This is a genomic window from Salinilacihabitans rarus (assembly GCF_024296665.1).
Lineage (GTDB): Archaea > Halobacteriota > Halobacteria > Halobacteriales > Natrialbaceae > Salinilacihabitans > Salinilacihabitans rarus.
Map to the genome: position 1 here is coordinate 1,216,615 of NZ_CP100762.1, position 223,186 is coordinate 1,439,800.

A 223,186-nucleotide genomic window follows, 5' to 3' on the forward strand; every position below is an offset into this window, starting at 1 on the left:
ACGGGCCGGTAACACAACACCACCGAGTGCGTCGGCGCGACCGCCGCGGCGGGGGCTACTGCCCCGTCGAGGGCTCCCGCTCGCCGCCCGGGTTCGCCCGCACCCGACTTCGGTAACAGGACGTCGCCAGCCGCCACACCCGCTCCCGGAACAGCAGTGGGAGGGCGGTTCCGACCAGGAGCGCGATGCCGATCCATGCCTGTCGCGAGACGCCGTCGATCCCTTCGTCGAAAACCCGGTTGACGAACGTGGAGATGCCGCCGGTCATCACCGCGTCGAACACGAGTACGGCGGTCAGTCCCGCGACGAGCAGGGCAAGGCGCGTCACGGTGGTCCGCACCTCGTCGGTGGCGTCCACGTGTTCCCGCAGGGCCGCCCGCAGGTCGTCGGTCGCGTCCGCGTGCGCCTGAACCTCCTCCCGCAGGCCGTCGATAGCCGCGTTCTGGGCGCGGAGCCGCTCTTGCAAGCGAACCGTCTCCTCGGCGGCGCGGATCGAAAGCCGGTCGCGCAGGTGCTTCGAGAGCGACTCGATCGTTCGGTCGATCCGCTCCAGTTCGAACTGGACCCGCTCCACTTCCGTCTGCAGGCTCGCGACGTACGACTCCACGATTCCGTCCTCGCTGCCCCCGGGGAGCGCCGCGTCCTCGAACGGCGCGTCCCACTCCCGAAGCCGTCGCGCTACCCGGGAGCGTTCGTGGGCGACCTCGTGGTACAGCGGCGTCCACCGGTCGCGGACGGCGTGAACCGCGGCGTCCAGTTCCGGATACTCCGCCGCGCCTTCCGCGTCCGAGACCGACGGGAGGGCGTCGCGGGCCTTCTCCACCCGTTCTTCGGCCGCGTCGAGGTCCCGTTCCCTGACGGTACACCAGTAGTGGACCGCGTACAGCGTCGAGAGTCGCGGGAAGGCGCCGGCGAGGGCGCGTCCGATTCCGGGGTAGTCGTCCATGGCCTCCCCCGCGTCGACGGCGACCAGGTCGCCGAACGGCTGCTGTGAGTTGCCCATGAAGAGGACCGTCCCGTCGCCCCACTCGACGACTCCCCGCGCCGGAGTCGTGTCGAAACTCTGCAAGAACTCGGCGGGCGCGCCGTCGAAGAACACCTGTTTGATGCGTTCGACGTTCGGCGTCGACCCCGCGAGTTCGTGCGGGAGGGCGTCGGGCTTTACCCACACGAGCGTCGTTTCGGGCCCCGCCGGGTCGCCCGGGACTCGCTCCCGAACCGTCGCCATGTCCGTCTTCCACTCCCGGTAGTGTGGCGAGCGGTCCTCGGGGGCACATCGGTGGACCACCCGGGAGAGCGCGTCGTCGCTCACGAGCGCGACGGAGACGACCTCGGTGACCGCGTCGGCCGACTCGACGAGGCGGACGGCGTAGAGGTCGAAATCCGAGAAACCGAGAGTCTCCGGATCGTTCGACTGGAACGTCCGGTCCGTCCGCTCGTCGCCGTCGACGCCGACCGCCCCGACCCTCGCGTTGGGACCGGCGCCGAACCAGTCGGTCAGGTTCGCCACCAATCGGTCGGTCTCCTCCCGCAACACGTAATCGAACCGGAGGAGAACGATTTTCTCTGGCTCCATGTTGTATTTCCTCTCCGTATTGCTTGATATCGAATTCACAAAAATCTACATACAAAATTCCCGTATTTTTACTTCAAGGACCGTCGTTTTGAGGGGGCGGCCGGTCCCGTCGTTCGCGACGGGACGAGAGTCGAATCCGCGTGCGCGCCCGCGTCCTCACCGGCCGTCGAGATCGCCGGCGTTCTCGTCGTCGTCCTCGCCACCAGCGTCTGGGCGACCCTCGCACGCGACGCCGTGGCGGCGTTCGGCCCGTCCGTCGCTTCGCCGGTCGTCGTCCTCTCCTAGCCGGCGTTCACCGCGTACGTCCCCGGCGTCGGCCTCGCGTCCGTCGCGTACCTGCGCCTCCCCGTCGCCCTCTCGCGCCCCGTGCCCTCCCCGGCGGCGCTCGTCGCCGTCGTCGCCCCCGCCGTCTTCGTCGCCGCGGGACGCGCCCTGCTGGTCTGTGGCGTGATCCACGAGACGGTCCGCCACCGCGTGGCCGGCGGCGCCCGCGCGCTGGCGCTCACGACGGTCCTCGCTGCCGTCGTCCAGTTCTCCCCGCTCGGAGTCGACGCGGTCGGCCGCGTCTCGGGGGGTGCCGTACTCGTGAACCTGAGCCGGTATTCCTAGATTTCCCGGTCACTCAGACCGGGGTCAGTTATAAAGGAGGTGCCGGAGAGCATCCCGATCAGGACGATCTCCGCGCCTGTGGCCATGGCTCGGATGCGAATATGAACACGAGCGCGAGTCGGTCGTGTTCATACTCGCGAAATCGGTCTTCGTAACGTGCGACCCCGAGCAGAAAGTCACTTCTTCAGGGCTTGATCTAAATTGACCACTTACTCACAAGATCGCCAGCTAATATTTCTGTTCTTCTTTCAATCTCCTCAACTGACCAACCATCATATTCTGATACTTCTTCGGCGATTTTTATATCTGAGTTTCGGTAGACATTACGCTTGCTGGTGAATGATGATTCGTCAAGTCGCCCATGATCCTCGGGAGAAAGTAATGTTAGATTCCCGAGCCTATCTTTTGCATCTTCAAATTCATCTCGGTTGAGCCTTCGTTTCCAGTTTGAATACGAATTTCTACGTCCGGAACCAAATGTATTTCTTGGAGCGATATGTTCTATATGTAGATTATCAATCTCAACCATAAGTGGTCCCCGGCGTTCTTCTTCAATTGACACCAAGGTCAATAAGGTTCTAAATCTCCATTGGCCCCGAAGCGGCATAGAATTAGCTTTCTGGTGCTCTATTATCTCGGCGTCTTCTGGACCGTAATTATGTATGTGCTGTATGAGGGTTTCCTTAATGTCTTCACCTTTATTTATGGTAACTGCAGCATTGTGAATCGCCTTCTTTCGGTCAGAAGAACGATAGTCTGCCAACATCATTCTCATAGAGAGAATAGCGGCAAGGCGAAGGTACTCTTTTTTCCGCCTGTCATCCTCCATATTTCCCAAAATAGCCATAGTCAAAACCTCAGCATGGCTTGATGACGCGTTAAAATACTGTAAATACCTACGTTCTTCTTGGGACCACCCTCTTGGATTGACATTATATGATCCGCTTGAGATTTCTAAATAATCCTTAGATTTTTTTATGGAACCTATCCACGAATTTCAGTGGCTTTTTTGCGTCTTGTAAAGCGCCATCAAAAGTTCTATACAATGCAGATTTGTCTACTTCCCGTGGTGTGGGTGTGTCTGAATTAATCAATAACTGTGTGAGAGGGCGACGGACCCGATATTCTTCAGGAAATCTTGGTCGTTCTAGATTATCATTGAGGGTTTTATACATCTGTTTCCACTTTCCTTTCATTTCCCGTGTCCTTTGGAGATCATCCATTCGTTCGGCTTCGCCAAATACTCGTGCTTTAATTAGTACTTCAGGGCTGACTTCAACCCCTCTTTCGTTTTGAGATTGAAAAATCATGTAGGCTAGGCTAGTATCTTGTGAGGTAGTTTCAACAACCCTCAGATCATTTGTCAATTTTCTTAATAATTTATTAAGCTCCTCCTCTTCAAAATCATTAACTTTCTGCCGATAGAATTGATATGCGGTTTCTATATTGCCTCCGATCTCATCAATATTCCCTTCCCACAGATTCTCATAGTATCTATCAGCCTCCTCGTCGTATAGATTCAGCTTCCTTTCCGGATTATTTGATGGATATGATGTTAACACATCATCAATCAGTTGATGGTTAGATTTATCCATGTTGTGAGAATCCCGAATAGCCATCGTTAGTATGCTAATTGTAACCATCCGTTGCTGTCCATCAACTATTTCTAACTCTTCGTCCGATTCTTCACCAAGCAAAATGATATTTCCAATATAATGTTTGTTGACTCTATCCCCAATCCTTTGAAGATCCCCCCACAGATCTTCAAAGTTCTTTTTATTCCATTCGTAACCACGCTGGTATTCTGGAACAACGAACTTAGCAGCCCGCCTTCCAGCGAATAAGTTCCGTACGGACTTGAATTTCGCTTCCATGAGAAAGTCATATTAATTGATTGTTTAAATATCTTCCTCGTGTCCATCAATATATTTTTTCATATATTTATAACAATATTATAAATATTATTTATCTAAATAGCATCCCATATCAGGAAAACAACTCTAGTAGTGTTCGGCAAATTATTAATATAATCCAAATTAGTATTATAATTATTATGTTAAAGTATAAATATAAAATCAGGAGACTAAGACAGATTTGATTGGAAGTACATCGAGATCGGCGTCGTTCTCCGCCAGCCACCGCTGGAGCGGTTTTCGAGTCCACTTGTTCGACTCCCGTCGGACGTCACGAAGTTGCGGCTCACGGGTTTGTCCGCCGCGAAATCAGTGGGACCACGATCACAGCAAAGTGCGCTATTCCCAGTTTCGCGTCGCGAAAAGTGGGAACGTCCCTATCCCCGGCCTGAATCAGTCGGGGTCTCGTGTCTTTGCCCACCTAGTCTGGTGTGGTCCACTGATTCCTCACGAGAGAAACGCTTCCATCTCTTCAACTCGCTGTTGGAACTGCGCGCGCTTCTCGTCGATCTCCGCGTCACTGTAGTGGTCCAGCATCCGCTCGTGTTCGTACTCGAGGCGAATCGTGATGTAACACGTATCACCTTCGTCGTCAATCCACTCGGGGAGATGGACCGGATGGAGGTGAATCTGAGCCATCAGATCGCCGGTATCGGGGTCCGAGAGTTTAACTTCCGCCGGTCCGTCCTTCCCGAAGCCGAAGATCCGTCCTGCAAATTGCTGGGTCGAAACGGTTGGCCCAACGGATGCCGAAACGGATCGCTGTTCGTCAGATACCGTTACGTGGACAGCGTATGGTGCTGGCAGGTAGCGCCCGTTCTCCGGGAGAAGCCGGGGTGGGTAGTATATGTGTTCGCTTGTCCGCTTGCCATCCGCAGGGATGAGCCACATCACGCCCACGACAGTATCATTATGGAATATCTCTAACTCCTCGTAGTTCGTCTCGAACGCCGTCGTCTCAGTCACGAATCAATTCACACCGAGCCTCTTCAAAAATATTCCCCAAAGCCACTCCAAACACCGAAGACGGCACTATGAGGGGATGAGATGCCCGTAGATGAACGAGTAGTAAATTACGAGTGGGACCGCCGAGAGTCGAACAGGTGCAAGACGTTCCGACTCGCTCCCTTCGGTCGCTCGTGGGCTGCGACTTGCATGTTCGATCTCGGCTCGATCCATAATCCTGCCGCTCACGGAGTTGTTCGCGGCAGAATATGGGACCGCCGAGAGTCGAACTCGGGTCCTACGCACCCCATGCGCAGAGGATACCACTACCCCACGGTCCCGCATCTCGGACGACGGGCGTCCATCGTTTAAGCGTGTCGTTTCACGACCGGGGGACGACGAGGCCGTCGTCGTCGCGCACCGCGAGGCTCGCGACCGGGTCGTTCTCGTAGGTCGTCGGCGACGGCCACCCGAGTACGTAGCCGTCGGCGGGCGCCGCGACCGTCTCGCGGGCCTCGCCGTGGGGGGAGACGACGTCCGCGAGCGGGTCGCCCTCGGCGAACGCCGCGCCGGGTTCCAGCCGCGGCCGGCAAAAGCCCGCCGCCGAGGCGTTCGGTCCCCGGAATCGTCGCACCGGGAACGCGACGGGCGACTCCAGGGTCGGCGCCGCGGCCTCGATTCCCTCGGGGACGGCGTCGAGCATCCCGAGGTGGACCATCGCCCGGTAGGCGGCCGCGACGCCCGCCGCGCGGTGGGGCTCCGCGATCGTCTCGTGGCCGCCGAGTTCGACGGTGAGCGACGGGACGCCCGCCTCGTTGAGGACGGCCCCCGCGGTCGAGCGGTGGAGGTTCCGATCGGCGTACTCCTCGGCGGGGTACTCGGTGACGACCGGAATCCCGGTCGCGTCGGCCAGCGCCGCGAGGCGCTCGGCGAGGGCCTCGGCGTCGCCCTCCTCGCGGCGCTCGCCGTGGAGGACGCGGTCGCGGATGACGAACGGCACCGACCCGACCTGCGCGGTGTGGACGTCCAGCAGCGCGTCGGCCGAGTCGACGACCGCCTCATAGAGCCGTTCGTCGATCAGTTCCTGGACCCGGCGACGGGTCGCGTCCCCCTCCGCCGGCGGGAAGTGCCGGTTCGGATCGTCGTCGTGGTAGTAGGAGGTGCGCTCGACCCGGCGGATCCCCGCGGGGTTGCACATGGGGACGCAGACGACGGTCCCCCGCAGGCCCTCGGGGACGCCGTCGGCCTCGTCCGGCGAGCCTCCGCTCGCGGAGACGCCCCCTCGCAGGACGTCCTGGACCGCCGCGACGCCCGTCACCTCGTTGCCGTGGATTCCGCCGGTGAGCCACAGCGTCGGCCCCTCGCGCTCGCCGCGGGCGAGGATCACCGGCAGCCGTTCGGCGCCGCCGGTCGGGAGGTCGGTCACTTCGAGGGTGCCCGTCGCCCGCTCGCCCGGTGCCGCGCTCGCCGTTCCGACGTTCATACGCCCCCTCGCGGGGGACGCGTCGAAAACCTCACGGTCGCCGCGGCGGGGCGCTCACCCGCGCCACGTCAGGACCGTCGCCGCCCACGTGTACCCCGTCCCGGCCGCCAGAAAGCAGACCACGTCGCCGGGGTCGAGCAGGCCGCGCCGGCGACCCGCTTCGAGCGCGAGGATCTGGTCGACGCTCTGGACGTGGCCGTACTCGTCGAGGTAGTGGCCGTCCGTCTCCGGGTCGAGCCCGAGTTCCGCGAAGAGTCGCTCGTGGAACGACCGCTTCATGTGGGTGACACAGGCGTAGTCCAGATCCGACCGCTCGAACCCGGAGCGGGCGAGCGCCGCGTCGGCCACCGCCAGATAGTTCGACAGCGAGACCGGCGCCAGCCGCTCTTTCATCCCCTCGGGGTCGGGGACGTCCAGCGCGTGCCGGCCCTCGGCGACCGTCTCCTCGCTCGGCGGTTCGCGCGACCCCCCGGCCGGCACGATCACGTCCCGGGCGAACGAGCCGTCGGTGACCGCCGCGCTCCCGCCGACGAGCGCCCGCGCGCGCTCGCCGGGGTCGGACTCCAGGACCATCGCGCACGCCCCGGAGCCGAAGTTGAACGTGAACGACGCGCGCTCGTTGCCGTAGTCGACCAGGTCCTCCTCGCGGCTCGCGGCGACGAGCAGGGCCGCGTCGACGTCCCCGGTCCGGAGTTGCGCGCTCGTCTCGCGGATCGCCACCGGCGCGCCCGCACAGAGGGCGTAGCTCTCGGTCGCGTACGCGTTCGCGGCGCCGACGCGCTCGCAGACGTCCGCCGCGGCCGACCAGACGACGTGATCCTTGTACTCGCTGCCGTGGTACCGCACGAGGTCGAGGGCCGCGGGGTCGAGGGCCGCGTCGGCCAGCGCCGCCTCGGCGGCCGCGACGCACATATCGGTGACGTGGTCCTCGTCGGGCGGGCAGACGTGCTTTTGCCGGAGCCCCATCTTCTCGACGACTACGTCCTCGGGGACGCCACTCGCCGCCGCGACGTCCGCGCCGGTCAGCACCTCGTCGGGGAGGTACCGGCCGTAGCCGGTGAGGCCGACCGTCGTCACGCGCGACCACCTCGCGCGTGCGGGGCCGGCCGCGGTCGGGAGTCGCTCATGGGCTCAGTCGCCACCCCCGCGGAGGTAACGGCGCGCGCGGTCGGGGAGGCGCTCGGCGACGGGGCCGCCGAGACGCTCCCGGAGCGTCCCGAGGATGCCGTGGGGGACGTAGAGGACGAACAGGATGAAGACGACCCCGAGGTAGAGTTCGGCGCGGCCGTCGATCAGGACGTTGACGATCCGGACGACGGTGACGTCGCCGTAGCCGGCCCCGAGGACCGTGTTCGGCAGCGTCTCCCGCAGGTACCGCGCGAGGCCGTGTTCCTCCGTCGAGAGGACCCCCTCGACGAACTCGTGGAAGATGTGGCCGTACAGCGGGCCGGCGAGGGTCCCGAGGCCGCCGATGATCGACGCGAGCAGGGCGTCGGCGGTCACGAACAGGTCGAAGGAGTTGCCGGGGTGGACAGACCGGCGGTAGGCCGCAAACAGCGCGCCGGCGACCGCGGCGAAGAAGGCACTGACGGCGAACGCGCCCATCTTGTACCGGAAGGTGTCGTAGCCGACGGCGCGGGCGCGCTCCTCGTTCTCGCGGACGGCGACCATCACCCGGCCGAACGGCGAGTGGACGATCCGCTGCATCGCGAAATACGACAGCAGGACGACGACGCCGACGGCGTAGTAGGAGACGTCCGCCGTCGAGAGGTCGATCCCGAGTCCGAGGAGGCTCTCGTAGCTGTCGCCGACGAGTTGGCCGACGTCCAGCGTCGCGACGCCGGGAATTCCGATCGAGAGCGCCTCGGAGCCGCCGATCGACGCGCCGTCCCGAGGGTTCGAACTGACGTACCCCCAGTTGCGGACGAACACGTGTGCCACCTCCGCGAAGCCGAGGGTGATCATCGCGAAGTAGACGCCCGTGAGCCGGAAGGAGACGGCGCCGACGAGCAAGGCGACGACCACGGCCAGCGCCGCCCCGGCGAGCAGGAGGACCACGAACGGCGTCCCCGCTCCCAAAAGCGGCACCTTGTCGGTCGCCGCGAGGACGACGAAGTAGGCGCCGATGCCGTAGAACATGGCGTGGCCGAACGAGAGGTAGCCGGTGTAGCCGCTGACGAAGTCGAAGCTCATCGCGAACAGCCCGACGTACAGCACCGCCACCATCGTCCGCGTCTCCGGCAGGACGACGTCGAGTTCCGCCCCGACCGGCGTCCCCATCAACGCGTCGTAAATCAGCGGATAGACCGCGAACGCGGCGATCACGACGAGGTGGACCCGGTGGTACTCGAAGTGACGACGGAGCGTCGACGCCGTCCCGCTTCCCAGTTCGGTCCCGGCGTCGTCCCCGAAGGTGGTCTCCGCGGGCTCGTTCGTGCCGGCGGACCCGGTCGCCCCGGAGCCGTCGGTGCTCGCCGGCGCGTCGGACGGGGCGGGGCTAATGGCCGCCCACCTCCGCGACGCCGAACAGCCCCTGCGGGCGCACGATCAGCACGAGCACGAGCACGAGGAACATCACCATCTCCGGCAGGCCGGGGAAGGGGACGTGCGTCTGGAACAGCCACGTCATGGTCGCGTCGGTGAGGCCGACGATCCCGGCCGCGACGACGGTACCCCGGAAGCTCCCGAGGCCACCGATGATGACCACGACGAACGCGATCAGCAGCGTCTCCACGCCGAGGGGGACGCTCGCGCCGAACCGCGGGTCCCACATCAGCAGGACGCCCGCGAGCGCGGCCAGTCCGGCCCCGACGCCGAAGACGACGGTGAACGACCGGTGGACGTCGATGCCGAGCGCCTGTGCCATCTCGGCGTCCTCGCTGCCCGCGCGGATGTGGAGGCCGTACCGGGTTTCGGTGAGGAACCACCACGTCCCGGCCACCACGGCGAGACCCACCAGCGCCTCGAACATGTAGATCCCTCGCGTCGAGACGCCGAAGACGTCGTAGAAGCCGCCGAGCACCGCCGGGCGGGTCCCCCACGGGGCCTCCCAGACCGTGCTCGGCTGGATCCCCCGGAACTCGAGGACGATCCGCGCCAGTTCGTCGACCACCAGCACGACGCCGAAGGTGAGCAGGATCTGGAACAGCGGCGGCCGGTCGTAGATCGGACGGATCAGGCTCACCTCGATGGCGGCGCCGACGGCCGTCACGGCCGCGAACGCGAGCGCCATCGCGAGGAAGAACAGCAGGAGGCGGCCGATCCCTCCGGTCTCGGCGGTGACCGTCGCGACCATGAACGCGCCGCCGAGGTAGGCGCCGACCATCGTCAGCGAGCCGTGGGCGAAGTTGAGCACGCCCATCAGCCCGAAGATCAGCGACAGCCCCGCCGCGACGGTGACGTAGAGGCCGAACTTCGAGAGCGCGTCGAGGCCGATCCGCAGCAACGTCCCCGGCCGCAGGAGGTCCCAGAGGACTTCGACGGCCGACGCGAGCGCCGGGGCCGGGTCGAGGGCGAACGCGGCCGCCTCGATCCCGGGGCCCGAGGCGAGGGCGACGGCTCCCGTCATGCGGTGAGGTACCTCCGGATGCGCTCGTCGTCGGCGGAGACGTCGGCCGTCTCGCCCGACTCGACGACCCGGCCGTGGTCGAGCAGGTAGAACCGGTCGGCGAGGTCCATCGCCATCGGGAAGTTCTGCTCGACCAGCACCAGCGTCGCCCCCTCGGCGGCCGCCGCGAGCGCGTCCGCCACCTCCTCGACGATCAGCGGGGCCAGCCCCTCGCTGGGTTCGTCGACGAGCAGGACGTCGTTGTCGCCGACGAGCGCGCGGGCGATCGCCAGCATCTGCTGCTGGCCGCCGCTCAGGTCGCCGGCGTCGTGCTCGCGCAGCCGTTCGAGGTCGGGGAAGCGGTCGAACGTCCGCCAGAGGGCGTCCTCGACGTTCGCGTCGGGCGGGGTCGCCGCCCGGACGTTCTCCTCGACGGAGAGGTGGGCGAACATCCGGCGCGCCTCGGGCACCCAGCCGACGCCCCAGCGGGCGACCTCGTGGGTCGCCAGCCCGGTGACGTCCTCGCCGAACAGCCGCACCGTCCCCTCGCGGGGCGGCGTGAGTTGCAGGATCGACCGCAGCGTCGTCGTCTTGCCGACGCCGTTGCGCCCGATGATCGCCACGCTCTCGCCGCGCTCCACCGACAGCGAGACCCCCTGGAGGACGTGGCTCTCGCCGTAGTAGGTGTGGACGTCCGCGAGTTCGAGGGCGGCGGCGTCGGCGTCGTCGGCCGCGGCGCTCGCCGTGCCCGTCACGCGGCGGACACCCCCGGATCACCGTCGTTCGGCCGCGACCCGTCGGCGTCGTCGCCCCCGTCGCCGTCGCCCCCGTCGCCCTCGCCCTCGACGGTCGCGGCCGACTCCCCGTCCTCGCCGTAGCCGCCGAGGTACGCCCGCTGGACCTCGGGGTCGTTCCGGACGGCCTCGGGGTCGCCGTCGGCGATGAGGCTCCCCCGGTGGAGGACGGCGACCCGGTCGCTGACGCCCATCACCACGTCCATGTTGTGTTCGACGAGCAGGACCGCGTGGTCGGCGGCGACGTCCTCGATCAGCGAGACGATGGTGTCGACGCCGTCCCGGGAGACCCCCGCCGTCGGTTCGTCCAGCAGGAGCACGTCGGGGTCGCCCGCGAGCGCGATGGCCACCTCGAGGTGGCGTTTGCGCCCGTGGCTCAGGTTCGCCGCGGGTTCGTCGGCGTGGTCGGCGAGGCCGACCCGGTCGAGGATCGCCCGCGCCTCCGCGGCGTACTCCTCGAACGCGCCGACGTTGCGCCAGAGCCGCCACGAGTCGGCGCCGCCGTGGGCCTGGGCCGCGATCCGGACGTTCTCCAGGACCGTCGAGGCGGGGAAGACGTTCGTGATCTGGTACGAGCGGTGGACGCCCAAAATCGCGGTCTCGTGGGGGGCCGCGTCGGTGACGTCGCGCCAGTCGTCGTCGCCCGCGTCGGCGTCGTCGACCGGCGGCCGGTACTCGATCCGCCCCGCCGTCGGCGCCAGCGTCCCCGTGAGCAGGTCGAAGAACGTCGTCTTCCCCGCGCCGTTCGGGCCGATCAGCGAGCAACACTCGTCGCGTTCGAGGGCGAAGTCGACGTCGTCGACGGCGACGATCCCGCCGAAGCGCTTCGTGAGCCCGCGCGTCCGGAGCAGGGTCGACGTCTCAGAGGTCACAGTTCATCTCCGGGTCGTCGGCCGGGATCGTCGTCTCGTCCATCCCGATCGTCGCGAGCGGTTCGCTCGGCATGACCGCCGAATCCCAGTCGTCGGCCCACTCGTCGTCGGTCGGCACCGGGTTCGCGATCGTCATCGCCGAGCGGGCCTGGTTGTTGTACTCCTGGTACTCGTAGCCGCCCTCGCCTTTCGGCGTGTCCGTCACGGTCATCCCGCGCATCGTCGCCGCGATCTCGGCGCCGTCTGTCGACCCGCTCTCGCGGACCGCCTGCACGATCGAGGAGGCCGCGACGAACGTCCCGGAGGTAAAGAGGTCGGGGACGACGCCGTAGACGTCCGTGTAGTTCTCGACGAACCAGTCGTTGATCGCGTTGTCGTACTGGTTCCAGTGGTACCGGGTCGTGAACGGCCCGAGTTGGGCCTCCTCCAGCGCCTCGGCGGTCAGGGGCTCGCCGAGGACGTTCCCCGCGACCTCGCCGATGGCGGCGTTGGTGATCTGGGTGGCGAAGCCGCCGAACATCCGGAGGCCGTAGCCGCCGGCCAGCCCGGTCGAGAGGAACTGCGGGAGCGTCGCTACGGTGAAACCGCCGATGACGGCGTCGGCGCCGGCGTCGACCGCGTTCTCGAAGTGGCCCTCGAACTCCGAGTACTCCTGTGGGACGAAGTCCGTGCCGACCACGTCGACGCCCTCCTCTTCGAGGACGCGCTCGTAGTTGTCCGCGACGGCGTAGCCGAAGGTGTAGTCGGCGGCCATGATGTAGACCGCCTCGACGTCGGTCTCCTGGGCGACGTACCGGCCCCCGCTGCGCGCGTCCATCGCCGTGTTCTCGCTCGCGCGGAAGACGAGTTCGTTGCAGGTCTCGCCGTCGGACGTCAGGTTCGCCCCGGCCGCCGGGCCGATCACCATCGGCACCCCCGCGGGTTCGACGACGTTCCGGACGACCTGCTCGGCCGCCCCCGACGAACTCGTCCCGAACAGGAGGTCGACGTCCCGGTCCTGGACGAGCTGGGTCGCGAGCGACTGGGCCTGATCGCCGCTGAACTGCGTGTCCTCGACGTACAGTTCGTAGGTGACGTTCTCGCCCTCGATCGTCTCCTGACCCGCCGTCTCGACGGCCGCCGGCGCCGCGTCGTACTTGTAAGCGAGCCCCGAGAGGAACCCCCAGAGCGACTGCGTGCCGTAGTACTCGAGGTCGCCGGTCATCGGCTGCAAGACGCCGATCCGGACGGTCCCCTCCGGTTCGTCCGAGGGGTCGTCGCTGCCGGCTCCACCGTCGGTGCCGTCACTCCCGTCGCTCCCGTCGTCGCCGTCGTCGCCGTCGTCGCCGTCGCTCCCGTCGTCCTGTTCCTCCTGCCCGAGACAGCCGGCGATCGACAGCCCGATGGCGCCCGTGATCCCCGTCCGCCGGAGCACGCCGCGGCGCGTGGTGCGCGGTGACATACTACAAGAAAACGGCCCGACCCGCAAAACGGGGGAGGTTGATATACGAACCTCGGCCGGCGCCGCTTACGCCTCGTCGTCCTCCCGGTCGCCGTCGCCCGCCTCGTCGCTTTCGGCCCCGTCGCCCGCCTCGTCGCTTTCGGCCCCGTCGCCCTCCGTCTCGCTTTCGGCCCCGTCGCCCTCCGTCTCGCTTTCGGTCCCGTCGCCCTCCACCTCGTCGACGAGGTCGTCGGCGAGGTCCTCGTCGATCGTCATCTCGCCCGGTTCGGCGGGGTCGGCCTGAACGGCGTCGCTCGCGCGCTCGGCGATCTCCTCGGACGACACCTCCGCCTCCCGGATCCGGTCTGACGCCCCCTCGACGACGTCCTCGACGGCGTCGGTGCCCTCCGCCCCGTCCGTCGACTCCGCCGACGGCTCGCCGATCGGGATCTCGCGACCGTCGATCGGGACGGCTTCCTCGGCCCGCTCGCGGACCCCCTCGGGGACGAGGTCGTCGGCCGTCTCGCGGACCGCCTCGACCGGCGGGGCCGGCGCCCGCCGCAGGCGCCGCCTCGCGAGGTACGCCGCCGCCGCGACGGCACCCGCGAGCACCAGCGAGCGAACGAGCCGGGAACGGGACGACCCCTCGTTCCCGGTCGTGGCGCCGCCGTCCGTCTCCACGGTACCGCTCCCGACGAAGGCTGACAGGTGAGTCACGGGTGTCGTACGCCGCGCGGACGGAAGTTCGTTGGGGGTGGCCGGCTCAGGAGAACAGCGGCGCCGGCTCGTCGCGGTCGTCGACCGCGCCCGCGAGTTCGACCGCGTCGCCGATCCCGGCGTCGCCGTCGAGGCGCGCCAGCACGCGTGCCTCGCCGAGGTCGATCACGGCGACCCGGTACGGCCCCTCGAACCCCTCCGGGGCGACGGCGATCGTCGTCGCGGTGTGGACGACCCCCTCGGTCGGCAGCGAGACGGTCTCGACCTCGCGCGAACCGCAGCGGGCGCAGGCGGCCTTCGGCGCGGCCGTCTCGTGGCCGCAGTCCGGACAGCGCTGGCCGAGCAGGTCGCCGTCCTCGATGGCGGCGGTCCACTCCGCGTGAGTGAGGCGGTCGTCGCTCACGCGACCACCTCCGGAACGGGTTCCGGCGTAGTCGCGTTCGCGGCGCTCACGCGACCACCTCCAGAACGGAGACGACCGTCGTCGCGGCGTCGCCACCCAGGTTGTGCGCGAGGGCGTACTCGGCGTCTGCAACCTGCCGGTCGCCGGCCTCGCCGCGCAGTTGCTCGGTCAACTCGACCAGTTGGGCGACGCCGGTCGCGCCGATGGGGTGGCCCTTCGCCTTCAGCCCGCCGCTGGGGTTGACCGGAATCTCGCCGCCGAGCGCGGTCGTCCCCGCCGCGGCGGCCGGGCCGCCCGCGCCGTCCTCGACGAACCCCAGCGCCTCGATGGCGAGCACCTCGGCGCCGGTGAAGCAGTCGTGGACCTCCGCGACGTCGACATGATCCGGCGCAATGTCGGCCTCCTCGTAGGCCTGCGCCGCGGCCTCGCGGGCCGACCGCGTCGCCGTGAGGTCGGCCTTGTCCGCCAGCGGGACGACGTCGGTCGCGTGGCCGACGCCCGCGACGCCCACCGGGTCGCCGGACAGCGACGCGGCGGCCTCCTCGCTCGCGACGATGGCCGCGGCGGCGCCGTCGGAGAACGGACAGCAGTCCATGAGGTGAAACGGCGAGGCGACGAGGGGACTGTCGAGGACCTCCTCGACGGTCGTCTCCTTGCCGAACTGCGCGCGCGAGTTCAGCGTGCCGTGGCGGTGGTTCTTGACCGCGACCGCCGCGAGGTCCTCCTCGGTCGTCCCGTGTTCGTGCATGTGCCGGGTCGTCAGCAGGCCGAAGACGCCGGGGAACGACAGCCCCGTCGGCTGCTCGTACTGGCGGTGGGCCGCGCTGGCGAACACCGCCGTCATCTCGGGCGTTCCCAGTCCCGTCGCGGGCGTGCAGCGCTCGACGCCGCCGACGAGGACGACGTCGTGCCGGCCCGACTCGACCGCGCGGACGGCGTGTTTGAACGCGTTCGAGGAGGTCGCGCAGGCGTCCTCGTAGCGCTGACAGGGGATCCCCGCGAGGCCGACGTGGCTCGCGAGCGTCGGCGCGAGGTGGGTGTCCCGTTCGGTCTGGCCGCCCATCGCGTTCCCGAGGTAGAACGCGTCGATCTCCCCGCCTTCGACGCCCGCGTCGTCGAACGCCGCGAACGCCGCGTCCGCGAACAGTTCGACGAGGGGTCGTTCGTGGACGCCGAAGTCGGTCATCCCGACCCCGACGATCCGTGGACTCGTCATGATCGACCCGAAGCGGTCGGTGGTGAAAAACGATGTGAAACTGCCGGGAACGGAACCCGGGAGGGCGAGAGATCAGTCGAACGGCTCCCGTCGCCCGTCTTCGAGGCGGTCGAGCGCGCTGACGACCCGCCGCAACACCTTGCGCTCGGCCCGGCGGACGTTCTTCGAGACGGCGGTGTCCGAGACGTCGAACTCGTTTGCGAGCATCTGCAGCGTCGCGCCGCGGGGCTGGTCGAAGTAGCCCTTCCGGGCGGCGACTGCGAGCGTCCGGCGCTCGACCTCCGAGAGGGTGCGACAGCCTTCGAGCAACTCGGTCGCGGCCTCGGCGTTCTCGAGGAGGTCGTACAGTTCGTCGAGTTCGAGGGTCCGCCGGGACTCGACGGTGAACTCGTTGTCCCGTTCGAGTTCCGCCAGCGCGTCGCCGGCGGCCCGGTCGTCGTCGAAGCCGACCTCCCAGCGCTCGCTCCCGTCGGCGATGTGGAACGGCCCGGTGATGTAGCCGTCGTTGGCGCGGATCGCCCGCATCGCCTCCGTCTCGTCGATCACCGTCCGGATGAGCGCCGTCCCCTCGTGTTTCTTGAACAGTTCGCACTCGCGCATGTTCCGGTGCTCGCGGAGCGTCGACAGCCCCGACTCCAGCGTCCGACGGTCCTCGCCGTCGACCATCATCCGCGTCTCGAGTTCCCGTCGCTCGGCGTCGAACCCCCACTGGACCGCGGTGAACGAGACGTCGTGGTCGTCCGTGGTGTCGATGAACGGACAGTCGTACTGCTCCATGTCCATGCTAAGATCAATCATGGTAGATCATTCCAAACAAGGTGTCATAACGTTGGCCGTAATTTTCGCCGCGTCCAGCCGTACAATCGAGGATTTGAAGTCACGGGTCTCCCCCGAACCGCTCCTCGACCGCCGCCCGATCGATCTTCGACGGGCCGCTCGTCGGCATCTCGTCGACGAACGCGAGGTGTTTCGGGATCTTGAACCGGGCGATGCGGTCGTCGAGGAACGCCTCGAGTTCCCCGAGGGTGAGAGGGCGGTCGGCGCCGCCGTCATCGCCGCCCTCCCCGGCGGCGTCGGCGGGTTCGATCACCGCCTTCCCGACCGTCCCCCACCGTTCGTCCGGGACGCCGACGACGATCACCTCCCCGACGGCGGGGTGGTCGGCGATGGCGTCCTCGACCTCCGGCGGGTAGACGTTCTCGCCGCCGCTGACGAACATGTTCTTCTTGCGCCCCTCGACGTGGTAGAAGCCGTCGTCGTCGACCCGGGCGAGGTCGCCGGTCGAGACCCACCCGCCGCCGAAGGCGTCCGCGGTCGCCTCCGGGTTCCGCCAGTAGCCGGGGGCGGCGTGGGGTCCCGCCAGTTCGAGTTCGCCGATCTCGCCGGGCGGGAGGGGGTCGCCGTCGTCGTCGACGACGCGGGCGTCGGCGTGCAACACCGGCTTCCCGACGCTCGCGACCTTCCCGGGGCCGAACGCGTCGGGCATCGCGAAGTTGTTCGGCCCGCACTCGGTGAGGCCGTACCCCTGGGAGATCTCGACGCCGCGCTCGCGCCACGCGCGCACGGTGGCCTCCCGGCAGGGGCCGCCCCCGCTCTTGACGAACCGGAGCGTCGAGAGGTCCGTCCCCGCCCACTCCTCGTGGGTCGTCATCGACCGCAGGACCGCCGGCACCGCGACGAGCACCGTCGCCTCGTGGGCCTCGACCTGCGCGAGCACCCGGCCGGGGTCGACCTCGCGGTCGATGACGAGCGTCCCGCCGACGTGGAAGATGGGTATCGAGAGGACGTTCCAGCCGCCGGTGTGGAACGTCGGGAACACCATCGGCGTCACGTCGTCCGGGCGCAGCCCCCACGCGGTGATCGTGTTGAACGAGTTCCAGTAGATCGAGCCGTGGGTGATCGTCGTCTCCTTCGGCGTCCCGGTCGACCCGCCCGTGTGCAACAGCAGGTGCGGGTCCTCGAGCGAGCGCCGCCGCGTCTCGACCGGCGCGTCGTCGGCGGGGAGGGCGTCGCCGTACGTCTCCCAGCCCCCCGCGGGTTCGTCGCTCTCGAGTTCGAGCACCGGCGGTTCGACGTCGGCGCGAGCGATCGCGTGCTCGACGCGCTCGACGTGGGGCGACTCGATGACCAGCAGTCGCGGCTCGACGAGGTCGAGCAGCTCGGCCAGTTCCGGCGGCGCGAGGCGGTACGACAGCGGCGCGAGGACGCTCCCGGTCTTGCCGGCCGCGGCGAACAGGTCGAACGGCTCGATCCGGTTGCGCGAGACGAGCGCCACGCGCTCGCCGTCCGCGACGCCGAACCGATCGAGCAGCCGCGCCGTCCGGTTGGCCCGCCGTTCGAGGTCGCCGTAGGTGTAGCCCTCGCCGGCCGCCTCGTCGACGACGGCCGTCCGGTCGGGCGAGAGCGAGGCCCGTCGAGCGGTCCAGTCGCCGACCCACTCGTAAGCCGTCTCACCCCAGTTCATCGGCGCTCACCCCCCGTCATCGTCCCCCGGCGGGAATCGGGTTCGCGGCCAGAAAGTCCCGGAGCCGATCCGTCACCCACGACGCCTCCTCGAGGAAGAACAGGTGGTGGCCGCCCTCGCGCAGTTCGAGACGCGCGTCCGGCAGCGCCGCCGCGAGCAGGTCGGCGTTCTCGACGGGGACGACGCGGTCCGCGGTCCCGTGGAGCACCAGCGCCGGCGCCTCGACGGCCGCGAGTTCGTCGGCCGCGTCGAACGCCTCCACCGCGGCGGCCTGGGCCGCCCGCGCCGCCTCGCTCGCGTCGGTCTCGAGGCGGCGGTCGACGATCCACTCGACCAGATCCGGGCGCTCCGCGTAGAACGAGTCGGAGACGGCCGGCGCCATCCGGTGGCGGATCGTCTCGCGCTCGTCCGCGCCCGGGGGCACGTCGAACATGCGCTCCCGGGTCTCCTCGGGGACGGGAACCGCCTCGTCCCCGCCGGGAGTCGTACACAGAAGCGAGAGCGTCGCCGCCCGGTCGTACTCGACGGCGTACCGCTTGGCGATCATCCCGCCCATGCTCGCGCCGACGAGGTGGGCGCGGTCGACGCCCGCGTCCGCGAGGACGGCCTCGAGGTCGGCCGCCAGTTCGGGGATCGAGTACGGGCCCGGGGGCGCGTCGGAGTCGCCGGTGCCGCGGTTGTCCGGGAGGATCGTCCGGTACTCCCGCGACAGGGCCTCCCGCTGGCGGCGCCACATCCACCGGCCGTACCCCAGTCCTTCGAGGAAGACGACTGGCTCGGCGTCGACGGGGCCGTCGACCTCGTAGGCGAGGGAGACGCCGTCGTTGGTCGCCGTGTGCATAGGTACCGAATGTACCCTCCACACGAAGTACCCCCCCGTTCGACTATCAACCCTCGGGCAGGGGGGCCTCGTCGGCCCCGACTCAGACGAGCACTCGCTCTAACTCCACGACCGTCCCCGACTCGGCGTCGGGGTCGCCGACCAGCCGACCCAGACAGACCGCCGCGCCGGTCGGCGCGTAACAGGCGACCAGCGCGTCGCGGTCGACGTCGGGCGCTTCGAGGACGCCCGGGGCGTACACCGGCGCGCCCTCGGCGACCTCGCGGGCGGCGCTCTCTGCGATCGTCACCGCGGGCAGTCCGTCGAGGATCCGTTCGGCGGGGTCGACGACCTCGTACAGGGGCCCGGGGTCGTCGTCCTCGACCCAGAACGCGAGCGCGTCGAGCAGGTCGTGGGCGTCACACAGCGTCGCGTCGTCGAACGGGTCCGTCGCCGTCCGTCGCAGGTGGCCCATGTGCGCGCCCGTCCCCAGCGCGAGTCCGAGGTCGTGACAGAGCTTCCGGACGTAGGTGCCGCTCTCACAGCGGATTCGCAGCAGCGCTCGACGGTCCTCGACTTCGAGCACGTCGAGGTCGTACATCTCGCGGGTCCGGAGTCGCCGGGAGACGGCGCTCTTGCGCGGCGGCTTCTGGTAGATCGGTCCCTCGAACTCCGCGACGACCGCTTCGACGTCGGCGGGCACCGGCGCGTGACACTCGAGGACGGCGACGTACTCCTTCGCGCCCTCGAGGAACACCTGCGCGAGTCGCGTCGCGTCCCCGAGCATGATCGGGAGACAGCCGGTCACCTTCGGGTCGAGCGTCCCGGCGTGGGCCGCCCGTTCGATCGGTTCGTCGCCCGACGCCGCGAGCGCCTCGGCGACGGCGTCGCGGATCCAGCCGCTGACCTGGTGGGAGGAGGGGCCGGGGGGCTTGTCGAGGTTGACGACGCCGAACGAGAGCAGTTCGGCGGGCGATCGCTCCTCGGGGGGGCCGCGCAGGCTCATCAGAACTCGTAGCGGACGTCGGTGACGGGCGTCTTCCCCTCGTCGCCGTCGGCGTCGTACTCCTCGACGGCGGTGACGAGCATGTCCAGCACCGCGTCGGGTTCCCAGCGGGCGGTGTTGATCGAGAGGTCGTAGATCGTCAGGTCGCGGATGTCGATGTCGTAGTACTCCGCGTACCGCTGGGCCTCGCTGGCCTCGCGCGCCCGCGTCTCCTCGGTCGCTCGCGCGGGATCTTTCCCCTCGCGCTCGGCGATGCGCTCGCCGCGGACCGACGCCGGCGCGTCGAGCCAGAAGCGAAAGTCGGCGTGCTCGCCCGCGAGCCACCCCGCGAGTCGCGACTCGAGTACGAGGTCGTCGCGCTCGACCGCGACCTCGCGCAGGCGCCGGTCGAGGTCGCGGTCGATCTGGTCGTTCTCCTCGGCGAGTTTGTTGAACTCGAGTGCCGTGTACCCCCGCTCGTCGGCCAGTTCGCGGAAGATGTCGCCCCCGCTTACGTGTTCCAGATCGAAGGCGTCGGCGAGCAGTTCCGCGGTCGTGCTCTTCCCGCTGCCCGGCGGGCCGGAAACCGTCAGTAACATATCCGAACTGCGACGGGCCGAGTAAAATGGGTTTTGAATCGCCGGGGCCGACGAGGGCGTCCGGAGCGCTCAGGTCGTCGACGGGCTCATGTCGATGTTCAGCGACTTGCGCAGCAGTTGGGTAAAGCCCATCGAGCACAGGAAGTACCAGACGATCCACGCGCGCAGCGGGCCGAACACGTCGGCGCTCCAGTCGGTGGTGCCGATAAGCGGCATCACGACGGTCTCCTCGACGGTCTGGGGCCCGGTGCTGTGGATCTTCCAGTACATCCAGAGGAACAGCGGGATCGTAAAGAGCATGATCCAGACCATCGGCCGGAACTGCTCTTTGAACATCCCGAGGTTCTCGGCCATCGCCTCCATCTGCTCCTCCTGGACGCGATCCATCTCGTTTTCGAGGCGTTCGATCTCCGCGTCGCTGGCGCCACGCTCCTCGGCCGCCTTCTTTCGCTCCTCGACGTCCTTGCGTTTCTCCTGCATCGCCTGCATCCGCTCCTGGTACTTGGCGATGCGCTCGGTGTTCATCAGGTTCGCCTGCAGCAGCGTCGAGTACAGGCCGGTCAGCATCGCGACCGCGAGGATCACGGCGTAAAACGGCAACACCGCGTCCAGCGGTCCGAGCGCGACGTCGATCACCGCGCCGACGGTGTCCCGGACCGAGTTGAACCAGTAGCCGACCATGAACAACAGCGCGGTCACGCCGGCGACCTTGTCCCACTGGGACCACTTCGAGGCCTCCTCGTCGATGTCGACGTCGGGGATCGCGGTCTCGCCGTCGCCGTCGAGCGCCTCGTCGAAGGCCTCGCGGTCGGCGATCTCGAACCCCTCGTCGCCGTCGACCAGCACGCCCTTCTCGATCAGCCGACCCCACTGGCCGCTCGTGAGGTCGCCGCGGACGTCCGCCCACTCGACCTCACCCCCGTTGGCGTCGGCCTCCTCGCGGACGGTCTCGAGGGCGTCGGCCATCGAGGCGTCCTCGCTGACGAGGGCGTCGATCTTCTCCGCTGTGCGCGTCATCTGGTTTGCCTAGGTCACCTCCGGTATACAAGTGTTTATCTTCGCGCGGGCGAGTGCCGGCGAGCGGCCGGTCGGACCGCGGCCGCCCGCGGGGGCGTCGCGGCGACCCGCGACCCGCGACCTCGCGGGCCGCCAGACCGCCGCCCGGCCCGACGAGGCCGAAAACGGCGGTCCCAAGATCCGACTGACGGGTCGGGGGACGCCGGATAGGACCGCTATACGGCACGGCTACCCGACCTCACCGAGGCGGCCGAGAATACACGATCCTATAGATTAATATAATAGCGTTATTGACTTTCGCAAGAAATGAAACGTGTGGGTGAATCGCGGTCTCGATCCGGTGGGTCGGATCGGGGTGCTTCGCCGCAGGTGGGTATCGTCTTGCTGTTCGGAATGGTGTTCGTCGGCGCGATGGTGGTCATGGTCGCGGGAATGACGATGATCGACGACCTCCAGGGGTACGCCACGGACGAACGGAACGAACAGAACTTCAGGATGGTCGATAAGACGCTCTCGACGGAGACGGCCGCGGGAGACGGGAAGACCAGCTTCGACATCGAAACGGGCGACGACGGTGAGTACGAGGTCGCCGACCGGGGACAGTTGTCGATAAACGTCACGAACCGGCTCGGCGAGTCGTGTCAGGTCAGCGACTTACCGCTCGGCACGCTGGAGCACGAAACCGATCGGGGCGAGCGGATGGCCTATCAGGCCGGCGGCATCTGGCGCACGTCCGGCAACACGACGGTGGTCGTCTCGGACCCCGACATCCGGTACTACACCGACACGCACGACGGGATCGAGACCCAGCGGCTGGAAGTCTCGGTGACGAACCTCCGCGGGAACGTGAGTCGCGGCGAGCACACCGCGACCACCACGTTGCACAAACCCAAAGGTGCCGGCTGCATCGAGGAGGTCCGCTTCCCGTCGAGCGTCACGATAACCGTCGAGGACACGCCCTACCACGACGGCTGGGAGCGGTTCCTGCGCGAGGAGTTCGACGCCGACGACGACCAGATTTCGCACGATCCGGACGCCCGACGGGTCGAGGTCAACGCCCCGCTCGGACACACGCGGCCGTTCGCCGACTACGTCGACCTCGAACCGACGATCTACGGCGGGTTGTACGTGACGGGGCCGGAAAACAGCGACAAGAGCCAAATCAACGGGGACCTGACCGTCGACAGTTACGATAGCCGGGAAGATACGTACGCGAATACCGAGAACACGAGCGGTGACCTGTTCGTCGCGGACACCGACGAGTTGCACCTGGTCTCGCAAGCGACTATCTCGGGATATCCAGTCATCAATGGGGACCTAAACGCCACGCCCAACTCGGAAGTGTCGCCGTTCGCGTACCGGTACGGTGAGGACGTAAGTCCGGAACCCGATCAGGCCGACGCGCTGTCGACCGAGCTATCGGAGCCGTTCGACTCGATCGACGACGTGGACGACGAAATCGACGCCGCACAGGAGTTCCTCGAGAGCCAGCCGGGTCTCCCCGGCGGCACGGTCGAAGACGGCGAGTACCACGTCGACGGCGATCTGGATCGGTCGAACCTCGAGTTCGACGTCAGTGACGGCGACGCCCACGTCGCGGTTGGTGACAGCGACGATCCGGGAGACCTCGCTCTCGACGACGTCGACGTGACCGGCGGCGGGCAGGTGCACATCTACGTCACCGGCGACGAGATCGAACTCGAGGACGTCGAGGTGCCCGACGATCGCGCGGACGCGATCTGGATCTACGGCGGAAGCGATACGGACGTGACGATCAACGGTGACTTCCAGGGCGTCGTCTACGCGCCCGGAGACGGGAACCTCAAGATCAAAGACGACACCGAGATTCACGGCGCTATCGTCGGCGGCACGCTCGGCCCCGGCGACGGGGGTGGAGCCGGTAACGGAGCCGGTAACGGCGGTGGAGCCGGAGACACGTACATCGGCGACGACGTCGAGATCCACTTCGACGTCTCGCTCCGGTCCGACGTCCCCATTCCGGAGGGCGACCTCACGGTCGACCAGGAGGTGCGACTGCCGATCGACGCCACGTTCGTCCTCGACCGGTCGGGGTCGATGGGACCGCATTGCACTCAATACGGCCCATTTGGCGGGTGCTGGAACCAGCACCCCGGAAACGACCCGGACGAACGCCGCCTCGACGCGACCCGGGATTTCATCGGCGTGCTCAACGAATCGCAAGGCGACAAGGTCGGCGTGTACGAGTTCAACAATTACGGACACGAGATCCACCATCTGAGCAACGACTTCGACTCGGTCAACGCGTCCCTCGACACCGAGGCCGACGGCGGAACGAACATGGCGGCCGGGATGGACATCGCACTCGACGCCTACGACGAGGACGGCGACGACAGAGAGCGGGTCATGGTACTGTTGAGCGACGGCGAGAACAATAACGAATATCTCGACCAACAGACGAGACAGCGGGCGGAGGACGCGGCGGAAGACGGCGTCACCGTCTACACGGTCGGCCTCGGGAGCGACATCAACGACGACCTGCTCGAGGAGGTCGCCAATACCACCGGCGGCAAGTACTTCCACGTCGACGACGCCGACGACCTCGCGGAGATCTTCGAGGAGGAGATCGCCACCGACGTGATCGAGGCGGCCGAGGTGGAGTTCGAGACGGTCACCTACAGCGTGACGAGTTCCCCGGACGAGTACGTGATCAAAGTCGACGAGTCGGAGGTCGAAATCGAGGACTGAGGTCAGGTTGGAGTAGCACCGACTCGAACGCCGGCACCGGGATACGCCGGCCGGCAGGGTTCCGTACCGACGTTTCGTTCAGTTTCGCGACGCCTCGTTTCGTTCCCCGTCGGCAGCTAATTACAACCTAACACGCATCTAACACAAGTCGAATACTTTATCGTACTGGTTACTCATGCACACGGATATGAGCGCGTGTCGGGACGATCCGTTGTCACCTCTTTCACAGGTCCGCGGACAGTCCGCGGTGCTCGGCATCGTACTCCTCATCGGCATCGTCGCGATCGGCAGTTTCAGCATCTTCGTCGTCGCGGGCGGGTCGATCGACGAGGCACAGCGAAACGCCGAACAGGAGCGCATCGAACAGGCGTTCGTCGAACTGAGCCAGAACATGGCCACGGCGTCGGTCGACAACGACTCGGTCCGGACGATGGACTTCGAGGCGGGCGAACACGGCGCGGTGACGAAGACCAACGCGGGGAACATCACGCTCGAGTACGGGGGAGAAACGGAGAACGTCAGTCTCGGGGCCGTCGAGTACGAGGGCGACGACGGCAGCATCGTCGCCTACCAGGCCGGTGGCGTCTGGCGCGAACGGGGCAACGAGACGCACATGCTCTCGGCGCCGCAGGTCCACTACGAGGACGAGACGCTTACGCTCCCGATCGCGACCGTCAGCGGCGAGCAGAACCTCGACTCCGGTACGGTTACGATCGCGCACAATAACACGACCTCGCACGAGTCGCTGTCGGTCGAGAACGAGTCGGTGACGATGGTTATCGAGAGTGAATACTACCGGGGCTGGGAGGAGTACGTTAGGACGCAGGCCGGTGACATGGCGGTTCGCGAAGTCGATCACGAGAATAACTCAGTTACCGTGCTACTCGGCTACGACGAGGTCGAGAACGCGTTCTCGTCTGGTGCAATGTACGGGAGCAAGAACGGTCTCGACGACGATAAAGACCATTTCGAAAACGCGACTCGCGCGCCCATGCCGGAACTCGACGACGTAATACACGAGATGGCAGAGGACGCGCGAAACGAGGGTGAAGTCGGGGACGAACCGGTCGATATAAACTTAACTGGGAAAGATCTCTCCAGTGATATTTCCCAACCACTGTCGGACGGAATATACTATATTGACGAATTCGAGAACGGGGACGAACTCAACTTCGATATCAGCGGAGGGAATGCAACGCTGATCGTCGACGGGAATATATCGGTGTCCGATAGTGGCGGGATCAATGTCGTGAACAAGGCGGACGAGAACACGTTAAAGATCTACTCGACTGGCGAAGTGTTCAGGGTAGACGGTGAGGTTTGCGTCGAAGCCTGTGACGACGGCGGTGCGAAACACCTTCAGGTGTACGGAACGTCCGAAATGGGAAGCGATCTCGGCCCGAACAGCGGTGGTGCCTTCGAAGGCGTGATTTATTCGGCGGCCGACGATGATAACGGCTGGTGGGACCACGAAAATGGCAATGGAGCGTGCCAAGACGCTCAGGCAAGGTTCCAAGGAAACAGTTTTGAGTTCAATGGTTCGATCGTTGCGCACTCCATCTGTGCCCAGGACGCTAGCCTGAATATAGATTACGACGAAGGGCTCGAAGATGCCAATATTGACATCTACCCCGAAGAGTACTCGCTTCCCCCGCAGATTCACTACCTCAACATCGCCGAGTACGAGATCGACGTCGAGAACGAGTAAGCCGGATCAGGCCGCGTCTTCGATCGTCTCCTTGACGTCCGCCCAGACCTCGTCGGGCGATTGCTCGCCGTCGATCCGTTCGAGGTCGCCGCGTTCCTCGTAGTGTTCGATCACGGGTTCGGTGTTCTCGCGGTAGACGCGCAGGCGCTCTTTTACGGTCTCTTCGGTGTCGTCGTCGCGCTGGACGAGGCGGTCCTCGACCGCGGGGTCCTCGGGCGGGTTGTACTCCAGGTGGTAGATCTCGCCCGTCTCGGGGTCCATCCGGCGGCCGGTGAGCCGGTGGACGAGTTCGTCCTCGCTCACGTCGAGATAGAGCACGACGTCGAGGTCGGTCATCCCTTCGAGTTCCTCGGCCTGTTCCAGGTTGCGCGGGTAGCCGTCGAGGACGAAGCCGTCGGCCTGCGAGAGCGCCTCGTCGACGATGGCGTTGACGACCGCGTCGGGGACGAGTTCGCCCCGGTCCATGTACTCACGGGGAGTGTCGTACTCCAGATCGAGGTGGGAGATGTCCATCTCCTTGTTCCCACGGAGGGCGTCACCGGTGGTGACGTGGTCGACGTCGAAGCGGTCGGCGATCTTCGCGCTCTGGGTTCCCTTGCCTGCCCCGGGCGCCCCGAGGATCAGAATTCGTGGCTGTACCATACGCTGGCGTTCATCCCCGTCGCATAAAGGCTTAAAGAATGGCGCACGTCCCGCCGACTATGACGCGATTCGACGCGGCGACGCCGGCGGAGCGACGAAAACTGTTCGTCGACGCGATCACGGCCCACCGTCGGCGGGCCAGCCCCTACCTCACGATCGAGGTCGACGAGGCCGACCTCGGGGACGATGCGGGACCGGATCCCGAACTGGGCGTCCCCTGGGTGCAGTTCGCCGACGGCGTCGTCAACCTCGACTGCACGGACGCGGAACTCGAACGCCTGAAGTCGCTGCTCGCCGAGTTCCCGGCGTTCAAGATCGACGAGTTGACCCGCCCCGAGGACGCTGAGGGGACGAACGCGCGCGTGAGCGCGAAGGCGGACCCGAACCGGATCGCGCAGTTTCTCGACGGCGTCCTCCGCCGGGTGTTCGAACTCCCCGAGGACGTCACGGCGTGGGTCGTCGAAATCTGAACGGCGTCACTCGACGGTGAGGCTGCCGTCGCCGGTCCCGTCGTCCGATTCGCCCTCGGTCCACTCGAGTTCGAACTCGACGCTGAGTTCGGCCGGGCCCCCGGAACTCGACGTCTCGCGCTCGGCTTTGACCTCGAAGGTCGGCCGCGACGGCGGGGACATCGTCACCGAGTCGCCGCCGGCCTCGAGGGTGATCGCCTCGCCCGCTTCGAGGTTGTCGGCGACGGCACGGAGGGAAGCGGCGATTTCGGCGGCGTCGGTGCGGCGCTCGAACGCGAAGAGAACTTCTTCCGGCATACCGACGCATTCGGTCGCCGACGTATAGTAGCTGTCGGCGGCGGACCGTCACCGATTTCATTCAATTTATGGCTCTCCGGTAGGTTTTCCTTCGTATGACTCCTCTCACCGCGACCGACGGGAACGACTCGGCCCCGCCGAGAACGAACGGCCCGCCGTACCACCGAACCGGGGTGACGTGATGTCGGGCGACGAGGAACTCGCGAAGGACCTCGGGCCGCTCGCCGCGCTGACCATCGGGGTCGGGACGATGATCGGCGCGGGGATCTTCGTCCTCCCCGGCGAGGCTGTCGCGAGAGCCGGACCGCTCGCGGCCGCCGCGTTCGTTCTCGGGGGCGGGATCGCCATTCTGACGGCGTTTTCCGCGAGCGAACTCGGGACGGCGATGCCCAGATCCGGCGGCGCGTACTTCTACGTCAACCGCGCGCTGGGGCCGCTGTTCGGCTCGATCGCAGGCTGGGGGAACTGGATCGGACTGGCGTTCGCCTCCGCGTTCTACGTCTTCGGCTTCGGCGAGTACATCGTCCGGATGGCGGGACTCTCGTTCGGCCCCATCGACCTCTACGTCGTTTCGCTGTCGGCGGCGCAACTGATCGGGCTCGTGGCCGCGGTCGCGTTCATCGCGGTAAACTACGTCGGCGCGAAGGAGACCGGTCGCCTCCAGAACGCCATCGTCATAACCCTCGTCGGGATTCTCGCGGTCTTCACCGCCTTCGGCGCGTGGAACGCCGACCTCTCGACGCTCCGACCGATCGTCCCGCCGGACAAGGGCATCACGCCGCTGTTACCGGTGACCGCGCTCATCTTCGTCTCGTACCTCGGGTTCGTCCAGATCACCTCCGTCGCCGAGGAGATCAAAGAACCCGGGAAGAACCTCCCGCGTGCGGTGATCGGCAGCGTCGTGCTGGTCACCGCGATCTACGCGCTCGTACTGCTGGCCGTGCTCGCGGCCGTTCCCAACGAGCTCGTGGCCAACAACGACACGGCGGTCGTCGACGTGGCCAGCCGGCTCATCGGCCCGATCGGTGCGGGCGCGCTCCTGGTCGGCGGGCTGCTGGCGACCGCGTCGAGCGCGAACGCCTCCATTCTCGCGTCCTCGCGGATCAACTTCGCGATGGGCCGAGACCGGATCGTCAGCCCGGAACTCAACGCGATCCACCCGCGGTTCGGCACGCCGTACCGGTCGATCGCCGTGACGGGCGCGTTCATCGTCCTCTTCCTGCTGTTCGGCGACATCCAGACGCTCGCGACCGCCGGAAGCGTGTTGCACCTGATCATCTACGGGCTGTTGAACGTCGCGCTGATCGTCATGCGCGAGGCCGACGTCGAGGGCTACGAGCCGTCCTACCGCGTCCCGCTGTATCCGGTCACGCCGATCCTGGGGGCGATTCTCTCGTTCGCGCTCATCGGGTTCATCGAACCGATCGTCATCGTGCTGTCCGTCCTGTTCGTCCTGGGTGCCGCGCTGTGGTACCTCCTGTACGCCCGCGGCAAGACCGAAAAGCAGGGCGTCCTCGGCGAGTACGTCCTTCGTCGCGCCGACGAGATGCCCGAACCCGCGGTGACCGCCGCGACGAGCGTCAAGCCCGACGGCGGCACCTATCGGGTGATGGTGCCGCTCGCGAACCCCGACCACGAGAAGGATCTGATCACGCTCGGCAGCGCCATCGCCAACCGGCGAGACGGGACGGTGATCGCGACCCACATCGTTCAGGTACCCGACCAGACGCCGCTCGAAAAGGGCGCCGAGCACGTCGACCAGTTGAGCGCCGAGTCCGAGCGGTTACTCGAGGACGCCCGCGAGGACGCCGAGACGTTCGACGTCGACGTCGAGACGAAGACGATCCTCTCGCACCGCTCGTTCGAGGAGATCTTCGACGCCGCGCGGACGAACGACGTCGACATCGTCGTGATGGGCTGGGGCCCGGGCACCCACGGACGGGCCGAGAGCCGAGTGGACGAACTGACACAGAACCTCCCGTGCGACGTCCTCGTACTCAAGGACCGCGGATTCGACGCCTCGCGGATTCTCCTCCCGACGGCCGGCGGGCCCGACTCCGAACTCGGGGCCGCCGTCGCGGCGATGCTTCGCGAGGAGTACGACTCCGACGTGTCGGTACTGTACGTCCGCGACGAGGACGAGTCCGCGGACGAGGCGGAGCGGTTCCTCGAGGAGTGGGCCGCGGAGAACGGCCTCGAGGGGGCGACGCTGCTGGTCGAGTCCGGCGATCCGGAGGCCGCGATCGAACGCGCCGCGGCGGATCACACCACGATCATCGTCGGCGCGACCGAGCGGGGCCTGTTGACCCGGCTGTTGCGCGATTCGCTCGTTCTCGACGTCATCGAGGACGTCGACTGCTCGGTGTTGCTCGCCGAGAAAGCCAGACCCCGCTCGCTCCGGGAACGGCTGTTCGGGTGGCGCGAGTAACGCGCCCGCCGGAGCAGGGGACCCGGGTATCGTCCACGGATTTTTGTTTGCCATCTGCCGTGTGCTGTATAACTACCCAGCGATAACGGCCGGGAATGGACCGGACCGACGCGACCGTCGATCGACGCTCGCCACACTCGACGTACGACCGACCGCCGAAGAGGGGATTCGGATGAACGAGCGTCGTGAGGGCCGACTCCGCGACTCGCCGCTCGCGACCGGGACGAACATATGCGGCAGCGGAGTGATACTTCTCCGGGAGGACTCAGTTACGGAACGATAGACAAAAGATGGTCGGGCCAAAGTGGAGGGTGAAGGACCCGGCTCCGGGGTGCCGAGAGCGTCGTTGCTGCTGGTGTGGCGTCGTCGCCGTTCGGTTCGTTCCCAAACAGATAAGTAACCCCGTGAGTCATCGTCCGTCATAAAACCCGCAAAATCGAGGTGAATACAATCTTCGCACCACACCTGCCCCCGATGCAGACCCGCGTCGACGTGTTCGAGGAAATTTTCGTCTTCTTCCTCGGACTCGGCACGCTCGTCGGCATCATCGTCGTGGCGTACACGCTGTACAACGCGTACAAGTACCGTGACGATGGGAGCCGCGAGCCCGACGAGGGGCTGCCCACCCTCGGGGAGTTACCGACAGGCGGAGGTAGCGGCAAGAAACTGTTCGTCTCGTTCGGCCTGAGCGCGATCATCGTCATCTCGCTGGTCGTCTGGACGTACGGGATGTTACTGTACGTCGAGGACGGCCCCGGCGGCGAGCCCGGCGAGGACGCCATCGAAGTCGACGTCGTCGGCCAGACGTACATCTGGAACTTCGAGTACGAGAACGGCGTGAGCACGACCGGCGAACTGGTCGTGCCGGCCGGCGAGACCGTCTGGATCGACGTGACGTCGAACGACGTCTGGCACACGTTCGGCATCTCCGAGTTACGGGTGAAAGCCGACGCCATCCCCGGCGAACACGACCAGACGTGGTTCGTCGCCGAGGAGGAAGGCGAGTACCGGATCGAGTGCTTCGAACTCTGCGGCCCCGGTCACTCGAGCATGGAGAGTACGCTGACGGTGCTCCCCGAGGAGGAGTACGAGGAGTGGATGGCCAATCAGGAAGCCGAACTCGAAGGAGGTGACGAGTGATGAGTGATCTCCCCCCGAAGCGGTCGATCAAGCGCTGGCTGGTCACGACCAACCACAAGGACGTCGGGGTCCTCTACCTGAGCACGGCGCTGTTCTTCCTCGTGTTCGGCGGCGTGCTCGCGTTGCTGTTCCGCGCCCACCTCTGGGAAAGCGGGGGCTCGGGCATTCTCGGCGGCAGCACGTACAACCAGGCCGTCACCACCCACGGGCTGTTGATGGTGTTCTGGTTCCTCTCGCCGTTCGCGGCGGGCTTTGCAAACTACCTCGTCCCGCTACAGATCGGGGCGAAGGACCTCGCGTTCCCCCGGCTGAACGCCCTCTCGTACTGGTTCTACCTGTTCTCGGGCATCCTCGTCGGGATCTCGTTCTTCCAGGGCGGCTCGTTCGCCGGCGGCTGGACGATGTACGCCCCGCTGAACGTCCCGACGTACTCGCCCGCGATGCAGGCGACCACGGGCGGGAACGCGACGATCCTCGCGCTGATCCTCTTTACCCTCTCGATCACGATCGGGACGGTGAACTTCCTGACGACGATCCACCGGTCGCGCGCGGAGGGGCTCGGCCTCTGGAACGTTCCGATGTTCACGTGGTCGTGGCTGCTGACGGTGTGGATGATGCTGTTCGCGTTCGCGGCGCTGCTCGCCGCGCTGTTGCTGCTCGCGACCGACCGGGTGTTCCTGACCCAGTACTTCGCGACCGATCAGGGCTCGGGCCTGTTGTGGGGCCACCTGTTCTGGTTCTTCGGGCACCCGGAGGTGTACATCGTCTTCTTCCCGGCGCTGGGGATCATGTTCGAGACGTTCCAGACGTTCACCGGTCGGCGCCTCGTCGGCCGGAAGTGGGTCATCATCGCGATGGTGCTGGTGGCGGTCCAGTCGTTCCTCGTCTGGATGCACCACATGTTCCTGACGACGATCAACCTGCCCATCAAGACGCTGTTCATGGCGACGACCATCGGCATCTCCCTGCCGTTCGACCTCATGGTCTTCGCCCTGATCTACACGATGGTGAAAGGGCGGATCCGCTTTACCACGCCCTTCCTGTTCAGCCTCGGCGCGCTCGTGCTGTTCATCCTCGGCGGGATCACCGGGGTGTTCCTCGGCGCGGTCGTGCTCGACTACGAGTTCCGGGGCACCTACTGGGTCGTCGCCCACTTCCACTACGTGATGGTCGCGGGCGTCACCGCGATGATCGGCGGCCTCTACTACTGGTGGCCGAAGATCACCGGCAAGATGTACTCCGAGACCCTCGGGAAGGCCAACTTCGCCGTCTACTTCCTCGGGTTCAACCTGCTTTACTTCCCGATGTTCCTCGCCTGGGAGACCCCCCGCCGGGTCTTCCACTACGGCGAGGGCCTCGAACTCTACCACCAGATCGCGACCGTCGGGGCGTTCGTCCTCGGCGCGTCGTTCCTGATCATGTTCTACACGCTGGGCAAGAGCCTCGTCTCCGGCCCCGACGCGCCCGACAACCCGTGGGAGTTCTCCCGCACGGCCGAGTGGGCGATCCCCTCGCCGCCGCCGCTTGACAACTGGTCCGGCCGGCCGAGTTACGCCAGCGGCCGTCTCGAGTTCGTCGACGCCGCGACCGACGGCGGCGCCGTCGCCGCCGGCGAGACCGCCACGGCCGACGTCGAGGACGGCGGCCACGAGGCCCACGCCGACCACGCGAGCATCTGGCCGTTCGGAATCGGGCTTGGCACCTTCGTGTTCTTCCTCGGACTGGGCGGGCTGACCCCGTACATCGGGGAGTTCGCCGAGGCCAACGGCGGCGACATCGGCGCGACCGCCGACCCGAGCGTCGTCTACCCCGTGCTGACCGGGCTCGGCGTGGCCATCCTCGCGTACGTCCTGTTCCAGTTCGGCCGCGAGCAGTTCGAGGCGCCCGAGATGGCGATCGCCGAGCGCTGGCCGTTCGGCGGCGTCGACAACACGAAGTTCGGCGTCTGGGTGTTCCTCGCGTCGGACGTCGTCGTCTTCGGCGCGTTCATCGGCGCGTACGTCTTCATGCGCATCCACGCCGGGTGGTTCGAGTGGTCGACGGTGCCGCCGTCGGCGCTGCCCGGACTGATCAACACCTACGTCCTGCTCACGTCGAGTTTCACGGTCATCCTCGCGCTCGTGATGGCCGAACGCGGGAACAAGAAGGGGCTGCTCGGTGCGCTGGGCGCGACGGTCCTGCTGGGGCTGACGTTCATGGGCATCAAGGCCTGGGAGTGGAGCGGGAAGTTCGCCCACGGCGACTTCTGGTTCAGCGGTCTCGAGTACTCGATCTACTACGTGACAACCGGCCTCCACGGCCTGCACGTCCTGCTCGGGCTGTTCGTCGCCGGCTTCATGATCTACCGCGTGCTGACGGTCGACGCCTACCTCGACGACGAACGGCCGGTCGAGTACTTCGGCCTCTACTGGCACTTCGTCGACATCGTCTGGGTCTTCCTCTTCCCGCTTTTCTACCTGATGTAGCGGCTCTCCGCCGCTGATCGCCGTTTTCGGCTCCGCTTCGTACCGTCCTTTCGTCCAGTCCGTTCACGTCTCGTCCTCGTTTGCCGCCTCGACGCTCCCGAGCGACGAGCGCGGTCACTCCGCGGTCGGTACCGGACCGCGGCCGCCGCGAGGTCGGCGTCGTCGCCGCCGCGGTCGTCGCTGTCAGTCGCGTCGCCCGGAGCGAGCGCCGCCGCCGGCGCGGGCTGGAGGAGACGGAGGAGAAGCGCCAGCGCCGCGAGCGGCGCGGCCGCTCGCCGACGTCGGCGCGGGTGCGAGAACCGAACATCGTACCGCCATCCGGGAAGTCACCGGGCAAAGAAGTTCCGGGCCGGCGACTCAGCCGGACCAGACGAGCGCGTAGACGAACGTGAACACGAAGTAGACGAAGAATACCGAGACGGCGGCCTTGAGGTGGAACGTGAACAGTTCGTACTCCTCGTCGTCGCGCTCGTCCTCGAACGCCTCGCGCTCGGCGTCGGAACACGCCGCGGCGTGTTCGGCCCCGACGTGGAAGGTGGCGTACCGTTCCTCGCGGAAGGGGCGGCCGCAGTAGGGACAGGTCGCCGCCGGCTCCTCGCCGGGGGGGACGTCGTACTCGGCGGCCGGAGCCTCGTCGACGGACATTCGGTACCGGAGGTTGGGGCGGCGTCCACTAGTGTGTACCGGTCCGAGTCCCCGACCGCCGGCCCCGCGCGCTCACGCGGGCACGTAGGGCGGACTCGCCGTCGGCAACGAGACGAGATAGAGGCTCAGCATCGTGAAGAAGACCATGACGGCGACGAACGGGTACTGGCTGCGGATCGCCTGCAGTTTGCCGGGGAACAGCTCGAACGAGACCGCGTGGGCGACCCAGACCGCGAGGACGTGCCCGAGCAGGATGCCCGCGATTTCGACGTAGCCGAACCACGACGTGAGCGCGAGCTGGGTCGGGTTCGGGTCCGGGGCGAGCGGCGCGACGAGCGTGTCGAGCAACTGGGGCCACAGCGCGATGGTGAAGCCGACGTAGTGGGCGAAGTGATAGCCCGCGGCGATCGCCAGCAGCGGCGGGGCGAACCTGACCGCGAGGTACCGCCGGGAGAGGTACGTCTCGGCGCGCTCGCGCGAGCGGCTCGCCGCGAACCAGTAGACCCGCCAGAAGCCGGCGAAGCCGGCGACGAGCAACGCGAGGTAGACCAGTTCCGCAGGCAGGCCGAGGCCGACGAAGAACTCGACCGTCGCCGCGCCGGGGGGCGTGACGACGAAGCCGTTGTACGTCAGTTCCCAGACCAGCGCGAGGACGAACGCGACCGCCGAGCGGTCGGTCACCACGTCGCCGTCGGTCAGGCGCGCGGCCGGGAAGCGGAATTCGAGGCCGTCGTCGGTCCGCTGGATCGGCGCGACCGCGCCGTAGAGGCGGAACCAGACCGACAGCGGGTCCCCCCGGCGGAACCACTCCTCGGGGGAAAAGCTGGCCGCGGCCGCGAGCGTGACCGCCGTGTAGCCGAGGAGTACCGCCACGAGCATCCGCGGCGCGGAACTCAGGGGGGCGACCACCTCGAGCCAGACGAACAGCAACAGACCGCCGACGGCGGGCCACGAGCCCAGCCGTTCGGGGTAGGGCTCGTTCCGGCTGGGGAGGACCGCGGCGATGCGTCGCCACGGGTTGATCGCGCGCCACGGGTTGCCGACGCCGTAGGCGACCATCGTCAGCAGCGCCCGGACGCCGACGAACGTCAGCAGGACGGTCGCGCTGGTGAGCCCGATCCCTTGCGGGCCCGCGACGCCGACCGCCAGCGCGAACAGCAGGCCGACGACCCCGACCGCGCCGAGCAACAGCGACCCGGCCCGGAGGAGCGTCTCGCTCGGGAAGCCGAGCGACCGCCCGTGGTAGTCGTCGAGGACCGTCCGGTCGGTGACGAGCATCGTCAGCACCGCGGCCGCGCCGACGACGCCGCCGCCGGTCGCGAGGTAGAGCCACGTCGGCACCGTGACCTCCCCCGTGTCCGAGAGCCCGACGACGACGTTGCTCGCCGCCGCGACGCCCGCGCCGACCCCGAGCGCCGCCAGCGAGAGCGCGACGGCGATGCCGATCCGACGGCGAAGTGACGACCGCAGCGTCATCGTTCGGGCAGTGGGACTCGCCGTTCATCTAGGTGTCGCTCGACCCGCGCGTCGCGGCGGCCGCGGGTCACCGACCGCGACGTCGCCGGGTCGCCACCCCGGGGTCGACAAGCGACCGCCCGACACCGCAACAATAAGGAAGCTATAAGTGGCAGTCGCCCGGATAGGAAACCGATGTCGAAGGTCCGAACGTACGCGATCATCTACGTCGCGCTGCTGGCGCTCGGGACGGGGAAGTTCATCTTCTTCGAGTTCGACTTTGACTACCAACTGGCGATGGCCGGCACGCTCGCGCTCGCGACGACGAAGTCGCTGCTGATCGCCGGCTACTACCAGCACCTCATCGAGGAGCCACGCTCGATCGCGTACCTGATGGCCAGTGCCGTCTTCGCGGTGTTCCTGCTGACCATCGCCGCGGGCTACTCGATCCAGTAACGTCCCGAACCGACCTCGCGTCCCGCGCCGGCGCCTTCTCCGCTCCGTTTTCCGCTTTTACACGGGCACCCGCTCGCAGTTAGGCCGTCACGAGCACCACGGTCACCGCGATCAACAGGAGCAGCCCCAGCGCGCCCGCGGCGACGGCCGCGGCGGCGGCCGACCCGCCGGTCCGGTTGCGGGCCGCGTAGAAGGTCCCGACGACGGCGTAGCCGAGCAGGATCGCGGCGCCGAGCCCGAGCAACCCCGTCTGGAGCCCGAGGTCGGGACTCTCCAGCAAGAGGACGGCCCCGACGAGGACGGCGATGGCGAGCGCGAGGAAGCCGACCACCCAGGCCGCCGGTTCGGTCGCGAGCCGCGTGACGCGAACCGAGTCGTCGCCGACCTCGTCGGACCAGTCGGCGTACTCCCGCTGGCCGCCCGCGTAGCCGCTCGGATTGGCGCGCTGGCCGGAGCGTGCGACCGCGACCGCGATAGCGACCAGCAACAGCCCCATCAGGACCGTGCTCACGAGATAGACCTCGGACATCCGATCGCACTGAGGTAACCGCTTCGGACGTATATATCCAGGGCAGGATTTCGCCGTTAACCGGCCGAAAGGCGACCCTACCGCTCCTCTCTGCCGGCCGTCCCCGCCGCTCGGGGCTCGCGGGTCGGCCACCAAATCGCGGTCGCGCGTGCTCGTATCTCCCACGCACGCCTCGACGACGGGCGTGCGACTCGGGGGCGGAGTCGGCGCGTACACCCGACGCTCGGCGCTGGGATCGGAGAAAAGAACGAGGCGAGAGCGACCGGCCGTCAGCGACCGAACATCTGGCGCATCATCGGGTGCATCTCCATCAACTGCTCCTCGGCGATCTCCTCGTACAGCTTGTACGTGATCGAGACCGCCAGCAGCAGACCGGTGCCCCCGACGCTACCGATCGTGCCGAGCATGTTGGCCATGACGGCCAGCAGGCCGACGAGCGCGCCGCCGATGACGGTCACCTGCGGGATGTATCGCTCCATGACCTTCTCGACGACGCCGACGTTCTGTCGGAAGCCGGGGATCTGCATCCCGGAGTTCTGGATCTGTTTGGCCGTCGATTCGGGGCCCATGTTGGTGGTCTCGACCCAGAAGATAGCGAACACCGCGCCGCCGACGATCATCACCGTCAGGTCGATGGCGATCCGGACCATCACCATCCACGGCTCCTGGGAGAGACCGGTCCACCACATCCAGTCCTGTGGCGCGTAGATCGGCGCGGTGTAGTAGAAGAACCCGCTGACCGGCTGGCCGGCGTCGTAGACGCCCAGCCACGGCATCTCGTAGCCAAACGGCGCGATGATGCCCTGTTCGCCGGTCTGCGAGGCGAGGATCTGGCCGAGGAACTGCACGTTCGCCTGCACCGCGCGAACGAGGATCATCGGCAGGACGCTCGCGTAGATGAGCTTCACGGGGAAGCGACCACGTGCGCCCTTGACCCGGGCGTGACTCAGCGGGATCTCGACCCGCACCGACTCCGCGTAGACGACGATCGCGAAGATCAGCAGCGTCGTCGCCAGCGGGACGAGCATCCCGGCGTCGACGAACAGCGTGTACAGGCCGCTCCCGGAGACCAGCGAGCCGATCTCCGTCTGCCCGGTGAGGATCAGGTACCAGCTGTAGAAGAACCCGTCGGGGTTCAACGAGAGGAACCCGGCGACGAGACGCTGGCTCACTCCGGCGATGATGAACAGCCCGACGCCGCTCCCGACGCCCCACTTGCTGACGACCTCGTCCATGTAGAGGATGAGGACGCCACCGGCGAAGATCTGGGCGAACAGCAGGGTCTGGACCCCGGTCTGGTCGAGCGTGAACCCGCCGAGGGTCAGCGAGGCCTGTGCCGGAAGGAAGCCGCTGGCGAACACCATCGGGAGCGCCGTCAGCGCCGTCATGATGACGACGAGCAGCTTCTGCAGGCCCTGGTAGAGCACCTGGTCCCGCGGGTCGTCGGTGTCGAGGCCGAGCAGGTTGGCCCCGCCGAGCAACTGCAAGACGATGCTCGCCGTGACGATCGGACCGATACCGACCTGGAGCAGCGAGCCGAACTCGCCGGCCAGCACCGAGCGGAACTGACTGTAGAAGTCACTCCCGCCCGACTGGAGGCCCAGCAGCGAGATGTTCGTCAGGAAGAAGTACAACACGAGGATGCCGGCCGTCCACGCCAGCTTGCGCTTGAAGGGGACGTGCCCCTCGGGGCGACGGACGGCGGGCATCCGCGTCAAGACCGGTTCGGCGGCTTCCTTCCATCCCATGGGTTACTCCTCGTCGGTTTCGTCGGTTTCGTCGGCGTCGTCCTCGGCGCGCTCGGTGAGGACGGCGGCGCCGCCCGCGGCCTCGAGTTTCTCGCGGGCCGCGTCGGTGAACGCGTCCGCGGTGACCTCCAGCGCGTTGCGGACCTGCCCGCTCCCGAGGACCTTCACGGCGTCGGCCTCGTGGCCGTCCTCGACGACGTCGCGGGCGTCGACCGCGTACCCGTCGTCGGTCTCCTCGGCCAGCCCCTCGGCGGCGTAGAGGAGCGCGTCCTCGTCGAGCGTCTTCACGTCGACTTCGAGGACCTCCGCGCGGATGTCCTGGGGCCGCTTGAAGCCGTGTTTCTCCCGCGATTCGTAGTTGTGGAACTCGTGTTTGCTGCGCCCGGCGCGGCCGCGGCCGCCTCGGTGGCCGGCCCCGCGACGGTTCTTGTGTGTCCCACCGCCGTGGGTTCGCGAGCCGCGCTGGCGTCGTTTCTTGCTCGTCATGGTTAGCGCATCGAGATGAGGAGTTCGTTAATCTCCTCCGTTGTATGTTTTCCGAGTTGGCCGCCCTCGACCGTCGGGTGCTTGACGCCGTCGTGGCCGCCCCGCGGGGGGTGCAGCCGCAGCGTCGGCGACAGTCCCTGCTCGCGCAGCGTCGTCTCCTCGTCGAGCAGCGCCGCGGCCAGCCCGGCGAAGCCGTCGTAGTCGGTGTGCTCGGCGATCCACGCCTCGTCCACGTCGGACTGCTTGCCCTCGAGGGGTTCCGCGCGCTTCTCGAGCAGCGTTTCGAGGACGTCCGCGTCGGGTTCACCGTAGGCGACGTAGTCGTTGACCTTGGTGACCATGCCGCGGTAGGCGTCCGTGTCGGGGACGAGCGTGCAGTGGTTCACCTTGTGGACGTTGAGCATCGACAGCGTGTCCTCGACGTCGCCGCGGCGGTCGACCTCGCCGCGAATCTGGACGACCGCCTTCATCGTTCGACCACCTCACGTCCACGGGGCCGGCGCGACTGCGAGGCGTTCTCCAGCGCGTTGAACGTCGCCTTCGCGAGGTTCACCGTGGTCCGGGTGTTGCCGTGGCTCTTCGTCCAGGCGTTCTCGATGCCGGCGAGTTCGAGCACCGCGCGGACCGTGTCGCTGGCCGCGAGGCCCAGCCCCTCGGGGGCCGGGATCAGCTCGACCTCGACCGAGCCCGCCTTCCCTTTCGTGCGCCGGGTCAGCGAGTGGGGCCGGTCCGAGCGGTCCTCCCACGAGCCGGAGCCCCGGGGGACCTTGATCATGTTCAGCTTCGCGATACCGATCGCCTTCTGGATGGCAGCGCCGACCTGGTCCTCGCGGCCCTCGGCGTAGCCGACGAAGCCGTCGCGGTTGCCGACGGCGACGACACAGCGGAACTTCACCCGCCGGCCGGAGTCGGTCATCCGCTGGACCATGTTGATGTCCAGCACCTCGTCGTCCAGCCCCGGCAGGAGCTGGTCGACGATCTCGGGCTCTTTCAGCGGCAGGCCCGAGTTGAGGGCGCCCTCCATCGTGTCGATCTCGCCCTCCTGGACCATCGTGCCGAGTCGCGTAACGGGCTGCCACCCGTCGTCGTAGTCGTTTCCGCTCATTCTAGGATCGCCTCTCGTACCTCGTCGAAGTGTTCCGGTAGTTCCGTGGCGTCGAACTCCGCGTACAGCGGCTCGTCGAGCTGTTCGGCGTACTCGGCGATGTGCTCGCCGCGCGTGCGCGACCAGTCCGCGAGCACGCTGTCGTTGTGCGGAATCTCGAGGCCGGCGTCGATCGCTCCTTCCTGTACCGCGAACACCTTGTTGCCGGGCGTCGCCGCGTTGAGGCCGATGTCGAGGACGGCCTCCTCGACGCCCGCTTCGAGCGCTCGCTGGCCGGCCAGCAGGCCGGTGAGGTAGGCGGCGGGGAGGTTACCCGTGGGGGCCTCCCAGCCGTAGTCGGCGAGGTCGCTCGAGTGTGCGCTCGCGATCGTCTCGTCGCCCTGGGGTCCGGGGACGATCAGCTGCGCCGTAGTGTGCTTGTTGCTCTTTCGAGCGACGAGCCGGGGCTTGCCCGATTTCAGCAGGCGCAACCTCTGGTGGTAGTCCGTCCGGACCTCGCGGCGACGCCGCATCGGTACCTTGTATCGTGGTCCTGTCGCCATTATTGGTCACCGTAGTGGTTGTCGATGTAGTTCAGCAGGTACCGGACGCTGCGGAACTCCCCGCCGCTTGCCTTGCGATAGAGCTCGCGGTACTGCGCGGGCGTCAGTTCGCCCTTGTCGCGGAGTTCGCGCAGTTTCCGGCGCTGCGCGCGGATCTGGTCCTGCCACTGTTCCTTCTCGTTCTGGCGCGCGCCCTTCTTGCCGCGGCGCTTGCCCTGGCCCTTCCGGTGGCCGTAGGAGCGCTTGGCGTTGCGTTCGCGGGCGCGACCGCGGGAGTTACCCGTGGCGTCTTTCGCCCGGATGATGCCGTCGTCGACGAGTTCGCGGATCTCCTCGCGGGTGATCGCCTGGGCGATGTCGCCCTGGGCGTCGGGGTCGAACCAGACGCGGTTCTTGCCGACGTCGAGCACGTCCGCGGCGAGTCGTTTCTGTGCGCTCAGGTCCGTCATTCGTCCACCTCAACTTCGACGTAGGTCGGGTTCAGGACGCGAACGCCCGCGTCCTCGCACTTCTCCTCGATTCGTTCGCGCTTGCGGGCGCCGACGGAGGAGGCGATGCGGACCGCCTGCGTGTCGCCGTCGACGCCTTCGAGGTCGTCGACGTTCTCCACGCGGACCTCCTCGAAGCCGCTGGGGTGTTTGCCCCGGACGGCCTTCGGCGAGCCGTAGCCGGCCTCGACCTTCGGGCCCTTGCCCTTGACGCCGCGGCGCTGCTTCGAGAGCCCGCCGCGGGGTCGACGCCACGACTCCGGCGTCCGCTTTTTCTTGTGGTAGTCCTGGCGGTTGAACTGCGGCTTGCCCTCGCCGTTGCGCTGGGCGAGCAGCCGTTCTTCCTCCTCGGAGAGCTCCGGGGTCTTCTCGGTCAGCCCCCGGGGCTGCAGTTCGGTCTCGACGTCCTCCGCGGCCTCCTCGGCTTCCTCCTCGGCGGCTTCGTCTTCGATCTCCGCCTCGGTCTCCTCGGAGACTTCGAGGTCGCCGACGTCGGCCTTGATTCGGGCGGCGAGCGCGTTGCCGATACCGTCGGCCTCGGAGAGGTCGTCCTGGGAGGCCTCCCTGACGTCCTCGATGGACTCGAAGCCGGCCTCGCGTAACGCCCCGGCCTTGCTCTCGCCGACGCCGCTGATGTCCTCCAGTTCCTGCGGGCCGGACTCCTCGGCGGAGTCGGCCTCGTCGTGTTCGTCGTCAGCCATCTATCAGGCACCTCCTTTCCCGGGCTTGCGGGTGATGTAGACGCCGTCCTGGAAGACGCGGGTGTCCTTGCCTTTCACCTTCGTCAACTGCTCGATGTCGGCGGCGGTCTGGCCCACGTCCTCCTTGTCCGGCCCGGAGAGGGTAATCGTCTCGCCGTCCACGGAGACGTCGGTGTCGCCGTGGACGGGGGTGCGTCGCTCGGCTCGCTCGCCGAGGAAGTTCTCGATGACCACCTCGTCGCCCTCCGCGCGGACCTGCATCGGGAAGTGAGAGTAGAAGACTTCCATCTCGTACTCCCAGCCCTCGGTCACGCCGTGGAAGGCGTTGCGGACGTGGCTCTCGAAGGTGCCGACGGTCGCGTTCGTCTTCGCGTCCTCGGACTCGCTCTCGATTACCACGTGGTCGTCCTCGACCTCGACGGAGACGTCGGGGTACCAGAGCCGGCGCGTGACGCTGCCGTTCGGGCCCTCGATCGTCGCGTCGAGGTGGTCGACCTCGGCGGTTACGTCGTCGGGGATTTCCAGTTCGACTCGCATTGTTAGTAGACGTACGCGATCACCTGGCCCCCGATGCCCTGCTCGCGAGCCTCGTAGTGGCTCATGATGCCGCGGCTCGTCGTGACGACGAGCGCGCCGAAGTCCCGAGCGGGGAGGTATCGCTTCTCCCACTTCTCGAACTCGTCGGCTTTCGCGGCGTAGCGGGGCTTGACGGGGCCACACTCGTTGATCGCTCCCTTCAGTTCGACCTCGAACCGACCGGCCTTGCCGTCGTCGACGAACTCGAAGCCGTCGATGTACCCGCGGTCGTAGAAGACCTCGAGCACCTGGCCGATCTCGTTCGAGGCGGGTCGTACCTCGTGGCTCAGATGTCCCACGCTCTCGGCGTTGTCGATGCCCGACAGCGCGTTGCTGAGTGGATCGTTCCCGGTCATGTTATCGGTACTTCTTGAATCCCATGTCGCGGGCGATCTCGCGGAAGCACTGCCGGCAGAGGTTGATGTCGTACTTGCCGACGAGCCCCTGCTCGCGGCCACAGCGCTGGCAGGATTCCAGCTGCCCGGTGCGCTTTGCCGCGTGTTCGCCCGTCGCGTCGTTTTCGCTTTCACTCATCGTCCGTGACCTCCACGTCGAAGTTCGCCTCGAGGAACGCGACGGCGTCCTCGGGGGTCAGTCGGTGTCGCGACGGGATCGACCGGGTGGCCTTGTCGCGCTTGGAGACGCGGTAGCCCGGACGCACCAGGTTGACGGTGACGTCCAGCCCGTAGATCCCGACGGTCGGGTCGTACTCCTGGCTCGGGAACTCGGTGTGTTCCTCGACCCCGAAGCTGAAGTTCCCCGTCTGGTCGAACTGCTTGCGCGAGACGTCCGCGAGCGGCAGCGCCGTCTCGAGGAACTCGTAGGCGTCGTCGCCGCGGAGGGTGACCTTCGTGCCGATGGGGTCGCCCTGACGGATGCCGAAGTCGGGTTCGGTCGACTTCGCCTGCGTGCGGACGCTCTCCTGGCCGGTGACCTCCTCGATGATGTCCTCGGCGTGGCCGAGGTCCCGGCCGCCCTGACCGACGCCCATGTGGACGACGACCTTCTCGACGCGGGGTTCGCGCATCTCGTGGAAGTCGCCGCCGGACTCGGACTCGGAGCTCATTCGCCCTCACCTCCGTCGGTTTCGACGTCTTCGTCCCCGCCGGTGAACTTCTCGTCGATGACGACGACGTACTCCTCGACGGTCTCGAACTCGCCGTCGTCGTCTTCTCGTTGCGTCTCCGACGCAACGCTGGTTTCGACGGTGACGATGTTCGATCCGCTGCCGTAGGTCACCTCGATGTCGACGAGTTCGCCGATCTTGCCGCCGTGGTTGCCGCGGACGGCGGTGACGAGCGCGCCCTCCTCGTAGGGGAAGTGCGCGACGATCGAGGTGTCCTCGTTGTCGACGACGATCGAGTCGTTGGTGCTGTACTCGGTCTCGTCGTCGACGGTGACGTTCGTCCCGTCGTGCAGCGTCAGCTGCGTGACGCCGCCGGCGACCTGCTGCTTGCCGACGATCTTGCCGAGGCGGCTGTCGGCCGCGTCGGCGTCGATCGGCGTCAGCGCGAGGCGGCCGCCCTCGTCGGGGAAGACGCGATAGTACTCCTCGCGACCCGTAAACGAGATGATGTCGAACATCCCGATGGGCCGTTGCTCGTCGTTGATCGGCTCGCCGTTGACGAGGATGGCGTCCTCGCTGAGCGCGTAGCGCGCTTCCTTCTTCGAGTCCACGTAGCCGAGGACGTCCCGCAGCAGGATGAGCAGCGGAACGCCGTCCTCGCCGTGGGGGCCGGCGCCGGCCTTCACGGTGAAGACGTCGGTCTTGCGCTCGACCGGCCAGGACTTCGGTACCGAGAGTCGTTTCTGGTGGTTGCTCATTCGTTGTCACCTCCTTCGAGGCGCGCCTCGCGGCGGTCGTCCTCGAGGTCGAGGTCCGTGATCCGGACGTTCGAGGGTTCGAGCGGCCGCGCCACCTCCTCGCCGTCGGCCGTCTCGACCGTGACGTCCTCGACGTGGATCACGGCCTCTTTGAGGTCGACCTGCACGACCTCGCCTTCCTCGCCGGCGAAGTCGCCGCGCATGATCTCGACCGTATCGCCCGCGTTGACGCGGGCGCGACGGGTGTCGTACTCCTCGCGGAGGTCGTCGGCGAGGGTGGCGTGCAGCTGCTTCTGTCGCCGGTGCAGCGGGGCACGCTCCGTTCGGTTTCGCTGTTTGCGTGGTTGTCGGCTCATGCTAGACGATCATCGTGGCGGTGCTCGCGATCGCGCCGAAGCGTTCCGCGACTTCGCGCGCGATCGGGCCCTTGATCTCCGTTCCGCGGGGCTCTTCGTTCTCGTCGACGATGACCGCCGCGTTGTCCTCGAACTTCACGCGCGTCCCGTCCGGCCGGCGGATCGGCTTCCGCTGGCGGACGACGACGGCCTCGAGGACCTGGCGGCGCATCTCCGGCGTCCCTTTGGTGACCGAGACGGTCACCTTGTCGCCGAGACCCGCCTTCGGCTGGCGGTTCTTCGTGCCGTGGTAGCCGGAGACGCTGATGACCTTCAGTTCGCGCGCGCCGGTGTTGTCGGCGCAGGTCACGAGCGAGCCCTTCTTCAGGCCCTGCGTGACGTCGGCTTTCATCGCCTCCATCACTGATCACCCGCTTCGGCTTCGGCTTCGGCTTCGGCGCCCTCCGTGACGTCGCCGCTCGACAGCTCCCGCTCGGGTTCGGCCTGGCGGGTGAGTTCGGCGACGTCCTCGGCGGTCGCTTCTTCGGTTACTTCGACGACCACGTGCGATTTCGTCTTCGACAGTGGTCGGCACTCTGCGATCTTGACCGTGTCACCGACCGAGAGCGGCTCGAGCACGCCCGGCACGTGCGCCGGGATGCGCGAGCGACGCTTCATCTGGCGGTCGTACTTCGGGACCGCCACGTCGTACTCTCGCTCGACGACCACGGTCTTGTCCATGTCCGTCGAGACGACCGTCCCTTCGAGGACCTGACCTCGAACGGACAGCTCGCCGTAGAACGGACACTTCTCGTAGTCGTATTCCTCCGGATTCTCTGGTTCCGGAGGGGTGGGTACGTCCAGTCCTATTGCCATGGTGAGTCACCTCTGGTTTCGGTGCGTCGGGCGGGTCGTGAGAGCAGCCGCGATCCATCGACCGTAACGTAGGCCACGCCCTCGCCAGCGCTGTCCGCAGCGGTCGAGGATCGATCCTCGGGAGCCGCCGCGGGTTCAGTGTCGGCCAGTTCGGACGCGGTCCCCGACCCCTTTGCGAGGTCGGCGGCGTCATCTGTGATCGCGAACTCGAACGTCGAGCCCGATTTCGGCACCGTGACGACCCGAGACTCGCAGTCTTCGCGCTGGTCGGCGGTTTCATCGCCGCGCCATCGCTCCGCCTCCGGCGGAGCGCACACCTCGATCGAGAGGGTGTTCGTCGTCTCGACGACGACGCGCCCCTCGATCCCCTCCCGTCCGGGGTCGTCGCTCTCGACGACGCGGACGGGCAGGCCGTTGAGTTCGTGTCGCGGCAGCGTCTCGGGTGTCAGTGCCATCGTGTTACGCCTCGTCTTCGTCGAGGTCGCCTTCCTCGCGCTGGATCGTCTTGACCCGCGCGATCGTACGCTTCAGCTCGCCGATCTCGCCGGGGTTCTCCGGCGCGCCGCCGGCCGCGAGCACGGCCTTCGCGTTGAGCAGCTCGGTCTCGAGCTCCTCGAGTTCGGCCTGTCGCTCGGCGGGGGTCATGTCGCGAATCTCCTCGGTGTGCAGGATCGCCATCAGGCGTCACCCCCCTCGTCGTCCATCTCCTCGAGGAGTTCCTCGGCTTCGGCCTCGACGTCCTCGTCGAGTTCCTCGAGGGCCTCCTCGTCGGCGTCGGCCTCGGCCACTTCGGCCTCCGGCTCTTCAGCCGGCTCCTCGTCGGCCTCGAGTTCCTCCTCGATGACCTCCTCGACGACCTCCTCGTCGACGTCGGTCTCGGCGGGTTCGGCGGCCTCGGCTTCGGCTTCGGCTTCGGCCTCGACTTCGGCCTCCTCGGCCTCGGGCTCGCCTTCGAGGAGTTCCTCGACGCCGCCCTCGCCCTCGTTGTACTCGACGGCTTCGGGGACGACCTCCTCGGGATCCATGTCTTCGTAGATCTGGAAGTCGTCGGGCAGTTCGGCGCCCGGCGGGATGATCTTGACCGTGACGCCGATGGTGCCGAGTTTCATGACGGCGACGCCCTGGCCCTCGTCGACGATCTCCTCGGCGGGTTCGCCGTTGTGCTTGATGTAGCCGCGGTTGAACTTCTCGACGCGCGAGCGCGCGCCGGTGACCTTCCCCGCGAGGACGATCTCGGCGCCCAGCGCGCCGGCGTCCATGATGCGGTCGATCGTCGTGTGACCGGCCTTCCGGAAGTACCAGCCGCGTTCGAGCGCGTTCGCCAGCCGATCCGCGACGATCCGCGCGTTCAGGTCGGGTTCGTCGACCTCCTGCACGTCGATCTGCGGGTCGTCGAGGTCGAACCGGCGCTCGAGTTCGGCCGTGACCTTCCGGATGTTCTCGCCGCCCTTGCCGATGACCATCCCCGGCTTCTCGGCCTTGAGGACGATCTGGGTGCCCATCGGCGTCTTGGCGACCTCCATACCGCCGTAGCCCGCGCGGCCGAGCTCTTCGGCGAAGAACTCGTCGATCTGGGACCGCTGCAGGCCGTTCTCGATGAACTGGTGTTCGTCTGCCATTAGGTATCAGCCTCCTCCTCGTCGACCTCTTCGACGACGATCTCGACGTCGACCTGCGGCGTGTTCCACGACGTCGCCCGTCCCATCGCGCGGGGCTTGCGGCCGACCGACTCGCCGACCTTGTGGGCGGCGCAGTGGACGATCTCCATCGACTCGCCGTCGAACCCCTGGTGGTCGGCGTTGGCCGCGACGTTCTCGAGCAGGTCGAGGAACGCCTCGGAGGCCTTCTCGGGGTAGCGGCCGGCGTCCCAGCCCTCGACGTCCGAGCGGTGGCCGACGCCGCTGTTGTGCGACTTGAACGGCACGGAGCGCTCGCCGGCGATGACCGCTTCGAGGTACTCGCGAGCGTCGCCGACGGTTCGTCCCTTGACCTCGCGGGCGATCTCCTTGCTGTGCTTGTGGCTCATGTGACGCTCCCGGAGCATCGCTTTCGCGGTGGCGTCCGGGTCCGCGTCGACCGAGTAGTTGATTCCCATGCGTGGATCACTTCAGTGGGACGAACTTCGAGGAGCGAGTCGCGCCGATACCCGCCTGTCCGTGCTCGACGGACTTGCGCGTCAGCTGGAACTCGCCCAGGTAGTGGCCGATCATCTCGGGCTCTACCCGGACGCGCTCGAAGCTCTGGCCGGTGTAGACGGCGAACGTCAGGCCGACGAACTCCGGCAGCACCGGCATGTCCCGCAGGTGCGTCCGGATCGGCGAGTTGGCGGTCTCCTGCTCGTCTTTCTCGCGGGCCTCCTCGAGCAGCTTGCGCTTCTCGACGGAGAGGCCGCGTTCGATGCTTCGCCGCTGGCGTGCGGGCAGCAGTTCCGCGACGTCCTCGAGCTCCATTTCCTGTAGCTCGTCGAGCGTGTAGCCGCGGTAGGTGAACTCGTCACCTTCGCGGCCGGTTCTGTACTCCTGGCTCATTTGTTACCACCTCGGCCGGTACGGCGCGAGGAGATGTCGCCCACCTTCCGTCCCGGCGGAGCGTTCCGCGAGACGGACTTGGGGCGACCCGGGTGCTGGCGGCCGCCGCCGCCGAACGGGTGGTCGACGGCGTTCATGGCGACCCCGCGAACGCGCGGCCACTTCGTGCCGCGTGCGCGCATCTTGTGGTGCTTCTTGCCCGCCTTGACGAACGGCTTCTCGGTCCGTCCGCCGCCGGCGACGACCCCGATGGTCGCGCGACACTGCGGGTCGAGGCGCTTGACCTCGCCGCTGGGCAGTTGAACGACCGCGGCGTTGCGGTCGTGGGTGATCAGGTCCGCGTTGACGCCGGAGGCGCGGGCGAACTTGCCGCCGTCGCCCGGCTTGGCCTCGACGTTACAGATCGGCACGCCCTCCGGGATCTCGGCGAGCGGGAGCGTGTTGCCCGGCTCGATCTCCGCGGAGACGCCGACCTGAATCTCGTCGCCGACCGCGACCCCCTCGGGCGCGAGGACGAGTCGCTGCTCGCCGTCCTCGAACTCGACGGCCGCGACCGGCGCCGAGCGGGCGGGGTCGTGCTCGATGTCGACCACGGCGCCGGAGACGACGTCGCCGTCTTCGGCCTTCTTGTGGTCGAGCTGCGCCTTGTAGCGGTGCGACGGCGCCCGGAAGGTGGGCGTGCCGCGACCGCGCCGTTGTCCGAGAATGCGCCGTCCCATCTAGAACACCCCGATTCGCGAGGCGACTTCCTGGGCGTCGTCGTCCTCGGACAGCGTCACTGTCGCTTTCTTCTTGCCTTGCATGGTCACCTGCGTGTTGACCGTGACGACGTCGACTTCGAAGCGCTCCTCGACCTCGTCGCGGATCTCGGGTTTGGTGGCGTCGACGTCGACGACGAACTGGAGCTTGTTCTCGAAGTCCATGTCGTTCATCGCCTTCTCCGTCACGAGCGGGAAGTCGATCACGCTCATTTGCTCTCACCTCCGGTGAGACCGACGAGGTCGTTGCGCGCGGAGCGTGCAACGGAACTCATCGGTCGGCCACCTCCTCGAGTGCGCTCTCGGTCCAGATCGTCAGCCGGCCGGGCTGGGCGCCCGGCGCGAGGTCCTCCGCGCACACCTCGGCGGCGGTCGCGACGTCGGCGCCCGCGAGGTTGCGGGCGGCCTTCGACGGGCCGGTCTCGCTCGAGGTGACGAAGAGGATCGACTTCGGCTGCTTGTACTTGCGCCCGCGGGTCTTGCCGCGGCCCGCGCGGACGCTGCGACCCTCGTCGGCGCGCTCGACGTCCGCGTGGACGCCGACCTCCTCGAGGAACGCGACGACCTCCTTCGTCTTGACGAGGTCCTCGAACTCGTCGCTTACGACCAGCGGCAGGTCGAGGCCGTCGTCGAAGGCGTGGCCGCGCTCGGCCACTAGCTCGGCGTCCGCGGTCGCCGCGACGGCGCTGCGGACGGCCAGCTTCCGTTCTTTCTTGTTGATCGATTCGGTCCAGTCCTTCTCGGCCTTCGGCGGGTGGGCCTTGCGACCCTTGACGGTCTGGGGAACGCGGCGGCCGCGCCCGTTCTGTCGCGGGACGTGGGCCATGCCCCGACCGCTCCCGAACGACTCCGCGGGCGTGCGCATGCCCGCGAACTCGTCGGCGCCGTAGTCCTGTTTCCGGTTGGCCTGGGCGGCGCGAACGGCTCGGGCGATCAGGTCCGGGCGGTACTCCGTGTCGAAGACCGCCGGGAGATCGACCGAGTCCGCCTCGGCGCCGTCCAGGTCTCGTACTGTTGCCTCCATGGATTATCCCTGGTTGGATGCGGTGGAGACGTAGCGCACCTCGGGATCGAGGCGCGGCTGGTCTCCGGGTCGGATCGCCGGGCGGAAGCGCACGAGGCGCTTGTTCGGCCCGGGGAGCGAGCCCTTGATCAGCGCGTACGGCCCGTCGACCTCGCCGTAGTTGACGAAGCCGCCGTCGACCGTCACGTCGTCGCCGTCGCCGAAGTCGACGAGGCGCTTGTTCAGTTCGGTCCGCTGGTGGTAGCCGGTCTGGCCCTGCTGGGGGACCGTCGAGCGGACGCGGCTCGGGTTCCAGGGGCCGAGGTTCCCGATGCGGCGGCGCCATCCCTGCCGGGCGTGCTTGCCCTTGCGCTTCTGGACGCCCCAGCGCTTGACGGGCCCCTGGGTCCCTTTCCCCTTGGTGACGCCGGCGGCGTCGACGTACTCGCCGGCGCGGAAGACGTCGTTCATGACGTGCTCGCCGCCCTCGTCGAGCAGGCCGAGCGCGTACTCGAAGCGGTCCGCGACCGAACCGCCGCCGACGCGCGTCTCCATGACGTCGGGTTTCTTCTTCGGAACCGACGGGACGTCGGCGGGCACCGTGTGGGTGATGACCCGGACGTCCGCGACGCGACCGGCGTCGACGGCCTCCCGAAGGTCGGCTTCGGTGGCCTCGCGGTCGTAATCGTCGCCGGGGAAGTCGAGGACGCGGTCGAGTTCGGGAACGAACTCGTCGGTCCAGACCTCGCCGATCGGTTTCTGTCCGTACGGCGTCTCTTCGTACGCACGCAGGGCGACGGCGCGCATCGGCGGCGTCTCCACGATGGTGACGGGAACGGTCGTCTCCATTCCCTCGGTCGGCGAGTTAGCCGCGTCGTCGACCATCACCACGTGGGTCATACCGGCCTTGTAGCCCGCGAAACCCTGGAGCGTCGGCTGTCCGTCGTCGTCCGGCCACGACGAGAAGCGGGGGACCTCGCTGGTCGCCCGCTTTCGTGGGCCGAACCCGAGTGAGCCTTTGCGTGGTGCGTGTTTTTGTGGCATTCTATCACGCTCTCAGTGAGAGGGGTGCGAGGGTGGCGAACATCGCTTCCTCCGTTCGCACGACCTCGCTCCCCTGGTTCGGAACCGTGTTCAGCCAGAGGTCGAACCCTGGATCGGTGTCTGTGGGCTCGACTCCGCCGCCGTCACCGGTCTCCGCCGACGCGGTGACGTCGGACGCCTCGATTCCGAGGATGTCCGGCAGCCCTCGCTCGGGTGCGCCGAACGCGACGGTCATGCCGTCACGGTCGACGCGCCCGGCCAGCGTCTCCAGCCGCCCGACGGTGAGTTCTGCACCGAATCGGGAGGCTGCGATGCGAACGCCGGCGTCCTCACGGCCGAGCGCCGCCGGAAGGTCCGTCCGCTCGACCGACAGCCCCGGGAGGGGCTCGTCGACGAGTTTCGCCCGGACCGGTCGTCGCGAAGAGATCCTGACGGTCACGCGCTCCCCCTCTCCGGCCGCCATTTTCGGCGGCACGTTGAGGGAGATCGGGTGTTGCAGTCCGCAATTGACCCGAACGCGGTCATCAGGTCCGACCTCGGTCACGATCCCTTGTCTTGACGACCCCGAACCGTCCGATTCGGAGCCGGTCTGTGACGCCGCGCGGAGCGGCGGCAAGACGCCCGCGTACTCCAGTTCGTCCCGCGTGCCCCACACCTCCTTTCGGAGGTACGGCGGCGTCGCGGCGTACCGCAGTACGGTGCTTACGAACCCGCCGTCGAACCGCCCCGTCTCGCCCTCCCGATCGGGGAAGACGACGAGGCGGTCGGCCCGGAAGATCGTCGCCGCGCGGGCGACGTAGCCGAGTTTGCGAGTCGCCTCGCGTTTGTCCTCGGCCTCCCGGGTGAGCGACGACGGCACGAGTACGCTGACGGTCATGCCGTGACGCTTCGGCGCCGCGTCACTAGACTGTAGCGATGTGTTGCGTACAGGGTCTTAAAAGGGTAGCGGTCTCCGTTCTCCGCTGTGAAGGCTTCACAGGGCCCGATTCCTGACGATTCGTGCGATACTCGCCTCCGAGTGAACGAGTCCCACACCGGTCCGTCGCGTCGGGAGAACGGTCGCCCGATTTCGGCCGGGAGGAACGGAGTCGGACGGAAAGCCGCCGACGGCGTGTCGGTCAGTGACGAAGCGGCTCCGATTCGCAACCCTTATACACCTCTCCCGGAGTAGTTGAGAGTGCAGCAGGGCGCTGGTAGTGTAGTGGTATCACGTGACCTTGCCATGGTCACAACCTGGGTTCAAATCCCAGCCAGCGCATTTTCGCTGAACGACGCCGACGAGCGCCGCGTGGCGTGTGCCCGTTTTCCGTGAGCGCGAACTCGGCGGACCGCCGGCCGGTAACCCCGTATTTCCGCACGATTCTGCCCGCCTCCGAGCCGCGCTCACGTCGGTCGAGGCGACTGTCGGCCGGGGACGTAACTCGATCGGCTGCGACGGTTAGTCGGATCGAAATGACACGTTCGTCGACCGATTATGTCGGCGATTAACTTTTGTACCGTCCGGTACTACGGGTCAACCGACGATTGAACATCGCCGTACCGCAATGCAAACGAAACTGAATTCCCCCAACGACCCCCACGAGCCCCAGTACGACCCGGCGAGCGATCGCTACGTCCTCCGGTACGATCACGACGGAAGCGCCACGTTAACGGCGACGATCGTGCACGCGCTCGCGAGCGTCGCCGACGTCGACGTCTCGCAGGGCGAGTTCTCGCTGTACGACAGCGTCGATCCGGACGCCCTGGAGCGCATCTTCGGGTCGAAAACCGACGGCAGTCCGCGCGACGGCGGCCACGTCTGCTTTACCGCCCTCGATCACGAGGTCTACGTCTTCGCCAACGGCGACATCTTCATCTACCCGCCCGCGGAGACGGCCCGTCCGACGACCCACTGACCGCCGGGCGCACGCGCGCCGCGACGCCCGCCGACGCCGGCCCCGCGAACGGGACGGACAGCTATTTTCGCTTCGAGCGACATCCTCCGTACATGACGGTCATCGGATTCCTGAGTACCGCGCCCGTCGTCGAGGGGAGCATGGCCGGGGAGGTCGCGAAGGCGGTCGACGCCCTCGACGCGTTCGACGTCGAGTACGAGACCGGCCCGATGGGGACGACCATCGAGGCCGCGGACGTCGACGAACTGTTCGCGGCCGCGCAGGCGGCCCACGAGGCGATCGACGCCGACCGCGTGAGCACGGTGTTGAAGATCGACGACAAGCGCGCGAGCGACGCCCCGGCGGCCGAGAAGGTCGCGTCGGTCGAGGAACACCTCGGGCGGGAGGCCCGCGGCGGCGACTGACGCCGGGGAGCGATACGTTCAACACGCCGGACCCGGTAGGCCCGGGCATGGAACGGACCACACTTCCCGTAGACGGGATGGCCTGTGACGGCTGCGAGCGAAACGTGACGGAGGCGCTCGAATCGCTCGAAGGCGTCTCGTCGGCGACCGCGGACCACGAGGCGGGCGAGGTGCGCGTCGAGCACGACGAGTCCCTCGTCGACGACGAGACGATCGCGGGCGCGGTCGAGGACGCCGGCTACGAGGTCGCGGCGTAGACGAGCGCGACGGCGACCGACAAACGGTTTTACCGCGGAGGGCGAACCCGGGGGCATGGAAAGTCTCAACCGGATGGCCATCGAGCTGGTCGACGAAGCCCTCGAATACGCCGAGGAACTGAACGTCGGGGGCTACGACCTCGACAACGAGGCGACCGTCCTCGACTTCGGCGTCGAGTTCGACGCCGGCCTCGAGGCGGGGCTGTTGCTCACGGAGATCCAGACCGCCGGGCTGGCGACGCCGAGTCGCCACCTCGCGGAGGTCGCCGGCGCGTCGCTCCCCCACGTCGAACTGACGACCGACCAGCCCGCGCTCGCGCTGCTGTGCTCGCAGAAGGCCGGCTGGGAGCTCGCCACCGAGGACTTCGAGGGGCTTGGCAGCGGGCCGGCCCGCGCGCTCGTCGCCGAGGAAGAGGAGTTCCGCCGGATCGGCTACACGGACGTCTTCGACCTGACTGCGCTCGCGGTCGAGACCGACGAACTCCCGACCGAAGCGGCGGCCGAACAGGTCGCCGACCTCGCGGACGTCGAACCCAGCGGCGTCTTCCTGCTGGCGTTCCCGACGGCGAGCGTCGTCGGCAGCGTCACCAACGCCGCCCGCGCGGCCGAACTCGCGACGTTCCGGCTGGCGGAACTCGGCTACGACCCGCTCGATATCGTCTCGGCGACCGGCCGGGCCCCGGTCGCCCCCGTCGCCGCCGACGAGCGGGCCGCGATCGCCCGGACGAACGACGCGCTGGCCTACGGCGGCCGGGCCCACCTGATCGTCCGCGAGGACGCCGACTACTTCGACGAGGTGCCCTCGACCGCCGCGGCCGAGCACGGCCGGCCGTTCGCCGACATCTTCGAGGAGCGCGACTGGTCGTTCGACGACACCCCCGCCGAACTGTTCGCGCCCGCGTCGGTGACGATCGACGTGCTCGGCGGCCCGACGTACGTCCACGGCGAGACCGACGAGGAACTGCTCGCCGAGTCGTTCGGCCTCTAGCGTGCGGTTCAAACTCGTCCCCGCCGCGCCGCCGGACCTCTCGGTCGTCGAGACCGTCCGGGAGGCGGTGCCGCTGGTCCCCGGCAGCGAGGACGACTGTTGTGCCCGGATCGTCCGGCGGACCCCCGTCGACGCCCGGGACGAGGCGGCGACGTGGCTGACGTTCCTCCGGGCGCTCGACCTCGCTGCCGAGGGCCCGGCGGGCTTTCGCCGGCGGCGTGACGCCGACCCCGCCCCCGGGGACCTCCGGCGGGCGTTCCGCGAACGGGTCTACGGCGCCGAGGCGGTCCTCGAAATCCTCGACGCCGCCGCCGACCCCCTCCCGGCCGACGACGTCTACGAGCGGTTCCGAGGGGAGATCCCCGCCTACGAACGCGAGAAGTACGGCGACCGGCTCGACGAGGTCTGGCGCGAACGCGTCCGCCGGCTGCTCGACTGGGCGGTCCTGCTGGACCTCGCCGAGCGGACGGACGGCGGCTATCGTCGCGGCTGACCGACCGATTTACCTCGCGCTCTCCCCTCCAGTCGACCGATGGGCGACCGAATCGACGCCGTCCTGTTCGACCTCGACGACACCCTCTGTGCCTACCGGCGGCCGCCGGGGGAGGTGCTCTCGGCGGCGTTCTCGCGGGCGGACGTCGACCCGTTCTTCTCGGTCGGCGACTACTACGCCCGGTACGACGACTACCTGGAGGCGAGTTCCGGGATCGACGACCTCCGGCGGCGGTGTTTCGGCGACCTCGCGGTCGAGTCGGGGTACGACCGCGAGGCGGGCCTCGCCGTCGCCGACGCCTACTCGCGCGAGCCCCGTCGAGCGGGACGTCGTCCCGCTCGACGGGGCTCGCCGGGCCCTCGACGCGCTGGCCGTCGAGTATCGCCTCGGACTCGTGACCAACGGCGACCCCCGGATGCAACGCACGAAGCTCTCGGCCGTCGGCCTCGCCGACGCGTTCGAGGCGGTCGTCTTCGCGGGGTTCGACGGTCCGGCCAAGCCCGCGCCCGACCCGTTCGAGCGCGCGCTGGAGGCGCTCGCCGCGACGCCGGAGCGCGCAGTCCACGTGGGGAACTCGCTCGCGACCGACGTCGCCGGCGCGCGGGCGGCCGGGGTCGCCGCGGCGTGGGTTCCCGCCGACCCCGCCGCGCAGTCGCCACCCGATCCCGCCCCGACGTACGTCCTCGACTCGCTCGCGGACCTGACGGAGCCGCCGTGGGCGTGAGCTACGCCTCCGCCCACTCGTAGCCGTCGCCGCTCTCGCGGATCGTCCCCTCGTCGAGCCACCGCTCGCGGACGCGTTCGAGCCCCCGCTCGCCCGCGCCGTGGACGAGGAGTCGCTCGGCGTCGAGCGCCGACCGCGTGGTCCGGTCGGGATTCGGCTCGGCCGTCTCGTCGAACGGCCGGCCGTCGGGCCGGCGGGCGACCCAGACGACGCTCTGGAGGACGACGCGGTCGGCCCCGACCGCGTCCGCCGCGTCGAGCAGGGTCCGCGTCCCCTCGATCCGGACCCGGTCGTTTCGCTCCCGGTCCGCGGCCGAGGGCCTGCGGCCGGTCGGAATCGCCGTCGCGGCGTGGACCACGACGTCGGCCCCCTCGGCGGCCTCCCGCAGGCCGGCGGGTTCGAGGACGTCGCCGTAGCGGGGTCGCCCGCCGCGCTCGCGGACCCGCTCGGCGCCCGCGTCGTCGCGCACGAGGCCGACGACGTCGTGACCGCGGTCGGCGAGTCGGTCGACGAGTCGGCGGCCGAGCACGCCGGTCGAGCCTGCGACGAAGACGATCATACGCGCCCGTACGGGCGCGTTCGTGTAGAAACTCGGCCCGCCGCTTCAACGGCCGTGAGAGCGGTCAGTCCTCGGGGTGGACCTCGGTCACGGTACCGACGCCCTTGCTCCGGCCCTCGCGGAAGACGAACTTCTGGCCCTCCTCGACGAGGTACGGGCGGAACTTGAACCGGACGGTGGTCTTGCCGGTGTCGCCGGGGAGCAGGCGGCCGTCCTCGGGGTAGAACGCCGCCGCTTCGCCGATCGTCTCGAGGTGGACGACGGGTTCGTAGCCGTCGCCGATGCGGGTCGGGTGGTTGAGCACCATCACCTCGGCCTCGAACTCGCGGACGGGGTCGGGGTCGGCGTCGGCCGGCAGGAGCACCATCCCGCGCTCGATGACGCTCTCCTTGACGCCCTTGAGCGCGATGCCGACGATCCGGCCGGCCCGCGCGCGGTCGACGCGGTGGTAGTGCATCTCGATCGAGCGCACCTCGACCTCCCGGAACCGGCCGTCGGGCAGCGGCCCGATCAGGAGTTCGTCGCCGGCTTCCACCTCGCCGGACATGACGGTGCCGGAGGCGACGGCGCCGACGCCGGTCACCGAGTAGCTGCGGTCGACGTACATCCGGAACTCGCCCTCGCCGCTGCCGGTCTTCGGGAGGCGGTCGAACAGTTCGTCGAGGACGTCGAGGCCCTCCATCGTGACGGCGCTGGTCTCGACGATGGGGACGACCGTCTCGCTGATCTCCCTGATCGCGGCGTCGACGCCGTGGCGCTCGATCCGGAGGGGGGACTTGCCGGCCTCCCGGAGGAGGCGCTCGACCTCGCGTTCGACCTCCTCGACGCGCTCGTCGTCGACGACGTCGGTCTTGGTGATCGCGACGATGGTCGGGAGTTCCGTGGCGAGCAGGACGCCGAGGTGCTCGCGGGTGGTCCGGGTGGGGCCGTCGTCGGCCGCGACGACCAGCAGGCCGTAGTCGAGTTTCTGGCCGACCAGCCCCCGGATGGTGGTCCGCAGCCATGGTTCGTGGCCGACGGTGTCGACGAACGAGACGAGGCGGTCGGCCTCCTCGACGACCTTCGCGCGGTCGGCCTTGCGGTCGGGGTTGCGAACCCGGACGGGGCCGTCGTCGTCGAAGCCGTAGACCGCGTAGGAGAGGTCCGCCGAGAGGCCGCGCTCGACCTCGTGGGGCTGGACGTCGAGGAACGCCCGGGTCGCGCCGTCGCCGTCGTCCGCGTTCCCCGTGACGAGCGAGCCGACGAGCGTGCTCTTGCCGTGGTCGACGTGGCCGGCGGTCCCGACGACGACGTGTTCGTCGTCCGTCTCGAGGACGGCGCCCTCGCGGATCGTCGCGAGACCGACGAGGCCGTCCTTGACGCCCCACGTCTGGACCTCGTCGATGTGGGCGCCGGCCTCTTCGGCCAGCAGCGAGAGGACGTCCATCGACTCCGAGAACGCGTCCTGATCGATGCCGGCAAGGCCGCCGTCGTCGGTCACGCCGACGACGTACGTCGCCTCGCCGTCGCCCGAGAGCACCCGGTGGCGAAGCTGCGCGGCGAGACTCTCCCGGCGCCCCCCGTCGAGGTGGACGTCGCGCAGCAATCGTTCCTTGAACTCCACGTTCCCGCCGTCCTGTTCGCCACGTTCCAGGGCCCGCTCCAGAAGGGCCCGGTCACGGCTCATGTGCCCCGTTAGAGGGCCACACGGCAAAAGACTTCCCGTCGGATGCCAACGGTTATCACCCCTCCGATCCCGACGCGACCGGGCCGCGAGGACTCACTCGCGTAGCCGTTCGTACGCCGCGGTCGTCCGCCGGAACGTCGCCCGGTCGCCGCCGCGGTCGGGGTGGACCTCCTTGACCCGCTCGCGGTAGGCTCGCCGGATCTCGTCGCCGTCGGCGTCGGCACCGACGCCGAGTTCGCGGCGGGCGCTGGCCGCCGACGGGCCGTCCGGGTCCGGCTTCGAACGGCCGGTCGAGCCCCCGGTTCGCGCCCCGCCGCGGGTCCGCGGTCCGGCGCCGAAGCCGCCCCCGTCGCGGCGCCGACGTCGACCGGCCTCGCCGCGCGAGACCGCCCGTTCGAGCCGGCCGCTGCCGTGGTAGTACATGACGTAGCTCGTCACCCCGAGCGGCGCGGCCACGGCGAGCGCGACCGGCGACCCGCTGACGACGGCGCCGATCGCCGAGACCGCGGCGAGGCCGGCGAACGTCGCGGCGAGTCCGAGGATCAGCCGGGAACGGGTCACTGCGTGTGGTACGGTATCGAGCGGCCTAAACCCCACGGCCGCGGCTTCCGGCCCCGGATTCAAGCCGGTCGAGCCCGTAGGCCGCGTATGAGCGTCAGCGGCCTCTGTCAGATCTGCGAGTCACGTCAGGCCCAGCACCGGTGTCCCAACTGCGGCACGCTCGCCTGCGAGGTCCACTACGATACCGAACTGGGACTGTGCGCCGACTGCGCGGCGCAGGCACGGCCCGGCGAGTCCGACGACGTGGACGTCCACCGATTCCCATGACCTCGATCCGCGACCTCGCCGCGGAGTCGCTCGGCGTCGGCGAGCGGTTCTGCCTCGCCGTCGAGGAGCGCGACGGCCGCCTGCTCGCCGACCACCCGTACGACGCGAGCCCGCTCGACGTCGTCGTCCTCGAAGGGCTTGACCGGCTGGACGAGTCGCCGCCGACGGGTCCGGTCGAGGTCGAGGTAATCGCCCGGGTCGTCGACGACCGGCTCGTGGGGCGCGTCGTCGACGCCGAGTGTTCCGAGCCGGCGAACCGCGAGCCGACGGCCGGCGCCTGACTCGCCGGCCCGCCACGCCGTCCCACGGGGCCTTTATTGCGCTCGTGCTGGTGGGACGCCCCGTGACTCGAACGCGGACCACACGCAGAGGCCTCCTCGGAGCGGCGGGCGGGCTCCTCGCGGCGGGGACGGCCGGTCGCCTCGCCGTCCGATCGAGGCCGAACGCGGACGGGACGGGCGCGCGCCTGCAGGAGAACGACACCCAAAACGAGAGCGACGACGCCGAGGCGGCGGGCGAGGACCGGTACGCGTCGGTCTACGACGACGCGATCGATTCGGTCGTCCTCGTCAGCGTCGGGCCGACGGAGGGCCGGGGGCCGGGTCGGGGCGCGACGGGATCGGGGTTCGTCTACGACGAGGAGCACGTCCTCACGAACGCCCACGTCGTCGGCGGTGCCGAGGAGGTCTCGGTGCAGTTCGTCGACGAGGAGTGGCGCGCCGGGACCGTCGTCGGGACCGACCCCCACGGCGACCTCGCGGTCGTCCGCGTCGCGGACCTCCCCGACGACGCGACGCCCCTGCCGCTGGTGGAGGGGACGCCCGACGTCGGCGAGGAGGTCGTCGCGCTCGGGAGCCCGCTGGGGCTCGACGCCTCGATCTCGGCGGGGATCGTCAGCGGCCTCGACCGCTCGCTGCCGAGTCCCGCGGGCTTTTCGATTCCGGCGACGATCCAGACCGACGCGCCGGTCAATCCGGGCAACAGCGGCGGCCCGCTCGTGAACCTCGACGGCGAGGTCGTCGGCATCGTCTTCGCCGGCGCGGGACAGAACATCGGCTTTGCCATCCCCGCGGCGCTCGTCCGCCGGGTCGTCCCCGCCCTGATCGAGGACGGCGAGTACGCCCACCCCTACCTCGGCGTGGGCGTCGTCCCGATCACGCCGCCGGTCGCCGAGGCGAACGACCTCGATCGAACCCGGGGCGTCCTCGTCAGCGAGGTCGCGCCGGGGTCGCCGGCCGACGGCACCATCGAACCGGCCGGCGAGGTCGAGGTGGTCGACGGCGAACCCGTCCCCGTCGGCGGCGACGTCATCGTCGACGTCGAGGGCGAGTCGATCCCGAACCAGGACCGGCTGGCGTCGTACCTCGCGCTGGAGACCGCCCCCGGGGAGGCAGTCGAGATCGGCGTCCGACGAGACGGCGAACGCGAGACGCTCGAAGTGACCCTCGGGGAGCGGCCGGACGGCGGCGAACCGCGGTAGCGGGTCAGTCCCGGTACCGGTTCAGTCGCTTCTTGAGCCGCTTTGCGGCCTGTCCCGCGGCCGCGTCGAAGGTCTCGGCGGCGTCCCGCGCCGTGCCGTCGACCCCGGCGAAGATGATCCCGCGCGAGGAGTTGACGAGGCCGACGCCGTCGGCGAGGCCGTACTCGACGGCCGCCTCGGCGTCCCCGCCCTGCGCGCCGACGCCGGGGACGAGGAAGGGGAGGGCGGGCACCTGCTCGCGCAGCGCTTCGAGTTCCTCGGGTTCGGTCGCGCCCACCACGAGCCCCACGTTGTCGTTCTCGTTCCACAGGTCGGCGAGGGCGGCGACCCGCTCGTAGAGACGCTCGCCCGTCTCGAGTTCGAGGTCCTGCAGGTCCGCGCCGCCGGGGTTCGAGGTGCGACAGAGGACGAAGACGCCGGCCTCCTCGTCCGCGAGGAACGGCTGCAGCGAGTCCCGGCCCATGTAGGGGCTGACGGTGATCGCGTCGACCGTATCGAGGACCCGGGCGTACTGGCGGGTCGTGTTCCCGATGTCCGCGCGCTTGGCGTCGAGCAACACCGGCACGCCCTTCCCGTGGGCGTAGGCGACGGTCTCTTCGAGGGCGGTCCAGCCGTCGGGGTCCTCGTAGAAGGCGGCGTTGGGCTTGAAAGCCGCGGCGTGTTCGTGGGTGGCGTCGATGATCCGCCGGTTGAACGCCCAGCGGGGGAGGTCGTGGTCCGCGAGGTGGGCGGGGATGCGGTCCGGGTCCGGATCGAGGCCGACGCTCACGACGCTGTCGACCGTCCGGATGCGGTCGTGCAGTCGGTCGAAGAAGTTCATCGGCGGTTCTGGGACGCGTCGTCGCAAGTAGGTTACGAGTCCCGCTCGCCCGCGCGCGCCCGACGCCCCGCGGAGAGGCGCTCGATCGGGAGGAGTGCGATCAGCGAGACGAACGCGCCGGCGATCACGAGGGGGACCCGGTCGAACGCGAGGCCGAGAATCCCCAGTTGCACGGCGACGAGGGCGATCCGGAGGGCGGTCAGCACGTCCCCCGGCGTCGGTTCGACGTCCATGGTGCTCGATTCGGCCCGCGGAAGGAAACGGTATCGCCGGCCTCGCGTGACAGTAGGATTATCCCGTCCCCCCGAGAACTCACGCCCATGACGCGCCTCGCGCTGATCGCCCACGACGAGAAGAAACCCGACCTGATCGAGTTCGCGCGGAGCCACGAGGAGCAACTGCGCGAGTACGACCTGATCGCGACCGGCACCACCGGCAAGCGCCTGACGGCGGAGACCGACCTGGAGATCGAGCGCAAGCAGTCGGGACCGCTCGGCGGCGACCTGGAGATCGGCGCGGAGGTCGCCCGGGACCGCCTCGACGGCATCGTCTTCCTGCGCGATCCGCTCACGGCCCAGCCCCACGAGCCGGACATCTCGGCGCTGTTGCGGATCTGTGACGTCCACGACACCGCGCTGGCGACGAACCGCGCGTCGGCGGAACTGCTCGTCGAGGGGTTCGCCGACGAGGAGTGAGCGGCGGAGAAACGCTTTGATCCCGGCGCCCCTTCTCGGGGGTATGCCGAAGTACTTCGAGGAGTACGCGGTCGGCGACGTCAGCGAGTTCGGCGAGCGAACCGTCACGCGCGAAGAGATCGTCTCGTTCGCGGAGCGGTACGACCCCCAGCCGTTCCACGTCGACGAGGAGGCGGCCGCGGAGTCGATGTTCGGCGGCCTCGTCGCCAGCGGCTGGCACACCGCGGCGGTCTGCATGCGCATGTTCGTCGAGCACATGGCCGACGAGGCGTGGCTGGGCGCCCGGGGCGTCGACCGACTCCGGTGGATCCAGCCGGTCCGGCCGGGTGACACGCTGTCGGCGACGGCCGAGGTCGTCGACAGGCGCCCCCACGAGGACGACCCGACCGTCGGCCACGTCGACACGAAGCTCACGGCGTACAATCAGGACGGCGAGGCGGTCCTCTCGTGGGTCGGCCTCGGGATTGTCCGGCGTCGGCCCGGGGACGACTGACGGGCGGCCGTCGACGGCCCGCACCCGTCACGCGTTTTTATTAGCCTCCGTTCGCTCGTTACCGTATGGCAATCTACGAGAGCGACCTCCCCGGCGTCGGCAAGAAGTTCGAGGTCGAACTCGACGGCGAGGAGCGACTCATCATCGTCACCCACAACACCGGCAAGCGGGAGGTGTTCCTGAAGCCGGATGCGGACGCCGACGGCGAGAAACTGTTCGAGGTCTCGGATCGGCTCGCGCGGACCATCGGCACCATCCTCGAAGGGGCGTACTTCCAGCCGGTCCAGACCGAGCGCGTCGAGACGATGCTCTCGGACGAGACGTTCATCGAGTGGTACGGCGTCTCCGAGGACGCTGAACTGGCGGGCCGGACGCTCGCCGAGGCGCGGGTCCGCGAGCGCACCGGCGTCTCGATCGTCGCGATTCAGCGCGACGACGAGGTCGTCCCCGCGCCGTCGCCGGACACCGTCATCGAGGCCGGCGACACGCTCGTCGTCGTCGGCGACCGGGAGGACTGCAGGGAGTTCGAGACGCTGCTCGGGACCGTCGACGAGCCGTGACGGGACGGATGCACGCGGTGCCGGTGCCGGGGACGGAGCGGCGGCAGAATCCGGGTCGAGGGGTGACACCCGGTGGCTGAGACCGCGCTGATCGACGTCGGCGTGCTCTTCGCGACCGTCGCGGTCGCGGGCCTCGTCGCGAACCGGCTCGACCAGTCGGTCATTCCGTTCTACATCGTCGCGGGAATCCTCCTGAGCCCGTACGTCCTCGGCTCGCTCGACCTCCCCGCGTTGCTCGGGACGGGAGCCGTCCCCCACGGCGAGGCGCTGGCGCTCTCGGGCGAGTCCGAGTTCGTCCACCTCGGGGCGGAACTCGGGATCGTCTTCCTGCTGTTCTTTCTCGGCCTCGAGTTCAACCTCGACCGCCTGCTCGACGCCCGCGAGCGCATCGGCAAGGCCGGGACCGTCGACCTCGCGATCAACTTCGGGATCGGCCTGCTGCTTGGCTACGCGCTGTTCGGCGCGTTCGTCCCGGCGTTTTTCGTCGCCGGGATCGTCTACATCTCTTCGAGCGCGATCATCACGAAGTCGCTGCTCGACCTCGGCTGGATCGCCAACGACGAGGCCGACCCCATGCTGGGGACGCTCGTCTACGAGGACCTGTTCATCGCCGTCTACCTCGCCGTCGCCGCCGCGCTCGCGGTCGGCGGCGGCGACCTCGGCGCGGCCGCGCGCTCGATCGGCCTCGCGATCGGGTTCATCCTCGCGTTGCTCCTGCTGGTCTCGCTCGGCACCGCGTGGTTCCAGCGCAGCCTCGACACCGATACCAACGAGTTCGTCGTCCTCCGGGCGATCGGGATCACCGTCCTGATCGCCGGCGCGGCGCTCGCGCTGGGGGTCAGCGAGGCCGTCGCCGCCTTCTTCGTCGGGATGGCGTTCTCCTCGACCGACCACGTCCACGACCTCGAACGGCTGCTCGAACCCGTCCGCGACACGTTCGCGGCGATCTTCTTCTTCTGGATCGGCCTCGAAACGGACCCGCGGCTGTTCCTCGGCGTCGCCGGTCTGGTCGCGGTCGCCGCCGCGCTCACGACCCCCTCGAAACTCGTCAGCGGCTACCTCGGCGGCCGGATCTACGGCCTCGACGAGCGCCGGTCGCTCCGGGTCGGCCTCGGGATGACCACCCGCGGCGAGTTCTCGCTGATCATCGCGAGCGTGGCACTCGCCGGCGCCGACGCCGCCCTCGCGGAGGTCGCGGGAACGATCTACGCCTTCGCCGTCGGTTACGTGCTGGTGATGAGCGTGCTGGGGACCTCCCTGATGGGCTACTCCGACCGGATCGAGTCGGTCGTCGTCCCGCGCCTCGAGTCGCCCCGCGGCGGCGCCGCGCCGACGGACGACTGACCGCGGCGCCGAGATGGACACCTTCAAATCGACTCGCGCCCTGTCCGGGCGTATGCCACGGGCGGTCGTCTTCGACCTCGATTACACCCTGGCGGTCCCCGAGCGCGACCGGGCGACGATCCTCGCCGAGGCCGCGGAGGAAGCCGGCGCCCCGCCGCTCTCGCGCGAGGCGTACCTCGACGCCCACCGGCGCAACCTCACCCGCGAGACGCGCGAACCGATCTTCGCCGACCTGCTCGACGGCCGCGACACCGACGCCGACCCCGCCGCGGTGGCCGCCGCCTACCGCGAGACGATCGCCGACTCGCTGGCTCCCCTGCCCGGCGTCGAGGGGATGCTCGACGACCTCCGGTCGGCGTACCGGGTCGGCCTGCTCACCAACGGCCCGGTGCTGGCCCAGCGGGACAAACTCGCCACGCTCGGCTGGGAGCGGGCGTTCGACGCCGTGCTCGTCACCGGCGAACTCGCGGCCGGCAAGCCCGACGAGCGGGCGTTCGCGGCGGTCCTCGACGAACTGTCGGTCGCCTCAGACGAGGCGGTCTACGTCGGCGACGAGGTCGAGGCCGACGTCGCCGGCGCGACGAACGCCGGGATGGACGCCGTGCAGGTGCTGCTGCCTGACGGCCCCGGCCCGGACCCGCGTGCGGTCGCCTACGTCGAACAGGCCGACATCGCGACCGAACTGCCGGGGATCGTCGCCGACCTGAACTGAGCGACGCAGGCGGCGAGCCACGTGGATCATAAATGACCACGTTATTAGTGGGGTTCACGCAAATATTGCGACATGGTCCACGACGCGATGCTCGAGTCCGGCCACGAGCAGGTAACCCACTTCGTCGACGAGGAGACCGGCTTGCGAGCGATCGTCGCGATCCACGACACGACCCTCGGCCCGGCGCTCGGGGGGACGCGCCTGCTGCCGTACGAAACCGAGGCCGACGCGCTCCGGGACGTGATGCGCCTCTCGCGGGCGATGACGTACAAGGCCGCGGCGGCCGACCTCGAACTCGGCGGCGGGAAGGCCGTGATCGTCGACGACCCCGACGAGAAGACCGAGGCGAAGTTCCGCGCCTACGGCCGGATGGTCGACCGCCTCGGCGGCCACTACATCACCTCCGTCGACGTGAACACGGGCGTCGCGGAGATGGACGTCGTCGCCGAGGGGACCGACCACGTCGTCGGAACGAGCGACGGCCTCGGTGACCCCTCGCCGGTCACCGCGCGGGGCATCTTCTCGGGGATCCGCGCCAGCGTCGAGACCGTCTACGGGACCGACGACTTCGACGACCGCACCGTGGTCGTCCAGGGCGTCGGCAAGGTCGGACAGAACCTCGTCGGCCTGCTGCGCGAGGCGGGTGCGACGGTGAAAGTGAGCGACGTCGACGAGGCGGCCGTCGAGTCGGTCGTCGCCGAGTACGGCGTCGAGTCGGTCGCGCCCGAGGACGTCTACGACGAACCCTGCGACGTCTTCGCGCCGTGTGCCGTCGGCGGCGTCATCAACGACGAGACGATCCCGCGACTCGACTGCGACGTCGTCGCCGGCGGCGCGAACAACGTTCTGGCGGAGCGACGCCACGCCGCGGATCTGCACGAGCGCGGCATCCTCTACGCGCCGGACTACGTCATCAACGCCGGCGGCCTGATCACCGTCGCGAAGGAACACGAGGGCGGGACGATGGCCGACGCCATGGCGGAGGCCGAGGCGATCGGCGACCGCCTGCTCGACCTGATCGGACGCGCCGAGGACCACGAGACGACCGTCCTCGACGCCGCCGAACGGTACGCGAGAGAGCGCATCGGCGGCGCCGACGAGGCCCGCGTCGCCTCGCCGCAGTAGCCGACTCTCACTCCGCCGCCCGACTCGCCGCCTGCAGGACGTCCGTCGCCCGTTTGACCGCCGCGCCGCTCTCGACGAACACGAGCGTCTTCGGCGGCCGCGTCGCCTTCGGCCGGGCGCGCAACGCGGCGGCCTCCGCGGCGTCGACGGCCGCCTCGCGCCCGCCCTCGAACTCGAGGTGGACGCGCTCGGGGTGGACGAACGCGCGGGCGAAGCGCTCGCCGTCGCGTTCGAGGTCGTACGCCCGGGCGCCGTCGGCGGTCGGTTCGACGTCCCGGTCGGCGTTCGTCACGGCGAAGCGGGCGAGTTCGCCGTCCTCGCGGCCGTCGACTTCCGAGGCGAGCAGTTCCGCGATGCGCCGGCCGTCGGTGGTCCGATCCTCGACCATGGTCGGGAGTCGGTGACGCGCGGTTAATCCCCTTCGCCTTCGCTTTCGCCTTCGCCCTCGGTCAGCGCCGCGCGCGCGACCGGGACGAGGTCCGAGACGTCGACCCCCTCGCGGCGGGCGTGGACGACCGCCGCGGCCTCGATGGTGATCCCCAGTTCCCGCTGGCGGGCGTTGATCGCGCCGACGGCCTCGTGTTTCTCCGCGCCGTCGGCCACCAGCGCGTCGAGGACGCGCTCGAACGTCGAGCGCTCGCGCAGCAGGTCCTCGTCGGGGACGAACCCGTCGGGGACGGCCGTCTCCGCGGGGTCGAACGTCGCCGCGAGTTCGTCGCCGTCGCGGTCGAGCAGGCCCTGCTCGGTGGCGACGTCGACCAGTCGTTTGGCCTGATCGGGCGAGAACCAGTCGCGGTCGAGCGAGAGCGCGACGACGAACTCGTTCTCCCGGAGCGTCCGGGTTCCGTTCCGTTTGAAGGGCGCGGCGACGGCGACGCGGAGGCTCATCGGCGCGGGACTCTCTCGGGCGGGAGAATAACCGTGGCGGTTCGGTTCAGTCGGAGGCCCGACCGCCGTCGTGGCGGTTCGCCCGCGACGGCGGCGGGAACCGGCCGGCCGTCGACTCCGGCGGTTCCGGGAGGACACAGCGGTCGAGTTCGCGGTTGACGTGTGCGTACCGGTCGGGGGCGTTCGCGAGGGGGTGAGCGGGGTTCTGGTCGCTGTCGATGCGGGCGGCACGGACCTCGTCGAACCCGTTGAGTCGCGCGCGGATGCCCCGCCAGTGGTTGGTGCTCGCCGGCGGCACCGAGAACGGCCGCGGGGGGCGGCCGTCGGGGTGGCTCGCGGCGAGGACCGCCGCGTTGACGTTGCTGGCGAGGTCGTCGTGGTCGACGAGGACGCCGACGCGGGCGTCCGGCGGCGCCCGCGCCGCCAACACGTCGAGGCCGAGGTGGAGCGCCCGGTACTCGGCGACGTTGTTGTCCGGCGGGGCGTCCGTCGTCGCGACGCGGCCGACGCGGGCGCCGTCGCGCGTCTCGATCACCGCGCCGAGACCACCGCCGGACTCCCTGAACGATCCGTCGGTGGCGACGTAGAAGTCACGGTGGTGAGTGCGGGGAGGGTGAGCGATGTGCGGCGTCGGCGACTCGTCGAACAGGTTCCGCAGTGCGGGCCGGCCGTGAGCGGCCATGGTCGGTATTGCTCGGTCACCGACTTAACTGTGTTGTCGACTCGCAACGGGACTCGAAACTTCGGGCGGACCGTCGACCAACCGGCGGGCCGCGATCCGTCCCGCCGCCGGCATCCCGTCCCCGCATCGATCGGTGCGCGAACCGTTTCGGTCGTTTACGCGCTGGTTCGCGCGCGGTCGAGGGCCGCGCCCGTCCGGACCGTCGTGGATGATCGTAGACCAACTATGCCCGACGTTACGCCTTTGTACAGTAATACCTTTCTGCGTTAATCTAATAGTATGTTATCCTTACTATTCATTCCTAACTATCAATACGTATATTGCCGGCCTTGCTCCTTCATGCGACTGGTATGGCGGATGCTACCAAGACATGGGTGACACGCCGATCGCTGCTCCGGTATACCGGGTCGGCGACGGCGATGGCGGGACTCGCGTCGATGGCAGGGGTCACAGGGGCTCGAATGCAGGAACTCGACGAACTCACGATCACGCTGTCGCAGTTTCCGGACACGATCGATCCGCTCGATCACATCACCGGGGACTACTTCGACGTGTACGACCACATCTACGAGCCGCTGTTCGACTTCGAACCGGGGGAGGGCATCTTCCCGCGGGTCGCCGAAGAGTGGGAAGCACAGGGTGACGGGACGACGCTCGTCCAGTTGCGAGACGACGTCGTCTTCCACAACGGCGATTCGCTCACCGCCGAGGACGTCGCGTGGACGATCGATCGGACGGTCGATCCGGACATCGGCGTCCCGAGTCCGATCGGGACGTTCGGGCTCGGCTCGATCACGGGAGCGGAGGCGGTCGACGATACCGTCGTCGAGATCAGCTACAGCGCCGCACCGGGGCTCGCGGAGTTCGAGTACGGCAATTACGCCCGCGCGATAGACAGGGAGTGGGCGATCGAGAACCACAACGCCGAGGAGGACGCGATCTCCGGCGCCAATCCCGAGGACTTCAACGGTACCGGACCGTACGAAGTCGTCAGCTTCACGCCGGGCGAGGAGATCGTCGTCGAGCGGTTCGACGACTACTGGGGCGAGGAGGTGCCGTTCGAACGCGTGACGTTCAACGCCTCGGGGGAGTCGGCCAGTCGGGTGGCGGCCCTCGAGACGGGCGAGGCGGACCTCACCATCAACGTCCTGCCCGAGGACGTCGCCACGGTACAGGAGACGCCGGGCATCGAGATCCGGAACGTGACGAGCTTCCGGAACATCTTCTGCCCGATGAAAAACACCGTCGAGCCCTTCGACAGCCTGGAGTTCCGACAGGCGATGAACTACGCCGTCGACAACGAGGAGATCGTCGACACGATCCTCAGCGGCTTCGGCGAACCGCGAGGACAGCCGGTCGCGCCCGGGATCAACGGCTTCAACCCCGACATCGAGCCGTACGAGCAGGACGTCGGCACGGCCGAGAGCCTCGTCGAGGAGAGCGGCTACGGCGGCGTGGAGATCGAACTCTACGCGCCGTCGGGGCGGTACCTCGCCGACGCCGAGGTCGGGGAGACCGTCGCCGACATGATCGACCAGCTCGACAACGTCAGTTGTCAGGCCAACATCGTCGACTTCGGCGTCGTCTCCGACGCGAACCAGGCGGGCGTCGATCCCGACGAGATCGACATCGCCTTCTACATGATCGGCTGGGGGACCATCACCGGAGACACCGACTACGGCGTCCAGGGCTTCTTTACGATCCCGGACAACCCGGACCGGACGTTCGACGACGAAGAACTCAGCGACGCGATCCTGGAGAGCCAGCAGATCGAAGACCCGGAAGAACGCGAACAGGCACTTCAGGAGGTCAACCGACTCGCCCACGAGAAGGCGCCGTTCGTGTTCCTCCACACCCAGGAGAGCATCTACGGCGTCAGAGAGGAGATCCAGTGGGAGCCCCGTCCGGACGAGACCATCTACATCTGGGACATGGAGGTGTGAGTAATTAGCTCCAGTGTAAGAGATCGACAAGCGAGCGGGAGAGAGCCACTCCCCGCACGACGCGACGGCCCCGTAGACGGCCGCCCGAGCGTACCGACAGCCTGATCGATCGATGTCCCTCGGAAAATTCCTGGCCCGACGAATTCTCCAGGGGGTGTTCGTCCTCTGGGGCGTCGTCACGATTCTGTTCGCGCTCCGGGCGGTCTCACCCGGTGACCCGGCGACGCTGATGCTCGGCGAGGGCGCGAGCCAGGACCTCATCGAGCACGTCCGGCGAGAGGAGGGGCTGAACGAGCCGATGTACGTTCAGTACCTCGAGTACCTGCGGGGGATCGTCGTCGGCGACTTCGGCTACTCCTGGCAGTCGAGGCGGGACGTCGAGGCGATGGTGATAGAGCGCATCCCGGCGACGATCGAACTCGCGGTGGCCGCGACGATCGTCGCGATCGTCATCGCGATCCCGCTCGGCGTCGTCTCGGCGACCCGCCGGAACCAGCCCTCCGACTACGGGGCGACGCTGTTCTCGCTTCTGGGGATCAGCACGCCGAACTTCTGGCTGGGACTGATGTTGATCCTCGTCCTCGGCGTCTGGGCGGGGATCTTCCCGACCGGCCGGCGAGGCGTCGGGTTCGCCGACGCCGTCAGGATGTTCGTCGAGACCGGATCGGCCGCCGAACTGGCCACCTGGGTGAAATACATCACGTTGCCGGCGCTCACGCTCGGGACGTACTTCACGGCGCTTATCACACGGCTCACCAGAAGCGGGATGATCGACGAACTCGGCAAGCCCTACGTCACGGCGACCCAGGCGAAGGGGCTGCCGAACGTCCTCGTCCGGTACAAGCACGTGTTGCGCAACACGATGATCCCGATCATCACCGTCCTGGGACTGCAGATGGGGACGCTCATGGGCGGGGCGGTCATCACCGAGACCGTCTTCAACTGGCCGGGACTCGGCCTCCGTCTCGTCGACGCGCTGCACGCGCGTGACTGGCCGCTCATGCAGGGGATCATCCTCTTCGTCGCCGGCGCGTTCGTGATCATCAACATCGTCGTCGACGCGCTGTACGCCTACCTGAACCCACGGGTGACCGAGGAATGATTTCGGATCGAACCAGATCGAACCTGAAACGCACGTTCACCGAGAGTCTGCTGCCGAAGGTCGGCCTGCTCTTGCTGGTCGCTATCGTCCTGATGGCGATCTTCGCGCCGCTTCTTGCCACCCACGACCCGTCGCGGACGGGCTACTACACCGAGGAGGGGACGGAGTACCCGCCGCTTGGCCACGAGTTATCGACGACCGTCGCCCAGGAAGGCGAGTTCGCCGAGGTGACGGTCGAACCGAGCCGCGAGCACGTCCTCGGGACGAACAACGTCGGTCAGGACGTCTACTCGCGGTTCGTCTACGGCGCTCGCGTCTCGGTCCTCGTCGGACTCCTGGCGACGGCGCTCGCGATGGCCATCGGGGTTCCGGTCGGACTCGTCGCGGGCTACTACGGCGGCCGCGTCGACGACGCGCTGATGCGCGCGGCCGACGTCATGCTGGCGTTCCCCTCGCTCGTGCTCGCGCTGGCGCTGATCGGGGTCTTCGGCACCTCGCCGGTCTACGTCCCCGATCCGATCGTGACGGCCGGCTTCGCCGAGGGGATGCCCGAGCGGATCCCGATACCGGGGTCGGTCACGGTCGTCGGGGCGCTTGTCATCTGGGTCTGGTTCGCCCGCGTCGCCCGCGGGGAGGCACTGGCCCTGCGCAACCAGGAGTACGTCAAAGCCAGCAAGAGCTTCGGCATGCGCGATAGCGCGATCCTGTTCAAACACGTGCTGCCGAACAGCCTCACCCCGATCATCGTGCTGGCGACGATCCAGGTGGCGGTGATCATCCTGCTCGAGGCGTCGCTCGCGTACCTCGGATTCTCCGGGACGACGCTCTCGTGGGGCTACGAGATAGAGCGCGGTCAGGACGTCCTCCGGACCCGCCCGTGGGTCTCGATCGTGCCGGGGATCGGGATCATGCTGACGGTGATCGCCGTCAACCTGCTGGGTGACTGGTTCCGCGACGCGTTCGATCCGAACATCGGGGGAGGTGAGCGCGGTGCCTGACGACGTCCTCCGCGTCGAGGGCCTCTCGACGCGGTATTTCACCGAGGAAGGACGGGTAAACGCCGTCCACGACGTCGACCTGCGACTCGAGCGCGGCGAGGTGTTCGGCATCGTCGGCGAGTCCGGGTCGGGCAAGAGCGTCACCGCCCGATCGGTGATGGACCTGATCGAGTCGCCCGGCCGGATCACCGACGGCGAGATCTGGTACCGGAACGAGGAGTTCGCCGAGGCCGTCGCCGGTCGCCATCCCGACGCCGTCGAGGGAGACGCGGTCGAACTCCGGTCGATCCCGGAAGAGGCCAGACGCTCGCTGCGCGGGAGTTCGTTCAGCATGATCTTCCAGGACCCCGAGAGCAGCTTCAACCCCAGTCTCACCGTCGGCGAACAGCTAGCCGAGGCCGTCGAGGTCCAGCGCCGGGCGAGTGCACGACCCCGTTCGGGGGTCGCCCGGACGCGCGGATCGGAGTACTCGCTGGGATCGTACGTGGTCTCCTGGGGCGTCCCGTCGAAGCGGTACGTGAGCCACGAGAGCCGGGAGCGGGCGGTCGAGTTGCTCGAACTGGTCGGCATCCCCGACCCCGCCGAGCGCGCCGCGGAGTACCCCCACGAGTACTCCGGCGGGATGCTCCAGCGGGCGATGATCGCCCAGGCACTCGCCGGCGAACCCGACGTGCTCATCGCCGACGAACCCACCACCGCGCTGGACGTCACCATCCAGGCCCAGATCCTCGAGTTGCTCGCCGATCTTCAGGCGGAGACGGGGATGACGATCCTGCTGATCACGCACAACCTCGGGGTCATCGCCCGGATGTGCGACCGCGTCGGCGTCATGTACGCCGGCGAAATCGTCGAACGCGGCACCCTCGAAGACGTCTTCGCTCGCTCGACCCACCCGTACACTAGGGGCCTCCTCGGAAGCGTTCCGGACCTCGAAGCGGCCGGCGGTCGACTCCAGCCGATCCCGGGGAACGTCCCGAGTCTCCTCGACCACGAGATGTCCGATCGGTGTTACTTCGCCGACCGCTGTCCGAAGGCGATGGACGACTGCCTCGACCACCCACCGGAGTTCGACGCCGACGGGAGCGCCGACCACGAGGTGCGCTGTGTCCTCGCCGAGGTGGAGTACGACGAGTCCCGGGCGCTCCCCGAGGACTACTTCGAACGGGCGGACGCGAGCGAAACCGGGACGCGTCCCGTCGCCGCCGCGGACGAGGAACCGCACCGGGCCGGCCCGGGGACGGGCCGGGAGGCCGAGACGACGCCGGCCGGCGACGGCTCGCCCGACGGGGGTGACACCCGATGAGCGGCGACGAGCTGCTGGTCCGCGTCGAGGAGCTGAAAAAGTACTTCTGGGAGCAGGACTCGCTGCTCGACCGCCTGCTGGGCGCCGAGCCGACGGCGGTCCGCGCGGTCGACGGGGTGAGTTTCGAGGTCTACTCCGGGGAGACCCTCGGGCTGGTCGGCGAGTCCGGCTGTGGAAAGTCGACGACCGGCGAGACGCTGTTGCGCCTCCTGTCGCCCACCGACGGCCGCGTCGAGTTCCGCGGTCGGGACGTGTACGGCCTCGCGGGCGAGGCGCTGGAGACGTTCCGCCGGGAGGCGGCGATCGTCTTTCAGGACCCGTTCTCCAGTCTCGACCCACGGATGACGATCGGCCAGATCGTCAAACAGCCCCTGGACGTCCACGACGTCGGCACCGAGGCCGACCGACTCGAACGCGTCGAGGAACTGCTCGAACGCGTCGGGCTCTCGGCCGACCAGTTCGACCGCTACCCCCACGAGTTCTCCGGCGGCCAGCGCCAGCGGATCGCGATCGCGCGGGCGCTCGCGCTCGAACCCGAGTTCGTCGTCCTCGACGAACCGACGAGCGCCCTCGACGTCTCCGTGCAGGCCCAGATCCTCAACCTGCTCGCGGACCTCCAAGAGGAGTTCGGCCTCACCTACCTGCTGATCAGCCACGACCTCTCGGTGGTCCGCCACGTCTGTGACCGCGTCGCCGTCATGTACCTCGGCGAACTCGTCGAGGTCGGTCCCGCCGCGGAGTTCTTCGCCGATCCCAAACACCCCTACTCCCGGGCGCTGTTACAGAGCGTCCCGCGGGCGTCGATCGAGGAGCGAGAGCGGGAGGTCGACCCGCTGGCCGGCGACGTGCCGTCGCCGCGGAACCCGCCCTCGGGCTGTCGGTTCCGGACCCGGTGTCCGGTGATCATCCCGCCGGAGGAGATGGCTATCGACCAGCAGGCGTTCCGTCTGGTGACCGACGTCCGCCAGCGGATCGCCGATCGCGAACTCAGCGTCGAGGAGATCTGGGCCGACCTCGGCGTCGACGACCCCGACGGAGACGTCCGCGCCCGGCGCGCGGACGAGTTCGCCGCCGCCACCCGCCAGCGGATCGCCGGCGACGCGCTCCCGCCCGCTCACGAAGCCCGCGTCGAGGACGCCCTGACCGCCCTCGCGACCGGCGACTGGACCCGGGCGGCCGACGACCTCCGCGAGCGCTACGAGAGCGTCTGCGAACGCGACCACCCCGCGCTGGGCGACACCGAACACCCCGTGGCCTGCCACCACTACGACGACCGCGGTCGGGGATCGGTTCCGGACGTCGGCGCGGCCAGCGAGGAAGGGGTCGCGGACTGAGCGGCCCCGGCCGAGTCGAGGGACCCGACTCGCGGGCGATACGCGGCGGCGACCGCGCCGACGAGGGCGAGCGTACGCGCGGACGGTGGACGAGCCCCGCGCTCCATTTCGAAGCGAAACCTATAGGCCGGATCGGCGGGGAGTCCAACCGTGAGCCGGTACCGAAACCTCGCGCTCTTCCTCACGCTCGCCGCCGTCTGGGGGACGGCGTTCGTCGCAATCAGCGCCGGCCTCGCGCACTTCCCGCCCGTGCTGTTCGCGGCGTTGCGCTACGACGTCGCCGGGGTGGTGATGCTGACGTACGCGGCCGCGGTCGTCGACGACCCGCTGCCGCGCGGGCGCGGCCAGTGGCTGCTCGTGCTCGTGGGGGCGACCCTGCTGATCGCCGCCTACCACGCGTTCCTGTTCGTCGGCCAGCAGAACACGACGGCGGCCGCCGCGGCGATCCTCGTGAGCCTCTCGCCGGTGCTCACGACCGGCTACGCGCACGTACTCGTCCCGTCGGACGCGCTCTCGCCGGTCGGCGTCGTCGGCGTCGTCCTCGGCCTGCTCGGCGTCGTCGTCATCGCCCGACCGACGCCGTCGGACCTGCTCGCGACGGACGTCGTCGCGACGCTGCTGGTCTTCCTCGCGGCCGCGTCGTTCGCGCTGGGGAGCGTCCTGACCCGCCGGATCGGCGCGACGATGCCGATCGAGTCGATGGAGGCGTGGTCGATGCTCGGCGGGGCGGCGCTGTTGCACGCGGCGAGCGTCGGCCTCGGCGAACCGATCGACCCCGCCGTCTGGACCCACCCCACGGCGCTCGGCGCGCTCGTGTACCTCGCGCTGGTCTCGAGTGCCCTCGGCTTCCTCATCTACTTCGACCTGCTCGAACGGCTGGGCGCCGTCGAGATCAACATGGTCTCGTACGTCGCGCCGGTGTTCGCCGCGGTCTTCGGCTGGCTCCTGCTCGACGAGGTGATCGACGCGCCGACCGTGCTCGGCTTCGGCCTGATCGTGGCCGGCTTCGTCCTCGTCAAGCGCCGCGCGCTCCGCGACGAGGTCGGCTACCTCCGGCGGGCGTACTCGGAGTCGGGGGACTGACCGGGAGCCGTCGCGCTCGGCGTCGGGAGAACGAAGGGAAAGCGGCGAGGCGAGTGAACCGCCCGGTTAGCGCCGGTGTGAGTGGCCGACGTAGAGCGCGAGGAGGTTCAACGCGAGGAGACCGAGAAACGTCGCCGTCTCGGTCGAGTTCGAGAGGCCGGTAGCGAGCACGGGGACGTGCAGGAACGGCAGGACGATAGCCGTCCAGAAACTCGCCACGCGAATCGGTTTCGCGAGCGAGGGGACGCGTCGCTCGAGCGCGCCCTGATTTGTGTGCTGTTCGTCGGAGCCGACGTCGCGGGCCGACGTCGCGCGCCGGTCGTGGGTTGCGGGGGGACTCGACATTCGGTGCACCTGCGGCGTCACCCACCTACCTCGAACTCGCTCATATATTCCGCCGTGCGTTTCGCGATCTTGAGAACAGTTCACGCGATTAGCCACAGTTAACCGGAGTTCCGATCGACGGCGCGGCGACCGGGGCGGCGTTAGGTACCGGTTTACGGCCGCGAGCGGGCGTCGAGCGTGGCCGACACCGGCGACGCGAACCGGCGAGAAAAACGAGACCGAGCGGGACGGAGCGTTACTGGAAGCCGATCCGGCTGCCGCGACGGCCGGTCGGTTCGGCCGCGTTCGTACCGCCCTTGAACTCCTCTTTGATCTGCTCGTAGTAGTCGAGGATGTCGTCGGTGATCGTCGGGCGGACGTTCTCCATCGCCTTGCGGAAGTGACGCATCTCGACGATGTCCGCGTCGGGGTCCTCGCGCAGCGCCTCGATGGCCGCCTCGCGGGCGATCGATTCGAGGTCGCTACCGACGTAGCCGTCGGTGATCTCGGCGATCTCGCGCAGGCTGACGTCGGCGGCAAGCGGCGTGTTCTCGGTGTGGATCTCGAGGATACGCTCGCGGCCGTCGGTGTCCGGCTCGCCGATCATCACCAGCCGGTCGAACCGCCCCGAGCGCAACAGCGCGGGGTCGATCATGTCCGGCCGGTTGGTCGCGCCGATCACCATCACGTCCTCCATCTCCTCTAGCCCGTCGAGTTCGGTCAGCAGCTGGTTGACGACGCGCTCGGAGACGTTCGAGCCGACGTCGCCGCCGCGGCCGGGCGCCAGCGAGTCGAGTTCGTCGAAGAAGACGACCGTCGGCGAGACCTGCCGCGCCTTGCGGAAGGTCTGGCGGATCGCCTTCTCGGACTCGCCGACCCACTTGCTGAGCAGTTGCGGGCCGCGCACCGAGATGAAGTTGGCGTTGGTCTCGTTGGCGACCGCTTTCGCCATCAGCGTCTTGCCGGTGCCCGGCGGGCCGTACAGCAGGACGCCTGCCGGCGGGTCGATCCCCATCCGCTGGAACTTCTCGGGGTTGGCCAGCGGCCACTCGACGGACTCCTGGACCTGCTGTTTGGCCTCGTTGAGGCCGCCGACGTCGTCCCAGCTCACCTTGGGGAGTTCGACCAGCACCTCCCGCATCGCCGAGGGCTCGACCTCGCTGAGCGCGCCGCGGAAGTCCTCGCGCTTGACGATCATCCGGTCGATGAGACTCGGCGGGATGTCCTCCTCGTCGAGGTCGATCTCCGGCAGGTACCGCCGCAGCGCCTTCATCGCGGCCTCCTTCGTCAGGCTCTCGATGTCGGCGCCGACGAAGCCGTGGGTCTCGTCGGCCAGATGCGAGAGGTCGACGTCGTCCGACAGGGGCATCCCGCGGGTGTGGATCTGGAGGATCTCCTCGCGGCCCGTCTCGTCGGGGACGCCGATCTCGATCTCGCGGTCGAACCGGCCCGGCCGACGGAGGGCGGGGTCGACGCTGTCGACCCGGTTCGTGGCGGCGATGACGATGACCTGTCCCCGCGCTTCCAGCCCGTCCATCATCGTCAGCAGTTGCGCGACGACGCGCCGTTCGACCTCACCCGTGACGTCCTCCCGTTTCGGCGCGATGGAGTCGAGTTCGTCGATGAAGATGATGGAGGGCGACTCCTCGCTGGCGTCCTCGAAGATCTCCCGGAGTTGCTGTTCGGACTCGCCGTAGTACTTCGAGATGATCTCCGGGCCGGCGATGGAGAAGAAACTCGCGGAGGTCTCGTTGGCGACCGCCTTGGCGAGCAGCGTCTTGCCCGTCCCGGGCGGGCCGTGCAGCAGGACGCCCTGTGGCGGCTCGATCCCCAGTTTCTTGAAGATCTGGGGGTGTTTCATCGGCAGTTCGACCATCTCCCGGACGCGCTGGATCTCGCCTTGCAGGCCCCCGATGTCCTCGTAGGTGATGCCGCCGCCGGTCTTCTCGAAGCCCGAGATGGGCTCCTCGCGCAGTTCGACGTCGGTGTCCTCGGTGATGAGGACGACGCCGTCGGGTTCGGTCTCGACGGCGATCAGCGGGATCGCCTGCCCCGGCGAGCGCATGAACGGGTGGTTCGTCGAGGACATGACGGGGACGATGTCCCGGCCGACCACGGGCCGCTTGAGGATCTGGCGTTTGACCATCCCGGCCGCGTCGGAGCCGAACTGGACCGAGGCCTCCTCGGGCGGGGCGAGGGTGAGCTTGTTCGCCTTCGTGGCCTCGGCCTTGCGGATCGTCACCCGCTCGCCGATGCCGACGTCGGCGTTCTGTCGGGTGAAGCCGTCGATGCGGACCGTGTCGGTGTTCCAGTCCTGCCGGTCCGCCCGCCACACCTTCGCGGCGGTGGTGTCGGCCCCTTCGATCTCGATTATGTCGCCCGGACTCAACTTGAGATGCAAGAGAGTGTCCGGGTCGAGACGGGCGATTCCGCGACCCGAATCGTTCGGGTACGCCTTCGCGACCTCCAGTTGGACTTCGTTCATGATTGGGAGAGGGACGGGGTGGTGTTCATTCCGGTTCCGGCTCGGATAGGTTTTGTGTTAGCGAGGGTATGCCCCACCATGCTAGCCGCTGCCATGAGAAAGTCGGTCGGGAGCATACATAGATGTACCGGGAGCGACCGCTTCTTGCGAATTCGACCCGTCGCCGGCGACCCCGACCGCCCCGAGAGGGTGAGTTTTTGGTTCCGCCGACCCCGGTCGTAGGTATGGACACACTCGCGTTCGACGGCCGGGCCGGCGCGAGCGGGGACATGATCCTCGCCGCCCTGCTGGCCGTCGGAGCCGACCCCTCGGTCCTCGACCCCGTCGAGGACGCGCTGGACCTCGAGTACCGGATCGGCCGCACCGAGAAGTGCGGCATCGCCGCGACGGCTGTCGACGTGGTGTTGACGGGGTCGGACGGCGGAGCCGACGGCGAACACGGTCACGGAGACGGGGGCGAGGACGGGCACGACGCACACGCCCACGACCACGACGAGGACGGGCACGACCACCACGAGCACGATCACGTCCCCGCCGAGGGTCACGGCCCCCACCGGAGCTATCCCGAGGTCCGCGAGATCGTTTCGGAGATGTCCCTCCCCGAGTCGGTCGAGCGCGACGCGCTGGCGACCTTCGAGATCCTCGGCGAGGCCGAGGCCGCCGTCCACGGGACCGACCTCGAAGCGACCCACTTCCACGAGGTCGGCGCCGACGACGCCATCGCGGACGTCGTGGGTGCGGCGCTGCTGCTCGACGACCTCGACCCCGACCGCGTCGTGACGACGCCCCTGTCCGCGGGCGGCGGGACCGTCTCCACGAGCCACGGCGAGTACCCCGTTCCGACCCCCGCGGTCGTCGCGGTCGCCGAGCGCGCCGACTGGTCGCTGCGCGGCGGCCCCGTCGAACGCGAGTTGCTCACCCCCACGGGCGCGGCCATCCTCGCCCGCGTCGCCGAGGGCGTCGAGACGCTGCCGGCCGTCGACGTCGAGTCGGCCGGCTACGGCGCCGGCGGCTACGACCTCGACCCCCACCCGAACGTCCTCCGGGCACTCGTCGGCCGGGCGGAAGGCGACCTCGTCCGCGACGAGATCGCGGTCCTCGAGACGAACCTCGACGACGCGACGCCCGAAGTGCTGGGCGGCCTGCAGGAGCGCCTCGCCGACGCCGGCGCGCGGGACGTCTCGATCCTCCCGGCGACGATGAAGAAGTCCCGGCCGGGACACCTCGTGAAAGTGATCTGCAAGCCCGCGGACCGCGAGCGGGTCGCCCGTCGGCTGGCCGAGGAGACCGGCACGCTGGGCGTGCGCGACGCGGGCGCCACCCACCGGTGGATCGCCGAGCGGGCGTTCGAGACGGTCGACCTCGACGTCGACGGCGAGACCTACGCGGTGACGGTGAAGGTCGCGAGCGACGCCGACGGCACAGTGTACGACGTCAGCGCGGAGTACGACGACGCGGCGGCCGTCGCCCGCGAGACCGGGCTGGCGGTCCGCGAGGTGATTCGGCGGGCCGAACGGTCGGTCAAAGCGAGAGGTTCGTTCGAGTGAGGCGACCGGTTCGCGGTTCCGGGGCTACTTCCGACGCGACGTTGTCGATAAAATGAACCGCGAAGAATCGTACCGAGTTACGCTGGATCGTTTTCAACGGGGAGGGTAATTATCCCGCGTTGACCGGTTCCAGGTCCAGACTCACGTCGAACTCGACTTCCTGTTCGTTCCCGGTGTCGGCTTCCTGATCGATGTTAGCGACGTTCACCTGCTCGACGCTCTGTCCCTGGCTCACCGTAGCCGTGGCGCTGGCGCCCGCGGTGGCGCCGTCGCCACTCTTGTGGTGGTCACCGTCACTAACGGCGGTCGCGGTGGCTTCGGCGCTAGCGGTCCCTATCTGGTTGTTGTTGTTCTCCTGGTTCACCTCGGCGATGTTCACCGCGTCACCGCTCGTCTGGTCGCCGAAGTCGATGTCGATGAGGCCGTCATCGACGTTGTTCATCGGACCGTCCTGCGCCGCTGCCGTGCCCGCCAGCCCCACGGCCATGAGACTAGCGATCATCGCTACTGCCAGTGTGATCGTGATTGTGCGCTTCATAGGTTCTTGAGTCCTCTTCAGGCACGCATCACACGCCCGATGTGTGACCGTCGGACGGAGCGACGGATTCGTCGCGGACGGGGCCGACCAACTCTCCGCTGGTGGCGCCGTGACGCGTTGCCCGGTCGTAGCTCATCACTGACCGCCACTTATACCCGGAGAACAGTTTCGAAGGAATAAGCGGATTAGAGGCGCGAAAATCGTCTCTCGGTCGTCGTGGGTGAGTGTCACCGTTCCGTGAGTATCGTTTCGCCGCCGTTACACGAGCGCCGTCCTGTCGCTTCCGAATGGGTAGCCCCGGCCCGTCGCCGCCCTCCGACCGCGGAAATCGGCTCTATCACGTGACCGACGGGCCGCGAAAGTTACCAACGACCGTTTTTCGTGGGCAAAACGACGATGTAATCCGCGCCTCCGACGGCCGGAGTCGTCGTCTGGCGGCCCCGACGCTTCGCTTCTCGGTCACCCGACCGGTGTCGGCGGACCCGACGGAGACGGCAGTTCACGGACGCCGGAGTGACGCGTGAGCCAGCGCCGCCCTCGGCGGTCGCGGCGACCGAATCCGGAGTCTCGCGCCGTCGCGTTCGGGCCGAGCAGGCGGCGCCCGGCGCCGTTCGGAGGCCCTCACGAGCGGTTTCGTTCCCTCTCCGGGGAGAAATACCGACGTTCGACGCCCGAAACGGAGGTCCCGACCGCGGACCGGCGACGAACCCGTCCGCCCGCGACCGGCGGCCGACCGCCCGCTCGCGTCGGCGGATCGCGCCGTCCAATCCGTCGGCGGGCAAGACACTGTTTCTGCGAGCGAACCGGCGGCAGTTCACAGCGGTTCGGTATATTGTCTGTTGAACTGACGTGACGATCGCAGGAGCGAACGACACCCGCGTCGGTACCGCCGGACATGCCCGTCGACACCGCGGTCGTCCTCGCCGCCGGGGAGGGGACCCGCCTCCGGCCGCTCACCCGGAACCGTCCGAAACCGATGCTCCCGGCGGCGACGAAACCGATCCTCGAACACGTCCTCGATCGCCTCGCGAACGTCGGCGTCGGCGAAATCATCGTTGTCGTCGGCTACGGACGCGAACGGGTCCAGTCGTACTTCGGGCCCTCCCACCGGAACGTCCCGCTCACGTACGCCACGCAGGAACACCAACTCGGGACGGGACACGCCCTCCTCGCGGCCGAGTCGGCCGTCGACGGGACGTTCCTCGCGATCAACGGCGACCAGATCGCCGACGCCCGGATCGTCCGGGACGTCGTGGACGCACACGACGGCGCCGCCGCGACGCTCGCGCTGTTGCGACGGCCGAGCGTCGCCGGCTACGGCGGCGTCCTCGTCGACGACGGGCAGGTGACCGGGATCGTCGAGAACCCGTCCGACGACGGGGAGTACCTGCTCAACGCGGGCGTCTACGCGCTCGAACCGTCGGTGTTCGACGCCGTCCGCGAGGCCGAGCCACGCGACGGGGAGCACTCGCTGGTCGACGGGCTGACGCGGCTCGTCGAGGCCGGCGCGGAGGTGCGGGGCGCGGTCTCGGACGGCCTCTGGGTCGACGCCACGTACCCGTGGGACCTGCTCGACGTCTCCGTCGAACTGCTGGACGAGGGCGTGGTCGACGGGAACCCGCGGGAGGCCAGCCGGCAGACGGCGACCGTACACGAGTCCGCCGTGATCCGCGACCCGGTCGTCGTCGACCGCGACTGCGCGATCGGGCCGGGCGCCGTCGTCGGCCCGTACGCGTGTCTCGGCGAGAACGCGACCGTCGGCTCGAACGCCGTCGTCCGGCGGAGCGTCGTCGACGCCGACGCCCACGTCGGGGACAACGCCACGCTGGTCGACTGCGTGACGGGAACCGGCGTCACGGTCGGACCGGGGTCGACGATCCCGGGCGGCCCGGGCGACGTCCGCGTCGGCGACCGCGTCTTCGAGGACGAGGCGCTGGGCGCGCTGCTGGCCGACCGCGTCCGCGACCGCGGCGCCGTCGGCTACGTCCCGGGGGCGATCGTCGGTCCCGACGTCGAACTGGAGACGGGGTCGACCGTCCGCGGGACGATCGAGGAGGGAACGGAGGTGCGGTCCTGATGTGTGGCATCGTGGGCTACGCCGGCGAGCGGACGAACGAGGACGTCGTCGACGTACTGCTAGACGGCCTCTCGCGGCTCGAGTACCGGGGGTACGACTCGGCGGGTCTCGCGGTCGCGAACTCCTCGATCTCGGTGGTCAAACGCCGGGGCGAACTGTCGGCGCTCGAGGAGGCCGTGCCGGCGGACGACCTCGAGGGGTTCGCGGGGATCGGCCACACCCGCTGGAGCACCCACGGGCCGCCGACCGACGCGAACGCCCACCCGCACACCGACTGCGACGGGACGGTCGCCGTCGTCCACAACGGCATCATCGAGAACTACCAACCACTGCGGGACGAACTCGAAGCCGAGGGCCACGAGTTCGACAGCGAGACCGACACCGAGGTCGTCCCTCACCTGATCGAGCGGGCGCTCGACCGGGGCGACGACGTCGAGACGGCGTTCCGGCGAACGATCGATCGACTGGAGGGGAGTTACGCCGTCGCGGCGGTCTGTGCCGACCGGGAGACCGTCTACGCCGCCCGCCAGCAGTCCCCGCTGGTCCTCGGGGTCGGCGACGACGGCTACTTCCTCGCGAGCGACGTCCCGGCCTTCCTCGAATACACCGACGAGGTCGTCTACCTCGAGGACGGCCAGTTCGCCTCGATCCGCTCCTCGGGCGTCGAGATCACCGACGAGAGCGGCGCGATCGTCGACGTGCCCGTCGAGACCGTCGACTGGGACCCCGAGGACGCGGGCAAGAGCGGCTACGACCACTACATGCTCAAGGAGATCCACGAACAGCCCCGCGCGATCCGCAAGTGCCTCCGGGGCCGTCCGCGGGCGCTCGAAGGCACCGTCTCGATCGACGAACTCGACGACGTGCCCCGCCCGGAGCGCGTCCACCTCGTCGCCTGCGGGACCTCCTACCACGCCGCGCTGTACGGGGCGCGGCTGTTCCGCGAGCGCGGGATCCCGGCGACGGCCGCCCTCGCGAGCGAGTACGCCGTCGACGCCTACCCCGTCGACGACGGGACGCTGGTCGTCGGCGTCACCCAGAGCGGCGAGACCGCCGACACGATGCGCGCGCTCCGGGACGCGGGCGGTCGGGGCGCGCGGACGCTCGCGGTCACCAACGTCGTCGGGAGTTCGGCCGCCCGCGAGTGCGATCACGTCCTCTACATCCGCGCCGGCCCGGAGATCAGCGTCGCCGCGACGAAGACGTTCACCTCCCAGCAGGTCGCGCTGGCGATGCTCTCCAGCGCCCTCGCCGACGCCCGCTCCCGGGAGTTCGTCGAGGCGCTGCGGGCGCTGCCCGACCGGCTCCAGTCGGTGCTCGACGACTCCCGCGCCCGCGAGATCGCAGACGAGTACGTCGACGCCGACGCGTACTTCTTCGTCGGCCGCGGCTACGCCGCTCCGGTCGCCCGGGAGGGGGCGCTGAAGATGAAAGAGATCAGCTACCGGTACGCCGAGGGGTTCCCCGCCGGCGAGTTCAAACACGGCCCGCTGGCGCTGATCACCGACCGGACGCCCGTCTTCGCCGTGATAAACCGGGAGGCGAACGCGGAGAAGATGCTCGGGAACGTAAAGGAAGTCGCGTCCCGCGGCGCCCCCGTGATCGCAGTGACGGACGCGCCGGAGGCGGTCGGCCACCACGCGGACCACGTGCTGCGGGTGCCCGACACGCACTGGCGGTTCACCCCGATCCTGGCGAACGTCCAGTTGCAGTTAGTGGCCTACTGGGTCGCGAACCGCCTCGGACGGTCGATCGACAAGCCGCGGAATCTGGCGAAGAGCGTCACCGTCGAGTAACGCGGTACTGCGCCGCCGCGGCCCGGTGCCTCGTCGAGCGGGAGCGGCGACGGGATCGTGCCCGCGCGATACGGCCGGAATAACGATGAAACCGTGAGATTAGGTCGAGGGAAGCCGACGGGCGGCGCACACCGCAGTCCGCCCGGCGCGGCTAGGAGCACGTTTCCCGACTCGAACGGACGACGCGGTTTTATGCCGGGCGCTGATACCGGTCGAAAAACCGCCGTCGTCGGTTCACTACGTCTACAATGCCCGAAACCGATACGTCCGACTCCGGCCCGACGTGGCGCGACAAAGGACGCGCACTGTACCGCGTCGCGACGTTCCAGCCGAAGTTCGCCCTCGCGGTGATCGCCTTGAGCGTCGTCGCCGCGCTGCTCGAGGGGGTCGGGTTGAGCTTCATCATGCCGATCGTCGAGGTCGCACAGACCGACTCGCCGGCCGAGAGCGCAGACGGCCTGCTCGAGGCGTTTCTGACGATCTACGAACGACTGGGGGTCCCGTTCACGCTCGGGTATCTGGTCGCGGGGGTGACGGGAGTGATGGCGGTGCGGTTCACTTCGTCGTTTCTGGTCGGGTGGGTGCGGGCGGCGATCGAGACGAAATACGTCAGACACCTGCAAGAGGAGGCGTTCGACCGGGCGCTGGACGCGAAAGTGGCGTACTTCGACCGGGAGGGGTCCGACGAAATCCTGAACGTGATCGTAACCCAGGCGGGGTACGCGGGAAGCGTTATCACCTACGTGTTGCGCTCGATCGAACAGGGGTTGCTCGCCGTGATGTACCTCGCTATCGCACTCTACCTGGCGCCGCTGTTGACGGTACTCGCGGCGGTGTTCCTTGGCGGTGTGACGCTTCTGTTCAAGCACGTACTCGGTACGGGCTACTCGATCGGAGAGGAAGTCGCCGACGCGAAAGAGGGCATCCAATCCCGGGCTCAGGCCGGAACCCAGGGCGTCCGGGAGATCAAGCTCTTCGGGATGATCGACGAACTTCGGGACGGTTTCAGCGAGTCGGCGGAGAAGTTCGAACGGAACTCCATCAGGGTCGAACGGAACGACTCGGCGATCACGAATTACTATCAGCTCGTGACCGCCGTGTCCGTCTTCGGCCTGATCTACCTCGCGCTGGCGTTCTCCCCGTTGAGCCTCGCTGAACTCGGCGTGTTCCTGTTCGCGATGTTCAAGCTCGGCCCCAAGATCAGCAACCTGAACAGGCACCTGTACCGCGTCGACAGCCAACTTCCACACCTCGTGCGAACGCAGGCGTTCATCGACGAGATCGAACGGAACCGCGAACCGACCGCCGCGTCGAGGGCGGTCCCGGCTCCCGTCGACCGGATCGAGGTCGACGACGTCCGGTTCAGCTACGACTCGAACGACGAAACGGTGCTCCGTGGCGTCTCGTTCGAACTCGAACGGGACGAGTTCGTCGCGTTCGTCGGCCCGTCCGGAGCGGGAAAGTCGACCGTCGCGTCGTTGCTCGCCAGGATGTACGAACCCGACGGCGGCGAGATCCGGGCCGACGGCGTCCCGGTCGACGAGTGTGACGTACAGGAGTGGCGCTCTCGGGTAACCGTCGTCAGACAGGATCCGTATATATTCAACGAGACCCTCCGGCGGAACGTGACCGTCGGGAAGCGAGACGCTACGCGCGCGGAGGTCGAACGGGTGTGCGAGGTCGCGCAGGTGACCGAGTTCCTTCCCGACTTGCCGAACGGATACGAGACCGTACTCGGCGATCAGGGGGTGAAACTCTCCGGCGGCCAGCGACAGCGGGTCGCGATCGCGCGGGCGCTGTTGAAAGACGCCGACCTGTTGATCCTCGACGAAGCGACGAGCGATCTGGATACGGCACTCGAACGGCGCGTTCACCGGGGAATCGAATCGATGGACCGGGACTACGCGATGCTGGTGATCGCACACCGCCTCTCGACGGTGACGAACGCCGATCGGATCTACACGATGGAGGACGGTGAAATCGTCGAGGTCGGGCCCCACGAGGAGTTGCTGTCGAACTCGAGTACGTACTCGTCGCTGTACTCGTTGCAGTCCCAGTAACCTAGGGACCCGACGCCGACGAGTTCGACAGGATCCGTTCGAGCACGGCCGGCCGCTCTACGTACCAGTCCACCGTCTCCTCGATTCCCGCCGAAAACGGATACCGCGGATCGTAGTCGAGGACTCGTCTCGCCCGTCCGATGTCCGCGACGTACCTGCTCACCTCACCCGTTCTGGTCGACTCCACGACGATCTCCGACTCGTTCGACGTCAGGTCGGCTACCCTCCGTGCCAGTTCGATCAGCGACGTTCCCTGCCCGGAGGCGATGTTCAACGTCGTGTCCGCGACTTTGTGATGCCGTTCGATACAGCCGTAGAGCCCATCGACACAGTCGTCGATGTACGTGAAGTCGAGTACCTTGTTCGCGCCGTAGACGATCAGATCGAGGTCTTCGTGACACCGGGCGACGAACAGGGGGACGACCCGGTCCGCAGCATCGTATCGCCCGTACACGTTCGAGAGTCGCACGATGGTCGTCGTCAGGTCGTAACACTGACCGTACGCCGTAACCATGGATTCGCCGCCGATCTTGCTCGCCGTGTACGGGCTCTCGCTGGTGTCGGCGTAGGTCGCCGACTCGTCGTAGACGACCCGATCGGTGTTCCCGTACACTTCCCTCGAACTGGCGAAGACGAACTTCGAGATCCCGTTCTCTCGGGCGAACTCGAGCAGGTTGAACGTCATCGTCACGTTCTCCATCGCGAGTTCCGGCCGCTCGACGAGTCGGTGAACCCGTGCGTGCGCTCCGAGGTGGATTATCGCGTCGAACTCCGACGACAGGTCGTCGAGGCCGCCCCTCTCGCGGAGGTCGACGAGTTCGGTCACCGCGTCGACCTCGTCCGACCAGCGGTTGGGGGTAACGTCGACGCCGGTCACGTCGTAGCCTTCGGCGTGTAACCGTTCGACGAGCGCCGTTCCTATCATTCCGCTACTTCCGGTGACGAGGATGGATTCGGGAGTCATGATTCGGTCTCGGGTATCGGTTTCGTTCGCCGGAACCGTCCGCTTGCCCCGTTCTCGAGCGTCTCATCCGTCGGCGTACGGGGCCGCCAACCGTTCGCCGACCGGTCCGTCGAACCGATCGAGGAGCAACTCGTCGAGGTACCCCCGCAACCGCCATCGGGAGGCGCTGTCGTCGTCGAGGACGACCCGTCCGAGTTGCCGCCACACGGGCGTCCCGTACTCCACGTCGACCAGCAAGCGAAACAGCGAACGAGGGTACGTTTCCGGGAAATTCTTCCGCCGAAATCGCAGGCTGTTGCGCCCGTACCAGTACGATACGCGCTCGCTCTCCGCCTGCGACGCGTTTATGTGGTACACGAGTGCCCTGGGGTGATAGACGAGCGTCTCGTCGCGTTTCCACAGTTTCGCCATCACGTCCAGTTCCTCGAACTGTGGATGGCCTTCGTAGTCCGGGTCGAACCCGCCGAGGTCCTCGATCGCGTCGACGCTGAACGACATGTTCGCTCCGACGAGGAAGTCAGTTCTGACGGGTGCCGACGGGATCCACTTGTAGGTACGTTGCGTGTGTTCGCCGTACTGGTTGATGAAGTTCTGATTCGTCGGCGAGGTCTCGACGTCGTACTGGAACGCGAGGTCTTCGTCCGTGACCGGAGCGGGCCCGCCCACGGCGACCGCGGAGTCGTCCCACTCGTATCCGCGTTCGATCCCTTCCAGCCACGTCTCCCTGGGAACGACGTCGTCGTCCAGAAAACAGATGACGTCCCCGTTCGACAACTCGATCGCGTCGTTTCGCCCTCGCTGTAGGCTGGTGTCCTCTCCCCTCGCGTGGTGACGGAGATCGATCGACCGTCGGCCAAAGCGCGACGCGTGCGATTCGACGACGCGTCGCGTCTCCTCGTTGGCGCCGTTGTTGACGACGATGACCTCGTCGGGGCGGGACCGCTGCGAGACCAGACGTCCCAGCAACCGATCGACGTGTTCGGGCCGATCGTACGTTACCACGGCGACTGTCGTCGTCAGCGACATCACGCAGTGACACCTCCTGACAGGTTCTACCGTCCTCGACGAGACGTATAACCATTATTCACGACACGAGATAATTACATTATTCGTGTGCAAATGTCATAAAATATCGTGACGTAAGCTCTCGAATTCCGCGCGCGAAGATCGACTCCCGGGGCTCGGCAGGGCCACGATCACGAGCGGGGGTTCGGCCGCTTCCCGTCGGTGGGGCCCGTTCGTCCGGTCCGGTCGACGATCGCCCGTAAACGTCGGGTCGTTTCATCGACGGTCCGCCGCCACTCGTACCCGCGGGCTCGGATCGCCGACCGCGGGGACCGCTCGATCGGCGCCGTCAACTCGCGTTCGAGCGCGGTCGCGAACCGCTCCGGGCGGCCGACCGGGACGGTCCGTCCACACCCCTCGACGAGCGACACGAGCTGGTCGAGATCGCTCGTGACGACGGGCGTGTCGGTCGCCATCGCCTCGAGGACGGTCCGCGGAACGCCCTCGGAACGGCTCGGGAGTACCAGCACGTCGGCGCTCCGGTAGATGCCCGGCATTTCGTCGTACGAGCGCTGCCCGTGGAACGCCACGCGGTCGTCGATCGCGAGGTCTCGAGCGAGCGATTCGAGGCGACCCCGAAGCGGGCCGTCGCCACAGACGTGAAGTTCGACGTCCGGAACCGCGTCCTCGACCCGGGCGACCGCACGTATCGCGTCCTGTGGCCGTTTGCCGTCGACCAACCGTCCGACGAACAACGCCACCGGGCCGTCGTGGTCGATCAACTCGCTCTCGGGGCCGTCGGGCGCGAACCGGTCCGCGTCGATCCCGTTCGGAACGACGTCGACCCGACTCGAGACGCCGACCTCCCGCAGGCGACGTTTCTCGGGCTCCGTGTAACAAAACACCACGTCGGCCCGGTCGAACGTCCACCGGCCGAGCGACTGCAGGTAGAGGTCGAACGCCCACTCGGGTGCGTTCTGCGAGTACAGCCCGTGGTTCGTGATCGCCAGCGGAGGGTCCCCGAGCGCGCGCCTCGCCGCGGCCAGGTTCGTCGAGAAGTACAGGTGCGAGTGAGCGTGAACGACGTCGAACCCCTCTGTGGCCGCCAGGTACCGTGCCACGCCGGGGCTGACGTCGTTTCCGAGCGGCGCGAGGGCCGGATCGAACCGCACCACCGCGTACCCGTCGCGCTCCTCGATCCGGGGGCGGTCGGGGGCGTGCCGGACGGTGAGGACGGTCACGTCGTGGCCCATCGCCGCCTGATCGCGGCTCATCGCGTGGACGTGGTACGGACCGCCGCCGCTTACGTCCGGGTAGACCTTCTGGGCGACACGCAGGATCCGCATCGGCGTGTTACCTCCTCGAAGTCCCATACGATTCGTCCCGATTCACCCTCGCAAGACGCGGTACACGTCCTCCAGCACCAGCCACAGTTGCCGGATCACGATCTGGAGGTCGAACCACAGCGACTGTCGCCGGATGTACTCGAGGTCGTAGCGAAGTTTCGCATCCGGGTCGGTGCTCTTCGCGTCGTTGATCTGCGCCAGACCGGTCAGGCCGGGCTTGACGAACCACCGCTTGCGCCACGTGGGGGCGTCGCACTCGAGCAACTGCTCTTCGTCCACCCACGCGGCTCGCGGCCCGACGACGCTCATCCGACCCGCGAGGATCGACCACAACTGCGGAATCTCGTCGAGGTGCGTCCGCCGCAGCGTGTGGCCGACCCGGGTGATGCGGTCGTTCTCCTCGTCGTCGGTCGGGACCGCGGACTCGTCTTCGGGGACCATCGTCCGGAACTTGTACACGCGGAAGGTGCCCCCGAACCCCGCCGTCCGCTCCTGCCCGTACAGCACCGGTCCCGGGCTGTCGAGTTTGATCGCGACCGCGATAGCCAGCACCAGCGGCGCGAGCGCCACCAGACCGACCGCGGCGAACGTCACGTCGAAGACGCGCTTGAACAGGTGATCGATCGGGTCCCACGGTTCGAGGTCCACGTCCACCAGTTCGCCGACGTCGTCCGCCGAAACCAACACGTTGTCGGCGTACTCCCGGTGTACTTTCGCGTCCACGCCGTGCTCGTGACACGCCTCCAGCGCGCCGAAGAACTCCGCGCGGTCGGCACGCCGGAAGGCCAACACGACGGTGTCGACGTCGTACTTCACGAGGACGTCCCTGAGCCGCGATAACCCTCCGAGACGGTGCAGGACGCCCTCGTCGCGCGTCGCGGCCGTCTCGCCGACGTCGTCGCCGGCGGTCGTCCCGCCGTCCGCGGCGGGTTCGACCGGTCCGCGGTCGACGTCGGCGATCGACGGACAGAGGTAGCCGAGAAGCGGCGTCCCGACCTCCGGCGCGATCCGTTCGATCTGTTCGCGGTCGTCGCCGACGACCAGCGTTCTCCCGGGGTCGCCGGTCGGTCGGCGAATCCACACGAACCACGCGGGAATCGTGATCGCCAGTAGCCCGACGGCCATCACGAGCGTCGCTCGCGGCAGGCGGTAAGACCACTCGAAGTAACCCAGCGTCGCGAGCGCGAGTCCGCCGATGAGCACGCGTTTTTGCGCGAGAAATACGGTGTCGAGGATGCGTCGCGGGTGGGGCTTGTAGAGCGGAACGAGACTTCCCGCGACCGCGAGCACGCTCAGCGCGAGCGCCCAGTACAGCGATTCGCCGCTCAACACCGTCACGTCGAGGCGGTTGAACAGCGGCACGTACGTCGTAAACAGCGACTGGGAGAGGCGGTGGTTCGCGACCGTAACCGCTCCGACGGTCAGTACGACGACTCCGAGGACGCTCACCGCGCGGTACCGCCAACCCGTGACCATTCATCACGTACGGCACCGGCGAATAGTATAATGCATTTGATGATTCCTCGTGACGGTTTACGAATGTAAACTGAATTGTGTCGTTCGAGCCACAATCACTCCGTAGAGCGTGTGTTCTCGCCGACGAATCGGTAGCCGCCGGCCGACGACCGCCCGGAACGGGGTCAGTCCAGTCGTACTTCCGACCCGTCTTCGACCGCCGCCGTCGAGACGCGGACCTCCCGGTCCCCGACGGAGTAGTTGCCGGGGTACGGCACCGTCACTTCCAGCCGGCCGTCGTCTCCGACGGTCACGTCCCGTTCGTACGCGATCGTCTCTCCCGAGACCGTCACCTCGGTCTCGACCGGCACCGTCTCTCCCGGTTCGCCCGGCGCGGTGATCGTCGCTCCCGGCACGACGGCGAAGGCCGTCACCTCCTCGTCCACGTACACCGCCCGGTAGTGTTCGAGCGCCTCGCCGCCGTCCCCGCCAGCGCCGAGGTCGTCGTGGAGTCGCGCCTGGGTGCTGTCGGCCGGGTACTCGGCCTCCACCTCGGTCAGGACGACGTACCCCACGTCGCTGCGGTCGAACTCCTCGTACCAGCCGTCCGGGTCGTCGCCGGTCCGGAACGCGTCGAAATTGTCGAAGGCGTACTCGTAGTCGTCCGCTTCTCCGCTGACGAAGTAGTTGTACATCCGGTTGTGTCCCCACACGCTCAACACGAAGTTCTCCGGGTACTCGCGGTCGACGGCGTCGGCGTCTTCGTCGATGGCCGTCGCGGCGCCGAACTCGGCGTCCCCGTGTGCCGTCTGACCGACCAGAGACGGCGCGTAGATCAGGCTCACCCCGCAGACCAGCAGCGCGATCCAGACCAGCGCGAAGAGCGTGCGACGGTCCCGCGGAACGACGATGCTCGGTTCGGGTTCGCCGCCGTTGGCCGCGACGGCCCGAGTCGTCGCGCTCCGTCCGGCCCCTCCGTCGCCCGCCGACCTGAACGGCGCGGGCTTCCGGGCGAGACCCGCCCACGCCAGCAGGTAGACGAACCCGAATCCGCCGAGCACCGAGAGCGGGATCGTTAGCTGGCCCGCGAACCGGCCCTGGATCGCCGCGAGCGCGAGCCAGAAGACGACGTACACGGAGAGCAACAGCCACGCGGGCTCGTAGCGGCGGTACGTCGCCCAGCACGCCCACCCGAGGACCAGCAGCGCCACGTAGAAGCTGAGACCGATCTGCGACACGGGGCCGAACACCACCGCGTCGTCCAGACCGAACAACGACGCCGTCTCCGTGATGTCCTCCCTTGCGACCAGATCGACGGCTCGGTCGGAGAGCCTCGCCCACTCGGCCGGGGCGAGACCCCGGAACGCGACGAGGCCGCCCGCGACCAGAATCGGTTCGAGTCCGACGAGGGCGGCCGCGGGCCACTCCCGACGACGCCACAGTTCCCCGAGTCCGACGACGGCCACCGCTCCGAGCGCGACGAGCAGCGAGACGCGGGGGACGAACGCGCCGTGCCAGCCCCAGCGAACGTGCAAGAACGCGGTGAGCGCCGCGCTCAGGCCCAGCCCGACCAAGATCGGCGCGTTCGCCGGTGCGGGCGGGAGGTCCGCGCGAACGTCGAGGGCGACCTTCGTTCCGACGTACGCCGCCGCGGGGACGAGCATCAGTATCGACCCGCCCCAGGCGAGGACCGAGAACGCGAGGGCGACCCCCAGTACGACGGTCGCGACCCGCGTCCACGGGCGTCGGAGGTGCTCGCGGATCGCCCGCCGCGTTGCGGAACGGGCGATCCGCCGTCGCCGCAGGTCGACGGCCAACCAGGCGAGCGTCGTCAGCGTGACCCCGAGCCAGAAGTACTGGTGTAACCGGTGTTCGAGGAAGCCGATGCCGGAGTACACGGCGTGAACCGGCGCGAGTGCGAGGAGGACGACCGACGCCACCCCGACTCGTACGTCGTCCGCGACGACGACGGCGAGCCAGTAGACGACGATCCCCAGCGCGACCGCCCCGACGACGGGCAGCCACGCGGCGATCGTCTCCGCCGCCCACTGGTCGCCGCCCAGCAACTCCGCGAGGAACCAGTTCGAAGCGTGGGTTAGCGGCCGCCTGCTCGCCGCTCCCTCCGGCATCCGCGCGACGACCGCGACGTCGGTGATCCCGTCGGACTCCGCGAGCAGCGCCTCCAGCCAGTAGCGGTAGTGGTACGGATCGTTTCCCGGCGAGACGACGCGGCCGTCGCGGAACACCGACCGGTAGTTCAGGATCCGCATCCCGAACAGGAAGACGAGCGCGCCGGCGAGGGCCGCGGCGGCGCGGGGGTCGAACGCGACCGGGAACGAGAGGTCGACTCCCGAACTCGCGGCGTCTTCGACGGCGATCGGTTCGTCGGCGAGGCCGGCCCGAACCCCCTCTCTACTGGCGATACGGTACTCGCCGTCGACCTTCGCGACGATTCCGCGAGAGACGAGTTCGCCGAAGGTTCCCGAGTCGAGCGACAGGTCGTCGAACGTCCAGGTGTCGTGCTCGGCGTCGACTTCGAGCACGGTTTCGATCACCCGCTCCCCGTCGGGATACTCTTCACAGAAGGACGTCACCGCGTCGGCGACCGAAGGCGGGTCCCGGTCGTCGCCCATCAGTCGCCCCCCGTCCGTGACCGGTCTCGATGCGGACTCCACCGCGTTCGACCCGCGGACGGACCGCGACGCGGACGGCTACCCGCGACGACCGGTCCGCGATCGACGCGACGGCGAACGGTCGGATCCCGTGATCGATTTCGAGCCCTCATGAGACATCTTTCGGGGGCCGTTCCCGACGCGAGGGTATTGTTTGACCCCACCTACAGCCGTGGCTCCCGATTTCAGAACGACGTTACTCACGGGAGCGACGGACCCTGCGACCCGGAGGCGGCGACGGGGCGCGAAACGCGAGAGTTCACGGATCGAATCGTCGGGTCGCTCGCGATCTGACGTACGACGGAACGTAGCTCAGTTGTAGTTTCCCCTTTTCGAACAGGAACTGGAAGACCGATCGCGCCCGTCGGGGATCCGCCATCACCGCTTTGTGAAACGCCTTGGCTGCGTTCGATAACTCGCGGCGCCGCACGTAGGACTTGCCCAGAACGTACCGATACTGGGCGCGATACGAGGACGGTAACTCGTCACGGAACTCCGCGAGGAACGCGGTCAGTCCGGCGATCTTTTCGGCATCGTTTCCGGTGAGTTGTCCGTCGTGTCTGTGGTATCGGTACAGCGGGTCGTCGATTCCGACCAGACGGTACCCCCGGAGGAGTCGTATCCAGAGTGCGACGTCGTCCATGTACCCGATCCGTTCGTCGAACGATCCCACGTCGGCGAGTGCAGACGCCCGTACCGTCAGCCCGCCCGTTCTCGCCTCGGTCTCGACCGACGGTCCGAGGTCGGCGGGCGAGGTCATCGCGGCGGCCGCGCCGTGTACGTCGACCGCTTTACCGTCCCGGCAGACTTCGAGAGCGACGAAGGTGCCCGCACACCGTCCGGATTCCGATCGGAGCGTTTCTATCGACCGCTCCAGAAACGTCGGTTTCAACTCGTCGTCGGAATCGAGAAACGAGACGAACTCCCCTTCGGCGGCGTCTATCCCGCTATTTCGCGCGGCCGAGGGGCCTCGATTGGTCTCGTGCGAGAGGAGCGTGACCCTGTCGTCCGCGTAGTCGTCGACGACTGCATCGGTTTCGTCGGTCGATCCGTCGTCCACGACGACGAGTTCGAAGTCCCGAAACGTTTGCTCGAGCACGCTGTCGATCGCCCGGGGGAGGACCGCGGCCCGGTTGTACGTGGGAACGACGACGCTCGCGGTCGTCATGCGGACCGTAGGCGCAACAGGTGCAAAAACACCGGGGGACGGATACCGGGTGGGCTACCCATGCGAGCCCTCACGCTGACCGTTCGGCACGGACGAAGTGCCCGCCGTCCCAGTCCCACAGCCGTTCGGTTTCGAACCCGCGGTCGTCGAGCCAGTCGTAGAGTTCGGTCGCGGGCGCGCTGGCCTCGTAGTAACTGTCCGACGTGATCACGTCGAGGTACACGAGTCGACACCCCGCGATCGATCGCTCCAGTCCCTTCAGCACCTCGAACTCCGCGCCCTCGACGTCGACCTTGAGCACGTCGGGTGCGGGGACGTCCCCGTCGACGAGCGCGTCGCCCGTCGTCGTTTCGACCCGGATTCCGTCCGACGCCCGATCGGAGAGGTATCCGAACTCGCCCGCACCCGCGTCTTCGGTTATCTTGAGCGTCCGTTCGCCGCTTTCGCGTTCTGCCAGCAACGCACGCTGGTACACGTCGGCCGAGAGACCGTTGAGCGCGAGGTTCTCCTCGATTCGCGCGACGTTGTTCGGGTTCGGCTCGACGCCGACGACGTATCCGGACTGCAGTTTGGCCGCCGCGAAGCAGGTGTAGATGCCGATATTGGCGCCGACGTCCCAGAAGACATCGTCCGGTTTCAGGTGATCCAAGATGTCGCCGAGGACCGGGAACGACGCGTCCGTCTCCGGATACCGCTGGAACAGCAGGTACTCGTCGACGTTCGCTATCTTGAATCGGAGCGTCAGTCCGTGGCTCGTGATCCGCTCTTCGGCGGGAACGAACGGCGAGAGGACCGCTCGATAGGCCTCCGACGCCTTCGTTCCGAGTTCGTACTGCCGTAACGGATCCTTGACCGGTTCCGGGACGTATCGAACCCCCTCCCTGACCGCGGATCCCACCCCGACGAGCAACTTCGCGAACTCCATACCCACTGCTGGCCGCGGACCTACTTATTTAAACCCGGCATATCGCCTCGATCGCGAGGTCGACGTCCATCGGTGCGCGGTAAATGGTTCATACAAAGTCGAGAAGCGGGCTCATCGGGCTGTTACGAGCCGAACTCGGACGCGATACGTCACAGACGAACGCGGAGGCGGGCGACTCCGACGGTGTCCAGCGCGCTGTGCAGCGGATGCGGCGCGATGTAATACTGAAGTAACAGGGCGGCGTCGGTTGAAATCGATCGCGAAGAGATGTTCCTAAACGTCCGGTTCGGACGACGCTCGCTCGAAGCGCCGTCGCGTTCGATATCGGCTGTACCCGTGCGAGCGACGCCGAGGTCCGAAGTCGGTCGCGTCGCTACTACACCTCCTCATGATTCCGAAACAGCGTCTCCTCCGGGGCCTTAACGCCCGTACGAACTTCGTTCATCTGTTCGCGGACTGTCACCCGGTCGTCCTCCAGTACCACTCCGTGAACGGAACCGGGTGGGACGACGTTCCAGCCGACTGGTTCCGGGCGCACCTCGACTGGCTACACGCGCGGTACGACGTCGTCGACCTCCCCGACGTGATCTCCCCGACGACGGGTAAAGGGGTCGCGCTCACGTTCGACGACGGACTGCGGAGTTTCCACCACACGGTCTTGCCGATCCTCCGGGAGTACGACGCGCCGGCGACGGTCTATCTCATCGGCGAGGCAGTTCTCGACCCGAAAGGCGAGTACATGCCGGTCGAGTCGGATTACATGACTCGGGATCAGTTGACCGAGATCGTCGACGACCCGCTGGTCACCGTCGGAAACCACACTCGGAGCCATCCGAAGCTCTCCGAACTCGATCGAGACGCGATCGAGTCCGAAATCACCGAGGGAAAGGAGATCATCGAGGAAGAACTCGGCGTCGACGTCGATCGGTTCTGCTACCCGTTCAACGACTACGATGCGACCGCCGTCGACGTGGCCCGCAGACACCACGCGACGGCGGTCACAAGCGGCGGCGAGCAGCGACTCATCACGTCCGAGACCGATCCGCACAGGATTCCGCGAACGAGAGGCGAAAAACCACCGACAGAAGTGCGATGGCTCGTCCCCGACCTGCCGACGCGACTCGTGGGGGGCTACCGGCGACTCTTCGGGTGAGATACGGTGCTATCGTCGAAGTCGAGATGGTGTCGGCGTTGAACGGTGCGTTCTCTCGATTGGTTGGCTGACTTCGGTATCCGTTCTCGGAACTGTTTGACGCCGGATCACGTGCGGCCGTATCGGACGCCGCACCAGGACGACGGTATCATCCGACGCGCCAAACGGCAGGACAGCCGCCAGGAGATCGCCGATGCAGAAACCGGGTCCGTACCGAACCGGACACCGGAATCGTATCTCTCATCCGGACGTCCAAGCCCTCGTTACCGGAACGGAAACTCGGCGAGATACCGGCGGGAGTTACCGTTCGCGGTCGTCGGAAACGAGAACGACGCCCTTCGTACGACCGACGAGCGGCGTTTCGTCGACCGGATGACGATTACGATGCTGTAGCCGCCGGGTAATATTGTAGACCGGGCGGCAAGGGTCGGTATGAACGTCGTGGATATTATCACCAATTCGGCCCCCGGGATCAAGCGAGGTGTTCGATACGTCCCGGAGCCGGTCAAGTCCCCGCTTCGTCAACTCGGCGTCAAATCGATCCTCTCGGACGCCTATCGGCGGCTCCTCGACCCGTTTTTCCCGACCGAACAGCGAATCACCGCCCACGGGCTCACGGTGCGGTTCAAAATCGAGGACCCGGAGGAGTATTTCGTCTTTCAGAAGTACCCCGAGACGGACGCGTCGTTTCCGGTCCTCGGCGACATCTTGACTCGTCTAGAGCCGGACGACGTCTTCTGGGACGTCGGCGCCAATATCGGCATCTACACCTGCTTCGCGGCGGCCAAACTGCAGTCCGGCGGCGTCATCAGTATCGAACCCAACCCGAACAACGTCGCGCGAATCGAGGAGAACCTCGCGCTCAACGGCCTCTCGGCGGAGGTTCACGAGCGCGCCCTGATGGCCGAACGCGACGAGGGCGTGCTACGGATCTACGAGGACGCGGACGCCGGCGCGTTCGGATTCCTCTCCGAGGACGGATCCCCCGTCCGGAGCGAGTCGCTCACGATCGACCCGACGGAGAGCGTTCGCGTCGAAACGACGACGGGCGACGCGCTCGTCGACGGGGGCGTCCCCACGCCGGACGTCCTCAAAATCGACGTCGAAGGCGCCGAACTCGACGTCCTGCGAGGGCTGGAACGAACGATCACGCGGGAAGGAGTTCGGGTGATCTACGTCGACGTGATCACGTCGGACGAGTTTTACGACCGACCCATCGCCCCGGACGAAGTGTACGAGTGGTTCGACGACCGCGGGTTCGAAACCGAACGGCTGTGGGACTGGGACGGCGGGCACTTCGTCCGCTGCGAGCGGCCCTAGCCGGTGGACGTGTCGTTCCGTCGCGCGAAGCTACGCGAACCGTCCGACTGCCGACCGGCCGCGCGGCCGGCGACCGGTCGCCCAAGGATCGTTTGTTTCACAGTAGCGTACATATAACAATGCGAGTCCCATTCGACGTCCACCGGTGAATGGCCCGCGTCAGCGTTATTACTCCCACATATAACGACGGCCAGTTTATCCCCCGAGCGATACACAGCGTCCTCGGGCAGACGTACGACGACGTCGAACACGTCGTCGTCGACGACGCGTCGACCGACGAGACGTCCCGCGTACTCGATCTCTACCACGATCCGCGGATCAAGACGGTGACGCGGGACACGAACGGGGGGCTCGCAGCGGCGCGAAACGACGGGCTCAGGGCGGCGGAGGGCGAGTACGTCGTCTTCCTCGACGCGGACGACGAACTGCTCCCACACGCGATCGAGACACTTCTGGAACTCGTCGAAGCCGGCGAGTGGATCGCGGTGTGTCCCTCCCAGCTGTGGATCTGGCGGGACGGAACGACGGAAGTCGATCCCGCGCCGCCGCGACCGATAACGAGCGAGGACATGCGAACCGACGGGATGCACGTCGTGGGCGGCGTCGGCGGGATGATGGTCGAGGCGGAGACGCTCGAGGACGTCGGCTCGTTCGACGAGGAGCTCCGGTACCTCGAAGATTACGACGTCTGTCTTCGACTCGCCGAAGCGCACGCGCTCCGCGGAACCGACGAAATACTGTACCTCTACCACCGAGGCTACGAGGGGCAGTTGACGACGCACAAGGACGAGTATCTGAGCGAACGACGGCTGTTTCTGAAGAAGAACCGGGATCGGCTCTCGAACCGACACCGGTCGAAGCACTACTACCGACTGGCTCACGCACACGCCGAGACCGGCCGGATGGACGAAGCGCTGTGGAACCTCCTCGACGCGATCGCCGCGTACCCGTACAGGATCCCGTACTACTACTACTTCCTCTCGATCGTCCTGGGTGAGCGGGCGTACGGTGTGGCCTCGAAAGCCCACGAAGCGATCAAGCGGCGGGTCGTCTCGGTGCTCCCTCGGAACCGACCCGGGCCACGACGAAACAGATGAGCACCGTCAGCGTCGTCACCCCGACGTACAACCACGCGGACCTCCTCCCCCGGGCGATAGAGAGCGTCTCCGAGCAAACGTACGACGACGTCGAACACGTCGTCGTCGACGACGCGTCGACCGACGGTACGAGGGGACTGATGGCCGACCACGACGATCGGGTCCGGTACATCAGAAAGGCGGAAAACGACGGGCTCAGCGAGACGCGCAACGTCGGCATCCGGAACGCGAGCGGCGACCGTATCCTCTTTCTAGACGCGGACGACGAACTCAGAGCGGATGCGATAGAGAGCCTGATCGAGCATCTCGACCGGGGGGAGTTCGTCGGCGTGATCCCCTCGAAAGAGAAAGTAGAGACGGACGGGAGCGTCAGGTTCGAGATCCTGGAGCGGGGCGTCGTAACCGCCGACGATCTGCGCGAGGCGAACGTGCTCGGCGGCATCGGGGGCGGCCTGTTCGAACGGGCCGCGCTCGAAGCGGTCGGCTGCTTCGATGCGGAACTCAGACACAGCGAGGATTACGATCTGTACCTCCGTCTCGCCGAGCGGTACTCGCTGTACGCCGTCGACCAGCCCCTGTACGTCCACTACACGGGGTTCGAAGACCAGCTGACGTCCGAACGGGGACACTACGAACACAGGGATAGCATCAGACGGTTCCTGCGGAAGCACGAAGGTCGGCTGTCGTCGTACCGACTCGCCGAGCGCCACTACAATCTGGCCCACGTCTGCGCTCGACAGAACGACCCGGGAGAGGCGGTCGGGGAGTTGAAACGCGCGATCGCGGCCTTTCCGTACCGACCGCCGTACTACTACTACCTCGTCGCGACGAAAGCCGGGTCGAGACAGTACGACGCGGCGCGAACGGTACACGAGACGGTCCGGGAGTGGCTCTCGAGGGTCACGTGACGCTGCGGTACTCCCGGAGGAGGCGGTCGAGAACTCGTTCGGGTTCGAACCGTTCGAGTCGCGCCTCGCACCGCTCTCGGAGCGTCGACAGCGACCCGGGGTCGTCGTAGACCGACGCCAGTTTCGCGCGCAAGTCGTCCGGGTTCCCCGGTTCGAACGTCAGACCCGCGTCCCCGACGACCCACGGGGGACCGCCGACGTCGGAGACGATGGCCGGCGTACCGTACTGCATCGATTCGAGGACGGCGCGGCCGAACGGCTCCGGCCAGGTCGCCGGGTGGACGAAGACGTCGGCCTCGTCGTAGTACCGCGGGAGGTTCGAGTGGGCGATCCAGCCGTGGAAGGTGACCCGGTCTGTCGCTCCGGTCGACTCCGCGTACGTTTCGAGCGCCTCCCTGTCGGGCCCGTCACCGACGACGTGTACGCGAATCGGACGTTCGAGGCGCGCGGTCGCAGCGAGGAGCGTCCGGAACCCCTTGTACTCCTCCAGACGGGCGACGGCGAGGACGTCGAACGCCGTCTCGTCGAACCGATCGGTCCCCGACGGGGGAGCGTCGGCCGCGACGAACCCGGGCTCGTAAAAATTCGGAACGACCGTGATCTCGACGTCGAATCCGACCGTCGCGTACACGTCTTTTACCGCCGGACTCTGCGCGAACAACTTGTCCACGCGGTCGACCAGTCGCGGAACGACGTTCGTTCGACCGACGTACACCGGCGATTTCAGCAGCTTTCGTACCATTCCGGTGTCGTCGTGGACGAACTTGCGGTAACTGGAACAGTGCTCGTAACAATCTGGCGTCATCTCCCCCTGGTTCGTACAGAACAGGGCGTACGAGTTGAGCCTCCCCACGACCGGCGTCTCGCCGTCTCTTCGGTACAGCCCGGCTGCGGGGAGCAAGATCGGCGCGAACACGTGAAAGACGTCACACTCGTCGTGGCGATCCATGAGTCGTGCGACCTCGCGAATCCACCGCACGGCGTGTGCCGATCGATCGATCGAACGCTCGACGACGGAGTACGGTCGCTCCGTCGGCAACTCGTTTCGTTCCCGGTCGATCGTCAGCAGCGTCACCGTGTGACCGCGCTCCGAGAGCGCTCGGGCCAGGGCGTCGAGGCTGACGTTCGATCCGCCGCCGCTGACGGAGAGCTTCTCACACAGGATCGTGACGTGCACGGTCGATCACCGTTCGGTAGCTTGGGGGGTCGGATCGGTGCGTCTCACGACGGGTCCGTGACACACGGGCTACAGTTCCACACTGATCTCCGACCCGCGTCCCCGATCGGAGACGGCTCCGTAAATTTCTAGGAGACCCCCGAGGACGCGTTCCCTGTCGTACTCCCTCGCCTTCCGTTTTCCGCCCCGTGAGAGGGCTCGAAGGCGATCACCGCGAACGAGTCGGAGGATCGCCTCGCGGAAGCCCCCGACGGAGCCGTCGGTAGTCACCCCGCCCTCTCCGATGATCTCCGCCACGGCTCCGTACTCGCTGCTCACGATCGGCGTCCCCGTCGCCAGCGCCTCCAGATATACGCGAGCCAGCGGCTCCTCCCAGATGCCGGGGTAGACGAAACAGTCGTGCTCGGCGTACACGGGCGGCAGTTCGGCGTTCGGGACGAACCCCGCGAACTCCACGAGGTGGTCGACGCCTCGCTCGGCCGCCTGCTCCCGGAGCGTCGATTCCAGTCCGCCGGTTCCGACGACCGTGAGTTCGAAGTCGAACGCGCCGTCGGTCGCGGCCTCCAGGATCGGGATCAGCTTCTTGACTCCCTTGCGCTCTATGAGTGAGCCGACGTACAAGAGCCCGTACGGCTCCGCGAAGTCGCTTCGGTGATCGATGGAGAACTCCTCGTCGACGGGATGCGGAACGACGTGGATGCGGTCGCGGTCGTACCCGAACCGGACGTAGTTCTCTCGAACGTGGTCGGAAGGGGCGCGGAACGCGTCGACGTGCGCGAGGCGTCGTTCGGCCGACCGGACCAATCGAAGGGAAAAGAGCTGGCTCGCCGTCCGGTAACAGTATCCGTACTCCTCGTTTTCGAATCCCGTGCGGGCGATGCAGTTCAGACACTTCGGGATCGACTTGCGCTCGCACTGTCGCTCGTTCAAGTAGAGCAAATCGTTCTTCGGGCAGACGCCCTGGTACGCGTTCAGCGTGACGACGGTCCCCGCATCCGTCTCCTTCCCAACCGCCGCGATCGCGGGAATCAGCGACATCAGGTAGCTGTGGACGACGTCGTACTCGCCGAACTCGTCGAGTCTGGCGGTGACCTCCTCGTTCAACCGCGTGTCCGTGTGCGGGTGACGGCTGTTCCCGGTGAGATATCGGTACTCGACCCCGGGCGTTTCGAGGTCGTCCGACGGCGTTTCGGCGCAGTACACGCACACGTCGTGGTCCGTCTCCGCGAGTCCGTTCACGACCTGCGTCGCCGTGTGAGTCGCGCCGGTCCCCTCCGCCGTCGGAAAGTGGGGATGGATAAAGGCGATCCGCATCGCCGACGGGTACCACGCGGGTTTCTATAATAGGCCGTCACGACGTCCGTGACAGTGTTCGGATCCGATGCGTGCCGGCGGGAGCGTTCCTCGACGGCTCGGACTCACGGGGAACCGCGGCGAACGGCACGTTCGAACGCCTCGACGAGTATCTCCTGCGTGTAGCCGTTTTCGACGATCGCCCGCCCTCGCTCGCCGAACCGCCGTCGTTTCGTCGGATCGGCCGCCAGTTCCCGAATCGACCGGCAAAACCCCTCGACGTCGTCCGGGTCGTGGAGGTATCCGCACTCGCCCTCGGCTACGGTGTGTTCGATCCCGCCGACCGAACTGCCGACGACCGGAAGCCCCACGGCCATCGCTTCGACGACGGTGATGCACAGGCCCTCGAACCGCGACGGCTGGACGTAGACGTCGATCGAGTTCAGGAACCGCGGCAGGTCACGAACCGCACCGAGCAACTCGACGTTTTCGAGCCCCGAGGACTCGATCCGGGACTCCAGCGCCGGTCGCTCGGGGCCGTCGCCGGCGATCCGGAAGACGACCCCGCTCCCGGCGAGTTCCTCCGCGACGGCGAGGAGCGTCCGGTAGTTCTTTTGCTCGGACAGCACCCCGACGCTTCCGACGACCACCGGGTCGGCGTGGCCGTGTTCCCGCCGTTCGAACTCGCTCAGCGGGACGCCGGCGATCGGAACGGTTCGGACGAACTCGTCGGGCAACTCGAACCGCTCGCGGAGCATCTCCGCGACCGGCTCCGAGTCGGCCAGCACCACGTCGCTCAGCCGACACGTGGCGCCGAACAGCCGCTTCCTGAGGGCCGATTTGAACCGTTCGTTGTGTTGCCACGTGGCGACGACCGCGTCGCGGTTGAAGATTCCGGCGAGTCGGACGAGGAGGACCGAGTGAAAGAGCGAGCCGACGATGACGTCCGCGCCGGCCACCGCCGAAACGAGCCTCGAAACGTCCCGAACGCTCCCGATCCTCGTACAGTCGAGGATCGTCCGATCGGCGGGGAGCCGTCGGTCGACGAACGTCTCCTCGTAGCCGGCGACGGTCACGACGGTGACGTCGTATCGATCGTCGTCCAGTCCGTCGAGCAACCGGCACATTCCGACTTCGGCCCCGCCCGTGTCGAGGGCGTTGATCACGTAGACCAGGTTGCACTCGTCCGGTTCGCCGTCCGTCCCGGAAGCGCCTTCCCCCGAGCCCCGCGGAATCGTGCCCGGCGTGTGGCTGAACGCGTCCATGTCGACTACGCGATGGGACTCGTCCGCGACTCCATCACCAGCGGTTCGTACCAGTCGCGGTTGGCTCGGTACCAGTCGACGAACCGGGCGACGCCCTCGCGGATGCCCGTCGTCGGTTCGTAGTCGAGCAGGTCGCGGGCTTTCGAGACGTCGGCGTGGGTGTGCCGGGCGTCGGCCTGGCGGGCGTCCTCGTAGACGGGGGTGACGTCCGCGCCGGTCTCGGCGACGACGTGGTCGGCGAGTTCTTCGATCGTGATCGTGCCGGTGGAGCCGACGTTCACCACCTCGCCGTCGGCGGCGGCGGTTTCGAGCAACGCGAGGTTCGCCTCGACGACGTCGTCGACGTAGGTGAAGTCCCGGGTCTGCCGGCCGTCGCCGTAGATCACCGGCGGCTTCCCGTCGAGACACCGCGAGGTGAAGTTCGTGATCGCCATGTTCGGGCGCATCCGCGGCCCGTACACCGTGAAATACCGCAGGCTCACCGTCGGCACGTCGTAGATCGTCTCCCACACCCGACAGTAGTGCTCCGCCGCCAGTTTCGTCACGCCGTACGGACTCTGCGGAGTGGTCGGGTGCTCCTCGTCGTACGGCAGATACTCGACCTCGCCGTAGACCGACGAGGACGAGGCGTTGACGAACCGGCGGACGCCGTACTCCTCGGCCGCGAGCAGGAGCGTCACCAGTCCCGTCGTGTTGATCTCGTGTGGTTTCATCGGGTTCTCGACGCTCGTCCTGACGCCCGCCTGCGCGGCCTGGTGGAAGACAAAGTCGACGTCACGGGTCGAGAACAGGTCGGCGACGAGGTCCGCGTCGGTGATCGACCCCTCGACGAACTCGAAGCGGTCGCCGCCGACCTCGCGACACCGCTCGAGGTTGCGCTCCTTGATCCGGAGGTCGTAGTACGGGTCCATCGCGTCGAGGACGACGACCTCGTGTCCGCGTTCGAGCAGTCCGCGGGCGACGTGCGAACCGACGAACCCCGCGCCGCCGGTGACGAGAGCGCGCGCCATCGACGATCAGTCCGTTCCGGCTTCCGACGCCCGTTCGGCCGCCGCCGGTCCGACGACGGGTTCGGCGTCGCCCCGCAGCAGTTCCTCCGCTCTGTCGCGGTCGTCGGGGTAGCCGACGTCGATGCGCCAGCCGTCCATCCGGATGGCGTCGATCGTCCGGCCCGACTGGATCAGGAGGTCGATCGCGTCCGGCAGTTCGTACTCGCCCCGATCGGAGGGCTGGACGAGGTGACAGGCGTGGAAGATGGCGGGCGTGAACGTGTAGAAACCGGTCATCACGAGATTCGACGGTGGCTCGTCGGGTTTCTCCATCACCTCGACGATCTCGCCGTACTCGTTCGTATCCAGCACCCCGTACCGCGAGGCTTCCTCGTAGGGGACTTCCTCGACGAGGAACGCGGCGTCGGCGCGCTCCTCGCGCTGGCGGTTGATCACGTCGCCGAGGTTCGCCCGGAAGACGTTGTCCCCGAGCATCAACACGAACTCGTCGTCGACGTGGGGTTCGGCCTGGAGGATGGCGTGGGCGAGGCCCAACTGCTCGCGCTGGTGGGCGTACGTGATCGGCACCCCCTCGTACGCGTCGCCGTAGCGCTCGATGATCTGCTCTTTCATGTAGCCGACGACGACGATCAGTTCGTCGGCGCCGATCTCGACGAGGTTGTCGAAGACGTCCTCGACGATGGGCTGGCCGTCGACTTCGACGAGCGCTTTCGGCTTGTCTTCCGTCAACGGCCGGAGGCGGGTACCCCTGCCGGCGGCGAGAACGACGGCTTGCATACGCTACCACCATTCCGAATTCGGGCAAGTAGGTGAGCCCTGTAACTGCCGGGTGCTGGAGAGCGGGTCGCGGTACGGCGGAGCCACGTTGAAAGCGTTAACTGTCGAGACGGAGTACGGAAACGCGTCGCGGCGCCGAGACGGCGCCGTCTCGCAATGAACCGAAACGCAGGCGTCACCGAACTGATCCGGGCCGCCCTCCCCGAGTGGTCCGTGCCGGTCTTCGAGTTCGCGGCGTTGCTCGGCGACGCGTTCGTTGCGGCCGGCGTGTTGCTCGCGTTCGTCGGCGCCGACGCGTACCGCTGCGCCCGGCGCGGGTCGGGCCGTCCCGTCTCCGACAGGGCCGCGTTCGTGCTGGCGGTCGTGCTCGGCGGCCTCGCGCTCACGCTCGTGTTGAAGGCGGCGTTCGGCTTCTCGCGTCCGCCCTCGTCGCTGCAGGCCGTCCCGCGCGAGGGGGAGGGGTTCCCGAGCGGCCACACGATGGCGGCGACGGTCCTCTGGACCGCGCTCGCGCTCTGGGGCGGGCGCACGGCGACCCGGCGAGGGGTCGCGGTCGCGGCGGTCGCCGTCGGCGTCGTCGGCCTCTCGCGGCTCGCGCTCGGCGTTCACTACCTCGTCGACGTGCTGGCGTCGGTCGGGTTTGGTCTCGCCTACCTGTTTCTCGCGGCGACGCTGACGGGCCGCGAACCGGCGCGGGCGTTCGCCGGCGCGGCGCTGCTCGGGGCGCTGGCGCTGGCGGCGACGGACGGGAGCGCCGACGGATGGCTGGCGTTCGTCGGCTGCGTCGGGGGTGCCGCGGGCTGGTGGGTCCTCGTCCGCTCGCGGGTGCGGCGCCTGTGGGTCTCGGCGGTGCGGTGACCCACGTCGCGCCGTAAACGGGCGTCTATCGCCGAGTAGCCGCGTCGTTCTCGACGGCAATTTACTGATAACAAAGACCGTCTTCGGGTTATGACGGTTTGCGTCGCACAGACCTAGCAACAAAAGACCCTCACGGGACACGTCAAACGAATTACGACAATCAGGATGTCAGCACGATCACGGTTCACGTCAGTTCTCCTCGCGGCGATGCTGGTGCTGTCGACGGTGGCGATCGCCACCCCGGCGGCCGTCGCACAGGAGCAAGACGGAACACAGGCCGTACAGACGCTCGCTGACGGCGAGGAGCTCTACCTCGTCTTCGGCGCGAACCTCGAGGACATGACACTCGAGGAGTACATCGAAACGCACGCGTTAGGCGAGGTCGACCAGGAGACGTCCGCCGACGTCATCCAGTACCAGGACGTCGACCAGGTGAACATCAACCAGCAGGGCAACGCCACCTCGATCTCGATCGACAACGGGACGGCAACGGCCGTCCAGGAGGCGAACCAGCGGAACTCGAACTCCCAGGTCGGCGAGGCCACCGCCGAGAACCGGGCCGGTGACGTCTCGAACACCCTGTTCGAGGACGTCGGCACGGTCTACGTCGTCGTCGGCGACAGCGGCCAGCAGTTCGAGGGCTGGGGAATCGCCGACAAGAAAGGCGACAAGGCCGAGACGGTCACGCAGGAGGCCCAGGCGACGATCACGCAGTACCAGGAAGTCGAGCAGGCGAACGTCAACCAGCAGAACACGGCGTTCGCGATCGCCGAGAACGAGAGCGAAGCGACCGCCATCCAGCAGTCCTACCAGTACAACGAGAACCTGCAGGAAGGCGCCGCGAACGCGACGAACGTCTACCAGACCGACGGCGACGGCGATGGCGACGGTGCCAAGTACAAGAAAGCGCCCGACCACTACCAGATGACCTACGACTGGCACGCGGGCGAGCCCGCCAGCGCGGTCCAGTTGGCCGACGCCACAGTCGAGCAGGCCCAGGAGGTCGATCAGGCCAACGTGAACGAACAGACGGCCGCGGTCGCCATCGCCGTCGGCGAGAACGCGACCGCGACCGCCGTCCAGTTCACCGAACAGAGCAACCTCAACGCGCAACTCGGCACCGCCGAGGCCATCAACGTGCTCGAGGCCACCTCCGGGATGAACGTCGCGACCGCCGGCGCCGCCGCCGACGAGATCGTCAGTCAGGAGACCGAGACGGTCGGCAGCCACGACAAGAAGAAAAAGTCCGACGGCGACGGCGACGGCGGCGCCGCCCAGCAGAGCAACGCCGAGGTGACCCAGTACCAGAGCGCCGAACAGCTCAACGTCAACATGCAGAGTTCGGCGATCGCCATCGCGACCAACGGCAGCGAGGCGACCGCCGTCCAGCTGGCCTACCAGCAGAACTACAACGCGCAGGTCGGGTACGCCGACGCGGTCACCGTCGGCGGATCGAGCCACGGCGGCGTCGTCTACACCGAGGAGACGAGCGTGACCCTCGCCGGCGAGAGCAGCAGCGACTCGCTTGTCACGTTCGACTTCGCGGGCGAGAACTACCAGACCAACGACGTCGACCAGCAGGCAAACGCCCAGATCGAGCAGGCCCAGTTCGTCGCCCAGGAGAACTTCAACGAACAGCAGGGTGCCGTCGCCGTCGCGGACGGCGAGGGAGAGACCGCCAGCGCGGTCCAGTTGAGCATGCAGGAGAACGAGAATCTGCAGTACGCCGCCGTCGGCGCCGTGACCGTGCCGGCTACCCCGTAACGCTCGCGAGACGACGACGCCGAACCCGCGGCTTTTTTTGGCGCGACTCGCCGGGTAGCGGCGGCGTCGGTCGTCGCGTCGACTGCCAGTCAGCCCCGGTCGGCGTCGACGTCCCCGCGGTGCTCGTCGAGCGCCTCGTCGATCGTCAACTCGCCCGCGGCGACCCGGCGGGCGAGCAGTTCGTCGATCGCCCGGTTGGTCTCGCTGCGCTCGCGCGAGCGGTCCTTGATCGTCTGCAACTCCCCCTCCGTGGGTTCGATCTCGCGCTCCTCGAGGACCTCGCCTTCGAGGCGGGCGATGTTGACCGCCGCGAGCACGTCGCCCATCCCGCGGGCGCCGGTGCCGAGGTAGGGCGTGGTCCCGGTCTCGTCGACGAGTTCGACGCGGACGTCCTCGATGTCGTTGACCAGTTTGGCGCTCTCGAGGCGGGAGCCGTCGCCGACGCGGACGACGGGCGCGGTCGCCTCGGCGGCCTCGCGCTGGACGACCTCGACCGCGTCCGCCAGCGGCACCTGAAAGGCCGCGACCACCACGTCCCCCGAGAGAACCGCGATGCCGGGGTTCCTGCCGGGGTCGACGCCGATCACCGTCCGCCCGCCGCCGCCGCGCAGAGCCGCGAGCGCGCCGTCGACGGCCCGGCGGGGGTCGTCGGGATCGGCGACGATCGTCCGCTGCTCGAACGCGTCGGCGTGGGCGGCGTCCGTGACGACGACGGCGGTCGAGTCGGGGAGGTCGTCGTCGGGTTCGACCGTGGTGAACGTCGCCCCGCGGTCGCGGAGTTCGTTCACGACGCCGTGGTACACTTCGAAGTCTGACGTGGCGACGACGATCACGCGCGCCCATTCGCGGCCGCCCCGAATAAACTGCACTCTCCGGCCGCCGGTCTTCGCGGGCCGCCGATCGCACGATCCGGCCGGTTCCGGGGCCTTTTTGCCGCCGAGTGACCAACGAGAACCGTGAACGGGGAGCCGATCCCGACCGGCTGTGGCCCGGTCGACGAGTTGCTCGGCGGGGGGTTCGAACGCGGCGCCGTGACCCAGCTGTACGGCCCGCCCGCGGCCGGCAAGACCAACCTCGCGCTCTCGGCCGCCGTGGAGGCGGCCGCCGACGGCGGCACCGCCGTCTACATCGACACCGAGGGCGTCTCGGTCGACCGCTTCGAGCAACTGCTCTCGGCGCGGGCCGACGACGTCGAGGCGGTCGCCTCCCGGGTCGTCATCGAGGACGCCCTCGACTTCGCCGAGCAGGCCGAGGCCGTCCGCGACGCCGAGGAGTTCGCCGAGCGCGCCGACCTGATCGTCCTCGACAGCGCCACCGGCTTCTACCGACTGGAGCGCGTCGGCGAGACCCACGACGGCGACGCCCTCCGGCGGGTGACGGGTCAGGTGACCCACCTGCTCTCGCTCGCGCGCAAACACGACATCGCGGTCGTCGTCACAAACCAGGTGTTCGCCGACCCCGACTCCGACCGGACCCGGCCGCTCGGCGGGAACACCCTGGAACACTGGACGGGCGTGGTCGTCCGCCTCGACCGGTTCCGCGGGGGCAACCGGCGGGCGACCCTCGAGAAGCACCGCTCGAAGCCGGCCGGCGACTCGGTCACCTTCCGGATCACCGGCTCCGGACTGGACGGGACCGACGAGACGGCCCGACTCTGATCCGGACACACGTTCGCCGCCGCCCGAACGGTTAACAGCCCTGCGGTCCCCCGTGGTGGCATGGACGACCCCGACGAATCGACCGACGGCACCGACCGCGTCGCGGCGCTACTCGAGGCCCTGACCCGGGCGGAGAAACTCCGACTCGTCCGCGGGCGCGACGATCCGGCGGGGACCGCGACGGGCTACCTGCCGGGCGTCGAGCGACTCGACGTCCCGGCGTACCGGCTGGTCGACGGCCCGCTCGGCGTGCGCGCGGAGGGCGAGCGCGCGACGGCGTTCCCGGCGTCGATCGCGGTCGCGGCGACGTTCGATCCCGACCTCGCCCGGGCGAAAGGGGCCGCGATGGCCCGCGAAGCGAGGGCGCTCGGACAGGACTGTCTGCTCGCGCCCGGGACGAACCTGATCCGCGTGCCCCACTGCGGGCGGAACTTCGAGTACTACGCCGAGGAGCCGACGCTGGCCTCGCGGACGGTCGCCGCCGCGGTCGCGGGGATCCAGTCCGCGGACGTCGTCGCGACGGTCAAACACTACGTCGCGAACAATCAGGAGGCCGACCGCGTGCGCGTCAGCGCCGAGGTCGACGAGCGGACGCTGCGCGAACTCTACCTGCGGCCGTTCCGGGCGGCCGTCGACGCCGGCGTCGGCTCCGTGATGACGGCGTACAACCGCGTCAACGGGACGTACATGAGCGACCACGAGCGCCTCGTCGGCGAGGTGCTGAAAGGCGAGTGGGGGTTCGACGGCTACGTCGTCTCCGACTGGTACGGCACCGAGAGCGCGGTCGGCGCGGCGACCGCGGGGCTGGACCTCGAGATGCCCGGGGTCTCGCCCGAGGGGGTGGACGAGGACGACGCGTGGGACCCCGGCGACCTCGACGGCGAGGCCGCAGACGTCTTCGCGGGCCTCCCGGACGCGACGAAGGCGGGGCTCTTCGGCGACCCCCTCCGCGAGGCGATCGAAACGGGAGCGGTGCCGCCGGAACGGCTCGACGACATGGTCCGGCGGGTGCTGGGACAGATGGGACGGATCGGGCTCCTCGACGGCGAGGGCGACGGCCGCGACCGGCGCGACGAAGGTGCCCTCGACGCGCCCGAACACCGCGACCTCGCCGAACGGATCGCCGCGCGCGGGACCGTCCTGCTCGAGAACGACGGCGTCCTCCCGCTTTCGGCCGACGCCGACGTCGCGGTGATCGGCCCGAACGTCGACGAGGCGAAACTCGGCGGCGGGGGCTCCTCGGAGACGACGCCGTTCCAGTCGACGAGCCCCGCCGCGGGCGTGACGGCGCGGGCCGACGGCGAGGTGACCGTCGCGCGAGGCGTCCCCCGAGTTCCGGAGCTCTCGCTGTTCGACGTGCTGCCGTTCGTCGGGGACGACGAGGGCGACGAGGACGGAGGGGACGACGGCGACCGGGGCGACGAGTCCGGGCCCGAACCGAGCCTCGACGGGGCCGCCGCGGCGGCCCGCGAGGCCGACGTCGCGGTCGTCTTCGTCCGCGACCGGACCACCGAGGCGAAAGACCGCGACGACCTGCGGCTGCCCGGCGAACAGGACGCGCTGGTCGAGGCGGTCGCGGCCGCGAACGACCGGACGGTAGTCGTCGTCTACTCGGGCGGGCCCGTCGAACTGCCGTGGCGCGAGGACGTCGCGGCGATCCTCGAAGCGTGGTACCCGGGGCAGGCCGACGGCGACGCCGTCGCGTCCGTGCTCTACGGCGACCGCGATCCGTCGGGGCGGCTGCCGGTCACGTTCGCACCCGAGGACCGGTACCCGACGGCCGACGAGCGCCGCTACCCCGGCGTCGACGGGCGGGCGCGCTACGCGGAGGGGCTCTTCGTCGGCTACCGCCACTTCGACGCGGCCGGCGTCGCGCCGACGTACCCCTTCGGCCACGGGCTCTCCTACGCCGCGTTCGCCTACCGCGACGCCGAGGTCGTCGACGGGCGAACCGTCCGCGCGACCGTCGAGAACGTCTCGGAACGGGCCGGCCGCGAGGTCGTGCAGGCGTACGTCCGCCCGCCGGAGTCGCCGGCCGTCGAACGCCCGCCCCGCGAACTGGCCGGCTTCGCGACGGTCGACCTCGACGCGGGCGAGCGCCGGACGGTCGACGTCGACCTCGACGAGCGGGCGCTCGGGCGGTACGACCCGGACGAGGGGTGGACGGTCGACCCCGGGACGTACGCCGTCGAACTCGGGCGCTCGTCGCGGGACCAGCGACTGGCGGTCGAGGTCGACGTCGGCGACTGAGGGAGTTCGGACGCGCCGCTCGCTCCTCGCGGTCGCCGTCGAGCAGGAACCGGCGGGCCACCCGGGGCTCGCCCGGACGACCGACGTCGCCGTCTACGGTTCCGAGCAGGTCGCGGACCGCAGCAGCGACTCGCCGTCTATCAGTTGGTGGCCCACGGGAGCCACCGAGAGATAGCCCGTGCGGGTCAGGTTCCGGACCGGTCGCGGCCGGAGCGCGGGTCGACGTCGGAACGAACGGACGAACCGTTCAGAGTTCGTTCAGCTTCCGCAGGAGCTGGCCGCGGTACTCCTCGTCGCTCTGGACGCCCTTCAGTTCGAGGACGTTGCGTTCGAGTTTGTCGAGGGCGACCCGGAAGGCGTTCTCGGCGCCGTAGCCCTCGCCGGTGCCGGCGACCTGACCCTTGCTGGTGCGCAGACGGATCTGGCAGGCGATCAGGGGGGTGCCGCGGAGTTTCTCCTTGTGCTCGTGGAAGCGGACGTGGGCGTGCATCACCTGCATCTCCCCGTACTTGTCGGAGACGTCCTCGATGCTCTGGACGATCGACTCGCGGGTGACGGTGTCGAGAAGCGAGACGTTCGTGATCTGGACGTCCATGTGCTCCTCCTCGGTGAACGTCAGCGCCCGCAGGACGTCGGTCTTGGTGACGACGCCCTGGACGACGCGGTCGTCGTCGTCGGGCGTGACGACCAGCCCCGCGTAGTCGTGGTCGAGCATCTGCTCGACGGCCTCCCGGGCCGTGGCGTCGAGGGCCGTCGTCTCGACGGGGCTGTTCATGATGTCGTAGACGGGAACGTCGAGCAGTCGCTGGGAGTCGCCGACGCGGTCGCCGGTCGTCGTCTTGTGGTTCTCCCGGATGACGAAGTCCGCGATGTCGTGGGTGGTGACCACGCCGGTGAGGTAGCCGTTCTCGTTGAGCACCGGCAGCCGCGAGACGCCGTGCTCGCGCAGGAGGTTGATCGCCTTGCCGATCCCGTCGTCCTCGTCGAGCGTGATGGGATCGGCGGTGTAGATGTCCCCGACGGTGATCGCGTCGAGGTTCTGGAGGACCGCCCTGAGGATGGCGTCCTCGGTGATGACGCCCCACAGTTCGTCGTTCTCGAAGACCGGGGCGACCTTGGTGTTGCCCTCGACGAGCATCCGCGCCACCTCGCGGACGTCCTCGCGCCGGTCGACCTTCGGCGTCGGGTCGTTCCGGCTGGGTTTGATCAGCGCCGCCACCTTCGCGTCGTCCTCGACGTGAGACTGGAGCACCTCCCGCTCGCTGATGACGCCGGCGTACTCGCCGTCGTCGGTGACGATTATCCCCTTGGGGTTGCCGTTCTCGAAGGTCGAACGGACCTTCCCCATGCGCGTTCCGACGTCGACTTCGATGTACTCCGTGGTGGCGATATCGGCGATATCCATCGTTCTGCGGCCACGTACTCGCGCGACGGTATTTAACGTACCGCCATGTACTTCCGGGCGGGCAACGGGCCGCCGTTTATGAACGTCGGCCGCGAACGTCTCGCATGGCAACCGGTACCGACGTCTCGTTCGATCGGGCCGCCGTCCCCGACATTTCGGTCCTCGGACGCTACACGTACCTCGCCACCGAACTGTTCTGGGGAACGATCGCCTTCCTCGGCCTCCGGCGCGCGGGCGCGCTCCGGCGGGCCGCCGCAACGATCCTCGCGCTGTACCCGATCGCGTACGTCTGGGATCGGTACACGCTCGCCGTCGGCGTCTTCGACATCAACCTCCGGACGGGAATCGACGTCGCCGGGATCCCGATCGAAGAACACCTCTTCATGGCCGTCGTGCCGGGACTCGTCCTCGCGGTCCACGAGACGCTCTTCGGCGACGGGCCGGGCGATTCTCAGGACCGGTGAGCGATCACGGCCGTCTTAGTTCCCGACCGGTAATCGAGGGATAGATGGTGCGATCCTCGCGCTCCGACGACTCCGACGGCCCTCGCGATCCCTCCCCGTCCCGTGACGGCGACGACCGGGCGGGAATAGCCGGCGTCCTCCGCGGTCTCGTCTGGCTCGCGTTCGTCGCCGCGGTGGCGGTCGGGACGGTGCTGTACGGGCCCGCGCTGGCCGACCTCGTCGCGGACGATTCCGTCCCGGCGCCCAGTCCCGACCCGCCCGAGACCGGCGACCGGAACCCGGACGCGACCCACCCCGGCGACCCCGGAGAGACGGCCTACCGGACCGACGTCGAGACGATCTCCTCGTCGTCGGTCGAGGACTTCGTTCACGCCGAGGTGAACGAGCGCCGCGCCGAGCACGGTCTCGACCCGATCGAGTGGGACGGCACGGTCGCCTCCGTCTCGCGGGCCCACAGCGCCGACATGCACGAGCGGGGCTACTTCGCGCACGTGAACCCCGACGGCGAGGGGCCGTACGATCGCTTCACCGAGGTCGGCGACTACTGTGGCGTCTACGGCGAGAACATCGCGAAGACGTGGGTCGACGCCTCCGTCCAGCAGCCGGGTGCAAACGGAACCGTCGAGTACCTGACCGCCGAGGGGGTGGCAGAGGGGGTCGTCGACCAGTGGATGAACTCGACGTCCCACCGCGCGGCGATCCTCGAGGCGGACGTCGACGGCTGGGACCGCGGCGGCGTCGGCGTCTACGTCGCCGAGGACGGCACGGTGTACGCCACGCACAACTTCTGCAGGGAGTGGTAGGCGAGGGGACTCGCACACTCTTGGTCGGGGACGACATATCGACGCGCATGAACGGCGACGCCGCCGACGACACCGCCGGGAGCGACGATGGCGACGGCAGCGACGGGGACGCCCTCCGCGAGACGCTCGCGGCGATCTACCGGACGGCCGGCGACCGGGAACTGAGCTTCCTCGCCGCCGGGGTCGCCTACTACGCGTTCGTCTCGCTCGTCCCGCTCGTGTTGCTCGCGCTCGTCGTCGGATCGCTCGTCGGCGGCGAGGCCCTCGCTCGCCGGCTGATCGCGGTCGCGGGGGACTTCCTCCCGGCCGCCGGCGAGGAACTCGTGATCGCCGCGCTGACGACCGAGGCCAGCCGCGTCGAGGCGTCGGTCGTCGCCCTCGTCGTGGCCGCGTGGGGCGGGCTGAAGGTGGTCCGCGGGCTGAGCAAGGCCTTCGGCGAGGTGTACGACGAGGTGGGGGAGACCTCGCTGCTCGGGGAGGTCCGCGACGGCCTCGTCGTGATCGTCGCCGTCGCCGGTGCGCTCGGGCTGATGCTCGTCGTCGGGGCGGTCCTCGGCCTCTTCGGCGGCGAGGTCCCATTCGCCGGCCTCCTCGGCTGGCTCGTCCTGCTCGTCGGGCTGTTCCTCGCGTTCCTGCCGATCTACTACGTCCTGCCGCCGACGCGGGTCACCCTCGCCGAGGTCCTCCCGGGCGCGGTCGTCGCGACCGTCGGCTGGGCCGCCCTCCAGGCCGGCTTTCAGGTCTACGCCGCCAGCGCGGCCCGCTACGAGGCCTACGGCGCCGTCGGCGTCGTCCTCCTGTTCGTCACCTGGCTCTACTTCGCCGGGATGGTGCTCTTACTCGGCGCCGTCGTCAACGTCGTCCGCTCGCGGCCGGCCACCGCCGCGTGACCGCGACGGAGAAGAGTTTTCACGCCGCGGCCGACACACGGTACCGATGAGCGACGGGCAACCGGACGGATCGACGGGCGGCGACGACGACGAGTCCGACGCCCCCGGCGGCGGACCGCGCCGCGTGGTCTCCGAGCGGAGCGTCGACGACATCCTCGCGTCGCTGGACGACGTACAGGGCGATCCGGAGTCGCCGGCCGGAGCGAGCGACGAGGGCGGACCGGACAGGAGCGACGACGCGGCGAGCGAGTCGGGCGTCTCTGACGCCGAAGATGACGAGAGCGACGGCGACGACGCGAGCGACGAGGAGAACGCGGACGAGTCGACGAACGAACCCGACGACCCGACGACCGCCGAGGTCGCGGCCGGGGGCGAGGACCCCCCCGTCGACTCCGACCTCGCGGCGCGCGTCGAGGCCGGCGCGGTGACCGGCGCGGATGTCCGCGCGGCCGAGGCCGGCGAGGGCCGGGCGGCGACGCCCGAGGTCGGCGAGATCGACCTCACGCTCGACGACCTCGACGGGGCGTCGAGCGGCCCGGACGGCGCGGCCGACGACTCGCCGGGGCTGTTCGACCGCCTCAAGGGGCTGTTCTCGCGCTGACGGGCCGCCGCGTCGGGCGCGAACGGCACCCGGACGGGGTCAGCCCTCGTACTCGAAGACGCGGGCCATCCCCGACTCCAGGTGGTAGACGTTGTGGCAGTGAAACAGCCAGTCGCCGGGGTTGTCGGCGACGAAGTCGAACTCGACGCGGCCCATGTGCGGCGGGACGAGGACGGTGTCCTTGACGGCGTCCCCGACCCGGAAGAAGTGGCCGTGCAGGTGCATCGGGTGGATCATCGGGCTGCGGTTGCCCATCCGCACGCGGACGTGCTCGCCCTCCGAGATCGTCAGCCGGTCGGCGTCCGGATACGCCTGCCCCCCGATCGTCCACGCCCCCTGACTCGGGTCCCACGCGAGCGCGAAGTCGAACGTCCGGTCCGGCTCCCCGTCGAGGCCGTCGAGCGGCGACACCGCAACGAGGTCGCCGTACTCCAGCACCCGCTCGGGCTGGTCCGGTTCCGTCGGGGACTCTCCATCGGCCCCCTCGTAGCGGAGGATCCCCCGCGCCGGCCGCTCGTCGCCGTCGACGGGAACGGCGACGACCGCCCACGCGCCCGGCGCGTCCGCGTCGAGGACGGCGTCGTACCGCTCGCCCATACTGACGTCGAACGCGTCGACCTCGACCGGTTCCACGGGACGACCGTCGGCGTGCGTGATCCGCAGCGGGTGGCCGCCGACCGCGACACGGTACGTCGTCGCGCTGCTCGGGTTGACGAACCGGAGTCGGACGCGCTCGCCCTCCTCGACGGCGAACTCGGGCGGATCGTCCGGGAGCCGGCCGTTGATGAGGAGCCCCTCGTACGGCGGCCGCTGGCCCCCCATCTGCCCGCCCATCTGCCCGCCCGGACCGGTACCACCGGGTCCTCCATCGCCGGGACCGGAGCCTCCGCCGCCGGGTCCGGGGCCACCACCATTTCCGCCGGGTCCGGGGCCGTCGCCACCATTTCCGCCGGGTCCGGAGCCTCCGCCGCCGGGACCCTGCCCACCTCCACCACCGCCGCCGGGGCCGCCGCCACCATTTCCGTCGGGTCCGGGGCCACCACCGCCACCTGGACCCGGACCGCCGCCCCCTTCTTCGAGTCGCGGCTCGTCGGGGAGATAGTCGTCCACGAGCAGCGTGTACTCGCGGTCGTAGTCGACGTGTGGCGAGTCCTCCTCGACGATCAGCGGCCCGTAGAGCCCGCGGTCGAGTTGCAGGCCGACGTGGCTGTGGTAGACGTAGGTTCCCGGCGGCGTCGCGTCGAACTCGTAGCTGAACGAGCCGTCCGGTTCGATCGGCTCCTGGGTCACCCCCGGCACGCCGTCCATCGGGTTCGGGACCGGCACCCCGTGCCAGTGGACCGTCGTCCCCTCCGGAAGCCGGTTCTCGACGTCGATACGGAGGGTCTCTCCCTCGGCCGCCCGAATCTCCGGCCCCGGGAACCGATCGCCGTAGAGCCACGTCCGGTACGTCTCGTCCGGCGGGACCGACGCCGACCCCGTCCCGGCGGTCAGGGTCCGCGTCCCGTCCTGCAGAATCGAATCGAGCGAGTCGCCGTTCGGGAGGGCCGTCCCGTCGGACCCCGAGCGGAGGCGGCCCGCCAGTCCGACCGAGAGACCGCCCGCCAGCGCCCGTAACGCCCGTCGTCGCGACGTCCTGCGTGTCGATGTGGTCCACTCTCTCACGCCGCGGGCTTCGACGCGCGCGGCCATCAAGGCGGAGGGGAACGGGCCGAATTCGCGACAGTCGTCCGGTCCGATGGTTCTGCCAGTCCCATCGGGAGCGACGGACACACCGCTGGGGAACTCGTCTACGTGGGTTGGGCAGGCCCCAATCGAGCCACTAGCTATCACCTCCGTTCTCGACGAAATAGAGGGTGTCGATGTGCTTTCGTCGGCGTTCGCTCAGTTCTCGACGGCCGGTCGGGTTCGGCGGGGCAGCGTGCAAGGTACGGACGCTGTATTCAGCACCGTCGCAACAAACTTAGAGACAGTCGGCGTCCAGTTGCGGACGACCACCGGTATCGATGGTGACGACGAGTTGTAGAAACTGCTCGCAGGAGTCGCGACTCCACTCGTAGGTGAGGCTCTGTGACCGATCGACGTCGATGCGAATCGAGTATTGCTGACGGCGATACGTCTCGCCTTCGAACTGGAACGAAGAGCCCGCCGGAACAGAGACCATATCAAGCTGGTCGACCGGCTCCTCGGCGTCCGTCCTGATGTGTACCCAGACGGTGTGTGTCTCGGTGTCGGTGTTCTCCACGGAAAGCGCCAGAGAACCGCGGTCTTGCCCGCGCGGCGACTGACAGCCTGCCATCGAAAGACCCCCGCTACTCGCCAGCAGTTGGAGGGCGTGACGGCGCGAGACGGTCATCGACAGGAACACTTGCTGAAACAGAAATAAATCTCGGGGATGCCGCCAGTTCGAAGTTCGTCCCCCGTCGATACTGGTATGTACCGGAGACGCGCGAGCCGACGGGTTCCACCGCCGGGGCCACGTGCAGGACCGTCAGTTTAGATCTGCCGGGCCCTTCGAGAGGAGTAACTCGTCTAAATACGGTGGTCGAAAGCTCGGACAAAGTCGGGCTGATCTCCGTGATGTTGGCACGAATCGCGCCCACGCGCACCTCCTCGCGGTATCGCTGTTCGACCTCGGCCCGCCGGTCGTCGATCTCGTCGCGATCGACGGCGACGGCCGGCTCCGTGAACTGGGCGAGAAGACGGCACGAGGTGCCCCAGCGAGACCGGGCGGCCCCGCACCGCTCGTGGGTGTCACTCGTCGCGGGCCGGACACGGCTGGCCCTCATCGCAGATGTAGCACCAGCAGTGGTCGCAAACCGGGGGGTCCAGCGCGACGGTCCGGCTCACACCGACCACCCCCGCTGGAACCGACACGTCGCGGGTGACTCAGCGTGGCCTATCCGATCGAAAACCGTAATAAGTGGATGGGTTGGGGCAGATTTGAACTGCCGGCCTCCTCCATGTCAAGGAGGTGTCATAACCAGACTAGACCACCAACCCGTCTGGCTTTCCTCCCGTGGCGTCGCGCCACGTGATCTGCACTCGTTCGTTGCCCCGCCCCGTAATTGAAGGTTTCGAATCGGGCGCCGTACGCGACTCGTCATCACGGCCGGGGGCGTCGATACGCTTAAGTGAGTGTACTCATTTGAGCATTACAAGACAGAACCGTACACTGGTGTCCACTATGCAGGATTACGTCGAACGCGTCACGGACGGACGGGACCTCACGCAGGCGGAGGCCCGGGCGGCCTCGGAGGCGGTCTTCGAGGACGCGACGGAGGCACAGATCGGCGCGCTGCTGGCGGCGCTTCGAGCGAAAGGCGAGACCGAAGCCGAGATCGCGGGCTTCGCCGAGGGGATGCGCGCGGCCGCGCGGACGATCGATCCCGACCGGCCGACGCTGGTCGACACCTGCGGGACCGGCGGCGACGACTACGACACGATCAACGTCTCGACGACGAGCGCGGTGGTCGTCGCCGGCGCGGGCGTCCCGGTCGCGAAACACGGCAACTACTCCGTCTCCTCCTCGTCGGGGAGCGCGGACGTCCTCGCGGAACTCGGCGTCGAGGTCGACGCCGACCCGCCGGCCGTCGAGGCGGCCATCGAGGCCGACGGCATCGGCTTCATGCTCGCGCCCGTCTTCCACCCGGCGATGAAGGCCGTCATCGGCCCGCGCAAGGAACTCGGGATGCGGACGGTGTTCAACGTCCTCGGGCCGCTGACGAACCCCGCCGACGCCGACGCGCAGGTCGTCGGCGTCTACGACCCCGACCTCGTCCCCGTCCTCGCCCGCGCGCTCGCGCGGATGGACGTCCAGCGGGCGCTGGTCGTCCACGGGTCGGGGACCGACGAGATCGCCGTCCACGGCGAGACGACCGTCGCCGAGGTGACCGGCGAGTCCGTCGAGCGCTACGCGATCGACCCGGCCGACCTCGGCCTCGAACGCCGCGGGATCGGCGAGATCGCCGGCGGGGCGCCCGCGGAGAACGCGGCCGACCTGCGGGGAATCGTCGCCGGCGAGGTCGACGGCGCCAAGCGGGACGTGATCCTCGCGAACGCGGGGGCCGCCATCTACGCCGCCGACGAGGCGGACTCGCTCGCGGAGGGCGTCGAGGTCGCCCGCGAGGCGATCGACTCCGGGGCCGCGCTGGCGACCCTCCGACGGCTGCGGGGCGTCGCGACGGAGGCCCGATGACGCGCGTGAAGGTCTGCGGGCTCACCCGGGAGACCGACCTCGACGCGGCCGTCGACGCCGGCGCGGACGCCGTCGGCGTCGTCTGCGACGTGCCGGTCGACACCCCCCGGGAGGTCCACCCGGCGCGCGCGGCGGACCTGCTCGCGGCCGTCCCCCCGTTCGTCACGGGCGTCCTCGTGACGATGCCGTCGGGCCCCGAGCGCGCGATCGAACTGGTCGAGCGCGTCGGCCCCGACGCGGTCCAGATCCACGGCGGGCTGGAACCGGTCGACCTCTCGTACCTGCGCGCGTCCGTCGACGCGACGGTGCTGTCCGCCGTCGACGCCGGCGACGTCGACGCGGCCGCGGCCTACGACGGCGTCGTCGACGCGCTGGTCGTCGACTCGGTCGACGAGGACGGCGGCGGCGGCACCGGCGAGACCCACGACTGGGAGCGCACGGCGGCGGCGACGGCCGACCTCGCCTCGCCGGTGGTCCTCGCGGGCGGCCTCGACCCCGGCAACGTCGCCGACGCCGTCCGGACCGTCCGGCCGTTCGCCGTCGACGTCGCCAGCGGCGTCGAGGCCCGCGGCGGCGTGAAGGACCGCGAGGCCGTCGAGGCGTTCGTCGACCGCGCGAAGGGGGCCCGCCCCGCGGAACGCCGGGTACAGCGATGACGCCCGAACTCGATCTCGACCGCGAGGCGTTCGTCGACCTCGCCGGGTCGAACGACGAGCGACCGGTCGTCGTCCGCGCGACGGCGACGCTCGACGTCGACACGACGCCGCTGTCGGCCTACGCCGCGCTGACCGGTCGCGCCGACGCCGCGACGGGGCACTCGCCGTACGCCTTCCTGCTCGAGAGCGCCGAGAAGACCGCGTCGACCGACCCCGACGGCGCCTTCCGCCCGAGTTCCGCAGACGCCGACCGCCACGCGCGGTTCTCCTACGTCGGCTACGACCCCGAGGCCGTCGTCACGGTGGGGCCGGAGGGGACGACGATCGAACCCCTCTCGGCCGACGCGCCGGTCGACTCGATGGCGGCCGACGAGGACGGCGACGTCGTCGACGCGCTGCGGGCGGCGCTGCCGGACGCTCGCCTCGCGAACGTCCCCGACCGCGAGCGCCAGCACCTGGAGGGGGGGCTCGTCGGCTTTCTCGCCTACGACGCCGTCTACGACCTCTGGCTCGAGGAGGTCGGCCTCGAACGGCCCGACTCGCGGTTCCCGGACGCGCAGTTCGTCCTGACGACGAAGACGGTCACCTTCGACGACCGCGAGGGGACCGTCTCGCTCGCGTTCACGCCGCTGCTGGAGGCCGGCGACGACGCCGGCGCGGTCTACGACGACCTCGAAGCCGAGGCCGCGCGGGTCCGGGAGGCCCTCGCCGCCGACGCCGCGTTCGAGGCGGGCGGGTTCGTCCGCGGCGAGGAGACCGCCGGCTCCCGCGAGGACTACGAGGAGAGCGTCCGCCGGGCGAAGGCGCACGTCCTCGACGGCGACATCTACCAAGGCGTGATTTCGCGCACGCGCGAGATCACCGGCGAGGTCGACCCGCTCGCGTTCTACGAGTCGCTACGGGCGGTCAACCCCTCGCCGTACATGTACCTGCTCGAGCACGACGACCTGACCGTCGTCGGCGCGAGCCCCGAGACGCTCGTCTCGGTGCGCGGGCGCGAGGTGATGTCGAACCCGATCGCGGGCACCTGCGACCGCGGGTTGAGTCCGGTCGAGGATCGCCGGCTGGCGGGCGAGATGCTCGCCGACGGGAAGGAGCGCGCCGAGCACACGATGCTGGTCGACCTCGCGCGAAACGACGTCCGCCGGGTCGCCGAACCGGGGTCGGTGCGCGTCGAGGAGTTCATGAACGTCCTCAAGTACAGCCACGTCCAGCACATCGAGTCGACGGTGACCGGTCGGCTGGCCGAGGACGCGGACGCCTTCGACGCCACCCGGGCCGCGTTCCCCGCGGGCACCCTCTCGGGGGCGCCGAAGGTCCGCGCGATGGAGATCATCGACGACCTCGAAGCCGAACCCCGCGGGCTGTACGGCGGGGGCGTCGGCTACTACTCGTGGACCGGCGACGCCGATTTCGCGATCGTGATCCGGACGGCGACGGTCGAAGGCGGCGCGGCGCACGCCGCGGACGAGCGAGCGGGGGACCCGCGGGCCGAGGGCGAACTGGACCGGATCACCGTCCGCGCGGGCGCCGGCCTCGTCGCCGACAGCGACCCGGCCGCGGAGTACGAGGAGACCGAGAAGAAGATGGGCGGCGTGCTGGCGGCGCTCGAACGGATCGAGGAGGCGCCGGCGGCCGACGCGCCGGAGGTGAGTCGGTGACGGCCCGACGCGGCGCGCCCCGTGACGGCGAGTCACGTCGTCCGCGCGTGTTGTTCGTCGACAACTTCGACTCGTTTACCTACAACCTCGTCGAGTACGTGGGCGAGGCCGCCGAGACCGAGGTACTCAAGAACACGGCCTCGCTCGCCGACGTCCGCGAGGTCGACCCGGACGCCATCGTGGTCAGCCCGGGGCCCGGCCACCCGAAGAACGACCGCGACGTGGGCGTGACGACGGCCGTCCTCCGCGAGGTCAGCCCGGCGGTGCCGACGCTCGGGGTCTGTCTCGGCCTCGAAGCGGCCGTCTACGCCTACGGCGGGGCGGTGGGCCGCGCGCCGGCGCCGGTCCACGGCAAGGCGTCGGCGGTCGACCACGACGGCGAGGGCGTCTTCGCCGGCCTCGAACCGGGCTTTCGCGCCGGCCGGTACCACTCGCTGGTCGCGACGGAGGTGCCGGACTGCTTCGAGGTGACGGCGACCGCCGACCACGCGGGCGAGACGCTCGTGATGGGGATCAGACACCGCGAGCACCCGATCGAGTGCGTACAGTTTCACCCGGAGAGCGTGCTGACGGCCGCGGGCCACGACCTGATCGAGAACTTCCTCGCGAGCGTCTGAGGGCGCGAAAACGAGCGGCCGGCGTCAGGGACTGACGATGCCGGCGGCGTAGAGGGCGGCGAGGACGACGGCGGCGACGAGTCCGAGCCGAACCGCGAGTTTGACCGCGACCTTGATCGCCGTGACGACGACGGCGAACGCGGCGAGAGCGACGAGCACGAGGAGGATCGTCGAACCGGAAGTGAGTGGGTCGACCATACCAGTAAGCGGGCGCCCCGACGACGTAATCTTTCCGGGTAACGTGAAAGAAAAGCTGCGGTGAACGTCCGCCGGATCGACCGCGCCGGTCCCGGCTACAACGTTAACCGCCTCGGGGACGTAGTTCGGAGCAGTGACCGACCGCACCGGGGTGGAGTCGGAAGCGCCCGCCGGCGGCGAGCGGCCGCCGGGTCAGCGTGCGTGTGTGATCAGCGCTCATCACTTTCAGATCGCTCTGAAAATCATTAATAGCATCGCCATCGTAGCCGTTTACGGACGCGAACGCGGCCGTTTCGGCCGACGTCCCGAGAGGCCGATACGTTGAGCGTGAGAGACGTCTATACAAGTGAGATTGTACTAGGACAACCAAACCAGTTGCTTTATGGGGGATGCACGATTACCGAACCTTCGCCACGAATGATGCGAGCCAGCACCCGGACCCACGACAGAATCGCCGGCCGGCGCCGTGCCGCGCCTGAGGTGATCCGCGCATGAGCGGCTCAGACCTCTCCGCGGACGAGATCACGCTGCCGATCAAGCGCACCGAGGGGGAGACGCTCGAAGAGCGCATGACGGCCAACGCCTACCACAACATCCTGCCCGCCCGGTACCTGCGCAGGGGCGCCGACGGGAACCTCGTCGAGACCCAGGAGGAACTCTTCGAGCGCGTCGGCAAGAACATCGCCCTCGCGGAAGTCGTCTACGAGGCCGACAACCGCGACGTCGAGGTCACCGTCACGCCGGATCAGTTGAAGCCGAACCACCCGCGACGGGACGAACTCGCCGCGGAGGTCTTCGGCGAGGGGACGACCGTCGACGACGACGTCGAGGTCGAACTGACGGAGCGAAACGTCAACAAGTTCGCCTACGACACCGTCGTTCCCGACCTCCCCGACGAGATCCGCGAGCACGTCGAGGACGTCGCCGAGACGTTCATCGAGGGGATGGAGACGCTCTCTTTCATGCCGAACTCGCCGACGCTGATGAACGCGGGCGACGAACTCCAGCAGCTCTCGGCGTGTTTCGTCATGTCTCCGGACGACGACCTCTCCGACATCCACGAGACGGCCAAGGAGGCCGCCGAGGTCTTCCAGTCCGGCGGCGGCGTCGGCTACGGCTTCTGGCAACTGCGCCCGTACGGCGACGCGGTCGGCTCGACCGGCGGCATCGCCTCCGGGCCGATCACCTTCATGCGGACCTACGATCAGCTCTGCGAGACCATCGCCCAGGGCGGCACCCGGCGGGGCGCCCAGATGGGCATCATGCGCGTCTCACACCCCGACGTCATCGAGTTCATCCACGCGAAGAACAAGGACGTCTCGCTGGCCCACTGTCTCCGACTGAACGACCCCGACGACTACACCTACACCACGTTCGCCGAGGCCCTCGAGGAGGCTCGCGACCTGATCGACGAGGACGGCCGCGTTCCGAAGCACCTCCGCAACGCCGTCGAGGGCCACCTCTCTAACTTCAACATCTCGGTCGGCGTCACCGACGCGTTCATGGAGGCGCTGGGCAACGACGAGGAGTACACGTTCACCAACCCGCGTACGGGCGAACCGCACGTCGCCACCGAGGAGACAAAGGAGATGTACGAGCGCTACGGCCTCGGCGAGTACGTCGAGGTCGGCGAGGAACTCTCCGTGCCCGCCGAGGTCGTCTGGGAGCGCATCGTCGAGGGCGCCCACGAGAACGGCGAACCCGGCGTGATCTACCTCGAACGGGTGAACAAGGAACACTCCTTCGACGTCGAGAAACACCCCGATCACCGGATCAAGGCGACGAACCCCTGCGTCACCGGTGACACGCTCATCAGTACGGAACACGGGTTGATTCCTGCCGAGGAACTGTACGAGCAGGGCGTCGTAACTGACGTCGTCGTCGATGGTCGGCTTAGCGAAGACACCGTCAAAGAAGCGAGTAGCGTCTTCAAGACCGGTGAGAAGGACGTCTACAAACTCACGACCGAGGAAGGATACGAACTCCGGCTCACCGCCGACCACCGCGTCATGACCAACGACGGATGGGTCGAAGCTAGCGAACTTGAGACCGGTGACACGGTCCACGTCCAGAACCGGAAAGGATCGTTCGGCCGGCACGGCACTGCCGAGGAAGGACGTGTACTCGGTTGGCTCGTCGGAGACGGTCACTTCAAGCACGGTGAAGAACGCGCAGTGTTGAACTTCTACGATGAGGACTGCGAACTCTCCGAGCGCTTCGCCGAGGACGTCAACGACGCCGTTCGCGACCCGATCGGAAACGCGAACTACGACGTCGGCGTCTGTCAGATACAGCGTCCCGAAGAATACCGGGGTGTCGACGCTCGAGAGGAGCGTGTCCGATCTATTCGCCTCTACGAACTCGCCGAGGAAGCCGGGCTCGTCGAGGATAAACACCAGGTTCCCGACGCCGTCTTCCGCGGCAGCGAGGAGATGGCCCGTGGGTTCCTACAGGCGCTGTTCACAGCCGACGGCGGAGTCCAGGGAACCGTCGAAAAGGGTGTCTCGGTTCGACTCTCGAGTTCGGATCGCGATCTGTTGGTCGACGTCCAACAACTCCTGCTCAACTTTGGTATTGCGAGCAAGATTTATGACGAGCGACGCGAGGAGGGGACGAAGGCACTTCCAGACGGAAATGGCGGCACGAAAGAGTACAACATCCGTGCCCAACACGACCTCGTCATCGCGAAGGACAACCTCGTCCGATTCCGGGAGGTAATCGGATTCCTTCTCGAGTCGAAGAACGAGGCCCTCGACGAGCGACTCGACGCGTACGACCGCGGTCCATACGGTGAGCGGTTCGAAGCGACCGTCGAGTCCGTCGAGTACGACGGCCATGAAGCGGTGTACGACCTGACCGAACCGGACACCCACTCGTTCCTCGCCAACGGTCTCGTCGTCCACAACTGCGGTGAGCAGCCCCTCGAGGAGTACGAGGCCTGCAACCTCGGGCACATCAACCTCTCGACGCTCGCGGACTTCGACGCACCGGACTGGCGCGTCTGGTCCGAGGAGCACGCCGACGAGTACGACTCGCGGGAAGAAGCCGTCGAGGCGTTCCTCGAGGAGGCCATCGACTGGGCGGAGTTCGACGAGCGCATCGAGTACGGCACCCGCTTCCTCGAGAACGTCGTCACGATGTCGGACTTCCCGGTCGAGGAGATCGAGGCGACCGTCCGCCGGATGCGCAAGATCGGGCTCGGCGTCATGGGGCTGGCCCAGCTGTACATCCAGCTCGGCATCGAGTACGGCAGCGAGGAGGGCAACGAGGTCGCCCGCCAGCTGATGACCCACATCAACCACGGGTCGAAGTGGACGAGCCACGAACTCGCGAAAGAGCGCGGCTCGTTCGACGACTGGGACGAGTCGAAGTACGCCGACCCGACCGAGTACCGCGAGTGGTTCGAGCGCCAGACCGGCCTCGACGCCGACGAGTGGGCCGAGGGCTTCCCCGTCCGCAACCACAACACGACGACCATCGCGCCCACGGGCACCACGTCGATGGTCGGCAACACCACCGGCGGCTGTGAGCCCATCTACAACGTCGCCTACTACAAGAACGTCACCGACGACGTCCAGGGCGAGGAGATGCTCGTCGAGTTCGACGACTACTTCCTGCGCACGCTGGAGGCAAACGGTATCGACGTCGAGGCCGCGAAACGCGAGGCCCAGGAACAGATGGCCAGCAACGAGTTCGACGGCGTCGAGGGCCTGGAGACGGTACCGGACGCCATCGGCGAACTGTTCGTCATCACCTCGGACCTCTCGGCGAAAGAACACGCGGCCGTCCAGTGTGCCTGTCAGGTGGGCGTCGACTCCGCCATCTCGAAGACGGTCAACGCGCCCAACGACTCCACGCTCGAGGACGCCAAGGAGGTCTTCGAGTGGGTCTACGAGCACGGCGGGAAGGGCGTCACCTACTACCGCGACGGCACCCGCTCGAAGCAGGTGCTGACCACGCGCGCGGACAACGCCGAGTTCGCCGACGAGGACGAGGCCGCCGCGGCCATCGTCGAGCAGATCACCGAGGTGTTCGGCAGCGTGGAGACGTTCCTCGAAAACGAGGACGTCCGGGCCGCCGCCGGCGGCGACCTCGGGTCGCTGTTCGACGGCGTCGAGCCGGCCGACTACGCGGAGAAGCGCCCGCGGCCGGACACCCTCCACGGCGTGAGCCAGCGCATCGACACCGGCTACGGCAAGGTCTACATCACGATCAACGAGGACCCCGAGACGGGCGAGCCGTTCGAGCTGTTCGCGAACACGGGCAACAGCGGCGGCTTCACCGGCTCGTTCACCGAGGCGCTCGCGAAGACAATCTCCGTCGCGCTGCGCTCGGGCGTCGACCCCTACGAGATCGTCGACAAACTCGAGGGGATCCGCTCGCCGAAGGTGGCCTGGGACAAAGGCGAGCAGATCCAGTCGATCCCGGACGCGTTCGGGACGGCGCTCCGGCGCTACCTCGACGACGAGATCGACAAGCCCTACCCGCGCCAGCAGACCCTCGAGGAGTCCGCCGACGCCGAGGAGGCCGTCGGACACGAGGGTCACGAGACCGACGGCGGCGCGGCGACCGAGTCCGCCGGCGCCCGCGACGCGACCCAGGACCTCATCGACGCCGGCGAGTCGCCGGAGTGTCCCTCCTGTGGCTCGCTGTCGCTGTACTACTCCGAGGGCTGCAAGACCTGCGAGTCCTGTGGCTGGTCGGAGTGTTGAGCCGCTGAGCCGCTGAACTGACCGCGGTTCGAACGTTCCGGTCCGCCCGTCGAGTTTTCCGCCGACCCGAACGCTTAGCAAGCGCCGTCGCAAACGTCGAGTGATGAGCGACGACGGCGGGGCGGACGACGGCCCCGAGGGAACCGGCGCGACCGGCGGGACCGCCGTCGGCGGGGCGCCGACCTGCCCGTTCTGCGAGGCCCCGCTGTACGAGCGTCACTGCAAGTACGTCTGCCCGCAACACGGCGTCGTCGTCGACTGCAGCGACCCGTTCCGCTGACGGATCAGCCGGACTCCGAGAGGCGGGTGCGGGCGACGCGGTAGGCGGGACCGGCGAGCAACAGGGCGGCGGCGAACGCACACGCCGCGGCCAGCGAGGTCCCGAGGTCGCCGACGCCGTCGGTCGCGATCGTCGACGCGGAGGCGCCGACGGCGACGGCGGCGACCGTCCACGGTAGTTCGCCAACCGCGGTCCCGACGAGGAACTGCCCGATAGAGACGTCGCTGGCGGCCGCCGCGACCGTCGCGACGTCCGAGGGGATCGGCGCCAGCCGCGAGGCCGTCACGCCCCGGATCGGCCCCGCGGCGTCGTAGTACCGGCGGGCGACGTCGCCGGCGGCTTCGAGGCGGCCCGCGACCGGTCCGGACGGGAGGTCGCGACTCGCCGCGTCCGGCGCGACCGGATCGGCGGCCAGTCGTCCGGCGACGACGAAGACCGGCGTGACGGTCGCGAGCACGCCCGCGAGCGCCACCGGGACGCCGAGGATCGCGCCGTAGCCGAAGCCGACGACGGCCGCCAGCGGCGTCGTCGGCCACGCGAACAGCGGCCGGAGGAGGTAGAGGGCGGCGACGAGGAGGCCGAACCGCAGCGGGTCGTCGGCCAGCGACTCGACCGTCGCGAACGTCGCCGCCGGCGAGGCGACGAGGTTCGCCGCGAGGACGACGCCCACGAGGGCCGCCGCGACGAACCGCCGGGAGGGAAGCGACGGCGCCATCGGGTCGGCTTCGAAGCCGGGGACTGAAATCTTTGTGACTCGCCGGCGCCCGGACCTGAGCGGGGTCACAACGCTTATCAGCGTCGGCGGGACAGGACGAACCGATGGCCGAGGACGACCGCGTCGAGCGCGGGCTGGCGCTGCTCGCCCGCCTCGAACACGAGTCGTTGTCGCTCGCCGAAGTCGTCGACCGGATCGAGACGGTGACGACCGACCCGACGGTGACGCGGACGATCCTCGATCGGGCCGAACTCCGGGGCATCATCGAACGCGAGGACGGGATCGTCCGCCCGAAGAGCCGCCAGTACGTCCGGTTCGGGCGAGACGTGATCACGAAGGAAGGCGAGTTCTCCTGTCGGCGCTGCGGGTCGAGCCTCTCGACGGGCTACTTCATTCGGGTGGACGCCGGCGAGATCGGGCCGTTCGGCTCCTCGTGTATCAGGAAAGTGACCGGCAGGGAGTAGTTCAGCGACCCCGCCGAAGCTCCTCGATGAGCCGTTCGATCGTCTCCTGCTGGCGTTCGAGCAGTTCCGTCTGGCGGTCGATCGTCGCCTCGAGGTCCTCGATGCGCGCGAGCAGTTCGGGGTCGGTTCCGCCGGCGTCGGACTCGAAGCCGCCCGTCTCGAACTCGTCGCGGGGCTCCTCGGCCTCCACGTGTCGCACCGCGTCGGCCGCGTCCTCGAGCACCGCGCCGCCGGAGTCCTCGTGGTCGGCCTCGAACTCCGCGGACCCGTCGTCGATCCCCGCCGCCGAGAGCGGGTCCTCGACGTCGGCCTCGTCCGGGTCGGACGCGGTCGCGGCCGCGGCTTCGGCCTCGACGTCACCCTCGTAGTCGTCGGGGGCGGGCGGGTCCGCGTCGAGCGGGTCGACGCCGTCGCCGAAGGCGGTGGCGGGGTCCGCGCGCGTCGGCGCCCCGTCGCCGGTACCGACGTGCTCGTTGAGTTCCTCGAGCGAGCCCACGTCGTGGTAGTCGAACAGCGCCCGCTTGAGGCGCTCGGAGACGTCGTCGGCGCGGTCGTTGGGCGCCTTGATCCGCTGGGGGCGGCCGTCGACCTCGAGGACGATCTGGGTGGCGACGCTACCGTCCTCGAACGAGAGGCCGGTGACGTCCTCGAAGTGGTACTGCTCGAAGTCCCCGTCCCAGACGGCGCCGCCGATGTGCTTGACCAGGCGGTCGCTCGTGACGATCAGCGTGAGTTCGCTGAAGCGGTAGGTCTTGACGACCGTCTCGCCGGGGTCGGTGATGTCGTTGCCGTTCAACACGCCGGCGAGGACGGGGTGGAGGACGTCGTCGCTCCGGCCCGAGGGGACGGTGAACTCGCGTTCGCCGTCGAGGGAGTACTCGAGCGTAAACCGGGTCTTGCGCCGTCCCTCCGAGAGGATGAGGCGGTCGGCGTCGTGTGAAAACTCGTCGACTGATTCGTCGCTGAGCAGCCCTTCCGCGCGGTAGACGATCGAACGCGAGGGGGTGACGAAGAGTTCGTCGTCGCCGCCGAGGGTGACACGCGCCGCGATCTCTTCGCCGTCGAGAGTAGACTGTACGATACCGGGAACGGTCATGTCCACGAGTTCGTAAGGCCCTGTGATAAATCCGTGGGTACTCGTTGCACGCCGACCCGGAATGGGAAGCTTAAAGAAAGCCACCGCGTAACGGGAAAACGAGCCCGGGTGGCTTAGCTGGACATAGCGCCGCACTCATAGGGTTCGGAGATTCGGTGCGGTTTCGCCTTGGAAGCCTCCCTGTCCCCACGAGGACCGCCGAGCCTCGGACCTGGGACATGCGGAGATCGAGGGTTCGGAGCCCTCCCCGGGCACTTTTCCATTTCGTCACGAGTCGAAGACGAGTGACAACATCGGAAAAGTGCTCACGGTGAACGCGACGAACCCGGAGGTCTTGCGCGAGCGGAGCGCGCAAGGCAGGAAGCAGCGTTGCTGCGACCGTGGTTCGGAGCCCTCCCCGGGCACTACTCAAATTCTTTATATGCCCGCGTGAAAACACCCCCCATCGAGCGATGGCAGTCGCTCGCGCGAACGGCGGCCTCGTCCGGGTTCGCGGCGCGGAGGGCCGGGTGCGGCTGGAGATCGACGACCGGTGGAGACTGCGCGAGAAGATCGATAGCTACCGCAGAACCGTCGACAGCCCCCGACGGGACCTGATCGGGCTGGCGAACCGGCGCGTCCAGCAACTGCGCGAGCGTGAGCTTTCATTGAGTGAAAACTCCACACGAAGCGAAGGGGGTGAGGCCGATGGCTAAGTATTCTATCCCGGACGGCCACTGGGACGAGGACGATTAGGACGATAGCACCGAAGACGGCGAGCCGGAGATCGCCGACGATACGCCAGCGACGTGGCTCGTCTACCTCGTCCTCGAGGACACGGTCCTGAACCAGACGATGCTCGCCGAGCGAACCGGACTCTCGAAACGCCGTGCTCGCGAGGCGGCGAACGATCTCTTCGGCCGGGGGATACTCATTTTCCACCGCGATCCGACGGACCAGCGCCGCCGCGTCTATTATCGGCCGGACTGTTTCGATGGTGTCGTAGGCGCACACCGATCGTATACCGCTATTCGACAGGGTTATTTCGTTAGTTGAAACTATACAGTAAAGATAGAGCGATCTCTAAGGGTGAGTTGACGGATTTTGTACTCGAGAACACCAGCGACAAGAGATGCAGCTAGTATAAGAAACCAAAACCAGAGCACGAAATCGAACCACGTCGGGGTGATACCTGCACCGGACGACTGCGCAGATTTAACCATCGACGACCACGAGACGGCAAGAGCACCTGCGTATATTCCCGCTGTGATGGTAATGGGCGAGATGATTCGATAGCGCGCCGAAACGAAAGCCGAAATGCCACCGATGAGGATCATTCCGCCGAAAATCCATACCTGCGCACTGGTAGTTGGTGCAAGGCCATCTCCGTACTGAAATCCTGCAAGAAAGCGGTCAATGAGGAAGGTGCTAATAAGGAAGAGGAGGCCAATTCCAATCGTAAATCGAACTGGAGTATACCATCGACGGAACTCGGTCATGTTCGATGGGACAACACTTTCGGGGATAACTGTTTCCCACACAGTCGTCCCGTGACGGGAGCCGGACTGGCGGGCGCCATTTTACCACCCAATTTTAGGAAAGACATAAAGAAATTAACGCTCACAAATGTTAAATGGTGTAGAGTAGACTTGCTGGTCGCCAGCCATGGCAAGAACCAACGACGATATCGATGTTAAAGTCGATGAGATTCATCAGAAGCGGACGAGTTCGATGTCTCGGCGGCGGCTGATGCAGGCACTCACCGGGTTAGGAATGACGGTCGGATCTGCTGTCTACATCACTCCAGAAGATGTGAAGGGAGCGAGTGCAGATCAGGTTCCTATAGTGAAAGGCCATACGTTTGCGGAGCCGGGTGATCCGACGACCGAGCGTGTGACAGTAAAAGAGAACGTTCCTGCTGACTGGTACAACAATCTGAAAAGGGCCGAGCGGGTTCAGGAGGCATTAAAGCTAGAAGAAATAGACGAAGTCTCTCTCGTAGAAACGCGCCCACCGGAACCTGGTGGAGAAAACGCGTACATCTACGTCGAAGTAGCTGAGAAGTTGGCAACCGAATCCAAGAAAAATGCCGGCGATATTGTTGGCGGCATTCCCGAACGATCAAACGGAATCGAGATCGAGGCGGTTGTCAACGAACGTGTGGGGTACGAATCTGAAGACGATCAAGAGTCTTCCGGAAGTAAAAACGAAATCGACGTAGAGTCGCACAGTGCCACTGTCAATCCCGGGCAAGCGATTTACACCGGGAATGGCACGAGCGGAACGGCGGGTGGACGAGTATATTACGATAGTCACGACTACCCACGGTTTATCACCTGTCACCATCTGTGGCACGGAGAAGAACCGGACAGAAATAACGTCGACGTATACGATAGTTCTAATGTTGACTTAGGTTATGCAATTAATGGGGATTGCAAATCGGATTATCTTGTTTTTGCTCCGGAGTCTGATGTTTCGGTTAGCAATCGAGTTAGCGGAGGGATCATTGCAGACATTACTGGAGAATACTCGCAAGATTATGTCAATATACTTGCGGGGGAAGGCGAGTCTGTCGAGAAGCAAGGGAAGACCACTGGTTACACTACCGGGGAATTACATACCGCAAATGGCTACGTCGCTTTTGTGGGATTTGAGGGATGTGATGATCGTTCGGATCAGGTGAGATGGGGAGATGGTTCTGATTTTGATGACGGGGACAGTGGATCCGTTGCCTGGTACCAGTGGGGCGATGATTACGATGAGAATTGGGCAGTTTCCTTGAACGCCGGAACCTATTGGGATTCTTCACTCTCATTGACCGTTTTCGGTTCTGGGACTTGGCACTTCCCGAACTATAGCTGGGGATAGTATCGTCCCTCGATATGTCTCTCCGCCCTCACGGGTTTATCTGGCTGCACAGCAGTCCCCTTCGTCGGGACGATCGGATTCAGACTGCGTAATTACACGGAAGAATCCTACGACGCACGTATCAAAATTCGATTGTACGGCCAGACAGCGTTCGAACAGACCTATCAATTGCCAATCGCAAGTGGGGACGACCCGTACGTGCTGGTAGAGGCTGCTGCCGTCTCGAACGTCCCTGCTGGCGTAACCTATACCGTCTCCCTGTTCCTCGATGGAGAGACGGTGCAAACTATCGATGCGACGATGGATTGCACCGACCGAGACGAAGACGAGATGGACGAGGAACTCGATATCGCTATCGGGTTTGGATCCGATCCTGATAGCGTAACCATAGCTGATACACAGTGTTAGGCTCGTATATTTTGTGATTAGTGGGTTTGATGTGTGCAGGCGAATATACATGATTATTTACTAACAGGGACCGTCGTTCCGGGTGCCGCGACGCCAGTGTCTCTCGCGGCGAAGGTCACTCTCGACCGACCCTCCGAAAACCCTCGAATTCGGCCGCTCGGGACCCTCTCGTGGCCCGACGCGTTACGACGATGTTACGCCGGATACGGGACGAGTAGCTAACCCGGGTGCGGCCGAGGAATGCGTTCATGCGCTGGGAACGGGTCGCGGTCGCGGTCGCGGTCGCCGTCGGCCTCGTCGGCGGCGTCGGTGCCGTCGGCCTCGGCGGGTTCGCCCGGTCGTTCGTGGGAACGCTCGACGCGGGCGCGGTCGGCTTCTTCCTGACGGCGACGGCCGTGGTCTGGATGACGCGCGTGGCACGCCGTCTGCGACCGGGCGCGACGCGCCGCTGACGCGTTAGTGCGGGTTCGGCGGCCGGTCGGCGAAGACGCCGTCGACGCCGGTGAGCGCGAGCGCGAGCGACTCGACCCGCGAGTCGGCGGTCCAGGCGTTCACCGCGAGGCCGCGGCGGTGGGCCCGCGGGACGACCGCCGTCCGGAAACAGAGCTCCCCCCGGGGGTGGATCGCGGCGCAGTCGAGGGCGTCGGCGGCCGCCAGCGCCTCGCCGACGCCCGACCGGCAGACGACCGCGAGCGGGACGGTCGGATCGCGCTCGCGGACCGCGGCGAGCGCGTCGGGGTCGAACGAGGAGACCAGCGCCGGCCCGTCGCGGTCGGCGAGGGCGTCGAGGACGTCCGCCGCGAGGCCGCGCTCCTTGAGTTCGACGTTCAGGACGACGTCGTCGGGCGTCGCCGCGACGACCGCGTCGAGGCGGGCGACCGTCGCGTCGGTGTCCGCGACGGCGAGGTCGCGAAGGATCTCCCAGTCGACCTCGTCGACGCGGTCGGGGCGGCCGGCGAGGCGGTCGAGGCGCTCGTCGTGGACGCAGACGAGTTCGCCCGATCCGCACCGGCGGACGTCCACTTCGATCCCGTCGGCGCGCGGGGCGGCGTACGCGACGGCCTCGACGGTGTTCTCGGGGGCGACGCTCGCGAAGCCGCGGTGGGCGAACAGCAGGGCGGCCCGCTCGCGCGCCCAGGCCAGCGCGAGGAACGCGACGGCGGCGAGCGCGACCGCCGCGCCCACGGCGACCCGTCGAAATCGGCCCGCGTCGCCGTCGGTCCCGCGGCCGAAGTCGTGCGATGTCGTCACGGCCGACCCGTCCACGGCCCGACCGATAGGTCGTCCGGTCGTCCGCCGACCGCGGCGGCGATGACAACCACTTTCCCCTCCCCCGCCTATGGGTCGACCATGCAGACTGTCACTCGCGATCGGGTGCCGACGCTCACCGCCATCCTGAGTCTCGTCTCACTGGCGCTGGTCTTCGGCGCGGCCGGCGGGGCGATCCCGGCCGACTGGCTGCCGCGGGCGCCGGACGCGGTCATCGAGGCGATCCCCCACGTCAACGCGGCGATCAGCCTCGCCGCCATCGGCACCATCCTCGCGGGCTGGCGGGCGATCCGTCGCGGGAACGTCGCCCGCCACCGCCGGCTGATGGTCGCGACGGTCGTGCTCTTCGGGACGTTCCTCGTCCTCTACCTCTACCGGCTGACGATGCTCGGCGGCCCGTCGACGTTCCCCGGCCCCGACGCCGTCCGGCTTTACTTCTACCTGCCGCTGCTGGCGGTACACGTCCTGCTCGCGATCGTCTGTATCCCGCTCGTCTACTACGCGCTGTTGCTGGCGTGGACCCACTCGGTTCCGGACCTCCGCCGGACCGCTCACGCCCGCATCGGCCGCGTCGCGGCGTCGCTGTGGCTCGTCTCGTTCTCGCTCGGCGTCGTCGTCTACGTCCTGTTACACCTCGTCTACTAGTCGTCGGCGCCGACGGGCGCCCCGCCGATCTCGGGGCGGTCGACCTCGCGGTCGGTCGCCTCGTCCTCGATGTCGTAGGGGTACTCGCCGGTGACACAGCCCAGACAGAGGTCGGCGCGGCTCTCCCCGAGGGCCTCCGCGACCGCCTCGTGTGAGAGGTACGCGAGGCTGTCGGCGCCGATGGCCTCGCGGATCTCCGCGACGCTCCGGTCGGCGGCGATCAGTTCCTCGCGGGTGGCCATGTCGATGCCCATGTAGCAGGGCGCGACGATCGGCGGCGCGCCGATGCGGACGTGGACCTCCGCGGCGCCGCAGTCCTTGAGCAGGTTCACGAGTTGGGTGGAGGTGGTGCCACGGACGATCGAGTCGTCGATGACGGTGACGGTCTTTCCCTCGATCGTGGACTTGATCGGGTTGAGCTTCAGCCGCACCGCGCGCTCGCGTTCGTCCTGTGTCGGCATGATGAACGTGCGGCCGACGTAGCGGTTCTTCATCAGCCCCTCGGCGAACTCGACGCCGGGGTCGTCCTCCTCGCGGGGGTCGCCGTCGGCGGTGGTCTCGGCGGCGCCGTCGGCGTACCCCGAGGCGAACGCCCGCCCCGAGTCGGGGACGGGCATGACGACGTCGGTCTCGACGCCGCTCTCCTCCCAGAGCCGGCGGCCGAGTTCGCGTCGTGCCTCGTAGACGAGCGTGCCGTCGATCCGCGAGTCCGGGCGGGCGAAGTAGACGTGTTCGAAGAAGCAGTGGGCCGTGCGCTCTTCCTCGACGAGCTGGTAGGAGTCGAAGCCGGAGCCGTCCTCGCGGAGGACGACGAGTTCGCCGGGGCGGACGTCCCGGACGCGGTCGCCGTCGAGGGTGTCGATCGCTGCCGACTCCGAGGCCAGCACGTAGCCGTCCTCGAGTTCCCCGATGCACAGCGGGCGGTTGCCCAGCGGGTCGCGTACGCCCATGATCGTGTCGTCGTGGCTGATCGTCAGCGCGTACGAGCCGTGGATCCGGCCCATCGTCCGCTTGACGGCGCGGACGAGGTCCTCTTCGAGGAGGTTGCGCGCGAGGTCGTGGGCGATCACCTCGGTGTCGCCGTCGCTGGTGAACGCGTGGCCGAGGCCGGCGAGTTCGTCGCGGATCTCGTCGGCGTTGACGAGGTTCCCGTTGTGTGCGAGCCCGAGCGACCCCGACTTGAACGAGACCGAGAAGGGCTGGGCACACGAGGAGTCGACGCTGCCGGCGGTCGGGTAGCGGACGTGGCCGACGCCGGCCGAGCCGGCGAGCGAGTCGATGTCGTCCTCGTCGAAGACGTCGCCGACGAGGCCCATCTCGACGTGGCTGTGCTGCTGGAAGCCGTCGTGGGTGACGATCCCCGCCGACTCCTGGCCGCGGTGCTGGAGCGCGTACAGCGCGTAGTACAGCGGCCGCGCCGCCGACCGCGCCTCCAGCGAGACGCCCACGACGCCGCACTTCTCGGTCATCCCGGTTCGCGGCCCGGTAGCGGTCCGACCCGCGTCGACTCGGCGGGTCCCGCCACGCCCATCGGTCATGTGCACTCGTAGAGGAGCCGAAGGGTAAAAACCTCCTTGTTCGTGTCGTTCGTCGACCCCGGGCGAGTCGAAAGTATTCACGAACGTGTATCGTCGGGCGGTCCGGCGGGTCGGCTCAGAGCCCCAGCGCGGTCGTCACCGGAATCCCGGCGGCGACCGCGCCGAGTACGTACCCCGCGAGCACGCTCGCGTTCAGCGGCGGCAGGCCCGCGTGGACCCCCTCGAAGCGTTCGAGGATGTAGGTCAACGCGGCGAGGCCGACGACGCCGCCCGCGACGGCCCCCAGCGCCGGGAGGTTCGCGCCGAGCGCCGGGACGACGACCGGCGCGTCGAGGAAGTGGGCCGCGCTGACCGCGAGCATCCCGGGGATCAGCGCGTCGCCGAGGCCGAGTATCGTCGCCGGGAACCCGTCTCCGCCGGCGTCGCCCCCGTCGCCCCCGTCTTCGTCGTCGACGCCGAGGCCGCCGAGGTCGGTCTCGCGGTAGGAGAAGTCACGCGATTCGGGGACGACGAACACCAGCGGGGCCTTCATCGACCCGGCGCCGGCCGCGACCTCCTTCATGTGCCCGGAGCCGTACACGGCGTAGGCGTCGTAGGCCGCCCAGACGACGAGGAGGACGACGATGGGGAGCGGCCCGAAGCTGAGGCCGAGCATGGCCACGCCCGCGGCGCCGCCGACGACCGCGGCGACGTTCAGCACGTACCACTCGGGGTGGCGCCACAGGGCCGCGGCGGTGAGGACGGCGACGGCGACCGGCAGGGGACTCGCGGGCAGGCCCACGAGCGCGGGGTCGTCGGTCACGAGGCGGCCGAGACCGGTGCCCAGTACGACCGCGTCGGCGACGAGGATGCCGAACGAGCCGACGAGCAACAGCCGAACGAGGTCCAGTCCCCTGTCGTAGCGGACGGCGGCGACGAGGACGACCGTGAACCCGAGGACCATCGCGGCGAAGACGCCGACGTTGCCGACCTGTCCGGGGTCGTCGAACAGCACCAGCCCCAGCGCGGCCGCCTCGTCGGCCAGCGCGAGGCCCCCGAGGACGGTGGCGAAGTAACACGCCGCGACCCCGAGTCGCGGCACGGAGGCCCCGAGGCCGGGGCCGGCGCTCCCGGCGTCCGGCGCGACCGTCGCGTCCCCGCGTGCGGCCTCGTCGGTCACGGCGACTCACCCGTCGGCCCGCGAACTTCGTTCATCACACGCATCTGTGAAGAGAACGCGGTAAATCCGTTTCCATTCGGCCGGACCGGCGCGGCCGCTCTCCGGCGGGGACGAGAGAAGACGAGGCTCAGTTGTCGCCGGCCTTCGACTGCCAGGCGTAGTCGCGGCGCTTTGCCGACTTGCCGAAGCCACAGGAGGCACACTCGCCTTTCTTCACGTGGTAGGACTTGTTCCCGCAGCGTCGACACTTGACGTGCGTCGTCTTGTTCTTCTTCCCTTGGCTCGGGGTTCCTGCGCCAGTCATGGAGTGATCGAGACGACGTTGTCGCCGCGTATAATGGTTGTGTCTTCGGCCGACGCCTCCTCTCCCATTCCGTCCTCGAGGGGTACCGTCACGTCTTCGAGGACGAGGTTCATGTGCTGGTCGTACCCCGTCAGGTCGCCGACGTACTCCTCGCCGCTCTTGAGGCGCACCGAGACCCGTTCGCCGAGGGACGCCTCGAGGACGTCCAGCGGTCGTCCGCTCATACGTGAGAGGGCAAGTGATGCGCACTTAATCGTACCGGTCGCCGCCACGGAACGAGACGACGGCACCGCCCCGCCGCGCCGCTCAGACGTCCACGGCGAACGGTTCGTGCTCGTCGGCGACGGCCGCGAACGCGGCCAGCAACTCCGCGGTCGCCTCGAGGTCGCCGACGTCGATCACCTCGACGGGGGTGTGCATGTACCGGGTGGGGACGCTGATCACCTGCGAGGGGATCGCCCCCGCGGCGGTGAAGAAGGCGTCCGCGTCGGTCCCCGTCCCGGTCCCGAGCGCCTCGACCTGCACCTCGATCCCCGCGTCGGCCGCCGCCTCGCGGACGGCCCGGCAGACGACGGGGTGGTTGGTGCTACCCCGGCCGACGGCGGGGCCGGCGCCGAGTTCGACGTCGCTCGCCTTCCCGCGCGGCGCCGTCGGGTAGTCGAGCGCGTGGCCGACGTCGACCGCGACGACGGCGTCGGGGTCGAGGTCGAAGCCGACCATCTTCGCGCCCTGCCGGCCGACCTCCTCCTGGACGGTGCTGACGGCGTAGACGGTCGCGCTCGCGTCGCGCTCGGCGGCCCGGCGCAGTCCCTCGGCGGCCGCCCAGGTGCCGACGCGGTTGTCGAGGCCGCGGCCCGCCAGCCGCGTCTCCGTGAGCCACGAGACGCCCCCGGAGAACGTGATCGGGTCGCCGACAGCGACGCGCTCGCGGGCGTCCTCGCCGTCGGCCGCGCCGACGTCGATCCAGAGGTCGGCCACCTCGGGGGCGTCGTCGTCGCCCTCCCGCAGGTGGATCGCCGTCCGGCCGACCACGCCCTCGACCGGCCCGTCGTCGGCGTGGATCGTCACGCGCTGGCCGCGGGCGACCGTCGGGTCGATCCCGCCGATCCCGCCCGGCCGGACGAAGCCGTCGTCGTCGATCGAGCGGACGATGAGGCCGATCTCGTCGGCGTGGCCGGCGAGGGCGACCGCCGGCGCGTCGGGGTCCCCCTCGCGGACCGCCACGGCGTTTCCGTAGGCGTCGGTCCGGACCTCGTCGGCGAACGCGGCGACGTACTCCGTCCAGCGTCGCTGGCCGGCGGCCTCGAACCCCGCCGGCGAGGGCGTCTCGAGCAGGTCGGTCAGGAACGCGCGCGTCGAATCGTCCATGTCAGGAGGTGGCGGGGCAGAACGCTTGAACCTGCTGGCGGGGCGCGTGGTTCCGACCGGCACAACGGCTAAGTGGTCAGCCGTGGAGGTCTATCGTATGGGCGACAAGAAGTTCACCTTCATCGAGTTGCATCTGGACGGCGACACCCAGTTCGGCCCGAAGACGATCAGCGACGCGCTGCCGGTCGGCGACGAGGCGGCGGCCACGGAGGCCGAGGCGGACGGGGACGAGGAGGCGGCCGCGGCCGCCGACGAGGACGAGGAGGGCGGCCGGGGCGCCGTCGGCGCCGTCGTCGGCCTGCTCGCGCTCGTCGGCCTCGCGCTCGCGCTCCGGAAACTCCGCGGCGGCGACGAGGACGAGGAACTGAGCGAGGAGTACGAGGAGCCGGACGTCGTCGTCAGCTGAGACGAATCGGCCGAACCCTTTTGCGTTTCCTTCGCGTACCGACGGTCGTGAATCTCTACCGTAGCGTCCGGGCCGTCGCCGGGGCCTCCGGCGAGAGCGCCGTCGACTGGCGCGCCGCCGCCGAGGCCGCCAAGGCCGCGACGGACCCCGGCTCACTCGATTTAGCGCCCGGCGAGCGCGCGGCCTACGCCCGCGACGTCCGGGACGCCCGCCGCGAGGTGCGGTCGGTCGCCGGCGTCGCCTTCGACGTCCCGGAGGTCGTCGAGATCCAGAACCGCCACCACTGGATGGACGCCAACGTCGAGACCTTCGAGCGCGTGATGGCCCCCATCGAGGCCCACACCGGCGCCTTCCCCGGCGTCGCCCGGACGATCAACACCGGGACGATGACCGTTCTCCTCTCGTTTCTCGGCCGGAACGTCCTCGGCCAGTACGACCCCCTGTTGCTCGCGGAGGCGCCCGACGACGACCACGCCCTCTACTTCGTCCGCCCGAACATCCTCCGGGCCGCCGAGATGCTCGACGTCGACCCCGACCGCTTCCGGCGCTGGATCGCCTTCCACGAGGTGACCCACGCCGCCGAGTTCGGCGCGGCCCCGTGGCTCTCGGACCACCTCGAAGCGCGCATGGAGTCGGGCATCGACGCCCTCGCGGAGGGGAGCTTCGACCGGGACGCCTTCCGCGACCTCGACGCGGCGATGACCGTCGTCGAGGGGTACGCAGAACTCCTGATGGACCACGCCTTCGACGACGAGTACGAGGACCTCCGCCGGAAACTCGACGCCCGCCGGAAGGGGCGAAACCCCCTCCAGCGGCTGCTGCGGCGGCTGCTCGGCCTCGGGCTCAAACAGCGCCAGTACGAGCGCGGCAAGGCGTTCTTCGAGGGCGTCGCCGAGGCCCGCGGCCTCGAAGCCGCCGCCGCGGTCTGGGAGCGTCCGGAGAACCTGCCGAGCCACGAGGAACTCGACGCGCCCGGGGCGTGGCTCCGGCGCGTCGACCCCTGATCGGCCGTCAGTCGAGCGACCCGACGAACGGTTCGAGGGCGTCGACGTTCTCCGCGGGTGTGACCTCGTGGCTCTGTGGATCGTAGTCGACGATGCCGTGGTCGTCAAGCCGCGGCAGGTGGTGGTGCACCAGCGCGACGGCGACCCGTTCGAGCGCGGCGTCGTCGACCGCGTCCGGCGCCACCTCCCGTTCCCGCGCGGCGACCCGCCGGGCGAGTGCCGTCGCGCTCGCGGTCGCTCTCTCGCTCTCGCTCTCGGCGTCCAGCAGCGCGGCGAGCAGGCGCTCGCGCCGGGCGTCCGAGAGCAACTCGTGGACCGTCTCCCGCCCGAGGGACTCTCCGTCCAGTTTTGCCATGGTAGCGTCGCCGGCCGCGACGGAAACAAGGGTTGATCCTAACCAGTATGGGATTCCGTTTACCCGTCGTGACGGTCACGGCGGCCGACAGCTACCCCACGATCCGCAGCAGGTACCACAGGAGGGCGCCGCCGACGACCAGTCCGCCGAGGGTCGACGCGCCGACCACCGCGGGCGAGGCCCCGCCCTGTAGCGCCATCAGCCCGCCGGAGAACCCCACCAGCAGCACGAACCCCGCCGCGAGCCGTCGTCGGTCGCCGGCGGACGGCCCTCTCGTGCGGCTCATATGTTCCGCGGCGCGCTGACGTGCATCGACGCGAACGACCACCCCTCCTCGTCGGGGTCGCGAAGCAGCGTCCCGCTCCAGCGGGTGTCGAACCGCCACCGCTGGCCGGTCTCGCGGTCGGTCCACGCGAGTGCGACCTCGTCGGCGAACCAGGCGCAGTCGCCGCGCCGGCCGACGGTCAGGCGGTCGCTCTCGACCGACCACTCCTCGGTCGTGCGGTCCTGTTCGCGCAGTCCCGCCGCGACGTCGTCGCCGCCGAACAGCGACTCGCTCACGCCGACCTTCACGGTGGCCTCGTCGTCGCGGAAGAACGGTGCCAGGGGCTCGCCCCGGCGCAGGGCGTCGTAGTAGGCTCGAACGGCCTCCTCGGCGTCCTCGACGTCCGTGTCCATGTGCGCGTCGTCTCCCGCCGACGGTAAAGTCCCTCCGGGCGCACGAGCAGGCGCTCACATGAACCCGCGGTCGACCTCGTCGGTCTCGACGAGGTCGTCGAGTTCGGCGTCCAGCAACTCCTCGGCCTCCTCGAACCGGTCGGCCAGTTCGTCGAGTTCGTCCGGGCGGTCGTAGCCGTCGTACTCCATCGGGCCGAACGCCGGGCTCTCGAGGGCGTCCATCACGTCCTCGAAGAAGTCCTGGGGCCGCGTCGGGGCGTCGGCGTGGGTCTCGACGACCGTCTGCAGGCGCTTCGCGACCGTCTCGGCGTGCTCGTCGTCCTCGGGGGGCGACTGGACGGCAAAGCGCCCGCCGGCGTCCTCCTCCGGCAGGAACGAGCCGATCTCGTCGTCGAGTTTGCGGGCCACGCGGGTGCCCACGCCGCGGACCTCGTAGGGGTTTTTCGCATAGGTCTTCAGGACGTAGACGCCGCCCCGCGGGTGGGCGAGGTAGAGGTCCTCGCCGAGGCCGCCGGCCCGGTCGCCCGCGACGGCGCGCCAGTCCTCGGGGTCGACGTCCCGTCCGACGACGTCCTCGAGTACGTCCTGCCACTCGCGAATCCGCATGGGCGAAGGTTTCGGCGCGGGGAGAAAATACGTATCGGTCCCGACGACCCTCTCGCTGGTCGACTCGCGGCCCGCGAACCGGAAAGCCTACGATGCGGCGGCCGCGACCGTCGGTAAACGTTCCGTTACACCATGACCGTCCCTCGCCTCGACGCCCTCCGCGACGCGTTTCTGGCCGCCCCGGTCGAGAGTTCGCTGGTCGCGCTCGCCCCCCTCGCCCTCGCGGCCTGTCAGCTCGCGAATAGCTACGTCAACGGCCTCCCGGCGCTGCCCGCGGTCGGCTTCGCCGTCGCGATGGTCGCGTTCGCCGCCGTCGCGATGGGCCTCCGCGAGGCCGAGACCCGGCGCCGGCGCCTCGAACGCGACCTCCGCCGCGTCTAGCGTACCCGGGCGCCCTCGCCCGCGACGGTGCGGGCCTCCCGCGACTCGTAGGCGTTGTAGCCGGCCAGCCCGGCGATCAGCAGGCCGGAGACGACGGTACTCCAGAAGAGGCCGCCGAGCATTCCGAGGAGGGCCGCGGACGCGATCAGCCAGAGACCCAGTACGGTGACGAGCGAGCCGACCCCGGTACTCGGCGGGACGTCGTTCGACACCCGGTAGACGTTGTAGCCGGCCGCGAGGAAGACGACCGCGCCGACGACGACGTTGTTCCACAGCGACGCCGCCCCGGTCTCGAAGAAGAACGCCGAAGCGACGACCCACGCGCCGACCGCGGCCACGATTGCGCTGCCGAACGGCGTGCTGCGCCGGCGCTCCTCGGCGGCGATCTGCGTGGGCTCGTCCCGGGGGTCACGCTCCGGGTCGACCGCCACCGCGTCGGTGCCGCCGGTCCCCGCGCGGGCGCCGACCTCGTCGCGCCGGACGGCGTCGCGCTCGTCGCCCTCGTCGCGCCGGCCCGAGTCGCTCATGCCGGTCGACGGTTCCCCGTCGGCGCCCTAAAGCGGGGCCGACCGTTCCGCCGTTCTGTCGTCGACTACCCGGGTAATACGCTTTTACGCGGACGGGCGCGGCCGAGGTCGTGGACCGACAGCGTTTTTCGCCCGCCGGTCGATGATCGAATTCGTGAACGTACGCGGAACGGTCGCGGGCGAGGTGGCGGTCCGGACCGTCGAGACGAGTTACGGCGAGAGCGACCTCGCCGAGGTGCCGTGTCGCCTCGAATCGGTCGGCGACGACGCGGACGGCCCGACCGCCGAGGACCCCGAGGTCGCCACCGTGACGCTGTGGGGCAAGTGGACCGAGTCGGCCGACCTGCTCGAACCGGGGATGGAACTGCTCGTCACCGACGCCGAGGAGCGGGAGTTCCGCGGCGAGACCCAGTACTCGACGACCGGCGACTCCTACGTCGTCGTCGAGCCGTCGTTTCTGGTGAACGTCACCGCGATCCGAAACTGGGTCGAGTGTCCCCGGCTCTACTACCTCAACAAGCTCTCGGGAGTGCCGCTGAACTACCCCGTCGTCAAGGGGACGCTCGTCCACGAGGTGTTCGGGGACCTCCTGCGGGGTCGGGACCTCGAAGAGGCCATCGAGGACCGCGTCGACGGGCGCGGCCTCGAACTGGGCCTGCTCGGGGAGTCCCCCGAGGCGGTCCGCGAGGACGTCCGGCAGAACGCGGCGGCCATCGAGGGCTGGCTCGAACAGGGTCGGCTGACCGAGGAGGACGACTGGCGCTCGGAGCAGTTGCTCATCAGCGAGACGTTCGGCATCCGCGGGCGGGCCGACGCCATCCGGCGGGGCGCGCCGGTCGAACTCAAGACGGGCAAGAACCTCCGCAAGGAGCCCCGGTTCAAGGACAAGGTGCAGGCGGCCTGCTACGCGCTGTTGCTGGAGGAGAACGGCGACGAGGTCGACACCGGGACGTTGCTGTACACGAAGAACTCGGCGCTCGACCGCAACGAGGAGACGGGCGATCTCACCCCCGCGAAGGACTTCTCGATGGGCGCGGGCCTGCTGAAGTACGTCGTCCGCCTGCGCAACGAGATCGCCGCGATGGAGTACGACGACGGCGTCCCCACGGGTCACGAGGGCGACGCCAAGTGCGAGTACTGCTTCGAGCGGGACGCCTGCATGGTCGTCTCCGGCCGCCTCGACCAGGAGTCGAAGGCCGGGCGGATCGGGGAGCCGCTGCCCGAGGCGGAACGCGACCACTTCGAGCGGTTCTACCGCGCGATCGAGGAGGAGCGTCGCGCGGTCCACCGCGAGTACGCGAAGCTCTGGGAGCAGACGGCCGCGGAACGCGCCGACGACGACCGCGCGCTGGTCGACCTCGAGTTCCTCGGGAAGCGCCCGCTCGACGGCGGCCGCTGGGAACTGCGCGCGCGCCAGCGCGACGCGGCGACCTCGAAGCTCCGCGAGGGCGACCTCGTGCTCGCGAGCGACGGCCACCCGGTCCGCGGCGAGGCGGAACTCGCGCGGATCGAGCGCCTCGGCGACGAAATCGTCCTGACCGCGGACGAACCGGTCGAGGTCGCCCGCCTCGACGTCTACCCCTCCGAACTCACCACCGACCGCCTGCTCGTCGCGCTCCACGACGCCCTGCTGAAAGGCGACGAGCGCCGCAAGGACGTCCTGTTCGGGCGCACCGAACCGCAGTTCGAGGACCCCGGCGAGACCTTTATCGACAACAACGACGCGCAGGACGAGGCCGTGCGCAAGGCCGTCGGCGCCGAGGACTGCGCGCTGATCCACGGCCCGCCGGGCACCGGGAAGACGTACACCATCGCCCGGGCCGTCCGCGCGATGGTCGACCGCGGCGAGCGCGTCCTGCTGTCGGCGTTTACCAATCGCGCGGTCGACAACGCGCTCGAAGCGCTGCTGGAGGCGGGGATCGACCCCGACGATATCGTTCGCGTCGGCAGCGAGAGCGGCGTCCGCGAGGACATGGAGTCGCTGCGACTCGAACGGTCGGGCGACCCCGGCGAGCGCGTCGCCGAACTCCGGGAGGCCAGCGTGGTCGCGGCGACGACCGCGGCCTGTGGCTCGCGGGTGATGAAAGAACAGACCTTCGACGCGGCGCTGGTCGACGAGGCGGCCCAGTTGACCGAACCCGGCACCTACGCGGCGATCGAACTGGCCGACCGGTTCGTCCTCGTCGGCGACCACCAGCAACTCCCGCCCGTGGTGCGCGCCGAGAACGACCTCTCCGAGTCGCTGTTCGAGCGCCTCGTCGACCGCTACCCGGAGGCGGGGGTCATGCTCGACCGCCAGTACCGGATGAACCAGCGCATTCAGGCGTTCGCCTCCCGGGAGTTCTACGACGGCGCCCTCCGGCCCGCGACGCCCGCGGTGGCGAGTCGCACGCTGGAGGACCTCGACGGCGTCTCGCGGGACGCCCTCCCGCCGGAGCTACGCGACCCCGTCTCGTTCCTCGCGGTCGAGGGCGACGGCGACCGCTACACCGACGACGCGGAGGCCGGGCGGATCGCCGACCTGATAGCGACGTACGAGGCGGCGGGGCTCGACCGCTCGGCGATCGGCGTCGTCGCCCCCTTCCGCGCGCAGGTGTCGACGATCTCCGAGCGCGTGCCCGACGACGTGACCGTCGACACCGTCGACCGCTTCCAGGGGTCGAGTCAGGAGGTGATCGTCGTCTCGTTTACGGCCACGGGGACGCTCGAAGGCCCGATCTTCGAGGACTACCGGCGGATCAACGTCGCGCTCACCCGGCCGAAGCGGGCGCTCGTGCTCGTCGGCGACCCGCGGGCGCTTGAGTCGGATCCGGTCTACGCCCGGATGCTCGAGTGGGCGCGGGCTAGTCGGTGACCGCCGGGAAGAACTCGCCGTGGAAGCCGAACGGAAGGTGGTGGGGCAGCGGCGCCCGCGCCCGCTCGGCGAACGTCTCGCCGTCGAGGACGAGCAGGAACGAGCGCTCGGCGTCGACGTCGAGGACCGTCGCGAGGACGACGCCGCGGTCCTCGCGCTCGCCCTCGGCGTCCGGCGCCGGCACGAACACCGGTTCCTCGGCGTAGTACCCCTCCTCGAACCACTCCTCGGCCTCGCCGGTCCCGAGGTCGACCTTCACGAGGCCGTTGCCGCCCGCGCGGCCGGTTAGCTGGCCGTAGGCGTACCGCGCGGGTCGGCCCCACGCCGTCGGCGCGACGCGGGGGAGTTCCATCCCGCGGTAGAGCCGCCGGCGGCGGACGCTGTCGCCGTCGAGGGGGAGGTGGACGCGCGTGAGTTCGCCGTCGGCCGTCTGGAGTCCGCCGGGGCCGTCGAGCGACGACAGGAACAGGTTCTCGACGATCGTCGCGTCGTCGTAGGCCACGAGGTCGACGACGACGTCGCCGTCGGTCTCGAAGGCGTCGACGACGTGGAAGAAGAAGAGCGCGGTCGTCCGCCGCCGCGTCACGACGTCGCCCGACTCGCGGTCGACGACGAGCCAGCGGGTGCCCCGCTTGGGCCGCCACCGGTAGCGGTCGACGAAGCCGGCCCCGCCGGGCAGGAGGAACCGCAGCGGGTTCACGACGAACGGCGGTTCGACGAGGACGACGTACCGCCGGGTGAGCCCGAAGCTGTGGAGGTAGGCGGGTCTGTCGACCGCGATGGAGGCGATCTCGATCCGCTCGGGGCGGTCGTCGGGGACGCGGTAGATGCGGTACCGGCTGGGGCGGCCGAACTCGGTCGCGTAGGCGACCGTCTCGCCGCGCTCGGGGTCGCGGCAGGGGTGGGCGGTGACGTGGTGGGCGGGGAGGTCGTCGGCGTACGCGAGGTCGCCCAGCGTCGCCAGCGTCTCGGGGTCGAACCGCACCCGCCGGGGCGTCTCCGTCAGCGCGACGTGCTCGCCGCCGATCCTCGCGACGTTCACGCTGGCGTTGTCCGTCGGCGTCCGCACGAGCGACCGGAGGCGCTCGCGGTAGCTCCCCGCGGTCGCGAACTGGCCGGTGAGCCGTCCCTCCTCGGTCGCCCGCCGGTAGGCGTCGGTCCGCAGGAACCGGTTCGAGTAGGTCACGTCGCCGCCGTCGAACCGGAACTTGTGCAGCATCGCCAGCCCGTCGAACCAGTGGGCGACGCGCTCGCCGTCGACCTCGAACTTCGCGGGGCCGTTGCGGACGAGCGCGCCCGAGAGCCACGCCGGCACTTCGCCCTCGACCGGCAGGTCGACGCCGTCGCGTTCGCGTTCGAGCGTTCGGAACCCCGGTTCGTAGCCCGTCACCTTCCGGTAGACGGCGGCGTCGGACAAAAAACGCTGGCTCGCGGCTCCCGGGCCGCGGTCGCCGTCGTTTTGTCCCTCCCGCGCGAACGGCCGGTGTGACACGCGTCGAACTGCCCCTCGGGACGGGGACGGTCGCGGCCGCGTTCCCCGACTGCGAGGTGACGGTCGCCGACCCGCCCGGCGGCGCCCCCGTCGACGTCCGCGCGGCCGCCGAACGCGCGCTCGCCGACCCTCACGGCCCGCCGCTGGCCGACCGGGTCGACCCCGGCGACGAGGTCGCGGTCGTCGTCACCGACCGCACGCGGGCGGTCCCGGACGACGTCCTCCTCGACGTCCTCCTCGCGGAACTGGCCGACTGCGGCGTCCCCCGCGAGCGGGTGACGGTCGTGATCGGCCTCGGCCTCCACCGGCCGATGACCGACGCCGAGATCGAGTCGATGCTCGGCCCGCACGCCGATCTGGCGGTCAACCACGACCCGGAGGCGGTCGTCGAGGTGGGCGCGGTCGAGGGGAGCGAGACGCGCCGCGTCCCCGTCGAGATCGGACGCCCCGTCGCGGACGCCGACGTCGTCTGTTCGACCGGCGTCGTCGAGCCACACCAGTACGCGGGCTTCTCCGGCGGCGCGAAGACGGTCGCCATCGGCGCGGGGAGCGAGTCGCTGATCGGCTACACCCACGGCCCGGCGATGCTCGCGCGCGAGGGGGTCCGCCTCGGCCGGATCGAGGGCAACCCCTTCCGCGAGGCGATCGACGCGGCCGGCGACCTCGCCGGCGTCGAGTTCTGTCTGAACCTGACCCACGGCCCCGCGGGGGTCCTCGGCGTGAGCGCCGGCGACCACCGGGCGGTCGTCGCCGACCTCGCGGCCGTCGCCCGCGACGCGCTCTCGGTCCCGGTCCCCGCCGACCGCGCGTTCGACGTCGCCGTCTGCGGCGTCGGCGCGCCGAAGGACGCGACCCTCTATCAGGCGACGCGGGCGGCGACCTACGTCGCCCTCGGCGACCGGAACCCGCTGTGCGACGGCGGTCGACTCGTCGTCCCCGCGCGACTGGATGAGGGTGCGGGCGCGGGAACCGGCGAGCGCCGCTTCTACCGGCGCCTCCGGGAGGCGACGGACGCCGACGCGCTCTACGAGTCGATGCTGGACGGGTACGAACCCGGCGCCCAGCGGGCGTTCGTCGTCGCGCGCGTCCTCCGCGAGCACGACGTCTGGGTGACGAACAGTCGGGCCCCCGACGTCGTCGAGGAGTGCCTGCTGACCGCCGCGGACGACGTGACCGACGCCGTCGACCCCGGCGACGAGGTGCTCGTCGTGCCCGACGCGCTGAACGCGCTGCTGGTCGACGCCCGCTGACGGCCGGACGTACGCTTACTTCCGTCGGCGTGGTGGGCCCGGTATGCTCGAACGCCTCCGTCGGGGCGGCGCGCCCCGGATCGACGTCGCGATCGTCGGCGCGGTCGCGCTGGCCTCGATCGCGACGGGGCTGGCCGCGATGGTGACCGGGCCGGCGATCGAGGTGACGGCCGCGGCGGCGACCATCCAGCTGGTGACGTCGTTCACCGGCGTCGTCCTCGGCTTCGGCCTGCTCGCGGCGGCGTGGGGGATGCGCCGGGGGTACCGCCTCGCGTACCTCGTCGCGGCGGCGCTGGTCGCCCTCGAAGCGGTCCACGGCGTCGTCCACGCCCACCCACTCTCGATCCCGCTCGTCGCCCTCTCGGTCGCCGGGTTCGTCGTCCTCGTCCGGACCGGCCGGGCGTTCACGCGGTCGGTCTCGCTCACCGAGACCCAGATCGGCGCCGCCGTCGCTGTCGTCGCCTTCGTCGGCTACGGCACCGTCGGCGCCTACGTCCTCCGGGCCGAGTTCGCCGAGGTCGACGGCCTCGTCGACGCGCTGTACTTCACGCTCGTCACCGCGAGCACCGTCGGCTTCGGCGACGTCCACCCGACCGGCGACGGCGCCCGTCTCTTTACGATCTCGCTCGTCGCCCTCGGGCCGGCGACCGTCGCCGCCGCGATCGGCACGGTCGTCGCGCCCGCCCTCGAAGCCCGCCTCTCGCGGACCGGCAGGCGCGTCGCCGGCGCCGGGCGCGACGGCCGGGACGCGCGGGACGGGCGCGTCGTCGTCCTCGGCGACCGCGACCCCGGGGCCGTCGCCGTCGACGGCCTCGCGGACCGAACCTCGCTCGCGGTCGTGACGCGCGACGAGGCGTGGGCCCGCGACCTCGACGCCCGCGGCGTCGAGACCGTCGTCGGGGCGCCGACCGACGACGACGCGCTCGAACGGGCCGCCCTCGCGTCTGCGACGGCGGTCGTCGTCGCGACCGACGGGGAGACGGTGCCGTACGCGGTGCTGGCGGCGCGACGGGTCGTCCCGGAGGGCTACGTCGTCGCGCTCGCGCCGGCGGGACGGGCCGGGGATCTGGAGGCCGTCGGCGCGGACGTCGCGATCGACCCGCGAGGGGCGCTCGCGAGCGCGACCGCCGAGGCGGCCCTCGGCGGCGAGAACGAACGGGGGTGAGTCACTCGTCGGCGTCGGCCGCCGCCCACAGCGGGTAGAGGTCGTCCTCGACGGGGTCGGCGACCGTCTCGCCGTCGAGGTCGAGGACCGGGTCGCCCTCGCGGACGGCGCCGATCTCGGCGGCCTCGATCCCCGCGTCGGCGAGGGCGTCGAGGCAGTCGTCGACCGCCGACGCGGGGACGGTCGCCAGCAGCGCGCCGGAGCCGAAGATCCGCAGCGGGTCGACGCCGGCGGCGGCACAGAGCGTCCGCGTCGCCGCGCGCACCGGGACGTCGTCGCGGTCGACCGCGATCCGGACCCCCGAGGCGCGGGCGAGTTCGAGCAGGCCGGCGGCGACGCCGCCCTCGGTCGGGTCGTGCATCGCCGTCGCGTACTCGCGGACGATTCGGGCGTCGGGGACGACGCTGATCTCGGAGAGGAACCCTTCAGCGCGCTCGCGGACGTCGTCGGCGACCCCGAGGTCGTCGCCGAAGTCGGCCGCGAGGATGGCCGACCCCTCGACGCCGGCGGCCTTCGTCAGCAGGACGCGGTCCCCGGGTTCGGCGCCGCCGGTGGGGACGAACCGGTCGGTCGCGCCCATCGCCGTCAGCGAGACCAGCGGCCGCGAGAGCGCGTCGACGTACTCGGAGTGGCCGCCGACGATCGTCGCGCCGACCTCGCGGGCGGCGGCGTCGAGGTCGCGCGTGATCGAGTCGAGGACCCCCTCCTCGGGGAGCATGATGACGGCCGTCAGCCAGCGCGGGTCCGCCCCGGAGGCCGCGACGTCGTTGCAGGCGACGTGGACGCCGAGGGTGCCCACCTGCGAGGCCGCAAGCGAGATGGGGTCCGAACTGACCACGAGCGTCCCGCCGGGCCAGTCGATCGCCGCCGCGTCCTCGCCCTCGGCGGGGCCCTGCAACACCGTCTCGTCGGCCGCGCCCGTCCGGCCGAAGACGTGTGCGAGCAGGTCGTCGGGAGCTACCTTCCCGGGCATGGCACGAACTGGGGCCATTCGGGGCTTGTAGCTGTCGGAGTCGGCGAGCGCGCCTACGACCCGTCGTCCGCCCCGTCGATCCCGGCGAGGATCGGTTCGAGCGCGGACGCGAGTTCCTCGAAGCGCTCCATCGACATGTCGTCGGTCGTCACCCAGACGCCGCGGCGGTCGTGGACGACCCGCGTCAGGTAGCCGTACTCGAACATCCGGACCGTCGCCCGGTACGCTCCCAGTTGGGAGTTCCGGTAGGCGTTCTGGGCGTCGAAGCCCGCCCGCTCTTGTGCCGCGAAGCCGACGAGGTCGGCCGACCGTTCGAGGTCCGACCGGAGGTACAGCTGTTCGACGGCGTCGTCGGTGAAGTACGTGATGCTCCGGAGTTCGTCGCCGACGGCCGTCCGGGCCGCGCTCCGCAGCGCGTCCCCGGCCTCGGGCGTGAGGGGCCTGCCGTCCATGCCAGCGCGTACCACGGCGGTGCCCAAGACCGTAGGGGTGGTTCGCGGACGGCCACGCTTTTGGTCGCCGCGTGCGAGAGTCCGGCCGAGACGATCGACCGTGACGGACGACGAACCCGCAGACGAACGCGCGCGAGGGGTCGACGGTGCCGCGGCCACACCCCCCGACGGCTGGACGGCGGTCTTCTGGGACGTCGGCGGGGTGATCCTCGACCTCGACTCCGTCGGCGCGGCCCACCGGCGGTTCGTCGAGCGCCTCGTCGCGGAGCGCGACCTCGACGCGACGGTCGACGACGCCCTCGAGACGTGGCGCCGGACCGTCGGCGACTACTTCCGCGCCCGCGACGGCACCGAGTTCCGCCCCGCCCGCGAGGGGTACGCGCGAGGCGTCGCCGCCGTCGCCGGGCGCGAGGTTCCCGCCGCGGAGTGGCGCCCCCTGTTCGAGCGGGTCGCCGCCGAGGCGATCGAACCGGTCCCCGGCGCGGTCGAGGCGGTCGAGCGCCTCGCCGCGCGTGACCTCCACGTCGGCGTCGTCAGCGACGTCGACGCCGACGAGGGCCGGCGCATCCTGGAGACGTTCGGCGTCCGCGAGGCGTTCGACTCGATCACCACCTCCGAGGAGGTCGGCCGCACGAAACCCGACCCCGCGATGTTCGAGACGGCGCTCGACCGCGCGGGCGTCGCCCCCGGGCGGTCGCTGATGGTCGGCGACCGCTACGAACACGACGCGGCCGGCGCCGCCGCCCTGGGGATGCGGACGGCGACGCTGGGCGACGAGGACGGCCCCGCCGTCGACTACCGACTCGACTCGCCGCTGGAGGTACTCGAAATCGTCGACGGCGCGTCGGACGCGTGACGTCGCCCGCGAGGGCTACGCCGGGCGGCGGTCGTCCTCCGGCCGACGTCGCCGTCGACCCGCGCCCGGAGGTGGCGCTTCTTCCGCGCCGTTACTCGCGGAAGCGCAGCAGGCTCTCGACCTCGCGCTCGTCGACCTCGTCGAAGGCGTCGCGGGCGATCACCCGCCGGTGGACCTCGTCGGCGCCGTCGACGATGCGGAACGAGCGGACGTCCTCGTAGAAGTCGGCGACGGGCAGGTCCTTCCCGATGCCGTTACCGCCGCAGATCTGGACCGCGAGGTCGACCGCCTCCTGAGTGGCGTTCGCGGTGAACACCTTGCACATCGAGACGGGGACCCGCGCCTCCTCGCCCGCGGCGAGGCGGTCGGCGGCGTCGCGGACCATCGTCCGCGCGGCGTGGAGTCTCGTCTCGGCGTCGGCGACCTCGTGTCTGAGCGCCTGTTTCTCCGCCAGCGGATCGCCGAAGGCGTCGCGCTCGCTCGCGTAGGCCTTCGCGACGTCGAGCGCCCGCGTCGCCATCCCGGTAAAGCGCATGCAGTGGGTCAACCGCGCGGGGCCGAGGCGCTTCTGGGCGACGGCGAACCCCTGGTTCAGCCCGCCGAGCAGGTTCTCCTCGGGGACGCGAACGCCGTCGTAGCGGATCTCGGCGTGGCTCGACCCCGTCACGTTCCCCCCGAGGTGTTCGACGTCGCGGACGACCTCGACGCCGTCGGCGTCCGCGGGGACGAGGAAGATCGAACACCCGCGGTAGGGGTGGACGTCGGGGTCGGTGCGGGCCATCACCAGCAGGAGGTCCGCCTCCGCGCCGTTGGTCGTCCACCACTTGTGGCCGTCGATCACCCACTCGTCGCCGTCGCGCTCGGCGGTGGTCCGGATCATCTTCGGGTCCGACCCCGCGCCGGGGGTGGGTTCGGTCATCGAGAAGCCGGAGGTGATCTCGCCGGCGACGAGCGGACGGAGCCACTCGTCTTTCTGCTCGTCGGTGCCGACGAGTTCGATCGTGTGCATGTTCCCCTCGTCGGGGGCGGCGATCCGCATCGCGAGCGGCGCGAGGTAGCACCGCCCGGCCTCCTCGAACGCCGGGAGGACGTCCCGGAGGTCGAGGCCGAGGCCGCCGTACTCCGCCTCGATCTGCGGGGCGTAGATCCCGCGCTCGCGGGCCTCCTCGCGCAGTCGCTCGACCGTCTCGCCCGAGACGGGGCCGTCGCCGACGACCTCCCGCTCAGCCGGAATCGCCTCCTCTTCGACGAACGCCCGAACGTCCGCCGCCAGTTCCCGTGCTCGCTCGCCGTCGTCGTACTCCATGGTCGACCTACACAACAATGTAAAGTAAAAGTATGCCCGAAGCTATTTTTGGAAGGAACGCGTCGGGACGAGCGGACCGCGCGATCGATCCACCATGAGCGAGGACTACTACGACCGGCTCGTCGACGAGGAGGCGCTCGCGGCGTACCTCGAGGCCCACCTCGGACCGGCCGACGCCTACGACGTGGAACACCACCAGCAGGGCTTCTCGAACGAGACGCTGTTCGTCACCTGGGGCGAGCGCGACCTCGTCCTCCGGCGGCCGCCGCCGGGCGAGACCGCCGAGACCGCCCACGACGTCCTCCGGGAGTACGAGGTGACGGACACGCTCGTCGACACCGACGTCCCCGTGCCGGAGCCGCTTCTCGCCTGCGACGACGGCGACGTGATCGGCAGCGACTTCTACGTGATGGAACGGCTCGAGGGCGACGTCCTCCGGTGGTCCGAACCCGACTGGCTCGAAGACCCCGCCCGCCGCGAGCGCGTCGGCGAGGCGTTCGTCGACGGACTGGCGGCGATCCACGGGGTCGACCACGAGGCGGTCGGTCTCGGCGAGTTCGGCCGCCCGGCGGGCTACACCCGCCGGCAGGTCGACCGCTGGGGGAAGCAACTCGCGTGGGCGTTCGAGCGCACCGCCGACGAGCGCGAGGTGCCGACCCTCGACGAGGTCGGCGCGTGGCTCGACGAGCACTGCCCGGAGGAACACCCCCGCGCGCTCGTCCACGGCGACTACAAACTCGACAACGTGATGTTCGCGCCGCCGGGGACCGACCGGACCGGCGCCGAGACCGAACGCGACCGCCCGGAACTGGTCGGCGTCTTCGACTGGGAGATGAGCACCCTCGGCGACCCGCGGGCCGACCTCGGCTGGACGCTCGCCTACTGGCGCGACCCCGGCGACCCCGACCCCGCGGTGCCGGAGTTGACGCCGACGTTCATGGAGGCCGAGGGCTACCCCACCCGCCGCGACCTCGTCGACCGCTGGGAGGCCGAAACCGGCCTCGCGTTCGAACACGAGCGCTTCTACCGGACGCTCGCGGTCTACAAACTGGCGGCGCTCGGGGAGATGTTCTTCCGGCGCCACCTGGAGGGCAACGCGGACAACCCGATGTACCCGCTGATGGAAGAGCGCGTCCCCGCGATGGCCGAGCGGGCCGAGCGCATCGTCGACGGCGGGGAGCCGCTGTGAAGCCGGCGGGGTTCAGTCGCCGTCTTCGAGCAGGGCCTCGAAGACGCTCGGGTCGGTCCGGAACTTGAGCACGTTGTGGACCGCCGAGTTGCGGACGTTCGCGACCACCTCCCCGTGTTCCTTGTAGAACTCGTGGATCCACCGCGAGGACGCCTCGGCGTCGCGGAACATCATCACCGTCTTCCACTGGTACTCGCCGTCCGAGAGGAAGAAAAAGAGCGTGTGCTCGTCCTCGCGGACGTGCTCCATCGCCTCGCGCCAGCCGTCGGCGAACCCCGAGGGGTCGAACTTGAACTCGAACAGCGCGAAGACGTAGTAGGCCTCGTTCGGAACGATCGCCTCCCGGAAGACGCCCTCCTCGCGCATCCGGCGGATCGACTCGCTGACGGTGACGTGTGAGACGTCGATGTCGTACTCCGCGGCGAGGACGTCGGTCAACTCCCGCGAGGACAGTTGCGGGTCGGCCGCGAGTTCGGTCAGGATCGCGACGTCCCGCTCCGAGAACTCCCAGTCCGGCGCGTCGTCGGCCATGCCGGCCTTTCTCGCGTTACCGAGGTGTTCGTTTCGGTCGCCGGTCCCGCGCTCAGTCCTCGGCGGCCAGCCCCGACAGCGACTCCTCGCCGATCTCCTCCAAGACGCGCTCGTGGAACGCCCGCAGCGCCGCGCTCTCGTCCTCGGCGAGGACGACGTCGCTTGCCGACAGCGTCGCCAGCCCGAACGCCCGCGGGGTGGGCGAGTCGAGGAGGGTCCGTTCGACGTCGATCTCGCCGGCGTCGATCGCCTCGACCACGTCCTCGATCTCGGCGACGTTGAGTTTGTCCGCCAGTATCTCGCGGTAGGTCTCCTCGATCACCGCGAAGTCGTCGAGGTCCTCGGCGAACCCCAGTAGCATCTCGCTGGAAACCTGCTGTTCGCTCGCGGACTTCTCGTAGCCTTTGTACCGCTTTAAGATCATCAGCGAGCGGGTGGCGTTGATCCGGAAGTACCGCTGTAGCAGGTCGGTCCCCGACAGCGCTCGCCGGAGGTCCGCGCGTACGTCGTCGGGGTCGAGGTCCGCGAGGATCGCTTCGAGGTCGACCTTGCGGTTCAGCGGCATCGAGAGGACGACGCCGTTGTCGGCGACCGCCACGCGCACGTTGGCGGTGGCCTCTTGGGCACAGCGGTACGCGAGCAGCCGCGAGAAGCCGTCGTTGAACTTCCGGCCGTAGCCCGAGTGGACGTAGTAGTGGCGTTCGTACTCCTCGCGGTCGCGGACCACCTCGATCGACAGCCGCCCGTCCGTGCTCACGCTCTCGGGGCCGGCGTACCTGAGCTGGTGGTCGAACAGCCGGCTGATCGCCCGCACGCTGTGGTCGTCAAGCGGGAACTCCCGCAGCCACGCGCGCACCCGGGGCGGACCGCCCGCCTCGTAGTGGTCGAGCAGGTCGCGCTGGAACGCGAGGATCTCGCGGCCGAGGTCGTACGACAGCGGCAACCGCTCGGAGTACCACGACGGGACGGTCGGGCGGGCGCTCGTGCGGTCGACGTACACCTTCGATCCCCGCCGGTAGCGGTACTCGAAGCGGTCGCCCCCGAGGACGAAGACGTCGCCTTTCTCCAGGGTGTCGAGGTAGTTCTCGTCGAGTTGGCCGACCCACTCGTCGCTCGACCGGGTGAAGACGTCACAGGAGAACGAGTCCGGGATGGTCCCGACGTTGGTCATGTAGATCACCCGGGCGAGCCGGCCCCGCTTGCCGATCAGGGGCTCGCCGACGGGGAAGTCGTCGTAGTGGTACTCGCCGTCGGGCGGGTCGTTCTCGTCGCGCCAGACCTTCGCGTAGACGTTTCGGTCCTCCATCCCGGCGTAGTCGGCGGTGAGGTACCGCACGAGTGACTCGTACTCCGCCTCGGAGTAGTTCCGGTAGGGGTAGGCTCGCCGGAGGATCGCCCGCACCTCCCGCTCCGGGCGCACCTCGGCGATGGCCATCCCGTAGACGTGCTGGGCGGCGACGTCCTGGGCGTTCTCGGGGATCGAGACGGAGTCGACGAACCCCTCCTCGGCCTTCTTCAGCATCACCGCACACTCGAGCAGTTCGTCCCGGTCGAGGGCGATCACCCGGCCGGTCACCGTCTGGCCGACGCGGTGGCCCGCCCGGCCGACCCGCTGGAGCAACGCGGCGACGCTCTTGGGCGAGCCCACCTGCACGACGAGGTCGACGTGGGGCATGTCGATGCCCAGTTCGAGCGAGGTCGAACTCGTCACGACGTCGAGGTCGCCGGCTTTCAACCGCTCCTCGACGCGGTGGCGGACGTCCTTCGAGAGGCTGCCGTGGTGGCAGGCGGAGTTGTCCTCGTCGTAGTCGTCGAACCGCTCGCGAAGTTCGTGTAACACCCGTTCGGCCCCCGAGCGGGTGTTCGTGAACACGAGGGTGTTCGTGTGCGTCTGGACGTGTTCGTGGAGGGTTCGGTAGAAGCGGTCCTGGACGACCTCCCGGGACGTGTGGATCAGGTCGTCCGCGGGACACTCCAGTTCGAGGTCGAACTCGCGGGCGAAGCGAGCGTCGACGATCTCGTACGGGCGGGGCTCGCCCCTCGGCTCCTCGCGGCCGACGAGGAACTCGGCGACCCGCGACAGCGGCTCGATCGTCGCCGAGCAGCCGATCCGCGTGATCCCGCCGTCGGCCAGCGCCTCGAGGCGTTCGAGGCCCACCGACAGGTGGGTGCCACGCTTGCCCGCCGCGAGCGAGTGGATCTCGTCGACGATGACGTACTCCACCGTCCGGAGCTTCTCGCGGAACTTCGGCGAGTTGAGCAGGATGGCGAGCGTCTCCGGCGTCGTGTTGAGGATGTGTGGCGTCTCGTCTAGCATCTTCTGGCGCGTGCTCGAATCCGTGTCGCCGTGGCGGATGGCGTGGCGGATCTCGCCGACGTCGGCGCCGCGCTCCTCGATGATCGAGGTGATGCCGTCGAGTGGCAGTTCGAGGTTCCGGTGGATGTCGTTGGCGAGTGACTTCAGCGGCGAGACGTAGAGGCAGTAGACCGAGTTGTCGAGGCCGTCTCGGCTCTCCTGCTCGCGGCGGAACAGTTCGTTGATGATCCCGGTAAACGACGCGAGCGTCTTTCCCGACCCGGTCGGCGCACAGATCAGCGTGTTCGTCCCCTCGTGGATCTTCGGGATCGCGTCCCGCTGTGGCGGCGTGAAGAAGCCGCCGTTTTCGGGGACGTACTCGCCGAACGCGCCGAGCCACCACTCGCGGACTGCGGGTTCGAGTAGCCCGAAGACGTCGGCGTCCTCGATCTCGACGGCGTCCGGGTCGAACGGCACCTCCTCGGCCGACACCGGCGGCTCGCTCCCGTCCATCACCGTCGTCTGTGCTCCGCGCGGATAAGAGGGTTTGGCCACCGGAACGAAAGTGATCCGGCCTCAGTAGACGGCCGCCGCCACCAGCGTGACGACGATGACGTGCCAGACGACCACGGCTACCTTGGCGCGCCGGGGCGTCGTGGGGATCGGCGGGTTCCGGTAGATCGCCTCGTAGACGAACGCGGTCGCCGCGAGCGACCCGGCGGCGAGGCCGGCCTCGAAGCTAATCGACGTCGCGAGGCCGAGCGCGGCCCCGAGCAGCACGCAGGCCGGAATCCCCCAGAGGATCCGGTCGTAGTAGTCGACGGTGGGCATCGTCCGTCACGGTCGATGGTTCGGGTCGGCCGCGCAAAAGTCCCGGATCGATCCCCAGCCAGCGGGAACCGGCCACCTCGGCGACTCACGCGCCGAAGATGCGATCGAACTCGGCGACGCTCTCGTCGGTGCCGGCCAGCACGAGTTCGTCGTCGGCCTCGATCCGCAGCGACCCCGGGTCGAAGTCCGTGATCGTCTCGCCGTCCGTGACGACCCCGAGGACGGTCGCGCCGGTCCTCGCTCGCACGTCCGCCTCGACGATCGTCCATCCCGATAGCCCGTCCGCCGGCACCCGGACCACCTGAATGCGCGTGTCGTAGGCGAGTACCTCCTCGTCCTCGAAGACGGTCGAGGCGAGCATCCGGCCGCTGACGGTCGCGAGCGACTGAACGTAGTCGGCGCCCGCCCGGTAGAGCCTGCGGACGTTCGACTCGTCGTTCGCCCGGACGACGATTTCGACGTCGGGGTTCAGGTCGCGCGCGATCAGCGTCGCGAAGACCGCGGTGGTGTCGTCGCCGAGGCCGAGCAGCAGCGCCGAGGCGCCCTCGATGCCGGCCTCGGTCAGCACGTCGGGGTCCCGCGCGTCGCCGACGACGTCTACCTCTTCCCCGGCCTCGCGGTCGAGCACCGTGATCTCGGTTCCGGTCGGCTCCAGCACGGCGTAGGCGGCCGCCCCCGTCTGTCCGAACCCCGCGACGATCGCCTGCCGCGGCGCGAACGGGCGGACGGGCGCGGTCGTCTCCTCGCGGAACTCGGCGAGCCGATCGGGTTCGCCGGCCACCAGCAGGGTCGTCCCGGCCGTCAGCGTCTCCGCGGGGTCGACCGGGCTCTCGAAGTCGCCGTCGAACCACGCGCCGATCACGTTGAGGCTGAACCGCTCCCGAATCCGTGCGTCGGAGAACTGCTCGTCACAGAGGTCGCTGTCGGCGGTCAGGGTCAGTTCGATCAGCCCGAAGTCCTCCCCGATCTCGACGGCGTCGTCGACGGACGTGGTGACGGCGGTCGGAATCTGGCTCGCGAGGCTCTCGCCGAGGAGCCGTCGCGGCGAGAGCACCTCGTCGGCGCCGGCGGCGCGGTGGTAGCGCGCGAGGTCCGGGTCCTCGACGAGCGTGATGACGCGCGCGTCGGGGTCGACCTCCCGGGCCGACAGGACGATGCTCGCGTTCGCGTCGTCGGCCGAGTCGGCGACGACGGCCCGCGCCTCGTCGATGCCCGCGTTCCCGAGGACCGCGGGCGACTGCGGGTCGCCGTGGACGACGGGGTGGTCGGCGCTCAACTCGAGGGCGCGGTCGTGATCCGGTTCGACGACGACGTACTCGTAGTCTTTCGACTGCAGTTCCTCGACGAACGCCCGACCGCGCGGGGAGAACCCGCAGAGCACCACGTGGTCGGCGGCGTCGGGCGCGGTCGTCGGCGGCGACACCGAGAGGGCCTCCCGGAGCCACGGGATGGCGAAGATGTCGACCCCGGTCAGGATGAGTCCGATCCCGGCCAGCATCATGCTGATCACGAGCAGGTGCATCTGGGGGGTCTCCCAGCCCGCGTCCTCGCCGTAGCCCGTGGTGGTGAACGTCTGGAAGACGATTTCGAGCGAGTGGTAGAGCGGTTGCGGCTCCCCCTCCCACGCCGCCATCCCGTAGTTGTACGCGAGCGTGTAGGCGGCCGTCGTCAGCGCGACCAGTCCGAGGTACTGGAGCATCCGCCGTCTGACCGGAGACATCATCGGCTCTTTTCGGTCGGCGCCAATAACGCTCCGGATCGGTGTTGGACGTTGCGTTGGACAGTTGTATACGCGGGCGCGTCGAACGGACGCGTATGTACCGACGCATCCTCGTCCCGGTCGACGGCAGCGCGTGCGCGACGGCGGCCCTCGAGTACGCGGCCGCCGTCGCCGCCGACGTGGGAGCGACCGTCCACGTCGTCCACGTCGTCGACCCCACCCCCGAGGGCGACGACCGCCTCGCCCCCGACGACCTCGCCGCGTTCGACGAGGCCGGGGCGTCGCTGCTCGAGACGTCGGTCGAACGGGCCGAGCGGGCCGGCGCCGCGGCGGTCGCCGAGGCGTGCAGGGGGGAGCCGGGGCCGGCGATCCTCGAACAGGCGAGCGAGCGCGACGCCGACCTGATCGTCGTCGGGACCCACGGCCGGAGCGGGATTCGGCGGTTCTTCCTCGGCAGCGTCGCCGAACACGTGCTGCGCGGCGCCGACGTGCCGGTGGTGACCGTCCGGGAGGGGACCGCCGAGGCGGCGTCGTGGCCCCCCGAGCGCGTCGTCGTCGCGACCGACGGGAGCGAGTTCGCGCGGACCGCCCTCGAGGAGGCCGTCGCGGTCGCGGCCGAGTGCGACGCGACGGTGTCGCTCCTCTCGGTCGTCGACGCGACCGACCCGGGGTTCGATATCCGGCCGGCGCGGACGCGCGAACGGCTCGAAACCGCCGCGCGCGACCGCGTCGACGACGCCGCGGCGCGCGCCCGGGACGCGGGCGCGCCGGCGGTCGAGACGGTCGTCCGCTTCGGCGTCGTCTTCGAGGAGATCGTCGCGTTCGCCGACGAGCGCGACGCCGACCTCGTCGCCGTCGGGACCCGCGGCCGGGGCGGCGTCGGGCGGACCCTCCTCGGGAGCGTCGCCGAGCGGATCGTCCGTGGCGCGCCCGTCCCGGTGGTGACCGTCTCGCGGGCGCGCTCCGGCGCGTCCGCGGCCGACGGCGACGCGTCCTGAACCGCCGGCCGACGCAACCCTTTTCCACCGCCCCGCCACACTGCCGTCCATGCGCGTCACGTTCCTCGGAACCGGCGCCGCGTTGCCCACGGGCGAGCGGTTCCAGACCGGCATCCTCGTACAGGAGGCGGGCCGGAGCCTGCTGGTCGACTGCGGCAGCGGCGTCCTCCACCGCCTCCAGCAGTCCGGCGTCGGCCACGAGGCCGTCTCGACCGTCCTCCTCACACACCACCACCTCGACCACGTCGCCGACCTGCTGCCGCTGATGAAAGCGCGCTGGCTCGCCGGCGAGGAGCACCTCGAAGTCGTCGGCCCGCAGGGGACGAAGGGGCTCGTCGACGGCCTGCTGTCGGTCCACGAGTACATGCAGGACAAACTCGACTTGCAGGTCCGCGAGGTCGTCCCCGGGGAGTTCTCGGTCGCCGGCTTCGACGTCTCGGCCTACGAGACGCGCCACTCGCTGCCGTGTCTGGCCTACCGATTCGACGACCGGTTCACGTTCAGCGGCGACAGCGAGGCGTTCGCGGGACTTGCGAACTTCGCCGACGGGTCGGCCGTGCTGGCCCACGACTGCTCGTTCCCCGACGAGGTCGACGTCTCGAACCACCCGACGCCCGAGCAACTCGGCCGGGCGCTCGCCGGTCGCGAGATCGGTCGCGTCTACCTCACCCACCTCTACCCCCACACGACCGGCAAGCACGCCGAGATGCGCAATTCGATCGCCGCCCACTACGACGGCGACGTCCGGTTCGCCGAGGACCTCCAGACGGTGACGATCGAGTGAGTCGCGACCGCCCGCCGCTCGCGCGACCGGTGTTAGTTGGAGAATAACAACACCTATATCACCGTCCGCTCAGTACCACCCTCAACGAATGAGATCGACTGTCGAGTTCGCGACGAACCGAGGTGACCGTCGGTGAGTCTCCCCGATCGGATCGCCGGCGCGATCACGTCCCACTCGAGGATCGTCCTCGTCGCGTTGCTGTTGACGACGGCGCTGGTCGGGGCCGGCGCGCCGATGGTCGACGACGACTCGTCGCTCGACCAGTTCGAGAGCGACTCGCCCGAGGGCGAGGCACTCGAGTACGCACAGGGGAACTTCACGGTCGAGGATCAGGAGAACACGACGACGGTACAGGTGATCGTCCGGGACGATAACGTCCTGACGCGGGAGTCGCTCGTCTCCACGCTCGAGTTCCAACGGGAGATACGGAACACCGAGTCGATCAACGCGACGCTCGTCGAGGACGACCCGACCGTCGGCGTCGCGAACCTCGTGGCGACGACCGCGATCCGCGGGGAGCAGGCCGACGACCTCGCCGAGCGCGGCGCGGAACTCGAGACGCGAAGCGAGGAACTCAACGAGACCGCCGCGGAACTTGAGACGCGCAGCGCGGAACTCAACGAGACCGCCGCGGAACTGGAGGCGGGACTGAACGAGACCGTCGCGCTGGAGACGCGGTACGCCGAGTTGAACGCCTCCTACGAGGCCGGCGAGATCAGCGAGTCGGAGTACGAGGCGCGAGCGGCCGAGATCGAGGGCGAGTTCGACCGCGTCTACGAGGAGGCGACCGCCGACTTCGGCTCCGAACAGTCGGCGCGGTACGCCGAGGCGATGGCGAACGCGCGGGCGATCCAGTCGCAACTCGTCGAACTCGAACGGGCGTACGAGGCCGGCGAGATCACCGAGGCGGAGTACGAGGACCGCTCGGACGACCTCGAAAGCCGGCTCGAAGAGGTGTACGTCCAGGGCACCCGAGGGGTGCTCCGGGAGGAGTTCGAACGCCTCGAAGCGGACAGCGAGGAACTCGAAGCCGACTTCGAGGACCTCGAAGCCGACTTCGAAGACCTCGAGGAGGACCGCGAGGAACTCGAAGACGCCGGTTCGCCGCCGCTCGACGAACAGATCGAGAAACTCGAGTCGATGAACGACTCCGAGTACGAGGAGACGCTCGTGGACGTTCTCTCGGACGACGACGACGGCGGGCCGGGCGGCGACCTCGCGTTGCGCCTGATGCCGGCCTCCTACGATCCGGGCTCGACGGAGGCGGACGCGCGGATGCTGTTCGTCACGCAGTCGACCGAGAGCGGCGAGTTCCAGGGGCCGGGCTCGGTCGACGACCGGACCGTCGACAGTCAGCTCGAACTTCGCGAACTGGCCGACGCGCACGACCAGGAGATGCTCGTCTTCGGCTCCGGGATCATCACCGACGAGATCGACCGGTCGATGGGCGACAGCTTGGCGCTCGTCGCGCCGCTCGCACTGTTGTTCGTCGTCGCCGCGCTGCTGGTGGCCTATCGCGACCCGCTTGACATCGTCCTCGGGGTCGCGGGCATCTTCGTCGTGTTGCTCTGGACGTTCGGCTTCATGGGCTGGACGGGGATCGCGTTCAACCAGATGTTCGTCGCCATCCCCGTTCTGCTGATCGGGCTCTCGATCGACTACGCGATCCACGTCTTCATGCGACACCGGGAGCAACGCGAGGCGCGTAGCGCCTCGGATACGCGAACGGGGAGCGAGCCGACCCGTGAGCAACGCGAGGTAGACGCCGCCGGCGACGTCCGCGGCTCGATGACCGTCGCGCTCGCGGGCGTCGGCGTCGCGCTCGTCTGGGTGACCGCGACGACGGTGATCGGCTTCCTCTCGAACCTCGTCAGCCCCATCGGGCCGATCCGCGAGTTCGGCCTCGTCAGCGCGTTCGGCATCCTCGCGGCGATGGTCGTCTTCGGCGCGCTGATCCCCGCCGCGAAGGTCGGGATCGACTCGTGGCTCGAAGCCCGCGGCGTCGACCGGCGCAAGCGGGCGTTCGGCACCGGCGGCGGCCGCCTCGCGGGCGCGCTCTCGGTGGGCGCGGTCGCCGCCCGGCGGGCGCCGATCGCCGTCCTGCTCGTCGTCGCGCTCGTGACCGCGGGCGGGGTCTACGGCGCGACGCAGGTCGACACCAGTTTCGAACAGGAGGACTTCCTCGCGGACGACCCGCCGGGCTGGACCGAGAGCCTCCCCGAACCGTTCCGGCCGGGCGAGTACGACGCCAAGGGAGACCTCGAGTACGTCAACGAGAACTTCCAGCGCCAGGACTCGGAGGCGCAACTGCTCGTCAGAGACGACGTCACCGACGACCGGACGTTAGAGCGGATCGCGGCGGCCGAGGACGACGCCGCGGGCGGCGACGTGGTGTACGTACTGGCCAGCGGGGAGGCGGGCGTCCGCAGTCCGCTGTCGGTCATGGAGGACGTCGCGGCCGACAACGAGTCGTTCAACGAGTCGTTCACCGCGGCCGACACCGACGGCGACGGCGTCCCCGACGAGGACGTCGAGGCGCTGTACGACGAACTCTACGAGGTCGACTCCGGGGCCGCCCAGGACGTCATCTACCGCGCCGACGGCGAGTACGAGGCCGTCCGACTGGTCGTCTCGATCAAAGGCGACGCCTCGAGCGGCGCGACGACCGACGAGATGCGCGCCATCGCCGCCGACTTCGAGGCCGACGGCCCGTGGTCGGTCGTCGCGACCGGCGACCCCATCGTCAACTACGTCGTCGAACAGGACCTGCTCGACACGGTGCTCGAGAGCCTGCTGATCACGCTCGTTGCCTGTCTGACGTTCCTCACCGTCGCCTACCGGCTGACGGGCAACGGCGCGGTCCTCGGCGCCGTGACCCTGCTGCCGGTCGCGCTCGCGGTCAGCTGGATCCTCGGGACGATGTACCTCATCGGGATGCCGTTCAACGTCCTGACGGGGATGATCACCAGCCTGACGATCGGCCTCGGCGTCGCCTACAGCATCCACATCAGCGCGCGTTACACCCTCGAACTCGACCGGCAGGGGACGATCCGGGACGCCATGCGCACGACGGTGACGGGCACCGGCGGCGCCCTGCTCGGCAGCGCGGCGACCACCGTCGGCGGCTTCGGCGTCCTCGCAGTCGCCATCCTCCCCGCGCTCGAACAGTTCGGGATCATCACGGCGCTGACGATCGTCTACGCGTTCCTCGCGAGCGTGCTCGTCCTGCCGACGCTGCTCGTCCTCTGGACGCGGTACCTCGGTCCGGACGTCCCGTTCGAGGCGCCCGCGGCCCCGACCGCGCGGCCGGCCAGCGACGGCGGCAGCCCGGACGACGGGGGTGACGATCGGTGAACGTCGACGAGGCCGACGCGCTGGCGGCGTTCGAGCGCCTCGGCCTCACGAGCTACGAGGCGAAGGTCTTCATCGGTCTGCACCGCATCGGCTCGGGAACTGCCCGGGACGTCGCCCAGGTCGTCGACGTCCCGCGGTCGCAGGTGTACGGCGTCGCCGAAACCCTCGAGGAGCGAGGACTGCTCGAAGTCCAGCAGTCGAGCCCCATCCGTTACCGGCCGGTGAGCGTCGAGGAGGCCCGCGAGATCCTGCGCGAGCGCTTCGAGAACGAGCAGGAGCGGGCGTTCGAGTACGTCGAGGCCGTCCGCCGGGAGCCAAACGGCCAGGAGGAACAGGAGGACATCTGGACGGTCCGGGGGAGCGATCGGGTCGACGACCGCGTCGTCGACCTCCTCTCCAGTGCCGATCGACGGATCGTCTTCGGCACGCGCCTGCCGGAACTGCTCACCGACGACATCGGGGCGGCACTCGAAGAGCGCGCCGATGCAGGCGTCACCGTCCTCGGCGTTAGCTGGACCGAGGCGGTCCGCGATCGGCTCCACGAACTCGCGGGCGTCGACGTCTTCAAACCGCCCGGCCATCGGCAGGGCGACGATCGATCGGGGCGGATCGTCATCGTCGACGACGACGGCGTCCTGCTCTCGGTCGTCGACGACGACGGAAGCGAGACCGCGATCTGGAGTTCCGGCTCGCTGTTCGCGTCCGTGTTGATCCAGCTCATCGAGTTAGACGAGAAGACGCTGCTGGAGTCGTGTTGAACGGGACCGGCGCTCGCGTGCGGGGCGAGCGATCTGTGCCGTCTCAGTCGAGCCGGTAGCGCAACAGCGCCGCGATGCCGCCCAGGTTCGCCAACTGCTGGCCCGGCGGGAACTCGCTCGAGAAGACCGTCACCTCGCCGCCTTTCTGCTCGGTCGTGCGGACGACGTCGTCGACGTCGACGCCCCACTCGCCGTCGGGGCCACGCTCCTGCCTGAGGCGGTCGTCGACGATCAGCAGGCGCTCGATCGCGCCGTACTCGGCTGCTTTCGCGACCTCCTCGGGGCCGTAGGCCGCCTTCGCGCCCTCGGCGATGCGCTTCGTGAGTTCGTCGATGTACTCGGCCTCGCGCTCGATGCGGGTCTCCTTCTGGACGTCCGCGACGGCGCCGCGCTTGAGGACCTCGTGGACCCCGCGGTCGCCGACGCCCGCCGTGTCGACCATCGTCACGAGGTCGGCGACCGCGGGTTCGTTCTTCTCGAGGTACTTGTAGGCGTCCTGTTTCGTGAAGCCGGGACCGGCGAGGACGATCGCGTCGACGTCGAGGCGCGTCAGGACGCTCGCGAGTTCGGCGAACAGTTCCGAGCGTTCGCGGGCGAACTCGCCTTTGCCCGTGGGGCCGGTGATCGTCGCGCGCTCCTCGGTGCCGTACTGGGCGACGGTGTGGACGTGGGCCTGCCCCTCCTCGACGGTGGCGATGGCGACGTCCGGGTTCTCCGTGGCCTCTTCGGCCTCTTCGAGGCGAGCCTCCTGATCGGGCTTGAACCGCTTGTCGATCGAAATCTCGTCGCGCTCCTCGACGTTCAGCGTGTGGTGAAAGCCGAGCTGGTCCTCCCGGGAGCAGGCGACGATTTCGCCGCCGACCCGGAGCCGGTTGGCGAACTTGTGGAACTCGACGTCCTCGACGGCGATGGCGACCCACATGTGCTCGCGCTCCCCGCCGGTGTCGCGCATCTGGTCGTCGTTGCGCTGGATGCGCCGGGTGGTGTCGCCGGCGACGCGGTCGCCGGGCTCTAAGACGTACTGGAGGTGCCAGAGGTCGTCGACGCTCTCGGGGACGACCGTCACCCGCTCGCGGCCGCCCTCCAGCGGCTCCCGGCTCTTGATCTGCATACCTCCGCGTTCTCGCGGCCGGGGTAAGTGCGTGACGGATCCGCCGGCCGCCGGCTACTGATCCTGCTCTTCCGAGGCGGTCCGGTCCCGCGACGGGGCGGCCGCCGAATCGCCGAGCCCCGTTTCCTGCTCCGTCTCGTCGAGCAGGGCGTCGAGTCGGCGTTCGAGGGTCTCTTCGTCGAGTTCTCCGGCGAGGTACCGTTCGCGAAGCGCCGCGACCTCCCCGTCCGGTCCGACGTCGCTCCGACCCCTCTCGTCGCGCGAGAGGACGATGGCGGCGACGACGAACGGTGCGAGCACGACGGCGAGGCCGACGACGCCGACGACGATTCCGATCGCGACGCTCCCCAGTTCGTTTCCGACGGCGACGGCCGCGAAGACGACGCCGAGGAGCATCGACAGTCCGGTCAGCGCCACGAGGAGGCCAAGGAGGCCGCTCAGTCCGGCGGCCCACGGGGGCTGCTCGTGGAACCAGGAGGGAAGTCCCATGGCGGACGTTTGGCGTCCCCTGTCATGTCAATTGCGGTCGAGTACCGGGACTCCGGTCCGCGTGACGGTCACGGTCGACCGGCGGCGAGGCGGACGTCGCTCGCGGCTCCGACCCGATCACTCGCGCTCGGCCGGGCCGGCGAGTTCGCCGCCGTCGGCCGCGTCGTCGGGGTCGGCGTCCTCCCGGTCCGCGTCGTCGGAGTCGTTCGCCCCCTCCCGCTGTACGCTCGCCGCGTGCCCCGCCGGATCGCCGAAGCCCGAGGTGACGTACGGGGCGAACGCGAGGTACACGACGAACGCGATCGTCGCGAGCAGGACCCCCGTGACGACGACGGCGACGACGACCGTCGCGTCGACCGGCGCGGGGACGACGGCCGGTGCGTCGAACGGCATATCGGTCCCGTACCACGCCGTCGCTAATCAGCGTTGGTCCGCGGTTCACTCCTCGCGGATGCGGCTCCCGCCCGGCGGGAGGAAGTGGGCGATCCGGTCGGGGCTCGCGATCTTGCGGACGAACGACTCGTCGGCGAATCGCTCGCGCAGGCGCCGGTAGATCCGCTTGGCGGCGTCGCCCTGGGCGTACCGGCCGGGCTCGACCTCGATGGTCGTCACGGCCCGCCCCTCGATGGCCGACGGCGGCCCGCCGATCACCCGCGTGTAGGGTTCACACTGGACGCCGACGGCGACGCCGACGGGCGTGTCGTCGAGGTAGCGGCGGTCGCCCCGCACCGCGAAGCCGCCCTTCTCGAGGTACTCGCCGCTCTCGGGGGTCTTCGACACCTGGTCGGCGTCGACGACGTAGACGTCGCCGGCGTAGCGGCCGTCCTTCCAGACCGACGAGTAGGAGACGGCGAACTGGGCGGCCTCCTCGACGCTCGAATCGGGAATCTCGATGTCCGAACTGGACGGCTCGCTCGGGTCGGTCGCCTTCAGCACGGTCACGGGGCCGCCGTGGGCCTGCGTGTGGAGCACCTCGTCGCCGCGTTCGAGGTACTTCTTGACGAGTTCCTCGTTCTGGTCGGCGTTGCGCCCGCCGATGACGAGGAAGTCGTCGCTCGTGTGGAACCACCGGAACCGGCCGTACCACGGCTCGTTCTCCCGGATCGGGATCGACGTCTCGGCGAGCCAGTCGACCGCTTCGCCCTCGTCCTCCTCGGCCTCCGCGTCGGCCTCGCCGGCCTCCCACTCGTCGCGGCGGCGCTTGATCTCGGCGAGTTCCTCGCGGGTGTCCTCGATCGCCGCCAGCGCGCCCTCCTTTTTCTCCTCGATGCGTTTGGCCTCCGTGTAGAGGCGGTCGGCGTTCTGTTCGAGGCCCTTCCGCGCGTCGAGTTCGATCTCCTCGCCGTCGACCGCGACGGTCACGGTCCCCTCGCGGCCGTCGACGCCGACGACGGCCTCGGCGGCCTCGATGCCGCGCTCTTTCCCCTCCGCGAACCGCTCCTCGATCTCGTCCCACGGACGGTCCTGCTCGCGGGCCGTCCGGACCGTCGAGAGGATTTCGTCGACCAGCCCGTAGTTCGCGTACAGCGACTCGGCCTTCTCGCGCTCGGCCTCGGCCTGTCGCTCGAAGCCCTCGATCGCGCCCTCCTGTTGTTCGATGATGCGCTCGTGTTTCGCGATCCGCTCCTCGAAGTCGGGACGCTGTGTGCCCGGATCGGGCTCGTCGTCGTCGAGGTCGAGCCGGAAGAAGTACTCGTCGAGCGCCTCGGTGAACGTGTCGTACCGCTCGGCAGCCAGCCCGGCGCGTTCTTCCAGCGGGAACGGGGTGACGTCGACGACGGGTCCGTCGGCGTCCTCCCCCTCGTCGCCCGCGACGTAGACTCGGGGATCGAAGTTCCCGTTGCGGAGGTCGAGCGCGAGCCGCTCGATCGCCTCGTAGAGGCGGTCGTACTCCGCCTCGCCGGCGTCGGCGATGTCGAGGGCCTTCTCGACGCCGGCGCGGCTGCACAGCTCCTCGGCGTAGAGGCCGCCGAAGTTGAGTTGCGTCGCGAGCGTCCGGACGACGTCGGTGTCGGAGTCGTCCATCTCGGCGGCGAACGCATCCCGCGAGACCGCAAGCGGGTTCGTCCGCGTCTCGGGGAACTCGTAGCGCGAGCCCGGGACGACCGTCCGCGACTTCAGGCGGACGGTTTCGAGGCAGTCGACGACCTCGTACTCGCCGTCGGTGACGGCGACGTTCCCCTGACCGAACAGTTCGACGATGAGCCGCGTGACGCCGTCCTCGCGCTCGAAGACGAACTCGAGGATGCGGTCGAACTCGTACTGTTCGACGCCGGCGAAGTCGGCGCCCGACAGCCGGTTGCGCAGCATCATCGCGAACTGCGGCGGCCGGCCGGGGGCGTCGGGGACGCGCTCGGGGGCGACGGTGTGGGCGCGTTTGACCTCGCCTACCTCGAGCAGCAACTCGATCCGGCCCCGGTCGAAGTCTCGTAGCTTGAGCCGGACGAGGTCGTCGCCGTAGAGGTAGGCCTTGTCGACTTTCGCCCCCTCGTAGGCCCCGAGTTCCCGGACGAGGGCGGCGAGGTCGACGCTGGTGAGCTCCCGCTTCGGATCCATACACACACCTGCCGTGCCCGCGCAAAAAGACGTGTCGCTCCGGCCCGTGGCCGTCAGTCGGCGGCCGTCGGTCGGAAGGCCTAATCCGCGCCGGCACCGACTACGCGCACATGACGAGCGCTTTCGACGGAGGGGACCGCCGGTGAGCCGCGAGGCGGACCGCCCGTGGTCGGACATCTCCCGGTTCTCCTCGGTCCTCGACCATCTGGCGGACGAGGGCGGCTTCTCCGTCCGGGGGATGATCGCCGACCTCGACGAGGAGATCGACGTCGACGGGGTCGTCTACCACGACCGGGGGATCCGCGTCCCCGGCCACGACGCGACGTTCGTCTGGGAGCCGGGCGACCTGCACTCGCCGCCGCGGTTCAGCGTCGAGGTCGATACGGTCGGCCCGCGGAGCGCGTGGGCCGTGTTCGACGCCGAGGAGTCGTGGGACTTCTACCTGCTCCGGTCCGGTGACCTCGCGGCGCTGGCCTGGATGAGCGACGCGGAGTTCGAGGCCGAGGAGGCCCGCACGTTCGCCACGAAAGGCGACGCGGTCGCCGCGGGCCGGTTCTCGTTCGGGATCTTCCTGCGTGCCGGCGAGGCGTGGCGCGAGCGGGTCGACCTGATCCGGTCGACCGACTCGCCGGCGTTTCTCAAGCGCGACGACGGGCAGACCGTGCTCCCGCGGACGCAGTCGGAGTTTTACACGACCATCGACTCCTCGCCCGAGGACCTCCGCGAGACCGGCGCCGCGCCGGGCTACCTCGGACTGCTCGAATTCGAAGTGTCGATCGCGGACTGACCGATCGGTGGCGTTTTGAGGCGAGCGTCGAATCCGAACGTATGGTCTCGCTGGCTGAAGTCGTGTTCGTCGCCGCCCTCGCCGGCTGTGCGACCGGCATCGGCGCGCTCCCCGCGCTCGCGTCCGACCGCGTGAGCCACCGCCTCTACGACGGCGCGCTGGGGCTCGCCGCCGGGATCATGGTCGGAGCGGCGGTCTTCGCGCTCGTGTTGCCGGGGCTCGAACTCGGTTCCCCGTGGGAACTCGTCGCGGGGCTCCTGCTGGGCGGCGCGTTCCTCCTCGGGACGAACGCCATCCTCCCGCACGTCCACGTCGAGGTCGGCCGCGAGGAACAGGAGGGGACCATCGCGATGGCCACGCGCGACGACGCCGACCCGCTCTCGATCGAGAACGGCGAGGACCTGCGGAAGGCGTTGCTGGTCGGCGCCGCCGTCACCATCCACAACGTCCCCGAGGGGCTCGCGGTCGGCATCGCCTTCGCCAGCGGCGAGGAGGCGGTCGGCCTCGCGCTCGCGGTCGCCATCGCCGTCCAGAACGTCCCGGACGGCTTCGCGATGGCCGTCCCCGCGATCCGCGCGGGCGTCTCGAACGCGAAGACGCTCGGGCTGACGACGGTCTCCGGCGGCGTGCCCGAACCGCTGGCCGCCGCGCTCGGCTTCGGTCTCGTCGCGTTCGTCACCGGACTGTTCCCGATGGCGGCGGGCTTCGCCGCCGGCGCCATGATCGCCGTCGTCTTCCGCGAACTCATCCCCTCCAGCCACGGCCACGGCTACGCCGACACCGCGACGGCGACGTTCGTCGTGGGCTTCGCCGTCATGCTCGTCGTCGACACCGTGCTCGCGGTCTGACCGCCGTTCCGCGACGCGTACGTTTTTCCCGCCGGTGCGAGAATCCGGCCCCATGACGCTCGCATCGACACTCCGCGCCCGCGACCCGGCCGTCGGCAACTGGCTCACGCTCGCCGACCCCGCCGTCGCCGAGATCAGCGCCGAACTCGGCTTCGACTTCGTCGTCGTCGACGTCGAGCACACGCCCCACTCGCTGGAGACGGCGCTCGAACTGGTCCGCGCCGTCGACGCCGCCGACGCCGACGCCGAGGCGCTCGTCCGCCTCCCGTGGAACGACCCCGTGGTCGCAAAGCGCGTCCTCGACTTCGACGTCGCCGGCGTGCTCGCGCCGATGATCGGGAGCGCCGACGAGGCCGCGTCGCTCGTCGAGGCGACGCGCTACCCGCCCGAGGGGGTCCGCGGCGTCGCCGGCGGCCGGGCCGCCCGTTACGGCATCGACCTCGAAGGGTACGTCGAGCGCGCGAACGACGAAATCCTGACGGTCGCCCAGATCGAGACCGTCGAGGGCCTCGAAAACGTCGAGGAGATCGCCGCCGTCGACGGCCTCGACGCGCTCTTTCTCGGCCCGGCCGACCTCTCGGCCAGCCTCGGCCGCTTCGGCGAGTGGGACAGCGACGCGTTCCTCGACGCGGTCGACCGCGTGCTCGACGCGGCCCACGCGGTCGACAAGCCCGTCTCGACGCTCGCGCTGGGCGACGAGGAGATCGAACGCTGGCTCGACCGCGGCTTCGACTTCGTGATGGCCGGGCTGGACGCGAGTTACGTCGTCGAGGGGAGTCGCCGGGCGAAGTCGACGTTCGAGGCGGCGGTCGAGGAGCGCGAGGGGTAAGCGGCTCGCCGAACTTCCTGCCCCGTCAACGCTGTGCAAAGCGTTCGACCGACTCGATATGGCCGTCCGGCGAGTGCTGCTCAATCTCTCTGCTCCGCTGCTCCCGACCAGCGGTGGTACATAGCGATCGTACACGTTTCCCACGATGTTAAATATCTACAGGATGGAAAGTCAACGATGGAAAAAACCGTTGGACGCACGATCGGGAACACTAACGTTCAATTGTCGAATCCCTGGATATTCTTCGCAATTACGTTTGCTTTCACGTGGGCGTTCTGGATCCCAGCGATCGTCTTCGATCTTGCGTTCGATACTGCTCTCGGACTCTTGTTCCTCCTCCTGGGGCTCCTCGGACCGGGCATCACTGGTGTTGCACTCGTGAAGTTGCTGTATACCGAAAGCGCCCAGAAGGACTTCCGGGACCGTGTCACGAATATCCGCCGGATCGGCATTCAGTGGTATCTTGCCGTCTTCTTATACGCGCCGATACTGTTCGCTATCGCAGCAGGTATCGATATGCTGTTGGGCGGCACCGGCTACTTCGTGGCTGATTGGGTATCACAGCTAACGTCTAATCCAGCTGCGTTCCTCCCGACACTGCTTTTTTCGACACTCCCACCGGTTCTCGAAGAGTTAGGCTGGCGTGGTTATGCACTGGACCAACTCCAACGAACACGGACCGCGTTAGCTGCCGGGCTGGTTCTGGGCGTCTTCTGGGCTGCCTGGCACCTCCCACTCTTTCTCATTGAAGGGACAAACCAGCACGACGCTGTTGGATTCCTGACGATTGACTTCTGGTTGTTCATGATCGGCGTCGTCGCACTCTCCGTCGCATTCACCTGGATACACAACGGTACTGGAGGGAGTATCCTTGCAAGCATCCTGCTACACTCCTGGACTAACTTCACCCTGCAGACCTTTGAGGGGACACTTCGCACGGATATCGTATTTTACGCCGGTACCCTGTGGGCCTTCGTCGCACTCGTTGCAATGATCTACGGTGTGAAAACCCTGGCAAGAGGGGATGACCTCCCACATCCGACCCTTAGAACACAGCCGACCGCCACGTCAGGCGACAGTCGGGATCCGTAGGTGTATGCATCCACGTGATTGATTGTTCAGATCGTCGCTCACATCATTTGAGTGATGTTAGCTGCTTGACCGCCGTGCTGAATATCTATCAGTCCTGATACAGCGTCCAGCGGCCACTGAGCACGTGTAGTGAGCAGTAGTTCATGGAATCAACTGTCTAGGGCTCTGAGCCGCATCTCGTTTTCTCTCGGCTCGTACTGGCAGTCGTGCCGAACCCGTCCTCTGTATTCACCACGGCGCTTCTGACGGCAGTACGGCATTTCGGCCAGACGGCGGAACGCGGCAAAAGACCGATCGGTTCGCTCGATGCGCGAGAGCGGCGCGTAGATTGCGAAACGGGAGTTCGTCATCGAATCGACACTAGACACACATCCGTCTCTCGTGTCGTCAATCGGATAGTGTTTTATATAGAACGTCGACGTGCGGTCGTATGCGCCGTGTCCCGGCAGGCGCCGTGGACACTCGGAGCGGCACGGAATACCATACCGCAGTCGTCTCGCAGCGGTCCCCGGCCCGACCGAACCAGTCGCCACCACCACCGTTGCGTTCCGGTGACCGGTATCGACGCGCGGCATCGGGAGGCCCGGGGAGAGGAACGACGCCAAACGAATCGTAGCGATGGACGACACGTTTCCGGAAGGACGAGCGACCGTCTCGGGAGGACGCCCCGAAGCGGGTCGCCCACCGGCGGCGATATCGTCACGGAGATGGAGTGAACTTCGGTGCCAGAAGAACGCCTAACGGAACGGATTAGCGGACGATTTTCGTCGATTTTCCCGGTGCTGGAGTGGCTTCCGCGGTACGACGCGTCGTGGCTCCGTCTGGACGTCGTCGCGGGAATCACCGTCGCGGCGTCGGTCATTCCCGAAGGGTTGGCGTACGCGTCGCTGGCGAACTTGCCACCGGAGACCGGCCTGTACGCCGGGTTGCTGGCCGTCGTCGCCTACCTTTTCTTCGGCACCTCCCGGCAGGTCATCGTGGGGCCGACCTCGGCGCTGGCGATTCTGCTCGCGAGCGGTGTCGGAGCCGTCGCTGGCGGCAACGCCGCCTCGTACGCGTCGCTCGTTACCGTGACGACGGTCCTCGTCGGTCTCTTCGCAGTTGTCGCGTGGGCGTTCCGGTTGGGGTTTCTCGTCCAGTTCATCTCCGGATCGGTGCTCACGGGGTTTTCCGCCGGGGCGGCGCTGTATATAATGTCGACACAGGTGAACAAACTGCTCGGCATCGAGAGCACCACGCCGGACGCCTTCGTTTGGCAGACGTTCTTCGGGCGGATCTGGTACGCCGGGACCCATCTCGCCGAGACGAACCCCGAGACGCTGGCCGTCGGCGGTGGTGGCATCGTGTTGCTCGTCCTCGGGGAACGGTACCTGCCGCGCGCTCCGAACGCGCTCGTCGTCGTCCTCTCGATCGTGCTCATGTCGGTGACGGATCTGCAGGCCCGCGGTGTCGCCATCGTCGGGTCGATTCCGAGCGGGCTCCCGTCGCTTACGGTTCCGGCGATTCCCAGCGTCTCGACGCTCGGTTCTCTCGTCCCCGTCGCCGCCGCGTTGTTCCTCCTTTCCTACGTCGAAGGGATCAGCACCGTCGAGACGTTTGCCAGACGCCACGACTACCGGACCGATGCGAATCAGGAGTTGCTGGCCGACGGCGTCGCCAACCTCGCCGCCGGCCTCGGTGGCGGGTTCGCCGTCGGTGGGAGCATGTCTCGGTCGGCGCTCAACGACGCCGTCGGCGGCAAGACACAGCTCACGAACGCCGTCGTCGCTCTCGCGCTCGTCGTCGTCTTGCTCTTTCTCACCGCCGCGTTCACGAACCTCCCGGAGACGATCCTCGCAGCCATCGTTATCGTCGCCGTCACGGGCCTGATCGACACGAGCGCACTCCGTCAGCTGTACCGCGTGAGCACGAGCGAGTTTGCTATCGCGATGTCGGCCTTACTCGGGGTGCTCGCGGTCGGGATGCTCTGGGGGATCTTCGTCGGCGTCGTCCTCTCGTTGCTGGTCGCGATTTCCCGGGTGAGTCGTCCATCGACACACGAACTCGGCCGGGTCGCTGGGACGGAGCATTTCGTCGCTCTCGATCTGTATCCGGCGGCGAAGACCGCCACGGACGTGTTCGTCTACCGCGTCGAAGCCGAACTGTTCTACGCGAACGCAGAGAGGGTTCGGACCGACCTCCTCGACCGGCTTGCGGAACGCGACACCGACGTCGAAGTCGTCGTCTTCGACCTCACGTCGTCGCCGACGATCGACTTCGGGGCCGCACAGATGCTGGAAACGCTCCAGCAGAAACTCGAGTCGCGTGGAATCGACCTCCGTTTTGCGGAGGCGGACGCCGAGATCGTACGGATGTTGGAAACGACGGGAGTGGCGGCGAGCGCCGGCGGCGTGAAACCCGAGGAATCGGTCCACGACGTCATCGACCGCTGGAGGGCGGAACGATAGCTGGCGCCGTCGATTCGGCCGAGACGGGCAAGTCGGCAAACGAACGTGAGCCGACGAATCCAGCCTCCGTCTTCGCACGTCGCGCTCGCCGGTGATTCGTCGCTCGATCACGGCTCGCCGAATACGGGCCCTCGATCGGAGGATCGGTCACGACAACGAGATACTGCCTCGGACGCACCGTCGCGTCCCGTTGTCCTCGTGTTTCAGGAACCATAGCCGATCGTTATCTCCGCTTGCACCCTCTCTCGGGCTAGATATGGGATCACCGAAACAAGCAGTTGCGGACAAGAAATCGGCAGTTACCTCCTTCGCGGGGGACGCTGAATCGATCAAGTCGTTCATGGGGTTCGTCCAGAACGCCGAGAGCGACGGAGCGCTAGACGTCAAGACGAAAGAGCTGCTGTCGCTGTCGATCGGGGTCGCGCTCAGGTGTGAAGACTGCATCCTCTGGCACCTAGACGCAGCGCTGGAAGCGGGTGCCAGCGAGGACGAAATCGTCGAGACACTGGCGGTCGCCGTCGTCATGGGCGGCGGACCGGCACTCATGTACGCCACCGAAGCCCACGAGGCGCTGCGGGCGTTCGCTGACGAATAATTTGCTCCGCCGGTCGCGGTCGCGTTCGGGTGCGGAGCGAGGCGGGGTGATTTTCTCGCGGCCTGTGCCTGTCGAGAGGGCGCGTACCGCTCTCCGACCGGGCTAGAGCTTCCTACAGGCGCTTGCTCACGTACGGCCCGTTCTGGTGGTAGCCAAGCTTCTCGCGGTAGTACTCCCGGGCGCCGATGCCGGAGATGACGCTCAACTTGTCGTAGCCGGCGTCGACGGCGAGGTCCTCGGCGCGCTCCATCAGCCGGCGGCCGTAGCCCCTGTGCTGGTGGCTGTCGTCGTCGCCCTCGTCGCCCATCGCCACCTCCGAGCCGTAGACGTGCAGTTCGCGCACGAGCGCGGCGTTTTCGAGTTCCGGACGCACGGGGTCGTTCGGGAACCGGAGCCGACAGAAGCCGATCAGGAGGTCCTGCTCGAAGTCCTCGAACGAGATGAAGTGTTCCGTGCCGCCGCAGGCCTCGTACTCCAGAACGTCGAGTTCGACGGTCTCGGGGTCCTCGTCGTTCATCCCGACCTCGCGACAGCGGATGCACTCACACTCCCAGCCGTGCTCGTCCATGCGCTTTCGGGCGAGTTGCCGGAGGTTGGACTTCCAGACGCCGGCGTCGATGAAGTCCGCGGGGATGTCCCGCTGGACGCGCTGGAGGCGCGTGTAACGCGGGATCATGTCCTTGATCTCGGCGACGAGGTCCGCGGCCTCCTCGTTGGTCAGCGGCTCGTACTCGTCGCGGTGCCACCAGTCGTAGGTCGCGGTGCCGCGGACGACGAGCGTCGGGTAGATCTTGAGGTAGTCGGGCTTCCACTCCTCGCGCTCGAAGAGCCGCCGGAAGTCTTCGAGACACATCTCCTCGGACATGCCGGGCTGGCCGGGCATCATGTGGAAGCCGACCTTGAACGCGGCGTCGCGCAGGCGGCGGTTGGCGTCCATCGACGCGGCGACGCCGTGGCCGCGGTGCATCTCCCGGTTGATCCGCTCGTAGGTGGTCTGGACCCCGACCTCGACTTTGGTGCCCCCGAGGTCGAGCATCCGGTCTACCTGCTCGGGGTCACACCAGTCGGGTTTGGTCTCGAAGGTGGTCCCGATGTTGCGGACGTCCGCGGTCTCGTTCTCGGCGACGACGTCCTCGAGGTACTTCCACTCGTACTCCTCCGGAGCCTGCGCGAAGCTCTTCCCTTCGGCGGGCCGGGGTTCGGCGTCGACGTCGTAGTCGTTCATCGCCTCCAGCGCGCGCTTGACGAACCACTCCTGGTAGTCGTGGCTGCGGGCGGTCATCGTCCCGCCCATGAGGATGAGTTCGACCTTGTCGACGGGGTGACCGATCTCGCGAAGCTGGTGCAGTCGCAGGGTTACCTGTCCGTACGGATCGTAATCGTTCTGGACGCCGCGGGCGGCGGCGGGCTCCTCGCCGGTGTAGCTCTGCGAGGAGGAAAACTCCGAGTCGGGGCCGCCGGGGCAGTAGAGGCACTTGCCGTGGGGACACCGCTCGGGCGAGGTCATGATCGCCACCGGCGAGACGCCCGACGCGGTACGGACGGGCTTGCGCCGCAGCACCGATTCGAGTTCCTCGCGGTGCTCCTCGGGGGCGTAGTCGAGCAGTTCGGAGTTCTTCGGCACCTTCGGCGCCGAGTACTCCGAACAGGCCTCTAACTTGGCCTTCTCGACGTCGTCGGCGTCGACCTCGCCCGCGAGGATGCGCTCGACGAGCGTCTCGCAGACGGCCTCGAACGCCTCGGCCTCGCTCCCGTCCGGCGTCTCGGTACTCACGCTTCGGAGTACGTCGCCGTTCGCGAATAAGCGTGTCGGACTCGCGACCGGTCGTTCGTCGTCTCGCGCCCGGAAGAGAACCGTTAAGGTGTGCCTGCCGCAAGGGCAGAACGAATGTCCCCCGAGTCGGCGGTCGTGTTCGTAGCCGTTGCGTTGCCGTTCGCGGCGGCGGCCGCGACGCCGGTGTTCTTTCGCGCCCTCGGGACTCGAACCGGGTACGCCGGCGCCGTCGTCGCGTTGTCGTGTTTCGGATTGCTAACTACCCAGCACGGGGCCGAAGGCGTCGTCTCGATCCCGTGGATCCCCTCGCTCGACGTCGCGCTCCGCTTTTACGTCGACGGCTGGGCGCTGCTGTTCGCGCTGCTAGCGAGTGGCATCGGGGTCCTCGTGTTCGTCTACTCGGCCGCGTACCTCCACGAGGAGGAAGGGCTCGTCCGCTACTACGCGACGCTCTCGGCGTTTATGGGCTCGATCCTCGGCGTGGCGCTCGCGGCCGACCTGATCGCGATCTTCCTGTTCTGGGAGCTGACCAGCCTCTGTTCGTTCGTGCTGATCGGCTACCACACCGACGACCCGACCTCGCAGTACGCCGCCCGGATGTCGATGTTCGTCACCGTCGGCGGCGGCCTGTTCCTGCTCGTCGGCTTTCTGTTGCTCGCGTTCGTCGCCGGCGGCGTCGTCGACGGCTCGGCGTTCGACCTCGCGGCCATGCTCGCCGAGTCCGACGCGGTGCGGGCGGCCCTGCGCGAGGCGGGGCTGTTCGAGGTCGTCTTGCTTCTGATCGGCGTCGGCGCGGCGACGAAGTCCGCGCAGGTTCCGCTGCACTTCTGGCTGCCGAACGCGATGGCGGCGCCGACGCCCGTCTCCGCGTTCCTCCACTCGGCGACGATGGTGAAAGTCGGGGTCTACGTCGTCGGGCGCCTCCGGCCGCTGTTGCTCGGCGAGGAGTGGATGCTGCTGTTCGCGACGCTCGGCCTGGTGACGATGACCGTCGGCGCGGTCCTCGCGGTCGGGGCGACCGACGTGAAGGAACTGCTGGCGTACTCGACGGCGAGTCACCTCGGGTTGATGATCGCCGGCTTCGGCTTCACCGAGGCCGTCGGCGCCGAGGCCGGCGCGTTCCACCTGTTCAACCACGCGCTGTTCAAGGCGGCGCTCTTCCTCGTCGCGGGCATCGTCGCCTACGAGGCGGAGACCCGACGGATCGCTGATATCGGCGGCCTCGGCCGGGCGCTCCCGATCACCGCCGCCGTGACGGCCGTCACCGCGCTCAGCATGGCCGGCATCCCGCCGTTCAGCGGCTTCTACTCGAAGGAACTGCTGTTCGAGGCGACCGTCGAGGCGGCCCACGAACTCGGAGCCGTCGGCTGGCTCTACCCGGCGGCCGCCACCTTCGCGAGCGTGTTCACCGTCCTCTACTCGCTTCGCTTCCTCGCGTTGTTCTTCGGGCCCCCGCGGACGGACCTCGAATACGTCCACCGGCCGGCGGTGGCGATGCTCCTCCCGCCGGCGATCCTCGCGGCGCTCACGCTCGTCGTCAGCGTCGCGCCCGGGGTCGCCGTCGACGCCATCGTCGCCGCGGCGGCCGACGCGACGGCCGTCGAGGCCCACGCGATCCACGTCGGCCTCCCGACCGAGTTCTCCCCCGCGGTCGGGATGAGTGCCGTCGCGATCGGCGGCGGCGTCCTCGCGTTCCCGTTCTACGGCCGCATCCACCGCGGCGTGCGGGCGATCCCGGAGGCCGTCCCGCAGGTCTCGGCGAACTGGTGGTACGACGCCCTCGTCGTCGACGGCCTCCGCGACGCCGGGACGACCCTCGACGCGCGCGTCCACAACGGCCTGCTCCGGACGTACGCCACGTGGACGCTCGCCGGGACGTGCACGCTCGCGCTCGCGGGCTACCTCGCGACGCGGGCCGTCCCGGTGACGCTGGGCCTCGAGGCGCCGCCGGCGATCGCGCTCGTCCTGCTGGTCGCGGTCGTCGGCGCGGTCGCGGTGGCGCGTGCCCCCTCGCACGTCGCCGGCGTGCTCACCCTCTCGATCCTCGGATTCATGATCGCCATCTTCTACATTCTCGCCAGCGCGCCCGACCTCGCGTTGACCCAGCTGGTCGTCGAGACGCTGGTGTTGCTGATCTTCCTGCTGGTCATCGAAGAGATCCCCGAGTACTACGAGGTCGACCTCGATCACTTCGGCCGCGACGCGGCGCTCTCGCTGCTCGTCGGCGCGACCGCCTTCCTCACCGTCCTCCTGACGACCGACGCGCGTCCGCCGGGGCCGTCGGAACTCGCGAGCTACTACACCGAGAACGCCGTCCCGAAGGGCGGCGGGACGAACATCGTCAACGTGATCCTCGTCGACTTCCGTGGGTTCGACACGCTCGGCGAAGTGACCGTCGTCTCGATGGCCGCCGTCTCGGTCATCACGCTGATCGTCATGCGCTCCCGAGGTGAATCCGGATGAACGTCGTACAGTCGATGGACGCGTCGAATCGCAATCGGAGGTGGAGCGAGTGAGCACGGTCATCCTGCGGACGACCGCGCGGGCGACCGTGCCGATCATCATGGTCGTCGCCATCTCGCTGTTCCTCGAGGGGCACAACCTCCCGGGGGGCGGGTTCATCGGCGGCGTCCTCACGACGACCGCGTTCGCCGTCCTCTACGTGGCGTTCGGTCTGGACTTTCTCGAACGCGGCGTGCTGGGCCGGGACATCGACGCGGAACCGGCGCGCTCGCGCGACCGGATCGTCGTCGCCTACCGCCGGGTGTTCACGCTCGGCCTCGCGATCGCCGTCGGGAGCGGCCTCGTGCCGATCCTCTTCGGCCTCCCGTTCCTGACGCAGTCGCACACGACGATCGAGGGCGTGCCGCTGTACCACCACGTCGAGGTCGCCAGCGCGCTCGCGTTCGACTTCGGCGTCTTCTGTGTCGTCGTCGGCGGCCTCCTGACCGTCCTCTCGGTGGTGGGTGCCGAATGACGGCGTTCATCCTCGCGGTCGTCATCGGCGCGCTGTTCGCGCTCGGGACGTTCCTCGTCATGCGGCGGGACCTCGTCCGGGTCGTCTGGGGGCTCTCGATCGTCAGTCAGGCCGCGAACGTCTACCTGCTGGCGGTCGGCGGCGTCGAGCGCGGCACGTTCGAGTCGGTACCGGTACTCGCCGGCCACGGCGAGGCCGCCCCCGAGACGGCCGACCCGGTGGTGCAGGCGCTCGTGCTCACCGCCATCGTCATCGGCTTCGGGATGACCGCGTTCGCGCTCGTGTTGAGCTACCGGGTGTACCAGGAACACGGCACCCTCGACGTCACCAAACTGGGTGATCGGCAGTGACCGCCGCGACGGTCGGCGCGGACGCGCTCGACAGCCTCGTGATCGCGCCGATGCTGGTCGTCCTCGTCGCCGCGGTGGCGACGCTCTCGCTGCGGGGTCGCCCCCGCGCGAGGACCGCCGTGAGCCTCGCGGGCGGCCTCGGCTACGTCCTCGCGGTGGCCGCCATCGACTGGTACGTCGTCCTCGCGCCGGACGCGCCGGGGATCGCGACCTACCAGGTCGGCGCCCACCCGGCGCCGTTCGGCATCACGCTCGTCGCCGACGGCCTGTCGGCGTTCATGCTGTCGATGGCGGCCGTCGTCGCGCTCGCGTCGCTGGTCTTCTCGGCCCGGTTCCTCCCGCGGTACGACCGGCGGACGTTCTACTTCCCGCTGTTTCACTTCCTCCTGCTGGGGATCACCGGCGCCTTTCTCACCGGCGACCTGTTCAACCTGTTCGTCTGGTTCGAGGTGATGCTGATGGCGAGTTACGTCTTCGTCGCGTTCTACGGCGGCGCCCGCCACACCCGCGCGGCGTTCTGGTACGTCGCGCTCAACCTCGTCGCAAGCGCCATCTTCCTCCTCGGCGTGGGCGGCCTCTACGCGACGACCGGGACGCTGAACATGGCGGACCTGTCGATGCGACTGACTGACCCGGCGGGCTACGGGATCGACCCCGGCCCGGTCGTCGGCCTCGTCGGCCTGCTGCTGTCGGTGTTCGCGATCAAGGCCGGCCTCGTCCCCTTCCAGTTCTGGATCCCCGGCGCCTACAGTGCGGCGCCGCCGCCGATCGCCGCCATGCTCGCCGGCGCGACGAAGAAGGTCGGCATCTACGCCATCGTCCGCCTCTCGTTTACCGTCCTCGCCGGGGCGGACGTTCCCGTCGACCTCGGGATCGTCGCCGGCGACTCCCCGCTCGCGTTCGTCGGCCCCCTCCTGTTCGTCCTCGGGGCCGCCAGCGTCCTCGTCGGCGGCGTCGGCGCGGTCGGGCGCGACTCCATCGAGGGCGTCCTCGCGTACTCCAGCATCGGACAGGTCGGGTTCATCGTGATCCCGGTCGCCGTCGCGGCGACCGCGTCGAGTCCCGACCTGCGCCGGATCGCGGTCCTCGCCGCGCTCGTCTACGCGCTCAACCACGCGCTGGCGAAGGGGTTGCTGTTCCTCTCGGTCGGCGCGGTCAGGGACGCCGCCGGGACGAGTCGCTTCGAGGACCTCGGCGGGTTCGCCGGCCGCGCGCCGGCGCTCTCGATCGCCTTCTTCGTCGGCGCGCTCGCGCTCGTCGGCATCCCGCCGCTGTCGGGCTTTTTCGGCAAGTTCCTCGTCTTCGACGCGGTGGTCCGGGCGGGCTCGGCCCCGACCCTCGCGGTCCTGCTCGGCGGCTCCCTGCTGACGATCGCGTACACGACGCGGGCCTGGAACGGCTGTTTCTGGGGCCCCGCGCCGGACGTCGTCGAGAACGCGACCGTCGACCCGGTCGAGGTGGCCGTGCTCGTCGCGCTCGCGGCGCTCGTCGTCGGCGTCGGCGTCGGCTTCGACCCGGTCTACCGGTTCGCCGACGTCGCGGCTACGGCCGCCCTCGACGCCGAGGGGTACGTCGAGGCCGTCGCTCCCGGAGGTGAGATCGCGTGACGGTGCGCTCGTGGCCCGTCGTCGGCCTCACGTACGGGGTGATCTGGCTGTTCGTCCGCGGCTCCGACCTCGCGCCGGACGCGCTGGCCGGGCAGTTGCTCCTCGGCGTCGCCGTCGGCCTGCCCGTCGCGTTCGTCTTCCGGCGCCTCTACGTCGACCGGGTCGATCCCGCCCGCTGGGTCGGCGTGTTGCCGGCCGTCGCCCGCTACTTCGCGACGTTTACGTCCGAACTCGTCCGCGCGAACGTCGACGTCGCCTACCGGGTGCTCTCGCCCGGAATGCCGATCAAACCCGAGGTGATCCTGATTCCGCTACGCGTCGAGACCGCCGCCGCGGTCACCGTCATCGCGAACAGCATCACGATCACGCCGGGGACGCTCACCCTCGATCACGACGACGAGGCGAACGCGCTCTACGTCCACGTGATCGACGGGAGCCACCCCGACGAGATCGTCGAACCGATCCGGCGCTGGGAGGACTACGCCCTCGAAATCTTCGACGAGGAGGCCTCGCCCGACGAACCCGCGCCCGGGATCATCGTCAGCGGCGGCGAGGTCTGGTCCGGAGGTGACGACGATGGTGACTGAGGCCGATCCGGCGTTCTTCACGATCGCGATCGACGCGGCGCTGGTGCTCGTCAGCGGCCTGTGCGTGCTCTGTAGCTACCGGGTCATCCGGGGACCGACGACCCCCGACCGCGTCGTCGCCCTCGACGCCATCGCGACGAACGTCGTCGCCATCGCGGTCCTGTTCGCGCTCCGGACCGGCCGCGGCCTGTTCGTCACCGTGAGCCTCGTGCTGGCGATCATCGGCTTCGTCGCGACGGTCGCCGTCGCGAAGTTCGTCGACGCCGGGGAGGTGATCGAGTGAGCCCCATCCGCGCCGCGCTCGTGGTCGTGCTGGTGGTCGTCGGCTGTTTCTTCCTGACCGTCGGCACCGTCGGCCTGCTTCGGTTCCCCAACGTCTACAACCGGATGCACGCGACGAGCAAGCCGACGACGCTCGGGACGGCGGCCATCTTCCTCGCGGGGTTCGTCGGCTTCGGCCCCGGCGGGGACGGTCTCACCTCGCTCGTCGGCATCGCCTTCCTCTTCCTGACGGTGCCCTCGGGTGCGCACATGATCGCCCGGTCGGCCGAGCGGATGGGCGTCCCCTTCGAGGGGAACGTCACCTGGCCCGACGAGTCACCTCCCGAGCGCCCGCGGCCGAGCGAGGAGCGCGAGGACTGACCCCCGGTCGGTCCGCGAACGTCGGATCGACTCGCGACCCGCCTGCGACGCGTCGCTCGCCGGTAGCGTGAGAACGGAACGGATTCGTCGACGGTACTTACGCGAGCAGGTCGCCGAGGGCCTCGATGGCGGCCTCCTGGACGGCCGCGCGCTCGCCGGCGAGGAACTCGACGTGGCCGTCGGCGCCGCCGACGACGCGCACGCCGGCGTCCGGGACGGCCTCGGCGACCGCCTCGCCGAGGGCGCGGACGTTGACCGCCTCGGTCGCGCGGAGGCGCAGTTCGTCGCCGCCGACGCCCAGCGTGACCACCGGCGGCTCCGTCCGGTCGCGCTCGCGGCGGTGGAGTTCGTCGAGCAGGAGGTTCGTCGTCGGGAAGTCAAAGCGGTGGGTGAACGCGTCCGTGTCGAGCACGGAGACCGTCACCCCGTCGACGCCGCGGACGGTGAGGTTCTGGCGGGCCGTCTCCAGTTCGGTCTCGAGTTTCGCGCGGAACTGCTCGGAGACGTGCGCCGCGAGGTCGCCCTCCTGGGCCTCGCCGTCGAACAGCAGGTCGGCGACGAGTTCGCGCTTGTCCTTGTACGACTGGTAGTAGGCCTCGAGGGCGACGGCCTCGCGGCGCTCGGAGACGGCGGTCCCGTCGTAGCCCGCCGCTTCCGCGAGGTCGACGTACGCCCCGGGGGCGTCCTCCCAGTAGCTGACCGCGGGGAGGTGTTCGAGGTCGGCGCGGACGTCGTCGTTGACGTGGGCGGCGACGTTGGCCGCGAGCGCCGTCGAGGTGACGTCGGCGACGTCGGCGCCGGCCAGCGCGGGCGCGACGGCGACCGAGACGGCGTCTGCGACCTCCGCGTCGGCGCGGCTGTCGTCGATCACGACGTGGCCGGCGCCGTAGACGTCGAGCAGTTCGTAGCCGTCGGCCGACTCGACGGTCGACCCCGCGTCGACCAGCACGACCAGCGGTAGCTGCTCGCCGTGGCGGTCGCGGGCCTCGAGCATCGAGGTGACGTCGCCGGTCGCGGCGTCCATGTCGTAGACCCGTCCCTCCATGGGCCGGCGCTCGAAGTAGTGGTACTCGGCGTCCTCGCGGGTGTGCTTCTCGCGGACGAGCGGCAGGACCGCGCGCTCGATGGCGGCGCCGGCGACGTAGCCGTCGGCCGTCGCGCTGTGGCGGACGACGACCGGCCGGGCCTCCATGACGGCGCGACGGATCGCCGTCGCGGCGGCGACGACCTCGTCGCGGACGGCCGCGACGGCGTCGTGGTCCGCGAGCAGGTCGACGCTCGCCGGCCGCGCCTCGGCTTCGAGGGCGTCCTCGAGGCGCGTCGTGATTGTCTCGCGCTCCTCGCCGTCGAGGATTTCGAGCGACTCGGTCTCGACCTGCAGGTCGCCGCGGCGGCGCTCGACCTCGCCTTCGAGGCGGACGATGTCGTCGGTCTCGACGTCGGGGTAGGCGCGAACGCCGGCCTCCTCGAACGCCGCGCACTCGACCGTGGCGGTCTCGTCGCGCAGTTCGAACACGGTCGGGCCGGCCGTCTGGCGGACGCCGGTGATCTCGCCTTCGAGGCGGACGACCGAGCCGACCTGATCGGCGATCGAGTCGATCGTGGTCCGGTTCAGTTCGGCCTCGGCCCCGGTCTCGGCGGGGCTCTCGGCGGCCGCTTCCGGGCCGCCGTCGGGGTTTGCGGCCGTCGCCGTCGCGCCGGAGACGGTCGCCGTCTCGGAGGCGGGACCGGAACCGGAACCGGAACCGGAACCGGAACCGGAACCGGAACCGGTGCCGGCGGTCGACCCCGCGCCGCTCGCGTCGGTCGCCTCGCTCGCGTCGGTCGCGTTACCCGCACTCCGCTCGTCGTCGGTCCCGTCGTCGTACTCGTCGGGGTGGACCTCCTCGTCGCCCGCCTGGATCAGCGTCCCGCGGAACTCGCGGTCTTCCTGACGGATCGACCAGCCGAGGTCGACGTTGCCGTTGTCCCTGACGTCGAGGACCTGCACGTAGACGGTGTCGCCCGGCTCCCAGTCGAGGCTCTCGAGCCGGCGGTCTAGCTCGCTCCGGTGCAGCAGACCCGTGACGTGGTCGCCGACGTCGACGAAGACGCCGAAGTCGGCGTAGCCGTCGACCTGGCCCCGGTAGTAGCGTCCGGGGACGAGCTGGGAGGGGGAGTCGCCCTCGAAGGCGAAGGCGACGTCCTCCTCGTGGCTCGTGCAGACCAAGCCGTCGACGGGCTTGCCGCAGATGATACAGTTACCCATCTACACGGAACAAGCAGGTTGGGACTAAAACGGTTGTCGAAACGCGCTCGCCGCGAGCGTCACTCGAGGATCGACGTCTCCGCTTCGAGCGCCTCCACGTCCGCGAGAATCTCTCGGACCTCCCCGGGGAACAGCGACACCTGTACCTCGTTGCCCTCGCCGTCCTCGAAGACGAACTTGACCCGCTCGTCGCCGAACGCCCGCGCCTCGGCGGACTCGACGTCGAACAGCTTCGCGGTCGCGGCCTTGTTCGTCGGCCCGACGTTCTTGATCGACCCCTCCTTTAGCTCGACCGAGAACTCCTCCAGTGCCAGCGTGAGCATGGTCGGGGTACGGCCGCGAGGGGAAAAAGCCACGGTATTGCGGTATCGCGGTCGCTCCGGGGTTCGCGGGCGTGACGCGGCCGATTCCGCACACTTTTATGGTAGCTTCGGACGAACCGCCGACTGCTATGCGACTCACCTGGCACGGCCACTCGACGTGGCACGTCACCGTCGGCGACACCGACCTGCTGATCGACCCGTTCTTCGACAACCCGAAGACGGACCTCGAACCGTCGGACGTCGAGACGCCGGACTACGTGCTGCTGACCCACGGCCACGCGGACCACCTCTCCCAGGCCGGCGCGTTCGCCGAGGCGACGCTGGTCGCGACGCCGGAACTGGTCTCGTACTGCCAGGAGGAGTTCGGCTTCGAGGACGCCGTCGGCGGGATGGGGATGAACCTCGGCGGCACCGTCGAGTGCGGCGACGCCTACGTGACGATGCACCGCGCCGACCACACCAACGGCATCATGACCGAGTACGACGTCGACGCCGGGATGCCCGCCGGCTTCGTCGTCTCGGACACGAAGCCGACGCAGGTCGCCGACGAGGAGTCGACCACGTTCTACCACGCCGGCGACACCGCGCTCATGACCGAGATGCGCGACGTCATCGGCCCGCACCTCGAACCCGACGCCGCGGCCGTCCCCATCGGCGACCACTTCACGATGGGGCCGTGGCAGGCCGCCATCGCCGTCGACTGGCTCGACGTCGACCACGCGTTCCCGATGCACTACGACACGTTCCCGCCGATCGAGCAGGACCCCGCGGACTTCGAGCGCGAGGTCCGCGCCACGGGGAGCGACGCCGAGGTCCACGCGCTCGCGGGCGACGAGCCGTTCGACCTCGCCGAGCACCTGTAACGCGGCGGGAAGCGACCGCGACCCGGGTGGACTCCGGGTCGGGGACTTCGTCGACGCCGAAACCGATTTTTCGCGCGACCGACTCGATACGTAGGGAACAACGTTTACGCCACAGGCTGTCGATGGGTCGAACGCAATGGCGAAGCAAGTCACCACCGTCTCCGAGGAAGGGTTCAGCACGACCAACGACGTCCGCGAGTTCACGGTCGACATCGACGCCACCGGCGAGGAGGCGCCGGACACGCTCGAGTCGCTGCTGGCGGCCTACGGCTCCTGTTACGTCCCCGCCCTGCGCGTGGGCGGCCAGCAACGCGGCGTCGAGGACCTCGGGCGCATCGAAATCGACGTCTCCGGCGCGTTGAACGACGACGACAAACTCGAGTCGATCGACTTCGACATCCGCGTCGAGGCGGACGTCGACGACGAGACGGGCGAGGCGATCCTCGAGCGCGCGTTCGAACTCTGCAAGGTCCACGACGCGCTGAAGGAGAGTCTCCACGCGGAGCCGTCGTTCGAGGGCAACGCGGCCTGAGGAGACGACCGAACGGGTTCGGCCGTTCGTACTTTCACGAAGAACCGGTACGGGCGGGTATGCCGACCGTCACGGTCTCCCGGACGATCGACGCCTCGCCCGACGCCGTCCGCGACGGACTCGCGGACGTCGAGTCGCTCCTCGACGGCGCCGGCTTCGACGAGGTCGCCGTCGACGGGCGCGAAGTCCGCGTCACGAAGCGCCTCGGCCCGAAGACGATCCGCCTGACCCTCGACGTCGACGCCGACGCCGCGGCCGCGCTGGCGTACGACCAGCGCGAGGGGGTCTTCGACGCGATGCGAACCGAGTACGTCGTGGAGGGTGCCGACGGGGACTCCGGCGACGACGACGACGACGAACGGGTCGAGGTGACCGCCACGACGACGTTCGAGGGCGGCCCGTTCGGTGCCGCGACGGGTGCGGCGTCCGTGATCCGCCGCCAGCGCGGGCAGGAACTCGACTCGCTCGCCGCGGCCGTCGAGGGCTGACCGTCGCCGGCGCGGCGACGCGGCGACGGATCGAGGGAAACCCTCATGCCGTCGCCGTCCGAAACCGCGGCCATGAGCGACACCTCGTGGACCGACCGGATCGTCGGCGACCGGATGACCGTCGACCGGGAGTTCTCGAACCGGATCGCCAACTCCCGGTTCACGAGCCAGGAGTGGAGCCTGATCATGACCGCCACCGAACTCGAGATCGAGAACCCGGAGGACCCCGACGCCGCGCGCATCGTCGCCAACACCGAGAAGGTCGACCAGATCCTCCCCGAACTCGAGAACGTCCGCTCGCAGGTGGGCGCGATGGGCGGGGCGACCCGCGAGGGGGACTCCGGCGGCGGCCTCGTCGACTCGATCAAGGGCGCGCTCGGACTGGGCGGCGGCGGGTCCCACGACGCCGAGCGCGAAGCGGCCGAGGCGCTCACCCAGGAGTACGCCGAGCAGTTGCAGTCGCGTCTCGAGTCAAGCGGCCGCTGGGAGTCGGTCTGTGAGGCCGCCGCGACGGAGTGACGCGACCCGCGACTCAGTCGCCCGCGTGGAACATCGTGTACTCGCTCGTCTCGTAGATGTTGATCAACTCGTTGACTAACTCGTCGTAGGACTCGTCTTCGACGCGCAGCGCGTCGAGGCGCTCTATCGTCTCCTCGTCGAGTTCGACCGTAGGCATACCCGACGGTTCGCGTCGAAGTTGCTTAAATGTCCGTGCGGGCCGGGAGTCACAGCACCTTTACGCGTGCCCGGCGTCGGGGGTGGTATGAGCGACGTCGAAACGATCACGTTCTCGATCGAATCCGAAGACGACGCGGACGAAGTCACCCTGCCGACCGGCCTCGTCGACCTCCTCGCGGAGGGCGAACAGGGGCCCGCCGAAACCGTCGGCGACATCGCCTTGCTCGCGTTCGCCAGCCGCGCCCACCACGTCGTCCACCACGGCGAGGACGTCGACGAGGAACTCGAAGCCCAGGAGGAGCGCGTGATGGACCTGTTCGAGGAGCGGTTCGGCGTCTCGTTCGCCGAGGCGACCGGGCACCACCACTGACCGGGCCCCGTACCGACGCTTTTCCGGCCGTCGCCCGCGAGCGACGCGTTCGCGGCCGACTCACCCGACCGCCGCGGCGCCGAACGGCGAGTCGTCTTCGCCCTCGCCGTCGGTCGCCGCGTCCGCGACGACCGAGACCGTCGTCGACAGGCCCTCGTCGTCGTCGGTCGCGACCGCGTGTGTCACATCGCCCCCGGTTCCTGCGGGCACCGAGTACGCGAACGTGACGACGATCGACTCGCCGCCGTCGAGGTCGAGCGCCGCCCGTTCGACCGGCACGCCGTCGACGAGGTGGCTCACCGTCGTCTCGCCCGCGCGGTCCCCCTCGTTCTCGACCTCGGCGCTCACCTCGATCGTCTCGCCCTCGTCGGCCGTCTGGGGTGCCGAGACGTCGGTCACGGCGAAAAATGCGGGCTCGCCGCCCTCCTCGACGGTCGCCGTCGTCTCGTCGTCGTCGTCCGCGCTCGCGACCGCGACGGCGTACTCGCCGGGGTCGACGCCCTCGGTCTCGAAGGTCAGCGTCACCGCGGTCGACTCCCCGGAGTCGAGGCTCACGTCGGTCGAGTCGACGACCGCCCCGTCGACCGAGAGGTCGATCGTCCCCTCGCCGGCCTCGCCGCCGACGTTCTCGACCGTCGCGTCGACTTCGAGGTCGTCGCCGACCTCGACCGGGGCGTTCGTCCCGTCGATCGCGACGGCGAATTCCGCCGGGTCGGCGGCCTCGACGGTCACGACCGCCTCGTCGGCGATCGGTTCGTCCTCCTCGTCGAGGTACGGGACGTCGTCCTCGCCGTCGGCGTCGACGTAGTCGAACGTCTCGGTGTCGTTCGTGTCGCGGTGGGCGACCGCGACGAGGTCGTACTCGCCTTCCGCCAGGGGTTCGTCGAACTCGACCGTGACGTTCTCGTGTTCGCCGGGGTCGAGGAACTCGGAGGCGCCGAGGATCGTCTCCGGCGTCGGTTCGTCGAGCGCCTCCTCGTCGTGGACCGCGACGAAGCCGCCCTCCGAGAGGTTGGCCGCGTCGACGGTGACGTTCTCCCCCGCTGACTCCTGATCCTCGAACGTCACGTCGGCGGTCGGGGCCTCCTCGACGCCGTACTCGACCGTCTCGCTCGCGAGTTCGTCCCCCTCGTCGGCGTCGACCACCGACACGGCGACGGTCGCGTTCTCCTCGAGCGGCGGGTCGAGGGCGAGGGTCAGGTTCTCGACGGTCTCGTTCGCCTCGAAGCGCTCGCTCTCGACGCGTTCGCCGTCGTACTCGGCGGCGACGACGTAGTCGACCGTCGCGTTGGCCGCCTCGACCGTCAGCGTCTCGCCGTCGCCGGTCTGGTCGGCGACCGAGAGCGTCGCGTTGATTTCGGCTTCCTCGTCCGCGTCGGCTATCTCGTCCCCCTCTTCGTCGGTGACGTTCTCGTCCGCGCCTTCGTCGACTTCCTCCGCGTCGTCTTCGTCTTCGTCTTCGTCTGCCGCGCCGTCCGCGTCGGCCTCGTCTTCCGCACCCTCTTCCGCGTCGTCTTCGTCAACGGCCTCGTCCGCGTCTCCTTCGTCTACAGCCTCGTCCTCGTCGGTGACGTTCCCGTCCACGTCGATCGGTTCGTCCGCGTCGAACTCCTCCTCGACCTCGTCGACCGCCTCCTCGGCGACGACCGCACTCTCGAACACCGGTTCGCCGCCCGGCGCGACGTACGGCGGGTCGTCCTCGCCGTCGGTGTCCACGTAGTCGAACGCCTCGTCGCCGGTCGTGTCGAGGTGGGCGACGACGTAGACCTCGGCGCCCGCGTCGAGGGACTCCTCGAGGTCGACCTCGACGTCCTCGCTCTCGCCGGGATCGAGGAACGCCGAGACGCCGATCACGTCTCCGGGTTCGAGGGCCGGGTCGTCGTAGACCGCGACGAAGCCGCCCTCCGAGAGGTCGGCGGACTCGACGACCACCGTCTCGCCGTCCGTTCGCTCGCGGACGTCGATCGTCGCCCGTCCCTCGACCGCCTCGACCGCCTCGGCGGACTCGCCGGCCTCGGTTTCCGCGAACGCCGCGATTTCGGCCTCGTCGTCGGTCCCCGCCTCGACCGCGGCCGCGGTCGTCTCCGCCGCGGCGGTCGCCGTGATCGTCTGCAACTGCGTGACCGACACCCGCTGGTACTGGACGACGTCGGCCGTCTCGCGGCAGGCGCTGCTGGCCGCCCGCTGGATCTGCTCGACGCTCGCCTCCTGCGTCCGTTCGAGCGCGCCGCCGGCGGCGCCCTCGGCGAGGCGCTGGATCTGGACGACGGTGACGACCTGCGTCTGCGTCACCGCCCCCTCGCCGGCGCCCCGGGCGGCCGCCTGGACCTGTTCGACCTCGACGACCTGCCGCTGGATCGCCGCCGCGACGGCGCCCTTCGCGGCGCCGAACGCCGCCGACTGCGTCTGGACGACGCTCACCTCCTGTACCTGCGTGATGACCCCGCCGGCCGCGCCGTCGGCCGCCGCCTGAATCTGCTCGACGCTCGCCGCCTGGCTCTGGCTGATCGCGCCCTTCGCGGCGCCGAAGGTCGCCTCCTGGATCTGTGTCACCGAGACCCGCTGGATCTGGACGACGTGGATCCGCTGGACCTGCTCCAGACAGCCCTTCGCGGCGCCGAACGCCGCCGACTGCGTCTGCTCGACGCTCACCTCCTGCTTCCCGACCAGCGCGCCCTTCGCGGCGCCCTTCGCGGCCTGCTGGACCTGCTTGATCGTCACCGATTGCCGCTGTTCGACCTCGACGCGCTGTTCCTGTTCGAGGACGGTCCCGCCGTCGAGCGCGCCCGCCGACGCGCCCGCCGCGGCGTGCCCGAGGTGGTCGAGCGTGATCCGCTGGCGCTGCTCGACCGTCACCGTCTGGTACTGCGAGACGACGCCGTAGGCCGCTCCCTGTGCGGCCTCCTGGATCTTCCCGACCTTCCCGACGCCCTTCTCGCCCGCCTTTGCGGCCGCGCCGGCGGCGGCGCCCAGCGAGGCGGTCTGTAGCTGTTCGACGGTCGCCGTCTGTCGTTGAGCGATCGCCCCGTGACTGGCCCCCCACGTCGCGCTCTGTAACTGGGTCGCGTTCGCCGTCTGGTACTGGGCGAGCGCCCCGTCGGTCGCCCCGCCGACGGCCGCCTGCACCTGCGAGACGTTCACCCGCTGGTCCTGTACCAGCGTCCCGTGGACCGCTCCCGCGGTCGCCTCCTGGACCTGCTCGACGTCGGCCTCCTGGTGCTGGCTCGCGGATTCGAGCGCGGCCTCGACCGCGGCGACGCGTTGTTCCTGGCTCACCTCGACGCCTTGCTGCTGGACGAGTTCGATCCCCTCGTCGACGCCCTGCTCGACGGCGTCCTCCTGCGCCTGCGAGAGGGCGCCCGCCTCGGGGGTCGTCGGCCCCATCGAGACGGGCGCGCGGGCCTCCAGCGCCGTCGTCCCCGCAGCGCGCGACTCGGCCGCCGTCGCCACCGTCCCCTCGAAGCCGTCGCCCCCACCGCCGTCTCCCGGGGCGAGCGCCGGCAGCGCGACCGCGCCCGAGACCATCGCGACCGCGAGGAGGGCCGCAAACCCCGCGCGGGACCGGCCCCCGGTCATCGCCTCCCCCGTGCTGACCCGTCGACGCCCGCGCCGATCCCCGTCGATTTCGTGCTGTACCCCCGCCCGACCGCCGTGCTCCGGAGTCGCATCTATCCGCCACGCGTGGGCGATCCGGTCGATAAGGCGTCCGGTCGTTTCGGTCGTCTCGCCGAGACAATCGCCGATTACGGCCCGAATCGCGGCGGATCGCCTCGCGCCGGTCGGGCGACGACGCCCCGGCGCCGACCGGCCGCGCCGCTGAGAGGAAGCGCCCCGTTGGGCGCGCGTCGGGCGGCCGATCGGCGGCCACCCGCGGTTCCGGTCCGGCGTAAACCGAAGTATTGAAATTGGTTTACGAGACAGTCGGCTCCATGGCGACGGAACACGACTCGGTCGATCTGGTATCGGCGGACGTGACGCTCGGATTCGCACGCGCCGTCCTGTTCGCCGCGCTGCTGGCGGTCGGCGCGTGGATCGCGATCCCGATATCGGCGGTTCCCGGCACGTTACAGACGTTCGTGGTCTTCCTCGTCGGCCTCTACCTCGGCCCCTACTGGGGGACGGCGTCGGTCGTCCTCTACCTCGCGGTGGGCGCGGTCGGCGCGCCGGTGTTCGCCGAGTTCAGCGCCGGCTTCGGCGTCCTCCTCGGCCCGCACGGCGGCTTCCTCTGGACGTTCCCGGTCGCCGCGTTCCTGATCGGGGCCGCCGTCCACCGCGGGGGCGACCTGCGGAACCCGGCCGACGCGTCCCTCCCCGTGCTCGTCGGGAGCCTCCTCGCCGCGACGGCGGTCGTCTACGCCGCCGGATTCGGCTGGTACGCGTGGTCCACCGGAACGCCCCTCGGACGGGCGTTCGCCCTCGTCGCGGCGCCGCTGCTCCCGGGGGACCTGCTCAAGGTCGCCGCCGCGGTCGCCGTCGTCCGCACGGGCGCGGTCGACCCGACCTGAGCCATGATCGAGTTCCGGTCGGTCTCGTACGGCTTCGGGGACGGTCCCGTCCTCGAGGACCTCACGCTCGCGGTCGACGACGGCGAGTTCGTCCTCCTCGCGGGGGCCAACGGCAGCGGAAAGACGACGCTCCTGCGCCACTGCAACGGCCTCCTGACCCCCGACAGCGGCGAGGTGCTGGTCGACGGCGTCCCCGTCGCGGCGAACCCCGTCGCCGCGCGGACGGCCGTCGGCATGGTGTTCCAGCACCCCCGGGACCAGTTCGTCGCCGCGACCGTCGCCGAGGACGTCGCCTTCGGCCCCGAGAACCTCGGCCTGTCCCGCGAGGAGGTCGACCGCCGGGTCGCGAGCGCGCTCGAAGCGGTCGCGCTGGATGGGTACGGGACCGAGCGCATCGACGCGCTCTCGGGAGGCGAGCAGTCGCGGGTGGCCATCGCCGGCGCGCTCGCGATGGAGCCCACCCACCTCGTCCTCGACGAACCGTTCACCGGCCTCGACGACCCCGCCCGCCGCTCCGTCCTCGCGCGCCTCGAAGCGCTGTCGGCCGACGGCACGGGCGTCGTCCTCGCGACCCACGACCTGCGTGACGTCCGCGCGCTGGCCGACCGCGTGATCGGGATGACCGACGGCCGCGTCGTCGTCGACGCCCCGCCCGAGACGGCGCTCGACGACCTCGAACCTCTCGGCGTGCGGGTCCCGCAATGTTGAGCTACGAACCGGACGACGCGCTCGCCCACCGCCTCGACCCGCGGTCGAAACTGGCGTTCCAGGCGGCGTTCGCGATCACCGCGCTGGCACACCCGACGCCCCGGGCGCTGGCGGCGCTCACGGCGGTCGCACTGGCCGCCCTCGCCGCGGCGCGAACCGCGCCGCTGCGGGCGCTGTACGCCTCCCGGTTCGCGCTGCTCCTGCTCGCGGTCGCCCCCCTCGTCTCCGCGCTCACCCTCGGCCCTCCGTGGTTCGATTCGGCCGCGACCGTCGCCCCCGCGCTGTCGAGCTATCGCGTCCTGCTGATCCTGCTGGTCAGCGCCGCCTACGTCCGCTCGACGCCGATCCGCGACTCGCGGGCGGCGATCCAGCGGACGGTCCCCGGAAGGCCCGGCCAACTGCTCGGCGTCGGCGTCGCGCTCGTCTTCCGCTTTCTCCCCGTGTTGCGGGGCGACCTCCGGACGATCCGCGAGGCGTCGGCGGCGCGGCTGGGGACCGAACGCGGCGCGCTCGAACGCGTGACCCACCTCGGCGTCCTCGCGTTGCGGCGCGTCTTCGTCCGCGCGGATCGCCTCTCGCTCGCGCTGCAGGCGCGGTGTTTCGCGTGGAACCCGACGCTGCCGGCGCTGTCGTTCTCGCGGCTGGACGTTCCCGTGCTGGGGCTTGCGGTCGTGCTGGCGCTGTCGGCGGTGGTGTGACGGGGAGCGACGCCGCCGGGATCGAAACTCCTCTACTCGTCGTCCCGTCACCCGCTCGCTGCCAGTCAGGGCACCCAGAACGCCGTCGTGTCTCCTTCCTTCCCCGCCCGGAGACGGACGTTCTTGCTTCGAATTGTCTTTGCCCCTATTAGTTAATTTTATACCACTGGACGATAGCGATATTCGTGGCGAGGGATTGGTGAAAGCCGAGTACGGTTTCGTTGGTCTGGAACAGGCCCTCGCCAGTCAGGGGATGTGGTCAGCAAACTACACTCCCACCACGCTCCCATCCTTTCCGGCGCCGGTTTCTATCGGAAGCCGCGGCCAGCGTCGGGCATGGGCGTCGGGCCCCCACCGCTGGAAGGCCGGCCCGTGACCGTCGGGTGAGGAAGCGTCCCATGGCACAGTCGTCCGTTCTCCTCACGTATCGTTCGCCGAAGCGACTTGTCGCTTCGAGCCGTCACTCACTGCGTTCGTGACGACGTCGCAAAAGGCAAGCCGGTGGAGGGATTTGAACCCTCGACCTAATCCTTACGAAGGATTCGCTCTGCCAGCTGAGCTACACCGGCGCGTGCAGTTCATGATAGGACCGAAACCCGGCATAAGGGTTGCGAATCGTTCCGGTCGTGCGACGGGGGCGCGTGCGGGTCAGTCCCCGCGCTCCAGCCGGACGTCGAGACAGACGTTCAGTTCGTGGGGCGCGTACGAGCGCACCGTTCGGCGGGTCTCGACGGTCACCTCGTAGGCGGGCCCGGCCGCGGCGCGGATCGCGCGCTCGCCGGGGCCGAAGGGGTCGTCCTCGTGCTGGATGTCGTAGTAGTGGAGGACGCAGTCGTCGCCCGCGAGCGCGACGGCGGCGTCGAGGAACTCGTCGGCGCTGTGGGGAAGGTTCATCACGATCCGGTCGGCCCAGCCCTCGTACTCGGGGACGACCTCCCGGACGTCCGCGCAGACGGCGGTGATTCGCTCCTCGACCCCGTTTCGGCGGGCGTTCTCGCGGAGGTACTCGATCGCGCGCTCGTTGACGTCGACGCCGACGCACTCGGCGCCGCGCTTCGCGAACGGGATCACGAACGGGCCGACGCCGGCGAACATGTCGAACGCCCGCTCCCCGTCCCGGACCTGCTCGGCCACCCGGTGGCGCTCGGTCGCCAGCCGCGGCGAGAAGTACACCGCCGCGAGGTCGAGCGCGAACTCGCAGCCGTACTCGCGGTGGACCGTCTCGGTGCCCTCGCCTTCGAGCACCTCCCAGTCGCGGACCCGCGTCTCGCCTTTGATCTTCGAGGCCTTGTTCAGCACCGTCTCCAGGGGGAGATCGGAGTCGACGATCGCACGGGCGACCTCGCGGGCGCGCTCGGGGTCGTCCTCGTCGAGCAGCGCGACGTCGCCCAGTCGCTCGAACGACGGTTCGGAGCCCAGCAGTTCCGCGGGCGTCGTCTGGGTCTCGCGCTCGGGCGCGGCGCGGACGACGACCTCGAGGTCCGCCGGCACCGCGTCGGGATCGGTCACCGGCACGTAGAGCCAGCCGTCCTCGACGGTGATCTCGTAGTCGTCGGCGATCAGGTCCGCGGCCGCCAGTTCCCGGCGCGTCGCCTCCCCCTCCTCGCGGGGCACGCGGACACACGGCACGTCCATACCCGGCAGTCGCCGCCCGCTCGCCGTAACGCTGACGCTTTTGGGGACGCCGCCCGTAGCGTCGGCGGATGTCCGATCGAACGCGACTCACGTCCGTCGACGCCGTCCGCGAGGAGGGGTCGTGGCTGTTCACGTTCCGGGACCGCCACGGCGAGCGCGACGAGGCGATCCTCGTCCCCTGCGAGGACCGGAGCGAGGGCGTCGAGGCGTGGGTCAACCGGTGTACGCACGAGGCCCAGCGCCTCGACCGCGGCGTCGGCGCGGCGATCCGCGGCGGCGAGATCGTCTGCCCGAAACACGGCTCGATGTTCGACGCCTGCTCGGGCTACTGCGACAACGGCGAGGCGGCCGGCACGACGCTCGTCTCGGTGGACGTGGCGGTCGAGGACGGCGACGTCTATCTGGTCGACGACGAGGCGACCTTCGAACACGAGGGCGGGATCGACGACGCGGACGACGACGACGGCGACGACGCCCCCGCTTCGACCTCGCACATCGGGTTCTGAGCCGGCCCGCACCTCGCCGGGCCAACCGTTTTGCCCGCGCCCGTGGCGAGTGGCCCGCGTGACCGTCGAAGACCACAAAGAACTGGCTCGCCGCGTCCAGGAGGAGGTCTGGAACGAGGGGGACGTCGACGCCGTCGACGACCTCTTCGTCGAGGACTTCGTCCAGCACTCCCCGTGGGAGCCGTCCGAACTGCACGGGCGAGACGAGTTCAAAGAGCAGGTCCGGTCGTTCCACGCGGCGTTTCCCGACCTGCACGGGACCGTCGACGACGTGATCGCCGAGGGCGACACGGTCGCCAACCGGTTCACGATGCGCGCGACCCACCGGGGTGAGTTCGTGGGCGCCGAACCGACCGGCGAGGAGGTCGAATTCGTCGGCACCATCTTCGCCCGCGTCGAGGACGGGAGGATCGCCGAGCGCTGGGTCGTCGACGACGTGCTCGGTTTTCTGGAGGACCTCGGGAAGATCGAGGAGCGCTGAGCGCGGATCCGTCACGCTAAGGGCCTCGACCGCCGCAGTGTGAGCATGCTCACCTTCATCGGCCTCGGCCTCTACGACGAGCGCTCGATCACCGTCGAGGGCCGCGAGGCCCTGCGGGCGGCCGACCGCGCCTACGCCGAGTTCTACACCAGCGAACTGCTCGGCGCGACGGTCGCCGACCTCGAATCGTACCACGGCGTCGAGATCGAGGTCCGCGACCGCGCGGGCGTCGAACAACACCCCGACGAGATCCTCGGCGCCGCCGAGACCGAGGACGTCGCCTTCCTCACCGCCGGCGACACGATGATCTCGACGACCCACGCCGACCTCCGCCTGCGCGCCCACGAACGCGGGATCGAGACCCGCGTGATCCACGGGATCACCGCCCAGACCGCGGCGAGTTCCCTCACCGGTCTCCAGAACTACCGCTTCGGGAAGGCGACCACGCTCCCGTTTCCCTACGCCCACGGTGCGGACGGGCTACCCGCGAGCGTGACGGAGACGATCGACGACAACCGCGCCGACGGCCTCCACACGGTCGTCTACCTCGACATCAAAGTGGGTCACGAGCGCGCCGAGGGGGACGAGTACATGACCGCCGACGTCGGCGCCGCGTTGCTCGCCGAGGAGTATCCCGACCTCGTCGGCGTCGTCGTCGCCCGCGCGGGCAGTCCCGACCCGCTGGTCGAGGCGGGAACGACGACCGACCTCGCCGACCGCGAGTTCGGCGACCCGCTGCACCTGCTCGTGATCCCCGGGACGTGTCACCTGCTGGAGGCCGACGCGCTGGTCGAACTCGCCGGCGCGGACCGCGACGCGCTGGACGTCGTCTGAGGCTACCGGAGTCACCCCGCGAGCACTTCTTCTACGCTCTCGACGAACGCCGCCGCGTCCTCGACGTGGGGCGTGTGGCCGACGCCGTCGAGGACGACCTCCTCGTACTCCCCGCCGGCGTCGGCGTAGTCGTCGAGGACGGCCCGCGTCTGGTCGACCATCGGCTGGGGCGGGAAGACGTCCTCGCCGGGCCAGTCGGGGACGTGGCCCATCCGGCCGAGCGTGCCGAGGTCGAGCAGCGACTCGTTCGCGACGACCGCGTCGGTCGCGCCGCGGAGCCAGCGGACCGGCGGTTTCGGGTCGACGTCGACGATCCCCGAGAGGTCGCAGTACTTCGGCGAGATCGCGTTGTTCACGCCGCGCTCGCCCGGCGCGACTCCGGGCCAGTGGTCGGACGCGACGGCGGTGCCGGGGTAGTTGTCGTCGCCGACCGCCGTGTCGAGCATCCCCGTGAGGTACGACTCCTCGCGGTCGGGGTCGAACGCGTAGCCGTCGTCGACGTAGAACTCCCGCAGCACCGTCCGCGGCGTCGCCTCGCCCGGGCCGTCGGCGACCCGGTGGTTGAGCCCGGAGGCGAACTCCCGGTTGGCGATGCCGCCGCCCGATCCCGCGTAGTCGGGGGCAGACGGCGTCCCCTCGACGTCTTTCGTCCCGCCGAAGCCGTACGGCGAGACGGGGTTTACGAGGACGAGCGACGAGACGGCCGCCGGCCGCTCGGTCGCGTACGAAAGCGCTACCCCGCCGCCGGTCGACCAGCCGACGAGCGTCGCGGGCCCGTCGACCCCGAGCGCGGTCAGCAGGGCTTCGAGGTCGGCGACGAAGTCGCCGAGGCCGGCGGTCGCGTCGACGGGTTTCGTCTCCGAGTCGCCGTATCCCCGGAGGTCGGGGGCGATGGCGCGGTACTCGCCGGAGAGGGCGGCCAGCGCGTCCTCGAAGAAGCGCGAGGAGGAGACGGTACCGTGGAGGAACACCGCGGGGGCGCCGTCGGGGTCGCCGCTCGCCAGGACGTGCGTCTCGAGGCGGTCGGTCCCGACGAGACGGGAGTCGACGCCCGCGAGGGTGTCGTCTCGGACCATACCACACGGACGACGCGCGACGGGGTGAATCCCGGGGGTCGCTGTGGGAGCCCATCCTGAATTCTGTCAAAATGGGCAGAAACGAACACGATCGAAAGTGACTCGTCATCGGTTTCGTATAGATACGTATGCACCCGCTCGACAACTCGTCGATCACCCGGGACGGGAAGGCGCTGATCCTCGCACACGACCACGGTCTGGAACACGGTCCCGCCGCGTTCGCGGGCGTCGAGGAGCGACTCGACCCCGAGACGGTCTTCGAGATGGCGACCCACGACGCGGTGACCGCGCTCGCGGTCCAGAAGGGGCTGGCGGAGACGTACTACCCCTCCTACGAGGACGACGTCGCCCTGCTCGCGAAGTGCAACGGCACCTCCAGCCTCTGGATGGGCGAACCCTACTCGCCGCAGACGTGCTCGGTCGACTACGCGGTCGAACTCGGCGCCGACGCCATCGGCTACACCGTCTATCCGGGAACCAACCGCGAACCCGAGATGTTCGAGGAGTTCCGCGCGGTTCAGGAACGCGCCCGCGAGTACGACCTGCCGGTCGCGATGTGGTCGTACCCGCGCGGGCAGGCGCTGAAGGAGCACCGCAGCCCCGACGTGATCGCCTACGCCGCCCGGATCGGCCTCGAACTGGGCGCCGACCTCGCGAAGGTGAAGTACCCGCGCAGTCCCGAGGCGCTCGCGCGCGCGGTCGACGCCGCCGGCGACGTGAAGGTCGTCCTCAGCGGCGGGTCGAAGACGAGCGACCGGGAGTTCGTCTCGCTCGTCGCGGCGGCGATGGACGCCGGCGCGAGCGGCCTCGCCGTCGGACGCAACGTCTGGCAGCGCGAGGACCCCGCGGCCATCCTCGACGCGCTCGAACGCGTGGTGTTCGAGGGCGCCTCCGCCGACGAGGCACTCGACGCTCGATGAGCGACGTCGCGTCGATCCTCGAGGCGCTGGCCGACGTCGCCGCCACCGTCCCCGGCCGGCTCTCGACCCTCGGGGACGACGTGGTCGGCGAGAACCCGACCGGCGACGCCCAGTCGGCCGCCGACCGGTGGCTCGACGAGCGACTGGCCGAGCGGCTCACCCCGCTGGACGCGGTCGGGACCTATCTCAGCGAGGAGCGCGCCGACGCCGTCGACTGCGGGTCGGGCCTGTCGGTCGCGGTCGACCCGCTCGACGGCTCGTCGAACCTCAAGTCGAACAACCCGATCGGGACGATCCTCGGCGTCTACGACGCCCCGCTGCCGGCGCGCGGGACCGACGTCGTCGCCAGCGCGCTAGTCGTCTACGGCCCGCGGATCACGGTCTCGGTCGCCGCGGACGGCGAGGCGACGCGCTACGTCGTCGACGACGGCGCGCTCGTCGACCCCCGTCCGCTGTCGGTCGCCGACGGCGCGGAGATCTGTGGCTACGCCGGGCGCGCCTCCGAGTGGCGCCCCGCGTTCCGCGCGTTCGCGCGCGAACTCAGCCGCGAGCGGAAGCTCCGCTACTGCGGCGCGGCCGTCGCCGACGTGCAGTACCTCTTCGAACGCGGCGGCCTCCTGTGCTACCCGGCCGACGACGCCCGCGCCGACGGCGTCCTCCGCCTCCAGTACGAGGCGAACCCGATCGCACACCTGGTCGAGACCGCCGGCGGACGCGCCTCGGACGGTTCGGGCCCGATCCGCGAGCGCGAGCCGACGACGCTACACGAGCGGGTCCAGACGTTCGTCGGGACGGCGGCCGACGTCGACGCGCTGGAGTCACACCTCGACGCCGACCGGTAGGCGCGTCGTCGGTCGCGGTGGCTCCGACTCGAACCGGCGTGGAAAGACGGCAGGCGGGCCGACGTCTCAGGAGAACAGCTGTTTCAGGCGGGCGAACAGTCCCTCCGACTGGTCCCCGTCCCGGCCCGCGGTCGCCTCCGCGGCGGCCGTCTCGTCGGGTTCGGCGGTCTCGACGGTCTCGTCCGGCGTCGCCGCGGCGTCGGCGTCGGCCGCACCGCCGTCGTCGCCGCCGGCTTCGTCGATCGCCTGCTCGATCAGCCCCTCGGCGTCGTTGACGGCGTCTTTGACCGTCCCCTTGACGAGGGCCATCCCCTCGAAGCGGTCCTGACTGACCGAGGTGTCGGCGGCGATGATGGCCGCGTCGGCGGCGGCGATGTCGTCGGCCGAGAGTTCGTTCTCCTGGCCCATGGCCCCCTGTACCTCGACTTTGATGTCGTGGCCGAGACGCTCGGCGGTCTGTTCGAGGTTCTCGGCGGCCATCTGGCTGTGTGCGATTCCGGTCGGACACGAAGTGACTGCGACGAATCTCATTGTTCGTTACCTATGATCTCCAGTACCTTGGCTTTCGTGTGTGCGTCGACGGCTCGCTCGGCGAGCGCCGACGCGTCGTCCGCGTCGATCGCCGTCACGTTCGCTTTCACGTTCGGGACGGTGACGGCGCTCATGCTCAGTTCGTCGAGGCCGACGCCGACGAGCAGTTCCGTCAATTCGGGGTCGCCGGCCATCTCCCCGCACATCCCGACCCAGGCGTCCCCGGCGCGACCGGCCTCGACCGTCCGCCGGATCGCCCGCAGGACGCTCGGGTAGAGGGGGTCGTGGAGGTGGGCCACGCGGTCGTTCTCGCGGGCCGCGGCCATCACGTACTGCGCGAGGTCGTTCGTCCCGATGCTGAGGAAGTCGACCCGCTCGGCCAGTTCCGGCGCGACGAACGCCGCGCTCGGCGTCTCGATCATCACGCCCAGTTCCGGCACCTCGTGGTCGACGCCCGCCGCGTCGAGGGCGGCCGCGACCGCCTCGACCCGGTCGAGCGCTCCTTCGAGTTCCTCGACGGTCGCGACGAGCGGGAACATCACCGAGAGGGTCCCCTCGGCCGTCGCGGCCGCCCGCAACAGCGCGCGCAGTTGGGTCTCGAAGAGGTCGGCGTCGTCGCCGAGCGACCGCCGGATGCCCCGCTCGCCGAGGAACGGGTTCTCCTCCTCGGGCAGGTCGAGGTACGGGATCGGCTTGTCGCCGCCGACGTCGAGCGTCCGGACGACGACCCGGCCGTCCGGGAACGCCTCGAGGGCCTCGACGTACGTCTCGTACTGTTCGTCCTCGTCCGGCGGCGACTCGCGGTCGAGGAAGAGAAACTCCGTGCGGAACAGGCCGATGCCGTCGGCGCCGCCCTCGACGGCGCCCTCCAGTTCCGCGAGCGTGCCGACGTTCGCGGCGACCTCGATCTCGCGGCCGTCGCGCGTCGCGACGCGCTCCTCGCGCACCTCGACGTCGCGGCCCGCGCTCGCGCGCTCGCGCAGTTCCTCGTCGGGGTCGACGATTACCTCGCCCGCGTCGCCGTCGACGAGCACGTCGTCGCCCTCGTCGATCCCGAACAGGTCGTCGCCGACGCCGACGACGGCGGGGATGCCCAGCGACCGGGCGAAGATGGCGGCGTGGGAGGTCCGCCCGCCGAGCGCGGTCGCGAAGCCGGCGACGCGCTCGGGGTCGAGTTGCGCGGTGTCACTCGGCGTCAGCCGCTCGGCCAGCAGGACCGTCCCCTCCGGCAGCGACGCGAGGTCGACGCGGTCGCCGCCCGCAAGCAGGCGCAACAGCCGGTCGCGGACGTCCCGGAGGTCGTCGGCCCGCTCGGCCATCCGGCCCTCCATCCCCTCGAAGGTCTCGATCGGTTCGGCGAACGCACGCTGGACGGCGTGGGCCGCCGGCAGTCCCTCGTCGAGGGCGTCGGCGACGCCGTCTTGGATCTGCGGGTCGTCGAGGAACTGGCGGTGGGCGTCGAAGACGGCGGCCTCCTCCTCGCCGACGCGTTCGGCCGCCCGCTCGCGTTCGCGTTCGATCTCCTCGCGAGCGGTCTCGCGGGCCTCCGCGAAGCGCTCGCGCTCGCGGTCGGCGTCGACGGACTCGGGCGCCGGCGGGTCGTCCAGTTCGATCTCGCCGTCGGCGTCGTACCAGAGGGCGGGGCCGACGCCGGCCAGCGGCGTCGCGCCCGTCCCGGCGAGCGTTCGCGGGTCGGCGTTCGATTCGTTCGTCATCTATCACTCCTCGCTCTCGTCGCCTTCGGGCGTCGAGAGTACCGCTTCGAGCGCGTCGACTGCCGCTTCCTCGTCGGGGCCGTCGGCGGCCACGACCACGCGCTCGCCGGACTTGACGCCCAGCCCCGTCACGGCCAGCATGCTCGCCGCGTTGACCGAGTCGCCGTTCTCCGGCGCGATGGTGATCTCGCTGTCGTGCTCGTTCGCCGTCTCGACGAACTTCGAGGCGGGGCGGGCGTGCAGGCCGGCCTCCGGGACCACGGTGATCGTTCGCTCGATCATAGGTCGACCGCCTCCGTCACGATCTCCTCGACGCGTGCGGGCGAGTCGGCCTCGTGGAGCGTGTCGCGGGTCTCCTCGTGGACCAGCGCGCGCGAGAGCGAACTCAGCATCGAGAGGTGCTCCTCGCCGCCCTCCTCGGGCACAAGCAGCATGAAGATCAGCGTCGCCGGCTCGCCGTCCATCGCCTCGAAGTCGAGGCCGTCCTCGACGCGCGTGAACGCGATCGTCGGCGCGACGACCGCCGGACTCTTCGCGTGGGGGATGCCGATCCCCATCCCGACGCCGGTGGTCGCCTCCTCCTCGCGGGCCAGCAGGTCTTCGAGCGCCCGTTCGCGGTCGGTGACGCGGCCGGCGTCGACCGCGAGGTCGAGCAGAAATTCGATGCACTCTCGCTTGGTTCGCGGAGAACCGTCGAGATCGATCAACTCCGTGGTGAGTGGACTGTAGCCACCGTCCGTGTTCATAGTAGTAGTATCGTGGGAAAGGGGAACTAGATTGCGTTCGGTGCCGGGTCGGTCAGGCGGCGGCGCCGGCCTCGGGCTCGGCGGTCGCGGCCTCCTCCTCGTAGTCGGGTTTCAGCAGCAAGACCGCGCCGGCGGTCACGACCATCCCCAGCGCGATACACGCGAGGAACCCGAGGATGGTGTTCGAGAGGATCACGACGAAGATGCCGCCGTGCGGGGCGGGCATGGTGACGCCGAGGCCCATCGCGGCGGCGGCCGCGACGGCGCTCCCGGCCATGATGCTCGGGATGACCCGCAGCGGGTCGGCCGCGGCGTAGGGGATCGCGCCCTCGGTGATGAACGACAGGCCCATCGGGATCGCGGCGATTGCGTTCTCTTTCATCTCGGGTGCGAACTTCTCCGGCGCGACGAAGTTCGCCAGCGCCAGCCCGAGCGGCGGGGTCATGCCCGCGATCATCACGGCGGCCATCGGTCCGAAGATCTGCTCGCCGACGAGCGCGACGCCGAAGACGTAGGCGACCTTGTTGACGGGACCGCCCATGTCGAACGCCATCATCGCGCCGAGGACCAGCCCGAGGAAGACCGCGTTCGTCCCCTGCATTCCTTCGAGGGTGCTGGTCAGCGCGGCGTCGGCCATCGCGATCGGGACGCCCAGCACGAAGATCATGATCGGCGCGAGCAGCGCCGTCGTGAACACCGGGATCACGAGGATGGGCATCATCGGCCTGACGACCGACGGGACCGACCAGTTTTTCATCCAGCGGGCGACGTAGCCGGCGAGCAGGCCGGCGACGATGGCGCCGAGGAAGCCCGCGCTCGCGCCCTCGGAGCTGATTCCGACCACTTTGCCCGCCTCGACGATGATCTGCTCTTGCTGGATCGTGTACGCGAGGATGAACCCCGGCGCGAGCCCGGGGCGGTCGGCGATCGCGTACGCGATGTACGCCCCCAGGATGGGGATCATGATCGTCAGCCCGAGGACGCCGATCTCGGCCATGTACCAGCCGAACGATCCCGTCGCGTCGAACACGGTCTCCGTGCTCCCGGCGGTGAACGGCAGTTCCGCCACCATGAACGCGAGAGCGAGGAAGATCCCGCCGATCGTGACGAACGGGATCATGAACGAGACGCCGGTCATCAGGTCCTCCTTCACGCTGGTGACGTGTGACCGGAGCCGACTTTCCGCACCGTCTTTCGTTGCCATTGTGACTCTATCTCACTAGTTTTTGCTGGTGTTCAAAAGCGTTTTCGAATATGATCGTTTCTGATCGATAAGTCCGTTATTATGTTCGTCGCCGAATCGAACCGCTTTCGGACGCGTTCGATCGCGGTACGAGAATCAGCGCGAGGCGACGTCGACCGACTCGGCGTCCGCGGCGACGCCGGCGAACGACGGCGTCCGCGTCCCGGAGATCGAGACGACCCGCGAGGCGACGGCGACCCCGAACCGCAAGGCGGCCTCGTCGTCGTCGTCGCCGCGCGCGCGGGCGGCCAGCGCGCCGGCGAGCAGCGCGTCGCCCGCGCCCACCGTGTCGACGACCTCGACGTCCAGCGGCGGGGCGTACAGCGCCCGGTCGTCGGTCACCAGCACGGCGCCGTCGCCGCCCAGCGAGGCCAGCACGCGGTCGAACCCGCGCTCGCGCAGCGTCCGCGCGGCCTCGACGGCGTCGTCGACGCCCTCGACGGCCTCGCCGGTCGCCGCCGCGAGTTCCTCGTCGTTGGGCTTGCACAGCGCGTAGCTCCCCTCCAGCGCCGCGAGCGCGCCGCCGTGGACGTCGACGACGGTCTCCCACGGGCCGGCGCCGGCGATCAGGTCGATCGCCTCCGGCCCGACGCCGTCGGGGAGGCTCCCGGCGACGACCACCGTCTCCGGGGCGTACGCCGCGAGGAGGTCCGTGATCTCGTCGATCGCGGTCGCCGAGACGGTCGGTCCGTCCTGATTGATCTTGTACTCGGCGTCCGGGTCGAGGATCGTCGTGTTGAGCCGCGTGTCGCCGTCGGCGTCGGCGAAGTCCGCGGCCAGCCCCGTCGCGGCCAACTGGTCGAGCAGGTACTCGCCGAGGAAGCCGCCGGCGACCCCGGTGGCGACCGTCTCGACGTCCAGTTCGAGGAGGTACTTCGAGACGTTGATGCCCTTCCCGCCGGCGTCGTAGCGGAACTCGCCCGTCCGGACGATGTCCTCGTCGACGAGCGACTCGCTCAGTTCGACGGTGTAGTCGACCGCCGGGTTGAGCGTCACGCTAGCGATCATCGACGCTCACCACCGAGAGCGGCACGTCCGCGTCCTCGACCGCCGACGCGATGGGGCCGTCGGGCGCCTCGTCGGTCACCAGCAGGTCGACGTCCTCGAGGCTCGCGAACTGGACGAAACTGCGCTCGCCGTACTTGGTCGCGTCGGCGACGAGGACGACTCGGCGGGCGTTCTCGACCATGAGCTGTTTCGTCCGCGCCTCGGCCTCGTTGGGCGTGGACAGCGCGCCGTCGTCGCCGATGGCGTTCGTCCCGAGAAACAGCAGGTCGAAGTTGGTCCGTTCGATGAACGCCTCGGCGCTCGGGCCGACGAGCGCGCGCGTCCGGTGTCTGAGCGACCCGCCGGTCACCTTCATCTCGAGGTCGCGTTCGCCGAGTTCGAGCGCGATCACCGGCGAGTTCGTCACCGGGAGAAACGACTTGTCGGTCGGGAGGTGCTGGACGACCTGCATCGTCGTCGTCCCGGAGTCGAAGAAGACGACCTGCCCGTCGTGGATCTCCGTCGCCGCCTCGCGGCCGATCGCGGCCTTCACTTCGAGGTTCTGGACCTCGCGCTGGACGTACGTCTGCTCGCGGCCGACGGCGGTCGCGGGGACGGCGCCGCCGTGGGAGCGCTCGATCAGCCGCTGCTCTTCCAGGTCGTCGAGGTCGCGCCGGATGGTCGCCTTCGAGACGTCGAGGCGCTCCGCCAGCTCCTCGACCGAACAGCCGTCCCGCTCGGAGACGAGCTCGACGATCTTCCGTTTCCGCTGTTCGGGTAACATGGTCCTCGGTTCTCTTCGTTACTGTGTGGTGTGTGCAGGCTTTTATTTGTTCGTACCGGATCGCGGTATCGTTTCTGATCGAATCTGATGAATATATAGTGGAGGTGGTCACGGGGGAGGGCAGCGTCGGGTTACAGCCGCTCGACGACCGCACTCGTCACGTCCGCGGTCGAGGCGTCGCCGCCGAGGTCGGGCGTCCGCGGGCCCTCCGCGAGGACGGCCTCGACGGCCTCGCGGACTGCCGTGCCCTCCTCGTCGTAGCCGAAGTACTCGAGCATCATCGCGGCGGAGATGATCTTCGCCGCGGGGTTGGCGACGCCCTCGCCGGCGATGTCGGGTGCGGTGCCGTGGACGGGTTCGAACAGCGCGCGGTCGGGGCCGACGTTCGCGCTCGGCAGGAGGCCGAGGCCGCCGACCAGCCCCGCCGCGAGGTCCGAGAGGACGTCGCCCGCGAGGTTCGGACAGACGACGACGTCGAACTGCCCGGGGTCGAGACAGACCTGCGTCGCGAAGGCGTCCATGAGCACCTCGTCGGTCTCGACGCCGCGTTCGTCTGCGACCTCCGTGACGGTGTCGCGGAACAGGCCGTCGGTCTCGCGCATCACGTTCGCCTTGTGGACGACCGTGAAGCCGTCGTGGCCGTGCTCCGTGACGAACTCGCAGGCGTACTCGGCGAGGCGCCGCGAGGCGGACTCCGTGACGACGCGGGTGAGCGTCGAGACGTCTTCCGTGAGACGGTCCTCGCGACCCGAGTAGACGCCCTCGGTGTTCTCCCGGAGGAAGACCAGATCCGTCTCCGGACGGACCGCCTCGACGCCGGGGAAGGCCGTGGCGGGCCGGACGTTGACGAACGAGTCGACGGCCTCCCGCAGCGGGAGGATGACGTCCGCCGCCGTCTCGCCGGCCGCGCCGAACAGCGTCGCGTCGGTCGAGGCGGCGAGGTCGTAGGTCTCCTGGGGCAGGGCCTCGCCGGTCTCCGCTTTCACGCGGTCGCCGGCCTCGGCCTCGATGAACTCGAAGTCGACGTCGAGCGTTTCGAGGACCTCGATCGCCGCCGGAATGACTTCCTGTCCGATGCCGTCGCCGGGGACGACGGCGATCTCGTGAGTCATACGCTATCTCGACGCGGACCCGAAAAGAGCGTGTCGGTGTCGACAACCGGCCGGCGGCGCGAGGACGCGGGCGGGATCGGAGGGCGTTCACCTCAGTACGACCGTCAGTCGCGCGGACGGTCCGTACCTCAATACGGCGGGCCCGCGTACGCTTCGCCATGGACCCGAACGCCAGAGTCCGCGTCGACGAGGTGATGTCGACCCCGCTGGAGACGGTCTCGAAGCGAGCGACCGTCCGGGAGGCCGCCCGGAAGATGCGCGAGGCGGAGATCAGCGCGCTGGTCGTGACGACCGACCCGCCGTCGATCGTCACCAGCACCGACGTGCGCGACGTCGCCGCCGCGGGCCGCGCCCCCGGCGACGTCGCGGTCGCCGACGTGATGACCGAGTCGGTCGAGACCGTCCCGCCGGACATCTACCTAGAGGAGGTCGCCGCGATGCTGACCAACTTCGGCATCAAACACCTGCCGGTCGTGAACACCGACGACGAGTACGTCGGCATGGTCTCCTCGACGGACGTGACGGCGCAACTGTCGTGAGGTCCCGGTACGTTCCGGAAAGCGTAACGCTCACGTATTCTCTCTCACACGTTCCGGTCGATGCCCTCCCGCACGCGCCGTCGGCTACTCGCGCTCGTCGGTTCCGCCACGGGCTGTCTCGCGGGCTGTCTCTCCGGAGCCCCGCCCGCGGGCGACCTCGACGGCGTCGACGGGGAGTGGCCGACGAACGGCGGCGGCCCCGGGGGCGCTCGCGCCGTCGACGCGGGCCCCGCCGACCCGGAGCCGGTCTGGACGACGCGTCTCCCCGACGTCCGTGCGACCGGCGCGCCCTCGCTGGCCGACGGACGCCTGTACGTCCCGGTCGACGCGGTCTCCGAGCGGGCGCGTCACCGGTACCGGCTCCACGCGCTCGACGCCGCGACCGGCGACGAGCGCTGGCGGGTGCCCCTCCGCTCGGACCCGAACCCGTCCCCGGCCGTGACCGCGGGTCGGATCGTCGTCAGCGCGCGCCGGGCGACCGAACGCGGCCGCGTCGTCGCCTTCGCAAAGCGGTACGGCGACGAGGAGTGGCTCTACGACGTCGACGCCCGGCTGACCGCGCCGCCGACCGCCGACGGACTCGCCGTCTACGTCCCGGACTGGCAGGGGCGCGTGCACGCGCTCTCGGCTCACGACGGCACCGTCCGCTGGGCCCGGCGGGTCGGCGCGGACGGGGACGACCGGGCGTTCGCGGACCCGGTCGCCGTCCGCGACGGCACCCTCTACCTCGGGTCGCGCTCGGGGGCGACCGGCGTACTCGCCGTGGACGCCGCGACCGGCGACGAGCGCTGGTCCCGGTCGACGGACGTGGTCACGGCGGGGCCGGTCGTCGACGACGATCTGGTCGTCGTCCGGACGCACGGGCTCGTCGCCGCGTTCGACCCCGACGACGGGACGCGACGCTGGACGGCCGGCGTTCCGGGGGACGACGGACGACCGTTCGCGCTGGGCGACCGGCACGTCTACGTCCCCGCCGACGGGACCCTCCACGCGATCGACCGGGACGGGGACGGGGTCTGGACGTACGACCTGTCCGGCGGGCGGGTCGGGACGCCGACGGTCGCCGGCGACGCCGTGATCGTGTGCGGCGACGGCGAACTCGTCGCGCTCTCGCGAACGGACGGGACCCGACGGTGGACGACCGGAGCGGACGGCTGCGGGGAGGTCCTCGCGACGCCGAACGCGCTCTTCACGACGGGACCCGGCGGGCGCGTGTACGCCCACGGGTGATCCCGCACGGTCGTCGGCCCGTCGCGTCGCTCGCCGGGACGCGGTACCCGCCAAAACGGTCCGATCGAGCGGACGGCCTCACTCGGTCTCGGGGATCGACGACTCCTCGACGTACGGCAACGCCGCGGCCGTCTTCCGGACCTCGCCCGCGTTGGCCTTCATCAGCGCCGTGGTGTCCCAGACGCCGTCGACGAGCGCCTTCCGCTGGGCGTCGTCGACGGCGACGTCGACCGTCTCCTCGCCGTAGCTGACGGTCTCGGCCTCGACGTCGACCTCGATCTCGCCGTCGGGGTTCGCTTCGACCCACTCCTGCAGGGCCTCGACCGTCTCGGCGTCGGCCTCGACGGTCGGGACGCCGAGCGCGAGGCAGTTGCCCGCGAAGATTTCGGCGAAACTCTCGCCGATCAGCGCGTCGATCCCCCAGCGCATGAGCGCCTGCGGGGCGTGCTCGCGCGAGGAGCCGCAGCCGAAGTTGGCGTTGACCACCATGATCGAGGCGTCCTTGTGTGCGGGCTCGTTCATCGGGTGCTCTTTGGGTTCGTCGGCGACGACGGCTTCGTCGTCTCCGTCCCGCGACTCCTCCGGAGTCGCGCTCTCGAACCGCTGGTCGAAGAACGCGAACTGTCCGAGGCCGTCGAAGGTGACGACCTTCATGAACCGGGCCGGGATGATCTGGTCGGTGTCGATATCGTTGCCGCGGATCGCGACGCCGGTCCCCGATACGTCCTCGACGCTCGGAATCTCGCCCTCGTCGCTCATTGCGGGCTCACCTCCTTGATCTCGCGCACGTCAGTTACCTCCCCTTCGATCGCCGCCGCCGCGACCATCCGCGGGTTCATCAGGACGGTGCGGCCGTCCTTCGAGCCCTGCCGGCCGACGAAGTTCCGGTTCGACGAGGAGGCACAGGCCTCGTCACCTTCGAGTTGGTCCTCGTTCATGCCGAGACACATCGAACAGCCGGCGTTGCGCCACTCGAAGCCGGCCTCCTCGAAGACCTCGCGCAGACCCTCCGCCTCGGCGGCCCGCTGGACGCGCTGGCTGCCGGGGACGACCATCGCGCGGACGTCGTCGTGGACCTCGCGGCCCGCGACGAGCCGCGCCGCCCGCCGGAGGTCCGGCAGGCGGGCGTTCGTACAGGAGCCGAGGAAGGCGACGTCGATGTCGTACCCTTCCATCGTCTCGCCCGGTTCGACGCGCATGTGCTCTTGGGCCCGTCTGGCCGTCTCCCGCTTGTCCTCGGGGAGGTCCGCGGGCGCCGGAATCGGCTCGGTGACGCCGACGCCCTGACCGGGCGTGGTGCCCCACGTGACCACGGGTTCGAGTTCGTCGGCGTCGATCCGGACGACGTCGTCGTACTCGGCGTCCGCGTCCGATTTGATGGACTCCCAGTAGGGCTTCAACTCGTCGAACTGCTCGGGGTTCTCCCGGAAGTAGTCGGTCCCTTTCAGCCACTCGTAGGTGGTCTCGTCGGGGTTGACGTAGCCCGCGCGGGCGCCGCCCTCGATCGACATGTTACAGATCGACATCCGGCCCGCCATCCCCAGCGACTCGACGGCCTCGCCGGCGTACTCGTAGACGTAGCCGACGCCGCCCTCGGTGCCCAGCCGGCGGATGATCTCGAGGACGACGTCCTTCGCTTCGACGCCCTCGCCGAGTTCGCCGTCGACCTGGATCTTTCGGACCTTCTGTTTCTCCATCGCGACGGTGCCGGTCGCGAGCACGTCCCGGATCTGGCTGGTGCCGATCCCGAACGCGAGCGCGCCGAAGGCGCCGTGGGTCGAGGTGTGGCTGTCGCCACAGACGATCGTCTTGCCGGGCTGTGTCAGGCCCTGCTCGGGGCCGACGACGTGGACGATGCCCTGATCGCCCGTGCCGGGGTGGGAGAACTCGATGCCCGCCTCGTGGACGTTCCGTTCGAGTTCGCTCATCATCTCCTCGGCGGCGTCGTCGCCGTAGGGGCGGGACTGGTCGGCCGTCGGGACGATGTGGTCGACCGTCGCGTGCGTCAGATCCGGGTAGGCGACCTCCAGGTCGCGCTCGCGGAGCATCCCGAACGCCTGCGGGCTCGTCACCTCGTGGACGAGGTGGAGGCCGACGAACAGCTGATCCTGCCCCGTCGGCAGCGTCGTGACCCTGTGGCGCTCCCAGACCTCGTCGTACAGCGTTCCCTCGCTCATTCCTCGTGGGCTACCTGCTCGCGGCCGCCTCGCGGGCGTTGCCCGCTCGGCCGTTCCGGGGCGCGTCGCGCCTCGCTCCCGCGCTCGAAGACGCGGTTGGCGTCCTCGGACGCGTTCGGCGGCGTGTGGCTCACGTCCTTCATCGTCTTCGCCTTCGGCTTCGCCGCTTCCTCGTCGTCGCCCTCCTCGGGCGCGACGGCCCCGCGTCGGCCGCCGTCGGCGGCCACGACCGGGCCGCGGCGGAACAGCTGGCCCGCCGTCTCGCCGGTGTAGGGGTTCGCGTGGCTGATCTCTTTCATCGTGCGTCGCGGTCGTCCGTCGTCGGTGTTCGGTGTCGTCATCGGTGTTAGTCGTCCGCCGGAACTTCCGCCGGTTCGTTCTCGCCCGATTCCTCGGCCCACGCGAACAGCGCGCGCAGTCGCTCGCCGACGTCCTCGATCTCGTGGTCCTTCTCGGCCGCCCGGAGCTGTGCGTAGCCCGGCCGGCCCGCCTGATTCTCGAGGATCCACTCGCGGGCGAACGCGCCGTTCTGGACCTCCTCGAGGGCCTCCTCCATCTTCTCGCGGGCGTGTTCGTCGACGATCTCGTCGCCGCGGGTGAGCCCGCCGTACTCGGCGGTGTCGGAGACCGAGTCCCACATCTCGCCGAGCCCGCCCTCGTACATCAGGTCGACGATGAGTTTGAGCTCGTTCAGACACTCGAAGTAGGCGATTTCGGGGGAGTAGCCCGCGTCGACGAGCGTCTCGTAGCCGTGCTTGACCAGCGAGGTGACGCCGCCACAGAGCACCGCCTGCTCGCCGAAGAGGTCGGACTCGACCTCCTCCCGGAACGTCGTCTCGATGACGCCCGCGCGGGTACAGCCGATCCCCTTCGCGTACGCGAGCGCCCGGTCGCGGGCCGCGCCCGTCGTGTCCTGGTAGACCGCGAGCAGCCCCGGCGTCCCCTCCTCGTTCTCGTAGTTGCGCCGGACGAGGTGCCCCGGACTCTTGGGCGCGATCATCGTCACGTCCACGTCCTCGGGGGGCTGGATCTGGTTGTAGTGGATGTTGAAGCCGTGGGCGAACTGCAGCGTGTCGCCCGCTTCGAGGTGGGGTTCGATCTCCTCGTAGACCGCCGGCTGGACGGTGTCGGGAACCAGCACGGAGACGATCTCGGCCCGCGCCGCGGCCTCGGCCGCCGTGGCGACCTCCAGGCCGTCCGCCTCCGCGGCCGCCCGCGAGGCCGAGTCCTCGCGCAGGCCGACCACGACGTCGACCCCGCTGTCGGCGAGGTTCTGTGCGTGTGCGTGGCCCTGGCTGCCGTAGCCGAGGACGGCCACGGTTACGTCCTCGAGGTGCGATTCGTCGGCGTCGTCGTCGTAGTAGATGTCGGTAGTGAACTCGTCAGTCATCGTCTGCGTGGGCTGGTTGCGGTGATTTCGTCGTCCGTTGTTCGGGTGCCGATTCCGTCGCCGTGTCGTCCGTGCCGCGCGCGAGCGCCGTCGTGCCGGTGCGAGCGATCTCGCGGATGCCGAACTGGCCGAACGCCTCGATCGCCGCGTCGACCTTCTGGCGGGCGCCGGTGACCTCGACGGTCGCCGTCTCGGGGCTCGCGTCGACGGTCTTGCCGCCGTACATGTCCGCGACGGCGGCGACCTGATCCGGCCGGGTGGCGTTGACCTTGATCAACGCGAGTTCCCGGCGCATCGCGTCCGGGTCGAGTTCGCGCACCGCGACGACCGGCACGAGCTTTCGTAGCTGCTTCTCGACCTGCTCGATGCCCGGGTCCGGTTCCTCGACGACGAGCGTGATCCGGGCGTGTTCCTCGTCCTCGGTCGGCCCGACGGTGAGGCTCTCGATGTTGAACTGCCGGCGCGAGAACAGCCCCGAGACGTCCGAGAGGACGCCGGGTTCGTGTTTCACGAGCGTCGAGATGACCGTCCGGCGCGGCGGCCGCTCGGCCTCGACCTCGGGGTCGACCCGGATGCCCATCTCGTTGCGCTTGCCCTCGGGGCTCGGCCGCTCCTCCGGGACGGGGCCGTCGAGTCCGGTCATAGCTGCCCCTCCGTCAGCGCGAACCGGCCGTTGTCGCCGCCGCTCGGGACCATCGGGTAGACGTTCGCTCCGGGGTCTATGTGCACGTCGATCACGGAGGGTCCGTCGTAGTCGAGGGCGGCCTCGACGGTGTCGGCGACCTCGTCGTAGCCGTCGATCCGGAACCCGCGTGCGCCGAACGCCTCCGCCAGTTTGTCGAACGACGGACACCAGTCGTACTCCGAGGCCGCGTGGCGGCTCTCGTAGAAGGCGTCCTGCCACTGGCGGACCATCCCGATGTACTCGTTGTTGAGCACCGCGACGGTGACGTCCAGATTTTCGCGGACCGCGACGGACAGTTCCTGGATCGTCATCAGGAACGAGCCGTCGCCGTCGACGCAGACGACCTCCTGGTCGTCGTCGGCCGCGAGGCGCGCGCCGATCGCGGCCGGCAGCCCGTAGCCCATCGCGCCCAGGCCGTGGCTCGAAACCCACGTCCGTGGCTCGGTGAACGTCCAGTACTGGCAGGCCCACATCTGGTGTTGGCCGACGCCCGTGGTGACGATCGCGCGGTCGCTCGTGGCCTCGTCGAGCGCCTCGACGACGAACTGCGGCTGCAGCGGCCGGTCGTCGGGCGTCTCGTAGGCCATCGAGTAGTCGGACTTCCACTGCTGGCACTGCGCGCGCCACTTGGTCGCCCGCGGCGACTCCTCGACCTCCTCGGCCAGCTGGGTCACGACGGTCTCGGCGTCGCCGACCAGCGGGTACTCCGCGTGGATGTTCTTGCTGATCTCGGCGGGGTCGATGTCGACGTGGATGACCTCCGCGTCGGGCGCGAACGTCTCGATGCCGCCGGTGAGGCGGTCGTCGAAGCGCGTCCCGATCCCGATCAGCGTGTCGCAGTGGGTGATCGCCATGTTGGCGTAGCCGGTGCCGTGCATCCCGGCCATCTCCAGCGAGAGTTCGTGGTCCTCGGGGAACGCGCCGATGCCGGGCATCGTCGTCACGACCGGGATCTCGTGTTCGGCCGCGAACTCGCGACACGCCTCGGTCGCGTCGCCCTTGATCACGCCGCCGCCGAGCAGCATGACGGGTCGTTCGGACGCCTCGATCCGCCGGGCGGCCCCGCGGACCACCTCGGGGTCGGCCCGCTCCTGAACCTCGTAGCTGTCCGGGGTGTGTGGCTCCCGTGGCTCGCGGTCTGTCTCGCCCGTGGTGACGTCTTTCGGCAGGTCGACGACGGTCGGCCCCGGCCGGCCCTCGCCGGCGAGCGCGAACGCCTCGCCGACGTCGTCGCCGACGCGGTCGGCGTCCATCGAGAACGTGTTCGCCTTCGTGATCGGCGCCGTCACGCCCGTCGTGTCGGTCTCCTGGAAGGCGTCGTTGCCGACCATGTCGGTCGGCACCTGCCCCGTCAGGGCGATCATCGGGTCCGAGTCCATGTCGGCGTCCGCGATGCCCGTGACGAGGTTGGTCGCGCCCGGCCCCGACGTGGCGAGGCAGACGCCCGGTTCGCCCGCGACGATCCCGTACGCGTCCGCGGCGTGGGCCGCGCCCTGCTCGTGGGCCATCGTCACGTGGCGAACCTCGGAGTCGTACAGCGCGTCGTAGACGGGCATGATCGCCCCGCCCTGCACGCCGAAGGCGTACTCGACGCCCGCGGTCTCGAGCGCGCGGACGACCGCCTCGGCGCCCGTCGTTACGGGCGTCGCTCCGGGAGTCGTCTCGGCGCTCGACGTCGCGTCGGCGTCGTCCGTCGGTTCGCGATCCTGTTCCGCTCGTGGGCTGACCGATGTCGCGCGTTCGCTCATCGATATCCTCCGGCCGCCGGTCGGCGGCCCGTGTGTGATCCTGTCATCTGTTGGCTTGCTGGTCGCTGGGAAAACGGTACGACGTCGGGTCGGAGGGGATGGGGTGTCGGGGCTAGGCTGCCCCTACGATAATGAGCGGAGCGAACGCGCCGCTGTCGGCCGTGCGAGCCGAGGCGGGTGCGCGTCGCGTCATTACTCGTGTCGTAGCGAGCCCCCCGAATATAATCCTTGTGCGTCTGGCAATGGTTGCGAACCGGATCGGCGCCTCGCGTCCGGGCCGCGGCCGGCGTACCCGTCGGTCGGCGACGGGTGCGAACGAACGGGTCGGCCATGGTCAGGCCCGCACCTCCTCTCGCTCGGCCGTTCGTACGACGCCCTCGGCCTCGGCGAACCGTTCGAGGTCGGCGACCGTGACCCGGCGCTTCTCGGCGCCGTAGTCCTTGACGCGGCGGGTGACCGCGCGGACCTCCGTCTCGGTGGGGTCGTAGCCGATCTCGACCAGTCGCTCGCGGACGGAGTTGGTGCCCGTGTGCTTGCCCAAGACCAGTTTCCGGGTGGCGCCGACCATCTCCGGCGTCATCACGCCCGGTTCGAACGTGTCGGCGTTCTCGATGACGCCCGCGGCGTGGATGCCGCTCTCGTGGGAGAAGGCGTTGCCGCCGACGACCGGCTTGTTGCCCGGCACCGTGATGTCGCTTCGCTGCTCGACCAGTCGGGACAGGTCGGCGATCCGGGTCGTGTCGATCCCGGTGTCGGCCTGATAGACCGACTCGACGGCCATCACGAACTCCTCGTAGGCGGCGTTGCCCGCGCGCTCGCCGATCGAGTTGACCGAGACCTGCGCCTGATCGGCGCCGGCCTCGATGCCCGCCAGCGCGTTCGCGGTCGCCAGCCCGAAGTCGTCGTGGGTGTGGACGTCGATCCGCGCGTCGGTGTGCTCGCGGACCTTCGCGATCAGGTCGGCGAACCGCCCCGGGGTCGCGACCCCGCACGTGTCGGGAACGTTGATCCAGTCGGTGCCCGCCTCGGTGACGGCCTCGACGACTTCCACCAGGAAGCGCTCGTCGGTGCGCGTCGCGTCCATCGGCGAGAACATGCAGGTCGCTCCCGCCTCGCGGACGCGCTCGACGGACTCGACCGCTCGCTGTACTACCTCCTCCCGGGTGGCGTGCATCGAGTCTTCGATCTGGACGTCGCTCGTGCTCACGAAGACGTGAACCATCCCGACGCCCGAGTCCAGCGCCGCCTCGACGTCGGCCTCGACGACGCGGGCTAACCCGCAGACCGTCGTGGACGTCGATTCGGCGATGTCGCGGACCGCCTCGAACTCCGCGTCGGAGTTGACGGGGAACCCGGCCTCGACGACGTGGGTCCCCATCTCGTCCAGCGCCGCGGCGATCTCGCGTTTGTCGTCGGAGGAGAACGAGGTTCCCGGGGACTGCTCGCCGTCCCGCAGGGTCGTATCGAAGACGCGTGCCGTCTCGATTTCGTCAGTGGAATCTAACGTGCCCTGGAAGAACTCGACCGCCCTGAGGGGTCTCAGAGCCGGTGTCGTGTGGTGTCGACATTGTATCGATATCCGACGCCCGAAGTGGTATATAACTCTGGCGCTGAGACAGCTCCTGGCAGTATTTGCACACGTCCCGCGATAGGGCCGGTCCGCGAAAACCGCGGGACGTAAACGGCCTATAACGCAACCCCATTCCCTAATACTCTTCCGGATGATAACGTGTGAAACGGGTTCACGGTAGAACGTGACATTGTATATTTCACCCCCTGAATTGAGGATATAACGTCTCGGCGGCTGGCGCGCGGTCGCGACTGGACGTTCGTCCGGTCCGGCCCGATCCGGACGCGGTGGCGTCGCCGTCCGCCTCGTGGTCCGGCGTGTCAACCTTATACCGGCGGTCGTAGTAGGTAGCCTGCCATGACGTCCGACGAGGTCACCGACCTGCTACGGAAGGCGTACGTCGACGAACTCGAGACCGTGATGAACTACCTGACGAACGCGATCGTCCTAGACGGCGTCCACGCCGAGGAGGTCAAAGAGAGCCTCGAGGCCGACGTCCAGGAGGAACTCGAACACGCCCGGATACTCGGGAACCGGCTGAAACAACTCGAAGCGGCTCCGCCGGGCTCGGAGGAGTTCGAGGCCCGCCAACAGAGCCTCCAGCCCCCCGAGGACACGACCGACGTCCGGTCGGTGATCGACGGCGTCCTCGAAGCCGAGGCGGACGCCATCGAGACCTACCGGGCGCTGTTCGAGGCCGCCGGCGAGGCCGACGATCCCGTCACCGAGGACGTCGCGGTCACCATCCTCGCCGACGAGGAGGCCCACCGCACCGAGTTCCGCGGCTTCCGCAAGGAGTTCCCGACCGACTGACGCCGCGGCGCCGGCGCCACGACCGCGCGCGGCCGCTCCGGTGGGGCAATGCTTTTCTCGCCGCACTCCGAGTCCCGGCACATGAGCGACTTCGACCTCGACCTCCGGACGGTCGAGGAACACATCGGCGACGAACTCGACCTCGAGGGGGGAATCGTCCTCGACGTCCTCGACGGGACGACGCCGCCGCGCGAGCGCCTCGAAACCCTCGACGAGGGGAACGTCCTCGTCCTCTGCGTCGAGGGCGACGTCAACGAACTCGCCGCGGGGTTCGCCCGCGACGTCAGGGAGTCCGGCGGCAACCTCGTCCACTTCCGGGGCTTTCTCGTCGTCACCCCGCCGGGGGTCGACGTCGACACCAGCCGCCTCTGAGACCGGTCACTCGGCGCCGACGACCGTCAGGTGGTGGCCGTCCGGGTCCCGCACGACGACCCCGCCGTCGGTCCGCTCCACCGCACAGGCCGCGTCGCGGACCGCGTCGGCGACCGCCCCGGGGTCGTCGGCCTCGAACCCGAGGTCGACGTGGACCCCGCCGCGGGCGTCGGCGATCCCGAGTTGGGGTTCCCACAGTTCGAGCGCCACGGGGCCGGCCATCCTGACCCGGCGGCGCTCGTCGCCGCGATCCACCGTCTCGAAGCCGAGCGCGGCGTAGAACGACTCCGCCCGGTCGAGCGACTCGACCTCGATGGCCACCTCGAAGACGCCGTCGATCCCCGGGCCCGCGACGTCGCGCTGGCCGAGTTCGACGCAGTTGCCGTCCGGATCGTAACAGTACAGCGAGCGCGCGCTCCCGAAGCGAAACTCCTCCAGTTCGTGGTCGTCGCCCAGCCGTTCCCACCACTCGTCGTACTCGTCGGCCGGGATCGAACACGCGAAGTGAGTGTGCACTCCCCCGCGAGGGACCGACCGCGGCCGCCGCAGGCACAGGTCGACGTCGCCCGCGGCGAGGACTACTTCCTCCTCGCCCTCGCGCCGCACGGGGAGGTCGAGGTCGCCCTCGTAGAACTCGCGTGCGGGGCCGAGGTACTTCACCTCGAGGCCGAGTCGGGAGAGCCGCGTCAGCATGGCTCGGGGTACTCGGAGGAGGGATAAAGAGCCGTCGGCGCGTCCTGCCGCAGGACCCGCGTTTATGCGGCCCGCGTCCGTACGACCGTCCATGCCACATCGCGTCGACGAGCGCGCGACCGACTTCCGCGAGATCGACCGCTTCGACGGCGGCGTCGGCTGGATCGCCCACCCCGACGAGACGATGCAGCGAGCGAGCCACGCCCTCGAAATCGAGGGGGAGGTGTGGGTGATCGACCCCGTCGACGCCGCGGAACTCGACGACCTGCTGGCCGAGTTCGGCCCCGTCGCCGGCGTCGTCGTCTGCCTCGACCGGCACGTCCGCGACGCCGCGACGGTCGCGAACCGCCACGACGTCCCCGTCTACCTCCCCGACTGGTTCTCCGGCGTCGCCGAGGACGTCGACGCGCCGGTCGTCCGCTTCGGGAGCGAACTGGCGGAGACGGGAATCGAGGCCCGCCCGGTCCACCGGAGCCGCTTCTGGCAGGAAGTCTCACTCTACGACCCCGAGCGCGGGACGCTGGTCGTCCCCGAGTCCGTCGGGACGGCCGACTACTTCCTCGCCGGCAGCGAGCGCCTCGGCGTCCACCCGATGCTCCGGGCCGTCCCGCCGCGGGAGGCCCTCGGCGAGTTCCACCCCGAGCGCGTCCTCGTGGGCCACGGCGCGGGCGTGACGACCGACGCGGCGGACGCGCTCCGGACGGCCCTCGACGGCGCGCGGCGGCGGGCGCCGCTTGTCTACGCGACGACCGCGCGGAACCTGCTGCCGTTCTGACCGGGGCCGGCGTGCGTCGGGCCGTACACATAACTTCTCCACCGCCGTACGTCGACCGTGGTCTACGCAACGCGCGGTCTCGTCGACGTCCTGACCGACCTCGCCGCCGACGCCGACCCCGACCCCGTCTCGACCGGAGTCTCGGCGACGCCCGCCGGCGACCTCGCCGGGGCCGACGGGCTCCCGCCGGAGACGCCCGTGTTCACCGACTTCGTCCTCCCCGACGTCGGCCGCTCGGTCAACGCTGTCTTCGGCCTCGAACTCTCGACGCCGGCCCCCGGCGCGCCGGCGCGGTTCGTCTCCCACCCCGTGGGTGAACTCGAGGTGACGAAAGCCGACGACCTCGCGCAGGTGGTCTTCGTCGCCGTCCCGCCGTGGGGCGCCGGCGAGGCCTCGTTCGCCGCGTTCGGTCGCGGCGGCGAGCGCCTCCCGCTGGAAGTCGTCGACGCCGAACCGCCCGTCGAGTCGTTCGCGGCGCGTGAACGCTAGTCGAGGTAGCCGAGCCCTTTCAACTGCTCCGTGATCTCCTCGAACTCGGCTTCGGTGAGTTCGCCGGAGCGCTGGTGCTGGATGACGATGCTGCGCAGCAGGAAGCGCACGAGGTCGCTCGTGCTCTGAAAACTCGTCCCCTCGATGGTCTCCTCGACCCGCTCGGCGAGGTCCTTCGGGATCGAGACCGTGGTGTACTCGGTCATACCGGGTACGTTCGGCGGGGGCGTGAAAAGGATTGTCGACGGCCGGGACCGTTCGGGGCGGTTTTTTGTGATCGGCTCCGTATCACTCGCGCATGGGAGTCCGGCCACCAACGAACGGAGACGACGACGCGACCGGCGGGATCGAGTTCGGGATCGCCGCCGTCGACGCGCTGCTCAAGCGCTCGGAGCTCTCGTTTCCAGCTTCGAGCGACGACGTCGCGGCCGAACTCGGCCACGAGCGCGTCCCGTGTGACGCCTACGGGAACGACGTCTCGCTCGGCGAGGTCCTCGCCGA

The 223,186-nt window shown here is 68.9% G+C and carries 229 protein-coding genes, 5 tRNA genes and 3 pseudogenes (2 of these 237 running past the window's edge); 106 read left to right on the plus strand and 131 right to left on the minus strand.

Translation table 11 applies throughout. From position 1 onward, the window contains the following. Positions 1-12: the 3' portion of a hypothetical protein gene (locus NKG98_RS06400; RefSeq protein WP_254768830.1), read on the plus strand. Its footprint begins 597 nt before the window's first position; the window shows 12 of its 609 coding nt (coding positions 598-609); its start codon lies beyond the left edge, outside the window; it ends in the stop codon at positions 10-12. Positions 13-55: 43 nt separating this feature from the next. On the opposite strand, the gene NKG98_RS06405 is transcribed toward NKG98_RS06400, so the two are convergent. After that, positions 56-1,576 (minus strand): AAA family ATPase, encoded by a 1,521-nt coding sequence (locus tag NKG98_RS06405; RefSeq protein WP_254768831.1) that lies wholly within the window; start codon positions 1,574-1,576, stop codon positions 56-58. Between the two features lie 366 nt (positions 1,577-1,942). Here NKG98_RS06405 and NKG98_RS06410 point away from each other — a divergent pair, with 366 nt between their 5' ends. Next, on the plus strand, positions 1,943-2,185 hold the full coding sequence (locus tag NKG98_RS06410; RefSeq protein WP_254768832.1) for a hypothetical protein: 243 nt from the start codon (positions 1,943-1,945) through the stop codon (positions 2,183-2,185). 196 nt (positions 2,186-2,381) lie between these two features. Here NKG98_RS06410 and NKG98_RS06415 read toward each other — a convergent pair whose 3' ends face one another. The 20 genes from NKG98_RS06415 to NKG98_RS06510 all read right to left on the minus strand — a co-directional run bounded on the left by NKG98_RS06415 (position 2,382) and on the right by NKG98_RS06510 (position 21,380). Continuing rightward, positions 2,382-3,032, minus strand: a complete 651-nt coding sequence (locus NKG98_RS06415) for an HNH endonuclease family protein (RefSeq protein ID WP_254768833.1) — start codon at positions 3,030-3,032, stop codon at positions 2,382-2,384. Positions 3,033-3,150: 118 nt separating this feature from the next. Then, the gene (locus tag NKG98_RS06420; RefSeq protein WP_254768834.1) at positions 3,151-4,059 is read right to left on the minus strand and encodes a DUF262 domain-containing protein; all 909 of its coding nucleotides are present in this window, start codon (positions 4,057-4,059) and stop codon (positions 3,151-3,153) included. A 486-nt stretch (positions 4,060-4,545) separates the two neighbouring features. Beyond that, positions 4,546-5,064 (minus strand): hypothetical protein, encoded by a 519-nt coding sequence (locus NKG98_RS06425; protein WP_254768835.1) that lies wholly within the window; start codon positions 5,062-5,064, stop codon positions 4,546-4,548. A gap of 249 nt (positions 5,065-5,313) precedes the next feature. Further along, positions 5,314-5,384, minus strand: a tRNA-Pro gene (locus tag NKG98_RS06430). A gap of 41 nt (positions 5,385-5,425) precedes the next feature. Beyond that, the gene (locus NKG98_RS06435) at positions 5,426-6,526 is read right to left on the minus strand and encodes a succinylglutamate desuccinylase/aspartoacylase family protein (protein WP_254768836.1); all 1,101 of its coding nucleotides are present in this window, start codon (positions 6,524-6,526) and stop codon (positions 5,426-5,428) included. A gap of 54 nt (positions 6,527-6,580) precedes the next feature. Then, positions 6,581-7,603, minus strand: coding sequence for a 3-oxoacyl-ACP synthase (locus NKG98_RS06440; protein WP_254768837.1), 1,023 nt, complete (start codon positions 7,601-7,603; stop codon positions 6,581-6,583). A 54-nt stretch (positions 7,604-7,657) separates the two neighbouring features. Further along, on the minus strand, positions 7,658-8,806 hold the full coding sequence (locus NKG98_RS06445; RefSeq protein ID WP_254768838.1) for a branched-chain amino acid ABC transporter permease: 1,149 nt from the start codon (positions 8,804-8,806) through the stop codon (positions 7,658-7,660). Positions 8,807-9,023: 217 nt separating this feature from the next. Then, positions 9,024-10,094: a branched-chain amino acid ABC transporter permease gene (locus tag NKG98_RS06450; protein WP_254768839.1), complete on the minus strand. Its 1,071-nt coding sequence runs from the start codon at positions 10,092-10,094 to the stop codon at positions 9,024-9,026. Beyond that, positions 10,091-10,828 (minus strand): ABC transporter ATP-binding protein, encoded by a 738-nt coding sequence (locus NKG98_RS06455; protein WP_254768840.1) that lies wholly within the window; start codon positions 10,826-10,828, stop codon positions 10,091-10,093. The genes NKG98_RS06450 and NKG98_RS06455 overlap by 4 nt, the downstream gene beginning before the upstream one ends. Next, positions 10,825-11,739 carry an ABC transporter ATP-binding protein gene (locus NKG98_RS06460; RefSeq protein WP_254768841.1) on the minus strand — a complete coding sequence of 305 codons (915 nt, stop codon included), beginning with the start codon at positions 11,737-11,739 and terminating at the stop codon, positions 10,825-10,827. Before NKG98_RS06460 ends, NKG98_RS06455 begins: the two co-directional genes overlap by 4 nt. Beyond that, positions 11,729-13,180 (minus strand): ABC transporter substrate-binding protein, encoded by a 1,452-nt coding sequence (locus tag NKG98_RS06465; protein WP_254768842.1) that lies wholly within the window; start codon positions 13,178-13,180, stop codon positions 11,729-11,731. Before NKG98_RS06465 ends, NKG98_RS06460 begins: the two co-directional genes overlap by 11 nt. 66 nt (positions 13,181-13,246) lie before the next feature. Continuing rightward, entirely contained in the window at positions 13,247-13,876 is a 630-nt protein-coding gene (locus tag NKG98_RS06470) for a hypothetical protein (protein ID WP_254768843.1), read from the minus strand. Between the two features lie 46 nt (positions 13,877-13,922). Beyond that, a complete protein-coding gene (locus tag NKG98_RS06475) occupies positions 13,923-14,279 on the minus strand; it encodes a Zn-ribbon domain-containing OB-fold protein (protein ID WP_254768844.1) in 357 nt (118 codons plus the stop codon). A gap of 46 nt (positions 14,280-14,325) precedes the next feature. Next, a complete protein-coding gene (locus NKG98_RS06480; protein WP_254768845.1) occupies positions 14,326-15,495 on the minus strand; it encodes a thiolase domain-containing protein in 1,170 nt (389 codons plus the stop codon). Between the two features lie 72 nt (positions 15,496-15,567). Beyond that, positions 15,568-16,293: a helix-turn-helix domain-containing protein gene (locus tag NKG98_RS06485; protein ID WP_254768846.1), complete on the minus strand. Its 726-nt coding sequence runs from the start codon at positions 16,291-16,293 to the stop codon at positions 15,568-15,570. A gap of 79 nt (positions 16,294-16,372) precedes the next feature. Continuing rightward, positions 16,373-17,959: an AMP-binding protein gene (locus tag NKG98_RS06490; RefSeq protein WP_254768847.1), complete on the minus strand. Its 1,587-nt coding sequence runs from the start codon at positions 17,957-17,959 to the stop codon at positions 16,373-16,375. 16 nt (positions 17,960-17,975) lie between these two features. After that, positions 17,976-18,800, minus strand: coding sequence for an alpha/beta fold hydrolase (locus tag NKG98_RS06495; protein WP_254768848.1), 825 nt, complete (start codon positions 18,798-18,800; stop codon positions 17,976-17,978). An 82-nt stretch (positions 18,801-18,882) separates the two neighbouring features. Then, complete coding sequence (locus NKG98_RS06500) at positions 18,883-19,785, minus strand: RNA-guided pseudouridylation complex pseudouridine synthase subunit Cbf5 (RefSeq protein ID WP_254768849.1); 903 nt, start codon at positions 19,783-19,785, stop codon at positions 18,883-18,885. Then, positions 19,785-20,363, minus strand: coding sequence for a (d)CMP kinase (gene cmk / locus NKG98_RS06505; protein WP_254768850.1), 579 nt, complete (start codon positions 20,361-20,363; stop codon positions 19,785-19,787). The genes NKG98_RS06500 and cmk overlap by 1 nt, the downstream gene beginning before the upstream one ends. Before the next feature lie 69 nt (positions 20,364-20,432). Then, on the minus strand, positions 20,433-21,380 hold the full coding sequence (locus NKG98_RS06510) for a DUF106 domain-containing protein (protein WP_254768851.1): 948 nt from the start codon (positions 21,378-21,380) through the stop codon (positions 20,433-20,435). A 306-nt stretch (positions 21,381-21,686) separates the two neighbouring features. On the opposite strand from NKG98_RS06510, the gene NKG98_RS06515 reads away from it, so the two are divergent. After that, positions 21,687-24,107: a vWA domain-containing protein gene (locus NKG98_RS06515; RefSeq protein ID WP_425504393.1), complete on the plus strand. Its 2,421-nt coding sequence runs from the start codon at positions 21,687-21,689 to the stop codon at positions 24,105-24,107. Positions 24,108-24,294: 187 nt separating this feature from the next. After that, the gene (locus tag NKG98_RS06520; protein ID WP_254768853.1) at positions 24,295-25,815 is read left to right on the plus strand and encodes a DUF7289 family protein; all 1,521 of its coding nucleotides are present in this window, start codon (positions 24,295-24,297) and stop codon (positions 25,813-25,815) included. A 6-nt stretch (positions 25,816-25,821) separates the two neighbouring features. Here NKG98_RS06520 and NKG98_RS06525 read toward each other — a convergent pair whose 3' ends face one another. Then, the gene (locus NKG98_RS06525; RefSeq protein ID WP_254768854.1) at positions 25,822-26,457 is read right to left on the minus strand and encodes an adenylate kinase; all 636 of its coding nucleotides are present in this window, start codon (positions 26,455-26,457) and stop codon (positions 25,822-25,824) included. A gap of 59 nt (positions 26,458-26,516) precedes the next feature. Here NKG98_RS06525 and NKG98_RS06530 point away from each other — a divergent pair, with 59 nt between their 5' ends. After that, complete coding sequence (locus NKG98_RS06530; RefSeq protein ID WP_254768855.1) at positions 26,517-26,927, plus strand: DUF7975 family protein; 411 nt, start codon at positions 26,517-26,519, stop codon at positions 26,925-26,927. A 6-nt stretch (positions 26,928-26,933) separates the two neighbouring features. Here NKG98_RS06530 and NKG98_RS06535 read toward each other — a convergent pair whose 3' ends face one another. Next, on the minus strand, positions 26,934-27,224 hold the full coding sequence (locus NKG98_RS06535) for an amphi-Trp domain-containing protein (protein WP_254768856.1): 291 nt from the start codon (positions 27,222-27,224) through the stop codon (positions 26,934-26,936). Positions 27,225-27,405: 181 nt separating this feature from the next. Here NKG98_RS06535 and NKG98_RS06540 point away from each other — a divergent pair, with 181 nt between their 5' ends. The 3 genes and pseudogenes from NKG98_RS06540 to NKG98_RS06550 all read left to right on the plus strand — a co-directional run bounded on the left by NKG98_RS06540 (position 27,406) and on the right by NKG98_RS06550 (position 33,257). Continuing rightward, positions 27,406-29,652, plus strand: coding sequence for an amino acid permease (locus NKG98_RS06540; RefSeq protein WP_254768857.1), 2,247 nt, complete (start codon positions 27,406-27,408; stop codon positions 29,650-29,652). Positions 29,653-30,126: 474 nt separating this feature from the next. Further along, positions 30,127-30,762 (plus strand): annotated as a pseudogene (gene coxB / locus NKG98_RS06545) (cytochrome c oxidase subunit II); the annotation flags it as partial. A gap of 29 nt (positions 30,763-30,791) precedes the next feature. Beyond that, positions 30,792-33,257 (plus strand): cbb3-type cytochrome c oxidase subunit I, encoded by a 2,466-nt coding sequence (locus tag NKG98_RS06550; RefSeq protein WP_254768858.1) that lies wholly within the window; start codon positions 30,792-30,794, stop codon positions 33,255-33,257. A gap of 357 nt (positions 33,258-33,614) precedes the next feature. On the opposite strand, the gene NKG98_RS06555 is transcribed toward NKG98_RS06550, so the two are convergent. Both NKG98_RS06555 and NKG98_RS06560 read right to left on the minus strand, forming a co-directional pair. Beyond that, positions 33,615-33,902, minus strand: a complete 288-nt coding sequence (locus tag NKG98_RS06555) for a DUF7410 domain-containing protein (protein ID WP_254768859.1) — start codon at positions 33,900-33,902, stop codon at positions 33,615-33,617. A gap of 72 nt (positions 33,903-33,974) precedes the next feature. After that, entirely contained in the window at positions 33,975-35,378 is a 1,404-nt protein-coding gene (locus NKG98_RS06560) for a hypothetical protein (RefSeq protein ID WP_254768860.1), read from the minus strand. Positions 35,379-35,552: 174 nt separating this feature from the next. Between NKG98_RS06560 and NKG98_RS06565 the strand changes: the two genes are divergently transcribed. Next, positions 35,553-35,813 carry a cytochrome C oxidase subunit IV family protein gene (locus tag NKG98_RS06565; protein WP_254768861.1) on the plus strand — a complete coding sequence of 87 codons (261 nt, stop codon included), beginning with the start codon at positions 35,553-35,555 and terminating at the stop codon, positions 35,811-35,813. Positions 35,814-35,892: 79 nt separating this feature from the next. On the opposite strand, the gene NKG98_RS06570 is transcribed toward NKG98_RS06565, so the two are convergent. From NKG98_RS06570 to NKG98_RS06695, 26 genes are all read right to left on the minus strand, one after another. Further along, the gene (locus NKG98_RS06570; protein ID WP_254768862.1) at positions 35,893-36,342 is read right to left on the minus strand and encodes a hypothetical protein; all 450 of its coding nucleotides are present in this window, start codon (positions 36,340-36,342) and stop codon (positions 35,893-35,895) included. Between the two features lie 269 nt (positions 36,343-36,611). Next, positions 36,612-38,090, minus strand: a complete 1,479-nt coding sequence (secY, locus tag NKG98_RS06575) for a preprotein translocase subunit SecY (protein ID WP_254768863.1) — start codon at positions 38,088-38,090, stop codon at positions 36,612-36,614. A 3-nt stretch (positions 38,091-38,093) separates the two neighbouring features. Then, positions 38,094-38,576, minus strand: a complete 483-nt coding sequence (locus tag NKG98_RS06580; RefSeq protein ID WP_254768864.1) for an uL15m family ribosomal protein — start codon at positions 38,574-38,576, stop codon at positions 38,094-38,096. A gap of 2 nt (positions 38,577-38,578) precedes the next feature. After that, positions 38,579-39,046, minus strand: coding sequence for a 50S ribosomal protein L30 (rpmD, locus tag NKG98_RS06585; RefSeq protein WP_254768865.1), 468 nt, complete (start codon positions 39,044-39,046; stop codon positions 38,579-38,581). After that, complete coding sequence (locus tag NKG98_RS06590) at positions 39,043-39,681, minus strand: 30S ribosomal protein S5 (RefSeq protein ID WP_254768866.1); 639 nt, start codon at positions 39,679-39,681, stop codon at positions 39,043-39,045. The genes rpmD and NKG98_RS06590 overlap by 4 nt, the downstream gene beginning before the upstream one ends. Beyond that, positions 39,678-40,223 carry a 50S ribosomal protein L18 gene (locus NKG98_RS06595; protein ID WP_254768867.1) on the minus strand — a complete coding sequence of 182 codons (546 nt, stop codon included), beginning with the start codon at positions 40,221-40,223 and terminating at the stop codon, positions 39,678-39,680. Before NKG98_RS06595 ends, NKG98_RS06590 begins: the two co-directional genes overlap by 4 nt. Then, complete coding sequence (locus tag NKG98_RS06600; RefSeq protein WP_254768868.1) at positions 40,223-40,672, minus strand: 50S ribosomal protein L19e; 450 nt, start codon at positions 40,670-40,672, stop codon at positions 40,223-40,225. Before NKG98_RS06600 ends, NKG98_RS06595 begins: the two co-directional genes overlap by 1 nt. Then, on the minus strand, positions 40,669-41,412 hold the full coding sequence (locus tag NKG98_RS06605; RefSeq protein ID WP_254768869.1) for a 50S ribosomal protein L32e: 744 nt from the start codon (positions 41,410-41,412) through the stop codon (positions 40,669-40,671). The genes NKG98_RS06600 and NKG98_RS06605 overlap by 4 nt, the downstream gene beginning before the upstream one ends. A 3-nt stretch (positions 41,413-41,415) precedes the next feature. Then, entirely contained in the window at positions 41,416-41,949 is a 534-nt protein-coding gene (locus NKG98_RS06610; RefSeq protein ID WP_254768870.1) for a 50S ribosomal protein L6, read from the minus strand. A gap of 2 nt (positions 41,950-41,951) precedes the next feature. Continuing rightward, positions 41,952-42,344 carry a 30S ribosomal protein S8 gene (locus NKG98_RS06615; RefSeq protein WP_254768871.1) on the minus strand — a complete coding sequence of 131 codons (393 nt, stop codon included), beginning with the start codon at positions 42,342-42,344 and terminating at the stop codon, positions 41,952-41,954. A gap of 1 nt (position 42,345) precedes the next feature. Continuing rightward, positions 42,346-42,522 (minus strand): 30S ribosomal protein S14, encoded by a 177-nt coding sequence (locus NKG98_RS06620; protein ID WP_254768872.1) that lies wholly within the window; start codon positions 42,520-42,522, stop codon positions 42,346-42,348. Next, positions 42,515-43,054, minus strand: a complete 540-nt coding sequence (locus NKG98_RS06625; protein WP_254768873.1) for a 50S ribosomal protein L5 — start codon at positions 43,052-43,054, stop codon at positions 42,515-42,517. The genes NKG98_RS06620 and NKG98_RS06625 overlap by 8 nt, the downstream gene beginning before the upstream one ends. Next, on the minus strand, positions 43,051-43,812 hold the full coding sequence (locus NKG98_RS06630; RefSeq protein WP_254768874.1) for a 30S ribosomal protein S4e: 762 nt from the start codon (positions 43,810-43,812) through the stop codon (positions 43,051-43,053). The genes NKG98_RS06625 and NKG98_RS06630 overlap by 4 nt, the downstream gene beginning before the upstream one ends. Continuing rightward, on the minus strand, positions 43,809-44,168 hold the full coding sequence (gene rplX / locus NKG98_RS06635) for a 50S ribosomal protein L24 (RefSeq protein ID WP_254768875.1): 360 nt from the start codon (positions 44,166-44,168) through the stop codon (positions 43,809-43,811). The genes NKG98_RS06630 and rplX overlap by 4 nt, the downstream gene beginning before the upstream one ends. Position 44,169: 1 nt before the next feature. Further along, positions 44,170-44,568 carry a 50S ribosomal protein L14 gene (locus NKG98_RS06640; protein ID WP_254768876.1) on the minus strand — a complete coding sequence of 133 codons (399 nt, stop codon included), beginning with the start codon at positions 44,566-44,568 and terminating at the stop codon, positions 44,170-44,172. Further along, entirely contained in the window at positions 44,568-45,023 is a 456-nt protein-coding gene (locus tag NKG98_RS06645; protein WP_254768877.1) for a 30S ribosomal protein S17, read from the minus strand. The genes NKG98_RS06640 and NKG98_RS06645 overlap by 1 nt, the downstream gene beginning before the upstream one ends. After that, a complete protein-coding gene (locus NKG98_RS06650; RefSeq protein ID WP_254768878.1) occupies positions 45,014-45,478 on the minus strand; it encodes a ribonuclease P protein component 1 in 465 nt (154 codons plus the stop codon). The genes NKG98_RS06645 and NKG98_RS06650 overlap by 10 nt, the downstream gene beginning before the upstream one ends. Before the next feature lie 4 nt (positions 45,479-45,482). After that, the gene (rpmC, locus tag NKG98_RS06655; RefSeq protein WP_254768879.1) at positions 45,483-45,701 is read right to left on the minus strand and encodes a 50S ribosomal protein L29; all 219 of its coding nucleotides are present in this window, start codon (positions 45,699-45,701) and stop codon (positions 45,483-45,485) included. Further along, a complete protein-coding gene (locus NKG98_RS06660; RefSeq protein ID WP_254768880.1) occupies positions 45,701-46,642 on the minus strand; it encodes a 30S ribosomal protein S3 in 942 nt (313 codons plus the stop codon). Before NKG98_RS06660 ends, rpmC begins: the two co-directional genes overlap by 1 nt. Further along, a complete protein-coding gene (locus NKG98_RS06665) occupies positions 46,642-47,118 on the minus strand; it encodes a 50S ribosomal protein L22 (protein WP_254768881.1) in 477 nt (158 codons plus the stop codon). Before NKG98_RS06665 ends, NKG98_RS06660 begins: the two co-directional genes overlap by 1 nt. A gap of 7 nt (positions 47,119-47,125) precedes the next feature. Next, entirely contained in the window at positions 47,126-47,551 is a 426-nt protein-coding gene (locus NKG98_RS06670) for a 30S ribosomal protein S19 (protein ID WP_254768882.1), read from the minus strand. Continuing rightward, positions 47,548-48,270, minus strand: a complete 723-nt coding sequence (locus NKG98_RS06675) for a 50S ribosomal protein L2 (protein ID WP_254768883.1) — start codon at positions 48,268-48,270, stop codon at positions 47,548-47,550. The genes NKG98_RS06670 and NKG98_RS06675 overlap by 4 nt, the downstream gene beginning before the upstream one ends. Next, entirely contained in the window at positions 48,271-48,522 is a 252-nt protein-coding gene (locus NKG98_RS06680; protein WP_254768884.1) for a 50S ribosomal protein L23, read from the minus strand. Between the two features lie 58 nt (positions 48,523-48,580). Continuing rightward, entirely contained in the window at positions 48,581-49,333 is a 753-nt protein-coding gene (gene rpl4p / locus NKG98_RS06685) for a 50S ribosomal protein L4 (RefSeq protein ID WP_254768885.1), read from the minus strand. 3 nt (positions 49,334-49,336) lie between these two features. Continuing rightward, positions 49,337-50,356: a 50S ribosomal protein L3 gene (locus NKG98_RS06690; protein WP_254768886.1), complete on the minus strand. Its 1,020-nt coding sequence runs from the start codon at positions 50,354-50,356 to the stop codon at positions 49,337-49,339. A gap of 4 nt (positions 50,357-50,360) precedes the next feature. Continuing rightward, positions 50,361-51,233 carry a putative RNA uridine N3 methyltransferase gene (locus tag NKG98_RS06695; RefSeq protein ID WP_254768887.1) on the minus strand — a complete coding sequence of 291 codons (873 nt, stop codon included), beginning with the start codon at positions 51,231-51,233 and terminating at the stop codon, positions 50,361-50,363. Between the two features lie 310 nt (positions 51,234-51,543). Here NKG98_RS06695 and NKG98_RS06700 point away from each other — a divergent pair. The 7 genes and pseudogenes from NKG98_RS06700 to NKG98_RS06730 all read left to right on the plus strand — a co-directional run bounded on the left by NKG98_RS06700 (position 51,544) and on the right by NKG98_RS06730 (position 55,117). After that, a tRNA-Gly gene (locus tag NKG98_RS06700) sits at positions 51,544-51,614 on the plus strand. Positions 51,615-51,900: 286 nt separating this feature from the next. Beyond that, positions 51,901-52,251, plus strand: coding sequence for a HalOD1 output domain-containing protein (locus NKG98_RS06705; protein ID WP_254768888.1), 351 nt, complete (start codon positions 51,901-51,903; stop codon positions 52,249-52,251). A 92-nt stretch (positions 52,252-52,343) separates the two neighbouring features. Next, a complete protein-coding gene (locus NKG98_RS06710) occupies positions 52,344-52,655 on the plus strand; it encodes an MTH1187 family thiamine-binding protein (RefSeq protein ID WP_254768889.1) in 312 nt (103 codons plus the stop codon). A 47-nt stretch (positions 52,656-52,702) separates the two neighbouring features. Beyond that, positions 52,703-52,912: a heavy-metal-associated domain-containing protein gene (locus NKG98_RS06715; RefSeq protein WP_254768890.1), complete on the plus strand. Its 210-nt coding sequence runs from the start codon at positions 52,703-52,705 to the stop codon at positions 52,910-52,912. 55 nt (positions 52,913-52,967) lie between these two features. Further along, on the plus strand, positions 52,968-53,900 hold the full coding sequence (gene mch, locus NKG98_RS06720) for a methenyltetrahydromethanopterin cyclohydrolase (protein ID WP_254768891.1): 933 nt from the start codon (positions 52,968-52,970) through the stop codon (positions 53,898-53,900). A 1-nt stretch (position 53,901) separates the two neighbouring features. Then, positions 53,902-54,393: a double winged helix-containing putative transcriptional regulator gene (locus tag NKG98_RS06725; protein WP_254768892.1), complete on the plus strand. Its 492-nt coding sequence runs from the start codon at positions 53,902-53,904 to the stop codon at positions 54,391-54,393. 39 nt (positions 54,394-54,432) lie between these two features. Continuing rightward, positions 54,433-55,117, plus strand: a pseudogene (locus NKG98_RS06730) (HAD family hydrolase). Between the two features lies 1 nt (position 55,118). Here the strand turns inward: NKG98_RS06730 and NKG98_RS06735 are convergent. The 3 genes from NKG98_RS06735 to NKG98_RS06745 form a co-directional block, all read right to left on the minus strand. Next, on the minus strand, positions 55,119-55,676 hold the full coding sequence (locus NKG98_RS06735; protein ID WP_254768893.1) for an NAD-dependent epimerase/dehydratase family protein: 558 nt from the start codon (positions 55,674-55,676) through the stop codon (positions 55,119-55,121). 64 nt (positions 55,677-55,740) lie between these two features. After that, entirely contained in the window at positions 55,741-57,342 is a 1,602-nt protein-coding gene (locus NKG98_RS06740) for a GTPBP1 family GTP-binding protein (RefSeq protein ID WP_254768894.1), read from the minus strand. 93 nt (positions 57,343-57,435) lie between these two features. Next, entirely contained in the window at positions 57,436-57,903 is a 468-nt protein-coding gene (locus NKG98_RS06745) for a J domain-containing protein (protein ID WP_254768895.1), read from the minus strand. A gap of 87 nt (positions 57,904-57,990) precedes the next feature. Here NKG98_RS06745 and NKG98_RS06750 point away from each other — a divergent pair, with 87 nt between their 5' ends. The 3 genes from NKG98_RS06750 to NKG98_RS06760 all read left to right on the plus strand — a co-directional run bounded on the left by NKG98_RS06750 (position 57,991) and on the right by NKG98_RS06760 (position 59,650). Continuing rightward, entirely contained in the window at positions 57,991-58,170 is a 180-nt protein-coding gene (locus tag NKG98_RS06750) for a hypothetical protein (RefSeq protein WP_254768896.1), read from the plus strand. Next, entirely contained in the window at positions 58,167-58,451 is a 285-nt protein-coding gene (locus tag NKG98_RS06755) for a hypothetical protein (RefSeq protein WP_254768897.1), read from the plus strand. Before NKG98_RS06750 ends, NKG98_RS06755 begins: the two co-directional genes overlap by 4 nt. Before the next feature lie 62 nt (positions 58,452-58,513). Continuing rightward, positions 58,514-59,650: a S1C family serine protease gene (locus NKG98_RS06760; RefSeq protein ID WP_425504395.1), complete on the plus strand. Its 1,137-nt coding sequence runs from the start codon at positions 58,514-58,516 to the stop codon at positions 59,648-59,650. Positions 59,651-59,654: 4 nt separating this feature from the next. Here the strand turns inward: NKG98_RS06760 and pyrF are convergent, their stop codons facing one another. Together pyrF and NKG98_RS06770 are read right to left on the minus strand one after the other, a co-directional pair. Next, positions 59,655-60,470, minus strand: a complete 816-nt coding sequence (gene pyrF / locus NKG98_RS06765; RefSeq protein ID WP_254768898.1) for an orotidine-5'-phosphate decarboxylase — start codon at positions 60,468-60,470, stop codon at positions 59,655-59,657. Positions 60,471-60,502: 32 nt separating this feature from the next. Further along, entirely contained in the window at positions 60,503-60,703 is a 201-nt protein-coding gene (locus NKG98_RS06770) for a hypothetical protein (RefSeq protein WP_254768899.1), read from the minus strand. Between the two features lie 87 nt (positions 60,704-60,790). Here NKG98_RS06770 and NKG98_RS06775 point away from each other — a divergent pair, with 87 nt between their 5' ends. The 6 genes from NKG98_RS06775 to NKG98_RS06800 all read left to right on the plus strand — a co-directional run bounded on the left by NKG98_RS06775 (position 60,791) and on the right by NKG98_RS06800 (position 65,399). After that, positions 60,791-61,165, plus strand: a complete 375-nt coding sequence (locus tag NKG98_RS06775; protein ID WP_254768900.1) for a methylglyoxal synthase — start codon at positions 60,791-60,793, stop codon at positions 61,163-61,165. Between the two features lie 43 nt (positions 61,166-61,208). Beyond that, entirely contained in the window at positions 61,209-61,658 is a 450-nt protein-coding gene (locus NKG98_RS06780; RefSeq protein ID WP_254768901.1) for a MaoC family dehydratase, read from the plus strand. A 65-nt stretch (positions 61,659-61,723) separates the two neighbouring features. Further along, complete coding sequence (locus NKG98_RS06785; protein WP_254768902.1) at positions 61,724-62,218, plus strand: cation:proton antiporter regulatory subunit; 495 nt, start codon at positions 61,724-61,726, stop codon at positions 62,216-62,218. A 72-nt stretch (positions 62,219-62,290) separates the two neighbouring features. Then, entirely contained in the window at positions 62,291-63,562 is a 1,272-nt protein-coding gene (locus NKG98_RS06790) for a cation:proton antiporter (RefSeq protein WP_254768903.1), read from the plus strand. A 52-nt stretch (positions 63,563-63,614) separates the two neighbouring features. Then, positions 63,615-64,274: an HAD family hydrolase gene (locus tag NKG98_RS06795; protein WP_254768904.1), complete on the plus strand. Its 660-nt coding sequence runs from the start codon at positions 63,615-63,617 to the stop codon at positions 64,272-64,274. A gap of 72 nt (positions 64,275-64,346) precedes the next feature. Continuing rightward, positions 64,347-65,399: a Leu/Phe/Val dehydrogenase gene (locus tag NKG98_RS06800; protein ID WP_254768905.1), complete on the plus strand. Its 1,053-nt coding sequence runs from the start codon at positions 64,347-64,349 to the stop codon at positions 65,397-65,399. Positions 65,400-65,406: 7 nt separating this feature from the next. Here the strand turns inward: NKG98_RS06800 and NKG98_RS06805 are convergent, their stop codons facing one another. The 3 genes from NKG98_RS06805 to NKG98_RS06815 are packed head-to-tail and all read right to left on the minus strand — an operon-like array spanning position 65,407 to position 66,969. Continuing rightward, positions 65,407-65,787, minus strand: coding sequence for a DUF7993 family protein (locus NKG98_RS06805; protein WP_254768906.1), 381 nt, complete (start codon positions 65,785-65,787; stop codon positions 65,407-65,409). Between the two features lie 23 nt (positions 65,788-65,810). Continuing rightward, positions 65,811-66,287 (minus strand): DUF2240 family protein, encoded by a 477-nt coding sequence (locus NKG98_RS06810; RefSeq protein ID WP_254768907.1) that lies wholly within the window; start codon positions 66,285-66,287, stop codon positions 65,811-65,813. A gap of 46 nt (positions 66,288-66,333) precedes the next feature. Beyond that, on the minus strand, positions 66,334-66,969 hold the full coding sequence (locus tag NKG98_RS06815; RefSeq protein ID WP_254768908.1) for a ribonuclease H family protein: 636 nt from the start codon (positions 66,967-66,969) through the stop codon (positions 66,334-66,336). Positions 66,970-67,319: 350 nt separating this feature from the next. On the opposite strand from NKG98_RS06815, the gene NKG98_RS06820 reads away from it, so the two are divergent. The 6 genes from NKG98_RS06820 (at position 67,320) to NKG98_RS06845 (ending at position 74,732) form a co-directional block, all read left to right on the plus strand. Next, positions 67,320-68,912: an ABC transporter substrate-binding protein gene (locus tag NKG98_RS06820; protein ID WP_254768909.1), complete on the plus strand. Its 1,593-nt coding sequence runs from the start codon at positions 67,320-67,322 to the stop codon at positions 68,910-68,912. A gap of 112 nt (positions 68,913-69,024) precedes the next feature. Beyond that, complete coding sequence (locus NKG98_RS06825) at positions 69,025-70,014, plus strand: ABC transporter permease (RefSeq protein WP_254768910.1); 990 nt, start codon at positions 69,025-69,027, stop codon at positions 70,012-70,014. Beyond that, positions 70,011-71,012 (plus strand): ABC transporter permease, encoded by a 1,002-nt coding sequence (locus NKG98_RS06830; RefSeq protein ID WP_254768911.1) that lies wholly within the window; start codon positions 70,011-70,013, stop codon positions 71,010-71,012. Before NKG98_RS06825 ends, NKG98_RS06830 begins: the two co-directional genes overlap by 4 nt. Next, on the plus strand, positions 71,005-72,315 hold the full coding sequence (locus NKG98_RS06835; RefSeq protein ID WP_254768912.1) for an ABC transporter ATP-binding protein: 1,311 nt from the start codon (positions 71,005-71,007) through the stop codon (positions 72,313-72,315). The genes NKG98_RS06830 and NKG98_RS06835 overlap by 8 nt, the downstream gene beginning before the upstream one ends. Beyond that, positions 72,312-73,649, plus strand: a complete 1,338-nt coding sequence (locus NKG98_RS06840) for an ABC transporter ATP-binding protein (protein ID WP_254768913.1) — start codon at positions 72,312-72,314, stop codon at positions 73,647-73,649. The genes NKG98_RS06835 and NKG98_RS06840 overlap by 4 nt, the downstream gene beginning before the upstream one ends. Before the next feature lie 150 nt (positions 73,650-73,799). Next, positions 73,800-74,732 (plus strand): DMT family transporter, encoded by a 933-nt coding sequence (locus NKG98_RS06845; RefSeq protein ID WP_254768914.1) that lies wholly within the window; start codon positions 73,800-73,802, stop codon positions 74,730-74,732. 66 nt (positions 74,733-74,798) lie between these two features. Here NKG98_RS06845 and NKG98_RS06850 read toward each other — a convergent pair whose 3' ends face one another. Next, positions 74,799-75,077, minus strand: coding sequence for a DUF8028 family protein (locus NKG98_RS06850; protein ID WP_254768915.1), 279 nt, complete (start codon positions 75,075-75,077; stop codon positions 74,799-74,801). A gap of 235 nt (positions 75,078-75,312) precedes the next feature. Next, positions 75,313-77,541 (minus strand): CDC48 family AAA ATPase, encoded by a 2,229-nt coding sequence (locus NKG98_RS06855; RefSeq protein ID WP_254768916.1) that lies wholly within the window; start codon positions 77,539-77,541, stop codon positions 75,313-75,315. A gap of 224 nt (positions 77,542-77,765) precedes the next feature. On the opposite strand from NKG98_RS06855, the gene larC reads away from it, so the two are divergent. Next, complete coding sequence (larC, locus tag NKG98_RS06860) at positions 77,766-79,088, plus strand: nickel pincer cofactor biosynthesis protein LarC (RefSeq protein WP_254768917.1); 1,323 nt, start codon at positions 77,766-77,768, stop codon at positions 79,086-79,088. Positions 79,089-79,197: 109 nt separating this feature from the next. Here the strand turns inward: larC and NKG98_RS06865 are convergent, their stop codons facing one another. After that, positions 79,198-79,626 (minus strand): hypothetical protein, encoded by a 429-nt coding sequence (locus tag NKG98_RS06865; protein WP_254768918.1) that lies wholly within the window; start codon positions 79,624-79,626, stop codon positions 79,198-79,200. A gap of 895 nt (positions 79,627-80,521) precedes the next feature. On the opposite strand from NKG98_RS06865, the gene NKG98_RS06870 reads away from it, so the two are divergent. From NKG98_RS06870 to NKG98_RS06880, 3 genes are all read left to right on the plus strand, one after another. After that, the gene (locus NKG98_RS06870; protein ID WP_254768919.1) at positions 80,522-81,703 is read left to right on the plus strand and encodes a sugar phosphate nucleotidyltransferase; all 1,182 of its coding nucleotides are present in this window, start codon (positions 80,522-80,524) and stop codon (positions 81,701-81,703) included. Beyond that, positions 81,703-83,499: a glutamine--fructose-6-phosphate transaminase (isomerizing) gene (glmS, locus tag NKG98_RS06875; protein WP_254768920.1), complete on the plus strand. Its 1,797-nt coding sequence runs from the start codon at positions 81,703-81,705 to the stop codon at positions 83,497-83,499. The genes NKG98_RS06870 and glmS overlap by 1 nt, the downstream gene beginning before the upstream one ends. Positions 83,500-83,747: 248 nt before the next feature. Continuing rightward, on the plus strand, positions 83,748-85,559 hold the full coding sequence (locus NKG98_RS06880; protein WP_254768921.1) for an ABC transporter ATP-binding protein: 1,812 nt from the start codon (positions 83,748-83,750) through the stop codon (positions 85,557-85,559). Position 85,560: 1 nt separating this feature from the next. Here the strand turns inward: NKG98_RS06880 and NKG98_RS06885 are convergent, their stop codons facing one another. The 7 genes from NKG98_RS06885 to NKG98_RS06915 all read right to left on the minus strand — a co-directional run bounded on the left by NKG98_RS06885 (position 85,561) and on the right by NKG98_RS06915 (position 95,094). Next, the gene (locus tag NKG98_RS06885) at positions 85,561-86,523 is read right to left on the minus strand and encodes an NAD-dependent epimerase/dehydratase family protein (RefSeq protein ID WP_254768922.1); all 963 of its coding nucleotides are present in this window, start codon (positions 86,521-86,523) and stop codon (positions 85,561-85,563) included. Positions 86,524-86,586: 63 nt separating this feature from the next. Continuing rightward, a complete protein-coding gene (locus NKG98_RS06890; protein WP_254768923.1) occupies positions 86,587-87,525 on the minus strand; it encodes a glycosyltransferase family 2 protein in 939 nt (312 codons plus the stop codon). Positions 87,526-87,719: 194 nt separating this feature from the next. Beyond that, positions 87,720-88,874, minus strand: a complete 1,155-nt coding sequence (locus tag NKG98_RS06895; protein WP_254768924.1) for a glycosyltransferase family 4 protein — start codon at positions 88,872-88,874, stop codon at positions 87,720-87,722. Positions 88,875-88,916: 42 nt separating this feature from the next. After that, positions 88,917-90,350: a sugar transferase gene (locus NKG98_RS06900; RefSeq protein WP_254768925.1), complete on the minus strand. Its 1,434-nt coding sequence runs from the start codon at positions 90,348-90,350 to the stop codon at positions 88,917-88,919. A 164-nt stretch (positions 90,351-90,514) separates the two neighbouring features. Continuing rightward, complete coding sequence (locus NKG98_RS06905; protein WP_254768926.1) at positions 90,515-92,962, minus strand: MFS transporter; 2,448 nt, start codon at positions 92,960-92,962, stop codon at positions 90,515-90,517. A 298-nt stretch (positions 92,963-93,260) separates the two neighbouring features. Beyond that, positions 93,261-94,169 (minus strand): glycosyltransferase family A protein, encoded by a 909-nt coding sequence (locus NKG98_RS06910; RefSeq protein WP_254768927.1) that lies wholly within the window; start codon positions 94,167-94,169, stop codon positions 93,261-93,263. A 70-nt stretch (positions 94,170-94,239) separates the two neighbouring features. Beyond that, positions 94,240-95,094 carry an FkbM family methyltransferase gene (locus tag NKG98_RS06915; protein ID WP_254768928.1) on the minus strand — a complete coding sequence of 285 codons (855 nt, stop codon included), beginning with the start codon at positions 95,092-95,094 and terminating at the stop codon, positions 94,240-94,242. A gap of 487 nt (positions 95,095-95,581) precedes the next feature. Between NKG98_RS06915 and NKG98_RS06920 the strand changes: the two genes are divergently transcribed. From NKG98_RS06920 to NKG98_RS06935, 4 genes are all read left to right on the plus strand, one after another. Then, positions 95,582-96,247, plus strand: a complete 666-nt coding sequence (locus NKG98_RS06920) for a polysaccharide deacetylase family protein (protein WP_254768929.1) — start codon at positions 95,582-95,584, stop codon at positions 96,245-96,247. A 432-nt stretch (positions 96,248-96,679) separates the two neighbouring features. Continuing rightward, on the plus strand, positions 96,680-97,567 hold the full coding sequence (locus tag NKG98_RS06925) for an FkbM family methyltransferase (protein ID WP_254768930.1): 888 nt from the start codon (positions 96,680-96,682) through the stop codon (positions 97,565-97,567). Positions 97,568-97,716: 149 nt separating this feature from the next. Continuing rightward, a complete protein-coding gene (locus NKG98_RS06930; protein ID WP_254768931.1) occupies positions 97,717-98,664 on the plus strand; it encodes a glycosyltransferase family 2 protein in 948 nt (315 codons plus the stop codon). After that, positions 98,661-99,572, plus strand: a complete 912-nt coding sequence (locus NKG98_RS06935; RefSeq protein ID WP_254768932.1) for a glycosyltransferase family 2 protein — start codon at positions 98,661-98,663, stop codon at positions 99,570-99,572. The genes NKG98_RS06930 and NKG98_RS06935 overlap by 4 nt, the downstream gene beginning before the upstream one ends. Here NKG98_RS06935 and NKG98_RS06940 read toward each other — a convergent pair. From NKG98_RS06940 to aglF, 5 genes are all read right to left on the minus strand, one after another. After that, complete coding sequence (locus tag NKG98_RS06940; protein WP_254768933.1) at positions 99,565-100,749, minus strand: glycosyltransferase family 4 protein; 1,185 nt, start codon at positions 100,747-100,749, stop codon at positions 99,565-99,567. The genes NKG98_RS06935 and NKG98_RS06940 overlap by 8 nt on opposite strands. 69 nt (positions 100,750-100,818) lie before the next feature. Next, positions 100,819-102,063, minus strand: a complete 1,245-nt coding sequence (locus NKG98_RS06945; RefSeq protein ID WP_256558477.1) for a glycosyltransferase family 4 protein — start codon at positions 102,061-102,063, stop codon at positions 100,819-100,821. A 104-nt stretch (positions 102,064-102,167) separates the two neighbouring features. Continuing rightward, on the minus strand, positions 102,168-103,307 hold the full coding sequence (locus NKG98_RS06950; protein ID WP_254768935.1) for a glycosyltransferase family 4 protein: 1,140 nt from the start codon (positions 103,305-103,307) through the stop codon (positions 102,168-102,170). Positions 103,308-103,312: 5 nt separating this feature from the next. After that, a complete protein-coding gene (locus NKG98_RS06955; RefSeq protein WP_254768936.1) occupies positions 103,313-104,317 on the minus strand; it encodes an SDR family oxidoreductase in 1,005 nt (334 codons plus the stop codon). 6 nt (positions 104,318-104,323) lie between these two features. Continuing rightward, positions 104,324-105,094, minus strand: a complete 771-nt coding sequence (gene aglF / locus NKG98_RS06960) for a UTP--glucose-1-phosphate uridylyltransferase AglF (protein WP_254768937.1) — start codon at positions 105,092-105,094, stop codon at positions 104,324-104,326. Positions 105,095-105,250: 156 nt separating this feature from the next. Between aglF and NKG98_RS06965 the strand changes: the two genes are divergently transcribed. Then, a complete protein-coding gene (locus tag NKG98_RS06965) occupies positions 105,251-105,952 on the plus strand; it encodes a phosphatase PAP2 family protein (RefSeq protein WP_254768938.1) in 702 nt (233 codons plus the stop codon). Positions 105,953-106,117: 165 nt separating this feature from the next. After that, the gene (locus NKG98_RS06970) at positions 106,118-107,716 is read left to right on the plus strand and encodes a hypothetical protein (RefSeq protein ID WP_254768939.1); all 1,599 of its coding nucleotides are present in this window, start codon (positions 106,118-106,120) and stop codon (positions 107,714-107,716) included. Positions 107,717-107,805: 89 nt separating this feature from the next. Here NKG98_RS06970 and NKG98_RS06975 read toward each other — a convergent pair whose 3' ends face one another. Then, positions 107,806-108,549: a hypothetical protein gene (locus NKG98_RS06975; RefSeq protein WP_254768940.1), complete on the minus strand. Its 744-nt coding sequence runs from the start codon at positions 108,547-108,549 to the stop codon at positions 107,806-107,808. 123 nt (positions 108,550-108,672) lie between these two features. On the opposite strand from NKG98_RS06975, the gene radB reads away from it, so the two are divergent. Then, positions 108,673-109,374, plus strand: a complete 702-nt coding sequence (gene radB / locus NKG98_RS06980) for a DNA repair and recombination protein RadB (protein ID WP_254768941.1) — start codon at positions 108,673-108,675, stop codon at positions 109,372-109,374. A 60-nt stretch (positions 109,375-109,434) separates the two neighbouring features. Then, positions 109,435-111,624, plus strand: coding sequence for a beta-glucosidase family protein (locus NKG98_RS06985; RefSeq protein ID WP_254768942.1), 2,190 nt, complete (start codon positions 109,435-109,437; stop codon positions 111,622-111,624). 247 nt (positions 111,625-111,871) lie between these two features. Here NKG98_RS06985 and NKG98_RS06990 read toward each other — a convergent pair whose 3' ends face one another. Then, the gene (locus NKG98_RS06990) at positions 111,872-113,029 is read right to left on the minus strand and encodes a CBS domain-containing protein (protein ID WP_254768943.1); all 1,158 of its coding nucleotides are present in this window, start codon (positions 113,027-113,029) and stop codon (positions 111,872-111,874) included. 104 nt (positions 113,030-113,133) lie between these two features. On the opposite strand from NKG98_RS06990, the gene NKG98_RS06995 reads away from it, so the two are divergent. The 4 genes from NKG98_RS06995 to NKG98_RS07010 are packed head-to-tail and all read left to right on the plus strand — an operon-like array spanning position 113,134 to position 115,787. Next, the gene (locus tag NKG98_RS06995) at positions 113,134-113,493 is read left to right on the plus strand and encodes a lycopene cyclase domain-containing protein (RefSeq protein ID WP_254768944.1); all 360 of its coding nucleotides are present in this window, start codon (positions 113,134-113,136) and stop codon (positions 113,491-113,493) included. 44 nt (positions 113,494-113,537) lie between these two features. Continuing rightward, entirely contained in the window at positions 113,538-114,296 is a 759-nt protein-coding gene (locus NKG98_RS07000) for a CAP domain-containing protein (RefSeq protein WP_254768945.1), read from the plus strand. A gap of 47 nt (positions 114,297-114,343) precedes the next feature. Beyond that, positions 114,344-115,186, plus strand: coding sequence for a YihY/virulence factor BrkB family protein (locus NKG98_RS07005; protein ID WP_254768946.1), 843 nt, complete (start codon positions 114,344-114,346; stop codon positions 115,184-115,186). Positions 115,187-115,232: 46 nt separating this feature from the next. After that, on the plus strand, positions 115,233-115,787 hold the full coding sequence (locus NKG98_RS07010; protein WP_254768947.1) for a DNA polymerase V family protein: 555 nt from the start codon (positions 115,233-115,235) through the stop codon (positions 115,785-115,787). A 39-nt stretch (positions 115,788-115,826) separates the two neighbouring features. Here the strand turns inward: NKG98_RS07010 and NKG98_RS19050 are convergent, their stop codons facing one another. From NKG98_RS19050 to NKG98_RS07030, 3 genes are all read right to left on the minus strand, one after another. After that, entirely contained in the window at positions 115,827-117,452 is a 1,626-nt protein-coding gene (locus NKG98_RS19050; RefSeq protein WP_304612849.1) for a multicopper oxidase family protein, read from the minus strand. A 298-nt stretch (positions 117,453-117,750) separates the two neighbouring features. Next, positions 117,751-118,143: a hypothetical protein gene (locus NKG98_RS07025; protein WP_254768948.1), complete on the minus strand. Its 393-nt coding sequence runs from the start codon at positions 118,141-118,143 to the stop codon at positions 117,751-117,753. A gap of 572 nt (positions 118,144-118,715) precedes the next feature. Further along, positions 118,716-118,790: transfer RNA gene (locus tag NKG98_RS07030), tRNA-Val, on the minus strand. 184 nt (positions 118,791-118,974) lie between these two features. On the opposite strand from NKG98_RS07030, the gene trpD reads away from it, so the two are divergent. The 4 genes from trpD to trpG are packed head-to-tail and all read left to right on the plus strand — an operon-like array spanning position 118,975 to position 122,919. Further along, positions 118,975-119,985 carry an anthranilate phosphoribosyltransferase gene (gene trpD, locus NKG98_RS07035; protein ID WP_254768949.1) on the plus strand — a complete coding sequence of 337 codons (1,011 nt, stop codon included), beginning with the start codon at positions 118,975-118,977 and terminating at the stop codon, positions 119,983-119,985. After that, complete coding sequence (locus NKG98_RS07040) at positions 119,982-120,641, plus strand: phosphoribosylanthranilate isomerase (RefSeq protein ID WP_254768950.1); 660 nt, start codon at positions 119,982-119,984, stop codon at positions 120,639-120,641. The genes trpD and NKG98_RS07040 overlap by 4 nt, the downstream gene beginning before the upstream one ends. After that, positions 120,638-122,302, plus strand: a complete 1,665-nt coding sequence (trpE, locus tag NKG98_RS07045; protein WP_254768951.1) for an anthranilate synthase component I — start codon at positions 120,638-120,640, stop codon at positions 122,300-122,302. Before NKG98_RS07040 ends, trpE begins: the two co-directional genes overlap by 4 nt. Next, on the plus strand, positions 122,299-122,919 hold the full coding sequence (gene trpG / locus NKG98_RS07050; protein WP_254768952.1) for an anthranilate synthase component II: 621 nt from the start codon (positions 122,299-122,301) through the stop codon (positions 122,917-122,919). The genes trpE and trpG overlap by 4 nt, the downstream gene beginning before the upstream one ends. 24 nt (positions 122,920-122,943) lie before the next feature. Here the strand turns inward: trpG and NKG98_RS07055 are convergent, their stop codons facing one another. Next, the gene (locus NKG98_RS07055; protein WP_254768953.1) at positions 122,944-123,117 is read right to left on the minus strand and encodes a DUF8029 family protein; all 174 of its coding nucleotides are present in this window, start codon (positions 123,115-123,117) and stop codon (positions 122,944-122,946) included. A gap of 491 nt (positions 123,118-123,608) precedes the next feature. Here NKG98_RS07055 and NKG98_RS07060 point away from each other — a divergent pair, with 491 nt between their 5' ends. Both NKG98_RS07060 and NKG98_RS07065 read left to right on the plus strand, forming a co-directional pair. Further along, positions 123,609-127,829 carry an LAGLIDADG family homing endonuclease gene (locus NKG98_RS07060; protein ID WP_254768954.1) on the plus strand — a complete coding sequence of 1,407 codons (4,221 nt, stop codon included), beginning with the start codon at positions 123,609-123,611 and terminating at the stop codon, positions 127,827-127,829. A gap of 103 nt (positions 127,830-127,932) precedes the next feature. Then, complete coding sequence (locus tag NKG98_RS07065; protein WP_254768955.1) at positions 127,933-128,109, plus strand: HVO_2523 family zinc finger protein; 177 nt, start codon at positions 127,933-127,935, stop codon at positions 128,107-128,109. Positions 128,110-128,113: 4 nt separating this feature from the next. Here the strand turns inward: NKG98_RS07065 and NKG98_RS07070 are convergent, their stop codons facing one another. After that, on the minus strand, positions 128,114-128,824 hold the full coding sequence (locus NKG98_RS07070) for a TVP38/TMEM64 family protein (RefSeq protein WP_254768956.1): 711 nt from the start codon (positions 128,822-128,824) through the stop codon (positions 128,114-128,116). Between the two features lie 104 nt (positions 128,825-128,928). Between NKG98_RS07070 and NKG98_RS07075 the strand changes: the two genes are divergently transcribed. Next, the gene (locus NKG98_RS07075) at positions 128,929-129,288 is read left to right on the plus strand and encodes a DUF5830 family protein (protein ID WP_254768957.1); all 360 of its coding nucleotides are present in this window, start codon (positions 128,929-128,931) and stop codon (positions 129,286-129,288) included. Position 129,289: 1 nt separating this feature from the next. Here the strand turns inward: NKG98_RS07075 and NKG98_RS07080 are convergent, their stop codons facing one another. Continuing rightward, positions 129,290-130,384, minus strand: coding sequence for a DUF7115 domain-containing protein (locus NKG98_RS07080; RefSeq protein WP_254768958.1), 1,095 nt, complete (start codon positions 130,382-130,384; stop codon positions 129,290-129,292). Between the two features lie 102 nt (positions 130,385-130,486). On the opposite strand from NKG98_RS07080, the gene NKG98_RS07085 reads away from it, so the two are divergent. Both NKG98_RS07085 and NKG98_RS07090 read left to right on the plus strand, forming a co-directional pair. Next, positions 130,487-130,638 (plus strand) — tRNA-Met (locus NKG98_RS07085). Positions 130,639-130,836: 198 nt separating this feature from the next. Continuing rightward, positions 130,837-131,079, plus strand: coding sequence for a hypothetical protein (locus NKG98_RS07090; protein ID WP_254768959.1), 243 nt, complete (start codon positions 130,837-130,839; stop codon positions 131,077-131,079). 342 nt (positions 131,080-131,421) lie between these two features. Here the strand turns inward: NKG98_RS07090 and NKG98_RS07095 are convergent, their stop codons facing one another. Beyond that, positions 131,422-131,862, minus strand: a complete 441-nt coding sequence (locus NKG98_RS07095; RefSeq protein WP_254768960.1) for a hypothetical protein — start codon at positions 131,860-131,862, stop codon at positions 131,422-131,424. A gap of 166 nt (positions 131,863-132,028) precedes the next feature. Here NKG98_RS07095 and NKG98_RS07100 point away from each other — a divergent pair, with 166 nt between their 5' ends. The 3 genes from NKG98_RS07100 to NKG98_RS07110 all read left to right on the plus strand — a co-directional run bounded on the left by NKG98_RS07100 (position 132,029) and on the right by NKG98_RS07110 (position 134,091). After that, positions 132,029-133,231 carry a hypothetical protein gene (locus NKG98_RS07100; protein WP_254768961.1) on the plus strand — a complete coding sequence of 401 codons (1,203 nt, stop codon included), beginning with the start codon at positions 132,029-132,031 and terminating at the stop codon, positions 133,229-133,231. 198 nt (positions 133,232-133,429) lie between these two features. Continuing rightward, positions 133,430-133,639, plus strand: coding sequence for a hypothetical protein (locus NKG98_RS07105; protein WP_254768962.1), 210 nt, complete (start codon positions 133,430-133,432; stop codon positions 133,637-133,639). Positions 133,640-133,887: 248 nt separating this feature from the next. Next, positions 133,888-134,091: a hypothetical protein gene (locus NKG98_RS07110; protein WP_254768963.1), complete on the plus strand. Its 204-nt coding sequence runs from the start codon at positions 133,888-133,890 to the stop codon at positions 134,089-134,091. A gap of 4 nt (positions 134,092-134,095) precedes the next feature. On the opposite strand, the gene NKG98_RS07115 is transcribed toward NKG98_RS07110, so the two are convergent. Further along, positions 134,096-134,890 carry a glycerophosphodiester phosphodiesterase gene (locus tag NKG98_RS07115; RefSeq protein WP_254768964.1) on the minus strand — a complete coding sequence of 265 codons (795 nt, stop codon included), beginning with the start codon at positions 134,888-134,890 and terminating at the stop codon, positions 134,096-134,098. Positions 134,891-134,989: 99 nt separating this feature from the next. On the opposite strand from NKG98_RS07115, the gene NKG98_RS07120 reads away from it, so the two are divergent. Further along, positions 134,990-135,553: a DUF420 domain-containing protein gene (locus tag NKG98_RS07120; RefSeq protein WP_254768965.1), complete on the plus strand. Its 564-nt coding sequence runs from the start codon at positions 134,990-134,992 to the stop codon at positions 135,551-135,553. Here the strand turns inward: NKG98_RS07120 and purF are convergent. The 5 genes from purF to NKG98_RS07145 all read right to left on the minus strand — a co-directional run bounded on the left by purF (position 135,550) and on the right by NKG98_RS07145 (position 139,922). Further along, positions 135,550-137,022 (minus strand): amidophosphoribosyltransferase, encoded by a 1,473-nt coding sequence (gene purF / locus NKG98_RS07125; RefSeq protein ID WP_254769434.1) that lies wholly within the window; start codon positions 137,020-137,022, stop codon positions 135,550-135,552. The genes NKG98_RS07120 and purF overlap by 4 nt on opposite strands. Before the next feature lie 184 nt (positions 137,023-137,206). Further along, positions 137,207-138,250: a presenilin family intramembrane aspartyl protease PSH gene (locus NKG98_RS07130; protein ID WP_254768966.1), complete on the minus strand. Its 1,044-nt coding sequence runs from the start codon at positions 138,248-138,250 to the stop codon at positions 137,207-137,209. Between the two features lie 127 nt (positions 138,251-138,377). After that, positions 138,378-138,554: a 50S ribosomal protein L37e gene (locus NKG98_RS07135; protein WP_254768967.1), complete on the minus strand. Its 177-nt coding sequence runs from the start codon at positions 138,552-138,554 to the stop codon at positions 138,378-138,380. After that, positions 138,551-138,778 carry an LSM domain-containing protein gene (locus NKG98_RS07140; protein WP_254768968.1) on the minus strand — a complete coding sequence of 76 codons (228 nt, stop codon included), beginning with the start codon at positions 138,776-138,778 and terminating at the stop codon, positions 138,551-138,553. The genes NKG98_RS07135 and NKG98_RS07140 overlap by 4 nt, the downstream gene beginning before the upstream one ends. 82 nt (positions 138,779-138,860) lie before the next feature. After that, a complete protein-coding gene (locus NKG98_RS07145) occupies positions 138,861-139,922 on the minus strand; it encodes a M20/M25/M40 family metallo-hydrolase (protein WP_254768969.1) in 1,062 nt (353 codons plus the stop codon). A gap of 97 nt (positions 139,923-140,019) precedes the next feature. On the opposite strand from NKG98_RS07145, the gene NKG98_RS07150 reads away from it, so the two are divergent. Further along, positions 140,020-140,328 carry a hypothetical protein gene (locus NKG98_RS07150; RefSeq protein WP_254768970.1) on the plus strand — a complete coding sequence of 103 codons (309 nt, stop codon included), beginning with the start codon at positions 140,020-140,022 and terminating at the stop codon, positions 140,326-140,328. Between the two features lie 47 nt (positions 140,329-140,375). Further along, positions 140,376-141,332 carry a zinc-dependent metalloprotease gene (locus tag NKG98_RS07155; RefSeq protein WP_254768971.1) on the plus strand — a complete coding sequence of 319 codons (957 nt, stop codon included), beginning with the start codon at positions 140,376-140,378 and terminating at the stop codon, positions 141,330-141,332. Positions 141,333-141,339: 7 nt separating this feature from the next. On the opposite strand, the gene NKG98_RS07160 is transcribed toward NKG98_RS07155, so the two are convergent. The 4 genes from NKG98_RS07160 to NKG98_RS07175 all read right to left on the minus strand — a co-directional run bounded on the left by NKG98_RS07160 (position 141,340) and on the right by NKG98_RS07175 (position 142,971). After that, positions 141,340-141,687 (minus strand): DUF7344 domain-containing protein, encoded by a 348-nt coding sequence (locus NKG98_RS07160; RefSeq protein WP_254768972.1) that lies wholly within the window; start codon positions 141,685-141,687, stop codon positions 141,340-141,342. 91 nt (positions 141,688-141,778) lie between these two features. Next, complete coding sequence (locus NKG98_RS07165; RefSeq protein ID WP_254768973.1) at positions 141,779-141,973, minus strand: hypothetical protein; 195 nt, start codon at positions 141,971-141,973, stop codon at positions 141,779-141,781. Beyond that, on the minus strand, positions 141,970-142,365 hold the full coding sequence (locus NKG98_RS07170; RefSeq protein ID WP_254768974.1) for a nuclear transport factor 2 family protein: 396 nt from the start codon (positions 142,363-142,365) through the stop codon (positions 141,970-141,972). Before NKG98_RS07170 ends, NKG98_RS07165 begins: the two co-directional genes overlap by 4 nt. 54 nt (positions 142,366-142,419) lie before the next feature. Further along, complete coding sequence (locus tag NKG98_RS07175; protein ID WP_254768975.1) at positions 142,420-142,971, minus strand: hypothetical protein; 552 nt, start codon at positions 142,969-142,971, stop codon at positions 142,420-142,422. Positions 142,972-143,103: 132 nt separating this feature from the next. Between NKG98_RS07175 and NKG98_RS07180 the strand changes: the two genes are divergently transcribed. Continuing rightward, a complete protein-coding gene (locus NKG98_RS07180; RefSeq protein ID WP_254768976.1) occupies positions 143,104-143,352 on the plus strand; it encodes a hypothetical protein in 249 nt (82 codons plus the stop codon). Here the strand turns inward: NKG98_RS07180 and NKG98_RS07185 are convergent. Continuing rightward, on the minus strand, positions 143,349-143,879 hold the full coding sequence (locus NKG98_RS07185) for an SPW repeat protein (RefSeq protein WP_254768977.1): 531 nt from the start codon (positions 143,877-143,879) through the stop codon (positions 143,349-143,351). The genes NKG98_RS07180 and NKG98_RS07185 overlap by 4 nt on opposite strands. A gap of 154 nt (positions 143,880-144,033) precedes the next feature. On the opposite strand from NKG98_RS07185, the gene NKG98_RS07190 reads away from it, so the two are divergent. Further along, a complete protein-coding gene (locus NKG98_RS07190; protein WP_254768978.1) occupies positions 144,034-146,733 on the plus strand; it encodes an AAA domain-containing protein in 2,700 nt (899 codons plus the stop codon). Here the strand turns inward: NKG98_RS07190 and NKG98_RS07195 are convergent. Further along, positions 146,723-148,123 (minus strand): carotenoid oxygenase family protein, encoded by a 1,401-nt coding sequence (locus NKG98_RS07195; protein WP_254768979.1) that lies wholly within the window; start codon positions 148,121-148,123, stop codon positions 146,723-146,725. The two genes, NKG98_RS07190 and NKG98_RS07195, sit on opposite strands and share 11 nt — an antisense overlap. 95 nt (positions 148,124-148,218) lie before the next feature. Between NKG98_RS07195 and NKG98_RS07200 the strand changes: the two genes are divergently transcribed. Together NKG98_RS07200 and NKG98_RS07205 are read left to right on the plus strand one after the other, a co-directional pair. Then, positions 148,219-149,475: a lactate racemase domain-containing protein gene (locus NKG98_RS07200; RefSeq protein ID WP_254768980.1), complete on the plus strand. Its 1,257-nt coding sequence runs from the start codon at positions 148,219-148,221 to the stop codon at positions 149,473-149,475. A gap of 43 nt (positions 149,476-149,518) precedes the next feature. Beyond that, positions 149,519-150,640 (plus strand): ion channel, encoded by a 1,122-nt coding sequence (locus tag NKG98_RS07205; protein WP_254768981.1) that lies wholly within the window; start codon positions 149,519-149,521, stop codon positions 150,638-150,640. Between the two features lies 1 nt (position 150,641). Here the strand turns inward: NKG98_RS07205 and NKG98_RS07210 are convergent, their stop codons facing one another. After that, positions 150,642-151,613, minus strand: coding sequence for an AIR synthase family protein (locus NKG98_RS07210; protein WP_254768982.1), 972 nt, complete (start codon positions 151,611-151,613; stop codon positions 150,642-150,644). Between the two features lie 53 nt (positions 151,614-151,666). Then, positions 151,667-152,065: a DUF7522 family protein gene (locus tag NKG98_RS07215; RefSeq protein ID WP_254768983.1), complete on the minus strand. Its 399-nt coding sequence runs from the start codon at positions 152,063-152,065 to the stop codon at positions 151,667-151,669. A 100-nt stretch (positions 152,066-152,165) separates the two neighbouring features. On the opposite strand from NKG98_RS07215, the gene NKG98_RS07220 reads away from it, so the two are divergent. Beyond that, positions 152,166-152,921: an HAD family hydrolase gene (locus NKG98_RS07220; protein ID WP_254768984.1), complete on the plus strand. Its 756-nt coding sequence runs from the start codon at positions 152,166-152,168 to the stop codon at positions 152,919-152,921. A gap of 91 nt (positions 152,922-153,012) precedes the next feature. Here the strand turns inward: NKG98_RS07220 and NKG98_RS07225 are convergent, their stop codons facing one another. Then, complete coding sequence (locus tag NKG98_RS07225) at positions 153,013-154,227, minus strand: acyl-CoA dehydrogenase family protein (protein WP_254768985.1); 1,215 nt, start codon at positions 154,225-154,227, stop codon at positions 153,013-153,015. Positions 154,228-154,321: 94 nt separating this feature from the next. Here NKG98_RS07225 and NKG98_RS07230 point away from each other — a divergent pair, with 94 nt between their 5' ends. After that, the gene (locus NKG98_RS07230; RefSeq protein ID WP_254768986.1) at positions 154,322-155,416 is read left to right on the plus strand and encodes a phosphotransferase family protein; all 1,095 of its coding nucleotides are present in this window, start codon (positions 154,322-154,324) and stop codon (positions 155,414-155,416) included. A gap of 12 nt (positions 155,417-155,428) precedes the next feature. On the opposite strand, the gene NKG98_RS07235 is transcribed toward NKG98_RS07230, so the two are convergent. The 4 genes from NKG98_RS07235 to NKG98_RS07250 form a co-directional block, all read right to left on the minus strand. Further along, positions 155,429-155,947, minus strand: coding sequence for an Lrp/AsnC family transcriptional regulator (locus NKG98_RS07235; protein ID WP_254768987.1), 519 nt, complete (start codon positions 155,945-155,947; stop codon positions 155,429-155,431). 52 nt (positions 155,948-155,999) lie between these two features. Then, positions 156,000-158,756, minus strand: a complete 2,757-nt coding sequence (locus tag NKG98_RS07240; RefSeq protein WP_254768988.1) for an ATP-dependent helicase — start codon at positions 158,754-158,756, stop codon at positions 156,000-156,002. 63 nt (positions 158,757-158,819) lie between these two features. Beyond that, entirely contained in the window at positions 158,820-159,074 is a 255-nt protein-coding gene (locus NKG98_RS07245) for a DUF8015 family protein (RefSeq protein WP_254768989.1), read from the minus strand. A gap of 85 nt (positions 159,075-159,159) precedes the next feature. Continuing rightward, the gene (locus NKG98_RS07250) at positions 159,160-160,794 is read right to left on the minus strand and encodes a potassium channel family protein (protein WP_254768990.1); all 1,635 of its coding nucleotides are present in this window, start codon (positions 160,792-160,794) and stop codon (positions 159,160-159,162) included. A 95-nt stretch (positions 160,795-160,889) separates the two neighbouring features. On the opposite strand from NKG98_RS07250, the gene NKG98_RS07255 reads away from it, so the two are divergent. The 4 genes from NKG98_RS07255 to NKG98_RS07270 all read left to right on the plus strand — a co-directional run bounded on the left by NKG98_RS07255 (position 160,890) and on the right by NKG98_RS07270 (position 166,688). Beyond that, the gene (locus tag NKG98_RS07255; RefSeq protein WP_254768991.1) at positions 160,890-161,792 is read left to right on the plus strand and encodes a universal stress protein; all 903 of its coding nucleotides are present in this window, start codon (positions 160,890-160,892) and stop codon (positions 161,790-161,792) included. A 49-nt stretch (positions 161,793-161,841) separates the two neighbouring features. Next, positions 161,842-162,576, plus strand: a complete 735-nt coding sequence (locus tag NKG98_RS07260; protein WP_254768992.1) for an MBL fold metallo-hydrolase — start codon at positions 161,842-161,844, stop codon at positions 162,574-162,576. A gap of 132 nt (positions 162,577-162,708) precedes the next feature. Further along, positions 162,709-165,930 (plus strand): efflux RND transporter permease subunit, encoded by a 3,222-nt coding sequence (locus NKG98_RS07265; protein WP_254768993.1) that lies wholly within the window; start codon positions 162,709-162,711, stop codon positions 165,928-165,930. Then, positions 165,927-166,688 carry a TrmB family transcriptional regulator gene (locus tag NKG98_RS07270; RefSeq protein ID WP_254768994.1) on the plus strand — a complete coding sequence of 254 codons (762 nt, stop codon included), beginning with the start codon at positions 165,927-165,929 and terminating at the stop codon, positions 166,686-166,688. The genes NKG98_RS07265 and NKG98_RS07270 overlap by 4 nt, the downstream gene beginning before the upstream one ends. Before the next feature lie 43 nt (positions 166,689-166,731). Here the strand turns inward: NKG98_RS07270 and NKG98_RS07275 are convergent, their stop codons facing one another. The 4 genes from NKG98_RS07275 to rqcH form a co-directional block, all read right to left on the minus strand. Then, complete coding sequence (locus NKG98_RS07275) at positions 166,732-167,799, minus strand: mRNA surveillance protein pelota (RefSeq protein WP_254768995.1); 1,068 nt, start codon at positions 167,797-167,799, stop codon at positions 166,732-166,734. 54 nt (positions 167,800-167,853) lie between these two features. Continuing rightward, complete coding sequence (locus NKG98_RS07280) at positions 167,854-168,288, minus strand: SHOCT domain-containing protein (protein WP_254768996.1); 435 nt, start codon at positions 168,286-168,288, stop codon at positions 167,854-167,856. 117 nt (positions 168,289-168,405) lie between these two features. After that, positions 168,406-168,681, minus strand: a complete 276-nt coding sequence (locus tag NKG98_RS07285) for a hypothetical protein (RefSeq protein ID WP_254768997.1) — start codon at positions 168,679-168,681, stop codon at positions 168,406-168,408. 45 nt (positions 168,682-168,726) lie between these two features. Further along, a complete protein-coding gene (gene rqcH, locus NKG98_RS07290) occupies positions 168,727-170,844 on the minus strand; it encodes a ribosome rescue protein RqcH (RefSeq protein ID WP_254768998.1) in 2,118 nt (705 codons plus the stop codon). 142 nt (positions 170,845-170,986) lie between these two features. On the opposite strand from rqcH, the gene NKG98_RS07295 reads away from it, so the two are divergent. From NKG98_RS07295 to NKG98_RS07325, 7 genes and pseudogenes are all read left to right on the plus strand, one after another. Continuing rightward, positions 170,987-171,631 (plus strand): hypothetical protein, encoded by a 645-nt coding sequence (locus NKG98_RS07295; RefSeq protein ID WP_254768999.1) that lies wholly within the window; start codon positions 170,987-170,989, stop codon positions 171,629-171,631. A gap of 41 nt (positions 171,632-171,672) precedes the next feature. Next, positions 171,673-172,479 (plus strand): ZIP family metal transporter, encoded by an 807-nt coding sequence (locus NKG98_RS07300; protein ID WP_254769000.1) that lies wholly within the window; start codon positions 171,673-171,675, stop codon positions 172,477-172,479. 52 nt (positions 172,480-172,531) lie between these two features. Continuing rightward, the gene (locus NKG98_RS07305) at positions 172,532-173,308 is read left to right on the plus strand and encodes an HpcH/HpaI aldolase family protein (protein ID WP_254769001.1); all 777 of its coding nucleotides are present in this window, start codon (positions 172,532-172,534) and stop codon (positions 173,306-173,308) included. A 4-nt stretch (positions 173,309-173,312) separates the two neighbouring features. Continuing rightward, positions 173,313-173,423 (plus strand): annotated as a pseudogene (locus tag NKG98_RS07310) (IS5/IS1182 family transposase); the annotation flags it as partial. A 62-nt stretch (positions 173,424-173,485) separates the two neighbouring features. Then, positions 173,486-174,400, plus strand: a complete 915-nt coding sequence (locus tag NKG98_RS07315; protein ID WP_254769002.1) for a CPBP family intramembrane glutamic endopeptidase — start codon at positions 173,486-173,488, stop codon at positions 174,398-174,400. A gap of 779 nt (positions 174,401-175,179) precedes the next feature. Further along, positions 175,180-176,847 carry a SulP family inorganic anion transporter gene (locus tag NKG98_RS07320; RefSeq protein WP_254769003.1) on the plus strand — a complete coding sequence of 556 codons (1,668 nt, stop codon included), beginning with the start codon at positions 175,180-175,182 and terminating at the stop codon, positions 176,845-176,847. 256 nt (positions 176,848-177,103) lie between these two features. Next, positions 177,104-177,442, plus strand: coding sequence for a carboxymuconolactone decarboxylase family protein (locus NKG98_RS07325; RefSeq protein WP_254769004.1), 339 nt, complete (start codon positions 177,104-177,106; stop codon positions 177,440-177,442). Positions 177,443-177,554: 112 nt separating this feature from the next. Here NKG98_RS07325 and NKG98_RS07330 read toward each other — a convergent pair whose 3' ends face one another. Beyond that, positions 177,555-179,216: a tRNA uridine(34) 5-carboxymethylaminomethyl modification radical SAM/GNAT enzyme Elp3 gene (locus tag NKG98_RS07330; RefSeq protein ID WP_254769005.1), complete on the minus strand. Its 1,662-nt coding sequence runs from the start codon at positions 179,214-179,216 to the stop codon at positions 177,555-177,557. 114 nt (positions 179,217-179,330) lie between these two features. On the opposite strand from NKG98_RS07330, the gene mbhE reads away from it, so the two are divergent. From mbhE to mnhG, 7 genes are read left to right on the plus strand one after another with little or no spacing between them, the layout of a single operon-like run. Continuing rightward, on the plus strand, positions 179,331-181,679 hold the full coding sequence (gene mbhE, locus NKG98_RS07335) for a hydrogen gas-evolving membrane-bound hydrogenase subunit E (protein WP_254769006.1): 2,349 nt from the start codon (positions 179,331-179,333) through the stop codon (positions 181,677-181,679). A gap of 49 nt (positions 181,680-181,728) precedes the next feature. Next, positions 181,729-182,193, plus strand: coding sequence for an MnhB domain-containing protein (locus NKG98_RS07340; protein WP_254769007.1), 465 nt, complete (start codon positions 181,729-181,731; stop codon positions 182,191-182,193). Beyond that, on the plus strand, positions 182,190-182,543 hold the full coding sequence (locus NKG98_RS07345) for a sodium:proton antiporter (protein ID WP_254769008.1): 354 nt from the start codon (positions 182,190-182,192) through the stop codon (positions 182,541-182,543). Before NKG98_RS07340 ends, NKG98_RS07345 begins: the two co-directional genes overlap by 4 nt. Before the next feature lie 50 nt (positions 182,544-182,593). Further along, entirely contained in the window at positions 182,594-184,150 is a 1,557-nt protein-coding gene (locus NKG98_RS07350) for a complex I subunit 5 family protein (RefSeq protein WP_254769435.1), read from the plus strand. Beyond that, positions 184,147-184,737, plus strand: coding sequence for a Na+/H+ antiporter subunit E (locus NKG98_RS07355; protein WP_254769009.1), 591 nt, complete (start codon positions 184,147-184,149; stop codon positions 184,735-184,737). The genes NKG98_RS07350 and NKG98_RS07355 overlap by 4 nt, the downstream gene beginning before the upstream one ends. Further along, positions 184,727-185,020 carry an MrpF/PhaF family protein gene (locus NKG98_RS07360; RefSeq protein ID WP_425504399.1) on the plus strand — a complete coding sequence of 98 codons (294 nt, stop codon included), beginning with the start codon at positions 184,727-184,729 and terminating at the stop codon, positions 185,018-185,020. Before NKG98_RS07355 ends, NKG98_RS07360 begins: the two co-directional genes overlap by 11 nt. 5 nt (positions 185,021-185,025) lie before the next feature. Then, positions 185,026-185,379 (plus strand): monovalent cation/H(+) antiporter subunit G, encoded by a 354-nt coding sequence (gene mnhG / locus NKG98_RS07365; RefSeq protein ID WP_254769437.1) that lies wholly within the window; start codon positions 185,026-185,028, stop codon positions 185,377-185,379. Between the two features lie 97 nt (positions 185,380-185,476). On the opposite strand, the gene NKG98_RS07370 is transcribed toward mnhG, so the two are convergent. Together NKG98_RS07370 and NKG98_RS07375 are read right to left on the minus strand one after the other, a co-directional pair. After that, complete coding sequence (locus NKG98_RS07370) at positions 185,477-187,627, minus strand: DHH family phosphoesterase (RefSeq protein WP_254769010.1); 2,151 nt, start codon at positions 187,625-187,627, stop codon at positions 185,477-185,479. A 59-nt stretch (positions 187,628-187,686) separates the two neighbouring features. Then, positions 187,687-187,950, minus strand: coding sequence for a hypothetical protein (locus NKG98_RS07375; RefSeq protein WP_254769011.1), 264 nt, complete (start codon positions 187,948-187,950; stop codon positions 187,687-187,689). 128 nt (positions 187,951-188,078) lie between these two features. Here NKG98_RS07375 and NKG98_RS07380 point away from each other — a divergent pair, with 128 nt between their 5' ends. The 4 genes from NKG98_RS07380 (at position 188,079) to NKG98_RS07395 (ending at position 190,352) form a co-directional block, all read left to right on the plus strand. Then, entirely contained in the window at positions 188,079-188,813 is a 735-nt protein-coding gene (locus tag NKG98_RS07380) for a metal-dependent hydrolase (protein ID WP_254769013.1), read from the plus strand. Between the two features lie 136 nt (positions 188,814-188,949). Continuing rightward, positions 188,950-189,345 carry an OsmC family protein gene (locus tag NKG98_RS07385; RefSeq protein WP_254769014.1) on the plus strand — a complete coding sequence of 132 codons (396 nt, stop codon included), beginning with the start codon at positions 188,950-188,952 and terminating at the stop codon, positions 189,343-189,345. A gap of 59 nt (positions 189,346-189,404) precedes the next feature. Further along, positions 189,405-189,833 (plus strand): SRPBCC family protein, encoded by a 429-nt coding sequence (locus tag NKG98_RS07390; RefSeq protein ID WP_254769015.1) that lies wholly within the window; start codon positions 189,405-189,407, stop codon positions 189,831-189,833. 72 nt (positions 189,834-189,905) lie between these two features. Continuing rightward, positions 189,906-190,352, plus strand: a complete 447-nt coding sequence (locus tag NKG98_RS07395) for a DUF5799 family protein (RefSeq protein WP_254769016.1) — start codon at positions 189,906-189,908, stop codon at positions 190,350-190,352. 13 nt (positions 190,353-190,365) lie between these two features. Here the strand turns inward: NKG98_RS07395 and NKG98_RS07400 are convergent, their stop codons facing one another. After that, a complete protein-coding gene (locus NKG98_RS07400) occupies positions 190,366-190,509 on the minus strand; it encodes a DUF7557 family protein (RefSeq protein ID WP_254769017.1) in 144 nt (47 codons plus the stop codon). A gap of 87 nt (positions 190,510-190,596) precedes the next feature. Between NKG98_RS07400 and NKG98_RS07405 the strand changes: the two genes are divergently transcribed. Beyond that, positions 190,597-190,881 carry a DUF7545 family protein gene (locus tag NKG98_RS07405; protein WP_254769018.1) on the plus strand — a complete coding sequence of 95 codons (285 nt, stop codon included), beginning with the start codon at positions 190,597-190,599 and terminating at the stop codon, positions 190,879-190,881. A 60-nt stretch (positions 190,882-190,941) separates the two neighbouring features. Here the strand turns inward: NKG98_RS07405 and NKG98_RS07410 are convergent, their stop codons facing one another. Continuing rightward, positions 190,942-194,457 carry a DUF7282 domain-containing protein gene (locus NKG98_RS07410; protein WP_254769019.1) on the minus strand — a complete coding sequence of 1,172 codons (3,516 nt, stop codon included), beginning with the start codon at positions 194,455-194,457 and terminating at the stop codon, positions 190,942-190,944. A gap of 353 nt (positions 194,458-194,810) precedes the next feature. On the opposite strand from NKG98_RS07410, the gene NKG98_RS07415 reads away from it, so the two are divergent. From NKG98_RS07415 to NKG98_RS07425, 3 genes are read left to right on the plus strand one after another with little or no spacing between them, the layout of a single operon-like run. Continuing rightward, positions 194,811-195,386 (plus strand): biotin transporter BioY, encoded by a 576-nt coding sequence (locus tag NKG98_RS07415; RefSeq protein WP_254769020.1) that lies wholly within the window; start codon positions 194,811-194,813, stop codon positions 195,384-195,386. A 3-nt stretch (positions 195,387-195,389) separates the two neighbouring features. Further along, a complete protein-coding gene (locus NKG98_RS07420; protein ID WP_254769021.1) occupies positions 195,390-196,094 on the plus strand; it encodes an energy-coupling factor ABC transporter ATP-binding protein in 705 nt (234 codons plus the stop codon). Further along, complete coding sequence (locus tag NKG98_RS07425; protein WP_254769022.1) at positions 196,088-196,792, plus strand: energy-coupling factor transporter transmembrane component T family protein; 705 nt, start codon at positions 196,088-196,090, stop codon at positions 196,790-196,792. Before NKG98_RS07420 ends, NKG98_RS07425 begins: the two co-directional genes overlap by 7 nt. Before the next feature lie 496 nt (positions 196,793-197,288). Here the strand turns inward: NKG98_RS07425 and NKG98_RS07430 are convergent. Continuing rightward, positions 197,289-197,361 (minus strand) — tRNA-Thr (locus tag NKG98_RS07430). Positions 197,362-197,440: 79 nt separating this feature from the next. Next, positions 197,441-198,427: a class I SAM-dependent methyltransferase gene (locus tag NKG98_RS07435; protein WP_254769023.1), complete on the minus strand. Its 987-nt coding sequence runs from the start codon at positions 198,425-198,427 to the stop codon at positions 197,441-197,443. A gap of 68 nt (positions 198,428-198,495) precedes the next feature. On the opposite strand from NKG98_RS07435, the gene NKG98_RS07440 reads away from it, so the two are divergent. The 3 genes from NKG98_RS07440 to dph5 are packed head-to-tail and all read left to right on the plus strand — an operon-like array spanning position 198,496 to position 200,248. Next, a complete protein-coding gene (locus tag NKG98_RS07440) occupies positions 198,496-198,933 on the plus strand; it encodes a Rieske (2Fe-2S) protein (RefSeq protein WP_254769024.1) in 438 nt (145 codons plus the stop codon). Positions 198,934-198,991: 58 nt separating this feature from the next. Continuing rightward, positions 198,992-199,414 carry an ester cyclase gene (locus tag NKG98_RS07445; protein WP_254769025.1) on the plus strand — a complete coding sequence of 141 codons (423 nt, stop codon included), beginning with the start codon at positions 198,992-198,994 and terminating at the stop codon, positions 199,412-199,414. A gap of 45 nt (positions 199,415-199,459) precedes the next feature. Beyond that, positions 199,460-200,248 carry a diphthine synthase gene (dph5, locus tag NKG98_RS07450; protein ID WP_254769438.1) on the plus strand — a complete coding sequence of 263 codons (789 nt, stop codon included), beginning with the start codon at positions 199,460-199,462 and terminating at the stop codon, positions 200,246-200,248. A gap of 11 nt (positions 200,249-200,259) precedes the next feature. Here dph5 and NKG98_RS07455 read toward each other — a convergent pair whose 3' ends face one another. Continuing rightward, a complete protein-coding gene (locus NKG98_RS07455; protein ID WP_254769026.1) occupies positions 200,260-201,324 on the minus strand; it encodes an alpha/beta fold hydrolase in 1,065 nt (354 codons plus the stop codon). A gap of 128 nt (positions 201,325-201,452) precedes the next feature. Here NKG98_RS07455 and NKG98_RS07460 point away from each other — a divergent pair, with 128 nt between their 5' ends. Beyond that, positions 201,453-202,244 (plus strand): class I fructose-bisphosphate aldolase, encoded by a 792-nt coding sequence (locus tag NKG98_RS07460; RefSeq protein WP_254769027.1) that lies wholly within the window; start codon positions 201,453-201,455, stop codon positions 202,242-202,244. Further along, positions 202,241-203,086, plus strand: a complete 846-nt coding sequence (locus NKG98_RS07465; protein WP_254769028.1) for a class 1 fructose-bisphosphatase — start codon at positions 202,241-202,243, stop codon at positions 203,084-203,086. The genes NKG98_RS07460 and NKG98_RS07465 overlap by 4 nt, the downstream gene beginning before the upstream one ends. Positions 203,087-203,152: 66 nt before the next feature. Here the strand turns inward: NKG98_RS07465 and NKG98_RS07470 are convergent, their stop codons facing one another. The 8 genes from NKG98_RS07470 to NKG98_RS07505 form a co-directional block, all read right to left on the minus strand. Then, the gene (locus NKG98_RS07470) at positions 203,153-203,617 is read right to left on the minus strand and encodes a PTS fructose transporter subunit IIB (RefSeq protein WP_254769029.1); all 465 of its coding nucleotides are present in this window, start codon (positions 203,615-203,617) and stop codon (positions 203,153-203,155) included. Beyond that, a complete protein-coding gene (gene ptsP, locus NKG98_RS07475; RefSeq protein WP_254769030.1) occupies positions 203,614-205,332 on the minus strand; it encodes a phosphoenolpyruvate--protein phosphotransferase in 1,719 nt (572 codons plus the stop codon). The genes NKG98_RS07470 and ptsP overlap by 4 nt, the downstream gene beginning before the upstream one ends. Before the next feature lie 3 nt (positions 205,333-205,335). Beyond that, complete coding sequence (locus tag NKG98_RS07480; protein WP_304612850.1) at positions 205,336-205,614, minus strand: HPr family phosphocarrier protein; 279 nt, start codon at positions 205,612-205,614, stop codon at positions 205,336-205,338. Further along, complete coding sequence (locus tag NKG98_RS07485; RefSeq protein WP_254769031.1) at positions 205,611-206,078, minus strand: PTS sugar transporter subunit IIA; 468 nt, start codon at positions 206,076-206,078, stop codon at positions 205,611-205,613. Before NKG98_RS07485 ends, NKG98_RS07480 begins: the two co-directional genes overlap by 4 nt. Before the next feature lie 52 nt (positions 206,079-206,130). Then, positions 206,131-207,282: a PTS fructose transporter subunit IIC gene (locus tag NKG98_RS07490; protein WP_254769032.1), complete on the minus strand. Its 1,152-nt coding sequence runs from the start codon at positions 207,280-207,282 to the stop codon at positions 206,131-206,133. A gap of 135 nt (positions 207,283-207,417) precedes the next feature. Then, positions 207,418-208,329 (minus strand): 1-phosphofructokinase, encoded by a 912-nt coding sequence (gene pfkB, locus NKG98_RS07495; protein ID WP_254769033.1) that lies wholly within the window; start codon positions 208,327-208,329, stop codon positions 207,418-207,420. After that, positions 208,319-209,092, minus strand: coding sequence for an HTH-type transcriptional regulator GlpR (gene glpR, locus NKG98_RS07500; protein WP_254769034.1), 774 nt, complete (start codon positions 209,090-209,092; stop codon positions 208,319-208,321). The genes pfkB and glpR overlap by 11 nt, the downstream gene beginning before the upstream one ends. Positions 209,093-209,223: 131 nt before the next feature. Further along, positions 209,224-210,204 (minus strand): isocitrate/isopropylmalate dehydrogenase family protein, encoded by a 981-nt coding sequence (locus tag NKG98_RS07505; protein WP_254769035.1) that lies wholly within the window; start codon positions 210,202-210,204, stop codon positions 209,224-209,226. A 194-nt stretch (positions 210,205-210,398) separates the two neighbouring features. Between NKG98_RS07505 and NKG98_RS07510 the strand changes: the two genes are divergently transcribed. Then, positions 210,399-210,743 (plus strand): CBS domain-containing protein, encoded by a 345-nt coding sequence (locus tag NKG98_RS07510; protein ID WP_254769440.1) that lies wholly within the window; start codon positions 210,399-210,401, stop codon positions 210,741-210,743. Between the two features lie 60 nt (positions 210,744-210,803). Then, positions 210,804-211,973, plus strand: a complete 1,170-nt coding sequence (locus NKG98_RS07515) for an outer membrane protein assembly factor BamB family protein (protein WP_254769036.1) — start codon at positions 210,804-210,806, stop codon at positions 211,971-211,973. A gap of 78 nt (positions 211,974-212,051) precedes the next feature. Here NKG98_RS07515 and leuD read toward each other — a convergent pair whose 3' ends face one another. The 7 genes from leuD to NKG98_RS07550 all read right to left on the minus strand — a co-directional run bounded on the left by leuD (position 212,052) and on the right by NKG98_RS07550 (position 219,552). After that, entirely contained in the window at positions 212,052-212,732 is a 681-nt protein-coding gene (leuD, locus tag NKG98_RS07520) for a 3-isopropylmalate dehydratase small subunit (protein ID WP_254769037.1), read from the minus strand. Then, the gene (gene leuC, locus NKG98_RS07525) at positions 212,729-214,150 is read right to left on the minus strand and encodes a 3-isopropylmalate dehydratase large subunit (RefSeq protein ID WP_254769038.1); all 1,422 of its coding nucleotides are present in this window, start codon (positions 214,148-214,150) and stop codon (positions 212,729-212,731) included. The genes leuD and leuC overlap by 4 nt, the downstream gene beginning before the upstream one ends. Next, positions 214,147-214,491 carry a DUF7989 family protein gene (locus tag NKG98_RS07530; RefSeq protein ID WP_254769039.1) on the minus strand — a complete coding sequence of 115 codons (345 nt, stop codon included), beginning with the start codon at positions 214,489-214,491 and terminating at the stop codon, positions 214,147-214,149. The genes leuC and NKG98_RS07530 overlap by 4 nt, the downstream gene beginning before the upstream one ends. Positions 214,492-214,496: 5 nt before the next feature. After that, positions 214,497-215,540: a ketol-acid reductoisomerase gene (gene ilvC, locus NKG98_RS07535; protein ID WP_254769040.1), complete on the minus strand. Its 1,044-nt coding sequence runs from the start codon at positions 215,538-215,540 to the stop codon at positions 214,497-214,499. Then, the gene (gene ilvN, locus NKG98_RS07540; RefSeq protein ID WP_254769041.1) at positions 215,533-216,183 is read right to left on the minus strand and encodes an acetolactate synthase small subunit; all 651 of its coding nucleotides are present in this window, start codon (positions 216,181-216,183) and stop codon (positions 215,533-215,535) included. The genes ilvC and ilvN overlap by 8 nt, the downstream gene beginning before the upstream one ends. Further along, positions 216,180-217,973, minus strand: a complete 1,794-nt coding sequence (gene ilvB, locus NKG98_RS07545; RefSeq protein ID WP_254769042.1) for a biosynthetic-type acetolactate synthase large subunit — start codon at positions 217,971-217,973, stop codon at positions 216,180-216,182. The genes ilvN and ilvB overlap by 4 nt, the downstream gene beginning before the upstream one ends. A gap of 334 nt (positions 217,974-218,307) precedes the next feature. Continuing rightward, entirely contained in the window at positions 218,308-219,552 is a 1,245-nt protein-coding gene (locus tag NKG98_RS07550; RefSeq protein WP_425504408.1) for a LeuA family protein, read from the minus strand. Between the two features lie 348 nt (positions 219,553-219,900). Between NKG98_RS07550 and NKG98_RS07555 the strand changes: the two genes are divergently transcribed. Both NKG98_RS07555 and NKG98_RS07560 read left to right on the plus strand, forming a co-directional pair. After that, complete coding sequence (locus NKG98_RS07555) at positions 219,901-220,356, plus strand: ferritin-like domain-containing protein (RefSeq protein WP_254769043.1); 456 nt, start codon at positions 219,901-219,903, stop codon at positions 220,354-220,356. An 81-nt stretch (positions 220,357-220,437) separates the two neighbouring features. Next, positions 220,438-220,728, plus strand: a complete 291-nt coding sequence (locus NKG98_RS07560; protein ID WP_254769044.1) for a DUF5779 family protein — start codon at positions 220,438-220,440, stop codon at positions 220,726-220,728. A 6-nt stretch (positions 220,729-220,734) separates the two neighbouring features. Here the strand turns inward: NKG98_RS07560 and NKG98_RS07565 are convergent, their stop codons facing one another. Further along, positions 220,735-221,421: a VOC family protein gene (locus NKG98_RS07565; RefSeq protein WP_254769045.1), complete on the minus strand. Its 687-nt coding sequence runs from the start codon at positions 221,419-221,421 to the stop codon at positions 220,735-220,737. 91 nt (positions 221,422-221,512) lie between these two features. Between NKG98_RS07565 and NKG98_RS07570 the strand changes: the two genes are divergently transcribed. Both NKG98_RS07570 and NKG98_RS07575 read left to right on the plus strand, forming a co-directional pair. Beyond that, positions 221,513-222,196 carry a hypothetical protein gene (locus tag NKG98_RS07570; RefSeq protein WP_254769046.1) on the plus strand — a complete coding sequence of 228 codons (684 nt, stop codon included), beginning with the start codon at positions 221,513-221,515 and terminating at the stop codon, positions 222,194-222,196. A gap of 57 nt (positions 222,197-222,253) precedes the next feature. Continuing rightward, positions 222,254-222,685, plus strand: coding sequence for a JAB/MPN domain protein-containing protein (locus NKG98_RS07575; RefSeq protein ID WP_254769047.1), 432 nt, complete (start codon positions 222,254-222,256; stop codon positions 222,683-222,685). Here the strand turns inward: NKG98_RS07575 and NKG98_RS07580 are convergent. Next, a complete protein-coding gene (locus NKG98_RS07580) occupies positions 222,682-222,891 on the minus strand; it encodes a ribbon-helix-helix domain-containing protein (RefSeq protein WP_254769049.1) in 210 nt (69 codons plus the stop codon). The two genes, NKG98_RS07575 and NKG98_RS07580, sit on opposite strands and share 4 nt — an antisense overlap. A gap of 92 nt (positions 222,892-222,983) precedes the next feature. On the opposite strand from NKG98_RS07580, the gene NKG98_RS07585 reads away from it, so the two are divergent. Continuing rightward, positions 222,984-223,186: the 5' portion of a DUF5789 family protein gene (locus NKG98_RS07585; protein ID WP_254769050.1), read on the plus strand. The gene runs 127 nt beyond the window's last position; only the first 203 of its 330 coding nucleotides appear in the window; its start codon is at positions 222,984-222,986; the stop codon falls past the right edge of the window.

Coding starts and splice junctions, on each gene's coding strand:
- NKG98_RS06405 (WP_254768831.1), bottom strand. CDS start 1,576: ATGGAGCCAGAGAAAATCGTTCTCCTCCGGTTCGATTACGTGTTGCGG.
- NKG98_RS06415 (WP_254768833.1), bottom strand. CDS start 3,032: ATGGCTATTTTGGGAAATATGGAGGATGACAGGCGGAAAAAAGAGTAC.
- NKG98_RS06420 (WP_254768834.1), bottom strand. CDS start 4,059: ATGGAAGCGAAATTCAAGTCCGTACGGAACTTATTCGCTGGAAGGCGG.
- NKG98_RS06435 (WP_254768836.1), bottom strand. CDS start 6,526: ATGAACGTCGGAACGGCGAGCGCGGCACCGGGCGAGCGGGCGACGGGC.
- NKG98_RS06445 (WP_254768838.1), bottom strand. CDS start 8,806: ATGGGGACGCCGGTCGGGGCGGAACTCGACGTCGTCCTGCCGGAGACG.
- NKG98_RS06450 (WP_254768839.1), bottom strand. CDS start 10,094: ATGACGGGAGCCGTCGCCCTCGCCTCGGGCCCCGGGATCGAGGCGGCC.
- NKG98_RS06465 (WP_254768842.1), bottom strand. CDS start 13,180: ATGTCACCGCGCACCACGCGCCGCGGCGTGCTCCGGCGGACGGGGATC.
- NKG98_RS06480 (WP_254768845.1), bottom strand. CDS start 15,495: ATGACGAGTCCACGGATCGTCGGGGTCGGGATGACCGACTTCGGCGTC.
- NKG98_RS06485 (WP_254768846.1), bottom strand. CDS start 16,293: ATGATTGATCTTAGCATGGACATGGAGCAGTACGACTGTCCGTTCATC.
- NKG98_RS06490 (WP_254768847.1), bottom strand. CDS start 17,959: ATGAACTGGGGTGAGACGGCTTACGAGTGGGTCGGCGACTGGACCGCT.
- NKG98_RS06495 (WP_254768848.1), bottom strand. CDS start 18,800: ATGCACACGGCGACCAACGACGGCGTCTCCCTCGCCTACGAGGTCGAC.
- NKG98_RS06500 (WP_254768849.1), bottom strand. CDS start 19,785: ATGAGCCTGCGCGGCCCCCCCGAGGAGCGATCGCCCGCCGAACTGCTC.
- cmk (WP_254768850.1), bottom strand. CDS start 20,363: ATGTTACTGACGGTTTCCGGCCCGCCGGGCAGCGGGAAGAGCACGACC.
- NKG98_RS06510 (WP_254768851.1), bottom strand. CDS start 21,380: ATGACGCGCACAGCGGAGAAGATCGACGCCCTCGTCAGCGAGGACGCC.
- NKG98_RS06515 (WP_425504393.1), top strand. CDS start 21,687: ATGAAACGTGTGGGTGAATCGCGGTCTCGATCCGGTGGGTCGGATCGG.
- NKG98_RS06520 (WP_254768853.1), top strand. CDS start 24,295: ATGAGCGCGTGTCGGGACGATCCGTTGTCACCTCTTTCACAGGTCCGC.
- NKG98_RS06525 (WP_254768854.1), bottom strand. CDS start 26,457: ATGGTACAGCCACGAATTCTGATCCTCGGGGCGCCCGGGGCAGGCAAG.
- NKG98_RS06530 (WP_254768855.1), top strand. CDS start 26,517: ATGACGCGATTCGACGCGGCGACGCCGGCGGAGCGACGAAAACTGTTC.
- NKG98_RS06535 (WP_254768856.1), bottom strand. CDS start 27,224: ATGCCGGAAGAAGTTCTCTTCGCGTTCGAGCGCCGCACCGACGCCGCC.
- NKG98_RS06540 (WP_254768857.1), top strand. CDS start 27,406: ATGTCGGGCGACGAGGAACTCGCGAAGGACCTCGGGCCGCTCGCCGCG.
- NKG98_RS06550 (WP_254768858.1), top strand. CDS start 30,792: ATGAGTGATCTCCCCCCGAAGCGGTCGATCAAGCGCTGGCTGGTCACG.
- NKG98_RS06555 (WP_254768859.1), bottom strand. CDS start 33,902: ATGTCCGTCGACGAGGCTCCGGCCGCCGAGTACGACGTCCCCCCCGGC.
- NKG98_RS06560 (WP_254768860.1), bottom strand. CDS start 35,378: ATGACGCTGCGGTCGTCACTTCGCCGTCGGATCGGCATCGCCGTCGCG.
- NKG98_RS06565 (WP_254768861.1), top strand. CDS start 35,553: ATGTCGAAGGTCCGAACGTACGCGATCATCTACGTCGCGCTGCTGGCG.
- NKG98_RS06570 (WP_254768862.1), bottom strand. CDS start 36,342: ATGTCCGAGGTCTATCTCGTGAGCACGGTCCTGATGGGGCTGTTGCTG.
- secY (WP_254768863.1), bottom strand. CDS start 38,090: ATGGGATGGAAGGAAGCCGCCGAACCGGTCTTGACGCGGATGCCCGCC.
- NKG98_RS06580 (WP_254768864.1), bottom strand. CDS start 38,576: ATGACGAGCAAGAAACGACGCCAGCGCGGCTCGCGAACCCACGGCGGT.
- rpmD (WP_254768865.1), bottom strand. CDS start 39,046: ATGAAGGCGGTCGTCCAGATTCGCGGCGAGGTCGACCGCCGCGGCGAC.
- NKG98_RS06590 (WP_254768866.1), bottom strand. CDS start 39,681: ATGAGCGGAAACGACTACGACGACGGGTGGCAGCCCGTTACGCGACTC.
- NKG98_RS06595 (WP_254768867.1), bottom strand. CDS start 40,223: ATGGCGACAGGACCACGATACAAGGTACCGATGCGGCGTCGCCGCGAG.
- NKG98_RS06600 (WP_254768868.1), bottom strand. CDS start 40,672: ATGACGGACCTGAGCGCACAGAAACGACTCGCCGCGGACGTGCTCGAC.
- NKG98_RS06605 (WP_254768869.1), bottom strand. CDS start 41,412: ATGGCTGACGACGAACACGACGAGGCCGACTCCGCCGAGGAGTCCGGC.
- NKG98_RS06610 (WP_254768870.1), bottom strand. CDS start 41,949: ATGCGAGTCGAACTGGAAATCCCCGACGACGTAACCGCCGAGGTCGAC.
- NKG98_RS06615 (WP_254768871.1), bottom strand. CDS start 42,344: ATGACCGGGAACGATCCACTCAGCAACGCGCTGTCGGGCATCGACAAC.
- NKG98_RS06620 (WP_254768872.1), bottom strand. CDS start 42,522: ATGAGTGAAAGCGAAAACGACGCGACGGGCGAACACGCGGCAAAGCGC.
- NKG98_RS06625 (WP_254768873.1), bottom strand. CDS start 43,054: ATGAGCTCCGAGTCCGAGTCCGGCGGCGACTTCCACGAGATGCGCGAA.
- NKG98_RS06630 (WP_254768874.1), bottom strand. CDS start 43,812: ATGAGCAACCACCAGAAACGACTCTCGGTACCGAAGTCCTGGCCGGTC.
- rplX (WP_254768875.1), bottom strand. CDS start 44,168: ATGAGCCGACAACCACGCAAACAGCGAAACCGAACGGAGCGTGCCCCG.
- NKG98_RS06640 (WP_254768876.1), bottom strand. CDS start 44,568: ATGGAGGCGATGAAAGCCGACGTCACGCAGGGCCTGAAGAAGGGCTCG.
- NKG98_RS06645 (WP_254768877.1), bottom strand. CDS start 45,023: ATGGCAATAGGACTGGACGTACCCACCCCTCCGGAACCAGAGAATCCG.
- NKG98_RS06650 (WP_254768878.1), bottom strand. CDS start 45,478: ATGGCACTGACACCCGAGACGCTGCCGCGACACGAACTCAACGGCCTG.
- rpmC (WP_254768879.1), bottom strand. CDS start 45,701: ATGGCGATCCTGCACACCGAGGAGATTCGCGACATGACCCCCGCCGAG.
- NKG98_RS06660 (WP_254768880.1), bottom strand. CDS start 46,642: ATGGCAGACGAACACCAGTTCATCGAGAACGGCCTGCAGCGGTCCCAG.
- NKG98_RS06665 (WP_254768881.1), bottom strand. CDS start 47,118: ATGGGAATCAACTACTCGGTCGACGCGGACCCGGACGCCACCGCGAAA.
- NKG98_RS06670 (WP_254768882.1), bottom strand. CDS start 47,551: ATGAGCCAGGAGTACAGAACCGGCCGCGAAGGTGACGAGTTCACCTAC.
- NKG98_RS06675 (WP_254768883.1), bottom strand. CDS start 48,270: ATGGGACGGCGCATTCTCGGACAACGGCGCGGTCGCGGCACGCCCACC.
- NKG98_RS06680 (WP_254768884.1), bottom strand. CDS start 48,522: ATGAGCGTGATCGACTTCCCGCTCGTGACGGAGAAGGCGATGAACGAC.
- rpl4p (WP_254768885.1), bottom strand. CDS start 49,333: ATGGAGGCAACAGTACGAGACCTGGACGGCGCCGAGGCGGACTCGGTC.
- NKG98_RS06690 (WP_254768886.1), bottom strand. CDS start 50,356: ATGCCACAAAAACACGCACCACGCAAAGGCTCACTCGGGTTCGGCCCA.
- NKG98_RS06695 (WP_254768887.1), bottom strand. CDS start 51,233: ATGACCGTCAGCGTACTCGTGCCGTCGTCGCTCACCCGGGAGGCCGAG.
- NKG98_RS06705 (WP_254768888.1), top strand. CDS start 51,901: ATGCAAACGAAACTGAATTCCCCCAACGACCCCCACGAGCCCCAGTAC.
- NKG98_RS06710 (WP_254768889.1), top strand. CDS start 52,344: ATGACGGTCATCGGATTCCTGAGTACCGCGCCCGTCGTCGAGGGGAGC.
- NKG98_RS06715 (WP_254768890.1), top strand. CDS start 52,703: ATGGAACGGACCACACTTCCCGTAGACGGGATGGCCTGTGACGGCTGC.
- mch (WP_254768891.1), top strand. CDS start 52,968: ATGGAAAGTCTCAACCGGATGGCCATCGAGCTGGTCGACGAAGCCCTC.
- NKG98_RS06735 (WP_254768893.1), bottom strand. CDS start 55,676: ATGATCGTCTTCGTCGCAGGCTCGACCGGCGTGCTCGGCCGCCGACTC.
- NKG98_RS06740 (WP_254768894.1), bottom strand. CDS start 57,342: ATGAGCCGTGACCGGGCCCTTCTGGAGCGGGCCCTGGAACGTGGCGAA.
- NKG98_RS06750 (WP_254768896.1), top strand. CDS start 57,991: ATGAGCGTCAGCGGCCTCTGTCAGATCTGCGAGTCACGTCAGGCCCAG.
- NKG98_RS06755 (WP_254768897.1), top strand. CDS start 58,167: ATGACCTCGATCCGCGACCTCGCCGCGGAGTCGCTCGGCGTCGGCGAG.
- pyrF (WP_254768898.1), bottom strand. CDS start 60,470: ATGAACTTCTTCGACCGACTGCACGACCGCATCCGGACGGTCGACAGC.
- NKG98_RS06770 (WP_254768899.1), bottom strand. CDS start 60,703: ATGGACGTCGAACCGACGCCGGGGGACGTGCTGACCGCCCTCCGGATC.
- NKG98_RS06775 (WP_254768900.1), top strand. CDS start 60,791: ATGACGCGCCTCGCGCTGATCGCCCACGACGAGAAGAAACCCGACCTG.
- NKG98_RS06780 (WP_254768901.1), top strand. CDS start 61,209: ATGCCGAAGTACTTCGAGGAGTACGCGGTCGGCGACGTCAGCGAGTTC.
- NKG98_RS06785 (WP_254768902.1), top strand. CDS start 61,724: ATGGCAATCTACGAGAGCGACCTCCCCGGCGTCGGCAAGAAGTTCGAG.
- NKG98_RS06795 (WP_254768904.1), top strand. CDS start 63,615: ATGCCACGGGCGGTCGTCTTCGACCTCGATTACACCCTGGCGGTCCCC.
- NKG98_RS06800 (WP_254768905.1), top strand. CDS start 64,347: ATGGTCCACGACGCGATGCTCGAGTCCGGCCACGAGCAGGTAACCCAC.
- NKG98_RS06805 (WP_254768906.1), bottom strand. CDS start 65,787: ATGGTCGAGGATCGGACCACCGACGGCCGGCGCATCGCGGAACTGCTC.
- NKG98_RS06810 (WP_254768907.1), bottom strand. CDS start 66,287: ATGAGCCTCCGCGTCGCCGTCGCCGCGCCCTTCAAACGGAACGGAACC.
- NKG98_RS06815 (WP_254768908.1), bottom strand. CDS start 66,969: ATGGCCGCTCACGGCCGGCCCGCACTGCGGAACCTGTTCGACGAGTCG.
- NKG98_RS06820 (WP_254768909.1), top strand. CDS start 67,320: ATGGCGGATGCTACCAAGACATGGGTGACACGCCGATCGCTGCTCCGG.
- NKG98_RS06825 (WP_254768910.1), top strand. CDS start 69,025: ATGTCCCTCGGAAAATTCCTGGCCCGACGAATTCTCCAGGGGGTGTTC.
- NKG98_RS06830 (WP_254768911.1), top strand. CDS start 70,011: ATGATTTCGGATCGAACCAGATCGAACCTGAAACGCACGTTCACCGAG.
- NKG98_RS06840 (WP_254768913.1), top strand. CDS start 72,312: ATGAGCGGCGACGAGCTGCTGGTCCGCGTCGAGGAGCTGAAAAAGTAC.
- NKG98_RS06850 (WP_254768915.1), bottom strand. CDS start 75,077: ATGTCGAGTCCCCCCGCAACCCACGACCGGCGCGCGACGTCGGCCCGC.
- NKG98_RS06855 (WP_254768916.1), bottom strand. CDS start 77,541: ATGAACGAAGTCCAACTGGAGGTCGCGAAGGCGTACCCGAACGATTCG.
- larC (WP_254768917.1), top strand. CDS start 77,766: ATGGACACACTCGCGTTCGACGGCCGGGCCGGCGCGAGCGGGGACATG.
- NKG98_RS06865 (WP_254768918.1), bottom strand. CDS start 79,626: ATGAAGCGCACAATCACGATCACACTGGCAGTAGCGATGATCGCTAGT.
- NKG98_RS06870 (WP_254768919.1), top strand. CDS start 80,522: ATGCCCGTCGACACCGCGGTCGTCCTCGCCGCCGGGGAGGGGACCCGC.
- glmS (WP_254768920.1), top strand. CDS start 81,703: ATGTGTGGCATCGTGGGCTACGCCGGCGAGCGGACGAACGAGGACGTC.
- NKG98_RS06880 (WP_254768921.1), top strand. CDS start 83,748: ATGCCCGAAACCGATACGTCCGACTCCGGCCCGACGTGGCGCGACAAA.
- NKG98_RS06885 (WP_254768922.1), bottom strand. CDS start 86,523: ATGACTCCCGAATCCATCCTCGTCACCGGAAGTAGCGGAATGATAGGA.
- NKG98_RS06895 (WP_254768924.1), bottom strand. CDS start 88,874: ATGCGGATCCTGCGTGTCGCCCAGAAGGTCTACCCGGACGTAAGCGGC.
- NKG98_RS06900 (WP_254768925.1), bottom strand. CDS start 90,350: ATGGTCACGGGTTGGCGGTACCGCGCGGTGAGCGTCCTCGGAGTCGTC.
- NKG98_RS06905 (WP_254768926.1), bottom strand. CDS start 92,962: ATGGGCGACGACCGGGACCCGCCTTCGGTCGCCGACGCGGTGACGTCC.
- NKG98_RS06910 (WP_254768927.1), bottom strand. CDS start 94,169: ATGACGACCGCGAGCGTCGTCGTTCCCACGTACAACCGGGCCGCGGTC.
- NKG98_RS06915 (WP_254768928.1), bottom strand. CDS start 95,094: ATGGAGTTCGCGAAGTTGCTCGTCGGGGTGGGATCCGCGGTCAGGGAG.
- NKG98_RS06925 (WP_254768930.1), top strand. CDS start 96,680: ATGAACGTCGTGGATATTATCACCAATTCGGCCCCCGGGATCAAGCGA.
- NKG98_RS06930 (WP_254768931.1), top strand. CDS start 97,717: ATGGCCCGCGTCAGCGTTATTACTCCCACATATAACGACGGCCAGTTT.
- NKG98_RS06935 (WP_254768932.1), top strand. CDS start 98,661: ATGAGCACCGTCAGCGTCGTCACCCCGACGTACAACCACGCGGACCTC.
- NKG98_RS06945 (WP_256558477.1), bottom strand. CDS start 102,063: ATGCGGATCGCCTTTATCCATCCCCACTTTCCGACGGCGGAGGGGACC.
- NKG98_RS06950 (WP_254768935.1), bottom strand. CDS start 103,307: ATGGACGCGTTCAGCCACACGCCGGGCACGATTCCGCGGGGCTCGGGG.
- NKG98_RS06955 (WP_254768936.1), bottom strand. CDS start 104,317: ATGGCGCGCGCTCTCGTCACCGGCGGCGCGGGGTTCGTCGGTTCGCAC.
- aglF (WP_254768937.1), bottom strand. CDS start 105,094: ATGCAAGCCGTCGTTCTCGCCGCCGGCAGGGGTACCCGCCTCCGGCCG.
- NKG98_RS06965 (WP_254768938.1), top strand. CDS start 105,251: ATGAACCGAAACGCAGGCGTCACCGAACTGATCCGGGCCGCCCTCCCC.
- NKG98_RS06970 (WP_254768939.1), top strand. CDS start 106,118: ATGTCAGCACGATCACGGTTCACGTCAGTTCTCCTCGCGGCGATGCTG.
- NKG98_RS06985 (WP_254768942.1), top strand. CDS start 109,435: ATGGACGACCCCGACGAATCGACCGACGGCACCGACCGCGTCGCGGCG.
- NKG98_RS06990 (WP_254768943.1), bottom strand. CDS start 113,029: ATGGATATCGCCGATATCGCCACCACGGAGTACATCGAAGTCGACGTC.
- NKG98_RS06995 (WP_254768944.1), top strand. CDS start 113,134: ATGGCAACCGGTACCGACGTCTCGTTCGATCGGGCCGCCGTCCCCGAC.
- NKG98_RS07000 (WP_254768945.1), top strand. CDS start 113,538: ATGGTGCGATCCTCGCGCTCCGACGACTCCGACGGCCCTCGCGATCCC.
- NKG98_RS07005 (WP_254768946.1), top strand. CDS start 114,344: ATGAACGGCGACGCCGCCGACGACACCGCCGGGAGCGACGATGGCGAC.
- NKG98_RS07010 (WP_254768947.1), top strand. CDS start 115,233: ATGAGCGACGGGCAACCGGACGGATCGACGGGCGGCGACGACGACGAG.
- NKG98_RS07025 (WP_254768948.1), bottom strand. CDS start 118,143: ATGACCGTCTCGCGCCGTCACGCCCTCCAACTGCTGGCGAGTAGCGGG.
- trpD (WP_254768949.1), top strand. CDS start 118,975: ATGCAGGATTACGTCGAACGCGTCACGGACGGACGGGACCTCACGCAG.
- NKG98_RS07040 (WP_254768950.1), top strand. CDS start 119,982: ATGACGCGCGTGAAGGTCTGCGGGCTCACCCGGGAGACCGACCTCGAC.
- trpE (WP_254768951.1), top strand. CDS start 120,638: ATGACGCCCGAACTCGATCTCGACCGCGAGGCGTTCGTCGACCTCGCC.
- NKG98_RS07055 (WP_254768953.1), bottom strand. CDS start 123,117: ATGGTCGACCCACTCACTTCCGGTTCGACGATCCTCCTCGTGCTCGTC.
- NKG98_RS07060 (WP_254768954.1), top strand. CDS start 123,609: ATGAGCGGCTCAGACCTCTCCGCGGACGAGATCACGCTGCCGATCAAG.
- NKG98_RS07065 (WP_254768955.1), top strand. CDS start 127,933: ATGAGCGACGACGGCGGGGCGGACGACGGCCCCGAGGGAACCGGCGCG.
- NKG98_RS07070 (WP_254768956.1), bottom strand. CDS start 128,824: ATGGCGCCGTCGCTTCCCTCCCGGCGGTTCGTCGCGGCGGCCCTCGTG.
- NKG98_RS07075 (WP_254768957.1), top strand. CDS start 128,929: ATGGCCGAGGACGACCGCGTCGAGCGCGGGCTGGCGCTGCTCGCCCGC.
- NKG98_RS07080 (WP_254768958.1), bottom strand. CDS start 130,384: ATGACCGTTCCCGGTATCGTACAGTCTACTCTCGACGGCGAAGAGATC.
- NKG98_RS07090 (WP_254768959.1), top strand. CDS start 130,837: ATGGCAGTCGCTCGCGCGAACGGCGGCCTCGTCCGGGTTCGCGGCGCG.
- NKG98_RS07095 (WP_254768960.1), bottom strand. CDS start 131,862: ATGACCGAGTTCCGTCGATGGTATACTCCAGTTCGATTTACGATTGGA.
- NKG98_RS07100 (WP_254768961.1), top strand. CDS start 132,029: ATGGCAAGAACCAACGACGATATCGATGTTAAAGTCGATGAGATTCAT.
- NKG98_RS07110 (WP_254768963.1), top strand. CDS start 133,888: ATGCGCTGGGAACGGGTCGCGGTCGCGGTCGCGGTCGCCGTCGGCCTC.
- NKG98_RS07120 (WP_254768965.1), top strand. CDS start 134,990: ATGCAGACTGTCACTCGCGATCGGGTGCCGACGCTCACCGCCATCCTG.
- purF (WP_254769434.1), bottom strand. CDS start 137,022: ATGACCGAGAAGTGCGGCGTCGTGGGCGTCTCGCTGGAGGCGCGGTCG.
- NKG98_RS07135 (WP_254768967.1), bottom strand. CDS start 138,554: ATGACTGGCGCAGGAACCCCGAGCCAAGGGAAGAAGAACAAGACGACG.
- NKG98_RS07140 (WP_254768968.1), bottom strand. CDS start 138,778: ATGAGCGGACGACCGCTGGACGTCCTCGAGGCGTCCCTCGGCGAACGG.
- NKG98_RS07145 (WP_254768969.1), bottom strand. CDS start 139,922: ATGGACGATTCGACGCGCGCGTTCCTGACCGACCTGCTCGAGACGCCC.
- NKG98_RS07150 (WP_254768970.1), top strand. CDS start 140,020: ATGGGCGACAAGAAGTTCACCTTCATCGAGTTGCATCTGGACGGCGAC.
- NKG98_RS07160 (WP_254768972.1), bottom strand. CDS start 141,687: ATGGCAAAACTGGACGGAGAGTCCCTCGGGCGGGAGACGGTCCACGAG.
- NKG98_RS07165 (WP_254768973.1), bottom strand. CDS start 141,973: ATGAGCCGCACGAGAGGGCCGTCCGCCGGCGACCGACGACGGCTCGCG.
- NKG98_RS07170 (WP_254768974.1), bottom strand. CDS start 142,365: ATGGACACGGACGTCGAGGACGCCGAGGAGGCCGTTCGAGCCTACTAC.
- NKG98_RS07175 (WP_254768975.1), bottom strand. CDS start 142,971: ATGCGGATTCGCGAGTGGCAGGACGTACTCGAGGACGTCGTCGGACGG.
- NKG98_RS07180 (WP_254768976.1), top strand. CDS start 143,104: ATGACCGTCCCTCGCCTCGACGCCCTCCGCGACGCGTTTCTGGCCGCC.
- NKG98_RS07185 (WP_254768977.1), bottom strand. CDS start 143,879: ATGAGCGACTCGGGCCGGCGCGACGAGGGCGACGAGCGCGACGCCGTC.
- NKG98_RS07205 (WP_254768981.1), top strand. CDS start 149,519: ATGCTCGAACGCCTCCGTCGGGGCGGCGCGCCCCGGATCGACGTCGCG.
- NKG98_RS07210 (WP_254768982.1), bottom strand. CDS start 151,613: ATGCCCGGGAAGGTAGCTCCCGACGACCTGCTCGCACACGTCTTCGGC.
- NKG98_RS07215 (WP_254768983.1), bottom strand. CDS start 152,065: ATGGACGGCAGGCCCCTCACGCCCGAGGCCGGGGACGCGCTGCGGAGC.
- NKG98_RS07225 (WP_254768985.1), bottom strand. CDS start 154,227: ATGGAGTACGACGACGGCGAGCGAGCACGGGAACTGGCGGCGGACGTT.
- NKG98_RS07230 (WP_254768986.1), top strand. CDS start 154,322: ATGAGCGAGGACTACTACGACCGGCTCGTCGACGAGGAGGCGCTCGCG.
- NKG98_RS07235 (WP_254768987.1), bottom strand. CDS start 155,947: ATGGCCGACGACGCGCCGGACTGGGAGTTCTCGGAGCGGGACGTCGCG.
- NKG98_RS07240 (WP_254768988.1), bottom strand. CDS start 158,756: ATGGACGGGAGCGAGCCGCCGGTGTCGGCCGAGGAGGTGCCGTTCGAC.
- NKG98_RS07245 (WP_254768989.1), bottom strand. CDS start 159,074: ATGCCCACCGTCGACTACTACGACCGGATCCTCTGGGGGATTCCGGCC.
- NKG98_RS07250 (WP_254768990.1), bottom strand. CDS start 160,794: ATGTCTCCGGTCAGACGGCGGATGCTCCAGTACCTCGGACTGGTCGCG.
- NKG98_RS07255 (WP_254768991.1), top strand. CDS start 160,890: ATGTACCGACGCATCCTCGTCCCGGTCGACGGCAGCGCGTGCGCGACG.
- NKG98_RS07260 (WP_254768992.1), top strand. CDS start 161,842: ATGCGCGTCACGTTCCTCGGAACCGGCGCCGCGTTGCCCACGGGCGAG.
- NKG98_RS07275 (WP_254768995.1), bottom strand. CDS start 167,799: ATGCAGATCAAGAGCCGGGAGCCGCTGGAGGGCGGCCGCGAGCGGGTG.
- NKG98_RS07280 (WP_254768996.1), bottom strand. CDS start 168,288: ATGGGACTTCCCTCCTGGTTCCACGAGCAGCCCCCGTGGGCCGCCGGA.
- NKG98_RS07285 (WP_254768997.1), bottom strand. CDS start 168,681: ATGCCGTTCGACGCACCGGCCGTCGTCCCCGCGCCGGTCGACGCGACG.
- rqcH (WP_254768998.1), bottom strand. CDS start 170,844: ATGGATCCGAAGCGGGAGCTCACCAGCGTCGACCTCGCCGCCCTCGTC.
- NKG98_RS07300 (WP_254769000.1), top strand. CDS start 171,673: ATGGTCTCGCTGGCTGAAGTCGTGTTCGTCGCCGCCCTCGCCGGCTGT.
- NKG98_RS07305 (WP_254769001.1), top strand. CDS start 172,532: ATGACGCTCGCATCGACACTCCGCGCCCGCGACCCGGCCGTCGGCAAC.
- NKG98_RS07315 (WP_254769002.1), top strand. CDS start 173,486: ATGGAAAAAACCGTTGGACGCACGATCGGGAACACTAACGTTCAATTG.
- NKG98_RS07325 (WP_254769004.1), top strand. CDS start 177,104: ATGGGATCACCGAAACAAGCAGTTGCGGACAAGAAATCGGCAGTTACC.
- mbhE (WP_254769006.1), top strand. CDS start 179,331: ATGTCCCCCGAGTCGGCGGTCGTGTTCGTAGCCGTTGCGTTGCCGTTC.
- NKG98_RS07345 (WP_254769008.1), top strand. CDS start 182,190: ATGACGGCGTTCATCCTCGCGGTCGTCATCGGCGCGCTGTTCGCGCTC.
- NKG98_RS07350 (WP_254769435.1), top strand. CDS start 182,594: ATGCTGGTCGTCCTCGTCGCCGCGGTGGCGACGCTCTCGCTGCGGGGT.
- NKG98_RS07360 (WP_425504399.1), top strand. CDS start 184,727: ATGGTGACTGAGGCCGATCCGGCGTTCTTCACGATCGCGATCGACGCG.
- NKG98_RS07370 (WP_254769010.1), bottom strand. CDS start 187,627: ATGGGTAACTGTATCATCTGCGGCAAGCCCGTCGACGGCTTGGTCTGC.
- NKG98_RS07375 (WP_254769011.1), bottom strand. CDS start 187,950: ATGCTCACGCTGGCACTGGAGGAGTTCTCGGTCGAGCTAAAGGAGGGG.
- NKG98_RS07380 (WP_254769013.1), top strand. CDS start 188,079: ATGCGACTCACCTGGCACGGCCACTCGACGTGGCACGTCACCGTCGGC.
- NKG98_RS07385 (WP_254769014.1), top strand. CDS start 188,950: ATGGCGAAGCAAGTCACCACCGTCTCCGAGGAAGGGTTCAGCACGACC.
- NKG98_RS07390 (WP_254769015.1), top strand. CDS start 189,405: ATGCCGACCGTCACGGTCTCCCGGACGATCGACGCCTCGCCCGACGCC.
- NKG98_RS07395 (WP_254769016.1), top strand. CDS start 189,906: ATGAGCGACACCTCGTGGACCGACCGGATCGTCGGCGACCGGATGACC.
- NKG98_RS07400 (WP_254769017.1), bottom strand. CDS start 190,509: ATGCCTACGGTCGAACTCGACGAGGAGACGATAGAGCGCCTCGACGCG.
- NKG98_RS07405 (WP_254769018.1), top strand. CDS start 190,597: ATGAGCGACGTCGAAACGATCACGTTCTCGATCGAATCCGAAGACGAC.
- NKG98_RS07410 (WP_254769019.1), bottom strand. CDS start 194,457: ATGACCGGGGGCCGGTCCCGCGCGGGGTTTGCGGCCCTCCTCGCGGTC.
- NKG98_RS07415 (WP_254769020.1), top strand. CDS start 194,811: ATGGCGACGGAACACGACTCGGTCGATCTGGTATCGGCGGACGTGACG.
- NKG98_RS07420 (WP_254769021.1), top strand. CDS start 195,390: ATGATCGAGTTCCGGTCGGTCTCGTACGGCTTCGGGGACGGTCCCGTC.
- NKG98_RS07425 (WP_254769022.1), top strand. CDS start 196,088: ATGTTGAGCTACGAACCGGACGACGCGCTCGCCCACCGCCTCGACCCG.
- NKG98_RS07435 (WP_254769023.1), bottom strand. CDS start 198,427: ATGGACGTGCCGTGTGTCCGCGTGCCCCGCGAGGAGGGGGAGGCGACG.
- NKG98_RS07440 (WP_254769024.1), top strand. CDS start 198,496: ATGTCCGATCGAACGCGACTCACGTCCGTCGACGCCGTCCGCGAGGAG.
- dph5 (WP_254769438.1), top strand. CDS start 199,460: ATGCTCACCTTCATCGGCCTCGGCCTCTACGACGAGCGCTCGATCACC.
- NKG98_RS07455 (WP_254769026.1), bottom strand. CDS start 201,324: ATGGTCCGAGACGACACCCTCGCGGGCGTCGACTCCCGTCTCGTCGGG.
- NKG98_RS07460 (WP_254769027.1), top strand. CDS start 201,453: ATGCACCCGCTCGACAACTCGTCGATCACCCGGGACGGGAAGGCGCTG.
- NKG98_RS07465 (WP_254769028.1), top strand. CDS start 202,241: ATGAGCGACGTCGCGTCGATCCTCGAGGCGCTGGCCGACGTCGCCGCC.
- NKG98_RS07470 (WP_254769029.1), bottom strand. CDS start 203,617: ATGAGATTCGTCGCAGTCACTTCGTGTCCGACCGGAATCGCACACAGC.
- ptsP (WP_254769030.1), bottom strand. CDS start 205,332: ATGACGAACGAATCGAACGCCGACCCGCGAACGCTCGCCGGGACGGGC.
- NKG98_RS07480 (WP_304612850.1), bottom strand. CDS start 205,614: ATGATCGAGCGAACGATCACCGTGGTCCCGGAGGCCGGCCTGCACGCC.
- NKG98_RS07485 (WP_254769031.1), bottom strand. CDS start 206,078: ATGAACACGGACGGTGGCTACAGTCCACTCACCACGGAGTTGATCGAT.
- NKG98_RS07490 (WP_254769032.1), bottom strand. CDS start 207,282: ATGGCAACGAAAGACGGTGCGGAAAGTCGGCTCCGGTCACACGTCACC.
- pfkB (WP_254769033.1), bottom strand. CDS start 208,329: ATGATCGCTAGCGTGACGCTCAACCCGGCGGTCGACTACACCGTCGAA.
- glpR (WP_254769034.1), bottom strand. CDS start 209,092: ATGTTACCCGAACAGCGGAAACGGAAGATCGTCGAGCTCGTCTCCGAG.
- NKG98_RS07505 (WP_254769035.1), bottom strand. CDS start 210,204: ATGACTCACGAGATCGCCGTCGTCCCCGGCGACGGCATCGGACAGGAA.
- NKG98_RS07510 (WP_254769440.1), top strand. CDS start 210,399: ATGTCGACCCCGCTGGAGACGGTCTCGAAGCGAGCGACCGTCCGGGAG.
- NKG98_RS07515 (WP_254769036.1), top strand. CDS start 210,804: ATGCCCTCCCGCACGCGCCGTCGGCTACTCGCGCTCGTCGGTTCCGCC.
- leuD (WP_254769037.1), bottom strand. CDS start 212,732: ATGAGCGACGAGGGCGAGATTCCGAGCGTCGAGGACGTATCGGGGACC.
- leuC (WP_254769038.1), bottom strand. CDS start 214,150: ATGAGCGAGGGAACGCTGTACGACGAGGTCTGGGAGCGCCACAGGGTC.
- NKG98_RS07530 (WP_254769039.1), bottom strand. CDS start 214,491: ATGACGACACCGAACACCGACGACGGACGACCGCGACGCACGATGAAA.
- ilvC (WP_254769040.1), bottom strand. CDS start 215,540: ATGACTGACGAGTTCACTACCGACATCTACTACGACGACGACGCCGAC.
- ilvN (WP_254769041.1), bottom strand. CDS start 216,183: ATGACCGGACTCGACGGCCCCGTCCCGGAGGAGCGGCCGAGCCCCGAG.
- ilvB (WP_254769042.1), bottom strand. CDS start 217,973: ATGAGCGAACGCGCGACATCGGTCAGCCCACGAGCGGAACAGGATCGC.
- NKG98_RS07555 (WP_254769043.1), top strand. CDS start 219,901: ATGACGTCCGACGAGGTCACCGACCTGCTACGGAAGGCGTACGTCGAC.
- NKG98_RS07560 (WP_254769044.1), top strand. CDS start 220,438: ATGAGCGACTTCGACCTCGACCTCCGGACGGTCGAGGAACACATCGGC.
- NKG98_RS07565 (WP_254769045.1), bottom strand. CDS start 221,421: ATGCTGACGCGGCTCTCCCGACTCGGCCTCGAGGTGAAGTACCTCGGC.
- NKG98_RS07570 (WP_254769046.1), top strand. CDS start 221,513: ATGCCACATCGCGTCGACGAGCGCGCGACCGACTTCCGCGAGATCGAC.
- NKG98_RS07580 (WP_254769049.1), bottom strand. CDS start 222,891: ATGACCGAGTACACCACGGTCTCGATCCCGAAGGACCTCGCCGAGCGG.